We start from the raw sequence: 230,686 nt of genomic DNA, 5'->3' as shown, positions 1-230,686 counted from the left end.
GCTCACGTCGACCTTGGCGTGGGACTGGCGGCCGAAGCAGAACAGCAGCAGTTCCCCGGCCGTGCCCGTCACCTCGACCTGCGGTCCCTGCTTGGGGCCGCCGATGGCGACGCCCCCGCCGATGCGATGCAGGACCACCCGGACGGGAGAGCGGCGCAGGAACAGCCGGGCGCCGCCGTGGACCTGCTTCCAGAACCTCTGCTCCAGCTCGGCGGGCAGCTCCCGCGGCTCCCAGACCCGCTGCGCCCGCCGCACGTCCTCGTGGTGGATGAAGAACTCCGTCGTGTTGACCGCCTCGTCCAGGCCGGGCAGGCGGTAGACCCCGGAAGGCCCGGAACGCACGAGTTCGACGAGGCCCGCGTACCCCTTCCTGGTCTTCGTGGACTCCTGCACCCTGGCGGTGTACCCGGCCAGTGGTTTGAGGAGGATGCCTCCGGCGGCGTCGGGGCGGCTCTCGCGGACGACGAGGTGGGCGGCGAGGTCGAAGGTGGTCCAGCCCTCGCAGAGCGTGGGCGCATCCGGGCCGAGCCGGGCGAACAGGTCACTGAGCGCGGATCGTTCGGCGCGGGCGTAGTTCATTTCAGGTCCTAACAAGCCGTTGTGTGAGCAACCGGAGGTGTCACCGTGACACTAACCGAAGGTGGTTCGGGAATAACCGGATGATCCACAGTGATAGGGACTTAGGTAGCAACGTTCCCCGTCGAAAGGACACCCCCCGCGTGGCGAGCAAGATGACCACCGCAGTCATGCGCAGGGGACTCGGGGTCCTCGGGGTGGCCATCCGGGCGGAGAAGGCGATCTTCTCCGCCGCGGTGCTGTCCAGTGCCCTGTACGGCGTGATGACCGTCGCCGCGGCGTGGGCACTGGGCTGGGCCACCGACCACGTCGTGCTCCCGGCCTTCAGGGACGGGCGGATCACGACGGGCACCCTCACCCTCGGCGCGCTCCTCATCCTCGGGGTCTCCCTGCTCAAGGCACTGGGCGTGGCCGGGCGGCGGTATTTCGCCGGGGTCATGCAGTACCGGATGCAGGCCCGCTCCCGCCGTGACGTCACCCGCCAGTATCTGAGGCTTCCCCTGGCCTGGCACCACAGGCACCCGACCGGGCAGCTGCTGTCCAACGCCGGGTCCGACGTGGAGGCGGCCTGGGCGCCGCTCGCCCCGCTGCCGATGGCCGTCGGCGTGGTCGTGATGCTGGTGACCGCCGCCGTCGCAATGGTGATCACCGATCCGATCCTCGCTCTCGTCGGCTTCCTGGTCTTTCCCGCGATCGCCGTGCTCAACCTGGTCTACCAGCGCAGGCTCAACCCGCTGGCCACCCGCGCCCAGCAGTTGCGCGCCGAGGTCAGCGAGATCGCCCACGAGAGCTTCGACGGCGCCCTGGTCGTCAAGACCCTCGGCCGCGAGGACGAGGAGACCGCCAGGTTCCAGGCCAAGGCGAGCGAGCTGCGCGACGCCAACATCGCCGTGGGCCGGGTCCGCGGCCTGTTCGACCCGATGCTGGAGGCGCTGCCCACCCTGGGCGTGCTCGCCGTGCTGCTGATCGGCGCGATGCGGCTGGAGAGCGGCGCGATCGGTTCGGGCGTGCTCGTCCAGGTCGCCTACCTGTTCACCCTGCTGGCCTTCCCGATCCGCGCGCTCGGCTGGGTGCTCGCCGAGCTGCCCCGGGCCGTCGTCGGCTACGAGCGGGTCCAGGCCGTGCTCGAGGCCACCGGCTCCATGGAGCACGGCGCCGTCGAGCTGCCCGGCACCGAACCCGCCAGGCTGGAGGTCCGCGACCTCGGTTACGCCTACGGCGACGGTGAGTTCCCCGTCCTGCGAGAGGTGAGCCTGGAGGTCGGGCCCGGCCGTACCGTCGCCCTGGTCGGACCCACCGGCTCCGGCAAGTCGACGCTCGCCCAGGCCCTCGTCCGCCTGGTCGACCCGGCGGAGGGCGTCGTGCTGGTGGACGGCACGGACCTGCGCGACGTCGCCAGAAACGGGGTCAGCGACGCGGTGGCGCTGGTGCCCCAGCAGACGTTCCTGTTCGACGACACCGTACGCGGCAACGTCACCCTCGGCCGGCCGATCGGGGACGAGGACGTCTGGGCGGCGCTGCGCCTGGCGCAGGCCGAGGGGTTCGTCAGCGCCCTGCCCTCGGGACTGGACACCCGGGTCGGCGAGCGCGGCACCACCCTGTCGGGCGGCCAGCGCCAGCGGATCGCCCTGGCCCGCGCGCTGGTGCGCCGCCCGCGGCTGCTCGTCCTGGACGACGCCACCTCCAGCGTCGACCCGCAGGTCGAGGCGAGGATCCTGTACGGACTGCGGGACGCGGCCCAGGTCTCCACCGTGGTCGTCATCGCCTACCGGATGGCCACCATCGCCCTGGCCGACGAGGTCGTCTACCTCGACCACGGCCGGGTCGTCGACCGGGGCGGCCACGCGGAGCTGCTCGCCCGCTGCGAGGGCTACCGCAACCTGGTCACCGCCTACGAACGCCAGGGCGCCGAGCGCGAGGCGCTCGCCGCCGAGCAAGAGGAAGAGGAAGAGGTCAGCGCGTGAGGAAGCACCACCGGCCGGGGGAGCACCCCGCCGGGACGACGCGGGGCGAGCGGGGCCGAGGTCCGCTGGGGCCGGAGCTGGGAGGACGGTGCCGGTGAGCTCGTTCCAGGGAGTCGAGCGCTCGGGGCTGGCCACCGTCAGGCACGGCCTGTCGCTCACGCCGGAGTTCCGCAAGGGGCTGGCCGGTACGCTCGCGCTGGCCGTGGTGGCCACGGTCGGCAAGATCATCGTGCCGATCGCCGTCCAACAGACCATCGACACGGGGCTCGCGAAGGGGGCCCCGGACGTGGCCTACGTCCGCACCGCCGTGCTGCTGTGCGCCGCCGCCGTGGTGTTCACCGCGCTGTGCGCGTACCTGATGAACGTCCGCCTCTACCGGGCCACCGAGTCCTCGCTCGCCACGCTCAGGGTGCGCGGCTTCCGGCACGTGCACGACCTGTCGGTGCTCACCCAGAACTCCGAGCGGCGCGGCGCCCTCGTCTCCCGGGTCACCGGCGACGTCGACCAGATCAGCGTGTTCATGCAGTGGGGCGGGCTGATGATCATCATCGCCCTGGGCCAGCTCCTGGTCGCCACCGGGCTGATGTTCGTCTACTCCTGGCAGCTCGCCCTGCTGGTGTGGCTGTGCTTCCTGCCGCTCATGGTCGTCCTGCCGCGCTTCCAGCGGTGGCTGTCCGGCGCCTACACGCGGGTCCGCGAGCGCACCGGCGACATGCTCTCCGCCGTCAGCGAGTCGGTCGTGGGCGCGGCCGTGATCAGGGCCCACGGCTCCGAGGCCCGTACGGCCGAGCGGCTCGACGTCGCGATCGACGCCAACATGGCGGCGCAGGCCCGCACCCAGCGGATCGTCGCGACCGTGTTCCCGCTGACCGAGATCGTCGCCGCCGTCACCCTGGCGGCCGTGGTGCTGGTCGGAGTGCGGCTCGGGCTGGCGCAGGACATCACCGAGGGGCGCCTGGTCGCCTTCCTGTTCCTCATCACGCTGTTCGTCTCGCCGATGCAGATCGCCACCGAGGTGCTCAACGAGGCGCAGAACGCCGTCGCCGGGTGGCGGCGCATCCTCGGCGTGCTCGACACCCCCGCCGACGTCGCCGACCCGGGCCCGGAGGGCGTCGAGCTGCCGCGCGGTCCCATCTCGGTCTCCTTCGAGGACGTGGAGTTCTCCTACCCCGGCGGGGTCCCGGTGCTGCACGGGGTCTCGGCGGACATCCCGCCGCGCTCGCGGATCGCCGTGGTGGGGGAGACCGGTTCCGGCAAGACGACCTTCGCCAAGCTGCTCACCCGGCTGATGGACCCGGTCTCGGGGCGGATCACGGTCGACGGTCACGACCTGCGGACCGTCCGGTTCTCCTCGTTGCGCAGCCGCATCGTCATGGTGCCGCAGGACGGCTTCCTGTTCGACGGCACGCTGGCGGAGAACATCGCCTTCGGCCGCCCCTCGGCGACCGAGGCGGAGATCCGGCTCGCCATGACCGAGCTGGGGCTCACCGACTGGCTGGAGGGACTGCCCGCCGACCTGTCGACCAGGGTCGGCCAGCGCGGCGAGTCGCTGTCGGCGGGCGAGCGCCAGCTCGTCGCGCTCGCCCGCGCCTACCTGGCCGACCCCGACCTGCTGCTGCTGGACGAGGCCACCTCCGCGGTGGACCCGGCGACGGAGGTGCGGCTGGCCCGCGCCCTGGAGGGCGTCACGCGGGGCCGCACCGCCGTCTCCATCGCCCACCGGCTCTCCACCGCCGAGGCGGCGGACGAGGTGTTCGTCTTCGACAAGGGGCGGATCGTGCAGCGCGGCCCGCACGCCGAGCTGGTACGCCGGCCCGGCGTCTACGCGGACCTGCACGCCTCCTGGGTCTCGGCCGCCCGCTCCTAGCCTCCCGGGCGGGATGTCCACCCCGAGCCCTCGATGATCTTCTCGAAGGGGTGGGGGCCGACCGTCTCGGGGTCGGCCCCCAGGTCGTAGAGCGGGGTGTATCCGGTCGACAGGTACAGTCCCGCCGCCTCGGGCTGCCGGGGGCCGGTGGTCAGGTAGATCCTGCGGTAGCCCTGCCGCGCGGCCTCCCGCTCCAGCTCCCGTACGACGGCGACGCCCAGGCCGCGCCGGCGGTGGTCCGGGTGGGTCCAGATCCGCTTGAGCTCGGCGGTCTCCTCGTCGTGCCGGAAGAACGCGCCCCCGGCGACGGTCAGCCCGTGCTCGACGAGGACGAGGAACGCGCCCCCGCGCTCGGGGGTGAACCGCTCGCCGGGATAGCGGTTGATCTCGTCGTTGGGACCGTACCGGCTGGTGTACTCGGCGTGCAGGCCCTCCAGGAGCGGTTCGACCTCGGGGTCGGGAACGGCCACGTGCCGCACCTGGAGGGGGGCGGCCGGAGCCCGCGGGGAACACCCGCCCGGTGCCGGTGCCGGTGCCGGTGCCGGTGGCGCGTGCTTCGTGTACGGGGACGGGGGCGGCGGGGGCGGGGGACGTTCGGTGCCCGGGGCGGCGGGCCTCGCGGAGTCGATCGTCACTTGGGCTGCCTCGGCAGGCCGGGCGGGTTGATCCTCGACGTGGGCAGTGCCTCGTTGTCCAGGCCCCAGCGCTTGAGCACCTCGGCGTACTTGCCGTTCTCGATGAGCGTGTTGATCGCCTCGTTGACCGGCTGGACCAGGCCGTTGCCCTTCAGGGTCATGACCGCGATGAGGCCCTCGACCGACCCGCCGCCCGAGAGCGTCCCGACGATCCTGCTGTCACCTCCCACCGCGACCTGGTAGGCGATGGGAGGGTTCGGGCCCAGGTAGGCCTGGACGCGGCCGGACTTCAGCGCGAGCAGGACGTCGCCGTACTTCTGGTAGTACTGGATGTTCGCGGCCTTGAGCCCGGCCTTCTGGTTCTGCGCGTCCCACTCCAGCAGGATCTTCTCCTGGTTGGTGCCGGATCCGACGGAGACGTTCAGGCCGGCGATGTCGGCGGCCTTCTCGATCTTGGTGATCGGGCTCTCCCCGCTCACCTGCCAGGCGAGCTGGTCCACCCGGTAGGTGGCGAAGTCGTAGATGTCCTTGCGCTCCTCCGTCACCGTGACGTTGTTGAGCACCAGGTCGTACTTGCCGGACTTGACCGCGAGGAACAGGTTCTCCCAGGAGGTGTTCTCCTCCTTCAGGGGCAGTCCCAGCACGTCGGCGATCAGGTGGGCGAGGTCGGTCTCCACGCCGACCAGGGTGGTGTCGTCGTCGGCCAGGAACACCAGGGGCGGGGCGCCCTCGCCGTTGAAACCGGCGGTGAGCGCGCCCTTGGACCGGATCGCCTCGGGGACCTTGGCGGCGATCGCCTCCACCTTGCCGGCGCGGACGCGGTTCTGCTCGGGCGAGGTGTTGATCTTCGTCCCGCCGGTTCCCGGCGGGGCCGCGGCCGGGGCGGCCTCCGCCCTGTCCGTGGTGGCGGCCGGGGTCGCGGCGCCGCCGCAGGCGGCGGCGAGGAGGAGAGGCAGGGCGGCGATGGCGGGGGCGAGCCTCGATATGAACGACATGTCGGTCCTTGCTGGGGTCGGGTGGCGGGTGGCGCCGGGAAGTTCGTGAGGGGTCTTCGTGAGGGGTCCGCGCGGGGAGTCAGAGGACCTTGCTGAGGAAGAGGCGGGTGCGCTCGTGCCGGGGGGCGTCCAGCACCTCGGCGGGAGTGCCCCGCTCGACGATCCGGCCCTCGTCCATGAAGACCACGGTGTCGGCGACCTCGCGGGCGAAGCCGACCTCGTGGGTGACGACGATCATGGTGGTGCCGCTCCCGGCGAGGCCCTTCACCACGTCGAGCACCTCGCCGACGAGCTCCGGGTCCAGCGCGGACGTCGGCTCGTCGAAGAGGATGACCTTGGGCTCCAGGGCCAGGGCGCGGGCGATGGCCACCCGCTGCTGCTGACCGCCGGAGAGCTTGCGGGGGTAGGAGTGCGCCTTGTCGGAGAGCCCGACCCGCTCCAGCAGCCGGGTCGCCAGCGCGTCCACCTCCGCCCTCGGCCTGCGCTGGGCCGACAGGGGCGCCTCGGTGACGTTCTGGTGCACGGTCAGGTGCGGGAAGAGGTTGAAGTTCTGGAAGACGAAACCGATCTTGGTCCGTTGCCGGAGGATCTCGCGCTCGGGCAGCTCGTACAGCCTGTCGCCGGACCTGCGGTAGCCGACCAGCTCGCCGTCGACGCTGACCGACCCGCTGTCCACCTTCTCCAGGTGGTTGACGGTACGGAGGAGCGTGGACTTCCCCGATCCCGACGGGCCCAGGATCACCGTGACCTCGCCCGGGGCGACCCGCAGGTCCACCCCGCGCAGCACCTCCAGCGACCCGAAGCTCTTGCGCACGCCCCGCAGCTCGACCATCGCGGAGCTCATGCGCGGCCCTTGCCGTAGTGCCGCTCGACGTAGTGCTGCGCGACGGATATCACGGAGGTCATCACGAGATACCAGATGGTCGCCACCAGCAGCAGGGCGATGACCCTGCCGTTGCGGTTGTAGATCACCTGTACCTGGTAGAAGAGCTCGGGCAGGGCCATGATGTAGACGACCGAGGTGCCCTTGACCAGGCCGATGATCTCGTTGCCGGCGGTCGGCACGATCGACCGCATGGCCTGCGGCAGGACGATCCGGAACAGCTGCCTGGCCCTGGGGATGCCCAGCGCCGCGGCCGCCTCCCGCTGGCCGTGGTCCACCGAGAGCAGCCCGGCCCGGACGATCTCCGCGGCGTAGGCGGCCTGGTGCAGGGCCAGGCCCAGCGCGGCGGCGGTGACCGGGCCGATCAGGTCCATCGTCCCGATGTCGAAGAACGCCGGGCCGAACGGCACGCCGAAGGAGATCCTCGGATACAGCAGGGCCAGGTTGTACCAGAACAGCAGCTGCAGGATCAGCGGTACCGACCGGAACAGGGCGATGTAGCCCCAGGCGACCGAGTTGAGCAGCGGATTCCCCGACAGCCGCATGAGCGCCAGGACCGTGCCGAGCAGGAAGCCGAAGACGATTCCCAGCGCGGTCAGCTCCAGCGTGAACACGACCGCCCGCAGGACGGAGGGCGCGAACAGGTACTCCCCGACCACCTCCCACTCCCAGGCCGGGTTGGTGACCAGCGCGCTGGCCGCCATGGCCAGCAGCACCGCGACGCCCAGGGCCGCCACCCACCGCCCGGGATGGCGGGTGGTGACCACCTTCGGCGGGGGCTCACCGGCCGCCGCGTCTCCCGGGCCGCCGGGGGGCTCGCTCACCGGGGGAGTGGCGGCCAGGATCACGCGGGGCCCGGCGGATCCGCCGGGCCCGCCGGGGGCGGACGCGGAGACGAGCCGGGCCCGGCTCCACGTGTACCCGCGGTGCGCGCGCTCCCGGCCACCCGTCACCGGGGGCGGTGCCTTCGCGGGAGCCGCGAGGGCCGCGGGATCGCGTGTGTCACCGCCGTCGGCGCCTGAGAATTCGACGGGCATGGTTGAGGCCTTTCTGGCTGGTCGTACCGGACGGGGGCGGTGCGGGGCGCGCTCCGCGGGCGGAGCGCGGGAAGGTCGGCGGCGACGCGGGTCAGCGGCGACAGGGGAGGGGTCGGGCGTGGCGCGGGGCGACGTGCTCGCCCGCCACCGGCGGGAACTCTGGGCGCACGGCATCACTTCAACACACGTTCCTAATCCCGTCAAGACCTACTGGTTTAGTAGGTTTTTTGCCGGGACGGATCGCCCGGCGAAGAGGGGACGGATCACCCGCGAAGAAAGGGATGCCCGGGAAGGATTAGCCTGTTCAGAGGGTGGTAGTGGCAGGACGGAGGCGGGCCCCACGCCCGCCCGAGGGAAGGGACCGATGGCAGAGTTGGTTGGCGGGGAGCCGTCGGACGGCCAGTTCCCCGTGGTGGACGTCCACGCGGCGATAGACCGCAGCGATCTGCTCGACGAGCTGACCGACCTGCGGGTCAACGACGATGACGACGACGATCCCGTTCTGATCCGCAAGGACGGCAGCCCGGTCGACACCTGGCGGGAGAGGTACCCCTACGGCGAGCGGATGGGGCGGGCGGAGTACGACCGGATCAAGCGGCTGCTCCAGATCGAGCTGCTCAAGCTCCAGTACTGGATCAAGGACACCGGGGGACGCATGGTCGTCCTCTTCGAGGGGCGCGACGCCGCGGGCAAGGGCGGCACGATCAAGCGGTTCATGGAGCACCTCAACCCCCGGGGCGCGAACGTGGTGGCGCTGGAGAAGCCGAGCGAGCGCGAGAGCACCCAGTGGTACTTCCAGCGCTACATCTCCCACCTGCCCGCCGCCGGCGAGATGGTCTTCTTCGACCGCTCCTGGTACAACCGCGCCGGGGTCGAGCGGGTGATGCGCTTCTGCACCCCCGAGGAGTACCTGGAGTTCCTGGAGCAGGCCCCCGAGTTCGAGCGGATGCTCGTCCGCGACGGCATCCACCTGGTGAAGTTCTGGTTCTCGGTCTCGCGGTCCGAGCAGCGCACCCGGTTCGTGATCCGCCAGGTCGACCCCGTGCGGCAGTGGAAGCTGTCGCCGATGGACCTGGAGTCGCTCGACAAGTGGGAGGACTACACCGCCGCCAAGGAGGACATGTTCGTCAACACCGACACGGAGGAGGCCCCGTGGACGGTGATCAAGAGCAATGACAAGAAGCGGGCCCGGATCGAGGCCATGCGGCACGTCCTGAGCCTGTTCGAGTACGAGAACAAGGACCACGAGGTCGTCGGCGCCCCCGACCCCAAGATCGTCGTCCACGCCGCCGACGTGCTCGACGACGACCGCGGCTACTGAGCCGAAGGCCGGCCGCGAGACCGGGCCGGACGCGACCCCTCCTCCCGGTTGCGGCACAATTGCCGCATGTCCCTTGACCTCGCCATCGCGGCCCGGCTGAAGCGCACCGCCGACGGGCTGGTTCCCGCCGTCGTCCAGCAGTACGACACCGGCGAGGTGCTCATGCTCGCCTGGATGGACGACGAGGCGCTGCACCGCACGCTCACCACGGGAAGGGCCACCTACTGGTCGCGCAGCCGCGGAGCCTACTGGGTGAAGGGTGACACCTCCGGCCACGTCCAGCACGTCAAGTCCGCCGCGCTCGACTGCGACGGCGACACCATCCTGCTTAGGGTCGACCAGGTGGGCGCCGCCTGCCACACCGGCGACCGGACCTGCTTCGACGCCGGCGAGCTGACGGTGACCCGGGCGTGACGGGCAGGCGGGAGCTGTGGACCTGGCTGGCGGCGTGCGTGGCGGGCGCCGCGCTCGTGCTCCTCGCCGCCGGGCGCGACTGGTTCACCGTGACGTACGACACCCGCGAGGTGGCGGTCTCCGCCGCCGAACTGGTGCCCGCGCTCGGCCCCGCCGCCTGGGCGGGGCTCGCCGCGGTGGTCGCGGTCCTCGCCACGGGAGGCGTGTGGCGCGGGCTCGTCGGAGCGGTGATGGCGCTCGGCGGGGCCGGGATGATCGCCGGTTCCTGGTGGGGGAGCGGCGCGAGCGCCGCGCTGCGGATCTCCGCCGAGCAGGCGCCGATCTCCGCCGGCACCACCCCGCAGGTCGCGTCGGCCGTCGTCTGGCCGATCCTCGCCTCCGCCGGAGGGCTCCTGCTGCTGGCCGGAGGAGTGGCGGTGATCCTGCGCGGCGGGCGCTGGCCGGGCATGTCCGGCCGCTACGACCGGCAGGGGGCCGGTCCCGGGGGTGCCGCGAACCGTCCCGCTCCCGCCGAGAGCGCCCTCGGCGAGCGGGCGCTGTGGGACGCCCTCGACGAGGGCACCGACCCCACGGCCGACCCGGACCCCCGCGAGCGCTGACCTACGGCGAGCGCTGATCCTCGGCCTGCGCCTTCGGCCACGACTTGCTCACAACGGGCTCACGAGCGCGAACGGATCCTCTCCTTCCGGGAGCATTTTCGCTAGGATTTCGCCCGCAACTCGGATAATTGGGGGTCATTCATGAGCTATGGCAATCACTCGGATGGCTATGGCCAGACCCCAGGGGGCGGCGGTTACGGCCCCCCGGGCGGCTACGACTCGTCCGGCGGTTACGGCACCGGAGGGCACGGCGGTTACGGCCAGCCCGGTGGCGGTTACGGCCAGCCCGGCGGCTACGACCCCTACGGGGGGTACGGCAAGCCGCCCAAGGGCAACAACGGCATGGCCATCGCCGCGCTGATCATGGGCATCGTGGGGTTGTTCAGCTGCGGGCTCCCCTCGATCGTTGGTGCGGTGCTCGGCCACATCTCGCTGGGACAGATCAACCGGACGGGCGAGGAGGGCCGGGGCATGGCCGTCGCGGGCCTGGTCCTGTCCTACTTCGGCATCCTGTGCTGGCTGGGCGTGGTGTTGCTGTTCTGGCTGATCGGGGCCGGCGCCCTCATCGGCAGCGGTGTGAGCTACTGACGCGGGGCCGGGCATCCGGCGCCGATCCCGCCGGGACCCGCGACCGGTCCCGGTTCCCGCGGGGGTTCGCGCCCGGCGGCGCGGTGGCGGCGTGAGTAGGGTGACCGGTGAGGGCCGGTGGGGAACGGCCACCGGCGAAGGATGCTGACGGGCCAGGCGACGGCATGGTGACGGCGTGGTGACGGGGAAGATCGAGGGTCCGCGCGGGGCGCGTGCGGCGGCCGTGCTGGCGCCGCTCGGCGTCGCGCTGGCGGCGGGCGCGGCGGTGGCGTTCGTGGGGGCGGTGGATCCCGGCGAGCCGGGCCACTACCCGACCTGCCCCTTCCTCATGCTCACCGGCCTCTACTGCCCCGGCTGCGGCGGCCTGCGAACGGTGTACGCGCTCGTCCACGGGGATCCCGCGGCGGCTCTGGGGCTCAATCCGCTCGTCGCGCTCATGATCCCGGTGCTGGTCGTGCTCTGGGGCCGTTGGACGCTGCGTGCCTGGTCGGGCGGTGTGCCCGCCGGGAAATCCATTCACCCGGCGTACGTGTGGTCATTGCTCGCTTTGATGGTCGTGTTTTGGGTAGTGCGAAATCTTCCTTTTGGGGAATTCCTGGCCCCATAGTCACCGATAGGTCTCACCCCGTGGCGGAGCGACCCCGGCAGGGCCGATAGCATCGGCGGAACAAGGGCAGTCGATTCGGGAGGGGCCTTACTCGTGAGCGAGCGGAGCGAGCGAACCACGGATACGGCAGCGTTCGCGAACCTGGCCCCGGAGCTTCGCGAGGAGGGCAAGTGAGCGTGCTCGAGGAGATCCTCGAAGGAGTCCGCGCCGATCTGGCCGAGCGGCAGGAGAAGGTGACGCTGGCCGAGCTCAAGGAGCGGGCCGGGCGGGCACCGGCCCCCCGTGACGCGTACGCGGCGCTGGGCGGCGACCAGGTGGCGGTCATCGCCGAGGTCAAGCGCTCCAGCCCGTCCAAGGGCGCCCTGGCCGCGATCGCCGACCCCGCCGCGCTGGCGGGTGACTACGAGTCGGGCGGCGCCCACGTCATCAGCGTGCTCACCGAGCGGCGTCGCTTCGGCGGCAGCCTCGACGACCTGGCCGCCGTGCGCGCCGTCGTCGACATCCCGGTGCTGCGCAAGGACTTCATCGTCACCTCGTACCAGCTCTGGGAGGCCCGTGCCTACGGCGCCGACCTGGCGCTGCTGATCGTCGCGGCGCTCGACCAGAACGCGCTGGTCTCGCTGATCGAGCGGGCCGAGTCGATCGGGCTGGCCCCGCTGGTCGAGGTGCACACCGAGGAGGAGCTCGACCGGGCGCTCGCCGCCGGAGCGAAGATCATCGGTGTCAACGCGCGGAACCTCAAAACCCTCGAGGTCGACCGCGAGGTGTTCGCCAAGCTGGCTCCCAAGATCCCCGACGGCGTCATCAAGATCGCCGAGTCGGGCGTGCGCGGCCCCCACGACCTGCTCGCCTACGCCAGGGCGGGAGCCGACGCCGTCCTGGTCGGCGAGAGCCTGGTGACCGGCAAGGACCCGCGGGCCGCCGTGGTCGACCTGGTCACCGCCGGTGCCCATCCCGCATCCCGACCCGAGGGGCAGTAAGCAGTGACAACGCACGACGGAACCGTCATCACCACCGCCGACCTCGCGGGCAACGCCGCGCACGGCAACGACCCCGACATCAACGGCAAGTTCGGCGTCTTCGGCGGGCGCTACGTGCCCGAGGCGCTCATCCCGGCGCTGGACGAGGTCGCGGCGGAGTACGACAAGGCGAAGAACGACGAGGCGTTCCTCCGGGAGTTCGACCACCTGCTGCGCACCTACGCCGGGCGGCCGACCACGCTGACCGAGATCCCGCGCTTCGCCGAGCAGGCGGGCGGCGCCCGGATCATCCTCAAGCGCGAGGACCTGACCCACACCGGCGCCCACAAGATCAACAATGTGCTCGGCCAGGCCCTGCTGACCAAGCGCCTGGGCAAGACGCGGGTGATCGCCGAGACCGGCGCCGGCCAGCACGGCGTCGCCACCGCGACCGCCGCCGCCCTGATGGGCCTGGAGTGCGTCATCTACATGGGTGCCGTCGACTGCGAGCGCCAGGCGCTCAACGTCGCCCGGATGAAGCTGCTCGGCGCCACCGTCGTCCCGGTCACCAACGGCAGCCAGACCCTCAAGGACGCCATCAACGAGGCGTTCCGCGACTGGGTCGCCAACGTCGACCGTACCCACTACCTCTTCGGCACCATCGCGGGCCCGCACCCGTTCCCGGAGATCGTCCGCGACTTCGCCCGCATCATCGGCGTCGAGGCCCGCCGCCAGATGCTGGAGCTCACCGGCGGGCTGCCCGACGCGGTCGCCGCCGCCGTCGGCGGGGGATCGAACGCCATCGGCATCTTCCACGCCTTCCTCGACGACCGGGACGTCCAGCTGCACGGCTACGAGGCGGGCGGCCGGGGCCTGGAGAGCGGCGAGCACGCCCTCACCCTCACCGCGGGCTCCGTCGGCGTGCTGCACGGCTCGCGCACCTACGTGCTGCAGGACGACGAGGGCCAGACGATCGAGTCGCACTCGATCTCGGCCGGGCTCGACTACCCCGGCGTCGGCCCCGAGCACGCCTGGCTCAAGGACAGCGGCCGCGCCACCTACCACGGCATCACCGACGCCGAGGCGATGGACGCCTTCGCGCTGCTCGCCCGCACCGAGGGCATCATCCCCGCGATCGAGTCCTCGCACGCGCTCGCCGGAGCCCTCAAGCTCGGTCGCGAGATGGGTCCCGAGGCGACGATCCTGGTCAACCTCTCGGGCCGGGGCGACAAGGACATGAGCACCGCGATGAAGTACTTCAACCTCTGACCCTCTGACGACCGACTTGCTTCCCCTCCGGCGGCCCGGAGGGGACGAACCGCAACGGAAGTAACGATGACGACTCTCCAGACGGTGTTCGCCAAGGCGAAGGCGGACGACCGCGCCGCCCTCATCGGATACCTGCCCGCCGGGTTCCCCAGCAAGGACGGTGCGATCGCCGTCGCCACCGCCATGGTGGAGGCGGGCTGTGACGTGATCGAGATCGGCCTGCCCTACTCGGACCCCCTCATGGACGGTCCGACGATCCAGGACGCCGTCCACCGGGCGCTGACCAACGGCACCCGCATCGCCGACGTGCTGCGCACGGTCGAGGGCGTGGCCGCCACCGGCGCCGCCACCCTGGTCATGACGTACTGGAACCCGATCGACCGCTACGGCGCCGACCGCTTCGCCCGGGACCTGGCGAACGCGGGCGGGGTGGGCACCATCACGCCCGACCTGACCCCCGAGGAGGCCGGTCCCTGGCGCGAGGCCAGCGCCGCGGCCGGGATCGACACGGTCTTCCTGGTCGCGCCGAGTTCCACCGAGGCCCGCATCAAGGCCGTCGTCGACAGCTGCACCGGCTTCGTCTACGCGGCGTCGCTGATGGGCGTCACCGGTGCCCGCGAGTCGGTCGGCGAGGCCGCGCAGGGCCTGGTCGAGCGCACCCGCCCGCACACCTCCCTGCCGGTGTGCGTCGGCCTGGGCGTCGGCACCGGGCGGCAGGCCGCCGAGGTCGCCGGCTACGCCGACGGCGTCATCGTGGGGTCGGCGTTCATCCGCCGCGTCCTGGACGCTCCCGACGAGGCCTCGGGCCTGGCGGCGGTCCGCGAGCTGGGCGCCGAGCTGGCGGCGGGCGTCCGAGGCTGAGGACTCACCGGGGCGCGGTTCCCTCGCGACGGGGCCGCACTCTGGTCTTTTGCCTGTCAGGCAGGCTTATTCAACGCTTATCCAGCCCGTGATGAGGTTTCCTTCGGATACCTTGCGTTCGCCGGAGACGTCCGTGCCCGGGGCCTGGAATAGGAGAATGGTGCTCGTGACCTCTGATAACCCCGCGCCCAATAGGTCGCGTATCGTGATTTCGGCGCTACCCTGGGTAACGACCGTCTCGCGGCTGGTGCTGGCGGGCGTGCTGATCGTCGCGGGTTGGGGCAAGATCGGCACCCCGGTGCTCTCGGTTCAGGCGGTCGAGGCATATGAACTGCTCCCTGAATCGCTCGCCACGGCGGTCGGCTACGGCCTGCCGATCCTGGAGATCGTCGTGGGGGTGTTGCTGGTCGTCGGGCTGCTCACCCGGGCGGCGGGTGTCATCTCGGCACTGCTCATGCTGGCGTTCGTCATCGGGATCGCCTCGGCGTGGGCGCGCGGGCTGCGCATCGACTGCGGCTGCTTCGGCGGCGGCGGTCAGCTGGCGGCCGGGGTGGAGCCCGACTACCTCATCGACATCCTGCGTGACTTCGGTCTCTTCGGGCTCGGCGTGCTCGTCGCCTGGTTTCCTCCGGGCCGCTTCGCGCTGGACTCCGCCCTGGGACTCACCCCGGGACGGGAGCCGTACGACGACCCTGACGGCGACGACGAGGAGGAGCACCAGGAAAAGGAGACTGACTGATGGGCAAGGCCGCGCGGGAGCAGTCGGCGCGTGATCGGATCAAGGCACAGCGCGAAGAGCAGATGGTGAAGGAGAGGCGCAAGCGCATGGCGACCATCGGAACGGCCGCCGTCGTCGCGATCGCCGCCGTCGGGGCAGGCTGGTGGTTCGCCGCCCAGAGCAGCAAGTCCGAGCAGGTCGGCGCCGCGCTCGCGCCGGTCACCGTCGCCGCGGACGGCTCGGTGGTCATGGCCAAGGCGGGCGTGGAGAAGCCGGTCCTGGACGTCTTCGAGGACTTCCAGTGCCCCGCCTGCGAGGCGCTGGAGAGGACCAGCGGCGCCACGATCAAGAACCTGGCGGCCGAGGGCAGGGCCAAGGTGGTCTACCACCCGATCACGATCTTCTCGGAGCAGACCAACAAGGGCATCACCCGGGGCAACTCCGTGCGCGCCGGGGCCGCCTCCCGCTGCATCGCCGGAGGCGCGCCCTGGAGCAGGTTCCACGACAGGTTGTTCGAGGAACAGCCGTCGGAGAGCGTGGAGGGCTTCACGATCCCCGACCTGATCGCCTGGGGCAAGGACGCCGGGGTGACCGACGCCGGCTTCGAGAAGTGCGTGACCAGCCAGGAGAAGGCGTCCGCGCACCTCGCCTACAGCGCCGAGGTTCTGAAGAGCCAGAAGCTCACGGGCACCCCGACGCTGAAGCTCAACGGCACCGAGGTGGACACCGCGGTGGCTTTCAAGCCGGCCGAGCTACGCCAGGCCGTTCTTGATGCCGCCAAGTAGCGCGCGACACGGTAACGTCACCTGACATGCCCCTCGCCTCGATTCCCAGCCCCTCCCAGGGGGTCTGGCACCTTTTCGGCGTGGTCCCCATCCGGGCCTACGCACTGTGCATCGTGCTCGGCGTCGTCGTCGCGGTCGTCATCGGCGAGCGCCGCTGGCGCGCCCGCGGCGGTGTCCCCGGAACGATCGTGGATCTCGCCGTCTGGGCCGTGCCGTTCGGCCTGGTCGGTGGCCGCCTCTACCACGTCATCACCGACTGGCAGCTCTACTTCGGGCCGGACGCGCCCAACGAGCCGATCGAGGCGCTGTTCATCTGGAACGGCGGCCTGGGCATCTGGGGCGCCGTCGCGCTCGGCGGCGTGGGCGTCTGGCTGGGCTGCCGCGGCCGGGGCATCTCCCTGACCGCGGTGGCCGACACCGTGGCTCCCGGGATCGCGGTGGCCCAGGCCATCGGCCGCTGGGGCAACTACTTCAACCAGGAGCTGTTCGGCAGCCCCACCAACCTGCCGTGGGGCCTGGAGATCGACCCCGACCGGCCCGGCACGGTGCCCGGTGAGGACACCTACCACCCCGCGTTCCTGTACGAGTCGATCTGGGACCTGGGCCTGGCGCTGGTCCTCATCTGGCTCGGCCGCAAGTTCGTGCTCCGGCACGGCCGCCTGTTCGCGCTCTACGTCGCCGGTTACACCGTGGGCCGCTTCTGGATCGAGGGCCTGCGGGTCGACACCGCCCACCACATCCTCGGACTGCGGCTCAACCAGTGGACCTCGATCATCCTGTTCGTCGGGGCGATGGCCTACTTCTGGTACGCCAGGAACAAGACCGACGAGGAGCGGGTCATCCCGGCGACCGATCCCGACGGCCTCGAGGGCGGGGCCGTCGTTCCGGGCGAGGACGAGAGCGCGGATCCGGCGAAGGGCGAGGACAAGGACGGAGACGCCGCCGCACCGGCCGGCGCCCTGGCCGCGTCGGACGTGGGAGACGGCACGGGAGGTCCCGTCGACCCGGCCCACCCGTCCGACCAGGCCGACCCGGCCGAGAACGACGGCGAGAGCGGGCAGGGCGCCGGGGCGCGGCCCGCCTCGGCGACGCTCGCGACCGGAGACCCGGGCACGGCCGGAGGCGCGGTCGATCCCGCCCACCCGTCGGACCAGGCCGAGCCGGTGGAGAGCGACCGGGACGGGAGCGACCCGGTCGACGACGAGCCGGGCAGAACGGTTCGGGCCGCCGCCTCGGACAAGATCACCCCGGACAGCACCACCCCGGACAGCGCCGCCTCGGACGACACCACCCCGGACAGCACCGCCCCGGACGGGGCCGCTTCCGACACGGAGAGAGACGATCCGCGCGGGGAGGCCGCGACGAAGGGTGTTCCCGAAGGCGAGAAAGAACGACGTTGACATCCTCCCCACGGTCGAGGCCCCGGGGCCCCGGACGCGCCGCCGGATCGTCCGGCACACCGGCGTATCCCCTCTCCGGGGCCGAGACCGGCGGCCCGCCGCCTCCCCCGCGCGCCGAGTCCCCGGGGCCGTCTCTCGAAGGACCGGAGTGAGCCCGGACGCCTTCGGGGGGCGCGCCGAGATGCACCACCGGCATCGCGACGTCAACGGCGGCTGGCTGCGGCCGTCGGTGTTCGGCGCGATGGACGGCCTCGTCTCCAACTTCGCCCTGATCGCCGGTGTCGCCGGCGGCGCCGCCGGCACCAGGGTCATCCTGCTGGCCGGCATCGCCGGACTGGCCGCGGGCGCGTTCTCCATGGCCGGTGGCGAGTACGTCTCGGTGGCCAGCCAGCGGGAACTCGCCCTGGCCGAGATCGACGTCGAGCGGCGCGAGCTCGAGCGCCACCCCGAGGCCGAGCTGGAGGAGCTCGCCAAGCTCTACGAGGAGCGGGGTGTCGATCCCGAGGTGGCGGCCGAGGTGGCCAAACAGATCTCGATGGACCCGGAAAGGGCCCTGGAGGTGCACACCGAGGCCGAGCTCGGCGTCACCCTCCGTGACCTGCCCTCGCCCAGGATCGCCGCGGTCTCCTCCTTCCTGTCGTTCGGCGTGGGCGCGCTCCTGCCCCTCCTGCCGTACCTGTTCGGGGTCACCAGCCTGGTGACCTCGGCGGTGATCTCCTGCCTGGCGCTGTTCGGCGCGGGCGCGCTGGTCTCCCGGGTCACCGCGCGCAGCTGGTGGTACAGCGGGCTGCGCCAGCTCGTCGTCGGCGCGGTCGCCGCCGGCCTGACCTTCGCCCTGGGCACCTTCCTGGGAGGAACCGCACTGTGACCCCTCCACCTCCGACCCCCACCCCGACCCCCGGGCGCAAGCGTCGCCGTACCTCCGGCAAGGCGCAGACCTGGAGCGTCCCCCTGCTGGAGGAGTGGGGGCTGACCCGGACCCAGCAGCGGCTGGTGCTGGTGTTCGGATCGCTGGCGGGCGTGCTGGTCGCCGCGCTCGCCCTCACCCTGGCGATCTCCGCGATCGGCAACGACTTCGTGCCCGAGCGGGCCACCGCCTCGGTCATCGGCACCGAACCCCGGCCGGACGTCTACCGGGGATGGCCCTCCTCCAAGGTGTTCGCGCCGATCGCGGAGAGCAGGGCCGACCCCAAGCCGCTGACGGTCAAGGATCTCTTCGCCAAGACCCTCAAGGAGGGCAGGACCACACTGAGACTGGCGGGCAGCCCCAAGCTGGAGACCGACTGCGTGGCGGCGACCTGGGGCCAGGGGCTCGCCGACCTGCTCACCCAGGGAGGGTGCACCCAGGTGGCGAGGGGCCTGTACGCCAGCGCCGACGGCCGTTACGTCGCCCAGTACACCATGTTCAACCTGCGCGACACCGCCTCCGCCGACGCGCTGGCGAAGACGCTGACCACCCTGCACCGGGGCGGCTGGGTCCGGCCGCTCCAGACGCTCAAGGTCGCCTTCCCCGCCGGTGGCCACACCGAGGCCAGCGGTCACGCCATGGGGCACTACGCGGGCCTGGTCTGGATCGGCAGGACCGACGGAGCGGAGCCGGGTCCGAGGGACGACTTCGTCTCGCTGTCCCTGACGGTCCGCGCCACGGAGAAGGCGATCTTCCGTCGCATCGTCGCCGCCTCCCCGGCGCCCGCCCCGGCCGAGTAGTTCCCGTACGCCGGGTCGTTCCCCGGATTTTCCGGCCGGGCGCCGCCGAACCGGCCGAGCCGGCCGAGCCGGCGGGGTCCGGCCGCCCCGGAGGCCGCCCCGGAGGCCGGGGCGGCGGCGCGGGGAGCCCGCCGGCCGCCGGGCGGGGTCACCGACCGTGAGCCGCTGATTCCGGTCGGGAATCCCGGTTCTTCGAGGACCGGGGAGATCTCGAAGTAAGCTTTTTCCCCATGCGCAAGTGGATCATCATTGTCGTGCTGGCCGGGGTCGCCGGGGTGGGAGCCTTCCTGTGGCTGGGCAACGAGCCCGCCCCGCGCGCCGCGGTCCTGCGCGCGGAGTCCGGTACGGCCCACTACGCGCCCATAGCGACCCGTGCCCTCGACCCCAGGCCGCTCACCGTCGCCGAGATGTTCCCCGGCCCCTCGGTGTCGGCGGGCACGACCAGGCTCGCGCTCAAGAGCACCGAGGCCCTCGCCGACTGCGCAGAAGCGGTCTGGGGGAGCGCCGAGGACGCGCTCGGCGGGTGCACGCAGGTGCTGCGGGCCCGTTACGAGACCGAGGACGGGACGGTCTCCGGCCAGTTCCTGATCTTCAATCTCGCCGACTCCGCCGCCGCCGACAGGCTCGTGGCGGCGCTCAAGGCCGGGGGCTTCGTCCGGCCCGCCCCCGACACCCCCGACGGCTTCGACGGCTCGCGCAGCTGGGCCCAGGTCCGCGGCCTCGGGCACTACGTCACGGTGAGCTGGGTCGCCCCCGTCGTGCCGGGGAGCAAGGTGGATCTCACCTATCCGCAGGTCGCGATGGACGGCCTCGGCCTGGTCATCCAGCGTCGGCTGGTGCCCTGAGGGAGCCCTCCACCGCGGCGCGCAGCTCCAGCAGCCGGTGGGCGGGCAGTTCGAGGACGGTGACGTCGCCCGCCCACGGGGCCACGGCGGTGACGACCGCCCTGGCCTGCCTCTTCGTCAGGTCACCCCTGACCCTGATCAGGGCCTCGCGCCAGGTGTTGGCGAGCTTGCCGTGCGCGTTGTCCAGGACGCGGCGCAGGATCCTGGCCGCGTCGTCGCCGGTCTCGCCGGTCCCTGTGTTCCCTGCGGGTGGCGCCACCCGTACGGCGCGGACGGACGCGCCCTCGACGGTGAGCTCGTAGACGGGGGCGAGCAGGTCGGCGGGAAGGTCCTTCGGGGCCGTGGCCAGCGTGACCCGGACCTCCGCGGCGCGGGTGGCGAGCAGCAGGCGGGGCAGCGCGGCCTCCAGACCGGCGGGTACGGAGATCGCCACCCTGGCCGGGTCGCTGGCGTAGGGCTTGGACAGCCAGGTCGCCAGGCGCGCTCTGGGCGCCCTGGGCAGCACGTCACGGGGCCATTCGCCCACCAGCACCTCCGGGACGAACCCGTCGCCGGAGTCCGCGGCCGGGGCGGCGGAGGGGGGCGCCGACTCCACGGACTGCGGGCCCTGCGTGTAGATGGCGGTGCCGGAGGCCTCGGTCCTGGCGGCCGCGGCGGGCCAGGTTCTCGTCGTGGGACGCAGGACGTACAGGTCGGCGGCCGAACCGATGGCCTCGGCGCCGAGGTAGCGGTTGAAGTCGGGATAGATCGCCTCGTTGACGAGGTTGAGCTGCGACAGGGCCTGCTGCACCTTGAGGGCGAGCGCGGGGGTGCGCTCACTGGCGCCGTACGCCAGCATGATCCGGCCCTGCTCGCGGTCGCGCAGCCCCTCCGCGCAGCGGGCGACGAACAGCCCGACGCCCTCGGGGGTGTAGGGAGGGTCGGTGATCGCCAGATCGGCCCAGGACTGCGCGGAGGCGGGCAGTCCCAGGCGCAGGTCGGCCCACCGGGTTCGCACGGCCAGGCCGAGCCGGTCGGCCTGCCCGGCGATGTAGGCGAGGATGCGCTCGTCGACGTCGACGACGGTCACCTCGACGCCCGGGTGCAGCATCGCGGTGGCCAGCGAGGTCAAATCGTGGTCGCCCACGCACAGCAGCCTGGCTCCGTCCAGCCAGAACCGGGCGTCCAGCAGCAGCGCCCGCCTGACCACGGTCTCGCCGGTCGCGGCGACGTGGTCCAGCGTGTGGCGGCCCCTGGGCGCCTTGGCGATCAGCTCGTCCATGCGCGCGACCAGGTCCGCGTGGCCGGGAAGCAGGTGGGCCACGGGATCCGCCGGTCCCAGGGCGCTCCCTCCCGGTCCGGCGGGCGGGAAGGCGCTCTCCCGCCGGGCCGGGCCCGGCTGGTCCCGGCCCACCGGAACAGACCCCGGCCGGGCGGGCTCCAGCCAGGCCGGCGGGGCCGGGAGCCTGAAGCGGTCGCCGGACCGCTCCAGCTCCCCGTCCACCTCGCGCAGCAGCGCCTCGATGGTCCGTCGCGACGTCGCGGTCTCCCTGACCAGGTCGGCGAGCGTCCACCAGCGGCCGTCGCCCAGGGCGGCGAGCGCGTTCCGCAGCCGCCTTCCGTCGACGCCCGCCCGCGCGACGAGCGCCTCGGCCCCGGTCCCGGCTCCGGCCTCGCTCACGGCTCCGGTCCCCGCCCCGGCCCGGGACCCGACTCCCGCGCCGGCTCCGGCCAGGTCGCCGGTTTCGCCGGTTTCGCCGGGGGTGCCGGGGGAGTCCGGTGCGCCGGACCGCCTCGACACGCCCGGGATGTTCGGAGTGCTGGTGTCTGTCAGATCGGTGGGGCCACCCGGGCCGACGGGGTCGCTCGGTTCCATTGGGCCACCATAGAGCCCGGACCTGGAATGTTGCGCCACCGTTACGTGTTAAACGAACCGGGCGAACCGGCACTAATTCGGCGCGATCTCACCGGGTAGGTAGGTATCCGGCAGGGTACGGTAATCTCTACCCACCACGCAGCAGGGCCAACGTCGTCCCTTGCTTGTTCGAAAGAAGCAAGACGACGGGAGGGATTCAATGCCTGCTGCCCACCTCGGCTTTCCCGAGCCTCAGGGCCTGTACCACCCCTCGCACGAGCACGACGCCTGCGGTGTCGCCATGGTCGCGGACGTCGCCGGCCGCCGGAGCCACGACATCGTCGCGAAGGCATTGACCGCGCTGTGCAATCTCGACCATCGGGGAGCCCAGGGTAGCGAACCGGACACCGGCGACGGGGCCGGGATCCTGACGCAGATCCCCGACATCTTCTTCCGCGTGGTGGCGGACTTCCCCCTGCCCGCGGCCGGTTCCTACGCCGCCGGCATGGCCTTCCTGCCCGTCGAGGCCCAGGCCCGCGAGACCGCCGTGCGGCTGATCGAGGAGATCGCCGCGGAGGAGGGCCTGACGGTCCTCGGCTGGCGCGACGTTCCGACCACCCCCGACCTTCCCGGGCCGAGCGCCCGCGCGGTGATGCCGTTCTTCGGCCAGCTGTTCGTGGCGTCCCCGGACGGCGAGACCGGCCTGGAGCTGGACCGGCTGGCCTTCTGCCTGCGCAAGCGGGCCGAGCACGAGGCGAACGTCTACTTCCCCTCGCTGAGCTCCCGGACCATCGTCTACAAGGGCATGCTCACCCCGCTGCAGGTCGAGCAGTTCTTCCCCGACCTGAGCGACGAGCGCTACGAGACCGCGATCGCGCTGGTCCACTCGCGTTTCTCCACCAACACCTTCCCCTCGTGGCCGCTGGCGCACCCGTACCGCTACGTCGCCCACAACGGTGAGATCAACACGGTCAAGGGCAACCGCAACTGGATGCGCGCCCGCGAGGCCATGCTGAAGACGGCGAACCTGCCGGGCGACCTGTCGAGGCTCTTCCCGATCTGCGACCCGGCCGGTTCCGACACCGCCTCCTTCGACGAGACGCTGGAGCTCATCCACCTCGCGGGACGCAGCCTGCCGCACGCGGTGCTGATGATGATCCCCGAGGCGTGGGAGAGCCACACCGAGATGGACCCCGCGCGGCGGGCGTTCTACGAGTTCCACTCCACGATGATGGAGGCCTGGGACGGCCCGGCCTCGATCACCTTCTCCGACGGCACCCTCGTCGGCGCGGTGCTCGACCGCAACGGCCTGCGGCCTGGCCGGTTCTGGGTGACCGCGGACGGCCTGGTCGTGCTGGCCTCCGAGGCGGGCGTGCTGGACATCGCCCCCGAGGACGTGGTCCGCAAGGGCCGCCTGCAGCCCGGCAAGATGTTCCTGATCGACACCGAGCTCGGCAAGATCATCGAAGACGACGAGATCAAGGCGGAGCTGGCGGCCGAGCTGCCGTACGCGGACTGGCTGCACGCCGGGCTGGTCCGTTTCGAGGAGCTGCCCGCACGCTCGCACGAGGTCCCCTCGCACGAGGCGCTGATCAAGCGGCAGCAGACCTTCGGCTACACCGAGGAGGAGCTGCGGATCATCCTGGCGCCGATGGCCAGGGCGGGCATCGAGCCGATCGGCTCGATGGGCACCGACACCCCGGTCGCGGTGCTCAGCGAGAAGCCCCGGCTGCTGTTCGACTACTTCAGCCAGCTGTTCGCGCAGGTCACGAACCCGCCGCTGGACGCGATCCGCGAGGAGCTCGTCACCTCCCTGGCCAGCACCATCGGCCCCGAGGGCAACCTGCTCGACCCGGGACCGGCCTCCTGCCGCCAGCTCGTGCTGCCCTACCCGGTGCTCGACAACGACGAGCTCGCGAAGATCATCCACATCAACGACGAGGGCGCGCTGCCGGGCTTCCACCCGCACGTGGTCTCCGGCCTGTACGAGGTCGCGGGCGGCGGCGAGGCGCTGCTGCGCCGCATCGAGGAGATCCGCGCCGAGGTCTCCTCGGTGATCGAGGGCGGGGCGCGGATCATCGTGCTGTCCGACCGCGGCTCCTCCGCCGCCCTGGCGCCGATCCCCTCGCTGCTGCTCACCGGCGCCGTCCACCACCACCTGATCGCCGAGAAGACCCGCACCAAGATCGGTCTGGTCGTCGAGACCGGCGAGGCGCGCGAGGCGCACCACATGGCGCTCCTGGTCGGCTACGGGGCGGGCGCGGTCAACCCGTACCTCGCCATCGAGACCGTCGAGGACATGGTCGACTCCGGCGTCCTGAAGGTCGACCGGCACAAGGCCGTGCGCAACCTCATCAAGGCGTACGGCAAGGGCGTGCTGAAGGTCATGTCCAAGATGGGGGTGTCCACGGTCGCCTCCTACACCGGGGCGCAGATCTTCGAGGCGCTCGGCCTGAGCCAGGAGGTCGTGGACGCCTGCTTCACCGGGACCACGTCCCGTCTGGGCGGCGTCGGCTTCGACGTCCTGGCCGAGGAGGCGGCGCAGCGTCACCTGCGCGCCTACCCCCGGGCCGAGAACGCCCACCGCCGCCTGGAGGTCGGCGGCGAGTACCAGTGGCGCCGCGAGGGCGAGCCGCACCTGTTCAACCCCGAGACCGTCTTCAAGCTGCAGCACGCCACCCGCTCGCGCCGCTACGAGATCTTCAAGGAGTACACCGGCCTGGTGGACTCCCAGGCGGAGAAGCTGATGACGCTGCGCGGCATGTTCAAGCTGCGGGAGGGCGTCCGCGAGCCGGTGCCGATCGACGAGGTCGAGCCGGTCAGCGAGATCGTCAAGCGCTTCTCGACCGGCGCGATGTCGTACGGCTCCATCTCGATGGAGGCGCACGAGACGCTCGCCATCGCGATGAACCGGCTGGGCGGCAAGTCCAACACCGGTGAGGGCGGCGAGGACCCCGAGCGGCTGCACGACCCGGCCCGCCGCTCGGCCATCAAGCAGGTGGCCTCCGGCCGGTTCGGTGTGACCTCGGAGTATCTGGTCAACGCCGACGACGTGCAGATCAAGATGGCCCAGGGCGCCAAGCCCGGTGAGGGCGGCCAGCTGCCCGGCCACAAGGTCTACCCGTGGATCGCGAAGACCCGGCACTCCACCCCGGGCGTCGGCCTCATCTCGCCGCCGCCGCACCACGACATCTACTCGATCGAGGACCTCGCCCAGCTCATCCACGACCTGAAGAACGCGAACCCGGCCGCCCGGGTGCACGTCAAGCTCGTGGCCGAGGTCGGGGTCGGCACGGTCGCGGCGGGCGTGTCCAAGGCCCACGCGGACGTCGTGCTCATCTCCGGCCACGACGGCGGCACCGGCGCGTCCCCGCTGACCTCGCTCAAGCACGCGGGCTCCCCCTGGGAGCTCGGCCTGGCCGAGACCCAGCAGACGCTGCTGCTCAACGGCCTGCGCGACCGGATCGTCGTGCAGGTGGACGGCCAGCTCAAGACCGGCCGCGACGTGGTCATCGCCGCGCTGCTCGGTGCCGAGGAGTACGGCTTCGCCACGGCCCCGCTGGTCGTCTCCGGCTGCGTGATGATGCGCGTCTGCCACCTGGACACCTGCCCGGTCGGCGTCGCCACCCAGAACCCCGAGCTGCGCAGGCGGTTCACCGGCAAGCCCGAGTTCGTGGTCAACTTCTTCGAGTTCGTCGCCGAGGAGATCCGCGAGTACCTCGCCGCGCTGGGCTTCCGCAGCATCGAGGAGGCCGTCGGCCACGCCGAGCTGCTGGACACCACCCCGGCCGAGAACCACTGGAAGGCCTCGGGGCTGGACCTGGCGCCGATCCTGCACCAGCCCGAGCTGCCCGCGGGCGCCTCGCTGCGCCGTACCGTGGAGCAGGACCACGGGCTGGACAGGGCGCTGGACAACACGCTGATCCAGCTCGCCGAGGGCGCGCTCAAGGGCGGTTCCAGGGTCACGCTCGACCTGCCCATCCGCAACGTCAACCGCACGGTCGGCACCATGCTCGGCCACGAGGTGACCAAGCGGTACGGCGGGGCGGGCCTGCCCGACAACACCATCGACGTGCGCTTCACCGGCTCCGCGGGCAACTCCTTCGGCGCCTTCCTGCCCAGGGGGATCACCCTGCGGCTGACCGGCGACGCCAACGACTACGTGGGCAAGGGCCTGTCCGGCGGCCGGATCACGGTCCAGCCGCACGACGCGGCCCCGCTCGACGGGCACATCATCGCCGGAAACGTCGGCCTGTACGGCGCGACCTCCGGTGAGGCCTTCATCCGCGGCGTCGTGGGGGAGCGGTTCTGCGTCCGCAACTCCGGCGCCACCGCGGTGGTCGAGGGCGTCGGCGACCACGGCTGCGAGTACATGACCGGCGGCAAGGTGGTCGTGCTCGGCCCGACCGGCCGCAACTTCGCGGCGGGCATGTCGGGCGGCGTCGCCTACCTGCTCGACCTCGACGCCGAGCGGGTCAACCGGGAGATGGTCGAGATCGAGGAGCTGGACGAGGCCGAGTCCGAGGCGCTGCGCGAGATCGTCGAGGCCCACCTGACCGAGACCGGCTCCACGGTGGCCAAGGCGATCCTCGCCGACTGGGACCCGTCCCGGTTCGGCAAGATCATGCCGACGGACTACAAGCGGGTCCTGCGGGCCGCCGAGTCCGCCCGGCTGGAGGGCCGCGACATCGACGAGGCCGTCATGACCGCCGCGGTCCAGGGGTGAGGCCGATGTCCGTTCCGATGGCGAAGACCGTTCATGTCGCCCATGTTTCCCGGCTGTTCCGGGGTTCCCGGGCTCTCCAGGCTTTTCACGGATTTCACGGATAAGGGAGGTACGACCGATGGCTGACCCCAAGGGTTTCCTCGCTCACGGACGCGAGCTGCCGGCGCGCCGCCCGGTGGACGTGCGCATCCGCGACTGGCGGGAGGTCTACGAGGACTTCCCCAAGCCCGCGCTGACCAAGCAGGCCGCGCGGTGCATGGACTGCGGCATCCCGTTCTGTCACAACGGCTGCCCGCTGGGCAACCTGATCCCCGAGTGGAACGACCTGGTCTACCGGGACGACTGGCGGGAGGCCATCGAGCGCCTGCACGCCACCAACAACTTCCCGGAGTTCACCGGCCGGCTGTGCCCGGCTCCGTGTGAGGCCGCGTGCGTGCTCGGCATCAACTCCGACCCGGTCGCGATCAAGCGGGTCGAGGTCGAGATCATCGACCGCGCCTTCGACGAGGGCTGGGTCACCCCCCAGATCCCCGCCTCGAAGACCGGTAAGCGGGTCGCGGTCGTCGGCTCGGGTCCGGCGGGCCTGGCCGCCGCGCAGCAGCTCACCAGGGCCGGGCACGACGTGGTCGTGTTCGAGCGGGCCGACCGGATCGGCGGCCTGCTCCGCTACGGCATCCCCGAGTTCAAGATGGAGAAGCGGCACATCGACCGCCGGCTCGACCAGATGCGGGCCGAGGGCACCGAGTTCCGTACCGGCGTCAACGTCGGCGTGGACATCACGGCGGCGCGGCTGCGCGAGGAGTTCGACGCGATCGTCCTGGCCGGCGGCGCGACCCAGTGGCGGGACCTGCCCGTCGCCGGACGCGACCTGGCGGGCGTCCACCAGGCGATGGAGTACCTGCCGCCCTCCAACAAGGTCCAGGAGGGCGACTTCCCGGTCTCGCCGATCAGCGCCGAGGGCAAGCACGTCGTCGTGATCGGCGGTGGTGACACCGGCGCCGACTGCATCGGCACCGCGATCCGCCAGGGAGCCGCCTCGGTCACCCAGCTGGAGATCATGCCCCAGCCCCCGGCGGACCGCCCCGGCAGCCAGCCGTGGCCCACGTTCCCCATCCTGTTCAAGATGGAGAGCGCCCACGAGGAGCTGGCCGAGGGCGGCGGCGACCGGGTCTACGCGGTCTCCACCACCGAGTTCGTCGGCGACGCCGACGGCAACGTCCGGGCGCTGCGCCTGGTCGAGGTGGAGGGTCCCGCGGCCGGGTTCAAGCCGGTGCCCGGCTCCGAGCGGGAGATCCCGGCCGAGCTGGTCACACTGTCGATGGGCTTCGTGGGCCCGGAGAAGAAGGGCCTGCTGGAGGAGCTCGCCGAGGTCGCCGGAGGCGAGTTCTTCGACGCCAGGGGCAACGTCGCCAGGGACAGGGGCTACATGTCCTCGGTCGACGGCGTCTTCGTCGCCGGGGACATGGGCCGCGGCCAGTCGCTGATCGTGTGGGCGATCGCCGAGGGCCGCTCGGCCGCCTCGGCCGCCGACCGCTACCTCACGGGCCAGACGGCCCTGCCGGTGGCGATCCCGCCGACGGCGCGGCCACTGGTCTGAGCGGTCGCCGGTCCTGGACGGTCGCCGGTCTTGAACGGCGACTGGTCCAAGCGGTCGCCGGCTGACATGTCATGGCCGGTCCGGGTGTGTCATGGTTGGTCAATGCACTCCCGGACCGGTTCATGCATGTCATGGCCGGTTCGTGGATGTCATGGCCGGCCCGGTCAGACCGGGCCGGTCCGGCGGGAACACGGCGGGAACACGGCGGGTTCGGGCACGTCACGGGTCACCCGGGGGCGGCGTCGCCCGCCACGTCCGGGAACCGTCCGGCGTGGCAGATGTCTTACCGGCGGCTTCAGGTAAAAATGCGCAGAGCGGGTGTTCAGATTGCTTTGTCGTACATATGCCTGAAAGATATTTCTTCTTGATCAGGCCAGGTGCGGAGGATCGATGAATCGCGGGATCAGAAGCCTGACGGGCACGGCGGCGGTGCTCGCCCTGGCGGCGACCCTCACGGCGGGAGCCCTGGGCGGCGGGGCCACGACAGACGCGGGTCAGAACCGCGAGTACCTGGTCTTCTACGCGGACGGAGCCCGCGACCGGGCGATCGAGGCGATCGCCGCGAGCGGCGGTACCGCCCTGTCGACCGACACCAGGATCGGCTACGTCCTCGCCGACGGTCCCGGTCCCCGCTTCGTGGAGAGCCTGGCCGGCAGCGACGCCGTCGAGGGGGTCTCCTCCGACCGCAGGATCGGCTCCGCCACCGCGGTCGCCCCCGCGACCGCCGCCTCCACGGCCGGGACGCCCGCCACCGCCCCCGCGGCCGGGGTTCCCGGCGCCGGGACCGCCTCCCGGGCCGGGACCCCGCTCGCCTTCCCCTCCGCGGACGCTCTCGGGCGGGCGGGCACCCCCAGCGCCCCCACGCCCTCCACCGGCACGCCCGAGCCGCTGGCCGGACGGCAGTGGGACATGAAGATGATCGGCGCCACCGTGGACGGCTCCTACGCCACCGAGCCCGGTGACAAGCGGGTGCTGGTCGGCGTCATCGACACCGGGGTCGACGGCAAGCACCCCGACATCGCCCCCAACTTCAACCGAACCCTGAGCCGCAACTTCGTGACCGACCGGCCCAAGGACCCCAACGGCAAGACCCTCGACGGGCCCTGCGAGTTCAAGAGCTGCAAGGACCCGGTCGACTGGGACGACGACGGCCACGGCACCCACGTGGCCAGCACCATCGCCTCGCCGCTCAACGGCGTGGGCATCGCCGGGGTCGCCCCCCAGGTGTCCCTGGTGAACCTGCGCGCGGGCCAGGACTCCGGCCTGTTCTTCCTCAAGCCCAGCATCGAGGCGCTCACCTACGCCGCCGACGCCGGGATCGACGTGGTCAACATGAGCTTCTACGTCGACCCGTGGCTGTTCAACTGCAAGGCCAACCCCGCCGACTCCAAGGCCGAGCAACTGGAGCAGCGCGGCATCATCACCGGCATGCAGCGCGCCCTCGACTACGCCCGCAAGCGCGGCGTCACCCTCATCAGCGCCATCGGCAACGGCGCCACCGACCTCGGCAGGCCCAGCAAGGACGCGACCAGCCCCGACTACCCCAAGGACACCGAGCGCACCCGCAAGGTCGACAACTCCTGCCTGAACGTCCCGGCCGAGTCCAAGGGCGTCATCTCGGTCACCTCGGTGGGCCAGAGCGGGCGCAAGGCCTACTACTCCGACTACGGCGTCGAGCAGGCCGACCTGGCGGCCCCCGGCGGGGACGAGTTCGACGGCGGCGGCACGTACGACCCCACCCGGGGCATCCTGGCCGCCGCGCCGGAGAACGCGCTCAAGGCCAAGGGGCAGCTCGCCGCCGACGGCGCGCCGAAGTCCCCGTCGATCGTGCGGGAGTGCGAGGGCGGCACCTGCGCCTACTACCAGTACCTCGTCGGCACCTCCATGGCCGCCCCGCACGCCACCGGTGTCGCCGCCATCCTGATCAGCCGCTTCGGCAAGCCGGGCAAGGGCGGCCTCGCGCTGCCCGCCGCGGACGTCCAGCGCCTGATGTACTCCACCGCCACGGAGAAGGCCTGCCCCTCGCCGCGCGAGTACGCCTACAAGATCGACCTCGTGGTGGACGAGGTCCACAAGTGCGAGGGTCCCAAGGCGCACAACGGCTTCTACGGCCGCGGCGTCATCAGCGCCGCCAACGCCGCCAAGGCCACCCCCTCCACTCCCTGATCCGATCCCGCCCGTTGCGACATGTGGTCTCAAAGTCTGAGAAAAAGGGCGATTCGCAACCTGCCGTTCATCCGGGGTAGCTTTGTGTCACCGATTTTTTCATCGGCGCTCTGACCAACGTCACGACCAAGTGGTCTGTACCAATTAGGGTGGGATCCGTGACTCGTCGCGCGAAAATCGTCTGCACTCTCGGCCCTGCCACCTCTTCTCCCGAACGCCTCCGCGAACTGATCGCGGCCGGGATGGACGTGGCCCGTTTCAACCTCAGCCATGGCAGCCACGAGCTGCACAAGGAGGTTTACGACAGGGTGAGGGAGGCCGCCGCCGAGCTCGGGCGTGGCGTGGGTCTGCTGGCTGACCTCCAAGGCCCCAAGATCCGGGTCGGCAAGTTCGGTGAGGGCCCCGTCCGCCTCGGCTTCGGTGATGTCTTCACGATCACCACTGAGGAGGTTCCCGGCGACCGTGACCAGGTCTCCACGTCCTATCTGGGGCTTCCCAAGGACGTCAGTCCCGGGGACAACATCCTGGTCGACGACGGCCGCGTCCGGCTGGAGGTGACCCGGGTCGACGGCCAGCGCGTCACCACCCGGGTGATCATCGGTGGCATGATCTCCGACAACAAGGGCCTCAACCTGCCCGGCGTCAACGTCAGCGCCCCCGTCCTGACCGACAAGGACGAGACCGACCTTCGCTGGGCCCTGCGCACCGGCTTCGACCTGGTCGCCCTCTCCTTCGTCAGGCGTCCCTCCGACGCCGACGTGGTGCGCAACATCATGGAGCAGGAGGGCATCCGCCTCCCGCTGCTCGCCAAGATCGAGAAGCCGCAGGCCGTGGAGCGGCTTCCGGAGATCATCGAGGCCTTCGACGGCATCATGGTCGCCCGCGGCGACCTCGGGGTCGAGCTGCCGCTGGAGGAGGTGCCCATCGTGCAGAAGCGCGCCATCGAGCTCTGCCGCGAGAAGGCCCGCCCGGTCATCGTCGCCACCCAGATGCTGGAGTCGATGATCACCTCCCCGCGGCCCACCCGCGCCGAGGCCTCCGACGTCGCCTACGCCGTCATGGACGGCGCCGACGCGGTCATGCTCTCCGGCGAGACGTCGGTCGGCAACTACCCCGTCGAGGTCGTCGAGACGATGAGCCGCATCGCCACGACCGCGGAGAAGAGCTCCCTGCAGGCCACGCACAGCCTCGACCGGCTGCCGGAGACCACCGGCGGCGCCATCGCCCGCGCCGCGGCGGAGGTCGGCGCCATCGTCGGCGCCAAGGCGCTGGTGGCGTTCACCATGTCCGGTGAGACGGCCCGCCGCCTGGCCCGCTACCGCTCGCCGATCCCGCTGCTGGCGTTCACCTCCGCCAGCCACGTCCGCAACCAGCTCGCGCTGACCTGGGGCGTGGAGACCTTCGAGGTGCCGTTCGTCCACCACACCGACGACATGGTCCGCCAGGTGGAGGCCTCGCTGCTCGCCAACTCCCGCCTGGAGAAGGGCGACAAGGTCGTCATCGTCGCCGGTTCGCCTCCCGGCACCGCGGGTTCCACCAACGCCCTGCGCGTGCACACCATCGGCGCGGCGGTCTCCAACCCCGGCTGATCTGCGCGATCGCGTACGGCCACCGCTGCGGCGGTGGCCGTTCGCGTTTCCGGGGCTTTTTCACGCGGCTGCGGATTCAAAAATGCCGAAAAATACGCTCTTGTCGTGTCCGAATAGGTGTCAGAGGATCGGTGCATGGCGTGCCCGGACGGGGCCCGTCTGATGAACCGGACAAACTCAACGAAAGGCGCCGGATGATCCAGGGCAGTCGGCCGGTGGGAGCGGAGCGGCAACGCGAGGAGGCCGAGGGGCGGCCTCCGGGTCCACCGGGGCCGCGCGTCTCGGCCGCCGACACGGTCGCGGAGATGATCGAGGCCCGCCTGGGCCGGGCGGTCGACCCCGACGAGAACTTCTTCGAGGCCGGGCTCAACTCGATGGCACTGGTCGAGCTGCACGCGGACATCACGGGGGTGCTCGGCATCGACATCCCGGTCACCTCGATGTTCACCCGGCCGAACGTGCGGGCGCTCAGCCGCCTCGTCGAGGGCGCGCGGGAACCCGTCAGGAGCGAACCCGCGCGCCTGCGCCCCGTCGGGGGCAGCCGCAGGGACGTGCGCGCCCGTATCCGCCGGGACGGCGGGGCGCCTCGGTGACCGATACCGCGTCGATCGCCGTGATCGGCATGGGCCCGCGTGCCCCGCTCCCCCCTCCCGGTGTCGTCCTGCGGGAGACCGAGGAGGGCGCGCTGGAGAACGCCGGATACGACCCCGCGCGCTCCCCGGGAGTGTTCGCCGGCTACGAGCCGGCCGAGGAGGCCTGCCTGGCCCTCGCGGTCGGTGACTGCGACCTCGTGGTCTCGGTCTCGGGACCGAGCCTCGACGCTCTCGCGGAACCGGGCACCACGATCGTGCTCAAGCGCCTGGACGACGCTCTCCTCGACGGCGACCTCGTGAGCGCCGTGATCGAGGCGGTGATCGAATCCCCGCCCGGCCTCGCTCCCGCCCGCATCGTTTCCACCAGGACCGTTCCCGCCCGCACCGTTCCCACCCGCAGTGGGCGCGGTGGTTGGCGCGGAGGCGGCTCGGCCGCACGCCTGCGGGAACCGCTGAGGGTGAAGGAGGGCTTCCCCCCGGTCCACCTCCCGGGGGACTCCCGGCCCCGCGTCGTCGCCTGGTCGGGACGCACGCCGGCGGAGGCCGACGCCGTGAGGAAGAGCCTGGCGGGGTTCTTCGCCACCCTCGGCGCCGACCGGTTCGCCGACGCCGTGGCCGTCCTCCAGCTGGGCCGCCCCCAGCGTCCCGTCCGGGGCGCGGTCGTGGCCGCCACCCCCGCCGAGGCGTCCGCGGCCCTCGCCACGGCCGTCGCCGTGACTCCCGAGGCCTCACCAGAAGGAACGACGCTCAGGTATGTGCCGCTTTTCAAGGGTGCGGCCGGCGAGGTGAGGTTCGTCTTCCCCGCCGGGGGCGCCGGGCGGCTGGGGGCCTCGCTGTACGGGGCCGAGCGGCTGTTCAGCGAGGCGATGGACGTCTGCCTGGAAGGTTTCGAGCGGCACGGCGTCGATCTCTACGACGCCTGGCTCGCCGGGGAGCGTGACGACGACCCGGTGACGTTCGCGGTGACCTACTCCCTGGCGGCGACCCTGACCGGCTGGGGCGTCACACCCGTGGGATGCGCGGGAGAGGGTGTCGGCGAGCTCACCGCCGCCGCCTTCTCGGGAACGCTGGAACTGGACGAGGCGATCGCCCGGGTCGCCGCCTCCGTCGCGGTGCCTGAGCAGGTGCCTGAGCAGGGACCGGGACAGGCGCCGGAGCGGATGGCCGAGCGGGCGCCCGGACAGGTGCCCGAACCGGTGGCGGACGACGCGATGGCGGTGTCCGAGCCGGTTCCGGACGGCCTGACGGTGCCCGAGTCGGTACCGGCCGACATCGCGGCGCCCGAGCCGCTGCCGGGGCATGAAACGTTCCACGAACCGGAGACTCCTCACGAGGCGGTCCCTGCGCGGGAGTCCTCGCCCCGGGTGAAGGCCGGACCGGAGTCCACCGGTGCGGAAGGCACGCTGTCCCTCCTGATCGGGACGGCGGGGGCGCCCTCGGACGAGGGGACGATCGACTGCGGGGACGACCGCCGGGGCCTGCTCGCGGCGCTCGCCCGGCTGTGGACACTCGGCTGCCCGGTGGACTGGGCCGCCCTCGACCCCGACCACCCCCTGCAGCGCCTGCCCGTCCCGGGAGGGCACCGCTACGCCCCGGCGTCGGTCGTTCCCGTTCCCCCGCCGGGCGTCCCCCCGCTGGCTTCCGCGCCGCGGGAGCGCGAGGGCGCGTCGCGGGTCCCCGAGGGCCTGCCCGAGCCCGCCGAGCCGCTCCGCAAACCCGGGGCGGTCCCGTACTCGTTCTGGGTGCTGGAGCAGCTCGCCGGGTCGAGCGGGGTGTCCAATCTGGCGGTGGCGTTCAGGACCCGCGAGCCGCTGCGCAGATTCCCGCTGCAGATCGCGGTGAACCGGCTGCTCAAGCGGCATCCGGCCTTGCGCCTGCGGTTCCCCGTGGTGGACGGCGCGCCCGTGCGGCACCTCACCGCCCCGCAGGACGCGCAGATCAAGCTGGTGAACGGGGAGACCACCGAGGAGACGCTCGTCTCCGACCTCCAGGGGTTCCTCGACGAGCCCTTCGACCTGGGCCGCGACCTGCTCTTCCGGGCCGGGCACTTCGCGCTGCCCGACGGCGGGGGGAGCGTGGTCTGCCTGGTGGCCCACCACATCGTCATCGACGCCACCTCGATGCAGTTCCTCGTCGAGGAACTGGGCGGCTTCTACGACGCGCAGACGAGCCAGGAGCCGCTCCCCGCCGCGCTCTCCGGCGTCGCGCCCATGCTGGAGCCGGGGGAGGCGTCCCGGGAGTCGCTGGACTACTGGCTCGACCGGCTCAGGGACGTCGATCCGGCCGCGATGGTGCTCCCCGGCAGCAGGCCGTCGCCCGCCCGGCCCACCTTCGCCGGGCACACCTGCTCCTGGGAGGTGGACGCCGACACGCGGCGGGCGCTCGACACGCTGCGGACCGGCCTGCGCACCACCGACAACATCGTGCTGGCCGCCGCGTTCATGCTCACCCTGCGCGCCCACGGCGCGGGTCCCGAGCTGGTGGCCGCGATGCCGGTCACCACCAGGACGGCCGCGATGCGCGGCCACGTCGGCTACGGCGTCAGCACCCTGCCGATGCGGGTGCGCGCCGACCCGGACGAGGGTTTCGCCGCCCTGGTCAGGCGGGTCGAGGACGTCTTCTTCGAGGGGGTCGAGCACGCGGACGCCTCGGTGGAGGCGGTGCTGGTCGAGCGCGGGCACGGCACCGGCGACTGGAGGGTGCCGCTGTTCCGGCACATGTTCAACTACCGGCCGTGGACCGACGACCAGGTCAGCATCCTGGGCTCCGTCCCCGAGTACGTCGAGGACCTGTTCGACCGCAGCCGCCTGGACCTGCAGTGCATCGCGGTGCAGGAGCCCGGCAGGCTCACGCTCAGGGTCTGGCACAGCACGGAGGTCCACGACGAGGCCGAGATCGCCGCGTTCGTCGCGCGGATGACCGCCCTGCTGCGGCGGGCCGCCGAGGACGCGCGGCGCCCGCAGCGGGAGCTGGACTCCCTCTCCGCGGCCGACCGGCGGCTGCTCGACCGGCTCAACGACACCGCGCGGACCTGGGAAGGACCGGCCACGCTGCTGGAGCGGATCGTCGCCCGCACCGGAGGCGTCCACGAGCCCGGTGGCGGCACGGGGATCCGTGAGGGCGACCGGGAGGCGACCCGCGAGGCCCGCACCGGTACGGCGATCCGCGACGGCGACCGGGAGGTCACCTACGACGAGCTGCTCACCTGGGCGGCCGCCGTCAGGGACACCCTCGTCTCGCACGGCGCGGGCTCCGGCGACATCGTGGCGCTCGGCCTGGGCCGTTCGGCGGAGACGGTCGCCGCGGTGCTCGGCGTCTGGGCGGCCGGGGCCGCCTACCTGCCACTGGACCCGCGCCAGCCCGAGCTGCGCCTGGCCTACCAGGTGGAGGACTGCGGGGCCCGCCTGGTCATCGCCGACTCCGAGGCTTCCTGGGCGGGGGAGGTCCCCGTACTCTCCATGCCGCAGGCCCCCGGAGCCGGGGCGGCGGATCAGGCGGACCGCGACGGCGCGCCCGCGCGACGGCTGGATCCGGCAGAGATCGCCGCGGCGGTCACCGGGGAGTCGATCGCCTACGTGATCTACACCTCGGGATCCACCGGGAGGCCCAAGGGGGTGGCCGTCACCCACGGCAACCTGGCCAACCTCGTCCTCGACTTCGCGGACAGGCTCGGGGCGGGCGCGGGCGACGCGGTGCTGTGGTCCACCACGACCTCCTTCGACATCTCGGCACTGGAGCTGATGCTCCCGCTCACCGCCGGCGGCACCCTGGTCGTCGCCTCCGACGACGACCAGCTCCAGCCGCGCAGGTTCCTGGAACTCATCGCGGCACGGGACGTACGCGTCGTGCAGGCCACCCCGACGGCCTGGCGGCTCATCGCCCCCGAGGCGCGCGACGAGCTGGCCGGTCGCATCGTGCTCTGCGGCGGGGAGCCCATGCCCGCCGCGCTCGCCACGGACCTGCTGGGCCTCGGCTGCCGGTTGTTCAACGTCTACGGGCCGACCGAGACGACCATCTGGTCCACCGCCGCCGAGATCCTCGCTCCTCCGGCCGACCCGGTGCCGATCGGGGTGCCGCTCGCCAACACCCGGATCTTCGTCAGGGACGCCGACGGGCGCGAGGCCCCGCCGGGCGTACCCGGCGAGCTGTGCGTGGCGGGCGACGGGGTGAGCGCCGGGTACGTCAACCGGCCGGAGCTGACCGCCGAGCGGTTCGGCGAGCACCCCCGCCACGGGCGCTTCTACCGGACCGGGGACATGGCCAGGCTCAGGCACGACGCGACCCTGGAGCTGCTGGGCCGCGACGACCGCCAGATCAAGCTGCGCGGGCACCGCATCGAGCTGGGCGAGATCGAGGCGGTGCTGCACCACCACGACGCCGTCAAGGTCGCGGCCGTCATCGTCCACGACGACAGGCTGGTGGCGTTCGTGCAACCCACGGACCTGCCCGACGGGGAGACCGGGGCCGCGCTGCGCGAGGAGCTGTGGCGGTACGCGGGGACGCGGCTGCCGGACTACGCGGTCCCCTCGGGGATCGTCCTGGCCGACGAGTTCCCGACGACCGCCAACGGCAAGATCGACTATCGAGGGCTGACCGTCCCCGAGGACGAGCCGCCGTCCGCCTCCCGCGCCCCGGCGAGCTCGGAGCTCGCCGAGGGGGTGCTGCGGCTCTGGCGGGAGGCACTGCGCCGCCCGGGGCTCGGCGAGCACGACAACTTCTTCCTCAACGGGGGGCACTCGGTGCTCGCCGTACGGCTGATCGCCCCGCTGGAGGAACTCGCGGGCCGGGCGATCAACGTCCGCGCGGTCTTCGACCATCCCACCCCGGCCGAGCTGGCCGCGTTCATCCAGGAAGGGGCGGGCTCTTGATCGTCTTCCCGAGGCCGGGAGCCCCGGAGCCCGCACCCGACGTCCCCACGATGGAAGGACCCAGATGACCGCGCCGTGGTTCGTACCGGTGGGGGAGCGGCCGGGGGGCCGGATCCGCCTGTACACCTTCCCCAACGCGGGCAGCGGCCCCGCCTCGCTCACCGACCTGGCCGAGCGGTTCCCCGACGAGGTCGGCGTGTGGTCGGTGAACCTCCCCGGCCGCCAGGCCAGGCTGGCCGAGCCGCCGGTCGAGGACCTCGACAAGCTGGTCGACGACCTGGCCCGCGACCTGCTGGCGAACGCCCGCGAGCCGTACGCGCTGTTCGGCTACTGCAGCGGTGCGCTCCTGGCCTACCTGGTCTGCCGCCGCCTGGTCGAACTCGCCCCGGACGGGTCCGGACTTCCGGCCGGGTCAGCGGGGCGTTGGCCGGAACGGCTGCTCGTGGGGTCCTTCGCCGCGCCGGACGTCACGCTCCTGCTGCGCAGGCTGCCGTCCCTGCCGTCGTGGCTGTTCTGGGACCAGCTGATCGAGCTGGGCGGCGTACCGGCGGAGGTGGCCGAGCGCGAGGTGCTCAGGCCGATCCTCGAACCCGCCCTCCGCGCCGACTTCGGGATGCTCGCCCGGTACCGGCACCGGCAGGGGCCGCCGCTGCCCGTGCCCGTCACCGTCCTGTACGGCAGCCGCGACGGCTCCATGTCGCGCGGCGGGCTGCTCGGCTGGCGCAGGCAGAGCGTCGCGCGGCCGTCGATGCGCGAGCTCGACGCATCGCACTGGCTGGCCGAGGAGACCCCTGACCTGCTCGCCACCGTCATCGCAGAGGAGATCGGATGCGTCTCGGTTACAGCATGAGCTACTGGGGCGGGGCCGGGCTCGGTCCCGCCGACCACCTCGCCCTGGTCCGCGAGGCCGAGCGGCTGGGCTACGAGTCGGTGTGGGCCGCCGAGACGTACGGCACCGACCCGGCGAGCCTGATGGCGTGGATCGCGGGCCAGACCGAGCGGATCGCGCTGGGCACCGGCGTGCTGCAGATGTCGGGCCGCAAGCCCGTGGTGGCGGCGATGACGGCCGCCACCATCGACCAGGTCTCCGGCGGCCGGGCCCGGCTGGGCGTGGGCGTGTCGGGGCCGCAGGTCGTGGAGGGCTGGCACGGGGAGCGCTTCGACCGGCCGGTGGCCCGAGCCCGCGACTACCTGTCGGTGCTGCGGCTGGCCCTGGAAGGCCGCCCGGTGAGCTACTCGGGCGAGACTATGACGCTGCCGCTCCCCGGCGGGCAGGGCAAGGAGCTGTCCCTGGGCGTCTCCCCAGTCCAGAAGCACCTTCCCGTCTATCTCGGCGCGATGGGCCCGGAGACGACCGCGCTCGCCGGGGAGCTGGCCGACGGCTGGCTCGCGATCCACTTCCCGCCCGAGCACCTGGCCGAGCGCACGGCCCACCTGCGCGCGGGCGCGGCACGGGCCGGCCGCAGCCTGGACGGCTTCGACGTCGCGCCGATGATCCTCACCCTCGTCGACGACGACGAGGAGCTGGCCTACGACATGATGCGGCCCATGCTCGCCCTCTACCTGGGCGGCATGGGCTCGCGCCGTACCAACTTCTACAACCGCCTGGCCCGCTCCCTGGGCTTCGAGAAGGAGGCGGAGGCGATCCAGGAGGCGTTCCTGGGCGGGCGCCAGGGCGAGGCGATGTCGCTGCTCCCGGACGGCCTGGTCGACGCGATGACCATGTGCGGGCCGCCCGGCAAACTCCGCGAACGGGTCGCCGCCTACCGCGAGGCGGGTGCGACCTCCCTCGTCGTCGGCCTGGTCACCCCGACGCTCAGGCTCCGCCTGGAACAACTGGAACTGGTCGCGGACCTGGTCACCTGACGGTACCTGTGGGGATCGTGCGGGTTGTGGCCCATGCGATCCCGGCAGACCACCCCGGGGAATTACGCGTCGTTCTTCAGCTGTGTGACGAAGGTCGACCAGGTGTCGCGGGTGAAGACGAGTTTGGGGCCGCCGGGGTTCTTGGAGTCGCGGACGGCCACGACGTCGCCCAGGTCCGCGACCTCCACGCAGTCTCCGTTGGCTCCGCTGAGCGAACTTTTACGCCACGCGGCGTTGGCCAGGTCTACCGGGTCGGACATCGCGCGCCCCTTCGACTGGACACTCACGCCAGGTTGTCCGGCTCGTTCATCAGCGTAGCCGCACCGCGATGAGGCGGTTGGAACTTCGTGGTCGGCACAGGGGCGTCCCGCTGGAAGGCCGCGAGGAGAAAGTCGCCGCATGGTCGGTCCGGACCCTGCGACCTTCCGATCGAGATTTCAGCCTGGCGGGGTTATGCCCCATTTATCTTGCTCTCGCATGCGGCGATTGCTTTCGTCTATCTCGATGATGCTCGCCACCACGTACCCGCTGTAATCCCGCCCACGGACGATCAGGAGGTTATCCAGGTTCAGGCGAGGCCCAAGCTGGGCGGCCACGGAGCGAATCGACTTCGAGTCGGGTTTCCCGATCGTAAGGCCATCCATCGACACGGGCAGGCTGACTGCCAGGACACCCCCGAAAGCGATGTCGATCCGTGTTGTGCCGGATGTTTCCAGGCCACTGCGCAGCAGAAGCTTGGAATGCGAAGGAACGTAAATCCACAGACGGAATCTCCGCCCCGGGTAATCCATGTCGAGTTCCACGCCTGCCCGTACCTCCCTGTCCGCCCCCTTGCTCTTCGCGAGATGAGAGCAGGGCATCAGACCGCCGCGATTCAGCGGAACGGATTATTCGCCTTCCTTCCGTTCATGGTGCCGCCGCGGGCACACTCAGGGTAATCGTCGGTGAACAGCGCCCACGGGAAATTCCGAACCGTGGTCACGGCCCGCTCGTTGAGCTCGGGACAACGTGCCGACGTGCCCCTGCCCCGGCGTTCGGGAGTATGACGAGGTCACGCCGCGCGGTCCCGCGTGGCCGGGGGAGATCGGCGGTTAGGCGGATGTAACAGCCGAGCGCTGACATCTGTGACATCTACGTAACGCCTGTTTCTTATGTTTCCGTCGTTGGATCCGCCCGATGCGGCTTTGGCGTTCCCGCTGTCCGGCGGAGGGCGTCAGGGGCCCCTGCTCAGGGAGAAGGGACTCTATGGCGGCGTCAGAGAGAGTGAAGACGGTCTGCTCGTACTGCGGTGTCGGCTGCGGGATCGTCCTGGAGGTGGACGGGCGGCGCCGGGTCGTCAAGGCCTCCGGCGACAAGAGCCACCCGGCCAACGCCGGCCGGCTGTGCACCAAGGGAGCCACCACCGCGGACATGCTCGCCGCCCCCGGCCGCCTCGAGAGCGGGCTGGTCAGGCCGGAGCGGGGCGCCGAATTCGCCCCGACCGGCGTGGACGCGGCGATCAGCGAGACCGCCCGGCGTCTGCGGCGGATCCTGGACGAGCACGGGCCGGACGCGCTGTCGTTCTACGTGTCCGGCCAGATGACGCTGGAGGCGCAGTACCTGGCCAACAAGCTCGCCAAGGGCTTCGTCGGCACCAACCAGATCGAGTCCAACTCCCGGCTGTGCATGGCCAGCGCGGGCAGCGGCTACAAGCTGTCGCTCGGGTCGGACGGCCCGCCCGGCTCGTACCGGGACTTCGACCACGCCGACCTGTTCTTCGTGATCGGCGCGAACATGGCCGACTGCCACCCGATCCTGTTCCTGCGGATGATGGAGCGGGTCAAGGCCGGGGCCAAGCTCATCGTGGTCGATCCGCGCCGTACCGCCACCGCCGACAAGGCCGACCTGTTCCTGCAGATCAGGCCCGGCACCGACCTGGCCCTGCTCAACGGGCTGCTGCACCTGCTGGTCGAGGGCGGCCACGTCGACCACGAGTTCGTCGAGCGCCACACCGACGGCTGGGAGGCGATGCCGGACTTCCTGCGGGACTACCCGCCCGAGACGGTCGCCGCCCTCACCGGCATCCCCGAGGACGACCTGCGGCAGGCGGCCGAGTGGATCGGCGCGGCGGGGGAGTGGATGAGCTGCTGGACGATGGGGCTCAACCAGAGCACGCACGGCACCTGGAACACCAACGCGCTGTGCAACCTGCACCTGGCCACCGGCGCGATCTGCCGCCCCGGCAGCGGCCCGTTCTCCCTGACCGGCCAGCCCAACGCCATGGGCGGGCGCGAGATGGGCTACATGGGTCCCGGACTGCCCGGCCAGCGTTCGGTGCTGGTGGAGGAGGACCGCCTCTTCACCGAGGAGCTGTGGAACCTGCCGCCCGGCACCCTGCGCACCGACGTCGGCCAGGGGACCGTCGAGATGTTCTCGCGCATGGCCGAGGGCGAGATCAAGGCGTGCTGGATCATCTGCACCAACCCGGTCGCCAGCGTCGCCAACCGCAGGACCGTCATCGCCGGCCTGGAGGCCGCCGAGTTCGTCGTCACCCAGGACGTCTTCGCCGCCACCGAGACCAACGCCTACGCCGACGTGGTCCTGCCCGCGGCCATGTGGGCCGAGACCGAGGGCGTGATGGTCAACTCCGAGCGGAACCTCACCCTGCTCCGGCAGGCCGTGGAACCGCCGGGACAGGCGCTGCCCGACTGGCAGATCATCGCCCGTGTCGCCTGCGAGATGGGCTTCGAGGACGCCTTCTCGTACACCTGCGCGGAGGAGGTGTTCGAGGAGATCAAGCGGACGTGGAATCCCAAGACCGGCTACGACCTGCGGGGCGTCACCTACGAGCGGCTGCGCGAGACCCCCGTCCAGTGGCCGAGCCCGCCGGGCGGCGGTGACCGCAATCCCGTCCGTTATCTCAACGACGGCACCAGCCAGGCACCGCTCATCCGGCCCGACGGCAGCCGCCCGCGCCTCGCCTTCGCCACCCCGAACGGCCGGGCCGCCTTCTTCCCCCGCCCGCACCTGCCCGCCGCCGAGCTGCCCGACGACGCCTACCCTTTCGTCCTCAACACCGGCCGGCTGCAGCACCAGTGGCACACCCTGACCAAGACGGGAAGGGTCGCCAAGCTCAACAAGCTCAACCCCGGGCCCTTCGTCGAGATCCACCCCAGCGACGCGGCCGGGCAGGGGATCGGCGAGGGCGACCTGGTGGAGATCGCCTCCCGGCGCGGCAGGGCCGTGCTGCCCGCCCGGCTGAGCGACCGCGTCATGCCGGGCAACTGCTTCGCGCCGTTCCACTGGAACGACCTGTTCGGCGAGTACCTCAGCGTCAACGCGGTCACCAGCGACGCCGTCGATCCCATCTCCTTCCAGCCCGAGTTCAAGGCGTGCGCGGTCTCCCTCACCAGGGTCGCCTCCGAGGCGTCCCCGGCATCCCCGATGGCCTCGAACCCCGCCGGGACGGCGGGGTTCCCCGCGATCTCCGAGCAGGCCCGGACGATCGCCTTCCCCATGGGGCCGGAGTACGCGGTTCCGGAGGCCGCCGGAACGGCGCCGGAGGCCGCTCGGCCCGCCCGGATCGCCGCGCTGGCCGACCTGCTCGGGGTGACCGACCTGACACCGCCGTCGCTCGCCGACCACGAGCGCCGCTACATGGCCGGTTTCCTGTCCGCCCTCGACAGCACGGCATCCGTTCCCGACAGCACGGCATCCGTTCCCGACGGCGCGGCATCCGCCCCCGGTGGCATGGGGTCCGCCGGTACGGTCGTGCCGGTCCTGCCGGAGCACGCGCCCGTCGAGCCCGCCCACGCCCTGTGGATCAACGGGGTGCTGGCCGGCATGTTCTCCCGCACTCTCGCGCCGCCGCCCCAGCGAGTGACCGGCGACCCGGTGTTGCCGGCGCGCGACATCGTCGTCCTGTGGGCCTCCCAGACCGGGAACGCCGAGGAGTTCGCCGCCGCCAGCGCCGACCGGCTCACCGGCGCGGGGCGAGCCCCCCGGCTGATCAGCATGGCCGACTGCGCCCCGGACAGCATTCCCCATGGTGCGGACCTTCTCGTCATCTCCAGCACCTTCGGCGACGGCGAGGCACCCGACAACGGCGTCGGGTTCTGGGAGGCCCTCATCGGGTCCGGCGCCCCCCGGCTCGACGGCGTGCGCTATGCCGTCCTCGCCTTCGGCGACTCCAGCTACGACGACTTCTGCGGCCACGGGCGGCGGCTCGACCAGCGCCTCGAGGAGTTGGGCGCCCAGCGTCTGGCACCCCGCGTGGACTGCGAGCCCGACGACCACTCGCGGGCCCTGGGCTGGCTCGAGCAACTGCTCACGACCCTCGCCGAGCCTTCCCCGCCTTCCGCGCCGTCCCCGGCGAGCTCGGAGCCCGGACCGACGCGGGCGGATCCCGGATCGACGCCGGACCCCGGGCCGGTGTTCCCGGGCCGCACGGACCCTGGGGCGACACCGGGCCCCGAGCCGGCGCCTTCGGACCCCGGATCGGCGTCCCCGGGTCCCGAACGGCCCCTCCCGGGCATCGGGCCGACGTCCCCGGAGCCCGAGTCGTCGACGGGATTCGGCAGGGCCGCGCCGTTCAGCGCCCCCCTGACCGGCAACCGGCTGCTCAGCCTGCCGGGCTCGGCCAAGGAGGTACGGCAGTTCACCTTCGACACCGGCGGCGAGCTGGCCTACCAGGCCGGTGACGCGCTCGGGGTGATGCCGGTCAACAGCGCCGGCCTCGTCGCCGAGTGGCTGACCGTGACCGGTCTCGACCCCGCCGACACCGTCGAGATCCCCGGCCTCGGCCCCGTCCCGTTCGGCGAGGCCCTGCGAAACCACCTGGAGATCACCAGGATCACCTCCGGCCTGCTCAGGTTCGTCGCCGAACGTACCCGCGACCGCGATCTCACCCGGTTCCTGCGTTCGGGCAACGGGGGAGAGCTGGCCAAGTGGACCTGGGGCCGCCAGGCCGTCGACGTGGCCGGCGAACTCCGCGTCCGGGCCACGGCCCAGGAGTGGGCGGACGTCCTCAAACGCCTGAAGCCGCGCCTGTACTCCATCTCCTCCAGCCCGCTGGTCGATCCGCACCGGGTGCGTCTGACGGTCTCGGTCGTCCGCTTCGACAACCCGCGCGGTACGGCGCGCAAGGGGGTGTGCTCGTCCTTCCTCGCGGACAGCCCCGGGCACGCCTCCGTACCCGTCTTCGTCCAGCGCAACAGGCACTTCCGCCCCCCGGCCGATCCGGCCGTCCCGATGATAATGATCGGCCCGGGTACGGGCGTCGCGCCCTTCCTCGGTTTCCTGGACGAGCGCCGGGCCCTGGGCCACTCCGGCCGCAACTGGCTCTTCTTCGGTGAGCAGCGGCGCTCCAGTGACTTCTACTACCGCGACGAGCTCAACGATTTCTACCAGGACGGGCTGCTGACCCGGCTGGACCTCGCCTTCTCCCGCGACCAGCGTGCCAAGGTCTACGTCCAGGACCGGATGCGCGAGCACGGCGGCCGGCTCTGGTCCTGGCTCCAGGACGGCGCCCACCTGTACGTCTGCGGCGACGCCAGCCGGATGGCCAAGGACGTCGACCAGACCCTGCGCGAGATCGCCACCGTCCACGGCGGCCTCGGCGACGACGAGGCCGCCGTGTACGTCAAGCACCTGGCCGCCAGCAGGCGCTACGTACGCGACGTGTACTGATCCTTGTCGTTCGCGCGGCCGGGCCGCGGCTGCCCGCGGGCGGCGCGGCGGGAGGGCGCCGCCCGCGGGCACGGGCCGGGCGGTCGTCAGAAACCGGGGAACACCCGGCGGAGGTCGTCCAGGGTGACGCCGTCGCCGGTGACGGTCACCGACGGCGGGGTGTGCTCGGGTGCCAGCCTGCCGCCGAGCAGGCGCGTCCAGGCCTCGCTGGGAAGCGCCAGGGTGACGTCGGCCGGCTCCGGGGCCTCGCTGAAGCCGACGGTCTCCCCGAGGGTGAGTCCCTGGAGGTTCCCGGGGTCGGTCGTCTCGACCCGGAGGGTGGTGGCCAGGCGCGGGTCCAGGCCGTCCGGCCTGCCGATGAAGCCGATCAGGAAGTCGAGCGGCCCGGCGTACAGGTCGGTCAGCACCCCGGCGGCGTCCCGCCCGACGGTCGCCTCGGGATCGAAGGCGACCTTGACGTCCCAGGCGTGCAGGGCGGCCTCGTTCAGGCGCATCCCGGCCACCAGCGCGACGCTGCCCGGCATGGGGAGGAATCCCAGCTTGATCTGCAGCCGCTCGCGGGCGCCGGCGTCGAGGCTCTCGAACGCCGAGACGATGTCGGCGTCGGCGGCGAGGAAGTCCTCGGCCTGCTCCTTGGGCTCCTTCGCGTTCCAGCGGTCCCACACCGGGTGGTTGAAGTCCTGGCCCGGGGCCTCCTTGCCGTCCTGCGCCGCGCGCAGCGTCGCCAGAGCGATCTCGGCGCCGCTGCCGAGGTGGCTGAGCACCTGGGCGACGCTCCACTCCGAGCAGCCGGAGGGCCGGGTGAGGTCGGCGTCGTCCAGCCCCCGGACGAGGGCCGCCAGCTCGTCGTGGGTGGTACGCAGAGCCGCGATGGTCCTGTCGGCGAGTGTGGTCATGGTTCTCCTACCGGGTGGAAGCGGGATGTGAAGGACGATGGCACCGTAGGTCGCGCGATCGAGCCGGGCGGCCGCCCGGGGTCCCCTCGGCCGTGCCCGCCGCCTGGCCTACCATCATCCTCTCCCGTACCGGCGCCCGTCCCCGGTGGGGTCCGGGGACGGGCGCCGTCGCGCGGGCGGTCAGGTGCCGGGGATCTCCTTCACCTTGGGGATCGGGGAGAAGACCAGCAGCAGGATCGGCAGGATGGCTCCGGCGATCACCGCGAGCAGGATGGCCGGGCGCAGGCCGAGGGTCTCGCCGAGCAGGCCCGCGCCCAGGGCGCCGAGCGGGGCCGGGATCAGCCCGAGGGAGTAGATCGTGCCGATCACCCTGGCCTGGAGGTGCGGCGGGGTGATCGACTGCACCAGCGTCATGTTGCTGACGAAGAAGACCTGGTTGCTCGCCCAGACGACGAACTGGGAGAGTCCGAGCATCCCGGCGGCCAGCCAGACCGGCCCCGACGCGAACGGCACCAGCAGCAGCGCGCAGTTGCCGATGATCGTGCTCCACAGCAGCGTCGGGCCGATCCCCATACGGCGCATGGTCCGCACCGACAGGGTCGCGCCGAGGATGGCGCCGACGCCGCCGGTCGCCATGACGATCCCCACCCATTCCACCGGCAGGTCGGGGCCGCCCCGCAGCAGGAACAGCACGTAGATCGACTGCATGGCGCCCATGACGAAGAACGAGTACAGCCCGCTGGCGATGGCCAGCGGCCGGATCATCGGCTGGTCCATCACCCACCGGAAGCCCGCCCAGATCGCCCGGTGCACGCTCACGGCCGTCTCGTCGTCCGGGGTGGGCACCTCCTCGCGCTTGCGGATGAGGAGGATGGCGATCGCGGAGAACAGGTAGGAGAGCACATCGATCATGATCAGCAGTGGCGCGGCCACCACCTTGATCAGCGCCGCCGCCGCGCCGGGCCCGGCGGTCTGCGCCAGCGACTCGCTCAGCTGCAGCTTGCCGTTGCCGTCGCCCAGGTGCCGCAGCGGCACCAGCGACGGGAAGTAGGAGCGGTACGCGACCTGGAACAGCACCGACAGCAGGCTCAGGACGAACACGACCGCGTACAGCACCCCGAGCGTGAGGCTGTCCATCACGTACAGCAGCGGCACCAGGGCGAGCACCGCGGCCCGGCCCAGGTCCGACCAGATCAGCACGGGCCGCTTGCGCATCCGGTCGACGTAGACGCCGAACAGCAGGAATCCGAGCATCGGCAGCCGGATCAGCGCCCCGAGGACGCCCATCTCGGTCGCGCTCGCGCCCAGGGTGACGACGGCGATCAGCGGGATCGCCACGTACGAGATCTGCGAGCCGAACTGGGAGAGGGTCTGGCCGGTCCACAGCCGCAGGAAGTCCTGGTTGCGCCAGAGACCGTCGCCGCCGGTCCCCTCGGGCCGTTTCTCGCCCCCGGGGGCGCCGTGGTCCCCGGAATCCTCGGGTCCTCCGGGTCCTCCCGATCCTTCGGAGGTCGCGGGACCGGCGGCTTCGGGAGGAGCCTCAGGGGCTCCGGCGCTCTTGGGGCTCTCAGTGTCCGGTGACACCATGGTCGATCCAACTCCTCAGCTTGGCGGCCGCCTCGGCGACCAGGGGTTCGAACAGGATGACCACGCGCTCGCCGGGAATCGCCTCGATCGCGAGATTCCCCTTCACCACGCCGCTCCAGCCCAGATCGGGCCGGTCACCGGCGGGGGCGAACAGCGCCACGTCACCGTCGTACGGCTCGTGCCGGTAGCGGCCGACCGCGTGGGCGTTGGCCCGGAACACCCGCAGGAAACGCCGGGCCTGCTCGACGTCGGCGGTGTCGGGCGCCAGCCGCCGCTCCCGCCCGGCGGCGGCGATGACCGCCATCAGCATCTCCTCGGGGTCGAGGCAGGCGAACTCCGCGGTGTCCGTCTCCAGCGGTCCTCCCGCCAGCGCGTGGGTCATGAGCGAGGCGTCGTCCTCCAGCGAGCTGGTGATCACCGGCTCGTCCGCGTCGGAGTAGAACAGCACCAGCAGCGGGACCTCCTCGCCGAGGTCACGCAGCCGCCTGGCCATCTCCAGCGCGATGTTCCCGCCGATGCAGAACCCGCCCAGCACGTACGGCCCGCTGGGACGGACGGCGCGCAGCCGGTCGACGTAGTCCTCGACCATGTCGGCCATCGTGGTGTGCGGTTCCTCGCCGGGCGCCAGGCCGCTGGCCGCGATCGCGTAGACGGGCTGGTCGGGGCCGAGCCTGCGGGCCATCGGGTGGTAGCGGAAGACCTGCCCGCCCAGGGCGTGCACCAGGACGATCGGGACGCGGTCGCCGTCCGCGTTGAGCGTCACCACCCGCTGCTCGCCCAGGTCCTCCGGGCGGCGCAGCACGTCCGCCAGGCCCGCCACGGTCGGCGAGGCGAGCACGGTCGCCACGGGCAGTTCCCTGCCGAACTCCTGCCTGATCCGCACGGCCAGCCGGAGCGCCAGCAGCGAGTGCCCGCCCAGGTCGAAGAAGTCGTCGAACACCCCGACCATGGGGACGTCGAACAGCTCCTCCCAGATCGCCGCGACCCGCCCCTCGACCGGGTCCCTCGGCGGCACCCGGAATCCGTCCGCGCCCGCCGCCGGGTCCGGCGCGGGCAGGGCCTTCCTGTCCAGCTTGCCGTTGGAGGTGAGGGGGAGCTCCTCCAGCGTCACCCAGGCCGACGGGATCATGTGGTCGGGCAGCCTGGCCCGCAGCCTGGCCCGCCAGTCGACCGCCGGCCCCGCCTCGCCGGTCACCACGTAGCCGATCAGGCGGTCGCCGTCGGCGACGACGGCCGCCGCGCGGACCTCGGGCTCGGAGAGCAGCGCGGCCTCGATCTCGCCGGGTTCGACGCGCATGCCGCGGATCTTTACCTGGGTGTCGAGGCGGCCGAGGTATTCGAGCTCGCCGTCGGGCCGCCATCGGGCCCGGTCCCCGGTGGCGTACAGGCGGGAACCCGGCGGTCCGTGGGGATCGGGGACGAAGCGCTCGGCGGTGAGGCCCGGCCGGCCCAGATAGCCGCGGGCCAGCTGGACCCCGCCGATGAACAGCTGCCCCGGGGTGCCCACGGGCGCCCGTCCGAACCGCTCGTCGAGCACCTCCAGGCGGGTGTTGTCGACCGGACGGCCGATCGGCACCGCCTGCTCGGCGGGGTCGCACCGGTGCCAGGAGACGTCGACCGCGGCCTCGGTCGGGCCGTAGAGGTTGTGCAGCTCCACCCCGGGAAGCCGTTCGGCGAAGCGCCGCACCAGGTCGGCGGGGAGCGCCTCGCCCGAGCACACCACCCTGCGCAGCCCGCCCGCGCCCGGCCCGTCCACAGCCGGCCCGCTCACGTCCGGCCCGTCCACCCGGTCCATGACCGGGGTGTCCGCGTTCGGGACGCCCAGGGCCTCCAGGCCGGGAGTGTCGAGGAACGGGTCCAGCATGGACGGCACGAAGTGCGCCGTGCTGACCCCCTCGCGGGCGATCAGCTCGGTGAGGTAGCCGGGCTCGTAGTGCCCGCCGGGCCTCGCCACCACCAGCCCCGCGCCGGTGACCAGCGGCCAGAACAGCTCCCACACCGACACGTCGAACGAGACCGGCGTCTTGTGCAGGACCCGGTCGGCAGGGGTGAGCCCGTACGTCGCCTGCATCCAGCGCAGCCGGTTCACGATCGCCCGGTGCGACACCCCGACGCCCTTGGGCCTCCCGGTCGACCCCGACGTGAAGATCACGTACGCGAGCGAGTCCGGCGGATCCTCCCGCGAGGAGATCTCGGAGGGAGCCTCCGGGGAAGCCGCCGAGACGGTGGGCAGCAGGACGACCCGCGTACCCTCAGGAGCCTCGCCCGCCAGGTCGGCGGAGGTCAGCAGTATCGAGGCGCCCGCGTCGTCGAGCATGCCCCGCGTCCGACCGGCCGGGTGGCCGGGCTCCAGCGGCAGGTAGGCGCCCCCGGCGGCGAGGACGCCCAGCAGCGCGGCGGGCAGGTCCGCGCTCCGTTCGAGCAGCACCCCCACCGGCTGATCGCGTGACACCCCGGCGCGGCGCAGTTCCCCGGCGATCGCCAGGGCCCGACCGGCCAGCTCGCGGTAGGTGGTCCACGAGCCCTCGAAACCCACGGCCGGAGCATCGGGCGTCCGCCCCGCCTGGGCGAACACCAGGCCGTGCAGCGTGCCGCCCGGGTGCTCGCGCCCGGTGGCGTTCCAGCGGTCGATCGCGTCGTTCTCCGCCTCGCCCACGCCCGGCTCGCCGGTCAGGGCGTCGATCACCCGCCCGGCCAGGGACTCCATCTGCTCCGCCGGGAACTGGGAGGCGTCGTAGGAGACCGTGAGGGTGAGGCCGCCGCCGGGCACCCGGACGAAGGCCACCGTGCACGGCATGTCGGTCTGTTCGAAGAACTCCTGCCCGGTGATCGCCACGCCGTCACCGGACAGCCCTCCGTACACGTGGAAGTCCCGGAAGTCGAACAGCGTGTCCAGCAGCGGCGAGCGGCCCGCGATCCGCTGGATCTCGAACAGCGGGTAGCGCCGGTACGGCACCGCGGCCACCTCGGCCTCGAAGACCCGCCTGACCAGCCCGGCCCGGTCGGCCCGGTCGTCGGCGTCGAGGCGGACCCGCAGCGGCAGCGTGTTGAGGAACAGCCCCAGCACCTCGCCGCCCCCCTCGGTCTCCGGCCTGCCGTGGCTGAGCACGCCGGTCATGACCTCCCGCTCGCCGGTGACCAGGCCCAGCGCCGTCACGTACGCGGCCAGCAGGGTGGTGCGCAGCGGGACCCGCAGCTCGCGGCTCTGCCGCTCCAGCGCCGCCACCGTCTCGTGCGGCACCGGTACGGCGACCACCTCGGCGGCGCGCGGCCTGCCGGCCGGGAACCCGGGCAGCCTGGGCAGGCGGCTCTCCGGGGCGTCCTCGGCCCGATCCCGCCAGAACTCCCGCGCCGCCGCCGAGCCCACCGCGGCCCGCTCGGCCGCCACGAGATCCCTGAACAGGGCCCGGGGCGGGGCGGGTTCGCGCGAGCCGCGGGCGGCGTAGCGGCCCAGCAGCTCGGTGACGAGCGCCGCGACGCTCCAGCCGTCGAGGACGGCGTGGTGGAAGCTGAGGCTCAGCGCGAACTCGTCGTCGTCCAGCACGTGCGCGTACGCCCGCAGCAGAGGCGGCGACGACCAGTCGAACCCGGTGTGCTTCTCGGCCTCCCGCCACGCGGCCAGCCGCTCCCGGGGGCCGTCCCCGTCCGGACCGTCCCCGTCCGATCGCAGGTCGGCGACCTCCAGCGGGATGGTGGCGGTGTCGTGGACGAGCTGCAGCGGCTCGCTGAACCCGGTCAGGTCGAACGAGGTGCGCAGCACCGGGTGCCCGGCCGCGACCCCGGCCAGCGCCCCGGTCAGCGCCGGGACGTCCAGGGCGCCGCGCAGAGTGACGGTCATCAGGTCGTGGTAGGTGGGACTGTCCGGTTCGAGCTCGCTGTGGTAGAGCATCCCCGCCTGCAGCGCGGCCAGCGGGTACGCGTCCTCGATCATCGCTCGCCCTTCCTGAGCTTGGCCAGATCCGCGGCGCCGAGCATGCCGAACGCCTCGGTCGCCCCGGTCGCGGCCTCCGGCTCCGGGGTCGCCGTCGCGGCGGGCCCGGTGTCCGGTGTGTCCAGTACGGAGGCCAGTTCGGCCACGGTCTGGTGGGTGAACAGCTGCTGCAGGTCGAGCCCGTAGCCCAGGTCCCGCAGCCTGGCCACCACCGAGAGGCTGCGGATCGAGTCGCCACCGACGCCGAAGAACCCGTCGTGACGGCCGACCTTGTCCAGGCCGAGCACGTCCTGCCACACCTGGGCGACGGCGCGTTCCGCGTCGGTGCGCGGCGGCTCCCAGGGGAGGTCGCCCCGGCCGGGCGGTGGCGGCAGGGCGGCCCGGTCGAGCTTGCCGTTGGGGGTGAGCGGGAGGGCCTCCAGCGTCACCCACGCGGTGGGGATCATGTGCTCGGGCAGCTCGCCCCTGAGCCACTCGCGGGGATCGGCGTCCCCAGCGTCCGCTGTATCCGCTGTGTCCCGCGTCCCCTCGCGCCGCACCCCGTACCCGACCAGCCGGGCTCCGGCGCCGTCGTGCCACACGCCGACGGCCACGGCGCTCAGGTCCGGGTGCCCGCCGAGCACGGCCTCGATCTCGCCGGGCTCGACGCGCATGCCGCGGATCTTGACCTGGGCGTCGAGGCGGCCGAGGTACTCGATCTCGCCGTCACGCCGCCATCGCGCCCGGTCCCCGGTGGCGTACAGGCGGGAGCCCGGCGGGCCGTAGGGGTCGGGGACGAACCGTTCGGCGGTGAGACCCGGCCGCCCCAGGTAGCCGCGGGCCAGCTGGACCCCGCCGATGAACAGCTCGCCCGGCGTCCCGGCCGGTACCGGGCGCAACGCCCCGTCCAGCACGTACAGGCGGGTGTTGGCCACCGGGCGGCCGATCGGGACGACCTTCTCGCCCGGCGTGTAGCGGTGCCGGGAGACGTCGACCGCGGCCTCGGTCGGCCCGTAGAGGTTGTGCAGCTCCACCCCGGGCAACCGCGCGGTCAGCCGCTCCGCCGCCCCGGCCGTCAGCTCCTCGCCGCTGCAGATCACCCGGCGCAGCGAGCCGCACTCCTCGATCCGCTCCTCCGCGGTGAAGGCGGCGAGCATCGAGGGGACGAAGTGCACCGTCGTGATTCCCCGCTCGACGACGAGGTCGCGCAGGTAGGCGGTGTCCCGGTGGCCGTCGGGGCGGGCGAGCACCAGGCGGGCCCCGCTGATCAGCGGCCAGAAGAACTCCCACACCGACACGTCGAACCCGGCGGGGGTCTTCTGGAGCACGGCGTCGCCCGCGTCCAGGCCGTACGTGTCCTGCATCCAGCGCAGCCGGTTGACGATCGCCCGGTGCGGCACCCCGACGCCCTTGGGCCTCCCCGTGGACCCCGAGGTGAAGATCACGTACGCGAGCGAGCCGGGCGGATCCCCCGCCCGGCCGCCCGCGTCCGCCGGTTCCGCCGAGGCGTCGAGGGCGGCGGTGAGTTCCACGGCCCTGGCGTCGGCGAGCATGGCCTCGACACGGCGCTCGGGCAGCCCCGGATCGAGGGGAAGGTAGGCGGCCCCGGCCTTGAGCACGGCGAGCAGCCGTACGGGCAGGTCGATCGAGCGCTCCGCCCGCACGGCGAACACCCGCTCCGCCTTCTTGCCGGCACCGGCGCGCAGCCGCGCGGCGAGCAGGTCGGCGCGGTCGTTCAGCTCCGCGTAGGTCAGCGTCTCGCCCTCGAAGACCACGGCCGGGGCGCCGGGAGTCCGCGCGGCCTGCGCCTCGACGAGACCGTGCAGCGTCTCCTCGGGCGGGTACGCGGTCTCGGTGGCGTTCCAGCCCGTCAGCACCAGGTCCCGCTCCCCGGGGGAGAGCATCTCCAGGTCGCCCACGCGGGTCCCCGGAGCGGCGACGGCCGCGCGCAGGAACGTCTCGAAGGACGCGGCGAGCCGCTCGACGGTCTCCGGCAGGAACAGGTCGCGGTTGTAGACGAACCTCGCCGCGAGGCCGGCACCGGTCTCCGAGGCGTACAGCTCCAGGTCGAACCGGGTCGAGGTGGTGTCCGGCACGAACGGCTCGGCCACCGGCCCTCCCGCCCGCTCGGCCGTGGACCCGGTCGTCCGCCCGGCCGCCGCCGCCGCGGCCCCGGTCCCCTCCCCAGGGGTGGACACCACGGGCCCGGCCACCGGTACGGGCCGTCCTGCCGGGACCGTGCCGCCCAGGTAGCTCTGCAGGGCGAAGAGCACCTGCACCACGGGCGGGCGGGTGGCGTCCCTGGCCAGGTCCAGTTCGGCGACCAGCTTCTCGAACGGCAACTCCTGGTGGCCGTAGACCTCCAGGGCCGCGTCGCGGGTGCGGCCGAGCAACTCGGTGAACGTGGGATCGCCCGCCAGGCGGGCCCGGAGCGGCAGCAGGTTCACGAACAACCCGACCACGTCCTCGAACTCCGTCAGGTCGCGACCGGCGACCGGCGAGCCCACCGCGAAATCGTGCTGTCCCGACCAGCGGGACAGCACGGCCTGGAACCCGGACAGCAGCGCCATGTAGAGGGTCGCGCCGCGTTCCCGCGCCAGGTCGCCGAGCGCCCCTGTGAGCCCGGCGTCCAGCCGCAGGTCGTGCCAGGCGCCCCGGTGCCCCTGCCGGACCGGCCGGGGCCGGTCGAGCGGAAGGTCGAGCGGGGGCAGCGCGGCCAGCTCCTCCCGCCAGAACTCCAGGTGCCGTTCCAGGCGCGGTCCGGCCAGGCGCTCGCGCTGCCAGAGCGCGTAGTCGCCGTACCCGACGCGCGGCTCCGGCCGGCCGGCGCGCTCGTCGCGGCCGTCGTGCCCGGAGAGCAGCTCGTCCAGCAGGAGCTCCGCCGACCAGCCGTCGGCCACGATGTGGTGGACGGCGACCAGCAGCACGTGGTCCGCCGAGGCGAGCCTGACCAGGGTCACCCGGAGCAGCGGGCCGTCGCCGAGGTCGAAGGGGCGTGCCGCGTCGGCGCTGACGACCCGCCGTGCCTCCGCCTCCGCCTCCGCCGCCTCCGTCCCGGAGCCGGCCGTCGCGGCCGGTCCCGTCGAAGCGGTCCCCGCCTCGACGACACGGATCGCGATTCGTGCCTCCGGGTCCCCGGCCGGGACGACCCGCACCTCGGGCCTTCCGTCGGAGGAGGCGGGGAAACGCATCCGCAGGCTCTCGTGCCGCGTCACGGCGGCGTCCAGCCGCGCGTCCAGCGCCGCGAGGTCCAGCGGCCCGCGCAGCCGTGCCGCGGCGGGCAGCACGTAGGCGCCGGTCCCCGGGCTGAACTGCTCCATGAACCAGAGCCGTTCCTGCGCGAACGACAGCGGCGGCGCCGTGCCCTCGGGCCGCCGTACCGGTCCGGGCCCCGCTTCGGGACCCGCGCCGGGCCCGGCCTCCGCCAGCGCGTCCAGCGCCTGCGCCAGCCTCCGTACGGACGGGTGACTGAAGGCCAGCTTCAACGGCACGTCCAGCCCGGTCGCCGCGGAGAGCCTGGCGATCGTCCTGGTCGCCAGCAGAGAGTGGCCGCCGAGCTGGAAGAAGTCGTCGAGCGCCCCCACCCGCTCCACTCCCAGCACCTCGGCCCACACCGAGCACACCAGCTCCTGCGTGGCGGTCTCCGGGGGCAGGTACCCCTCGTCCGAGCGGTGCTCGGGGGCGGGCAGCGCGCCCTGGTCGACCTTCCCGCTCGGGGTGAGCGGGATGCGCGCGACCTCCACCACGGCACTCGGCACCAGGTGCGGCGGCAGTTCCGCCGCGAGGTACTCCCGCAGCTCCCCGCCGTCGGGCCGGTGCCCGGACCGCTCGCGGGCACCTTCCGCCCGCTCATCGGCCGCCCGCTCATCGGCCACCCGCTCATCGGCCACCCGCTCATCGGCCACCCGCTCATCGGCCGCCTGCCCGCCGGCGGTCCGGTCGTGCCGTACGACGTAGGCGACCAGGCGGCGGTCGCCGGGGGTGTCCTCCCTGACCGTCACGGTCGCCCGGCCCACCCACGGGTGGGCCAGCAGGCGGGCCTCGATCTCGCCGGGTTCCACGCGGTAGCCCCGGATCTTCACCTGGCGGTCGAGGCGGCCGAGGATCTCCAGGCGCCCGTCGGGCCGGAACCTGGCCCGGTCGCCGGTGCGGTACAGGCGCGAACCTGCCGGGCCGTAGGGGTCGGGCACGAAGCGTTCCGCCGTCAGGGCGGGCGAGCCCAGGTAGCCGCGGGAGAGCCCGTCGCCGCCGACGCACAGCTCGCCGGGCGCGCCGGCGGGCACCCGGGCGCCGTGCTCGTCCAGCACGTGGACGCGGGTGGCGGACAGCGGGTGACCCACGGTCGGCCGCCTGGACGCCTCGGCAGGGTCGAGCTCCCCGGCGGTGGCGATGATCGTCGTCTCGGTCGGCCCGTAGCTGTTGACCAGGGTGACGCGCTCGCCGTGCGCCTCGTACCAGGCGGCGAGCGCCGGTCCCGGCAGCGGGTCGGCGCCCAGGATCAGCAGGCGCAGCGCGGGCGGCCAGGAGGTACGGGCGGCGACCAGCTCCTGCCAGTAGGAGGTGGGCAGGTCCATCACCGTCAGCGACGCGCCCCGCGGGGTCCGCAGGAAGTCGGGAAGCGGCTCGTCGGGGGCGAGCACCAGCTCGGCCCCCGAGGTGAGCGCCGGGTAGATCTCCTCGGCGTGCGTGTCGAAGCCCACGGAGGCGAACTGGAGCACCCGGTCGTCCGGCCGGATGCCGTACTCGGCGCGCATCCACGCCACCCGCGCGTCCAGCGCCCGCCGCTCGACCTGCACGCCCTTGGGGGTGCCGGTCGAACCGGAGGTGTAGATCACGTACGCCAGGTTCCCCGGCCCGCCGGGCCTCGTCACCCGGCCCTCCCCGGCGGACGTCGGGGCGCCGGGCTCGCCCGGCCCGTGAAGGCGCGCGCCGGACGGTGAGCCGTCCGCGGCCTTCGGATCCTCTGCGGCCTTCCGGTCCTCCCCGGCGGCGGGGCCGTCCGCGACGCCGTCGAGCGGGATCGTCGGCAGGTCGCACTCCGGCGGGCCGCCCTGGGACAGCAGCAGCGCGGCCCCGCTGTCGCGCAGCATCCAGCGCAGCCGCTCGGCCGGGTAGGCGGGGTCGAGCGGGAGGTAGGCGCCTCCCGCCATGGCCGTCGCCAGCAGCGCCACGACCAGCTCGGGACCGCGCCGGGCGCACACCGCGACCACGGTCTCGGGGCCGGCCCCCTCAGCGGCCAGCCGCGCCGCCAGCCGCGCGGCGCGCTCGCGCAGCTCGGCGTAGCTCAGCCGCCGGTCGCCGTGGCTGACGGCGACCGCGTCCGGCGCCAGCCGCACCCGCTCCTCGAACAGCTCGACCACCCCGGCCGGACCGGCGGGATCGAGGGGTGAGGGAAGGGCGGTGGACAGGGACGCGGTGACCGCGGGCAGGCGGTCCTCGGGGAGCAGCATCGCGGCCCGCAGCCGGGACAGCGGGATGTCGGGATCGTCGGCGACGGCCTCCAGCACGCGCTCGTACCTGCGCAGCATCCTGGCCACCGTGTCCGGCTCGAACAGGTCGGCGTTGTAGGACAGCAGCGCGTACAGCGAGTCCGAGCGAGGCGTCACGTCGAGCATCAGGTCGAACTTGGCCTGCCGCGCTCCCGGATCGAACACGTCGGTCTCGATGCCGGGCATGACCAGCTCGGACGCCTCCTTGTCCTGCATCACGAACATCGCCTGGAACAGCGGCGTGGTGCTCAGGTCGCGTTCGACGCGCAGCTCGTTGAGCAGCCGCTCGAACGGGATGTCCTGGTGGGCGAAGGCGTCGAGCACCGTCGCCCGGACGCGGCCCAGCAGCTCCCTGAAGCCGGGATCGCCCGACAGGTCGCCGCGGAGCGCGAGCGTGTTGGGGAAGAACCCGACGATCTGCTCCAGCTCGGGGCGTTCCCGTCCGGCGATCACCGACCCCACGCACACGTCGTCCTGCCCGGAGTGGGCGCCGAGCAGCGTCTGGAAGGCGGCGAGCAGCACCATGAACTGGGTGCACCGCTCGTCCCTGGCCAGCCGATCCAGCCGGGCGGTCAGCTCCCGCCCGATCCGCCGCGCCGCGTAGTCGCCGTTGGACGACTTCACCGGCGGCCTGGGCCGGTCGGCGGGGACGTCCAGCGCGGGCACCCCGGCCAGCTGCCCGCTCCAGTAGTCGAGCTGGCGCCGCACCCGCTCCTCGTCCAGCAGCCCGCGCTGCCAGGCCGCGTAGTCGGCGTACTCCAGCACCGGCGCCGGCAGGTCCGCCTCGCGTCCCTCCAGGTGCGCGCCGTAGCAGGCGGCGAGCTCGCCCAGCAGGATCTTCAGCGACCAGCCGTCGGCCACGATGTGGTGCAGCACCACGCACAGCACGTGGTCGGTCCCCGACATGGTGATCAGGTGGACCCGCAGCAGCGGCCCGGCCGCCAGGTCGAACGGGCGGTTGGTGAGGTCGGCGACCAGCTCGGTCGCGCGGGCCTCCCGCTCGGCGACGGGCAGCCGGGTGAGGTCGATCAGGTCGGGCTCGACCGGCAGGGGCGGCCCGATCTCCTGCACCGGGCTGCCCTCGTGCGAGGTGAAGCGGGCGCGCAGGGTCTCGTGCCGCTCCACCAGCCGGCCGAGCGCGTACCGGAGCGCCCCGATCGAGACGTGCCCGCGCAGCCGCTGCACCATGAACATGTTGTACGAGGCGTCGGAGGGGTCCAGCTGCTGCAGGAACCACAGGCGCTCCTGGCCGAACGACAGGGGAGGCGGCCCCCCGCCGTCCGCGCGCCGGGGGATGCCCGACGGCCGCTGCCGCGGCGGCGGCTGCCGCCGCAGCCTCTCCTCCAGCGCGGCCCGCTGTTCCGGGCTGAGCCGCGCCAGTTTCGCCCTCAGGTCACTCATCGGCGAGGCCCTCCAGCGCGGTGAACAGAGCCGCCGGTTCCTCTTTCGCCCTCAGGTCACTCATCCGCAGGGCCCTCCAGCGTGGCGAGCAGAGCCGCCGGTTCCTCTTTCGCCCTCAGGTCACTCATCGGCGAGGCCCTCCAGCGTGGCGAGCAGAGCCGCCGGTTCCTCTTTCGCCCTCAGGTCACTCATCCGCGGGGTCCTCCAGCGTGGCGAGCAGCGCCGCCAGCTCCTCGTCGTCGTCCCCGAGCTGCAGCTCCAGCACGGCGAGGGCGTGCTCGGTCACCGTGGTGATCTCGAAGCACCGCCGCAGCGGCATCTCCACGCCGTACGTCTCCCGGTAGCGGGTGACCAGCAGCACCGCCAGCAGCGAGTGGCCGCCGAGCTGGAAGAAGTCGTCCTCGACGCCGATGCGCTCGCGGCCGAGCAGCTCGCTCCACAGCGCGCACAGCTCGGTCTCCAGCGGGGTGCGCGGCTCCGTGTACGGCGTTCCGAGGTCGGCCCGGCCCGAACCGGTCGGCGCGGGCAGCGCGCCCCGGTCGAGCTTGCCGCTGGGGCCGAGCGGGATGTGGTCGATCCCGACGAACGCCTGCGGGATGAGCGCGGCGGGCAGCTTCTTGGCGAGCGTCCTGCGCAGCTCCGCGGTGAGCGCCGAGGCGTCTCCCGACCAGTCGACGTATCCGACCAGCCCGCGCCCGCCGGGGGCGTCGTCGCGCAGCGCCACGACCGCCCGGCGCACCTTGGGATGCTCGGCGATCACGGCCTCGATCTCGCCGAGCTCGACTCGCCAGCCGTGCACCTTCACCTGGTCGTCCAGCCGCCCCAGGAACTCGATGTCCCCGTCGGCGCGGACCCTGGCCAGGTCGCCGGTCGCGTACAGCCGCGAGCCGGGCGGCCCGTACGGGTCGGGCACGAACCGCTCGGCCGTCAGGCCGGGGCGGCCCGCGTAGCCGCGCGCCACCTGGACCCCGCCGATGTGCAGGTGCCCGGGCACGCCGACCGGCGCCGGCCGGAGCAGGTCGTCCAGGACGTGCAGGCGGTTGCCCGGCATCGGCGGGCCGATGGGCAGCGTGTGCAGCGCGTCCACCCCCTCGGGCTCGACCCGCCAGGCGGTCACGTCGACCGCCGCCTCCGTCGGCCCGTACAGGTTGTGCAGCTCCACCCCGGGCAGCCGCTCGAAGAAGCGGGCGGCCAGGCGCGGCGGCAGCTCCTCGCCGCTGCAGATCACCCGCTTCAGCGAGTGGCACGACTCGATGCCGGTCTCCTCCAGGAACAGGGCCAGCATCGAGGGGACGAAGTGCGCGGTGCTCACCGAGTGCGCCTTGATCAGGTCGCGCTGGTGGTTGGGGTCGCGGTGCCCGCCCGGCCGGACCGGTACCAGGGACGCCCCGGTGACCAGCGGCCAGAAGAACTCCCAGACCGACACGTCGAAGCTCGTCGGCGTCTTCTGCAGGACCGCCTCGGCCGGGGTGAGGCCGAACCGGTCCTGCATCCAGGCGAGCCGGTTGACGATGCCCCGGTGGGTGTTGACGACGCCCTTGGGACGCCCGGTCGAACCCGAGGTGTAGATCACGTACGCGGCGTCGTCCGGGCCGGTCGCCGGAAGCGGCGTTCCCGGGGGCTGCGGTCCCCAGGTGTCGGGCGCGTCCAGCAGCACCGGTTTGACGGCGCCCTCGGGGAGCAGGTCGCGCAGGTGACGCTGGGTCAGCATCACCCGGGCCCCGCTGTCGGCCAGCATGAACGCCAGCCGCGACGGCGGGTACTCCGGGTCGAGGGGGACGTACGCCCCGCCCGCCTTGAGCACCGCGAGCAGGCCGACGACCAGCTCGGCCGACCGCTCTGCGCACACCGCCACCGGGCTGCCCCGCCGCACCCCGATCCCGCGCAGCCAGCGGGCCAGCTCGGTGGCGCGCCCGTCCAATTCCGCGTACGTCAGCGTGGCGTCGCCGGTGACCACGGCCGGCGCGTCCGGTGTCCTGGCCACCTGAGCCTCGATCAGAGAGGTCAGCGTCGTACCGGCCGCAGAGGTCCCGGAGGTCCCGGAGGTCCCGGAGGTCCCGGAGGTCACGGAGGTCACGGAGGTCACGGCGTCCCGCGCGCCCGCCAGGAGGTCCACGACGCGCCCGGGGTCCTCGCCGACGCCGAGCGCGACGACGTGGTCCCGCTGGGCGGGGGTCAGCAGCGGCAGCCGGGAGATCGGCGTCCCCGGGGCGGCGACCGCGGCCTCGACCAGCGTCTCCAGGCAGGCGCCGAACCGCTCGATCGTGGACCGGTCGAACAGGTCGGTGCTGTACTCCAGCCGGGTGTGCAGCCGCCCCTCGCGCATGTTGAGGTCCAGCTGCAGGTCCACCTTGGCGGTGCCGTTGGCGATCTGGCCCTCGTTGGTGTCGGCGGCCAGGTTGAACATCACCTGGTAGATCGGCGGCACGCTCAGGTCCCTGGTCGGCTGCAGCGCCTCCACCAGCCGCTCGAACGGCAGCTCCTGGTGGTCCAGGGCCTCGGCGACCGTGGTGCGCACCCGCCCGGCCGCCTCGGCGAACGTCGGGTCGCCGGTCAGGTCGGCGCGCAGCGCCACGGCGTTGACGAACATGCCGATGACGGGTTCGGTCTCCGGCAGCAGCCGCCCCGCGATGGGGGTGCCCACCACCACGTCGTACTGCCCCGACCAGCGGGCCAGCACGGTCGCGAACGCGGTGAGCATGACCGTGAACAGCGTCGAGTTCAGGTCCTTGGCCAGGCGCTCGATCCCGGCCGACACCTCAGGGGAGAACGCGCCCAGCTGCATCTCGCCCCGGTAGGAGCGGCTGCGCGGGCGCGGCCGGTCGGCGGGCAGGGCGAGGTCGGCCGGGATCCCGGCCAGCCGCTCCCGCCAGTGCGCCAGCTCCTCCTCGACGAACCGCCCGGTCAGCCGGTTCCGCTGCCAGACGGCGAAGTCGGCGAACTGGATGGGCAGCTCCGCCAGCTTGGGCTCGCGCCCCTCGCCGATGGCGTCGTAGCACTCCTCCAGCTCGTTGACGAAGACGTGGCTGGAGACGCCGTCGAACACGGTGTGGTCGAACACGCAGATCAGCCGCAGGTCGTCGTCGCCCATCCGCACCTGCCGCAGCCGCCACAGCGGCGCCTGGTCCAGCACGAACGGCGTGACCGAGTCCGATTTGGCCAGCCTGGCGAGCTCGGCCTCACGCTCGCCGGCGGGCAGGTGGGTGAGGTCGGTCTCGGTGATCCGCACCGGGGGGACGGCGCCGCTGACGATCTGCACCACCTGGCCGTCCCTGAACTCGAAGACGGTGCGCAGCACCTCGTGGCGGCGTACCACGTGGGCGACGGCGGCCTCCAGCCGGCGCGGATCGACCGGCTGGCGGGCGCTCATCGGCATGAGCATGCCGATGTTGTAGACGGCGAGCTCGGGTTCGAAGCGGGCGAGGAACCACATCCGCTCCTGCCCGGAGGAGGACGGGAAGACGTCCACCACCTGTTCTGTCATCCCGCGTCTCCCGCTTTCATCGCCTCGCGCAGGCTGCGCGGACGCATGTCGGTCCAGACCTGCTCGATGTGGGCCAGGCACTCGTCCCTGGTGCCGGTGAAGCCCGCGTCGTGCCAGCCGTCCGGGTTGTCGCGACCCGAGGGCCAGATGGAGTACTGCTCCTCGTCGTTGAGGACGACCTTGGTGTCGGGAAGGGGTTCGCTCACTGCTGCTCACTCCTGCGGGGGAGACGGGGGATCATGGTCTGGTTCGCGGCCGGGGCGGTCTCCGCCGCCGGCGCGGTGGCGCGTGCCTGCTCGATCAGCGCGGTGACGCCGGCCACCGTGGGCTCCTCGAAGAGGCTGCGCATCGGCAGCCGCACGCCCAGCTCCTTGCGGATCAGGGCGATGAGCTGTACGGCGATCAGCGAGTTGCCGCCGAGCTCGAAGAAGTCGTCGTCGACGCCGATGCGCTCGCCGCCGAGCACCTCGCTCCACAGCCGGGCGATGGCGGTCTCGACGTCGCCGCGCGGCGCCACGTAGTCGTCGGAAGCCGCGCCGCCGGGACGGGGGCGGTCCGACACGGCGGCCGGGTCCAGCTCCGTCTCGACCGTTTCCTGGGTGACCGATCCGACACCGGCCAGGTAGGCGGCCACCGGGGTCGCGGCGATCACCACCTGCGCGCCGAGAGGGGTGGCCAGCAGGCGGTGGAACGCCTCGGCGCCCTCGGCGGGGCGGATGCCGACCGCGTCGGGGCCTCCGGCGGTCGTCGCGACCTGGCCGCCCTGGTCGGGGACGGTGACCGTGCCCGCCCGCTGGGCTCCGGCGTCGGCCGTCACCCCGGCCACCACGGCGTCGGTGTTGATGCGGCGCAGCACGTAGTCGGAGATCTCGGTGACGATCCTGCCGCCTGCGTCGATGAGCGTCACGTCGACCGCCAGCACCTCGTCGGTGCCGCTGTCGCGGAAGCGCATGTGGCTCCAGAACCTGCCGGGCAGCCGGTCCCTGACGGTGATGCGGCCGTAGCCGAGCGGCAGGTAGTGGCCGACGACGTCGATCCAGGTGAAGGAGGTGGCGCTGTCCAGCAGCGCCGGGTGCAGGCCCCAGCCGTCCAGGTCCTCCGACAGCTCCGCGGGCAGCTCGAACAGGCCCAGGGCCTCGTTCTGGCCGATGTACCACTTGCTCATGTGGCCCCAGTGGGGGCCGAGCGTGAGCAGCCCGGACAGCGGCACGCCGCCCTGCTCCTCGGACGCCGGGGTGCAGCGCTCGATGATCGCCGTCACGTCGGCGTGCCCGGCCGGCCCGGCGTCGACCTTGGCCGCGGTGCCGCGCGCGTGGGTGCGCTGCTCGCCGCCGATGACGCTGCGCACCTGGAAGTCCGCGCCGTCGGCCTCGGTGCTGAACGTCACCCGTATCTCCGCGGAGGACCCGTCGGCCACCGACAGCGGCTCGACGAACACCACGTCGCGCAGCTCGACGACGCCGGGGCCGGGCAGCACCACCTCGCCGGCGCAGCGGGCCAGCTCCAGGTGGCCGGTGCCCGGCAGCACCGGCACCCCGGAGATGCGGTGCCCGTCGAGCGCCCAGTGGGTCTCGGGGGAGAGGCTGCCCCCGGCCCAGCCGAGCTCCTCACCGTCGGCCTCGTGCCAGGCGGAGATCACGGGGTGGTCGACGGCCCTGATCCGGTCGCCGCGCTGCAGCGCCACGAACCCGGCGGGCGCGGCGACCTCGGCCGCCATGCCGACCTCCAGCCACTTGCCCCAGTTGGCGGAGACGACCGTGGCCGAGCCCCAGCCGTGCTCACCCCTGGCGTGCGCGTCGAGGAAGTTGTTGGCCGCGCAGTAGTCGACCTGGCCGAAGCCGCCCGCGACCGCGGTGATCGACGAGCAGAGCACCACGGCCTCCAGGTCGAGGTCGGCGAAGGCCTCGCGCAGCGCGAGCGTGCCGACCACCTTGGGCGCCAGCACCTCCTCGGCGGCGGCCCGCTCCTTGATCTCGGCCATGCCGCCGCCGGGCAGTCCCGCGGCGTGCACGATCACGTCCACCCGGCCGAACCCGGCGATCGTCTCCTCCCGCACCCTGCGCATGTCGGCGGGAGAGGTGACGTCGGCGGCGAGCACCAGGACCTCGGCCCCGGCCTCCTCCATCCTGCGGATCGCCGCGATCGCCCGGCCCGCGCGGCCGGCCTCGTGCGCGTCCCACTCCGCCCGGTCGGGCAGCCCGGACCTGGACAGCAGGACCAGCCGTACCCGGGCCCGCGCGGCGAGGTCCTCGGCGAGCGAGATGCCGATGCCGCCCAGGCCGCCGGTGATCAGGTAGACCTGCCCGTCCCGGGGGCCCGCCTGCCCGCCGACCGCCTCGGCCGTCTCCGGCGCGGACGCCCCGGCCGCGGGCACCTCCAGCTGCTCGTAGTGCTGCAGCCAGCGGCGGCCGCCCCTGATGCTCACGGTGGGCAGCAGCCCCGCCTCGTCCGGCTCGGGCCTCCTGCCCAGCTCCGCGGCGGCGTGCCTGGCCCAGTCGCGTCCCTCGACGTCGACGTGGCGCACCCGCAGCCACGGGGTCTCCAGCGGCACCACCCGGGGGAACCCGGCGAGGGTCGCGTGCTCAGGGCGGAGCAGGTCGCCGCCGGTGACGTCCTGGGCCCCCGAGGTGAGCAGCGTCAGCTCCACCCCGTCGGCGGCGTCGGCGGGCTGCGCCGCGGTCAGCGCCTGCACCAGGGCCAGCACGCTGAAGAAGCCGCGGTCCTGAGCCTTCCAGGTCCCCTCGGTCCCGGCGGCGGGCTCACCGCCGACGGTCCACGCGTGGACCACCCGTCCCGGCACCTCGCCCACGGCCGACAGCAGCGCGTCGTAGTCGGCCCGCTCGGCGGGACGCACGGTGTGGACGCCTTCCGGGTTCTCCGAGGAGAACCCGTCGCCGGGCCGCACCTCGATCACCTCGGTCCCCGTCGCGCGCAGCGCGTCCACCAGCCCGGCCGAGCCGTCGTCGGCGAACACCAGGGCCCGGGTGACCGGCGACAGCGGCGCCGGTCCCGGCGGGACCTGCCGCCACACCGGCACGCTGAACCAGCGGTCCAGCGGCAGGTCGTCCTCGACCGGCGCGGGGTTGGCCACGCCGCCGACGAACGCGCCCTGCGGGTCGGGGTCGATCCAGGCGCGCTGGCGCTCCCACGGGTAGGTCGGCAGCGAGACCCGGTTGCCCTCCTCGCCGAACGCCTCCAGCGCGACGCCGTTCACCCACAGGGTGCCGTACGCGGCCGACAGCACGGCAGTGTCTCCGGTGTCGCCACCGGCGTCCTTGGGGCCGGGCAGGGAGGGCAGCGGCGCGACCGCGCCCGGCGGGGTCTGCGCCCTGGCCAGCCCGGACAGCTGCCTGCCGGGGCCGCACTCGATCATGATCCAGTCGCCGTCGGCGAGCAGGGCCGCCACGCAGTCGCCGAACAGCACCGGCTCGCGCATGTGCCGGGCCCAGTACGACGGGTCCGTCGCCTCGTCCGCGGTGATCCAGGTGCCGGTCACGTTCGACAGGAACGGCAGGCTCGGCGCCGACCGCTCGACCCCGGCGACCAGCGCGTGGAACTCGCCCAGGATCGGGTCCATCATCGAGGAGTGGAAGGCGTGCGAGGTGCGCAGCTCCATCCTGCCGACGCCCTCCTCCTCCAGCAGGGCCGACAGCTCGGCGATCGAGGCCGGGGGACCGGCCACCACGCACGTGCCGGGCCCGTTGACGGTCGCCACCGACACGCCGTCGGGCAGCAGCGGCCCGATCTCGTCCGGCGCGAGCTGCACGGCGAGCATCGCCCCGGCGGGCATGCCCTGCACCAGGCGGCCCCTGGCGGCCACCAGCCGCAGCGCGTCCGGCAGGCTGAAGACCCCGGCCACGGTCGCCGCGACGTACTCGCCGATGCTGTGGCCGATCATCCCGGCGGGCTCGACGCCCAGCGAGCGCCAGAGCGCGGCCAGGGCGTACTCCACGGTGAACAGGGCGGGCTGGGTCAGCGCGGTCTGCCGCAGCCGCTCGTCGGCGTCCTCGCCGGTGGCGAAGATCAGCTCGCGCAGGTCCTCGCCCAGCACGGGCCGCAGGATCTCGGCGCACTCGTCGACCGCGTCCCTGAAGACCTCCTCGGTGCGGTACAGCTCGGCGCCCATGCCCGCGTACTGCGAGCCCTGCCCGGAGAACAGGAACGCCGGGCGCGGGGTGCGCCGTGAGGCGGCACCGGAGACCGTGCGCTTGGGGTCGCGGAGCGCGGCGACCGCGTCGGCGACGTCGGAGGCCACCACCGCGCTCCTGCGCGACAGCTCCCTGCGCCCCACCCGCAGGGTGTGGGCGACGTCGGCCAGGTCGGCGTCGGGGTGGGCCTCCAGGTGCGAGGCCAGGCGCTCGGCGGCTGCGGCCAGCGCGGTGTCGGTCCTGCCCGACAGCCGCAGCAGGTGCGCCGGGCGGGGCTCGCGCCCCTCGCGCTCCTGGCGGGAGGGCGCCGGCGCCTCCTCCAGCACGATGTGCGCGTTGGTGCCGCCGATGCCGAACGAGCTGACGCCCGCCCGCCGGGGGAAGCCGTTGCGCTCCCACTTGGTCGGCGCGCCCGTCACGTAGAACGGGCTCCGCGCGAAGTCGATCTTCGGGTTGGGGCTCTCGTAGTGCAGCGTCGGCGGGATCAGCCCGTTCTCCAGGGCCAGCACCGCCTTGATGATGCTGGCGATGCCCGCCGACTGGCCCAGGTGGCCGATGTTGCTCTTGACCGAGCCGATGCCGCACCACTGGGTGTCGTCGGTGTCCTGGCCGAACACGCTGCTCAGCGCCGCGACCTCGATCGGGTCGCCCAGCGCGGTGCCCGTGCCGTGCGCCTCGACGTAGGTGACGGTGCGCGGGTCGACCCCGCCCACCCCGAGCGCCTGGGCGATCACCGCGGCCTGGCCGTCCATGCTGGGCGCGGAGAACCCGACCTTGCTCGCGCCGTCGTTGTTGATCGCGTTGCCCAGGATGACCGCCCGGACGTTGTCGCCGTCCTCGATCGCCTCCGACAGCCGCTTCAGCACGATCACGCCGCCGCCGCTGCCCCAGATCGTCCCGGCCGCCTTGGCGTCGAAGGCCCGGCAGTGGCCGTCGGGGGAGACGATCCCGTCCTCGTCGTACACGTAGCCCTGGCCCTGCGGCAGGTCGAGCATCGCGCTGCCCGCCAGGGCCATGTCGCACTCGCCGTTGCGCAGGGCCTCGGCGGCGACGTGGATCGCGACCAGCGAGGTCGAGCACGCGGTGTGCAGGGTGTAGCTCGGGCCGCGCAGGTCCAGCTTGTACGACGACAGCGTGGCGCAGTAGTCGACGTGGTTGCCGACCATGACGGCGAGCCAGCCCGCGTTCGCGTGGGCCTGCGCGTTGCTCCTGATGTTGATCCACTGGTAGAAGTCCCCGCCGGAACCGGCGTAGACGCCGATCTCGCCCGGATACCTGAACGGGTCGTAACCCGCGTCCTCCAGGGCCGTGTGCGACAGTTCGAGGAAGAGCCGGTGCTGCGGGTCCCGGATCTCCGCCTCCCTGATCGACATGCCGAAGAACGCGGCGTCGAACCCCTGGTGGTCGTCGAGCATCATCGCGGCCGGTACGAAGTCCGGGTCGTCGAGGATGTGGTCGGGCACGCCGAGCGCCCGCTGTTCCTCGCGGGTGAAGTGCGTCAGCGACTCGACTCCGTCGGCGAGGTTGCGCCAGAACTGCCTGGCGTCCCCGGCTCCCGGCACCCGGCACGAGAGGCCGATGATCGCGATCGGTTCGACGGTGGGCTCCTCGGCCATGCGGGGGTCCCTTTCTTCCATGCCTGGCGCGGTCGGCGCCGGTGCGGGGGGGTGGACGGGGATCGGTGCGGTTTCCGGTGCGCGAGGTCGTGCGGGTGGCGACGGGATCGCCGGCTCGGTCGTCGGGTGGGTCACCGGCCGGGTTCGCGCTCCGGGAGGTCGTGCGGTAGCCGGTTCGGTCTCGGATGTGAGGGGGTGGACGGGTGTAGGTCCGGCCTCGGGGGCCGAAGGGGGTGCGGATGTCGGTTCGGGTGCGGGCCCGGATTCGGCTGCGGGGCCGCGTCCGGGCTCGGATTCGGGTGCGGGTGATTGCGCGGTTGTCAGCTCGGCTTCCTTGAGCGGTCCTTGAGGCGGTCCCGCCGCACGGCGAGCCGCCGTGCGGCGCGGTCGAGGCCCGGAGTGGGGCCTCCACCGTCGAGATGCGCGGCGAGCGCGCGGATGGTCGGGTGGCGGAACAGGTCCACGATCGGGATCTCCCGGCCGAGGGCCGAGCCCAGGCGGGCCTGGACGGCGGCGATCGCCAGCGAGTGGCCGCCGATCTCGAAGAAGTTGTCGGCCGCGCCCACCCGCGGCACGCCGAGCACGGCCCGCCACACCTCGGCCACGGCCCGCTCGGTCGGGCCTGACACCTCCCCGCCCGCCTCGCCTCCCGGCCGGGACGCGGGGCGGCGCAGCGCGGCGCGGTCGACCTTGCCGTTGGGGGTGAGCGGCAGCGTGGGGACCACGATCACCTCGGCGGGCACCGCGTGCTCGGGCAGCACCGCGCGCAGGTGGTCGAGCAGCCGCGGCGCGGCCAGCCCGGGCCTGCGGGGTACCGCGTAGGCGTGCAGCACCGTCTCGCGCCGCTCGTCCCGGTCGGCCACCGCGGCGGCGGCCCGGACCTCGGGGTGCGCGGACAGCGCCGCCTCGACCTCGCCGAGTTCCACCCGGAAGCCGCGGATCTTCACCTGGTCGTCGCGCCGTCCGGCGATCGTCACCGTGCCGTCGGGGTTGAGGCGGCCGAGATCGCCGGTGACGAAGGCGTCCCCGGTGAAGCGGAGCCGGGTGAGCCCGGCGTCGAGATAGCCGGTCGCCAGGTTGGCGCTGCGCACGACCACCTCGCCCAGCTCGCCCACCCCGGCCCGGCCGCCGTGCCCGGCGACCACGACCAGCTCGCTGCCTTCGACACCGCGCCCCGCGGGGACGGGTTCCGCGCTCTCGCGCACCCCGGCGGGGATCTCGTACCAGGCGTGGGCCTGCGGGGTCTCGGTGGTGCCGTAGAAGGCCACCAGGCGGGCGGCCGGGACCAGGCGGCGCAGCCGCGCGGCGTCGGCGTGGGTGAGCCGGTCGCCGCCGGTCGCGACCAGCCGGACCTCGGGCAGCGCCGCGCCGGTCCCGCAGAGCATCCTGGCCAGCTGCGGTGTCAGGTGCAGGACGGTGACGCGGTGCTCGCGCAGCCACGCGACCAGCCGGACGGGGTCGCGGAGCAGTTCCCGCTCCGGCACGCACAGCCGGGCGCCGGTGGCGAGCGGCACGAACACGTCGCGCAGCGCGGGGTCGTGCGCCAGGCCCGACAGCAGGGCGAAGCGGTCGGCCGGGGTCACCGCGAAGGTCGCCGCGTACCAGGCGACGAAGTGCGCGAGCGGCCCCTCACCGGTCACCACCGGCTTGGGGTCGCCGGTGGTCCCCGAGGTGAGCGACAGGTAGCCCCGCTCGGGGTGCGGGTCCCGCGGCGCCTCGCCCGTCCCCGGCGTCCGCGTGCCGGACGGCCCGGTTCCGGACGGCCCGGTCTCCGGGAGCGTGATCTCCGGGAGGCCCTCCAGGGAGGGCGCGCCCGGGCAGCGCAGTGCCGCCACGGCCCCGGCGGCGGCGGCCTGGCGGGCCAGCACCGGCGCCGGGTGCGCCGGGTCGAGGATCACCCAGCGGGCCCCGCCGGCCAGCACCCCCAGCAGCAGCCCGGGAAGCTCGGGGACCCGCGCGGCGAGCACCGCGACGGCCTGGCCCGGCTCCACCCCGGCCGCACGCAGCGCCGAGGTCGTCCGATGGCGCAGCGCGGTGAGCTCGGCGTGCCCCAGGACCCGCCCCGCGCCCTCCACCACGACGTCGCCGTGCAGGGTGTCCAGCGGCCCGGGACCGTCCCAGACCGGCAGCGCGGCGGGCGGTTCCTGCGGGGCCAGCCGGGCCTCGCGCGCGGCCCCGCCCGGGTCGGCGAGCAGGTCGCCCAGCAGGTGCGCGTAACCGGCCAGCAGGGCGTCCATCCTGGCGGCGGAGAACAGGTCGGGGTTGTAGACGAGCTGCAGGGCATATCCGTCGCCGCGCTCGCTGACGTACATCGTCAGGTCGAACAGCGCGCCCGGCAGGCCGGCCGGCAGCGGCTCGGTCACGCACCCGGGCAGGTCCAGCTTGGGCTCGGCGAAGTTGTACATGTTGAACAGCACCTGCGTCACCGGGTTGCGCCCCAGGTCGCGCGGCACGCGCAGCGCCTCCACGACGCGCTCCAGCGGCACGTCGCCGTGGGAGACGACCTCGGCGAGCTCGTCGCGGCAGCGGACCACGTGCTCCTCGAACGAGGCCTCGGGGTCCTGGCGCAGCCGCAGCGGCAGCATCCGCACGCACATGCCGATCAGCGACTCGAACGCGACGTGCCCCCGGTCGGCGTACGGGGTGCCGACGAGCAGGTCCCGCTGCCCCGACAGCCTGGCGAGCAGCTGCGCGAACGCCGCCAGCAGCACCGGGTACGGGGTGACCCCCAGCCGGACCGCCAGCTTCCTGACACGGTCCCCGATCTCGGCGTCAATCTCCGCTGTTCGGAGCGCTCCAAAAAAAGTTTGCACAGGTGGGCGGGGGGTGTCCCTGGGCAGGTCGAGCACCATGGGGGCGTCCCTGAGGTGCTCGCGCCACCAGTCGACCCCGTCGCCGTCCGAGCGCTCCCTCGACCAGCGCGCGTAGTCGGCGAACGACGCGCCCGCCGGCACCCGGGGCTCGCCACGGTAGGCGGCGCTCAGGTCCCGGTAGAAGACGTCCTGGGACCAGCCGTCGAAGACGATGTGGTGCGCGGTCACCGCGAGCACGTGGTCGTCCTCGGCCAGCCGGATCAGCCTGGCCCGCACCAGCGGGTCGCGCGCCAGGTCGAACCGTGTCCGCGCCTCCTTCTCCAGCGCCGCCTCCAGCGCGGCCTCGGGGCGGGGGAGCGCGGAGAGGTCGTCGAGCGGGAGCGGCACCTCGCCGGGCGGGACGACCGTCACGTGGGGCACGCCGTCGCGGGAGGTGATCCGCCAGCGCAGCGTCTCGTGCCCGGCCACCACGGACTCCAGGGCCTCTCGCAGCGCGCGGTGGTCCAGCGGGCCGCGCACGCGCTCTGCCATCGCGATGTTGTGGGCGGGGGTGTCGGGGGCGAGCCGCTCCACGAACCACATGCGCCGTTGCGCGGGCGACAGCGACGGAGGCTCGCCCGAGAAGGAGGACCCCTCGGCGTCCCGCGAGGGGGCGTTCTCGACATCGGACGAGAGGGCGCCGTAGGTGCGGGCCGCGTAGACGTCCTCGACCGAGATGTCCCGGCCGAGCTCCGCCCTGATGGCCGACACCAGGCGCATCGCCCGCAGCGAGTGCCCGCCGCGCTCGAAGAAGTCGTCGTCGGGGCCGGGGGCGGGGGCGTCGAGCACCCGCGCCCAGATCCCCGCCAGTCCCGAGGCCCCGGCCGCGTTCCCGGCCGTGTTCCCGGTGATGTTTCCGGCCGTGTTTCCGGCGGCGTTCCCGTTCGTGCCCCCGGAAACCCCGGAGGCGTTCCCGGCGAGGCCGCGCAGGGCGGCGAGGTCGACCTTGCCGGAGGCGTTCAGCGGCAGGGAGGGAACGTGCACCACGCGGGTGGGCAGCATGTAGACCGGCAGCCGCCCGGCGCAGTGCACCCGCAGGGCGGCCAGCCCCGGCGCGTCCAGCGGCGCGACGTAGGCGACCAGCTCGCCGGGGGCGTCGACCACCGCCTGCGTCACCCCGGGGTGCGCCCGCACCACCGACTCGACCTCGCCGATCTCGACCCGCTGCCCCTGGATCTTCACCTGCCGGTCCAGCCGGCCCATGAACGCGATCCGGCCGTCCTCCTGCCAGGCGACGTGGTCGCCGGTGCGGTAGAGCCGCGCCCCGGGCACGCCGCCGAACGGGTCGGGCACGAACCTCTCGGCCGTCATGCCGGGCAGGCCCAGGTAGCCGCGGCTCACCTGGGGCCCGCCGATGTACAGCTCGCCGGGAACGCCGACGGGACACTCGCGCATGTCCTCGTCCAGGATGTGCGCCCGGCAGCCGCGCAGGGGGTACCCGATCGGCAGCGACCGCTTCCAGGTCCCCGACAGCTCTGTGCCGACCACGCAGACGGTGGTCTCCGTGGGGCCGTACCAGTTGTGGAAGCGGGTGTGCGCCGACCAGCGGGCCACCTGCTCGGGACCCGGCGGCTCGCCGGCCGTGACCAGGTCGCGCAGGTGCGGCAGCCGGGCCGGGTCGACCAGCGGCAGCAGGGCGGGCGGGACGAACCCCCAGGTGACGTCGTGCGCCTCCAGGAACCGCTGCAGGCGGGCCGGGTCGGTCCTGTCCTCGTCCGGCACCAGCTGCACGCAGCCGCCCACGGTGAGCGGCGCGAGCATGTCGAGCACCGAGACGTCGAACCCGAGCGCGGAGAACGCGATCGACCGGCAGGTGCCGTCCAGGCCGAAGTGGGCCGCCGCGGCCGAGGCGAACGCGACCACGGAGGCGTGGCTCACGACCACGCCCTTGGGCCGCCCGGTCGATCCGGACGTGTACAGAACGTAGGCGGCGTTCCCCGGCAGCGCCGGGCCGCCGCCGACGATCTCGGCGGCGCGCTCCGCCGCGATTTCGGTCAGGTTTCCGGCCGGGGTTCCGGCGGCGATTCCGGAGCTGGTTTCGGACACGGTTCCGGTCGCGGCGCGCGTTTCCGGCTCGATCAGGGGACGCCCGCATCCGTCCAGCAGCATGCGGCCGTGGCCGTCGGCCACGACGACCGCGACGCCCGCGTCGTCGAGCACCTCCTCGAGCCGCCGGCGTGGATGCGCCGGGTCGAGGGGGACGTACGCGCCGCCCGCCATCATGATGCCGAGGACGGCGACGGTCATCAGCGGTGTGCGCCTGGCACAGAGCCCGACCCGGTCCTCGGGACGGACCCCGAGGACGCGTAGCCGCAGCGCAAGCGCGGTGGCGGCGCCGATCAGCTCGCGGTAGGTGAGGCTGGTCTCCCACTGGCGGATCGCCGGCGCGGAGGGCGTCCGCGCCGCCTGGGCGGCGACGAGGTCGCACAGCAGCGCGTCCGGGGCGATGTGGGATGGTCCGGCCGTCCAGGCGGCGGGAGCGGGAGCCGTCGGCGGCACCGGTGGAGTGGACGACGGACCGTGCAACGAGGCGGACGACGAGTCCCCCCGCATCGCTTCGAGCATTCACCCCCCATAGCCCTAAACAGGGTTTTTGCCCTGTCAAGTATTCACAAGCGATAAGCCAGATCATTCCTATTATTTGCGCCATCGGCAGTCAAGGATTGAAAATTAAACGTGTGTCGGAATGCCGGTTTCGGCCGCACGGGAAGATCGTTGGCCGTTCTCACGCTCCGATATCGCCGCAGTTCACGGCGATATCGGGAACGGAAGGTGACCTGCCGCTTCCCTGCGTCGTGAGCCGTCTCACTCTGTGGACACCGAATGTGGCGGGAGGCTACCAAGAGCAAGTGTCCAAAATGCCAATTTCGGCCTTAGTTCACCGAGCTGTCATTTCGGTCGTACTCTTCGGCGATCCGCTCGGCCTCCTCGTCCGTGAGATCGTCGATCTCCGCGGCCAGGCACTCCTCCACCACCAGCGCCAGCCCGCGGACCGAACGCGTGGTGAACAGGGCGTTGAGCGGCAGGTCGATGCCGACCGCCGAGCAGATCCTGGCGACGACCTTGGTGCCGAGCAGCGAGTGCCCGCCGACGTCGAAGAAGTCGTCGTCGATCCCGATGCCGTTCCTGCCCAGCACCTCGCACCAGATCTCGTGCACCAGCTCCTCACTCGCCGTGACCGGTCCGGCGGGCGCCGCCGACGCCTCCTCCGCGACGGGGGAGGGCAGCGAGGCACGGTCGAGCTTGCCGTTGGGCAGCCGGGGGAAGTCCCGCACCGGCACGAAGAGGCTCGGCACCATCGTGGCGGGCAGCCGCGACGCCAGGAACGCCCGAAGCTCCCCGGCCGTCACCTCCGCGCCCGTTCCCGTTCCCGCGCCCGTTCCCGTTCCCGCGTCCGTGCTCGCGCCCGTTCCGGCGCCCAGGTCCGCACCGGCACCCGCGCCCGCGCCCGTGTCCACGTACGCAACCAGTGCCCGCCCGCCGGGGGCGTCCTCCCTGACCGCGGCGACCGCCCGCCGCACGCCCGGGTGCGCCGCCAGCGCCGCCTCCACCTCGCCCAGCTCGATCCGCACCCCCCGCACCTTCACCTGGTCGTCCGCGCGCCCGAGGAACTCCAGGGTCCCGTCCGGCAGCCGCCGGACCAGGTCGCCGGTCCGGTAGAGGCGCCCGCCCCGGCCGAACGGGTCGGGGAGGAACCGCTCGGCGGTCAGTCCCGGCCGTCCCCGGTAGCCGCGGGCGACCCCGTCACCGCCCAGGAACAGCTCCCCGGCCACCCCCGCGGGCACCGGCTCCATCGCCTCGTCCAGCACGTACGCGGTGGTACCCGCGACCGGCATGCCGATCGACATCGACTCCGCGCCCTCCGGCACCCGGTGCGCCAGCGACCAGATCGTCGTCTCCGTCGGCCCGTAGAGGTTCCACAGCTCACCGGCCACCCGGTGGATCCGCCCGGCCAGCGACACCGGGAGCGGCTCCCCGCCGCTGAACACGCGCGGCAGCCCGGCGGGCAGCCGCTCCAGGATCTCCTCCAGCACCGACGGCGGCGCCTGCACCGTCGTCACCCCCGCCTCCGCCACCAGCTCGCCCAGCCCGCCGTTGCCGTACGGGGGAGCCAGGACCACCGCGCCGCCCGCCGTCAGCGGGCCGAAGATCTCCAGCGCCGCGATGTCGAACGACAGCGAGGTCAGCAGCAGCATCCGCTCCCGCTCGGTGAACCCGAGCCCGGTGACCAGGTTCACCACCCCGCGATGCGGCACCACCACCCCCTTGGGCACTCCCGTCGACCCCGAGGTGTAGATCACGTAGGCGGGCGAGTCGGGAGAGACCGGGCCGGGGACGAAATCGGACGCCCCGTTCATCGGCAGCGCGTCCAGCAGGATCGCCGGGGGATGGTCGGCCGGCAGCCGTTCCACCAGCGTCGAGCGGGTCAGCAGCAGCGGGCTGCCCGAGTCGGCCAGCATGAACCCCAGCCGCTCCGCCGGGTAGTCCGGATCCAGCGGCACGTAGCAGCCGCCCGTCTTCAGCACCGCCAGCAGCGCCACGATCAGCTCGGGGCTCCTCGGCAGGCACACCGCGACCGGCGTCTCCGCCCCCACCCCCCGCTCGCGCAGCCGCCGGGCCAGCGCGCCCGCCCGCTCCTCCAGCCGCCCGTAGGTGAGGATCCCCTCGGAGGAGACGACCGCCGGGGCGTCCGGCGTCCGCTCCGCCCGCTCGGCGATCAGCTCGTGCAGGCAGCGCTCGGGGTAGGAGGCCTCCGGGCCGTGCCAGGAGGCCAGCAGCCCGGCCCGCTCCCGCCCGTCCATCAGCGGCAGCCGGGAGATCGGCAGCTCCGGGTCGTCGACGGCCGCGCCGAGCAGCGTCAGGAACGCCGACACCAGGCGGTGGATCGTGTCCTCGTCGAACAGGTCCGTGCTGTACTCGACCCAGCCCTCCATCCGCCCGTCCGGGTTGTGCAGCTCCATGGTGAGGTCGGCCTTGGAGGTGCCGTTGTTGTACCGGCCGCGCCCGTCCGCCGCGACCTGGTTGAAACCCACCTGGAACAGCGGCGTCCTGCCGGGGTCGCGGGGCGGGCTCAGCACCTCCACCAGCTTCGCGAACGGCACGTTCTGGTGGTCGAACGCCTCGAGCACGGTCGTGCGGACCCGGTCCAGCGCCTCGCCGAACGTCGGGTCGCCGCCCAGGTCGGTGCGGAGCGGCAGGGTGTTGACGAACATGCCGATCAGCCCGTCCAGCTCCGGCAGCTCCCGCCCGGCGACGGGGGAGCCCACCACGACGTCGGTCCGCCCGCTCCAGCGCGCCAGCAGCACCGAGAACGCCGTCAGCAGCACCGTGAACGGCGTGGTGCCCCGCCGCCTGGCCAGCGCGCCCACCCGCTCGGTCAGTTCCTCGGGCACGGCGAAGTCCAGCGCCGAGCCCACGTACCTCATCTCCGCAGGGCGCGGCCGGTCGGACGGCAGCTCCAGCGGGACGCTCCCGCGCAGCCGCTCCCGCCAGTAGGCCAGGTCGCCGTCCAGCTCGCCGCCGCCCAGCCGGTCGCGCTGCCAGACCGCGTAGTCGGCGTACTGGATCGCCAGCTCGGGCAGCTTGGGCTCGCGGCCCTCGCGCAGCGCCCGGTAGACCTCGGTCAGCTCCCGCCACAGGACGCCGGCCGACCAGGCGTCGAAGATCGTGTGGTGCAGGACGAGCAGCAGCCGGCACTCCCCGCCGCCCAGCGTCACCAGCCGCACCCGCCAGAGCGGGGCACTGTCCATCCGGAACGGCGCGCGCGCCTCCTCCGCGGCGACCCGCTCGAACTCCTTCGCCGCCGCCTCGGGGGGCAGCTCGGACAGGTCGGTCCTGGCCACCGAGACCGGCACCCGGTCCGCGATCGTCTGCACGACCCGCTCGTCGCGCAGCTCGAACGCCGTCCGCATCGACTCGTGCCTGCCCGCGAGCACCGCCAGCGCCCGCTCCAGGAGGTCGGGGTCCACCGGCCGCAGGTCGGCCGCCTCCGAGCGGATCGCGGTGTTGTAGACGGCCAGGTCGGGCAGGAGCTCGTGCAGGAACCAGATCCGCTCCTGGGCGAACGAGGCGGGAAAGACGTCCATTCAGACTTTCTCCTTCAGGCACTCGCGAAGCTGTTCCGCGATCACGGGCAGGGCGGCCGTCTCGCCCAGGGTGGCCAGCCAGTGCCACTGCTCCAGGGCGTGGCAGAGCCGGTAGAAGGCGAGCCGCTCCTGCCAGTCGCCCTGCAGGTCGCCGTACCCCTCCAGCAGGTACCGCCGCCGCTCCTCGTCGCCCCTGACCGCGAAGTAGTCGGTCCGCGCCAGGTCCATCAGCGGGTCGCCGCCCAGCGCGTTCTCCATGTCGATCACCCCGGTCATCCGCAGCGGGCCCCCCGGCCCGCCCTCCTCGGCGACCATGACGTTGCGCTCGTGGAAGTCGTTGTGGCACAGCACGGGGGATTCGCAGCGCGCCGCCAGGTGGCGGTGGCGCGCGACGTACGCGGAGAGCTCCGCGTGCAGCTCCGGATCCCCGCCGAACTCGGTGAACTGCGACAGCCTCAGGTCCAGCTGCCCGCCCACGTACGCCTCGTTGGAGCTCTCCTGCGGCCCGTCGATCGGCCCGAACCCCTCCACCCGCACGCCGTGCACCGCCCGCAGCGTCCGGCCCATCTCCCGGTACAGGCCCGCGACCTCCCCGGCCGCGAGCCCGCCGGAGACCTCCGACAGCGGCCGGCCCGGCACCTTCGTCATCACCGCGTACGCGTGCGGCAGGTCACGCCGCGAGACGTCCCAGTGCACCATCTCGGGGCAGGAGGCGCCGCTGCCGCGCAGCAGCTCGTAGACGCGCGCCTCCTTGTGCAGCCGCGCCGCCAGCACGTCCGGGTAGATCTTCACGATGAGCTCGCGGTCGGCGCACCTGACCTCGTACACCGCGCTGATCTCCCCGCCGGTCCGCAGCACCACCTCCCGCACCTCCGCGTCCGGGTACGGGGTGCGCAGCACCGCCTTCGCGCGCTCCAGCGGCAGCGGCATCGTGATGGCCTTGGCGAACGCCGGGGCGGTCCAGGACACGCTCACCCGGTTGCCCACCCGCTCCCGCAGGATCTGGGCCCCGACCAGGTCGTCCGCCGGGGCGTCGGGCATCTCGTCGTCGAACCGCGACAGCACCCGCGTGCGCATCGAGATCAGCACGTGCACCGCGATGCCCAGGCCCAGCACGATGTACATGAACGCCACGCCACGGCCCGGGCCGACACCGATCACCGCGCCCACCGTCGGCGCCAGCGCGCCGCCGGGCACCAGCAGCGGGTTGAGCAGCCGCTCGCCCAGCGGCGCCACCACCGCCATGCCGATCGGCAGCGTCGACCACGACACCATCTGGTTGAGCGACTGCACGCGGCCGTGGAAGCGCTGCGGCACCTTCGTGTGGATGATCGTCAGGAAGGTGCCGTTCACGATCGACAGGCAGCCCCACAGGCCGAACGCCCCGATCCCCACCACCCACGCGACGGGCTGCGACCCGGTGATCACCGCGAACACCGACAGTCCCAGCGTCGCCAGCATCACCCCGCGCATCCGCCGCCGCCTCGGCCCGCCCCACAGCGCGATCACCATGCCGCCCAGCGCCCCGCCCAGGCCGCCGACGAAGGAGATCTGCCCGGCGACGGTCAGCGTGGAGAACGACAGCACCAGCGGCGTGATCGACAGCAGCAGCGCCGAGAGCATCACGTTGAGCGTCGCGAAGTAGATCATCGCCGCCCGCAGGTGCCGGTTGCCGATCGACATCCGCAGTCCCTGCGCGATCTCCTTCGACAGGGGCTCCCTGGGGGAGTGCGCCATCGTGTCCGGGAAGCGGATCAGCAGCAGCGCGCCCAGCACCAGCGCGAAGCTCGCCACGTCGACCACGAGGATGCCGCCCAGGCCGATGGTGGACAGCAGCGCGACGGCCACCAGCGGCGCCGCGAACTGCGCGGTGCCGATCACCATCTGCACCACCCCGGCCGCGTGTCCCATGTACTCCTTGGGGACGAGCTGGGGGAGCGCGGTGGTGAAGCCCAGCCGCTGGAAGATCAGCGCGATCGACAGGCACGCGGTCAGCGGGTAGATGTGCCAGATCTGCAGGGTGTCCGTCCAGAACAGGGCACCCAGGACGAGCTGCGTGCCACCGGCCATGCAGTTGCCGAGGATCATCATCGAACGGCGGCTCGACCGGTCCACGATCGCCCCGGCCAGCGGCGCGATCACCACCCCCGGCATGATCGACAACGCCACGAACAGGGCGAAGTCCACCAGCGACCCGGTGGTCAGGTAGATCCACACCGGGATCGCGAAGTCCGTGATCGCGGTGCCCACCATCGACACCAGCTGGAACGCCGCCACCACCAGGAACCGCCGCAGGCTGGGCGGCGGCGCCTTGACCCTCGCCCTTGCCTTCGCCCTGGTCTCGTCGGTCCCGGCCGGTCTCTCCCGTACGGCGGGCCGCTCGGGAGCGGGGGCCTCCTCCGCGGGGTCCGTGGCGGGGGAGCCGGCGAGATCTGTGGCGGGGGAGTCGACGGAGACCGCCTCGACCCACCAGCCCGCCCCGGGACCCCGCGAGGACCGGTCGAGCGTGTCCGCCGCGCCGTACCCCATGGCGATGTGCGTGTTGGTGAGGATCTCCGACAGCTCGGCAGCCCGATATTTCAGGAAATAGTGACCTGCCTCGTCCAGGATCACCAGCGCCGTCGTGTCACTCAGGAAGTGCCACTCCCGGTAGCGCTCCTGGTAGTAGTCGGTCGTCGGATCCTGCTCGCCCACCACCGAGATGACCGGCGCCCGCAGCCGCTCCACGCGCTCGGCCAGCACCCGCGTGAAGATCTCCTCCGCGATCAGGGTGTCACGCCGCTGGTTGCGCACCATGAACCGGATCTGCTCGTCGTCCAGCCCCGAGATGTCGGTGCCCATCGACTTCATCCGGTTCTCGTACACCCGGTCGCCGCGCAACCGGTCGTAGCGCGTCAGCCGCGCCAGCGGCCCGGCGATCCGGCCCCGCGGCCTGGCGAACGGGAAGATCGCCCCGATGTACACCGCCTCCAGCGCGCGGCCCCGCTCCTCCAGCCGGCGCGCCACCTCCACCACCAGCGCGCCGCCGATGCCGCAGTGCCCGTACAGGGCCAGGGGACCCTCGACGTTCTCCAGGATCTCGGTCACGCACAGGTCCGCGACCTCGTCGATCGGCCTGGTCTCCTCGTCCGGCAACCCGGGGTCGTGCCCGGGGAAGGCCAGCGCGTGCAGCGAGCACCCGTCGGGCAGCGCGTCGGCCAGCGGCTGGAAGATCAGCGGGCTGCCGCCGCCGTACGGCACGCACACGTACGTCATCAGCGCGGGCCCCGGCCTGGTCAGCTCGTACAGCAGGCTCCGCGGCCCCGCGGGACCGGCGGGCCGCTCCACCAGGGCCGCCAGCTCGCGCACCGTGGGGTGCTTGAACAGGTCCATCACCCCGACCGCGCGCCCGCCGACCACCGGCAGCGCCTTGCGCATCCGCGCCACCGCCTGGATCGCGACCAGCGAGTGACCGCCCAGCTCGAAGAAGTCACCGTCGGCGCCGACCGACTCCACCTCCAGCAGTTCCCGCCAGATGTCGGCGATCGCCTGCTCCACCGGCGTCCGCGGCTCGGCCCCCGGCCCCGCCGCCTCGGCACCCCGCCGCTCCGGCGCGGGCAGCGCCCCGCGGTCCAGCTTGCCGTTCGGGCTCAGCGGCAGCGCGTCCAGCACCACGAACGCCGACGGCACCATGTGGTCGGGCAGCGTCACCTTCAACGCCCGCCGCAGCTCCGCCCCGTCGAGTCCCGCCCCGGCCGCGCTCCCGCCCGCGCCCGCGGGCACCACGTACGCGACCAGCCGCCTGTCGCCCGGCGCGCCGTCCTCCCGCACCGTCACCACCGCCTCGCGCACCCCCGCGAGCCCGCGCAGCACCGCCTCGATCTCGCCCGGTTCGATCCGCTGCCCACGGATCTTCACCTGGTGGTCGATCCGCCCCAGGAACTCGATCGCGCCGTCGCGGCGCAGCCGCACCAGGTCGCCCGTCCGGTACAGGCGCGCCCCCGCCGTCCCGAACGGGTCGGGCACGAACCGCTCCGCCGTCAGGCCCGGCCGGGCGTGGTAGCCCATCGCCACCTGCGCCCCGCCGATGTGCAGCTCGCCGGGGACCCCGAAGGGCACCGGCCGCAGGTGCCGGTCCAGCACGTACAGGGAGGTGTTCTCCACCGGGTGCCCGATCGGCACCGTCGCGTCACCCGGGCGGCACCGCCACAGGCTCACGTCGATCGCCGCCTCCGTCGGCCCGTACAGGTTGTACAGCCCCGTCCCCGGCAACCGCCCGAAGAACCGCTCGGCCACGTGCGCGGTCAGCTCCTCGCCGCTGCACACCACCCGGCGCAGCGATCCGCACGCCTCGACGCCCTCCTCCTCCAGGAACGCCGCCAGCATCGACGGGACGAAATGCGCGGTCGTCACCCCCCGGTCCACGATCAGGTCACGCAGGTACGCCGCGTCCCGGTGCCCGCCGGGACGGGCCAGCACCAGCCGCGCGCCCGTCACCAGCGGCCAGAAGAACTCCCACACCGACACGTCGAAACCCGCCGGGGTCTTCTGCACCACCACGTCGTCGCCGGTCAGCCCGTAGACGGCCTGCATCCAGCCCAGCCGGTTGCGGATGCCCCCGTGCGTGTTGGGCACCCCCTTGGGCCGTCCCGTCGACCCCGAGGTGTAGATCATGTACGCCGCGTCCGCCGACGTCGCCGACGGCTCCACGGGCGTGTCCGGCCCGTCCATCGGGTCGTCCAGCACGACCGTCACCACCCCGCCGCCCCGGGGCGCCTCCCCCGCCGAGCCCGCGCCCGCGTCCGGCACCCCGGAGGCGGCGTGCGGAGCCGCGCCCCGCAGGTCCCCGGGGAGCACGTCGAGCACCGCCCGCTGCGCCAGCAGCACCGGCACCGCCGCGTCGGCCAGCATGAACGCCAGCCGCTCCGGCGGATACTCCGGATCCAGCGGCACGTAGGCACCCCCGGCCTTCACCACCCCCAGCAGCGCCACCACCAGCTCGACCGACCGCTCCGCGCACACCGCCACCAGGGTGCCCGGACCCACCCCCAGCGCCCGCAACCGGTGCGCCAGCCGGTTGGCCCGCGCCTCCAGCTCCGCGTACGTCAGGCGCTCGTCCTCGAACTCCACCGCCACCGCGCGAGGCGTCCGGGCCACCTGGGCCTCGAACATCCCGCCCAGCGTCGCCCCGTCCGCGTACGGCTCGCCGGGGCCCGTCGCGCACGCCAGCACCCGCTCCCGCTCCTCGGCGGGAAGGACGTCCAGCTCCGAGATCCGCGCCGACGGAGCCGCCACCACCGCCCTCAGCAGCGTCTCCAGCTGCGCGGCCATCCCCTCGACCGTGGCCGTGTCGAACAGGTCGCGGTTGTAGACGAACAACCCGCCCATCCCGTCCGGCTGCTCGGTCAGGAACAGCTCCAGGTCGAAACGCGTCGCCCTGGCCTCGAACACGAACGGCTCCACCGACAGGCCGGGCCAGCGCGTCCCCTCCCTGCGCCCGTAGCTCTGCAGCGCGAAGACCGCCTGGAACACCGGCGACCTGCTCACGTCCCGCTCGATGCCCAGCTCCCCGACCAGCTGCTCGAACGGCAGCTCCTGGTGCGCGTACGCCTCCGTCGTGGTCCGCCTGACCCTCTCCAGCAGCTCCAGGAACCCCGGGTCGCCCGACAGGTCCGCGCGCATCGCCAGCACGTTCACGAACATGCCGATCGCGCCCTCCAGCTCCCGCCGGGGACGCCCGCCCACCGGGGAGCCGACCGCGAAGTCGTCCTGGCGCGCGTACCGGCCCAGCAGCACCTGGTACGCCGCCAGCAACACCATGTACAGGGTCGTGCCGGACCCGCGTGCCAGCCGCGTCAGCCCCTCCACCAGCTCCCGGTCCATGTTGAAGCCGTGCGAGGCCCCCGCGAACGTCTGCTCGCCCCGCCGCCGCCCGTCCACGGGGAGCTCCAGCGGTACCACCCCGGCCAGCTGCGACCGCCAGTACGACAGGCCGGCCTCGGAGACGGGCCGGTCCCGCTGCCACAGCGCGTAGTCGCCGTACTGCAACGGCGGCTCGGGAAGCTCCGTCCCCGAGTAACAGGCCCGCAGCTCCTCGGCGAGGATGTCGGTGGACCAGCCGTCACCGCAGATGTGGTGCAGCGCCACCAGCAGCACGTGATCCTCAGCGCCCTCGCCGCCCTCGCCGCCCTCGCCGTCCCCGGCGCCCACCCGCACCAGCAGCGTCCGCAGCAGCGGTCCCCGCGCCAGGTCGAACGGCAGCGCCGCCGCGTCGCTCACCAGCCGTATCGCCGTCCGCTCGCCGTCCGCCTCCGCCCTCTCCAGCGGAATCTCGACCCGCTCCTCCACGACCGCCGTCGGACGCCCGTCCTCGTCGGCGGGAAAACGCGTCCGCAGGCTCTCGTGCCTGGCCACCACCGTCCCGATCGCCCGCTCCAGCGCCGCGACGTCCAGCGGCCCCGTCAACCGCAACGTCATCGGAATCGTGTACGCGGCGGTGCCGGGAGCGAACTGGTCCATGAACCACAGCCGCTCCTGCCCGAACGACAGCGGCGCGTCCTGTCCCGGCGGCCGCCGGGGGATCGTGAACACCGGATCCGGCACGCGACGGCGCAGCCGTTTCTCCAGCAGTGCTCGCTTGGCGTCGGAAAGCTGTGTGCTGCTCAGGGACCGGCCAGGCGAGGACGTCACACGTGGCTCACTTTCCGCAGGGGGCTGAGACGCGCTCCGCGGACGGGAAACGCGTCAGGTCTCTCCTAAACCGCTTACCTTTCCTCAGGATTAATGACATTCATACATATCTGTCTGACCGAGTCGAGATCAACAACACAACCCGATTACCCGCGAGGATCGGCCTCCTCGTACTCCCACGTCCGCAACACCAGCGACCGGCCCTTCTCCTCGGAGGGGACGGGCGGCGCGTCCGTCAGGCGGTATCCCGCCGCGCGGGCCACCGCCACGCTCGCCGCGTTGCCGGCCTCGATCTCCAGCAGCAGCCGGGACACCCCCACCGTCTTGCGGGCGAACTCCGTCATCACCCGCACCGCCCCCGACGCCAGCCCCCGTCCCCGGTAGGCGGCCCCCAGGCCGTAACCGATCTCCGCGACGTCCAGGCCCAGCCCGCTCAGCATCAGCAGCACCTCGCCCGCCGGCTCGCCCCCGTCCACGGTGATCGCCAGCTGAACCCGCTCCCCGGCCGCCCGCCGCCGCCGGGCCCGCTCCAGGTAGGCCCGCGCCGCCTCCGGGTCGAACGGCGAGGCCAGCGGCGTCCAGTAGGCCACCTCGGGGTCGTCGAACAGCTCCACCATGGCCGCCAGGTCGCCGTCCTCCCATTCGCGCAGCACCACCCCGTGCCCGCTCAGCCTCACCCGCTCGGGAAGGCACACCCGCCCGACACCGAGATCGCCCCGCTCCGTCCGGCCGTCCCCCGCAGCTCCCACGCCGCCACCTTCCGTCACACCGCTTCACACCGCTTCACGTCGCTTCACGCCGCTCCCGAGCAACCTACTCCGCCCGCGGAGCCGTCATTCGTGTCCGATGTCGGACGTCGCCGGTGCGCCGTTCCCGGACCGCTCGCGCGGGGGCACCGCAAGGTCCGGCCACCGTCGGTCCACGAGGCCGGGCGCCGAGCAGTGATCGTCGAGCAGCGATCGTCGAGGGACGGAGAGCACGGTCGACGGTTTCGCGGGAGTGCGCGGGGCCGCGATGCCAGGCGCCGGCGACGGTTCTCCGGCCGCCACGTGCCGTGCGGGAGATGTCCGGGCCAGCCGGTTCCGGATCGGCCGAATCGGACGGTGGTGCCCCGAGTGGGATTCGAACCCACACTGAATGGATTTTGAGTCCATCGACTCTGCCGATTGGTCTATCGGGGCATTTTTCGTTATTTGTCCGGATCTTGCGCGCCAGCTAAGAGCTTACCTAGAAGTAGATCACTCTCGGGCACCGGCGTGGTCCCAATCTAGCGGACGTCGGTACTCTCTTGCTCGTGAGTACGCAGCGGCGAGTGGTGATCGCGGAAGACGAGGCACTGATCCGCCTCGACCTCAAGGAGATGCTGGAGGAGGAGGGGTATGCGGTCGTCGCGGAGGCCGGGGACGGGGAGTCCGCGGTCAAGCTGGCGATGGAGCAGCGGCCGGATCTGGTGATCCTGGACGTGAAGATGCCCATCCTGGACGGGATCTCGGCGGCCGAGCAGATCGTGTCGCAGCGGATCGCGCCGTGTCTCATCCTCACGGCCTTCTCGCAGCGCGATCTGGTCGAGCGGGCGAGGGACGCCGGCGCGATGGCGTACCTGGTGAAGCCGTTCACGAAGTCGGACCTGGTCCCGGCGATCGAGATGGCGGTCAGCAGGCACGAGGAGATCGCCGCGCTGGAGCGGGAGGTCGGGACGCTCTCGGAGCGGCTGGAGACGCGCAAGCTGGTGGAGCGGGCCAAGGGCCTGCTGATGGAGCGGCACGGGTGGAGCGAGCCGCAGGCGTTCCGGTGGATCCAGAAGGCCTCGATGGACCGCCGGCTGAGCATGCGGCAGGTGGCGCAGATCGTGGTGGCGGACGGGGCGGAGCCCGAGGTGGAGACCCCGGAGGCCTGATCGGGGCTTTCGTCCCCTTTGGGGGGTCGCGCCCGCCAGGCGCCCGCAGGGCGCGTTCCAGGGTGCGGCGCGGCCCTCCAGGCGGTCGGATCGATCCCCGTGGAGACCGTAAGGTTGCCAGTGACCACGGCTTTTGCATCTGATAGCCGAAAAGGATCGGTGTTATAACGAAGCGGCAACGGTGGGCCGTCCTGTATCGACCCGTGACATCCGCTAGTTGTACTAACCGACACAACCCCTGGCCACCCGCCAGGGAAGGGCATCTGTGAACTCGGTCTCGACGAGGGACCGGGCGAAAGGAAGGCAACCTTGCGGCCTAAGACTGCACGCCTCGGTGGAGTGCTTGCCGCCGGTGTGGCGCTCACCCTCGGTCTCGCTGCCTGCAGCAGCGGTGGCACGGAGGCCACGCCGGCTGAGGACGGCTCCAGTGCTGCCGCCCCCAGCACCGTCAAGCTTGGCTTCATGGGAGACCTGACCGGAGCCAACGCCGGTATCGTCATTCCCCCCCGGAACGGTGCGAAGCTCGTCATCGACGAGTACAACAAGACCAACCCGGCCGTGAAGATCGAGCTTGTCGAGTACGACAGCCAGGCGGACCCGTCCAAGGCGGTCGCCCTGGCCCAGCAGGCCATCAAGACCGACAAGATCGTCGGTATGATCGGCCCCGCTTTCTCCGGTGAGTCCGCCCAGGTGGCGCCGGTGCTGGAGGAGGCGAAGCTGCCGAGCATCTCGGCCTCCGCCACCAACGCCGCACTGGCGACGAACGGCTGGAAGTACTGGCACCGCGTGCTGCCCAGCGACAGCATCCAGGGCCCCGGCATCGGTGACTTCATCGCGACCGGCGTCGGCGCGAAGAAGGTCTTCGTCATCGACGACAAGTCCGAGTACGGCAAGCCGCTGTCCGACGCGGTCAAGGCCGCGCTCGAGGCCAAGGGCGTGAAGCCGGAGACCGACTCGCTCGACCCGGCCGAGAGCGACTTCTCCTCCGTGGTGAACAAGGTCGCGGCGGCCAAGCCCGAAGCGATCTTCTTCGGCGGTTACTACGCCGCGGGCGGCAACCTGCTCAAGCAGCTCCGTGACAAGGGCGTGACCGCGAAGTTCCTGTCCGGCGACGGTTCGCTGGACAAGGGCCTGATCGACGGCGCCGGTGCCGAGAACGCCGAGGGCGCCCTGGTCGGCTGCCCCTGCTACATCGCCACCCCGGACGTCACCGACGCCAAGGTGAAGGCCTTCGCCGACGCCTACAAGGCCGCCTACAGCGCCGACCCGGCCATCTACGCGGCCGAGGGCTACGACGCCGCGACGGTCTTCGTCGACGCCATCAAGGCGGGCAACACCACCCCTGACAAGATCAACGAGTTCATCGCCACGGTGGACCTCGCGGGTGTCTCGAAGCAGGTCAAGTTCGAGGCCAACGGTGAGGTCGCGGCGAAGGACATCTACATCTACCAGGTCAAGGATGGCGCGATCGGCCTCCTGGGCAAGGCCACCGAGGCCAAGCTGGGTTAGTCCGGCGCTGAAGGAGATTAGGTAGTCGACGCGCGGGGAGCGGGAACGCCGCGAATGCGTTCCCGCTCCTCGCGTACTTCCAGAGAGTCCACGAGGTTCTGCTGGAGGCGGTGTGCTACCCGGACGTGCAGGCGACCCCCGCTAGAAGTGGTAATCCCTAGTGCTCAATGACTTCATCAATCAGTTCTGGCCGGCGACGATCGACGGCCTGGCCTTCGGCTCGATCTACGCCCTGATCGCGCTCGGTTACACCATGGTGTACGGCGTGCTGCGGCTGATCAACTTTGCGCATTCCGAAGTTTTCATGATCGGCACCTTCGGTGCGATGTTCGTACCGTTCGTGTTCGGCATCAACTCGCCCCTCACGGGCATCGCGCTGGTCGGCCTCATCCTGGCGATGATCCTGGCCGGCATGCTCGCCTCGGCGGGCACCGCGGTGGCGCTGGAGCGAATCGCCTACCGGCCGCTGCGCCAGCGCGGCGCGTCCCGGCTGGCGGCGCTGATCTCGGCGATCGGCGCCTCGATCTTCCTGCAGGAGCTGTTCGCGCTCCTGGTGATCCCGAACGTCTTCAACCGTCCCGAGCAGGGCAGGATCCAGATGGGTCTGCCCCGCATCATGGAGCGGACCGAGCTTTTCTCGATCTTCGGCCATTCGGTCCGGGTCGACCAGATCTTCGTCATCGTCGCCGCGATCGGCATGATGATCGCGCTGGACGCCCTGGTGAACCGGACGAAGATCGGCCGGGGTATCCGCGCCACCGCGCAGAACCCCGAGGCGGCCGTCCTGATGGGCGTCGACATCAACAGGATCGTCCGGATGACCTTCCTCATCGGCGGCAGCATGGCCGGTGTGGCGGGAGCGCTCTACCTGATCTCGTACGAGAACACGAACTACTACATCGGATTCCTCTTCGGTATCAAGGCGTTCACCGCGGCGGTCCTGGGTGGCATCGGTAACCTGCGCGGCGCCCTGGTCGGCGGAATCACGCTCGGGCTGGTGGAGAACTACGGAGCCATCTTCTTCGGCTCCGACTGGAAGCACGTGATCTCCTTCACCATCCTCGTCTTGGTCCTGATGTTCCGCCCCACCGGCATCCTCGGTGAATCACTCCAGCAGGCGCGCGCATGAACCAGAAGAATCCCCTGGCAGGCTTCCGCAACGGCCTCGGCCGCTTCGGTGACGTCATGCACGATCGCTGGCAGACCACTCCGGGCTGGCAGCGCTGGATCCTCTATGTGGTCCTGATCGTCGCGGCGCTGCTGTTGCCGTCGGAGAGCCTCGCCCCCTTCATGTCGCCCTACACCGACTGGGCGAGCATCCTGTTCTTCCCGATCGGGACGTACGTCGTCCTGGCGATCGGCCTGAACGTGGTGGTCGGCCAGGCCGGCCTGCTCGACCTGGGCTTCGTCGCGTTCTACGCGGTCGGCGGCTACGCGATGGCGCTGATCGGCACCCGGCTGGGCTGGAACTTCTGGCTCATCCTGCTGGTCGGCATCGGGATCTGCGCCCTGTCGGGCATCACGCTGGGCGCTCCGACGCTGCGGTTGCGCGGTGACTATCTGGCCATCGTCACGCTGGGCTTCGGTGAGATCATCCGCATCACCGCCCGCAACACCGACGAGATCGGCGGCCCGAACGGCATCCGCGGCATCCCGCACCCGCCGAGCTACGAGGACCTGCACCTGTTCGGGATCAGCATCCCCAACGTGTTCGGGGTCGATCCGTTCAAGTACGGCGTGCTGGATCCGCGACCCTACTACTACCTGCTGGTCGCGCTGGCCGTCATCGTGATCATCCTGGTGAAGCGCTGGGAGAAGAGCCGGGTCGGGCGCGCCTGGGCGGCGATCCGCGAGGACGAGGACGCGGCCGAGGTCATGGGCGTGCCGACGTTCCGCTTCAAGATGCTCGCCTTCGCCATCGGCGCCTCCATCGGTGGCGCGATGGGCGTGCTGTGGGCGGCGAAGGCCATCTCGATCAACCCGAACGACTTCCAGTTCCTGCTGTCGGCGACGATCCTGGCCGCGGTGGTCATGGGCGGCGCGGGCAACCTGCCGGGTGTCATGCTCGGCGCCTTCGTGGTGGCGTGGCTGCCCGAGCGGTTCCGCGGCCTGCAGGAGTACCGCATGCTGATCTTCGGCGCGGTGCTCGTGGCGCTGATGATCTTCCGTCCGGAGGGTCTGCTGCCATCGCGTCAACGCAAGGCGGAGCTGAAAGAGGGGTCAGGCGGGATGGGTACGCTCGGAGCCGAGGTTCCCGGGCCCGAGTCGCACGGTGAGGAGGTGGCTTCCAAGTGAGCGCCGAAGTGAACCCGGCCGAGGTGACCCCGGCCGGTACGAACCCCAAGGCGGTCCAGGCGGAGCGCGGCGGCCGCGTCATGCTGGAGCTGAAGAACCTCGTCATGCGGTTCGGCGGTGTCACGGCACTGCGCGAGGTCAACCTGACCATCAACGAGGGAGAGATCTTCGCTCTCATCGGCCCGAACGGCGCCGGAAAGACCACGGTCTTCAACGTGGTGACCGGCGTCTACCAGCCGACCGAGGGCGAGGTCCGCTTTCTGGACGAGAAGATCAGCGGCGTCAAACGCTTCAAGATCACCAAGCGGGGCATCGCCCGCACGTTCCAGAACATCCGGCTGTTCCACAACATGACGGCCATCGAGAACGTCATGGTGGGCGCGGACGCGCACCACAAATCGGGCATGGTCAGCGTGGCGCTGGGGCTTCCCTGGCACCGCCGGGCCGAGAAGGACGGGCGCAGGCTCGCGATGGAGCTGCTCGACTTCGTCGGCATCGCGCACCGCGCCAACGAGCACGCCAAGAACCTGCCCTACGGTGACCAGCGCCGTCTGGAGATCGCCCGCGCGCTGGCGACCAACCCGAAGTTGCTGCTGCTGGACGAGCCCGCCGCCGGTATGAACCCGGCGGAGAAGGTGGCGCTGCAGCAGCTGATCCGGGACATCCGCGACGCGGGCCGGACGATTCTGATCATCGAGCACGACATGAGCCTCATCATGGGCATCAGTGACCGCATCGCGGTGCTGGACTTCGGCCAGAAGATCGCCGATGGCCTGCCGGACGAGGTGCGGACCGACCCCCGGGTCATCGAGGCGTATTTGGGAGCTCCCGCCGATGCTTCTTGAGGTCAAGGACATCCGTGTCCACTACGGCAAGATCGAGGCGCTCAAGGGCATCTCGGTCGAGGTGAACGAGGGCGAGATCGTCACGCTCATCGGGGCGAACGGGGCGGGCAAGACCACGACCCTGAAGACGATCTCGGGCCTGCGCGGCCTGTCGTCGGGGAGCATCACCTTCGACGGCAAGGACATCAGCAAGATGCCCGGCCACAAGCGGGTCCTCGCGGGCCTGGGGCAGGCGCCCGAGGGCCGGGGCGTGTTCCCCGGCATGACGGTGCACGACAACCTGCTCATGGGGGCGTACACCCGCTCGGGTGACTTCAGCGCCGACCTGGCCGAGGTCTACGAGCTGTTCCCCCGCCTGGCGGAGCGCAGGACCCAGATGGGCGGCACGATGTCCGGCGGCGAGCAGCAGATGCTCGCCATCGGCCGCGCGCTGATGGCCAAGCCCAAGGTGCTGCTGCTGGACGAGCCGTCGATGGGCCTGGCGCCGCTGCTGGTGCAGCAGATCTTCGAGATCATCGAGGAGATCAACCGCCGCGGCACCACGGTGCTGCTGGTGGAGCAGAACGCCCAGCAGGCGCTCAAGCTGGCCCACCGCGCCTACGTCCTGGAGACCGGGAAGGTGGTCAAGAGCGCGCCCGCGGACGAGCTGCTCAACGACCCCGCCGTGCAGGCCGCCTACCTGGGCGGCGGCGCGGAGCTCGACCTGGAGGCGGAGGCGGCGCAGGCCGCGCCCGCTCCGGCGGCCCCGCCTCCCGCCGCCACTCCGCCGGAGAAGCAGGGCTCCACGAAACCGGAAGAGCTGCCCTGACCCGGTGATTCCCCGCCTCCGCGGGGATCCCATGGGGTCTCTACGGGGTCTCCGCAGGGCCTTCGCCGGCCCGACGGCAGGTGACGGGCCCGTCGCGCGCTCGTGCGGCGGGCCCGTCCACGCCGATGCGGGATCTCCCGCCGGCGTCACAGGTCTCAGTGTCGTCCCGGGCCGCCCCGAGCGGCACCCGGGGCGAAAGCGGCTCAGGGCAGAGGCACCTGCACGCCTTCGGTGCCGCCGGTCACGCCGAGGGGCGGATCGCCGAACAGCCGGATCGCGGAGACCTCCGCCTCCTTGGGGATGTCGTACCAGAGGTCCAGCTCGACCCTGACCTGGGCGCCGAGCGGGAGCTCGTCGGGCTGCCGCTTGATGGCCTGCGCGAACTTGTCGATCGCGTACGTGCTGCCGTCGGAGGCGATGAGTTTCTGGCGTTTGGCGTCGAAACGGGCGTTGGTGCGGCCGGGGTTCTCCACCAGGATCCGCACGACCACGTACTGCCCCTTGGCCTGCCACTCGGCGTGGCTGCCGAAGAAGCCGCTCAGGCCCTTCTGCAGGCCGATCACCTGGAACCGGGTGTCGCCGTCGGCGACCGGCGCGGACCTGACGGGGCTCTCGCCCGGCCGTACCGGGCGCGGCGGGAGCTCGTAGGTCGGGGTGGGCGTGACCGGGGGAGAGGCGGGAGCGTCCGGCTCCGCTCCGGCGCAGCCGGACAGGAGGGTGGCGGCGAGGGCGGCACCGGTGAGCAGGATCAGGGGGTCACGCACATCCGGCAACGTAACCGAGGTAGATCCTGAAGTTCAACGGCTCCTCCCGACGGGGGTCGTCGATCCGGCAAGTGCCGGCGCCCGGATCCGCGTGGCGGCAGGGTATTGAACAGAAAACTCCGGACGCGGTTGTTGTCCGAATTGTGTCGTACTGGTGATCTGCATGATTATGCAGGTGATGAAGCATGACCTGCACTGAGGTATCCATACAAGAAGCGACATTGACCGTAAGGAGGCCTTCGTGGGCCTGAGTTTTGTTTCCCGTCGTGCGATGGCGGTGGGCGCCATGGTCGTCGCCGGTGCGCTCGGCCTTTCGGCCTGCGGCGGTGGCGAGTCCACCTCCGCCAGCCCGAGCGATGGTGCCTCGGCAAGCGCCCCCGCGGCCGCGGGCGGCCCCAAGCTCGTCACCCCCGGCAAGCTGACCACCTGCACCAACCTCCCGTACGAGCCCTTCCAGTTCAAGGAGGGCGACAAGGTCGTCGGTTTCGACGTCGACATCGTCGACTTGGCCGCCAAGAAGCTCGGCCTGACGCAGGAGATCGTCGACATCGACTTCGCCGTCATCAAGAGCGGCGCGGCGATGGCCACCAACAAGTGTGACGTCGCCGCCGCCGGCATGACGATCACCGAGGAGCGCAAGGCCAACATCGACTTCTCCGAGCCCTACTTCGACGCCACGCAGGCTCTGCTGGCCAAGAAGGGCACCGGCGTCAAGACCCTCGACGACGTGAAGGCGAAGGGCCTCAAGCTCGGCGCCCAGGCCTCCACCACGGGCCTCGACTACGTCAAGGAGAAGGGCCTCGACCCGAAGGAGTTCGCCGACTCCTCCAAGGAGCTGCTGGGCCTGCAGTCCGGCCAGGCCGACGTGATCGTCCAGGACCTCCCGGTCGTCCTGACCTGGCTGAAGAAGCCCGAGATCGCCGACAAGTTCGAGCTGGTCGCCAGCCTCGACACCGGCGAGCAGTACGGCATCGGCCTGAAGAAGGGCTCCGACCCGGTCCTGCTCAAGGCGATCAACGACTCGATCGCCGAGGCCAAGTCCGACGGCACCTACGAGCAGATCTTCGTCAAGTGGTTCGGCAAGAAGCCCGGGGAGCTCGGTTAATCGATGACCGACCAGCCAACGACGACCGAGCCCACTCCCGCCGGGGGCGCCCCCGGCGGGAGCGGGCTCAGTCCCCGCAAGAGGCAGCAGATCAGCAGGGGCGTCCAGTACGCCGTTCTGGTGGCCGTGGTCGTCTTCCTCGTCCTGCGCATCGAGTGGGGCAAGCTCGGGGAGAACTTCACCAAGCTCGACGTCGCGGAACAGACGCTTCCCGACCTGTTCACGATCGCGCTGAAGAACACGATCATCTACTCGGTCGGCGGTTTCGTCTTCGCCTTCCTGCTCGGCCTGCTGTTCGCGCTGATGCGGCTGTCGTCGGTGCGGCCCTACCGGTGGATCGCGGTCGCCTACATCGAGATCTTCCGTGGCCTGCCCGCCCTGCTGATCTTCCTGCTCATCCTGTTCCTGCCGCTGGCCATCACCGGCTTCGAGGTGCCCGGCGGCACGTACGGCCAGGGCATCCTGGGCCTGACGATCGTCGGCTCGGCCTACATGGCCGAGACGCTCCGCGCCGGGCTCCAGGCGGTGCCCAAGGGGCAGATGGAGGCGGCGCGCTCGCTGGGCATGTCGTACTCGCGGGCCATGGTCACCATCGTCATCCCGCAGGCCGTGCGCATCGTCATCCCGCCGACGACCAACCAGTTCGTGTCCCTTCTCAAGGACTCCTCGCTGGTGCTGTTCCTCGGCGTCTCCGGTGACTACGTCGAGCTCACCAAGTTCGGCAACGACATGGCCTCGACCTATGCCAACGCCACGCCCATCCTGGTCGTAGGCGTGACGTATCTACTGGTCACCATCCCGCTGGGTTACCTCGCGTCCCGGCTGGAGAAGCGCCAGGCGAGGGGACGGTGACAGTGAATCCAGCGAATCCAGCGAATCCGGCGTCCCCGGACGCCCAGGCGACCCACGCGGTCGAGATCCGTGACCTGCACAAGTACTTCGGGAAGAACGAGGTCCTGCGGGGCATCGACTTCGCCGTCGACCCCGGCCAGGTGGTCTGCGTCATCGGCCCCTCGGGGTCGGGCAAGTCCACGCTGCTGCGCTGCGTGAACCTGCTGGAGCAGCCCACGTCGGGCAAGGTCGTCGTCAACGGCGTGGAGCTGACCCACCGCGACGTCGACATCGACGCCGCCCGCCGCGGTGTCGGCATGGTCTTCCAGCAGTTCAACCTGTTCCCGCACATGACCGTCCTGCAGAACGTGATGATCTCGCAGCGCCGGGTGCTGAAGCGGGGCAAGGCGGAGGCCGAGCGGATCGCCAGGGAGAACCTGGACAAGGTCGGCATCGGGGAGAAGTGCGACGCCTTCCCCGCCCAGCTCTCCGGCGGGCAGCAGCAGCGCGTGGCCATCGCCAGGGCACTGGCCATGAGCCCGGGGCTGATGCTCTTCGACGAGCCCACCTCGGCGCTCGACCCCGAGCTCGTCGGAGACGTGCTCACGGTCATGCGCAAGCTCGCCGAGGAGGGGATGACCATGCTCGTGGTCACCCACGAGATGGCGTTCGCCCGCGACGTGGCCGACCGGGTCGTGTTCATGGACGGCGGTGTGATCGTGGAGGACGGCACCCCGGATCAGGTGATCAGCGCTCCGCAGCACGAGCGCACCAAGACCTTCCTGCGCCGCGTGCTCGACCCGACGCACACCGACATCTGAGTCTCGCCGCGTACGGCCCGCGCCCGCCCGGCGCGGGCCGTACGCGTGCCGGGGTGCGCGTGCCGGGGTACGTGTGCCGCGAGGATCCGCGTGGGGGGCGGCAGGGGAAAGGCCGGTGGAACGGCGAGGGGCGGGAACGGATCCCGGCCGGCCCGCGGGTTCGCGGGCCCGGCGAAGCGTGGCGAGCCCGGGGGAGACCTTTGGCGCCATACGGAGCTTCCCCGACCCCGTACGTTTTCTACTCGGCCTCCCCGCGGGCATCGCCGTCACCCACCGTAGCGGACTCGTTGCTTCAGGTGGGCAAAAAGGCGGTCCGAATATGATCGAGGACGAGATGTGATCAGACGATCGGCGGACGTGATCAGGGGTGCTCAGGCGTCGCGCAGCATGCACGTCAGGCGCGAGGTGCACACCCGGCGGCCCTGCTCGTCGACGATCTCGATGTCGTAGGTGGCGAGCGTACGGCCGCCGTGGATCCGGGTGGCCACCCCGGTGACCAGCCCGGACGTGGCCGAGCGGTGGTGGGTGGCGTTGATCTCGACGCCCATGGCGATCCGCCCGGGGCCCGCGTGGATCGCCGCGCCCGTCGAGCCCAGGGTCTCCGCCAGCACGCACGAGGCGCCGCCGTGCAGCAGGCCGTACGGCTGGATGTTGCCCTCGACCGGCATCGTGCCGACCACCCGTTCGGCGGTGGCCTCGGTGATCTCGATGCCCATCCGGTCCGCCAGCGTGTTCCTGTGCGATGTGCCGAGCGCCTCTTCGATGCGCCGGGCGGCTTCTTCGCGGTCTGTCACGGTCAAGGGGGCGTCTCCTGTCGTACGGGGCCAGGTTTTCTGTCGCACCAGGAGACTAGGCTTTCGGTGTGCCGAAGAGCGAAGCGACCCCCACTCGTCCGTGTCTCCTGCTGCTGGATGGGCATTCATTGGCCTATCGGGCGTTCTATGCCCTGCCGGAGGAGAATTTCTCCACCACCACGGGGCAGACGACCAACGCGGTCTACGGGTTCACCTCGATGCTGGTCAACGTGCTCCGCGACGAGCGGCCGACCCACGTGGCGGTCTGCTTCGACCGCTCCGAGCCGACGTTCCGCCACGAGGAGTACGCCGACTACAAGGCGAACCGGAGCGCGAGCCCCGACAGTTTCCGCAGCCAGATGAGCCTGATCCACGAGGTGCTCGACGCGTTGCGCGTGCCGCACCTGTCGCTGGCCGGATACGAGGCCGACGACCTGATAGCCACCCTCGCCACCCGCGCCGCCGAGCAGGACATGAACGTGCTGGTCGTCACCGGCGACCGCGACGCGCTGCAGCTCGTCGACGAGCGGGTCACCGTGCTGATGACCCGGGTCGGCATCAGCAACATGACCCGGTTCACCCCCGAGGCCGTGCTGGAGAAGTACGAGCTCACCCCGGCCCAGTATCCCGACTTCGCGGCCATCCGCGGCGACTCCAGCGACAACCTGAAGAACATCCCCGGCGTGGGCGAGAAGACCGCCGCCAAGTGGATCCGCGAGTTCGGCTCGCTGGAGGAGCTGGTCAACCGGGTCGACGAGGTCAAGGGCAAGGTCGGCGACAAGCTCCGCGACCACCTCGACCAGGTGCTGATGAACCGGCGGCTGACCCAGCTGATCCGCGACGTGCCGCTGGAGCGCGAGGTCGCCGCCCTGCAGATCGGCGCCGCCGACCGCGAGGAGATCAACAAGATCCTCGACACGCTGGAGTTCCGCGGCGAGATCCGCGACCGGCTGTTCAAGACGATCGGCTCGGCCGAGGCGGAGGCGGAGGAGGGCTTCGAGGTCGAGGTCGTCACCCTGGGCCCCGACGAGGTGGGCCCCTGGCTGCGCGCGCTGCCCGAGGGCCGCGCGGGCCTCGCCTTCAAGGGCGCGTACGGCAGCGGCACCGGCCGCGTCGACAGCATCGCCATCGCGGCGGCCGGGGCGGGAGCCGGCGCGGAGGCGGGGCGGGCGGCGAAGGGCGGGCCCGGCGCCGCGTTCGTCGACCCGACCACGCTCACCGAGGCCGACGAGGCGGCCCTGCGCGAGTGGCTGGCCGACGCCTCGAAGCCCAAGGCCGTGCACGACGCCAAGGGCCCGATGCTCGCGCTGTGGGCGCAGGGCATGGAGCTGCGCGGCCTCACCTGCGACACCGCGCTCGCCGCCTACCTGGCGATGCCGGGGCAGCGCTCGTTCCCGCTGGAGGACCTCGTGCGGGTCTACCTGCGGCGCGAGCTGCGCAGCGAGGCCGACAACGGCGGCCAGGCCAGCCTCTTCGACGACCAGGACGACGACGGCGCCCGCGACCTCGCCCTGCGGGCGCTGGCGGTCGGCGAGCTCGCCGACGCGCTGGAGGCGTTCCTGGAGCCGCTGGGCGGCATCCACCTCATGCGCGACGTGGAGCTGCCGCTCGTCACCGTGCTGGCCGAGCTGGAGCGGGCCGGCATCGCCGCCGACCGGGAGCATCTCGGCGCCCTGGAGGCCGAGTTCGGCGCCGCGGTGAAGCAGGCCGTCGAGGCGGCGCACGCCTCCGTGGGCGGCGAGCAGTTCAACCTGGGCTCGCCCAAGCAGCTCCAGGAGATCCTGTTCGTCAAGCTCAACCTGCCCAAGACGAAGAAGACCAAGACGGGCTACACCACCGACGCCTCCGCGCTGGCCTGGCTCGCCGCCCAGACCGAGCACGAGCTGCCGACGATCATGTTGCGCCACCGCGACCAGGCCAAGCTGAAGGTCACGGTCGAAGGCCTGATCAAGGAGATCGCCGACGACGGCCGCATCCACACCACGTTCAACCAGATCGTGGCGGTCACCGGGCGGCTCAGCTCGGAGAAGCCCAACCTGCAGAACATCCCGATCCGCACCGCCGAGGGCCGCCGCATCCGGCAGGGCTTCGTGGTCGGCAAGGGCTTCGAGACCCTGCTGACCGCCGACTACAGCCAGATCGAGCTGCGCGTCATGGCCCACCTGTCCGGGGACGAGGCGCTCATCGCCTCCTTCGAGTCCGGGCACGACTTCCACATGGCCACCGCGGCCCGGGTCTTCGACGTCGAGCCGGAGAAGGTCACCGGGGAGATGCGGGCCAAGATCAAGGCGATGAACTACGGCCTCGCCTACGGGCTGTCCGACTTCGGGCTGTCGGAGCAGCTCAACATCGCGGTCTCCGAGGCGCGGGCGCTCAAGGAGGAGTACTTCGAGGAGTTCGGCGGCGTCCGCGACTTCCTCAACGCGATCGTCGCGCAGGCCAGGAACGACGGCTACACCGAGACCATCCTCGGCCGCCGCCGCTACCTGCCCGACCTCAACAGCGACAACCGCCAGCGCCGCGAGATCGCCGAGCGGATGGCGCTCAACGCGCCCATCCAGGGGTCCGCGGCCGACATCATCAAGGTCGCCATGCTCAACGTGCAGAGCGCGCTGAAGGAGGCGTCGCTCGGCTCCCGGATGCTGCTGCAGGTCCACGACGAGCTCGTGTTCGAGGTGGCGCCCGGCGAGCTGGAGACCCTGCGGGAGCTGGTCACCGACCGGATGAACGCCGCGTACTCCCTGCGCGTCCCGCTGGCCGTCTCGGTGGGCGTCGGCCGCACCTGGGAGGACGCCGGGCACTGACGATCCCCTCCAGGAGGGGTTCCCGGGAGGGCTGCGACCGGTTCCGGGATGCCGGACTTCGCTGATTGGCCGGGCCTGTCCGAGTCTGTTCTAGGCTGGTGATCCAAGCCGAGAAGCTCGACGGGCACGGGAGTTCTGTGCGGAGTCCAATCCCCCTGACGAAGATTATTTTACTGGCCAACGTGCTGGTCGTCGTGGTGGCGGTGGTGGTGCTCCTGGTGCTCCCGCCGTCCTCCCCGCCACCCGGCGCCGCCCGGCCGGGCACGGCGGCGAGCAGCCCGGCGTCGTCACAACCGCCCTCGCCGGCACCCGACCTGCCCTCGGCCGAGCTGCCGCCGCCGATCACGGCGTCGGAGGAGTTCGCCCGGCAGGTGAAGGCCAACGAGGCCGGAGCGGTCCCGATCCTGATGTACCACCGGATCACCCGCAAGAGGCTGGCCTCCATCGACCGCACCCCCGCCCAGCTGCGCAAGGAGCTGGAGCGGCTCGCCAAGGGCGGTTACGTGCCGGTCACCGCGCGGGAGTTCGCCACCGGGAGGATGGACATCCCGGCGGGCAGGCACCCGGTCGTGCTGACCTTCGACGACGGCCACCCCAGCCACTTCGCCCTCGACGCGAACGGGGCCCCGGCCAAGGACACCGCGGTCGGCATCATCTACCAGGTGGCGGTGAAGCATCCCGGATTCCGGCCCGTCGCCACCTTCTGGGTCAACCGGGACCCGTTCGGCCTGCGCGAGCGGAAGGACCAGGAGCGGGCCGTGCGGTGGCTGGCCTCGCGGGGCTTCGAGGTGGCCAACCACACCTGGGGCCACCCCCACCTGCCGCGCCTGTCCAAGAAGAAGGTCGTCGAGCAGGTGGCCAGGGTCGAACGGCTGCTGAAAGGACTCGGCGTTCCTCCCTCCGAGACGATGGCGCTGCCGTTCGGCGCGATGCCCCGCAAAAGATCTACCGTGCAGACGGGAAAATGGCACGGAGTGTCCTACCGGTTCAAGGGCGTCTTCCTGGCCGGCGCCGAGCCGTCGGTCTCGCCGTTCGTCGAGGACTACGACTGGCGCGCGATCCAGCGGATCCAGAGCAACGGCAGGAAGGGGGAGTGCCGCAAGTGGTGCTCCGAGTACTGGCTCGGATGGCTGGACAAGCATCCCCGTGAGCGCTATACGGCTGACGGCGATCCCGATCGGATCTCCATCCCTCGCGGGCTTCGAGGTAACATCAGGGCGGACCGGAGGCAGAAGATCAACGCCTATTGAGCGAGATCGTTATCCTTTCGGCACGCGGGCGCGTAGAGTCGTTGGATTGACCATACCCGTCTGGTCTCATATGCTGATCGCTGCGTTGTGGGCTCGCGCGCGTCTCGGACGGAGTGGGCTCGCGCTCGATCACGCCGATGAATTCTTCGGCTGACGGTAAGAGGCCTGCCGCGCGTTCGCCACATCGACATCTGTCCGCGTTCGGAGCAACTCCACACATGACGAGCAGCACTGAGGCCACCTCGAGCACCCCGCAGGTAGCGGTCAACGACATCGGCTCTGAGGAAGAGTTCCTCGCAGCGATCGACCTGACCATCAAGTACTTCAACGACGGCGACATCGTCGAGGGCACCGTCGTCAAGGTCGATCGAGACGAAGTTTTGCTCGACATCGGCTACAAGACCGAGGGTGTCATCCCCTCGCGCGAGCTCTCGATCAAGCACGATGTCGACCCGGCGGATGTCGTCGAGGTTGGCGAGCACGTCGAGGCCCTCGTCCTCCAGAAGGAGGACAAGGAAGGCCGCCTGATCCTGTCCAAGAAGCGCGCTCAGTACGAGCGGGCCTGGGGCACGATCGAGAAGATCAAGGACGAGGACGGCATCGTCACCGGCACGGTCATCGAGGTCGTCAAGGGTGGACTCATCCTCGACATCGGCCTGCGCGGCTTCCTGCCGGCGTCCCTGGTCGAGATGCGGCGCGTCCGCGACCTCCAGCCGTACGTGGGCCGCGAGCTCGAAGCGAAGATCATCGAGCTCGACAAGAACCGCAACAACGTGGTTCTGTCCCGCCGCGCCTGGCTCGAGCAGACCCAGTCCGAGGTTCGCCAGACGTTCCTCAACACCCTGCAGAAGGGTCAGGTCCGCAAGGGCGTCGTCTCCTCGATCGTCAACTTCGGTGCGTTCGTCGACCTCGGCGGCGTCGACGGTCTGGTCCACGTCTCCGAGCTCTCCTGGAAGCACATCGACCACCCCTCCGAGGTCGTCGAGGTCGGCCAGGAGGTCACCGTCGAGGTGCTCGACGTCGACATGGAGCGCGAGCGCGTCTCCCTGTCGCTCAAGGCGACGCAGGAAGACCCCTGGCAGCAGTTCGCCCGCACCCACCAGATCGGTCAGGTCGTCCCGGGCCGCGTCACCAAGCTGGTGCCGTTCGGTGCGTTCGTCCGCGTCGAGGAGGGCATCGAGGGCCTGGTCCACATCTCCGAGCTGGCCGAGCGCCACGTCGAGATCCCCGAGCAGGTCGTTCAGGTCGGCGACGAGATCTTCGTGAAGATCATCGACATCGACCTCGAGCGCCGCCGGATCTCGCTGTCGCTCAAGCAGGCGAACGAGGGTGCGATCGGCGCCGACGTCGAGTTCGACCCCACGCTGTACGGCATGGCGGCGACCTACGACGACTCGGGCAACTACATCTACCCCGAGGGTTTCGACTCCGAGACCGGCGAGTGGCTCGAAGGCTTCGACAAGCAGCGCGAGGAGTGGGAGCGGCAGTACGCCGAGGCTCAGACCCGCTTCGAGGCTCACAAGAAGCAGGTCGAGGAGGCCCGCAAGGCCGAGGCCGAGGCGGGCGAGGCTGCCCCCACGTCCTACTCCGGCGAGACCCCGTCCTCGGGTTCCACCGGCGCCTCCAGCAGCAGCGGCTCCTCCGCTCCGGCGGCGGGCGCGCTGGCCTCCGACGAGGCTCTCGCGGCTCTGCGCGAGAAGCTCGCGGGCGGCCAGAACTGACGGTGCCGACGGCGCCGAGCTGACAACGCGGTAGAAGATTGACGGAAGGGCCCCGCTCCGGCGGGGCCCTTTCCGCGTTCCCGGGGCACTCCTCCATGGACTCCGGGCCCGGAATCCGCGGAGTTCCCGGGACCTCTGAGACGGTTTCCGGGATGGAATCCGCGGGACCTCCAAGACGGCTCCCGGTGGGACCACCCGCCCCGGCCACCCGCCCGGCCGCTAGGGTGACGCAGTGATCGTGATCGAGGTGGCGGAGCCCGAGGACGCGGGCGAGATCCTGACCGTGCAGCGCGCCGCCTACGTGGGCGAGGCCCAGCTCTACGGTGACCCGTTCATCCCGCCGCTCGTGGAGTCGGCCGCCCAGGTCAGAAAGGCCGTCGAGACGGCCACCGTGCTCGTCGCCCGCGACGGGGCGAGGATCGTGGGGTCGGTCCGCGGCCGGATGTCCGGCACGACCTGCCTGGTCGGCCGCCTGGTGGTCGCCCCCGACCGGCAGGGCGAGGGCATCGGCGGATCCCTGCTGGCGGCCCTGCACGACGAGGCCGCCACGGCACTCGCCTTCGACCTGTTCACCGGCCACCTGTCGGAGGGCAACCTGCGCCTCTACCGCCGTCACGGTTATCGCGAGACCCGCAGGGAGCCGATGAGCGACCATCTCACCCTGGTGCACCTGCGCAGGGAGCTGTAGGAGCCTCAGGCGCGTTCCCGCACGTCGTCCGGTGCCGAGTGAAGGCCGCGGCCCGAGGGGCGGCAGCGTGGCCTCCGGCGCCGCGGGGGCGGCTTCTACCGGCCTGCCGGAATGCGCCGCCTGGCGAGCCCGGCGCCGACCGCCCCGGAGCACGGCCCGTACGGCGTATGCTGCGGATCATGTTGAAGGTGGGGCTTACCGGCGGCATCGGGTCGGGCAAGAGCGAGGTCTCCCGTCGGCTGGGCGCCCGTGGCGCCGTGGTCATCGACGCCGACAAGATCGCCAGAGAGGTGGTCGAGCCGGGAACCCCCGGGCTGGCGCGCGTGACCGGCGTCTTCGGCACGGGTGTCCTGCACGAGGACGGTTCGCTCGACCGGGAGAAACTCGGCTCGATCGTCTTCGCCGACTCCGAGAAACTCGCCTCCCTCAACGCCATCGTCCACCCCCTCGTCGGCGCGAGGGTCGGCGAGCTGCAGGAGCAGGCGCCTCCCGGCAGCATTGTGATCTACGACGTGCCGCTGCTGGCGGAGAACAAGCTCGCCCCCATGTACGAGGTGGTGATCGTCGTCGACGCCTCCGACGAGGTGCGTCTCGCCCGGCTGATCGAACTGCGCGGCATGAGCGAGCAGGATGCCAGGGCCAGGCTCGCCGCCCAGGCGACCCGCGAGGAGCGGCTGGAGATCGCCGACATCGTCGTCCCGAACGAGGGGACCCTGGAGGAGCTGGAGGCCCGGATGGACGACATCTGGGCCGACCTGACGGCCCGCGCCGGCGTCTGAGCGGGACGGCGGATCACGCCGTGGCGATCACGTCGCGCGGGCCGCCGTTTCGCGCATCCGTCCGGCGATCTCCCCCGCCTCGGGAACTCCCATGGGGGAAAGGATCTCGAAGGCGGTTTTCCAATGGGACATGGCCTCATCGGTCCTGCCGAGCGCTTGCAGCGCATGGGCGAGGTTGCTGTGGGCCAGACCGAGTAAATACGGGTTCTTGACGGTGAGGGCTATGTCCAGGGCGGCCTGCTGGTTCTCGGCCGCGGCCCGCCCATCTCCGGTTGCCAGCAGGGTCGTCCCCAGGTCCATCAGGATCTCGCATTCGGCGTACTGGTCTTTCATCTCCCTTATGCGGGTGAGGGCGTCCCGGTGGTGTTCGAGAGCCTCGGCATGGCGTTTCTGCCACCGGCGTATTCTTCCGATGCCGTTGACGGAGTTCACCTCGAGTCGATGGTTGCCCACGCTCCTGTTCAGCTGGATTGACTGTTGATACAGGTCGAGGGCGGTTGTCAGATCTCCCAGACTCTCGTGGACGTCACCCAGGACATTGAGTGTGTAGGCCTCGTCGTTGCGGTTGCCCGCCTTGCGCTCGAAAGCCAGACAGCGGTCGACGCAACGGAGAGCGTCCAGCGAACGACCCATTCTGAGATAGGCGATCCCCAGGGCGAAGATCACCGTCGCCTCGCCGTGCTCGTCATCGAACCGGTTGAACAGTTCGATCGCCTTCACGCAGTTCCGTATCGCCTGACGGAAGTCCCCCGCCCAGAGCAGGCTGTATCCGAGTCGGCCCAGGGCGTAGGCCTCCTCCTTCCGGTCCCCGACCGCCCGGCTGAGGTCCAGGGCCTGCCGCTGGTACTCAAGACACCTGTCGATTTTCCCGGAGAACATGTTCGCCGCGCCCAGCGCGTTCAGGACCCGCCCTTCCCCATGCCGGTCACCGGTCTGGCGCACGGCCGAGAGGGCGGTCTGGTGGACCGTCACCCAGTCGTCGACGCGGTCCCTGAGGTAGAAGAAGTAATCCAAGGTGTAGGCGATCTGCCACGCGTAGCCGAACCACTCGTGTTCGGCGGCGTGGTTGACGGCCGACATGAGTGCCGGATACTCCGCGTCGAGCCATTCCGTGGCGGAATCATGATCGTCGAAGACCGGAATCCCGTGCGAGGGGGGCTCGGAGACGAGCGTGATCCCGCTGTAGTCGGTGTTCACGTGCTCCATGGCCGCCCTGGCCGCGTGCAGATACCAGTCGAACAGCTGGACCAGCGCGCCACGGCGAGCCGGTTCGCTGTCGTCGGACTCGGCGCGCTCGCGGGCGAACAGGCTCACCAGGTCGTGCATGACGAAACGCCCACCGGTGCCGTGCTGGACGAGATGGGCGCCGATGAGCGTGTCGAGGGCCGCGCGGACGTCGTCGACGGACGAGCGAGCCAGGGCGACGACCTCGTCGACGCCGATGTCCGGGCCGGGATGAAGGCCCAGCAGCCTGAAGGTCCGCCGGGCGGGCTCGGGAAGGCTCCCGTAGGACGTCTCGAAGGCGGCCCGTACGCCTATGTGCGGGTCCTCCTCGATGTCCAGCGCCGTCAGCCGGTTCTCCCGGAGAAGCCTGGTCACGAAGCCGGCGACGGACAGCGTGGGCCGGCTGCTCAGGTGCGCGGCCGCCAGTCGCAGCGCGAGCGGGAGGTGACCGCAGAGGCGAACGAGTTCGAGCACGGCCTCGTCCTCGTCGCGGATCCGATCCTCGCCCAGGACGGCGCCGAGCAGCGTCCTCGCCTCGCCGGGCGAGAGCAGGTCGAGAGTGAGGGTGTGGACGTCGTGTGTCACCGAGAGTCCCCTGAGGGAGTCCCGGCTGGTGATGACCACCTTGCACAGCGACGAGCCGGGCAGCAGGGGACGCACTTGCTCCGCTTTCGCCGCGTTGTCGAGCACCACGAGCATTCGCCTGCCGGCCAGGATCGACCGGTACATCGACGCCCGCTCGTCGGCCTCGTGGGGAATCTCGTCCGTGGCGACCCCGAGCCCTCTGAGGAACTGGTAGAGCGCCTGCGCGCCTGTGACCGGTTGCCCCTGTGAGTAACCGTGGAGGTTCACGTACAGCTGCCCGTCGGGAAACCGGTCCGCCACGCGGTGTCCCCACCGGGTGGCGAGCGCGGTCTTGCCGATCCCGGGAGTACCGGTGATGGCGGTGATCACCACGGCCGACGCGCCGCCCGGATCCGCGGACAGCAGGAGATCGAGGCGGCGCAGGCTCTCCTCGCGGCCGGTGAAGCGAGCGATGTCGGCCGGTAACTGCCTGGGCACGGTCGCGGGCGGTGAGGTGAGAGCGCGTTCTGCCGGAATGTCTCCGGCAGCGGGCTCTCCCGCGAGAATCGACTGGTGCAGCCGGACGAGTTCCTCTCCCGGGTCCAGCCCGAGTTCCTCTCGGAAGTGCCGCCGGGCGGCCCTGAATACCTCCAGCGCCTCCGCCGTACGGCCGATTCGGTGAAACGCGCGCATCAACTGGCCGTGAAAACCCTCGTTCAGGGGGTGTTCCGCCACCAGCAGGCGCAATTCCCCGAGCAACTCCGCGTGGCGGCCCAGAACGAGGTCCGCTTCAATGCGATCGAGAAGCGCGGCGACGCGTAATTCTTCGAGTGCCGCCCCTTCGACGGCCTGGAAATCGGGTTGTGTGCCGTCCAGCGCGGGACCGCGCCACAGTGCCAGCGCCGCGCCGAGTCGCTCGGAGGCTTTCGCGGCATCTCCCGCGGCCATGGCGGAGCGGCCCGTCGCCGTCTCGGAAAGGAAGACGTCAAGGTCGGAGTCACCGGGACGCAACCGCAGGGAGTAGCCGGTAGGCGTGCCCACCAGCGTGTTCGCGTCGTCGAGCAGGCGCCGTACGGACCACAGGTAGTTGTGGAGCAGTCGCCTGCTGGTCGCCGGAGGCTTCCCCGCCCACAGGGCCGTCAGCAGCCGGTCGTGGGGGACCACCCGATTCGCCCGCACGACGAGAAGGGCGAGAAGTGTCCGCTGCTTGGGGCCCAGGACGCTGATCGAGCGCTCGTCACGCCATATGTCGACCGGGCCGAGGACGCGAAGCCGTGTTCCGGATTTCTTCTCGTTCATCGCCAGGCGAGGCGGTGCGCGTTCGGCCGGCGCGCTTTTCCTGTCCCGAACTGCCTCATACGCCACTCGTTCCCGTGAATACGCGAAGTGCGGACAGAAGACAAGGTTAGGACACTCCATACGACAAGATCAACAGCACTGTCCGGGATGCTTGGCGCGATCATCTTTGGCCGGGCTCTCCCATTCCGATGCCCGGCCGTCAGTCTCCCTTTCGCAATGGAGGAACCGGTGGGGATTCCCTTACCGAACCGTCCCCTCGCGCCGCCTTCACGGCGCGGACCGAACAGGCGAACGGCGACCACGGTCGTGGCCGTCCTGACCCTGGCCGCGTCGCTCCTGGTGTCGGGCGGCGCCGAAGCGCAGGTGGCCCCCACGCCCACGGCCGCCCCCACGGCGCCCGTCCAGACGCCGTTCCCCCGCCCTGAGGACCCCGACGCCCCGCTGCGCGCGGCGGTCGCGGAGGCCAGGAAGCAGAACAAGGCGGTCGAGGTCACCGGTACGTTCACCGAGACCTCGCGCACCTGGGCCTTTCCGGACGGCAGCCTGAAGACGGAGTCGTACTCGGGTCCCGCCCAGGTCAAGCGGCAGGACGGTTCGTGGGCCTGGATCGACACCACGCTGGTGGAGAAGGACGGCGTCCTCAAGCCCAAGGTGGCCAAGGCGGACCTCGCCTTCTCCCTCGGCGGGAACGACGTCCCGTTCGCCGTGATGAAGCGTGACGCGAAGCAGAGCCTCAGCCTCTCCTGGGACGGGAAGCTGCCCCGTCCTGTGGTGAAGGGCAACGTCGCCACCTACCCGGACGCCGCCGGACCCGCGGCCGACCTGGTCGTCACCGCCCTGCCCACCGGTTTCCGGCACGACGTGGTGCTGCGGGAGCGCCCCACGGGGCCGCTGGAGATCCGGATCCCGGTGGAGTCGGCCGGGCTGACCCTTGAGAAGTCCGCACAGGGCGGGCTGCAGCTCACCGATCGCAGGAACAAGGTCGTCGCCCAGGCGCCGAAGCCGGTGATGTGGGACAGCACCGGCGCCGGCGCGCGGGACCCCAAGACCACCACCGCGCCGCGCACCGCGCCGATCGCCACCTCCGTCGTCGAGGACGGCGGCGAACGGACACTGGTTCTCAAACCCGACGCCCGGTGGCTGGCCGATCCCGCCACCACCTTCCCCGTCGTCGTCGACCCCACCTCCACCCTCACCGTCAAGACCGACACGCTGCTCTCCAGCGGCGCCGACTGCAACACCTACGACCAGCCGGGGGCCACGCTGCTGAAGATCGGCGCGGCCTACTACAGCTGCAGGGGGGTGGACGCCATGAACTACTGGCGCTCATACCTGAAGTTCGACGTCACCGGTCTGGCCGGCAAGCCCATCGTCTCGTCCACCATGCAGCTGTGGCGTACCGAGTCGCCCGGCTGCCACCTGCGCGGCAACGGCAAGATCTATGCCACCCGGGTCGGCGCCGACTGGACTCCGGGCCGGATGACCTGGGCCGACAAACCCGCCACCGCCGAGTTCGTGTCCACCCCCTGTCCCACCACGGGCGTTTTCACTCCCGGCGTGATGACCTGGCCCATCACCAACTGGGTCAAGGCCTGGACCGGAGGTCAGTCCAACCACGGCGTCGAGCTCAGCGGGCCCACCGAGAGCGTCGACCGCTACAACGCCTACTCCGCGGTCTTCCACTCGGCGGAGACGACCGGCACCGGAGCCACCCCGCCCAAGCTGATCACCCAGTACATCCTGCCGCCCGAGATCCCCACGGTCACCGCGGAGTCGGTCGACTCGATGGACGGCGAGCACGCCATCGTGCGCGAGAGCTCGGCCAGGGTCGGCTACAAGAGCACCTCGGTCGACGGCAGGAACATCGACTACTACGTCTCCGTCGTCGACTCCACCGCTCCTCTTCCGGCCTGGACCACGGGTGGTGGCGAGGTCGGCAAGTGGAGCTTCACCGAGGGCACGGAGGGCACCGACTCCAGCGGCAAGGGCAACCCGCTGAGCTTCGTCAGCGGCCGCTACTCGATGGTCGACGGCAAGGACGGCAAGGCCCTCTTCCTCAACGGAGCCACCGGCATCCCCTCCTTCGCCGCCACCCAGAGGCCGGTGCTGCGCACCGACAGGAGCTTCTCCGTGGCCGGTTGGGTCCGCCTGGACTCCGGGACCGAATCCGCCGCGCTGATCAGCCAGGGCGGCCCCGGCACCAGCGCCTTCGTCGTGGGGTACGACTCCGTCAGCCGCAAATGGAACATGCTGATGTACCACACCGACACCACCACCAGCGCGGTGACGGAGATCGAGTCCTCCGCCGTGGCGCAGATCGGCACCTGGACCCACCTGACCGGTGTCTACGACGCCGTCGCCAAGAAGATCCGCCTGTACGTCAACGGCGTCCAGGCCGCCGAGGCCGACTACACCGTCACCCCCTGGCAGGCCGAGCAGCCTTTCTGGCTCGGCGCCGCCAGCCACGGCGGTTACAGCTTCCCCTGGGTCAAGGCCGGCTACGACGAGATCCGCGCCTACGACCGAGCCCTGAGCTCCGGTGAGGTCCAGTGGATGCTCAACCTCACCCCGCCCACCAACGCGAACCTGCCCTCGGGCCAGAGCGCGTCCGTCACTTACAACGTCGGCAACGTCGACAGCTTCAAGATCTCCGTCAGAGCCTGCATCAACGGGGCCACTCCCATCACCTGCAGCGAGAGCCCGTACTACCGCATCACCACCGACGCCCCCTACCTGCCTACCGACACCGAGACCGGCCTGGCCGACCCGGCCAGGCCGATCCTGTCCGGCATGGTCAACCGACCGTCGGGCGGACCGATCACCGCCAAGTACTTCCTCTACGACGGCACGGGCGCGCCGGTCGGCTCCAGCCCGCTCGGCGAGCGTACGGTCAACGGCGGGGAGCGCGCGTCCTTCCAGGTGCCGGAAAACACCGTTCAACTCGGCGGGACCTACACCTGGCAGATGCAGGCGTGCGCCCTGGAGATTTGCACGGCCAAGACCGCCCCGGTCAGTATCACCATCCCCGGCACCCCACCGGAGCCGCCAACTGAAACCGTCAACCACCTGACCCTGCTCAAGGACAACTTCGTCATCAAGACCGCGAAGGTCGACCCGACGGCCTGTGACGGTTCGCCCTGCACGGTGACCGACTCGACCGTCATGCGGATCGGCGGCAGCGGTGTCGACAAGATCGCAGCGGTGATCGGGTTCAGGCTCGACGAGCTTCCCGAGGGCGCGGGTATGTCGGAGAGCATCCTCAAACTCGGTACTCCGACCTGTCCGGCCGGGACCTGCCCGGCGGACACGGTCATCACCGCCACCCCGTTGAAGAGCCAGGTCACCGGCGAGACCAGGGGCTCGGACCTGGCAGGCGATGCCAACACGGACACCACGCCCTACTCCTTGCCGCTGAGCGGTCCGCAGGCGGACATCGCCGGGAGTGAGTATCAGTGGCTGATGCTCACCTCTAACAAAAACGAGGTCATGACCTTTGGAGATGTGGAAGCAACCGAGCAGCCGTCGTTGGCGCTCACCTATCTTCCTGCCGGACCGCCCAGCAAGGTGCTCAATCTGACCGCTAAAGGCGGCGACGCGAGCGCGACCGCCAGCTGGGGCGTGCCGGAGAACAACGGCAGCATCGCGATGCTCGACGGCTACGACGTCCAGATCATCGATGACAGCGGCGCAGTCGTTAAAACAATCGAGGTGGAAGACTCTTATGCCCTCATCAGTGGCCTAAGTAATGGCGTCACCTACACCGTGAAGGTGCGTGCCAAGACCGCTTTCGGCATCGGTGAATGGGAATCCACCACCACGACGACGGCAGCCATCCCACCACCCAGCTCTGACACCGGCGGAGGTGCGACCTGCAGGCTTGAATACCCCTCCGCGCTCGCCACGGCCACAGCTGTGACCAGGTCTGGTGCCTCAGCCTATCTCGACCGTGTCGAGCACTACTACCGGACGCAGGACGCGGTGCTCGAAGGCCGGGCCCACACCATCTGGGACGCTCCTGGCGTATCCGCGAATGCGTCGAATACAGCTAAGCTGTCGCTTCTCAATACGCTCCTGCTTCAGCAGCGAGATTCTTTACGGTTGATGGAGGTGACGCGGAGCCAATCAGCTGTGCAGCTATTGGAGCCTGTAACTCAGTTGATGCCGGACGGCACCGTTCACATTACCGTCTATGTTAAACGCACATGGAAGGAGGAGCTCGCGGCAGGCGCGGCCAAGTCTGTTGTTACTTCCAGTGCGCCGGGCAACGTTGAACCAAGTGAATTCACCATATCGGTGTTCGTCTTCGACCGCTGCGGGGACATGAGCATCATCGAAGTCCCGATCCAAGTTCATGAGGATTCAACCGATCACTCCGATCCCTGCTCCGGTTTCGTTAACCCTGACGGAACGGTTGAAGAGGTGTGCGGTGTCTCGACTAGTGATGGTGGCACAGGACCTTCGTACGATGTGTGTACAAAAGTTATCGAGGCTAAGAATTCGTGCTCGTGGTATCGGGCTCAGCCGCAGGTCCCTCAAAACCCGGTGACCAAGATCCCTTATAAGGGCATGACGATTCAAGCTTCAGGAATGCATGGCTGGAAACCCAGTCCTGCCTGGAGGCTGAAGGAACTAAAAGTCGCTAAGCATCGCGTCTGGGCACAGGCTTATTTCACTAAGGGCTTTCTTAAGAAGTACGAAAGCTATCAATTTGTGAAAAATATGACCATCACGGTCACTGACAAGGTGTGTGCACGGACGCTTTCGGGGACTCTGAACATCACCATCCCGCCCGGATATGAGCCGATGACCAGCGAGGAGTGCGAGAAAAAAACTGTACGAGGAGTCAAGGGGGACCGGGTCCTTCATTACCCGACTCAGGGTGACGACAACCTAGAGATCACATGCACAGGATCCTTGCCGGGCCTCTGTGATGTCCAAGAGTTCCAGACCGGATTCATTGTTGACGTCCATCTGCCCTTCAAGAATCCGGACTATCCGGATGGCCGGATCAAGATGACGGCTTCTTCGTGTTGGGATCTACCGAACCGATACGATCCGCCGATAGCGCTCGGCCATTCATGTCCAAAGTATGTGTATACCCTTCCCCCTGAACTGTAATTTCAAGCCGATTTAACCGCGCGGGGATCCTGCAGCTGTGCGGATCCCCGCCTTTTAAATCAGGCGATCGAATGGACGTCGGGTGGCCGATAAACTTACTGGTTGCGCAAACTTGATGCTCTCGTGAACGAGGAGACCGTCAAGATGATCCAGGCCTACCTGATCGATACGGTCGATCCTGTCGGATGTCGTCGAGCAGCAGTCGGAAGCATCCGTGGTCGGTGGGCAAACGGATCGCACGGAAGTATTTACGATTCAGTTCGAAGGCGGCGTTGGTCCGGAACTCGGCCGCCAAAGCCGCGTTCATCGTGTCGGTCAGGCCGATATTCGGCGTCTGGCCTGTGTTTCGCAGATGTGTACCCAGGGCCCCGGCAAGTTGATGTTTTGAACGGGTTCGTTCCGTAGCGGTCCATCGGCATCAGCAGGGCAGGTAAGGAAACACCAAGCCCACAACGACCAAAAGGCGCGGTTCCCGAAGATCAGAGGTGTCTAAAGCCGCCTGATCGAACGAGGAAACCGTGCCTATCGCGCCATCATCGCTGATCAACGCTGTCGGCCGCGAGCAGATCGGGCAAACGAACACCGATTCTTCCGCCCGGTTGGACCTCATCAACCGGTTCGCCCTGATTTCCGACCCGCGCTCAACGCGAGGACAGCGCCACTCACCGGCCTCGATCCTGGCGATCGTGGCATGCGCCACCGTAGCGGTAGGCGGCGACTGCCTGACCGCGATCGAACAGTGGGCCGACAACGCCCCCCAGCAGATCCTGGCCGACCTGCACATCTGGCGCGACCCGTTCACCGGCCTGCACCGGCCGCCCAGCGAACGCACCATCCGCCGCGTCCTGGCCGCCTTGGACGGCGACGAACTCGACGCCTGCCTGACAACCTTCCTCAACCGGCCACCCGTGTTGCCCACCGCCGAAACACACGACCGCCTCCCGGCACCGGCGAGCCGGCGAACCGAGCGCGAAGCCCGCCGCGCCGCCCACCGATCTCCCACCCCGACACCGGGCCTGCTGCGGGCCTACGCCGTCGACGGCAAACGCCTCAAAGGCGCCCGCCACCCCGACGGCGGCCGCGTTCACCTGATCAGCCTGGCCGCCCACCTCGACGCCACCGTCCACGCCCAACGCCAGATCCCGGCCAAAAGCAGCGAGATCGGCGCCCTGGACGCACTGCTGCGCCAAGCCGGCGGCACCGACCTGGCCGGCGGTCATCACCGCCGACGCCCTGCACACCCAGCGCGCCTCGGCACGACTGCTGATCGAGGAGCATCACGCGCACTACGTCATGATCCTCAAAGCCAACCAGCCCACCCTGCACGCCGCCGCCATCACCGCGCTGACCGGCACCGACACCAACTTCGCCGCCGCCACCCACCGTGAGACCGACCGCGGGCACGGCCGCACCGAGCACCGCATCCTTCGCACAGCCTCGGCCAACGACATCGACTTCCCCCATGCCGCTCAGGTCTTCCGTGTCCTGCGCCACCGCGGCGGCCTGGACGGCATACGCCACAGCAAGGAGGTCTGCTACGGCATCACCGACCTGACCGCGCGACAAGCTGGACCGGCCCACCTCGCCGCCTACGTTCGCGGCCACTGGAAAGCCACCGAAAACGGCGTTCATCACGTCCGCGACGTCACCTTCGCCGAGGACGCCTGCCAAGCACGGACCGCCACCTTGCCCCGCGCCCTGGCCGCTTTCCGCAACCTCACCACCGGCGCCCTACGCCGAGCGGGCCATGTCAACATCGCCTACGCCCGCCGCGAGCACGGCTACGACCACCAGCGCGTCCTCGACCTGTTCAACCTCGGACCGAAGTGATCACACCGACCAAATCACAAACTTGCCGGGGCCCTGGACCGCTGGACAGTGAGGTCTACGATTTCCAGCCACGAACGAGGCTCAGTCCGAGTATTCCGAACCGAGGTTCCAAGAGTGATCTTTCTGGTCAGTAGAAATGACCCGATTTCACGGCGATGAGGAAAGCACCCCATTCATCTGGGGTGAAGACAAGGGCCGGGCCGGTGGGGTTTTTGCTGTCGCGGACGGCGACGGCTCCGGGGAGGTTTCCGGCGACCTCGACGCAGTTTCCGCCGCTGTCGCCGCTGAGGGAGCTCTTCTTCCAGGCGGCTCCGGAGAGGTCAAGGCCGGTGGTCACATCTGCTGCTTCCATTGGTCCCTCGCTTCTTTGATCATTTCTAGCGACTGCCCGGGACGGTGCGCCTCTGCGCGGATCCTGTCATATCTATCCCAGATGAACGCCGCCAAATCGTGTTCCGCTGACACTTCGCCTGCTCCGGATGACTCTATGGAGACGGTGGTGGGGGCGTCCGATAGCTCGGCAAGCACGAACCCGGACATCAGGCCCGACGTGCAGGGGGTGTCATAGGGAACGAGTTGCACCTTCACGTTCTGCCGACTGGCAACCGCCGCGAGGTGGTCGAGTTGTTCGTACATGACCTCCGGGCCCCCGATGGGGCGGCGAAGCACCCATTCGTCTATGAGGGCCCACAGTACGAGCGGGCTGTCCTTCGTAAGGATCAGTTGGCGCCGCATGCGAGCGCTTACCTGCTCCTCGATCTCTTGCTCCGAAGTGGCCAGACCGCCACGGAAGACGGCTCGCGCGTAGTTCTCCGTCTGGAGCAGGCCGGAGACCAAGAGCGGGTCCCAGCTTCTCAGCACGCGGGCCCGGGGCTCGATCTCGTCGGACCATCTGAGGAACCAGGCCGGCCCGGTGGGGGCGGTGATGTTCCGGCAGAGGTGGGTGAAGAGGTCGTCCGTCTTGAAGAACCTGTCGCAGTCGGCCGCCAGCTTGGTGCCGGGCCTCCGGTTGCCGGTCTCGATGTGCCCGATGAACGACGACGAGACGCCCAGGTGATCACCCAGCCGTGCCTGCGACAGACCCGCCTCCCTGCGGACCCGCCCCAGCTCGCGGCCGAAGCGCTGAGCCGGTGTCAGGCGTGGGTCGAGATCGTTTCCCATGTTCGCCTCTCAATCGTCGCGATGACGTCGGCCGTCGAATGAACGACAAACGCCTACAGCCTGTGTGGCTTTTTGTCGTCAATTCGTCGGCCGATCTGTTCTGCAACGGCAGCATAACTGTGTGCACTCTATAGGCCAAGACTTTATCCGGGCGATGCAAGGGCACTAAATGGACAATTCGCCTGGTTAATGGAGCCATTGGGGCAGGCGAATTGTCGACGTCTGCGACCTCACAGGAATGGCGGTGATCCGATGGGTGCCGAAACGGTTCCCGTGCTCGGTCTGCTGGGCCGGGTGGATCTGTGCGGGGTGGCCGAGTCGGTTTCCACGGCCCGGCGATACGTGCGAAGCGCGTTGGAAGACTCGGGTCAGCCGGATACGTACGACGCCGAGCTTCTGGTCAGCGAGCTGGTCTCGAACGCGGTCAGGTACTCGGAGTCGGGACGCGCCGGAGGCCGGGTGACGGTCGTGGTGGCGAACCTCGGCGACGTCATCCGGGTAGCGGTGATCGACGAGGGGTCCTCCACCTGCGTGCCCAGACTCCCGGCCGAGCCGGACGAGCCCGACGAGGAGGCCGAGGGCGGTCGTGGGCTCCGGCTGGTCAGTGAGATGGCTCTGTCTTGGGGCTGGTACGAGGGTGCGGCAGGGCGCAGGCGCGCCGTCTGGTTCCAGTTGGCCCGGCGATGACCGGCGTACCGGGCGACGCGAAACCCGGGACGATAGCCATCCTCATCGCCCGGTACGGCAGGCACTGGCTCATCTCCGAGGCGGCCGGGGGCGGCTATTACGCCGTACGCCGCCAAAGCCTCTCCGAGGAGGTTCTCGACGGGAGGAACCTGTCCAACGTGATGTGTGCCGTCACCCTCGGGGAGATGGCGCGCCGCCTGGCGGCCGAGAATGAGCGTGAGGGACAATGATCCGGGAAGCGGAGAGGAAAGGCTATTTTTTGAATTCGGTCGCGGTTCTTCGTGACGGATGGCGCGGCAGGCGAGCCGAATTGTGATCCTCGGCCGTTCGAATGCCCGCTGAATCTTCTGAATGCGCCGATGTTCGCCTGACGGATCCAAGCCGTTTCCCGGAAAGTCCAAACCCTGAAATTTCAGGTTTTGACCGGCTTGGGCCCCAGTAAGCGGGAACCAGGCCGGTGGACGGGGCGGCGGGGCGGGGGAGTCCGGGAGCGGGTTACGAGACCTTGGAGGAGGGAGCCACCCAGGTCTTGCAGGAGCGAGGGTCTGAGGTGGAGTAGCCCCGCTTGGTCCAGTAGACGAGGTTGGCGCTCTTGCCGAAGTAACGGAACTCGCCCTTGGCGTCGGCCTCGGCCTTGGCCAGGTCCAGCAGGCGCCCGGCGTTCTTGGCGGGGTAGCCGAGGGCGGACCACAGGCTCTTCGCGGTCATCCCGCCCAGGCACTTCGCCTGCAGGTTGAAACGGCGCAGCTGCTCCAGGATCTCGTCGCTGTCGTCGGCGTGCAGGGCGTTGTAGCCCTCGGTGACGTCGACCAGGCTCAGCACGTGCTCGGCGTAGGCGGAGCTCAGCTCCGCGAGGATCGGGACGTCGTCGGATGCTTTGATCCAGTCGGGACGGACGCGTACGGAGAGGTTGGTCCCGAAGCAGTGGACGGCCTCCGACTTGGCGGGGTTCATCTTGGCCCCGAAGCAGTAGCGCTCGTACCCTTTCTCCAGGGGGGTCCCGTGCACCTCCACCCTGGGCGGCACGAACTGGAGGTTGGCCTTCTTCATGTAAGGGCCCCAGGTGTCGTTCATGCAGGTGATGAGCGCGTTGACGTGTTTCTTGACCGAGCTCAGACTTTTGCCCTTGGCGGGTTTCCTCGCGCACCCCGCGGCGGGGAGTTTGCCGGCGGAGTAGAGGGGGTTGCCGGTCAGGAGCGGGGCGTCCTCGACCGGATATGCGAAGGCGGTGGCCGTACCGGGGAAGAGCAGGACGGAGGCGGCGGCCGTCGCCATGATCACGCGGATTTTCATGGTCATGGACATTAGGGCATATGTCTGCTGTTCGTCCGGTCGTCTAATTCGTTTGCCCGTGGACCGGGGGTGAAGACAGGATCGAGCATGGCGATGACACCGGAACTGCTCGCCTACTACGAGCAGGACAAGGAAGACGGCAGGCTCCGCGCGGGACGCGGGCGGCTGGAGTTCTGGCGGACGCAGGACGTGCTGCGCAGGGCGCTGCCTCCGGCTCCGGCCAGGGTGCTGGACGTGGGCGGCGGCACCGGGGTGCACGCGGAGTGGCTGGCCGCCGACGGATACCGGGTCGAGCTCATCGACCTCATGCCGTCGCACGTGGAGCGGGCGGCGCGGCTGCCCGGGGTCACCGCGCGGCAGGGCGACGCCAGGCGACTGCCGCTGCCCGACGAGAGCGTGGACGCGGTGCTGCTCCTCGGCCCGCTCTACCACCTCGCCGACCGCGCCGACCGGGTCCGCGCGCTGGCCGAGGCGGTACGGGTGGTGCGGCCCGGCGGCCTGGTGGCCGCCGCGACCATCAACCGCTACGCGGCCGTGCACGACATGGTCTACCAGGGGCTGTACCTGCGGGAAGAACCGAGGGAGACGGTGAACGCGGCCCTGGTGGACGGGGTCCTGTCCGGCCCGGGTATCGGCTTCAACGCCTACATGCACGACCCCGGCGCCGTCCCGGCCGAGTTCGCCGACGCGGGACTTCCCGACGTCGCCCGCTACGGCCTGGAGGGAGCCTTCTGGCTGTACGGCGACGTCGACGACTGGCTCGACGACCCCGAGCGCCGCGCTCTCATGCTCGACGCCCAGCGTCGCCTGGAATTGGTTCCCTCCCTGCTGGGCGTCAGCGGCCACATGCTCACCCTCGCCCGCAAGGCATCCTGATCCCGACCGGTGAGGGCCGTGCCGCTGAAGACCTGGAGTCACGACGGCAGGGAGGGAAGCGAGGGGACGGGGTCGAGGCCGAGATGGCGGCCCGCGGCGGCCAGAGCCTTGTGGACATCGTCGAAGATCTGCTGGGTGACGGATTCTCCGAGGCCCTCGTAGGAATGGCCGAAGTCGATCCACACCTCGGCCGTGGTGCGGCCACGAGAGATCCGCTCCGTGTACGCGCCTGGCGTGAGCTGCCCGAAAACAGTGAGTTCCTGCAGTTCGGCGGGACGCCACCACGCGAGCCAGGCCGGTGCCTCGTTGACGGCCAGGACGAGGTGTTCCGCCACTTCCGCGTAGGCGGTGTCGTCCGGCAGGCCCCGGTCGTCGGTACTCCAGTACGCCCACAGCCACTGCTTCTTCTGGTGGGAGAAGTCCGGGACGAACGGGACGGGCGGGTCCTGCGGCTCACCGTGGAGAGCCTTACGGTAGGGCTCCAGGTGCTCCAGGAACACCTGCCGATCTCCGGCCCGTACCTCGCCGAGCCAGTTGTCCCGCGAACGCGTGGCCAGGGCGAACGCGGCGACGGCCAGCCGGCGCAGGTCGTCGGAGACGGTGAAGGGAGTGCGGTCCAGCCAGTGATGCGCGGCCTCGTCGGGGGCGATGCCGGAGATCCGGGCGGCGATCAGGCACGCGAACGCCAACGCCTCATCCACGGCTCCCTCTTCGGCGTACTCCTCGTTCTCGCGTACGAACGTGTCAAGCGACTCGGCCATCGTCACGGCGACGTCGTCTTTCCCCTCCAGTTCCGCGATGGCGTCAGAGGCCTCATCACTGTCGAAGGGGCCTTCGAAGAAGGAGGAGTCGTCCACGCCGTAGGTCCTTTCCGGAAGCTTCAATCAGGATGGCGTTGTATGTGTCACCACGTGGAGCGTGTGAATTCTTTTGGAGGAAACCTGGGAAATCGTCGGTAAGGTGAGGAGTCGGTGCTCGTCTGGGTGCTCGTCGGCATGTTCCTGGGCTGATCGCCGGGCGACGCGGTGTCGTTGGCAGCCAGGTGAGAAGTCGTCGCGATGGCGGAGGCGCGGTGCTTGCCGGTTGGAAGCGGCGGGATGGCTTTGGCGTCCTCGGCGGCGAGCCGGGCCCTGAGCATACCCACATCTTGCGAGGTGAAGAGGGTGTCATCGGGGTCAAAGGCATAGGCGCGCCAGTAGAAGCTCTCGATTTGCTGGACCTGAACGGGGTCGAAGGGAGCGTGACGGTCGGAAGTACGGACGTGGCGTGCCTGATGGGCGATCCTCATCGCGACGGGGGCGGCACCGGTGAAGAGCCCGGCGCGGAAAGCCCATTCGGCTGCCTTGATGGGGTAGCCGGCGTTCTCGTAAGCAGTGCTGACGCGGACGAAGATATCTTTGACAATCTTTCCGTACAGTCGATCTCCTGCCCGGAAGGGCTCGAAATCCAAGGTGAGTTTGCTGTCCAGGCGCGCTGCCATGCGCAGGAACTCGCCGCCCTCGTGGACGGACCCGCTGTTGATCAACAGAATCGCCAGTTCGAAGGCGTGCAGAGCGTTGCCGGCTTCGGCTCCCTCGAGCAGTTCGACCCCACGGTATCCAAAGCTTTTCGCCATCCGAGTGGCCGACTCCTGGCCGTTGGGGGTGCGGCTGAGTATGGCGAAAGTGGCCTCCTTCTCCACCGGTTGCGCGGGATCCTCGCCAAAAACGGCCTGCCACAGGCTGAGCTGCCTGGCCTCAACCGACTGCCGGGTAGGAGTGGCGCTCCACGACTCGGAGTAATCGGGCCAGGTGTCGATGTCCTGCCCGGTGTAGGAGGACAGCAGGAGTTCCGCGTAGGGATCCTCAATCGGATAGTCGCAGAGATCAGGAGGGGGCGGATATGTGGGCTCGGTGTAGGACCACGCCAAGAAATCGCTGGGGCTTCCGCCGACGGGTGACTGGGGCGGTGTGGAGTATGCCGATGCGGAGTACTGGGGGTAGCGGGGCTGGATGAGGTCGGCGTAGCTGCTGGCGACAGGTGCGGGGCGAGCCTCGCGGTGGACGGGTGGCGATGAGGGCCGCTGCGGTGCGGGGGGTGACAGTAGCGGGTGTGTCAGAAGCGGGTGCGCTGGGCGCGCCTGACCGGCTGGTGCTGTGCCTGACCACTGAGCCGCGTCGTCAGACGCTGGCGATGGCGAGACCGACGTCTGTCCCGAGTCGGTAGGAGCATTCTCCTGGACGGTGACGGGCATGGCCGCAGCGTTGACGGCCAAGCATGCCAGGTAGCGTTCGCGCCAACTGTCCATGCTGCCCAGCACCGCATCGGGATCCATGCCGTCGTTTTTGAGGGACTCCTTCAGAGCCAGCAGGAAGCTGACGACCTTGTCCCAGCGTGGCGGTCCGACACGACCTTTGCCGGTCAACAGCGCTGACAGCGTGGCCTTGCTCAGCGGCACCTTGTAGTTCTTCGAGATGATCCGCAACTTGTCGTATGACGGATTGACGGCTTTTCTCCGCGCGTCTTGTAGCTCGGCGCGGAACTCCGCCCAGGGAGCTCCGGGGAGAGGACCAGTCATGGAACCGGGCCACCGCCAATCAGAAAGTCATTGCTTATGGAGGCTCAAGATTCTTCCGTACCCGACCGACATGTGAGACGCCCACGCGATCGGTTGAGACAACGGAAGGGAAACGGAACAGCCTGGAACGCTTGCGATCGGAACCTCTCCGGAGTCGGGCGTGGCTGCGGGGACGTTCCGTCTCTGTTCCGCCTCCGTTCCGGACCTGTTCAGCGAAGGTGTTGAGCTGGCGTAGCGCATGTGAAACGAAAACGGGAGCGTGCGGAACGCCACCGTCTGAAGCATCGTCGAGCGCCTCGTTGGTTCCGGTACCGTTCCGGGCTGTCCCGAGATCGGTCCACCACGATCTTTACGGAGCGGGTCATCTTTGGCGTTGGTAGGCATAAGGCAGCAAATTCCACGGCCCCGGCGAATCGTCGTCCGGGGCTCTTTGCGATACGGAGGTTTGATGTCTGTGTCCGAATCGGTGATCCGAGGGATCATCGTCACTACGATCTCTCTGATTCTGGGAGGAGTCGCGGTGGTGCTTGCGCTGCGTTCTGGCAAATCGACGCCCGCCGCACTGCTGATGGGGATGACCATCGCCATTGGCGCGCTGGGCGGGCTGGCCGCGCTGCTGTAGTTGAGCTTCCCCCGACGCAGGTGGAGGGGAGGCCATCGTCCCTTTCGGGAACATGGCCTTCTGCCTGTGGGAGGCGCCGGCCGTTGTCGGCTACGACCGGCGCCTTGAGGTTTTGAACGGTTGACCATCTCAACGCTCTGGGCCAGGACGCGCGGCAGGCGTGACGCCGGTTGGCGCAGGACCCCTGTCAGCCCGGGTTTCGGACACTGACGGGCGGGTGGCCGTCGCCCGTGAGTTCGAGCATGCGAGCCGGAGACGGCTCAGCCGGCGACGCGGAACCGGATGCTCGTCGCGTGCGGCACGTGGTTCAGGGCGATGCGTTCCAGCCTGACGTTGGTCCCGCCCGGGTGGTCGAACAGCCGGACGCCGTCGCCCAGCATGACGGGCGCGACGAACACGAGGATCTCGTCGAGCACACCCGCCTCGAGGCACTGCCGGGCGACGTCGGCGCCGAGGATGTTGACGTACCTGTCACCCGCGGCGGCCTTGGCCGCGGCGACGCCGCTGCCGAGGTCGTCGACGAAGGTGATGCCCGGCATCGGCGTGTCCGGGATCTGGTGGATGAGCACGAACTGCGGCCCGGTCCACGCTCCGCCGAACGGCTTCTCCTCCTTGTCGGTGCCTCGGTGGGGGTCGTCGCCACGGAAGGTGCGATTGCCGATGAGAAGCGCGCCGATCTCGCCGATGAGCTCGTCCACCGCCGGGTCGGGGCCGAGGTGCTCGGTCAGCCAGGACATGTCACCACCCGGACCGGCGATGAAACCGTCCAGTGACATGGTGACCGAATACAGCATCTTGCCCATGGGGTGCCTCCGTCAGGATCAATTGTGGTTGACCCGTTCTGAGACGGCGGATCGCGCGAAAACTCATCGGCCTCCGGGAGACAACGTCGTGGGCAGGGCGAACGCCGCGAACAGGCCGAGATCGTGGAAGGCCGTCATCTCCGCGATCCGGTCGTCCTCGATCCGTAGCACGCCGATCCCGAAGGCGCTGTAGACGGGCTCGCCGAGGCGCCGTACGTAAACTGCCGCGCCCGGCTGCCGGTTGGCCCGGACGGGCAGCATGCGGAACCGGCCCACGTAGTCGGGCGAGGCGGTGTCCCAGCTCGCCGCCAGCGTCGCCACGACCGCGTCGCGGCCCCGGAACCACATGGGCCACGGCGGCATCTCCGCCCGTACGTCCTCGGCCAGCAGGTCGGCGACCGCGGCGAGGTCGGCGCGTTCCATCGCGTCCATGTAGCGCCGCAGCACCGCCCGCTCCCGCTCGGTCGGCTCCGCCGGCGGCGCCCAGTCCAGGCGGCGCTGCGGCAGGTGCTCTTTCATCGTCGCCCTGGCCCGCTGCAACGCGCTGTTCACCGACGCCACGCTGCCCTCCAGCAGCGCCGCGGTCTGCTTGGCGGGCCAGCCGAGCACGTCGCGCAGGATCAGCGCCGCCCGCTGCCGGGCCGGCAGGTGCTGGAGCGCGGCCAGGAACGCCAGCTCGATCGTCTCCCTGGTGACGGCCACGGAATCCGGCTCGGTCTCGCTCGGCGCGACCGGCTCCCACAGCCGGTCGGGGAACGGCTGCAGCCACGCGATGTCCGCAGGGGGCGACAGCGAGGCACTCGGATCCGACGGCCCTGACAGGTGGCGGGGGAGCACCCGGTGCGCCCGCCCGTCGAGGGCGTCGAGGCACGCGTTCGTCGCGATCCGGTACAGCCAGGCCCGGAACGACGAGCGCCCCTCGAAACCGCCGAGGTGCTTCCACGCGCGCAGGAACGTCTCCTGCGTCAGGTCCTCCGCCTCGTCGAACGAGCCCAGCATCCGGTAGCAGTGCACCCGCAGCTCGCCCCGATGACGCTCGACGAGCGCCGCGAACGCGGGCTCGTCGCCCGCCCGCGCGGCGGCCACCACCGCGTCGCCGTCACCCGCGCCCACTCGACCGCCCTTCGCCCGTACTCCGGCCACCGGCCGGTCTTTGTCGGGAACCCTACGACAGACATGACGGAGGCGCGGCCCGGCGCTCCTCACGCGCCGGTGAACAGCGAAACGGGTGTGCCCCGGCGACCAGGGCACACCCGTCACTCACGAGAGGAAGGCTAGAACCAGCCGCGCTTCTGGGCCATGGACTGCAGGCCGCCGCGCAGCGACTGCTCCACCTGGCCCGGGTGGTCGTCGTAGCGGACGGTGAAGCGGCTGTAGGTGTCGTTGCTGGAGCCGAAGCTGCCGCGCTTGTCGGCCTCCAGGATGATGTCCATGGCCTGGGGGCCGGCGATGAAGGTGAGCTCCAGCTCGTTGAAGTGGCGGCGGTACTCGTGGCCCGCGTAGTACTCGATCTCCTGGAAGAACGGCATCCGCGAGCCGTGCAGGGTGCCCCGCTCCAGGTCGGCCTTCTTGAAGCGGAAACCGAGGTTGTCCAGCGCGCCGAGGACGTGGTCCTGGGCGGGCAGCGGGTTGACGAACAGCGGGTCGAGGTCGCCCTTGTCGAGCGCGCCCGCGAGGGCGAGCTCGGTGGAGACGCCGAGCTGCATGCCGCGCAGCGGGTGTCCGCCGATGGCGCTGATCGGGGTCTCCCAGGGGACCTGGATCTCGAAGGGGGCCGACTGCGGGGCGCCCGCGGCGAGGTGGAAGGGGCCGGTGATCTGCTGGCGCAGGAAGCTGTACGTCGACTTGTACTCGTTGTCGCCGCTCTCGACCTCGACGACGGCGGTGAAGTCGATGAAGATGCCCTCCACCTTGTAGTCGGAGCCGCCGCCGCGGAAGTTGACCTGTCCGCGCAGGACCTCGCCGGGCCGCACCTGCGAGTTCTGCAGCACGGTGTCGACCTCGACACCGGCGCCGAACGCGGCCATCAACTTACGGAACACCATCTAGGACTCCCAGGGGTTGGAGATTGTTCTCATCAAGGGCTTGTCAGGGGGCTTGGTGCTGCGGCCTGGCCTGGCCGTTGCCGCCGTTGCCGCCGCCGTTCAGCTGGGGCAGGATCTGGGCCATCAGCAGGGTGGACAGGGCGGAGGTGTCGCCGGAGGCGCCGGAGGTGCGGACGACGACGGGGCGCGGGGCGCTCTCGGCGAGCCTGGCGCCCACGTCGAGCCTGCGGCGGGCCAGCTCGTACTGGAGCACCGCGCGGTTGTCGCGGTAGGAGTCGGCCAGCCTGCGCAGCCCCTTCGCCTCGTTCTCGGCGGAGGTGAGCTCGGCCCGGCCCTTCGCCTCGATCTCCCAGCGCACCCGCTGCGCCTCGGTCTCGTGCTCCTCCAGCATGCGGGCGACGTCCTTACGGGCGGTGTTGGCGGCGGCTCTCACCTCGACGATACGCGCGTCGCGCGTCTTTTTGGAACGTTCGATCTCCATCAGCAGGGTGTCGATCCTGCGCTTGCGGGTGAGCTCCCACTCGCGCTCGAAGGCCGACAGCTCCTTGGCGACCTTCTCGCGGGTGGCCAGATGCTGCTGGTACTGGTCGGGCAGCTGCACGTCGGGGATATTGGCGCCGGTGATGCGCACGCCGTACCGGCCGAGCTGGCGGGTGAGGAGCTCCTGCATGTCGCCGACGTCGGACCCGCGCAGGTCGTAGGCGCGCTCGGTGTTCACCAGGCGGCTGCGCTGGCGGATGGCGTCCTGTACGGCACTGCTGAGCACCAGGTCGAAGTTACCGGCGCCGATCGTACGGACGAAGGCCACCGGGTCGACGATGCGGAACTTCAGGAAGAACTCGATCGACTTGAGCGGGACGTTCTCCGCCGTCGGGCAGGCCACGATCGGCGCGGAGTAGGGGATCTCGGTGGAGGTGTCGACCACCGCGTCCACCCGGTCCCACGGCAGCCACAGGTAGTGGCGCCCCGGGGGCAGCGTGCCGACGATGGCGCCCCACCGGCTGCGCACGCCCGTGGTGCCCTCCTCGATCTCGATGATCGCCCGGCGCCACAGCCACACCAGCGCCGCGACCAGGGAGAACAACGCTCCGACCGCGGACAGGAAGGACAGCGCCCCACCGGCGAACACCGCCGTGCCGGCCAGGTAGAGGGCGAGGAAGAGCAGTGCCACCCAGGCGAAGCCGCGACGGTCCTTGGGGATCACCACCGGGACCAGCTGGCCCGACTCGCCGCCGCGCAGCAGCTGGCGGATCTCCGACCAGGAGGCCAGGGATTCCTTGATCTTGGAGAACTCTCTGCCGCTCATCGGACCTCTTCCTGGACTTCCTGGGCGACCTGGCCCGCGACGGGGGAGGGGACGGGGACGACGGTGTCGGCGGGGGTGTTGAGCAGAGCGCTGATCTCCGCCCCGCGCTCCTCGACGCGGCCGCCGATCTCGCTCATCCGCGCCCTGATCGCGGCCATGTCCGCCTGGGAGAACAGCTGGGCCTCGGGGTTGCCGACCAGCTGCCTGGCCAGGGCGAGCAGGTCGATGTCGACGGCGTCGCCGACCTGCACCAGGCGCGGCAGGTGAGAGGCGACGGACTCCAGCTTGTCGAGCAGGTCCTGCTGGAAGCGGTAGTCGAGGATCTCCGGCGCCTCGGCGGCGCTCAGCGAGCGGATGTCCAGCGCCTGCGCCTCCAGCAACGCCGCGTTGGCCTTGGCGGTGGACTCCGCCTCCACCAGCCGCTGACCGCCCTGGGCCTTGGCCTGGTGGGAGGCGCGCTCCAGCGCGGTGTCGATCCTGGCCTGGTGCCCGGCGATCTCGGCGTGGATGGCCGACAGCTGCTCCTGCAGCCCGGCCAGCTCCTTGATCAGGTCGCCCTCGTTCTGCTCCTTGCGCAGCTGGAGCTCGTACTCGTAGGTGTACGCCTCCTTGGCGACCCTGATCATCTCGGGGGGCGGCCAGGTCCATCCGGTACTCCTGGCTGGACGGCTCGGCGTGCGTGATGTTGACGTCGGTGAGCCGTACGGCGGGCAGGAACTGCTGGTTGAGGTTGTCCAGCATGCCCATGGTGCTCTCGCCGACCAGGTCGTAGATCTCCTCGGCGCGCTGGGCGTAGATGAGGGAGCGGGTGACCTCGCTGATGGCGTTCTGCAGCTTGGCCTGGAAGCCGCTCACCGAGCCGAGCACGAAGATGAACTCGGCCGGGTCCTCGATCCGGAACTGCAGGAACAGGTCGACGCTGGCCTTGACGCCCTGCTGGGTGGGGGCCTCGCGGATGGGCGCGTTGAAGGGGTACTCGCGGGTGGTGTTGACGATGTAGCTGACCCGCTTCCACGGGTTGAACAGCGTCACCCGGCCGGGCTCGGCGATCTGCACGAGCTTGCCGAACTTCGTGATCAGGGCCTTGCAGCCCTCGGGCACCATGACCACGCTCCTGCGCCACCACAGGAACGCCGCGGCCAGCACGAGCACGGCCCAGTAGTGCGGGCCGAACAGCACCCGGGCCCCCTCGGGCAGGCCGGTGGCGACGAGCCCGACCAGGCCGAGCCCGGCCAGCACGACCAGCGGGACGACCACCCTGGCGGTGGTGCCCTTGGGGATCACCACGGGGGAGATGACGTGGACCGGCTCGCCGTTCGGGCCGTTGCCGCTGAAACTCCGGTTGACGATCTCCCCGGCCTCGTTGAGCGGGGCGCTGCGGGCCTCGATCACCGTGCCCAGGGACGAGCCCTGGTCGCGGGCGGCCATGAAGTCGGAGGGGTTGAGCGCGAAGCCTTTCTCGCCGGCGGAACCGCCTGAGCCGCCGGAGCCGGTGTTCCCGGCCACCTGGCCCATGAACTGCTCGGCCACCTGCCCGGCGTACTGTCCCGCCGACTGGCCGGCGTACTGCCCCACGGCCTGCCCGACGACCTGGCGCACGTCGCCGCCCTGTCCTATGGCCTGGGCTGCGGCCCTCGCGTACTGCGCGGCTTCTCTTGGCCGGGACATCACACCTCCGGGATGGTGATAGATCGATAGCCCGATATATCACGCTTTGTGATCATTGGCACGCAAGACAGTCAAGGGGATCCCGCTTGCGGATCGCTTGCCACGCGGTTGACGCCGGTCCACCCGTGCGCGGACCTATGAAGAAGGATTGTCGGTCACGCCGCCTACAGTGGGACAGGTGAGGCCGGTAACAGATTTGCAGCGCAGGGTGGCGCCCTTCGAAGTCGTCACCGACATGACCCCATCGGGCGACCAGCCCGCCGCGATCGCCGAGCTCGAACGGCGCGTCAAGGCCGGCGACAGGGACAACGTCCTGCTGGGCGCCACGGGCACGGGCAAGACCGCCACGGTCGCCTGGCTGATCGAGCGCCTCCAGCGGCCGACCCTGGTCATCCAGCCCAACAAGACGCTCGCCGCCCAGTTCGCCAACGAGCTGCGCGAGATGATGCCCAACAACGCGGTCGAATACTTCGTCTCCTACTACGACTACTACCAGCCCGAGGCGTACGTCCCGCAGAGCGACACCTACATCGAGAAGGACTCCTCGATCAACGAGGAGGTCGAGCGGCTGCGCCACTCGGCGACCAACTCGCTGCTGACCCGCCGCGACACGATCGTGGTGGCCTCCGTGTCGTGCATCTACGGCCTGGGCACCCCGCAGGAGTACGTCGACCGCATGGTCAGGCTCAAGGTCGGCCAGGAGATCGACCGCGACACCCTGCTGCGCCGCCTGGTCGACATGCAGTACACCCGCAACGACATGGCCTTCACCCGGGGCACCTTCCGGGTGCGCGGCGACACCGTCGAGATCATCCCCAAGTACGAAGAGCTCGCCGTGCGGATCGAGATGTTCGGCGACGAGATCGAGAAGCTCGCGACGATGCACCCGCTCACCGGCGAGGTGATCACCGAGGACGAGGAGCTCTACATCTTCCCCGCCTCCCACTACGTCGCGGGCGCCGAGCGGATGGAGAGCGCCGTCCGGGGCATCGAGGCCGAGCTGGCCGAGACCCTGGAGACCATGGAGCGCCAGGGCAAGCTCCTGGAGGCCCAGCGGCTGCGCATGCGCACCACCTACGACCTGGAGATGATGCGCCAGATCGGCACCTGCTCCGGCATCGAGAACTACTCGCGCCACATGGACGGCCGCACCCCGGGCAGCGCGCCCAACACCCTGCTCGACTACTTCCCCGAGGACTTCCTGCTGGTCCTGGACGAGTCCCACCAGACCGTCCCGCAGATCGGCGCGATGTACGAGGGGGACGCCTCCCGTAAGCGCACCCTCGTCGACCACGGCTTCCGCCTGCCCTCCGCGATGGACAACCGCCCGCTGAAGTGGGAGGAGTTCCTGGAGCGGATCGGTCAGACGATCTACCTGTCGGCCACCCCCGGCTCCTACGAGCTGGGCCGCTCCAAGGGCGACGTGGTCGAGCAGGTCATCCGGCCGACCGGCCTGATCGACCCCGAGGTGATCGTCAAGCCGACCAAGTCGCAGATCGACGACCTGGTCCACGAGATCCGCACCCGCACGGAGAAGGACGAGCGGGTCCTGGTCACCACGCTGACCAAGAAGATGTCCGAGGACCTCACCGACTACCTGCTGGAGCTCGGCATCCGGGTCCGCTACCTGCACAGCGAGGTCGACACCCTGCGCCGCATCGAGCTGCTGCGCGAGCTGCGGATGGGCGAGTTCGACGTGCTGGTCGGCATCAACCTGCTCCGCGAGGGTCTCGACCTGCCCGAGGTGTCGCTGGTGGCCATCCTCGACGCCGACAAGGAGGGCTTCCTGCGCTCGGAGACCTCCCTGATCCAGACCATCGGCCGCGCGGCCAGGAACGTCTCCGGCCAGGTGCACATGTACGCCGACCGGGTCACCCCCTCCATGGAGCGGGCGATCGACGAGACCAACCGCCGCCGGGCCAAGCAGATCGCCTACAACGAGGCCAACGGCATCGACCCGCAGCCGCTCCGCAAGAAGATCGCCGACATCCTCGACTCGCTCAACCGCGAGGACGCCGACACCGCCCAGCTCCTCGGCGGCAGCGGCCGCCAGCAGTCGCGCGGCAAGGCCCCCGTCCCCGGCTTCGCGATCAAGCAGGCGGGCCAGCACGCCAGGACGATCGCCGGAGAGATGCCCAGGGCACAGCTGGAGGCGCTGATGGAGTCGCTCACCGAGCAGATGCACCAGGCCGCCACCGATCTCCAGTTCGAGGTCGCCGCCCGGCTCCGCGACGAGATCAAGGAGCTCAAGCGGGAGGTACGCGACATGCGCGAGGCCGGGGTCTCCTGACCCGGCCGCCTTCCGGATGGTCCGATACGCCGCGGGCGCGACCGGTCGCCGAAGACGACGGGAGGACCGGGGGCCGCGCGGGGGAGCGAAGCGTCCGGGAGGCGCAGCCGGGCCGGGGGGAAACGGCTCGTCCGTCGCGGGCGCGGCCGGATACGGTCGTCGTATGCGACGGTGTGACGGCTGCGGCTGCTGGGAGTACGGCGGAGCGCCCGGCTGTGCCCGGTGCGCGGCGCTGGTCGACCGGATCGTCGAGGACGGCTGGCGGGGGTTCCTGCGAGAGCGGTTCGGCGCGGCCGGGCCGTCCGCCGGACATGGCGGGGCAGGGCCGTCCGCCGGGTCCGGTGCGGCAGGACCGTCCGCCGGGTCCGGCGGGGTGGGACTCTCCGCCGAGGAGGAGTCGGCGATCGCCGAGATGGTCGCCGACGAGCCCGACCGGCACGACTGGCGGGTCGTCGACGGCGCCCTCGACCGGCTGGTCTGCCCCGGCTGCGGGATCCGGCTGGGCAGGGGTCCTCTGGGCTGCCCGCCCTGCGACCTCGCCGACGGCTTCCGCTACTCGGCCGTCGAGACCGACCGCCCGGGCGTCCCGCCCGGCAACGAGCACGCGATCAGGGTCGGCGTCTCGGTGATCCGCGCCGGGCACCGGCAGTCGCCGAGCGCCCTGCTCGGCTGGCGCCTCGGCCTGCCCGCCCTGCTCGACGGTTTCCTGCCCACCACCGCCCAAGCCCAGGCCATGCGCGCCCGCATCAACGCCGGAGCCGGCTACGACGATCTCGCCGGGATGTGGGACTCGTCGAACGCCTCCGGCGCGGAGGCCCCCGGCCCCGGCCGCCGGGAGGATGTCAGGAACCGATGAATTCACCGAGATCGAGATCGATGTCGACCTCGAAGCCCACATCCGCCTCACCGTGTGCGGCTCGCGGGTCGTTCGGGACGCGACGACCACGAGAGGTCGCCGGCGGGTTTCGCCGGTGAGCCGGCCCGGCGGCCGTCCCCCCGCGGCGGGAGCCGCCGTGAGGGGACGGTCAGCGGGAGTCGTCGGGGTGGGTGCGGTTGATCATCGTGCGGTTGTACAGCTCGTCGATCTGGTCCAGCGGGTCGGGGGCGCGGCGGCGTGCCTCGATCTCCAGGTCGGTGCGCCCCTGGATCTCCTCGATGCTCCCGGCCGAGTGCGCCATCTGGTCGTTGCGCAGGTCGGCCCTGATCCTGGCGCAGGACGTGGTCAGCTTGGCGTGGTGTTCGCGCAGGCGGCCCAGCGCCGTGTGGTCGATGTAGGGCGAGACCCGGCGCTCCTGGGCGTAGTGGGCGAGCTGGGCGTCGAGCTGGTCGGCGTGCACCGAGATCTCCGCCACGAGGTGGGGCAGGTCGCCCAGACCCCAGCCGTCGCGCAGCGCGTGGTCCACGGCCTGGCGGGTCAGGGAGACCTCGCGCCGCAGGTCGATGCGCATCCGCTCGGTCTCCGCGGCGTCGCCGGTGCCCATCGCCGCCACGTGGGTCGCGACCCTGGTGGAGACGGCTCTGGCCTTCTTCGTGGCCTTCCTGCCGACCTTGACCAGAAGGTAGATCCCGACTCCTCCCAGGAGGAGGAAGAAGAACATGATCACCAGCAGGACGATGAGGAAATCGCCGATCGGAGCCACCTCCCGACAGGGGCTGGACAGGGTGTTTCGAGCATAGCCCGCGCCGCGGTCCCCGCGCGGGCGTCAGGCCTCGCGGGGTCGGCCGGTGCGGAGAGGGATGCCGCGCCCCCGGCGGGGTGCGCGGCACCGGTCATGACGGGCACCGCGGTGTGGTTCGCGACAGGGACCACACCGGGGCCTGTGACGGTGTCGCGCGGGTGCGGTCTCATCGCAGGCTCGGGGCGGCCTCTCGCCGCCGTCGCCGTATCCTGCGGGTCGCCCACCAGGCGAACAGCGCCAGCCCCGCCACCACCACGACGACCAGGACCGGCAGGAAGATCGCCACCAGGCTGATGCCCAGTGCCCCGGCGTCCTCGACCGTGCTGACCACGGGCGCTCCCACCCCGGCCGTGGTGGCGTTGACCACGGGCCTGGTGGTCGCCTTCATGGTGTGCACGGCGAGGGCGATCGCGATGCCCAGCACCCAGCTGAGCCAGGGGTTGTGGGCCATCCAGGTCGAGCCGTCCAGCCGGGCGGCGGCCTCGGTGGCGCTGAAGACCACGCCTCCGGAGGCGGGGCGGACGACGGTCTGGATCATGTCGTTGACGCTGTCGACCACCGGGACCTTGTCGAGCACGAACTCCGCCAGGAGCAGCACGCCGATGATCCCGAGCACCCAGCCGTTGGACAGCCAGGCGAACTCCTGCGGCAGCCGTACGTGGTCGGTGAAGTTGGCGAGCAGGCCGACCACCAGCAGCGGGATGTAGGCGTTGAGCCCGGCCGCGGTGGAGAGTCCAAGGCCTGTCAGTGCCGCGAGCATCGCACCTCCGTAGTGTCTCTCTCCTCCTTCAACGGTTCCCGGCCGTCGATCGATCCCGATCCGTCCCCTATCGCGATATCACTCCGGTCTCGGTGTCCACAGTGTCCCTGGCGTCCCTGGCGTCCCTGGCGTCCCTGGCGTCCCTGGCGTCCCTGGCGTCCCTGGCGTTCCCGGCCTCCGCGACCTCCAGGTGGGGTGGCAGCCACCCCTGGCCCGGTACGTAGTGGCGCACCACCTTGGCGGGGATGCCCGCGATCACGCTGTGGTCGGGGAACTCCCCGCGCACCACCGCCCCGCCCGCCACCACGCACTGCCTGCCGATCCGGGTGCCCGGCAGGATGATCGCGCCGGTGCCCAGCCACGAGCCCGACCCGATCGACACCGGGTTGTTGCGCGGCCACTGGCGGCCGATCGGCGCCTCGGGGTCGTCGTAGACGTGGTTCTGGTCGGTGATGTAGACGTACGGGCCGGTGAAGACGTCGTCGCCGATGTCGATCGACTGGTGGCCCACGATGTGACTGCCCCTGCCGATGGAGCAGCCCCCGCCGATCCGCACGATCGAGTCCGGGCCCAGGTCCACCCCGGGGCCCATGCCCGTGGAGATGGAGACCCGCTCGCCGATCAGGGTGTGGTCGCCGATCTCGATCCAGGCCTCGCCGAAGACGGCTCCGAGCGGGAACGACAGGCAGGTGCCCTCGCCGAGGCGCCGGAAGCGGTATCCGGCGGGGCTGGCGGGGGTGACGGCGCCGGCCGTGCGGACCGCCTCCCAGATCCGGTGGACGAGGCTGCCCAGGGCACGCCGTACCGCACCATGAAGTGACATAACGGATCAAATTACCGCTTGGTTGTGTTTGAGGAGAATGTGGGTGGGGGGTTGTCCGGGCACTTCGCCTGCACCGTTTGATATTCTGAGAGCCCGTGGACCTGTAGGCCATTCATCAGGGTGCGCCGACGATCTGTAACGACCACGGGAGCCTTCTTGCGCAGCGCCGCACACACCAAGCATCTGTTCGTCACCGGCGGCGTCGCCTCCAGTCTTGGGAAGGGACTGACGGCCTCCAGCCTCGGGCGCCTCCTCAAGCTGCGCGGCCTGCGGGTCACCATGCAGAAACTCGACCCCTATCTCAACGTCGACCCCGGCACGATGAACCCGTTCCAGCACGGTGAGGTGTTCGTCACCGACGACGGCGCCGAGACCGACCTCGACGTCGGCCACTACGAGCGGTTCCTCGACACCGAGCTGCACGGCTCGGCCAACGTGACCACCGGCCAGGTCTACTCCAACGTCATCGCCAAGGAGCGCCGCGGCGAGTATCTCGGTGACACCGTGCAGGTCATCCCGCACATCACCAACGAGATCAAGGACCGCATCCGGTCGATGGCCGGACCCGACGTGGACGTGGTCATCACCGAGGTCGGCGGCACCGTGGGCGACATCGAGTCGCTGCCCTTCCTGGAGGCCGTCCGCCAGGTCCGCCACGAGGTCGGGCGCGACAACGTGTTCTTCCTGCACGTCTCGCTGCTGCCGTACATCGGGCCGAGCGGTGAGCTGAAGACCAAGCCGACCCAGCACTCGGTCGCCGCGCTGCGCAGCATCGGCATCCAGCCCGACGCGATCGTCCTGCGCTCCGACCGCCCGGTCACGAACGCGCTCAAGCGCAAGATCAGCCTGATGTGCGACGTGGACGAGGACGCGGTCGTCTCCGCCATCGACGCCGCCAGCATCTACGACATCCCCAAGGTCCTGCACTCCGAGGGCCTGGACGCCTACGTGGTGCGCCGCCTGGGCCTGCCCTTCAGGGACGTCGACTGGAAGGAGTGGGAGCAGCTCCTGCGCCGGGTGCACCGCCCGGCCAACGAGGTCACGATCGCGCTCGTCGGCAAGTACATCGACCTGCCCGACGCCTACCTGTCGGTGACCGAGGCGCTGCGCGCGGGCGGCTTCGCCAACGACGCCCGCGTCAACATCCGCTGGGTCAAGAGCGACGACTGCGAGACTCCCGAGGGCGCGGCCCGCGAGCTCGACGGCGTCGACGGGGTCCTGGTCCCCGGCGGCTTCGGCGTGCGCGGCATCGAGGGCAAGGTCGGCGCGATCCGTCACGTCAGGGAGAACAAGATCCCGCTGCTCGGCATCTGCCTGGGCATGCAGTGCATGGTCATCGACGCCGCCCGCAACCTCGCGGGCATCGAGGACGCCGGCAGCACCGAGTTCGACGCCGAGACCACCCACCCGGTCATCTCCACCATGGCCGACCAGGAGGACGTCGTCTCCGGCGAGCGCGACATGGGCGGCACCATGAGGCTGGGCCTCTACCCGGCCAGGCTCGGCGAGGGCACGCTCGCCCGCCAGCTGTACGGCATGGCGAAGGTGGACGAGCGCCACCGCCACCGCTACGAGGTCAACAACTCCTACCGCGAGCAGCTGGAGAAGGTCGGCATGGTCTTCTCCGGCCTCTCGCCCGACGGCCGCCTGGTGGAGTACGCCGAGCTGCCCGCCGACGTCCACCCCTTCTTCATCGGCACCCAGGCGCACCCCGAGTTCCGCTCCCGGCCGACCCGGGCGCATCCGCTGTTCAAGGGCCTGATCGGCGCCTCCCTGACGTACGCCGACATCCGCGGCACCGCCGCCAAGGCGGGGCGGGGAAAGTGAGCGGCTCGCGAGCGGAGGCGGGCACGGGGGAAACCCAGGAGGGCCAGGACGGCCGGGACGGCCAGGACGTCGTGGACGTTCCCGAGGAGTGGAAGGTCGCCTCCTCCACCGAGCACTTCCGCGCCCGCGTCATCGCCGGGGTCACCGACGCGGTCGTGATGCCGGACGGCGAGGTCGTCGACCGCGACTACGTGACCCACCCGGGCTCCGTGGCCGTCGTCGCCCTCGACGAGCGGGGGCGGATCCTGCTGATCCGCCAGTACCGTCACCCGGCACGGCGGCTGCTGTGGGAGCTGCCCGCGGGGCTGCGCGACGTCGAGGGCGAGGCCCTGCAGGCCGGGGCGGCCCGCGAGCTCGCCGAGGAGGCGGGCTACCGGGCGGGCACCTGGCACACCCTGATCGACGCCTTCACCTCGCCCGGGATGAGCGACGAGCGCACCCGCATCTTCCTCGCCAGGGACGTCAGTCCCATCCCGGAGGGGGAGCTGGACTTCGTCCACCGGCACGAGGAGGCCGACATGCCGGCGGTCTGGATTCCCCTGTCCGACGCGGTTCGGCGTGCCATGGCGGGAATGATCCACAATTCCCAAGCCGTGGCCGGTATTCTCGCCGCATACGCCGCTTCGGCGGACGGATTCGCCTCACTGCGGCCCGCCGACGCACCGGAGGCATGACAGGAGGACACCCTGAGCGAGACGGAGGCCGTCCTGTCCAGTTACCTCGCCCACCTGGCCGTGGAGCGGGGCCTGGCCGCCAACACCCTGGCCTCCTACCGCCGTGACCTCCTGCGGTACGTGGAGCATCTCAAGCAGCGCGGCCGCGTCACCTTCGGCGAGGTCGCCGAGGGTGACGTCACCGCCTTCGTGGCGGCGCTCAGGGAGGGCGACGGGGGACACCAGGCCCTCGTCGCCGCCTCGGCGGCGCGGGCCGTCTCCGCGGTGCGCGGCCTGCACCGCTTCGCGCTGAGCCAGGGCGTCTGCCGCCACGACCCGGCCCACGAGGTGCGCTCGCCGCGCCAGCTCAGGCGGCTTCCCAAGGCGATCAGCGTCCGCGACGTGGAGCGGCTGATCGCCGCCTCGGGGCCCGACGGAGCCCCGCTCACGCTGCGTAACCGGGCGCTGCTCGAGCTGCTGTACGGCACCGGGGCGCGCATCTCCGAGGCCGTGGGGCTCACCGTCGACGACGTCGACCTGGGGGCCGAGGCCCAGCGGGTGCGCCTGCGCGGCAAGGGCGGACGGACCCGACTGGTGCCCCTGGGGGGTTTCGCGGGGGAGGCGCTGCGCGCCTACCTCACCCGCGCGCGCCCGCGCATCGCCTCACACGGCCGGGGCACCTCGGGACTCTTCCTCAACGCCAGGGGCGGGCGGCTCACCCGCCAGGGCGCCTGGGAGGTCCTCCAGGCCGCCGCCGAGCGTGGCGGGCTCGAAGGAGTGTCGCCACATATGTTGCGACATTCGTTCGCAACCCACCTCCTTGACGGGGGTGTGGACGTTAGGGTGGTTCAGGAACTACTCGGCCACGCCTCGGTGACCACCACCCAGGTGTACACACAGGTCACGGTCGACAAACTCCGCGAGGTCTATGCCGTCGCGCATCCGCGCACGCGGGATTGACCTTGCTTATGTCCGGGCGTGCCGCCTTGCCGCATACGTGTTGACGCCATAGTGTCCGTCCGGACGGTCCGGTTAGAGGCCGTCAGGGAGGTTCGACTGGTGACTGTGACCACCGACGGTTCTATCCGGGGAACGACCCCGGCAAACCCCGAGAATCCCTGGGGCGACACCAAGACCGCCGGGACCCCTCGCAGCGGGGGAGTCCTCGGCCCGACCGGGCGTCCCCGGCCGGTCTTTCCCGACCCGCCCCCCCGTACGGTGCACGGGCCGGCGAGGGTCGTCGCCATGGTCAACCAGAAGGGTGGCGTCGGCAAGACGACGACCACCATCAACCTGGGCGCCGCGCTGGCGGAGGCCGGGCTCAAGGTCCTGCTGGTCGACTTCGACCCGCAGGGCGCCCTCTCGGTCGGCCTCGGGATCAATCCCCTCCAGCTCGACCTGACGGTCTACAACCTCCTCATGGAGCGGCAGATCACCGCCAGGGACGTGCTGCTGGAGACCGGTGTCGAGGGCATGGACCTGCTGCCCAGCAACATCGACCTTTCGGCCGCGGAGGTCCAGCTCGTCACGGAGGTCGCCCGCGAGCAGGTGCTCGGCCGGGTCATCAAGCCCCTCCTGCCCGAGTACGACGTGTGCCTGATCGACTGCCAGCCCTCCCTGGGACTGCTCACGATCAACGCGCTGGCCTGCGCGCACGGAGTCATGGTGCCGCTGGAGTGCGAGTTCTTCGCGCTGCGCGGTGTCGCGCTGCTCATGGACACCATCATCAAGGTCCAGGAGCGCATCAACGACGAGCTGGTCATCGAGGGCCTGCTCGCCACCATGTACGACGCGCGCACCCTGCACGGCCGCGAGGTGCTGGCCCGGGTGGTCGAGGCCTTCGACGAGAAGGTCTACCACACGGTGATCAACCGGACGGTTCGCTTCCCCGACGCCACTGTGGCCGGTGAGCCCATCACCAGCTTCGACTCGTCGTCGCTCGGCGCCAGCGCGTACCGCGAGCTCGCCAGGGAAGTCCTGGCCAGGTGGGCCGCGCTGGAGCGGTGATCCCGCCCCCGGGTGCGGGACAATGGCGGGATGACCGAGCAGCCGAAGACCGACGATGACACCTTCAAGGTGCATCTGGAGGTCTTCGAGGGTCCCTTCGACCTCCTGCTCGGTCTGATCTCCAAGCACAAGCTGGACATCACCGAGGTCTCGCTCAGCCAGGTGACCGACGAGTTCATCTCCTACATCCGGGCCAGGGGCCCGGAGTGGGACCTGGACCAGACGAGCCACTTCCTGCTCGTCGCGGCGACCCTGCTCGATCTCAAGGCCGCCAGGCTGCTGCCCTCGGGCGAGGTCGACGACGAGGAGGATCTGGCCCTCCTGGAGGCCCGTGACCTGCTGTTCGCCCGCCTCCTGCAGTACCGGGCCTACAAGGAGGTCGTCAAGGTCTTCTCCAGCCGGATGGCCGAGGAGGCGCTGCGCTTCCCCCGTACCGTGCCGATGGAGGCCGAGTTCGCGAGCCTGCTGCCCGAGCTGATCCTCGGCATCGGCCCCGACCGCCTCGCGGAGATCGCTCAGCGGGCCTTCGCCCCCAAGGTGCCCCCGTCGGTCTCGACGGCCCACATCTACCAACCGCTCGCCAATGTCCGCGAGCAGGCGGTTATCCTTGTCGAGCGGCTGCGGCGGATGCGCCGGGCGACTTTCCGGGCCCTCACCTCCGACTGCGCCGGAACCTTCGAGGTCGTGGCGCGTTTCCTGGCCGTCCTGGAGCTCTACCGGGAGGCGGCCGTGTCCTTCGAGCAGGTGGAGCCTCTCGGAGAACTGCACGTGACCTGGACCGGCAGCGACGACGGCGACGTCGCCGTGGCCGACGACTACGACGAGACCCCGAACAGCCCGAAGAGAGAGCCCGCCGATGACTGACCTGGCACCCGAGCCCGGTTCGCGTACCGAGGTCGGCCCGTCCGCCGAGCCGGGCCCGCGCGCCGAGCCGGACCTGCGCGCCGGGCTGGAGGCCATCCTGCTGGTGGTCGACGAGCCCGTCGCCGAGGTGACGCTCGCCCAGGTTCTGGAACGGCCCGTCCACGAGATCGGGCGGGCGATCCGCGAGCTCTCGGCGGAATACACCGCCTCCGGACGGGGTTTCGACCTGAGAGAGGTAGCGGGCGGCTGGCGGTTCTACACGCGGGCCGAGTGCGCGCCACTCGTGGAGCGGTTCGTCCGCGACGGCCAGCAGACGCGCCTGACCCAGGCCGCTCTAGAGACCCTGGCCGTGGTCGCCTACCGGCAGCCGGTGAGCCGGGCCCGGGTGGCGGCCATCCGCGGTGTCAACAGTGACGGCGTCATGCGCACACTGATGACGAGGGGGCTGGTCGAAGAGGCCGGCACCGAACCGGAGAGCCAAGCCGTGCTCTACCGGACGAGTTCGTATTTTCTCGAGCGGATGGGCCTGCGGGAGCTCGACGAGCTTCCCGAACTGGCACCCTTCCTGCCCGACGACATGGAATCCCTAGAGGAGCAGAAGTAGTGAACAACAGGCGCAGTACCCCGTCCGGTGATGGACGCGGTCAAGGCCGTGGCGGAGCCCCGCGCGGTGGCAATCCCCGTGGGGGCTCGCAGTCCGGCGGATTCCGCGGCGGCTCCTCCCGGGGCGGGTCCTCCTCCGGGGGGTCCCGCGGTGGCTCCCAGGGCGGTTTCCGCTCCGACGGCCCGCGTCGCGACGATCGCGGGGGTTCGTCGTCCGGTGGTTTCCGTTCCGACGGTCCGCGTCGTGATGATCGCGGTGGGTTCCGGGCGGAGCGGGACGGTTCGCGCGGCCAGTACGGCGGTGGCAGGCCCTCGGGCGGTTCCCAGGGGGGTTCGCAGGGCGGTTACCGTTCCGACGGCCCGCGCCGTGACGATCGCGGTGGTTTCCGCTCCGACGGCCCGCGTCGCGATGACCGCGGGGGTTCGTCGTCCGGTGGTTTCCGTTCCGACGGCCCGCGTCGCGACGATCGCGGGGGTTCGTCGTCCGGTGGTTTCCGTTCCGACGGTCCGCGTCGTGATGATCGCGGTGGGTTCCGGGCGGAGCGGGACGGTTCGCGCGGCCAGTACGGCGGTGGCAGGCCCTCGGGCGGTTCCCAGGGGGGTTCACAGGGCGGTTTCCGTTCCGACGGCCCGCGCCGTGACGACCGCGGGGGTTCGTCGTTCGGTGGTTCGCGGGGTGGTTTCCGTTCTGACGGTCCGCGTCGCGACGACCGCGATGGTTTCCGTTCGGACGGCCCGCGTCGCGACGATCGCGATGGCTTCCGTGCCGATGGTCCGCGTCGTGATGATCGCGGTGGGTTCCGGGCGGAGCGGGACGGTTCGCGCGGCCAGTACGGCGGTGGCAGGCCCTCGGGCGGTTCCCAGGGGGGTTCACAGGGCGGTTTCCGCTCCGACGGCCCGCGCCGTGACGACCGCGGCGGCTTCCGCGCCGACCGTGACGGCTCGCGCGGCAGGCCCGGCTCCGACCGCGGCCGCGGCGACGCGCCCGCCGGTGGCTCCCGTGGCCGCTTCGGCAGGACCGGGCGCCGGGACGACGTCCAGACCATCGGTGGCGGCAGCGCCGGGGCGTACGGCGAGCGCCGGCCCCCCGCGGACCGCTCCGGCGACCGATCTGCCGGCCGGGCTCCCGCGGCGAAGGCGCCGCTCAGGCCGGGCACGATCGCGAACGACCGGTTCAAGACCGCTCGCCAGCCCAAGCGCGACTCCGACTTCTACGACCGCGACTACGTCGACGAGCGCGACACCACCGAGGTTCCCGACGGCATCCGGCTGCAGAAGGTCCTCGCCCAGGCGGGCGTCGCCAGCCGCCGGGCCTGCGAGGACATGATCGGTGAGGGCCGGGTGACGGTCGACGGCCAGGTGGTCCGCCGCTTCGGCGCCCGGGTCGACCCCGCCAAGCAGGTCATCCACGTCGACGGCAAGCGCCTGCCGACCATGCCCGACCTGGTCTACCTCGCGATCAACAAGCCGATCGGCGTCGTCAGCACCATGTCCGACCCGGACGGCCGCCCCTCGCTGGCCGACTTCGTGGCCGACCGCACCGAGCGGCTGTTCCACGTGGGACGCCTCGACACCGAGACCGAGGGCCTGATCCTGCTCACCAACGACGGCGAGCTGGCCAACAGGCTCACCCATCCGAGCTACGGCGTCCAGAAGAAGTACTGGGCGAAGGTTCCGGGCCGGATCGAGCGCGACCTCGGCCGCCGCCTGAAGAAGGGCGTCGAGCTGGAGGACGGCCTCGCCAAGGCCGACTCCTTCGCCCTGGTCCAGGAGCACGGCCAGCAGGCGCTGATCGAGATCGTGCTGCACGAGGGCCGCAAGCACATCGTCCGCCGCATGCTGGAGGAGGTCGGGCACCCGGTCATCGACCTGGCCCGCATCGAGTTCGGCCCGGTCAAGCTCGGCCGCCTCAAGCCGGGCACCGTGCGTGCGCTGACCCTCACGGAAGTCGGGGAACTCTACGCCGCAGTCGGGTTGTAGCCTTCCCTGAACGCGTGTTAGGACGCGCCGGATCATCCTCGGGGGTGGTCCGGCGCGGAGGGACTGGAGGAACGACGATGGTGCGGGCGATCCGCGGTGCGATCCAGGTCGAGTCCAACGACCGGGACGACATCCTGTCCGGGGTCACCGAACTGGTCGCGGAGGTGATGGGGCGCAACAGGCTCACCACCGACGACGTGATCAGCGTGATCTTCACGGCCACGCCCGATCTCACCGCCGAGTTTCCCGCCCTGGCCGCCCGCAAGCTCGGCTTCCACGACGTTCCGCTGATCTGCGCCTCCGAGATCGACGTTCCCGGCGCGCTGCCCCGCGTGGTGCGGCTGATGGCCCACGTCGAGGTCGACCGGCCCCGCCAGGACATCCAGCACGTCTACCTGCGTGGCGCGGTCGCCCTTCGCGTGGACATCGCCCAGTGAGCCCCTTATGCGGCACCACCTCCAGGGAGCGCGCGTGAGCGGCCTCGGAAGCGTCCTGGTCGTCGGCACGGGACTGATCGGCACCTCGATCGCGCTGGCCCTGCGCGAGCAGGGCGTGGCCGTCCACCTGGCCGACCGCGACGCGGGATCCCTGCGGCTGGCGCGGGAGCTGGGCGCCGGCGTCGAGTGGGCCGAGGGCGTGACGGTGGACGTCGCGATCATCGCGGTCCCGCCGCAGGCGGTCGCGGAGCGGCTCGCCGCCCTCCAGAAGGCCGGTGCGGCCCGTTTCTACACCGACGTGGCCAGTGTCAAGGCGCTCCCGCTCAGGGAGGCCGCGAGCCTCGGCTGCGACCTGACGACCTACGTCGCCGGGCACCCGCTCGCCGGACGCGAGCGCTCCGGGCCCGCCGCGGCGCGGGCCGACCTGTTCCTCGGGCGCCCGTGGGCGCTGTGCCCGACCGAGGACACCTCGCCCGACGCCGTGGAGGCCCTGTACGGGCTCGTCAAGCTCTGCGGCGGCGAGGCGGTCAGGATCGGCGCCGAGGAGCACGACAGGGCCGTGGCGGTCGTCTCACACGCCCCCCACGTGACCGCCTCCGCGGTGGCCGCCCGTCTCGCGGAGGCGCCGGCCGCCGCGCTCGGCCTGGCCGGGCCGGGGGTACGCGACGTCACCCGCATCGCGGCGAGCGACCCGAGGCTCTGGACCGGGATCCTGTCGGGCAACGCGCTGCCGGTGGCCGAGGTGCTGGAGGCGGTGGCGGCCGACCTGGCCGCCGCGGCGGCCTCGCTCCGTACCTCGGCCGGCTCCGGCGATCCCGACGCCATGGCCCGCGTCACCGAACTGCTGCACCGGGGCGTCGCGGGTACGGGCCGGATCCCCGGCAAGCACGGCGGTCCCGCGCGTACCTACGCGGCCGTCCAGGTCATCGTCGGCGACCGGCCCGGCGAGCTGGCCCGGCTGTTCCAGGCGGCCGAGGAGGCGGGCGTCAACATCGAGGACGTCCGGCTCGAGCACGCCCCCGGCCTGCCGCTGGGCGCCGCCGAGCTCTGGGTGCAGCCGGAGGCGGTGACGGCGCTGGCCGAGGCCCTGCGGGAGAACGGCTGGCACCTGCCGTGACCCCGTCCGCCTTCTCGCTCGATGCGCGGTTCCTTCCCGGCTCCCGGTAGCCTCGTACGGACAACTGAAGCGGGCTGCAAGGGAGAGGCGTCGTGACCGGACTGGTCGTCGCCATGGACGGTCCTTCGGGATCGGGTAAGTCGAGCGCGTCACGAGGGGTGGCGCGAGCCTTGGGGCTGCGTTACCTCGATACCGGCGCGATGTACCGGGCGATCACCTGGTGGATGCTCCAGCGGGGCGTCGACCTCGCCGATCCCGAGGCGATCGCCGCCAGGGCGCTCGACCCGGTCCTCACACTGGGCACCGACCCGGACCTCGCGGTGGTGGCGGTCGACGGCGTCGACGCCGTCGCGCCGATCCGCACCGCCGAGGTCACCGCGGCCGTCTCGGCGGTCAGCGCGGTGCCCGAGGTACGCCACCGCCTGGTGGCCGAGCAGCGTGAGATCATCGGTTCGGGCGGCATCGTCGTCGAGGGCCGGGACATCGGCACGGTGGTGGCGCCCGGCGCCGCGGTCAAGATCTACCTGACCGCGAGCGCGGACGCCAGGGCACTGCGCCGCACGGCGGAGCTCACCGGCACCACGGTGGCGGCGCAGCGGGCCGCGATGGCCCGCCGCGACACCCTCGACTCGACCAGGAAGGCAGACCCGCTGGCGAAGGCGGCCGACGCCGTCGAGCTCGACACCACGGCGCTGAACCTCGAAGAGGTCATCGCCGAAATACTGCGTGTGATTAAGGAAAAGGCGTGACCGGGGTATACGACGACGAAAACGGCTGGATCGACGCGGAGCTCGCCGATTCAGGGACCGACGACAGCTCGCAGCGGGATGTGGGGCCCGACACGGCCCCGCAGCCGGTAGTGGCCGTGGTGGGCCGCCCCAACGTGGGCAAGTCCACCCTGGTCAACCGGATCATCGGCCGCCGGGAGGCGGTCGTGGAGGACGTGCCGGGGGTGACCCGCGACCGGGTCACGTACGACGCCACCTGGCGGGGACGCCGGTTCACGGTGGTCGACACCGGAGGCTGGGACCCCGACGCGACCGGCATGGCGCTGAAGATCGCCGAGCAGGCCCAGGTCGCGGCCGAGCTGGCCGACGTGATCCTGTTCGTGGTCGACGCCGTCGTGGGCGTGACCGACGCGGACGAGATCGTCGGCCACGTGCTGCGCGGGTCCGGCAAGCCGGTCATCCTCGCCGCCAACAAGGTCGACAACCAGCAGATGGAGCTGGAGGCCGCCGGGCTATGGGCCCTCGGCCTGGGCGAGCCGCAGCCGGTCTCGGCCCTGCACGGACGCTCCAGCGGCGACCTGCTGGACGTGATCCTCGACAAGCTGCCGGAGACGCCCGAGCAGCGTTTCGGCCCCGAGCGCGGCCCGCGCAGGGTCGCCCTGGTCGGCAAGCCCAACGTGGGCAAGTCCTCGCTGCTGAACAAGCTGGCGGGCTCCGAGCGCGTGCTCGTCGACCCGATGGCGGGCACCACCCGCGACCCGGTGGACGAGCTGGTCGAGCTCGGTGGCAAGACCTGGCGCTTCGTCGACACCGCCGGGATCAGGCGGCGTGACCGCGAGCTCAAGGGCGCCGACTTCTACGCGAGCATGCGCACCCGGGGAGCCCTGGAGCGCTCGGAGATCGCGGTGGTGCTCATCGACGCCAGCGACGTGCTGACCGAGCAGGACCTGCGGATCATCTCCCTGGTGATCGAGTCCGGCCGGTGCATGGTCGTGGCGTTCAACAAGTGGGACCTGCTCGACGAGGACCGCCGTTACTACCTGGAGAAGGAGATCGACCGTCAGCTCGTCCGCGTGCCGTGGGCGTTGCGGGTCAACATCTCCGCGAAGAACGGCTGGCACGTCGACCGGCTCGTCCCCGCGATCGAGAAGGCGCTCGACTCCTGGTCCACCCGGGTGCCCACCGCCCGGCTCAACGCCTTCCTGACCGACCTGGTCGCGGCCACCCCGCCGCCGGTCCGCAGCGGCAAGCAGCCCAAGATCCTCTTCGCCACGCAGGCGTCGACGGAGCCGCCGAAGTTCGTGCTGTTCACCTCGGGCTTCCTGGAGGAGACCTACCGCCGCTTCATCGAGCGCCGGATCCGCGAGGAGTTCGGCTTCGCCGGGTCGCCCATCGAGGTCACCATGAAGATCCGCGAGAAGCGCCAGGGGCAGAAGAAGAAGTAGAGGCGGGGGTCCCGCCCCGGACAGGGCTCCGGTCCGGGGCGGGACCGTCCCGGGTTCCGGCCCACGCCGGGTCAGGCCCCGTCCACCCGCCCGGACCCGCGTGGCAGCAGCAGCGCGACCAGCACGCCCACCCCGCACAGGGCGGAGGTGATCAGGAAGATCTCGCTGTACTCGGTGTGCAGCGCCTCCTTCACCCTGCTCTGGTACTCGGCGAGCCGCCCGGCGTACACGACGGGGTCCACGCCGAAGGGCAGCGGCGTGTCCAGGTCGGCGGTGAGCGACTGGAAGCGGTGGAAGCCCCACGCCGACAGCCCGGCGACGCCGAGCAGCATGCCCATCATCCGGGCCACGACCACCGCCGCCGAGGCCACCCCGTGCTGGGCGGCGGGTACGGCCCGCAGCACCGCCGAGGAGACCGGGGCGATCACCAGGCCGAGCCCCAGGCCGGCGACGATCAGGTCGGCGTCCATGCGGTATCCGGCTGAGGCCAGGTCCAGGGGCCACTGGCCGATGCGGACGTATCCGGCGGCGGCCACCGCGAGCCCGATCACCGTCACCGCGCGCTCGCCGTAGCGGCGGGCCATGAGGCCGCCTGCCAGCGCGGCCACGGAGAGCGCGACGAGGAAGCGCGACAGCACCAGGGCGCCGTCCAGGCTGTCCAGGCCCAGCAGCGTCTGCGCCGACAGCTGCACGTCGACCAGGGTCACCAGCAGCGCGGCGCCGGTCAGGAAGCTCACCCCGAGCGTGGCGAGGAACGGGCCGCGCGACACCCCCGTCATGTCGATCAGCCTGGTCCTGGAGCGCCACTCCCACGCGACGAACGCGGCGCTGGACACGACCCCGGCGACGATCACGGGCATGCCCCACGGGGGAAGGACCGACCCGCTGGGATCGGGGTTGTAGAGACCGGCCACGAGCAGGCCGAGCGCGAGCGCGAGCAGCAGCCCGCCGACCACGTCGACGCGCTTGGCCGCCCCGCGGGCCCGGTCGCGGGCGGGCGGCGGCACCGACCGCTGCACGGCGACCGCCGCCAGGGCCACCAGCGGGACGTTCAGCCAGAAGATCGACCGCCAGCCGCCGAGCTGCACGCCGCCGATCTGGAGGGTGGACGGGACCAGGGTGGCGAGGGCCGCGCCGTACAGGGGGCCCAGCACGCTGCCGAGCTCCTGGGCCGACCCCACCGCGCCGAGCGCCACCGGGCGCTCGTCCTCGTCCCACAGGTCCCCGATCAGGGCCATGGTGATGGGCAGCAGCGCGCCGCCCGCGACGCCCTGCACGGCCCGTCCCGCGACCAGCCAGGGCACCGTGTCGCCCAGCGCGGTGACGACCGAGCCCACGGCGAAGCCCGCCAGGCACAGGTGGATGAGCGGGCGCCTGCCGTAGCGGTCGGAGAGCTGGCCGAGCAGCGGCATGGCCGCGATGTAGCCGAGCAGGAAACCGGTGACGATCGGGGTGGCCCGCTCCAGGTGGTTCAGGGGGACGTCGACGTCCCTGGCGATGTCGACGAGGACGGTGACCACGACGTACGCGTCCAGGGCCGCCAGCAGCACCGCCGTGCCGCCGACGCCGAGGGCGGTCCGCCGCCGGGCCGTGAGGGCGCCCTCCGGGGCGGCGCGGGTCACCGTCACTCCGCCGGAGCGGTGACCTGGACCGGCACGTCGTAGTCACTGAAGGCCACGATCACCTTGCCGCCGGTCAGTGGCAGCTCCGCCTTCAGCAGCCGGCTGGTGGCCTTGTCGATCCAGAGCACGGCGTCGACGCTCTGCGTGAGACCGGGCACCATCGTGGCGAGCACCTGCTGGGAGAGCGTCGCCGAGACCCGGTAGGCGTCGACGCCGTCCAGCTTCTCCGCCGCCTGGGTCTTCGCGTCCAGCGCGTTGGCCAGCAGCTGTACGACGCCCTTGTCCGGGTTGAGGATGGCGGAGGGGTCGTAGATCGCCGCCAGCTGGCTCCGCGACATCCGCTGGAAGCCGCCGGTCACGCCCTTGAAGTGGACGGTCTCTCCGATCAGTACGAAATTGATCTCCTGGAGACTGCCCATCACGTCGATCTGGAGGGTGCCGTCCGCGTCGCCGGTCCCGCTGAGACGGCCGGAGGCCTTCTTGACCGGTACGGGGGGCGTGCCCTCCGTCTCCATCGAGAAGGCGGCTGACTTCACGGCGCGCGTCACGTCCGCGGACTTCCTGAGCAGGTCGGCCCCGTCGGGAAGGGCCGTTGTGCCGTCGGAGGCACCACCGCCGCTGCACGCGGTGACCAGGAAGGACGCGGCGATCACCGCGGTGATGAGGATCCGGCGAGCAGACATGGGCGGATCGTAACGACACTCCGGTCTACTAAGGAGTAACGACCGGTATCGGTTTCGCGTCAGCGGACGCCTTCGCGGGTTTCACCGCCCGGTTTCGCGCCGGCGGACGCCTTCGCCGGTTTCGCCGCCCGGTCTCGGGTCAGCGGATGCCTTTGAGGTGGTCCACCACCGGTGCGTACGCCGCTTCCAGCTCGATCAGCTGGTCGTCGGTGAGCAGGTCGATGAAATGCCGTCGCACGCCGGCCACGTGGTGCGGCGCGACCTTCTGGATGGTGGCCCAGCCGTGTTCGGTGAGGACGGCGAAGGTGCCGCGCCGGTCGTCGGCGCAGGTCTCCCTGGCGACCAGGCCGGCGGCCTCCATCCGGGAGATCTGGTGGGACAGGCGGCTGCGGGACTGGATCGTGGCGTCCGCCAGGTCGCTCATCCGCATGCGGTGACCGGGGGTCTCCGACAGGTTCACCAGGATCTCGTAGTCGTTGACCGAGAGCCCGAAGGGCTGGAGCTCACGGTCGAGGCGGTGGTCGAGGAGCTTGTGCACGGCGAGGTGGGCGCGCCATGCCCGTTGCTCGATCGAGGACAGCCAGCGGGGCTCCTGCTCGCTCACCGGTCGCTCACCACTCTCGTTCGCCGCGTGTGTGGTCGCGACTCCGGCGGATCCGTCCCCCGGCCGACCACCCCGCCCGCCGGGCGGGGCTTGCTTCAGGGTCATAGATCAGAACTTACCTCAGAAGGTGCCGATAGCTCGTGGTAGGCGATGTGGCAACGTGACGGAACCCGCGTGTCTCCCCACCCCCGGACGCTCATCCCGCGAGGCCTGAGCTCTCCATCCACCTCTCCACCTCGTCGGGGTGGCGGGGCAGCCCGGCCGACATGAGACGGGCGCCGTCGGCGGTGACGACGAGGTCGTCCTCGATGCGCACCCCGATGCCGCGCAGTTCCGGCGGCAGCGTCAGGTCGTCCGGCTGCAGGTAGAGGCCGGGCTCGACGGTCAGCACCTGCCCCTCCTCCAGCACGCCGTCCAGGTAGACCTCCGAGCGGGCCCTGGCGCAGTCGTGCACGTCCATGCCGAGCATGTGGCCGCTGCTGCACAGCGTGTAGCGGCGGTACAGGCCGCTCTCGGGCTCCATCGCCTCGTCCGCGCCGATCTTCAGCACGCCCCAGTCGTGCAGTCCCTCCGCGATGACGCGCATCGCCGCGCGGTGGAAGTCGCGGAAGCGCGCACCGGGGCGCAGGGTGGCGATCGCCGCCTCCTGGGCCTCGTACACCAGCTCGTAGACCTGGCGCTGGACCGGGCTGAAGCGCCCGGACACCGGCAGGGTTCTGGTGATGTCGGCGGTGTAGAGGTGGTCGGTCTCCACACCAGCGTCGAGGAGCAACAGCTCGTTCCCGTCCAGCCGCCCGTCGTTGCGGATCCAGTGCAGCACGCACGCGTTGGCGCCGGAGGCCACGATGCTGTCGTAGCCGACCGCGTTGCCCTCCAGGCGGGCACGGAGGCCGAAGACCCCCTCCAGGTAACGCTCGCCGCGCCGGTGCCCCAGGGCGGCGGGCAGGGCCCGCGCCACGTCCTCGAACCCGCGCGTGGTCGCGGCGACCGAGAACTGCAGCTCGGCGATCTCCCACTCGTCCTTGATCAGCCGCATCTCGGAGAGGAACGTCTCCAGTTCCTCGTCGCCGCCGCCGGGCGAGACCCGCCCGTCCACGGACGCGTCCACCCCGCGCAGCACCCGCGCGGGCCCGGCGAGCGCGTCGTCCAGCCTGTCGATCGGCGCGCAGGCGATCTGGTGGATGGCCTCCGCCTCGGCCAGGTCGGGGCGGCGGCCCACCCAGAACTCGCCGTAGCGGCGGTCGCGGTAGAACTCCTGCCCGGCCTGGCCCGGCGCCGATCTCGGCGAGCGGGGGCGCAGGAACAGCGTGGCCTCCCCGGAGGGCTCGACGACGAGCACGTCATCGGGCTCCTGGTCACCGGTGAGGTAGGCGAACGCGCTGTGCGCCCGGAACCGGTAGTCGCTGTCGTTGCTGCGGGCCTTGAGCGTGCCGGACGGGATCACCAGCCGCTCGCCGGGAAAGCGGGCGGCGAGCGCGGCGCGCCGCTTGGCGGTGTAGGCGGCCTGCGGAAGCGGCGCGAGGTCGTCGCGGTGCGTGTCGGCCCAGCCGGTGTTCATGAACGCGGCGAGGGCGTCGGAGACCGGCAGGTCGTGGCTGCCGGTGTTGAGCTTCTGGGTCATCGTGTCCCCGGGCGCGGATGTCTTCTGGATGCCCCCACGTTAGTCCCGGAGCGGTGCGGCCCGCACCCCCGGCAGGTACGGAGCCGCACCGCGGATCACGGGTCAGCCCACCGGGACCTGGTACTCCTTGGCCAGGTCGGAGGTCGCGGCCTCCTTGAAGACGACCGCGCCGCCGAGGGCGGCCTTGTCCGGCTTGGCCACGTACGACAGCAGCGAGGCGGGCTTGTCGAACGTGGTGAAGTCCATGACCGTGCCGAACTCCGCACCCCAGGACGACTGGCCGCGGTGCGCGGTGACCACCGCGGCCCGGGTCAGGTCCTTGCCCTCGCAGGCCTTCTTGAGCGCGTCGACGACGATCGCCGCCGCCGAGTAGCCCGAGGGGACGCCGCTGTCGATGGCCGTGTCCGGGTACTTCGCCGCGTAGTCGGCGGCCAGCTTCTTCATGGCGGGCATGTCGGAGCTGATCGGCGTGCCCGCGGTCATGTAGTAGAAGTCCTTCAGCAGCGCGGGCCCGGCCGGGGTGGGCAGCAGCTGCGGGGAGTAGGCCGAGTTGCTGCCGACGAACGGCACGTCCATGCCCTTGGCGAGCGAGACGCCGACGAGCGAGGCGGTCTGCTTGGGGCCGACGGAGACCAGGACGGCCTTGACGCCCTCCGCCTTGAACGCGGCCACCTGGGCGCTCATGTCCTGGTCGGTGGCCTTGATCTTCTGCTCCACGAGCGTGAGGCCGAGCTTCTCCGACGCGTACTTGGAGCCGTTCAGCGCGCTCTCGCCGTAGTCGCCCTCGAAGTACAGGTGACCGATCTTGTCCCCGGACTTGATGCCCTTCTCCTTCGTCAGGAAGTCCACCCCGTTGATCATGTCGATGTCGTAGGTCGTCCCGGTGACCTGGATGGACTTGCTGCCGAGCAGCCCGGTCGCCCAGGCCTGCGGGATGGTGAGCACCTGGTCGGTCTCGATGCGCTGCTTGAGCGCGTTGACCATGGGCGAGCCGACGAAGTGGGCGATCGCCACCACCTTCGGGGCGATCTCGGTGTAGGCCGCGACCGCCTTCTGCGCGTCGTAGCCGTGGTCGCGCACCAGCGCCTCCAGCTGCCGCCCGCACACGCCCCCGGCCGCGTTCGTCTGCTCGAAGTACAGCTGCTGCGCCTGGGTCAGGCTCTTGCCGAACGACGCGTAGGGGCCGGTGAGGTCGGTCATCAGGCCGATCGTGATCTTGTCGGCGGTGACGCCGGGGCCCGTCTTCACGCCGTCCCCCCCGACGGCGGAGGGGGCGGCGCCTCCGCTGCCCCCGGTGGCCTTCTCGCTGGCGCACGCGGTGACGGCCAGGGCCAGGGCGGCGAGTGCCGCGATGCGTCGGACCGGGGTTCTTGGGATTCCCATGTCATCAGTTCCTTGGGTCGGGGGAGGGAGAGGGAGAGGGGGACAGCGGGGTCTTCGTCGTCGCGGGAGTCGCGGGAGTGGTGGCGGCCGGGGGATCGGAGGCGGGGATGAGCCGCCGGTCGACGGCCAGGCGCAGGCGCCCGGCGAGGCCGAGCAGCCCGCCGGGCAGGAAGAGGACGATGACGACGACGGCGGCGCCGTACAGGATGCGGGCCGCCTCGGCGGGCGACACCCCGCCCGAGCCCGGCTCGGCCACCAGCGGCAGGGCGTCGCTGTAGCGGCTGAGCAACTGGGGGAGCATCGAGATGAAGATCGCGCCGATCACCGCGCCGGCGACGGAGCCGAGCCCGCCGATGATGATCATCGCGAGGTAGTCGAGGGAGAGCAGCAGGCCGAAGTAGTCGGGCACGGTGCGCTGGAAGACCAGCGCGATCAGGACCCCGGCCAGGCCGCCGTACATCGACGACAGCACGAACACCCCGGCGCGGTAGCGGGCCACCGGCACGCCCATCACCCCGGCCGCGATCTCGTGGTCGCGGATGGTGTTCATGGCCCGCCCGGGACGGCCGCGCAGCACCCCGCGGGCGAACAGCGCCGCGCCGGTCAGCAGGACCAGCCCCAGGAACCAGAGCCGCTCCAGCGACCCGAACGGCACCTGCGCCACCACCAGCTCGGGGGTGTCGGCGAACGCGAACCCGAACAGCTCCATCGGCGGCACCGTCCGCCCGTTGTACCCGCCCGTCACGGGTTCGGCGTTGAACAGCACGTGCTGGCCGACGAAGATCAGCGCGAGGGTGGCGATACCGAGGTAGGCGCCTTTCAGGCGACCCGCGATGGGGCTGAACACCCCGCCCGCGACACCCGCCGTGAGCACCGCGAGCAGCGCCGCGACGGGCGTGGGCAGGCCCAGGCCGCCGAGGGCGTGCGCGCCGCCCTCCGGTTCGGAGCCGAAGTAGACGTAGGCGTACGCGCCGACCGCGAGGAAGAACGCGTGGCCCATGGACAGCTGGCCGGTGGCGCCGGTCAGCAGGTTGATGCCGATCGCCCCGATCGCCGCCGACATCGCGAAGAGCCCGGCCTGCAGCCAGAAGCCCTCCAGGTAGAACGGTACGGCGACCGCCACCGCGACCAGCGCGACGCAGGAGAGGATGACCTTCTTAGACACGTGCCAGCTCCCTCGTCCCGAACAGCCCCGCGGGGCGGATGAGCAGGACAACGATCATCACGAGGAACGGGGCGACGTCGCCGATGCCCCGGCCGAGGAAGGCCAGGTCGTTCTGGTAGCCGCTCATCATGGCCTCGGTGATGCCGATGATCAGCCCTCCGGCCAGCGCCCCCGTGGTGGAGTCGAGGCCGCCGAGGATCGCCGCCGGGAACGCCTTCATCGCCGCGAACGTGGTGCTGCGGTCCAGCCCCGGGGTGGGGAAGACGCACAGGAAGAGCGCGGCCACGGCGGCGAGCGCCCCGGCGACCGCCCAGGCCCCCATCGAGACCCGCCCGCGCCGCACGCCCATCAGCGCGGCGGTCTCCGCGTCCTCCGCGGTGGCGCGCATGGCGATGCCCCAGTTCGTGTACTTGAACGCCAGCAGGAACGCGGCGATCAGGGCCGCCGCGACGGCGAACGCGACCACCCGGGTCTGGGCGACGCTGACGGCTCCCAGATGCAGCACCCGGTCGTGCCACGGATCGCCCAGGGCGAGCACGTCGGTGCCGATCTGCCTGGTCAGCTCGGTCGTCAGCACGATGTCGACGCCGATCGTCACGATCGCCAGCACGCTGTGCGAGGTGACGTTCGCCCTGCGGATGATCAGGAACTCGATCAGGGCGCCCACGACGGCCGCCCCGGCGACGCCCAGCAGCAGGGCGGTCCAGAAGCCGACCGACGGGTGCGTCTTGGCCACGATGAAGCCGCCGACCAGCAGCAGCGAGGCGTGCGCGAAGTTCACCACCTCGGTCGCCTTGAAGATGATGACGAAGCCCAGGGCGATCAGCGCGTACACGGCCCCGACGGAGATCCCGTTCACCAGGAGCTCGAGAAAAGTGATCACGAAGCGACCTCCTCGTCCTTGGCCGGTGTGCTCTCCGCCGCCGCGCCCAGGTAGGCGCGGACCACCTCGGGGTCGTTCTGCACCTCGCGGGGGGACCCGTCCGCGATGCGCCTGCCGAAGTCCAGGACCGTCACCGCGTCGGCGAGCCGCATGACGATCCCCATGTCGTGCTCGACCAGCAGGATGGAGATGCCGAGGCTCTCCCGCACCGCGACGATCAGCTCGGCCATGTCGCGGCGCTCACCGCCGTTCATGCCGGCGACCGGCTCGTCCAGCAGCAGCAGCCGGGGCTCCATGCACAGGGCCCGCGCCAGCTCCACGCGCTTCTGCACGCCGTACGGCAGCAGCCCGACAGGCGTGGCCAGCCGTTCGGAGAGCCCGACGAACGCGGCGATCTCGGTCACCCGCTCGCCGTGCGCGGCCGCCTCGCGCCGGGCCGACGGCAGCCGCAGCCCGGCCGAGACGAACCCGGCGCGGGTCAGCCGGTGGCGGCCGAGCATCAGGTTGTCCCGCACCGACAGGCGCGGCGACAGGGCGATGTTCTGGAAGGTGCGCGCCACCCCCAGGGCGGCGATGCGGTGCGGGGCCAGGGAGGTCAGTTCCGCGTCGCCGAACCGCACGCTGCCCGAGGTGGCCCGGTAGACGCCCGACAGGACGTTGAAGCAGGTCGACTTGCCCGCTCCGTTGGGCCCGATCACCGCGTGGACGCTGCCGGGCTCGACGCTGAAGCCGACGGCGTCCAGCGCGGTGAGCCCGGCGAAGCGCACGGTCACGTCACGCACGTCGAGCCGGGGAATGGAAGTATCCGTACCGTCCGGTTGGTATGTGTCACTCACGCGGACCACCTCGTCAGTGCCGGGCGGGCGGCCGCCGCCTTCCCCGCGGATCCCGGGACGGCCGGAACCGGGTCCTCGATGCCCAGGTAGCGGCGGCGCACCTCGTCGCTCGCGGCGAGCTCGGCGGCCGGTCCCGACAGCACCACCTCGCCGACCTCCAGCACGTAGGCGTGCGAGGCCAGGGACAGGGCCATCGCGGCGTTCTGCTCCACCAGGAGCACCGTGGTGCCCCCGGTGTTGATCTCGCGGATGGTGTCGGCGATCCTGGCGGCCATCATCGGAGCGAGACCGAGGGTGGGCTCGTCCAGCAGCAGCATCCTCGGCCTGGCCATCAGCGCGCGGCCGATGGCGAGCATCTGCTGCTCGCCGCCGGACAGCAGGCCCGCGCGCTGCCCGGCGCGCTCGGCGAGCACGGGGAAGAGCGCGAGCACACTCTCCCTCGCCTCGGCCGCCGACCGCCGGTCGGGCGAGCCGAGGGCGCCGGCCCGCAGGTTCTCCTCCACCGTCATCCGCGCGAAGACCCTGCGCCCCTCGGGCACCTGGACGACGCCTCTCGCCACCACGGCCGAGGTGGCGGCACCGGACAGCCGCGTACCGCCGAACCCGACCTCGCCCGCGGTGATCCCGCCCCGGTGGAACCTGAGAGTGCCCGACACGGCGCGCAGCAGGGTCGACTTCCCCGCGCCGTTACCGCCGAGCACCGCGACGACCGAACCGCGCGGGACGTCCAGCGAGACACCCCGCAGGGCCAGGACCGGGCCGTAACTCACCGCCAGATCCCTGACGACCAGCCCGGAATCTCCGGGCGGGCGAGGGTCGTGCACGTCCATGTGTGCCTCCTGACAGCCGATGAACGCACCCAACCGAGGCGCTTCACCGGCGTCCAGAGGGCAGGGTGAAGTCGGGGCGGGCGCCCATGCGGGACGGGTGCCGGTTGTGCGCGCGCACAACCCCGCATCACGAAACAGAACAGAACCTTGTTCGGCTAGGTGCCTTGCTGTCACGATCCCCAGATGGGGACCCGCCCGGTTACGGACGAAGAAGTACGCAGGATCATGCGCCTGGCCGCCCGCAGGCTGCTGCTGAGGCTTCCCGAGCTCACCGACGAACTCGTCGCGAAGATCCGCGACACCGACGAGGCGTACCGGCGGATGGTCCCCACCGACGACCACTGGCAGAGCGTCTACGCGGCGATGCGGGACGGCATCGGCGCCATCCTGCTGCCCCGCTCCGAACGGTGCGACCTGCCTCAGGCGGAGAAGACCGCCCGGCGCAGGGCCGAGCAGGGACTGCCCATGGACTCCCTGCTGCGCAGCTACCGGCTCTCCGCGCAGGTGATGTGGGACGGCCTCATCGACGTGGTCGCCGAAGAGGAATCAGACAGCCTGCCGGTCCTGCTCCGCAGTGCCACGAAGGTGTGGCACGCCATCGACAGGCAGGCGATCGCCGCCGCCGAGGCCTACCGAAGACGGGAGGCCGAGATGTTCGGCCGCACAGCCGAGAGGGTCCAGGCCCTGCTCGACGCGCTCCTGGAGGACCGGGTCGACGCCGCCCTCGTCCGCAGTGCCGCCGCCGGGCTCGACCTGCCCGAACTGGGCCGGTACGCCGTCGTCATCACCCGGCTGCCCGGCCGCCACGACCACGGGGACGACGCCCCCAGGCCGACCGCCCTGGGCGTGATGCGCCTGCTGTGGCGGATGCGCCCCGACTACGAGGTGTCGGTCGTGCTGCTGCACGACGCGAACATGGACGACCTGGCCGAGGAGCTCCGCCCGCACGTCACCGGATGCGCGGGGATCAGCCCGGTCGTCGAGGGGCTGGCGGAACTGGGCCGCGCCAGGCGGCTCGCCGAGCTGGCCCTGCGGACCTGCGTGGGCGAGGGCCCGGAGATCGCCAGGCTGGAGGACAGGCTGCCCGCCGCGCTGGTGGTCAGCCAGCCCGAGCTCGCCGGTCACCTCAGCGGCGCTGTGCTGCGGCCCATCCTCGCCCTCGACCAGGCCGACCGGGAGGTGCTCCTCGGCACCCTGGAGGCGTGGCTGCGGTGCGAGGGCTCGGCCATGCGCGCCGCGGGGCAGCTGTACTGCCACCGCAACACGGTCTTCAACCGCATCCGCCGCATCGAGCAGCTCACCGGCCGGTCGCTCGCGCGCCCGCTCGACATCGTGGAGCTCACCCTGGCCCTCGACGCGGTACGGCTGCTGCCCGTCACCTGATAATCACACGCTTTGCCCATTTCAGCGCTTAGCGTGTGGCACAAAGGGGCAAAGGAAAGGGATACCCGCGCCAGGCTGAACCGAGGTGGTGTCAATGCTGATCGGTACGATTCTGCAAGGCAAGGGAGCGGAGGTGGCGACCGTCCGCCCGGACGCGACGGTCGCCGCGCTGCTGGCCGTGCTGGCCGAGAAGAACATCGGTGCCGTGGTGGTGTCCGAGGACGGCTCGTCCATCGCGGGCATCGTCTCCGAGCGCGACGTCGTGCGGCGGCTGCACGACCGCGGCGCCGGCGTGCTGGACGAGCCGGTGTCGTCGATCATGACGACCGAGGTCCGCACCTGCCCGCCGGACGCCGATGTCGACGACCTCCGCCAGACCATGACCACGCACCGCATCCGGCACGTGCCGGTCGTGAGCGCCGGTCGGCTGGCCGGGATCGTGAGCATCGGCGACGTGGTCAAGAGTTCCATCGAGGCGCTGGAGACCGAGAAGGCCTACCTGGTCGACTATCTCCACCGCTGAGCCCTGAGCTCGTGAGCCCGGACGGGTCCGGGCTCACGAGCCAGGACGGGCCCGGCGCGTCGCGCCGGGCCCGTCACGTTTCCCCTTACTGCACGGTTATCCTGTCCACCTCTATCGTCAGGCCCTTGACCTGCGGTGTCGACGTGCCCGTGGTCACCGTCCCGACGCCGGGGCTGACGCCCTTGATCTTCATCGTGTAGCTCAGGCTGCCTCCCGGGGCGCCGGGCGTGCTGGACACCCGGAGGTCCTCGGCCGGCGGGCCGCTGATCTGGCCGCCCGCGGTGCCGTCGGCGTTCTCGGCGCCCACGGTGAGGCCGTAGCCCGCCGGGGGATCGCCGGGCAGGTTGGCCGGGTCATAGGTGTAGGTGATGTCCTCGGTCCCGTTCAGGCCGATCCACTGCTGGAAGACCTTGAGGTCGCTCGTTCCGTAGAGGTTGACCCGCCACTCGATGACGAGCCAGTCGCTCACGCCGTCGGTCAGCGTGCCGGCGTAGACGCCCGGCGCGCCGGTGCCGTCCAGGTCCGTCCAGTAGGGGGCGAGCACGTTGTTCGGGCGCGTGGGGTCGGGCAGGGTCTGTGGCTGGAACGAGACGTCGGCCGAGCCCGAGCTTCCCCCGGCGATCGTGTAGCCGTTGGAGACGATGCCGAGCCTGGTGTAGGTGTTGCCCGCGTACTGGAACGGGGGCACGGTGAAGTTGATCGCCTGCTCGTCGCCGATCGGCGTCGGCGCGATGCCGAAGGCGTCGAGCGGCAGGTACGGGGCCGGACCTGTGCCAGGGGCGATGCCCGGCCTGTCCGGCTGCCTGGCCGCGAGGGTGGCCTTCGTCGTCGCGATCTGCGAACCGACCTTGGTGGCGCCGGTCACCGAGTTCAGGCGCAGCCTGCCGTCGAGCGTGCTGACCGCCGTGACCTCGGCGTTCTCCAGGGTGTCGTTCTGCACGGTGACCGTGCAGGTGGACTCGCCGGTGTCGCGCGGGATGGTGGCCGGTGCGCAGGTCTGGTCCACCGGGATGGCGCCCTCCTTGCGGACGAACGCGACCGGCAGGTGCAGGTTGCGCGAGCCGCCGACCTGCTTGAGGTTCACCTGGCCGAAGTACTGGCCCTCCGGCAGGTCCGGCGCGGTGATGACCACGCTGAGCTTGACGCTCTTGCCCGCCTTCACGCTGAACAGCGGCGGCAGCACCGTGATGTTCGCGCCGCTCACGGTCGTGCCCGTGGCGGTGAAGGTGAGCGTCTTGTTCGTGACGTTGGTGAACGTCCGCTTGGCGGTGATGAGGCCCGGCATGATCGGGGCGTTCACCGACGGCAGGTTCAGGTCGATGCGGTTCAGCGGGTCGTCGGCCGAGGCGGTGAAGTTCTCGCCCGTCTCGTTCAGGGTCAGGCCGGGGTCACCGGCCTTGGTCAGGTCGATGCGCCCGCCGCCGGTGTCGAACGGGTCGGCCGGGGTGACGCGGTCCTGCTTGGTGACCGAGGTCTTGGCCGTCGTCTCCAGCGCGGACTTCACCTGGCCCGGCGTCCAGTCCGGGTGCAGCGCGAACAGCAGGGCCGCGGAGCCCGCGACGTGCGGCGACGACATCGAGGTGCCCGAGATGGCCTGGTAGAGGTTGCCCTGCGGGCCGCCGGCCGGACCCTCGAGCAGCGGGGTTTGACCGGCCAGGATGTGCAGGCCGGGGGCGGTGACGTCCGGCTTGAGGAAGTCGCCGCCGGGGCCGCGCGAGGAGAACGTGGTGATCGCGTCGCCCTGCCAGGTGGCCTTGGTGCCCTGGGTGAACGAGGCCGTCGCGCCGGGGTTGGCCGACAGGAACGCCAGCAGGGCGTCCCCCTCGGGCTTGTCGATGTGGACGGAGGGGATCCAGTGGTTGTCCGTCATCACGTCGAGCGGGGTGGCGTTGTACAGGATCATCCCGGCCGCGCCGCCCTGCCGGACGTTGAAGCCCTTCAGGACCCGGTCGGGACCGCGCTCACAGACGACGATCTTCCCGGTGAACAGGCCCGGGGGTGCGGGCGCGGTGCAGAGCGGGTTGGAGTACGGCGGGGCCGAGGCCCGCACCACCGGCAGCGGGGAGGCGATGCCCGGGGTGATGGAGGCGCCCTTCACCGTGGCCGTCGCGCCGCCGGAACCGGACAGCGTGACCGTCGACTGGAAGGTCCTGGTCTGCGTGGAGGCCGCCACCGTGGTCACCCACGGGCTGACGTGGTTGACGGTCGCCGCGCCGGGACCGGCGTTGCCCGCCGAGGCCGAGACGAGCACGCCCGCCGAGTACGCGTCGAGGAAGGCGAGTTCCACCGGGTCGCTGTAGGGGGAGGTGCCGCCGGAGATCGAGAAGTTGATCACGCGGACGCCGTCGAGGATGGCCCGGCCGACCGCCTGGGCGGAGTCGGAGGGATAGCAGCCCGTGACGCCGCAGACCTTGTAGACCGACACGTGCGCCGCCGGGGCGATGCCGTGGATCGGTCCCCGGTTGATGCCGAGCGGGTTCGCGTCGGCCACCGGGCCGCCCGCCGAGGTCGTCGCGGTGTGGGTGCCGTGGCCGTTGGAGTCGCGGGCGCTGTCCGGGAAGGTCTCGCCGGGGACGTTCGCGTTGTAGGTCTCCAGGAACGGGGCGCCGCCGATGACCTTCCGGTTGCAGACGAACGGGTCGGCCGCCGGGGTCAGCGGGTTGTCGCCGAAGTCGCAGACGCGCGGCGTGCCGTCCTTGGTCGCCGGTACGGCGGGCAGCGTGCCGGGGTCGGCGAACTGGGGGTGCTCGGGCCAGGCGCCGGAGTCCAGGATGCCGACGATGACGCCCTTGCCCGACGAGGAACTGCCGCCCAGCTTGCTGTAGATCGCGGGCGCTCCGATGAACGCGGGGCTGGAGTCGGTCAGCAGCTGCTCGGGCTTGTCCTCCTGGACGGCGGCGACACCGGGCAGCTTCAGCAGCGCGGCCGCCTTGTTCGCGGGGACGCGCAGCGCGATGCCGCCGTAGACGGTCCGCAGCTTCTGGCCCGCCTTGGCGCCTGGCACGTTCCTGGCCAGCTCGGCGAGGAAGGTGTTCTCGACGTCCTCGATGTGCCGCTGGTATTTCTGCGCGTCGCCGCTCTTGATGTCAAGAGCCTTTCCGGTCTTCGCCGGGCTCGTCGCGGGAAGTCCTTCGAGACCGCCCTGATAGGCGGCGAAAGAGTCGTAGTCGAGTTTGACCATCACGTTGACCGTGGCGCCCGAGGTCGACTTCAGCAGCCCCTCGTCACTCCGGGCGAGTTTGCCGGTGGGGGACTTCGCGCCCTGGACCGGCTCACCCCCGGTCAGGGGAGTCGCCGTCCATTTGGCGGACGGCGTGGGGGTGGGGGTGGGATCCGCGCTCGCCGGCGGCGCCATCGCCGCGACGAGCCCGACGCCGGCGGCGAGTACCGCCACGCGTCTGATCCTCGGTGAGTAGGGCTTCCTGGCCAACGAGACCTCCCTGTAGGCACGCGTGAACCGCCACGCCACAGGGAGGGAGGCCACCCGCGGGCCCGGGGCAGGGCATGCCGGAGAGGCCGTGACCCTCCCCGGTGGGTGACGCGCGATCGGCCACCCGGTAAAGGCGGCCGATCATGACAGGGAGCCTAACTAGACAGCATTTGTCTGCCTAGATCATTGAATTGACACAATAATCCTGGGAATTGGTCAAATTTGATTGCAGACTAGGCCGATGTTTCGGTGTCCCCGAGGTCCGCGACTCCTGACGTCTCGCGCCCGCGCGATTCGCGATCGCGGGCGGACATGATGGCGGGGCGTGATCACGGGGAGGCGTGCCCGCCGCGAAGGCGTGGCGTGCCGCCCCGCGTAAACTGGCCCCACCTGACACGCGGGAGGCTCGGTTGAAGCTCAAGCTTGATCTACACCCCCTCTACAACAAGGGCGGGGAGATCGACAAGGCGCTGCGGGGCATCATCGACGAGGCCATCAGGAAGAAGGCCACCGAGGTCGAGATCATCCCCGGCAAGGGCTCGGGCCAGCTGAAGAAGAAGGTCCTGCGCTTCCTGGAGCAGAAGGAGATCAAGGCCCTCTACCACCGCATCGACAAGGACGCCAAGAACCACGGCCGCCTCTTCGTCTACTTCCGCTACAAGTAGAGAAGGGGGGTCTCCGACCTGCGGAGGCCTGCCTCAAACCGCCTCTGACCTGGGCTTTCTTGTCTCGTCAGGTCTCATTAAATCGCGGGCAATCTCAAGGTGATGTGCCCTCCGTGTGCCCTGTCTCCGGCCGCGATTCCCGCGAGGGGAGTTCCGCCCCTTCCTCGTCGATATACCAGCGCCAGAAGGTGACCGTCAGCTTCGACAGGTCGCCGTCTGGCGCTTTTTCGCGTACTCGCCTGACGAGCTCCTCAGGCGCTCCGCGTACGCCGACGAGCTTGTGTCTGTGCTGGCTTGGCACGGATCCTCCCGGGTGGTTGACCACCTGAGGGTAACACCCTATGGTGGTGGTTAACCACCTCTGGTGGTGCAAGTCGATCCAATGAAAGCGGCCCCCGACCAGCGATTCCAGCGCTGGACGAGGGCCTTGATCACCACCTGCGTGAACAGGAAGAGATCCAATGAGCAAGCTTATGAGCCTCACCGCCGCCGCTGCCACCCGTACCGCCCTGACCGTCCCCCAGCTCGAAGGGTGGGCGTGCGTCATCTGCGCCGTGCTCGGCATCCCCGCCGTCTTCGTCGGGATCATCGGTGGCTGCGAGGTCTACGCCTGCAACGCCTGCGCCTCCCAGCCCACCCCGCCGGCCGCCCCGCTCGCCTCCGCCGCCTGCCCGTCCTGGTGCGACACCGACCACCGCAACGGCGTCGACGTCGAGCACGACTCCGGGCTCGACGTCGTCCACCCCAGCCACGAGTTCATGACCGGCCTGCGCCAGCAGCCCGGCGACGAGGTGCTCATCGTGCTGTCCGACGACGAGCGCAGCGAAGGCACCCTCACCGTCGAGCAGGCCGAGCACCTCGTCGCGCACCTGCAGACCCTCATCACGGCCGCCCGCCAGGGTGCCCGTTCCTCATAGCAAGACGGCCCCCGGTCGGTGTTGGAGCACCGGCCGGGGGCCTCGACCCCATCCCCTGCGTACACAGGAGAGAGATCGTGGAAAAGACCGTACCTAACCCCGCCCCCGGCCCGCAGCGCTGCCCGCTCGGCTGGTGCGACGCCACCCACCCCCGCACCGACCCCGACGTCGTACAGCACACCCGGCTCGTCGCCGACCTCGACACCGACCGCAACACTGTCCAGATCACCTACCTCGTCGTCGAGGCGGCCGGCCAGCTGCAGCCGCCCGTCCTGGAGCTGCTGTACGGCCCGGACTGGGCGGTCCCGGCGAAGCTCTTCATCCCGTTGGCGGCGGCCGGGGCGCTCGGCGACGTCATCGCCCTGCTCGACATCCGCACCTTCCCCGACTTCGGTGCGGCCCTGTCGCGCGGTTCGAAGGGCCCGGAGCAGGGCGGGGCGGTGGCCTGGTGATCCGCTTCTTCACGACTCTGGTCGTCCTGCTCCTGGCCGCGGTCGCCGCAATCGTGTCCTACCGGCACGCCTACGAGGTGGTGATCGCCAACGGCGAGTCCGGGTTCACCGCCTACCTGGTGCCGACCACGATCGACGGCGCGATCTTCGCCTCTTCCATGGTGCTGCTCGACGCGGCCCGCCGGGGGCTGTCCGTGCCGAAGCTCGCCCGGTGGACCCTCGGCCTCGGCATCCTGGCCACCCTCGCGGCGAACGTCGCGCACGGCTGGGCTCACGGCCCGGTCGGGGCGATCGTCGCCGCGTGGCCGGCCGTCGCGCTCGTTCTGTCGTACGAGCTGCTGATGGGGATGATCCGGCGAGGTACAGCCGCCCCGGCGCCGCTCGAGGTCGTCGCCTCCGACGGGAAGGCGGTGGATGAGGTCGAGCGGGCGTGGCGTGATGTTGAGGAACTCCTGAGGCTCACCGAGCAGGCCGAGGTACACCGGCCCGCTGTACCTGCGCAGGTCGCAGCCCCGGTGCTGATCGACCTCGGCGACCCCCGCGACGAGCAGCTCGTCGACGACGTCCAGATCGAGGTACAGCCGGAAGGCGTACCTGACCCCGACGCGGAGCTGTACCCGCTGGCCCTGTCTCACTTCCTGGCCGACGTCACCCAGGGCGAGCCGCCGTCCGTCCGCACCATCAAGGCGCGGATGAACGTCGGTACCGACCGGGCGCGGAAGCTGCGGGCGTACCTCGGCGGCCTGGTCGAGGTCGCGTCGTGAGCGGCAAGAGGTACCGTCCCCGGCACACCCGGGGGGTGTACGGCCAGTGGCTCAGGGAGCGCCTGGCGGTCCGGGACGGGGCGCGCTGCTTCTACTGCTGGAAGCCGTACGAGGACCCGACGCTGCTCACGTTCGATCACTACGTGCCGTCGGCGGTGTGGCGCTGCTCGGAGCCGTGGAACCTCGTGCTGGCGTGCCCGCCCTGCAACGAGGCGAAGGCCGACAAGCTGCCGTGGCCGCTGGTGTGGCTGCTGCTCGCCAGGGCCCGGGGGGTGGAGGTCGGCGAGCGGTCTGACCGGCCGAAGATGGGGGGCCTACTCGTGCCCCTACCGAGGGCCTACCTGTCCGGCAGGCACTACCCGGCCACTACCGCGTGTGACCTGCGCGGTAGTGGCGGTAGGGGCATTTCACGCACCCTCGGAAACGGGCCCTGGAGGCCCACTTCCGGGGTCCAGAGCGGGGTCATGGTCTTGAGGGGCAGGGTCAATAACTTGAGGCGGTGTCCAGGATCCTTGACCCTCCTCTGGACCCTGCCACCTGCGCTCTTGAAGCGTCGCGGGGGTCTTGAGGGTCTCCCCGGGAACGGTTCCTCGACGGCCCTGTACGGCTGTGCGTGGGGGAGAGCACCGAGGAGCGTGTTGATCTTCGTAGGGGTGTCGGCGCGCTGTCGCCGGCCTGTCGGCCACGGTGTCGCGACACCTGTCGGAACGCGCTGACCTGTAACCCCCGCCCGCGACACCCCGGCCCCTTCACGGGGGTGCCACGGTGTCGCGGGCGGGGGTGCCACCCCCCTGCCACGCCAGGTGCCACCCCGGGTGCCACGAAGGGGTGCCACACCCCGTGGCACCCCTTCTGACCTGTAACCCCCTTGCACGTGGCACCCCCACCCCTCCGCGAGGGTGCCACAGCCCCGGCCGCCGGCTACTTCTCGGCCGGGGCCGCGACGAACGTCCCGACACCCCGCACGGAGTAGGCGACGCCTTCCTGCCGCATCCGGGTGAGGACCTTCTGCGCGGTGTTCGCCGCGACGCCGAACTCTGCGACCAGGTCGTGCTGGGACGGGAGCTGGCTGTCGGGCGGGTAGGTGCCGTCGGCGATCCGCTGCTTGAGGACCTCGGCTATCTGCGTCCACTTCGGCGCGTTCGGCCGCCACTCGATCATCACAGCTACACCGTAGGCACGCATGCTGACCTGCGGATACGCACGCTCAACCAAGGGAGTGTACGGTAGAGCATGGTTAACCATGGGCAGGTGGATTAATGTGGTGCATGACGGTCGCTCAACGTGACGAGCCCGCCACGACGCCGTGAACGTCGGACGGGCTCTTGATCGGACTCGGAGGTCCGACCCATGGATCAGCGTACGACCAACGGCATCACCTGGAACGCCCCTTCCCAGCCCCGGGACTGGCGCGCAGGGAAGCCCGACGACCCCGACATCAAGGCCGCCCTCGTCGCCTCGGTCCTCGCCACCTGGCGGGAAGCCTGGACGTCATGACCGACGGACCCCGGCCCGGCCTCTGCGGAGCCTGCCGCTGGCCGATCAGCCGCCTGTGGTCCCTGTACCTCGGCTACTACTGGGGGGCCGACGTGCGCGAGGACTACCTGTTCCTGCCCGCGGCGGCCTGCATCGCCAACCGGGGGCCGCTCGGCTACGGCCCTCACACCCCGCCTGCCCAATAGCTTCCGTCCCGGCGCAGACTCCCGGCGAAGCCTCGGCTCGGGGGTCGGGACGGAACGCGGCGCCCCCAGATCTGGAGGGACCTGGGGGCGCCGCTTCATGCCCGGGGGTCAGGCGCGGGCGGTGTACTCGAAGCCGAACTGGGCGCCCAGACGCGGGATATCGGCCGATTCGCGGATGACCGCGTTCGGCATGTTGATCGTGACACCGCCCGGGGCTGAGCCGCCGCCGAAGCCGCCGCCGCCGTCCATCGCCACGCCCGGACTGTCCGTGATGCTGGTCCCGCCGATCAGGTTGACCTTCTGCTGCGCGGCTTTCTGCTTCTTCATGGCGGCGGTGATCGCGGCGTCGATGGCCGCCCGGGAGTCTCCGAACCCTTCCTCGGCCGCCGCCTTGGCGTTCTTCATGACCGTCTTCACCGCGGTCACCGCCAGAGCGCCCTTGGCGAGAACGCCATTGATCCAGCCCTGGATGGTGTTCTCGCCGATGCCCTCGTACAGCTTCGACGGCGAATGCGAGTCCAGGAATCCGGTGACAGCGTCGGTAGCGTTCTTGACCACGGATTTCGCCGCGTCAATCGCCGCTCCCGCCATGTTTTTGATGCCGTTCACCAAGCCAGCGATCAGATCCCGCCCGGCCTGCACGAGCAGCTCGCCGAGGTTCCCAAGGCCCGCCTTGATCTTCCCGGGCAGCTCCTTCATGAAGGTGACGGCCTTCGTGACCCCCTCAGAGATGATCGTCGTCAGCTTGTTCCACGCGTTCGTCGCAAGGGTTTTCAGCCCTTCCCAGGCTGCGGTCATCGCGCTCTTGAAGAGCTCCCCGGCCTTGTTCAGAATCCCCTGGATAGCCCTCCCGGCGCCCTCGACGATCGCGTACAGGGCGTTCCACACCCCGACCACGATGTTCTTCAGCCCGTCCCAGACCCGCGACCAGTCGCCGGTGAAGATCCCGGCGAAGACGTCCCACACGCCCTTGATGGCCTGCCACAGCCCGTTCCAGGCGCCGAGCAGGCCGGAGACGAGGGATCCGAGCGCGGCCAGGATTGTGGACCCCCACGTGTCCCACAGCGCCTTGATCGCATCCAGGGCCGAGGAGACTGCGGCCAGCATGGAGTCGAATCCGCTCTTGATGGCGTCGCCCCACGCGGTGATCGTCCCCTGATTCTCAGCCACCCAGGCCGAGACGGACGTGAAGACGTCGTTGAAGATCGCCTTGGCCTTGCCGACAATCTCGGAGATCTTCGCGCCCCACTCCGACAAGGGGCCGGAGCTGCCGGAGAACGCGGCCTTGAAGTCGTCAATCTTCTGCGTGGCCCAGGTGACGAAGTTCAGGAAGCCGGAGATGGCGCCACCGAGGGTGGTCACCAGGAACGTCGCTACCGGCATTCCGGCGTCGATGATCGCGGGCAGGTTCGCGATGAAGGAGTCGATGACCGTGATGGCGGTGTTGAACACGGTGTCGATCAGCGGCGCGACCTTCTCGAACGCCTTGCCCAGGGCTTCGCCGAGCGGCTCCAGCTTCGTGGCGAGCTTTTCCAGCCCGGCCAGCATCGGCCCCTGCAGGGGTTCGGCGGCCTTCTGGAACGCGGTCAACGCCTGCTTGCCGAAGTCGGCGAACTCGGCCTTGACCTCCTTCGACATCGCCAGGTACGCGCCGAGCCCGGCGACGCCGAGGGTGAGACCGCCCGCGATACCGAGCACACCGGCCGAGGCCACCGCGGTGGCGATGCCGATCAGCGCGACCGCTTTCGCGGTGCCGGCCGCGGCGTTCCCTGCCTGTTCGAAGGAGTCGCGGGCGACGTCCATGGCCGCGCTGATCCGCGACGACTCGTCCTCGGCGCCGTCGCCCGCCAGGCCGAACCCGGCGACGATGGCGTTGAACTCGGCGTCGAAGTCGAGGTTCTCGGCGAGGCTGTCGAGGTGCTTGTTCGCGTTGGCCTGGAGGGACTGCAGGGCCCGCTCGGCGCCGTCGACGGCCGAGTCGAAACCCTTGTCGTCGGCGTCGATGATGGCGTGGAGTTCGCCGAGAGACAGAGTCGACATGGGTTCAGCCCTCCCTGTTGCGTGCCGCGTGGGCGCCCACCGTGGTCAGCCACTCGGCCGCCGGGGTTCCGCCGGCCGCCTTGTCCCACTCGTCGCAGGCGTGTCCGGCCTGCGCGGCGAGCTGCCCGATGAACCACGCGAGCGCCTGCGCGGTGTGCCCGGGGTGGCGGTTCTGCAGGTCGCGCATCGCGGCGAGGACCTGGCGGCCGAGCTCGCCGGAAGGCAGGCCTGAGCGGGCGGTGGTGATGAGGCCGACGGCGGCGGCGAGGGCGTCGGCGCGGCCGGACGGGGGGAGCGACACGATCAGGCGCCTTCCTCGGGCACGGCGAGCAGGCCGGGAAGCCGCTCGGCGGCGCGGCCGGTGCGCTCCTCGATCGTGCTCGGCCAGGAATCCGAGGTGACTCGCTCGCCGCGCTCGGCCGCGGCCTGCTCGATGCTGCGTCGCAGGGCGAGCGCGGCCACCTCCCCGGGCCGCAGAACCGGCCACGACTCCCGGCCCCCGCCCGGCGGGCGGTACAGCAGCGACCGGGTGCCGAGAGCGGTGTCGGCGCCGAGCACACCGCCAGCCCTCATCAGGTCGAGCTCGTCGTGCTCCTCGGCCACCATGCGCGCCCGCATGATTCGGGCGTGAGCGGCGCGCACCCGACCCGACAGGGCATGCTCGGCGTCGACCAGGCGGCCAAGCGCGGCCAGCGCGTCAGCGAACGCGGCGCGCACCGGGGCGGCCACCTCGCCGAGGCCGGCCACATCGTCGGCCAGCGCTTCGTACTCGGCGCGGCGGGCCGCGGCCTGCTCCTTGTCCGCGCGGCGGCGGGCCGCCTCGGCGCGCATCGTCGCGAACGTCACCAGGTCCCGATGCTCGGCAAGCTGCGCCGGGGTCACCGAGTCGTCCCCGTCGAGGAGACGTTCCTCCAGGGCGGCCAGGAGTGCAGCGGCCTCGGCGGCTTCCGCTTCGGCGGCTTGCAGGTCGGTGGGGACGGTACTCACGCCTCGCCGCCGTCCTGCTCACTCGCACCCTGGCCGAGCTGGGAAGCCGCGAAGATGGCGGTGGCCCGGCGTTCGTCCTCGGGCAGCTCGGCGAACAGGGTGGGGTTGTCCTTCGCGAGCTGCACGTAGCTGGTCAGCTGCGTGCGCCGCTCGGCTGTCGGAACGTCCTGCGCGGCCATCTTCTTGGTGAGCGCCTCGGCCAGGGTCATGGGGTCCGCCTCTCGTCTGGGGTGATCAGCCATTGGCGTCCGACTCGGCGGGCCCGCAGTACGCCCGACGCGCACAGGCGGCGAACGTACTGCGGACTGCAACCCATCTCCGAAGCCATGCCCATGACCGTGATCTCCACGATGGCGGGCCGCGGCTCTGGGGTTTCGCTACGGAAACCCGGCTCGTCACAGCGCTGAGAAGCCGCGTGCAAGGCGTGAAGAACCTGCCGTGCCACCGGGCCGATCTCGCCACCATCGGCCCGCACGCGCGCGGTAAGGCCGATGGTGAGGAGGCGCAAGACGGGGGCGGCCACCTCGGGCGGGATGACGACGGATCCGTCTTCCCGCAGCAGCGTGCGGAAGTCGCCGGCCGCCGCCGCGGGAAACTTCACCGGGCGCCGGGCCCGGTCAGGCCGGCTCGTCGTCGAGCGGCGCCGGAACGATCGGCGGCCACCCCGGGCGAATCGCGACGACGTGCGGGCTGTGCGGGTCGGCCAGGCCGGCGTTCGTGGGCACGTTGACGTCGCCGGGCCGGGGGTCGACGGCGGCGTCTCGCAGCGGGGTGCCGAGCTGGACGACGTCGACGTCGCGCGAGTCGGTCGCGGGGGTGGTGTTCTTCTCCATGGGGTTGTCCTTCCGAGGTGAAGCGGGATGAGGGTCGAGGGGTCCGGGTCACGCGGGAGGGTCACGCAACGTCGTCCTCGCCGCGGCCGGCCGGGCGCGCACGCTCCCGAACCGTCTGCCGGATCAGGTCGCGCAGCTTCCGGCGGCGCCGGGCCACGGTCCCGCCGCGGATCGTCGTCAGCAGCAGGTTGACCACCGGCCCCGGGACGGTGAGCAGGAGCCGTTCCAGCTGCTCCCGGTCGAGCGGGGCGGTCATCTCCCGCATCTTGGCGTCATCGCCGTCCAGGGCCGCGACGAACAGGTCGAACATGAAAACGACTGGGTCATGCTTCATCGAGGTGTCCTTCCAAGATCGTGAGTTTCTGCTGTGCGCGGGCGGCCTGGGCTGCCTGGGCGAACTGCACGGCGCCCGCGGCGAACATCGAGTCATCCGAGGCGGCCACCGCGCGGCTGAGCAGCTCCAGGTAGCGGCTGGGAGGATCCGCTGGCGGCGGGTCTCCGGACTCGACGCGCAACCAGTCCGCGCTTTCACCGAACACGTCCAGCACGGCGAGGACCGACACGCGGATGGTGCTGCCGTCGTCGAGCGTGAACGTCATGGTGCCCGGCCGGGCGGCCTCCAGGGCGGTCAGCCGGTTCGCGAGGGCTCGGCGGCTCACCGGTAGGGCCCTTCCTTCTCGGCGGTCTCCAGGGCGGCGAGGCGCTCTTCCAGGTCGACGCTCTCGCGGATCGTGATGACGGCGCTCAGGATCGCGGTGGCGGCGCGGACGCGGACGGCTTCGCTGTCGGCGTGCAGGCTGCAGCGCAGGGTCGCGACCGCTTCGACGGACGCTTCGATGAGGGCGCCGACCGTGCGGCCGAGGAGCTGCGCGCGGAGTTCGGCGACCTGCGTGGTGAACGCGTGGTTGTCGAGCCACCGGTTGACGGTGCGGGGAGAGACGCCGCCGGCGCGGGCGGCGTCGGCGATGCTGACGCCGCTGGCGAGGGCGAGCAGGACGGCGTTCTCTCCTCTGCGCGGGACTTTCTCGGCCAACTTCGGTCATCTCCTTCGTGCCTGGGTGGTGCGGCGGTGGCTCGCGCGCGGCATTTCCGCGGATCGGTGAGGCGCCGCGGACGGGGGGTCGCGCGCATCGTTTCCACCGATCGACGAGGCGGCGCGGACGGGCACGCGGCGGGGGTTCACGCGGCGGCCTGGTCGGCTCGTCGGCATCCGCTGCACAGGCCGTAGGAGGCTTGGACGGGCGGGATGACAAACGCGGGGAGCGGGGCGACGTTGACGAGGATCGCGGGGAGTTGCACGACGAGGCTGGTGATCTTCACGCAGGCGCGTCGGCAGTGATCACAGCGCTTGTCCTCCCGGGTGCCCTTGATACGTCGGTAGGCGCGCTCGGCGCATGGAGGGCACCGGATCTTCCCGGGCGCCCAGGGGGCCCAGAACGCGGGCTGAGGGGCGCTGGTGGACAGGTGCGAGCACAGGGTGAGAGCGCCTTGCCGGGCGAGCGTGTTGAGGCGGTCGAGGATCGTCGTGCTGACGGGGCCGGGCAGGTTGTAGGTGACCGCGGAGCCGATCTGGTGGGCGGTGCGGTGCAGCGAGTTGAGGGCGTGGCCGGCGGCTGCGTCGGCCTGGTCGAGTAGGGCGGTGGTCGCGGCGTTCATGAGGGCTGCACCACCGTGATGCCGATGGTGGTCTGGATGGGCGCGCTGAGATCGGAGTAGGTCCGGCGGTACTCACTGGAGTGGGTGGGGCCGAGCTCGGTGACGAAGACGGGCTCGGTGTCGTTGGTGGGGCTGTCGTCGGACCACCGGGTCTTGACGACGGCCCAGGCGATGATCGGGTACGTCATTTCGCGGCTGGTGGTGTGCTTGCGGGTGGTCGAGTCGTATTCCACTTCGCGGATGTGGACGTTCCATCCGGGGTTGGCGGTGGTGAGGCTGAGCAGCTCGTTGCGGAACTTCTCGGGCGTGGTCATAGGGAGTCCTTCGGTGGCGTGGCGATGAGCGGGGAGAGAGGTCTGCGGGGTTTGTTGCGGGGTTTGTGCGGAGTTTGAGAAGAGATCATTTAGGCGAAATCCCGCGCGGTTTTCGCAGGCGGGAGAGCTGCGCCTGGATGCTGCGGGCTTTGCGGGGTTTCGCTGTTCGGTCCGGCCCTCATTCGTGTTCACGTGTGCGCGCAGGCGCATGTGTGTAGGACTGAGATTCAAACCCCGCAAACCCCGCAAACGACCTTCACATGCACTCTGACGTGCTGTTTCGGTTGCGGGGTTTGGCCCAAATGACCTATCGTCAAACCCCGCACAAACCCCGCAGCAAACCCCGCAGGCGATCATGTCGAGTCGCCTGCATGACCGTCTGCGACGTTCTCGACGTGGTAGAGCCACACCTTGCTGTGCGGGTCGATGGCGCCCTGGAGCCGGATCCCGGCGAAGATGCGGCCCCTGCGGGAGCTGAGGTACTTTCCCAGCCCCTTGGCGGACACGACCGTGCCGTCCGCCTTCGTGGGGAAGGTGCCGTCCCACGTGTCGATCCACTGGCCGTTGAGCATCTGCCCGCGGCTGCTCTCGACGAGTTCGGCGCCCTTCTTCCTGGCCGTCCCGAACTTCGCGTGCCAGCGGGCGAGGAATGCCGCGGTGGACGTCTCTTCCTCGTCTCCCTCGTTGGACAGCTCTTCGGCGTTGGCGAGGAAGTCGGGCAGGCCGTAGAAGTTGACGAAGCCGCCGACCATCTGGGCCCACTTTGAGAAGTTCCGCATCTGCAGGTCGGTCCGCTGCGGGGCGCCGGCCGCGACCCAAGCGCGCACCAGGACGAGCAGGGCCCGGAACAGGGTGGCGCGGTTGGCGGGGTGGTCGAGCCAGCTCCACAGGTCGCCGATGGCGAAGCCGGTGCGCAGTTCGGGGCGCTCCATCTGCGGGTCGAGGCGGATGAGCACCGACCGTGAGGCGTTGTCGCCGCCCACGTTGACGTTGTTGCCGGTGACGAACCACACCCGGTCGTTGACGCTGCTGATCATGTTGTTGACGCCGAGGATGCGGGAGCTCCACTCGCGGGCGGTGAGCAGCATCGACAGGGAGGGGTGGCTGACCGTGTCGAAGGTGCCGACGTTGTCGAAGCAGATGACGGGGTCGGTGGTGTCCCTCAGGAGGGAGGTGATGGTCTTGGCCATCTCCTCGTCGCGGGAGATCCAGGGGTTCATGCGCATGCCGTACAGCGCCTTGAGGATCTCGGTGAGGAGGCTTTTGCCTGCGCCGCGGGTGGTGGCGCTCACGACGCCGAGGGGGCGGGAGCCGTTCACGTAGAGCCGCAGGAGCGGTGTCACGAGCATGGCGAAGTAGTTCGACCTGGAGGCTTCGGAGTCGAAGCAGAAGTCGGCGAGCACGTACTCCAGGACGAACTTCAGGGCCTGGGCGACCTCCTCGGGGGCGGGGTGTTCGGGGACTGCGGAGACGTCGATGGTGGGGCGGTGGTAGAGGCGGGTGGCCGGGTCGTATCCGGCGGTGGTGAGGACGCTCCCGTCTGGCCGGATGATCGGCGTGGTGATGACCCCGGCGAGGATGGGCAGGCCGGGCCATTCCGATTGGCTGAGGACGGCTTTGGCCGCGGCCACGTTCGGCAGGGCCGAGATCACCTTCAGGTCGTCCTTGACGAGCTTGAGCTTGTAGCACGCGGTGTGCCGGGCCAGGAGCATCCGCAGGGCGTCGGGGGTGAGGGCGGGGATCAGCAGACGCGTCTCTGAACCGTCGTTGATCTCGTGCACCTGCGACGGTTCGCCATTGTGGATGTAGAGGCCGGGGATCTTGCGGGCGTTGAGGGCGTCGCTGATGGCGAGCAGCGCGGCATCTTCATGCGTGATGTCGATCCGCGGCCGGGCGTCGTCGACCACGGGAGCGGAGTGCAGCTGGCGGATGGTGGCGAGGTTGCCGTCGGTCCCGATGCTCGGCGCGATGAGGTCCCCGGGGTTGTACCGCTCGGGCTCGCTGCCGTACCCCTGAGTGCGCAGGGCCTTCCCGGCGGCGCTGAGAGCGGCCGGGCCGGTCGATCCCTGGGTGAGCAGGGTGTAGGCGCCGAACTTGTCGTACGGCCTCTCAGCTTCGAATTCCGTCGACGTGGTCCACGCGTAGAAGTTGTCGGCCCCGTTCCTGCCCGTGGAGGCGCTGATGCCGATGTTCTTGCCGGGGCGCCGCCAGTAGGTGACGCCGCGGGAGTTGGTGTAGAGGCGGGTCCAGCCGTGGACGCCGATGATGTCGTCCCACACGGCGCGCGCGTTGAAGTCGTCGCCGGGCCGGAGCTGGCCGTCGTCGGCCCGGCCCGGCTGGCGGAACCCAGGGGCGGCCGGAGGCGTCACGGGGGGCGTGGCCTGCTCGGTGGCGGGCATCTGGTCGAGGGCGCCCGCGAGGTGGTGGAGGGCGTCGCGCTCTTCCGGGGTGACGGTGGCGATGGTGGAGAAGCCGCCCGTCACCATGGTCCAGGAGCCGCCGGTGGGGTGGGTGCGCCCGCTGGAGGGGGCGGTCACCACGAATCCGCCTTCGCCGCGGGTCTCGATGAGCACCTGGGGGAGCTGCTCGCCGCGGGTCACTCGGTCGAGGGCTTCTTGCCGCTTGACCCGGCGGTCGGAGTCCTGCTCGGTGTTGATGCTGGCCTGCTGCTCGGCCTTCCAGGCGGCGAGCTCGTCGGGCGTGCTGGGACGCTGGGCGAGCTTCGTGTTCCCGGCCACGTCGCCGTCGACGTGGTACAGGATGTGGATGCCACCGGTCGGGGTCCGCTCGGAGTAGCCGAGGATGACCCGCCGCCAGAGGTCGCCGAGGCCGGACGCGTCGGCGATCTCGGCGAGCTCGCGGGCGACGCCCTCGGCGATAGCGCGGCCCTCGAACTCGAAGAGCTCCAGGTTGCCGGACACGGCCCCGGTGACGATGCCGAGGCCGTGGGCGTTCTCGGCGAACCACCTGTCGAGCTGGGCGAGGGTGGGGCGCTCGCTCTGGTACCGCTTCCATGAGGGGCCGTCGGGCCACGGCTGCTTGGTGCCGTTCGTGGCCGCAGGGATAACGCACAGGCCGTTGGCGTGCGCGTCGTGTGCGGCTTCGTGCAGGTTAGTCACGCGGACCGCCGGGCCGCCTGCTGGTCGAGCCACTTCTCGATGTCACTCCACCGGTACCTGATGTGTCGCCCGACCTTGGACCAGCGGGGGCCGGTCCCGAGGTAACGCCACTGGGTCAGCGTCTTCTCGGGCACCTGAAGGTAGGCGGCGACCTCAGGAGGCTTACCGAGCTGTCGTGATTCCATCCCTGCTCCGTCCACGTAATCTCGACAATCAACGAGATGTTCACGACCATAATGGGAACTGCTGGGCGTCCGCAAGGTGTGGTGGTAGCGTCAGGATTATGTCGACAGGACGCATAGAAATTGGGGCCAGTGGCCGCATGGTCGCAGCGAATCTCAAGCGGCTCCGCGAAGCGCGAGGGCTCAGCCTGCGGGCACTATCTCGCCTGGTGGGTGAGCAGACCAAGAGGTCATTGAGCGTTGACGCACTCAACAAGATCGAGAACATTGCCACCGGGGCGGGGACCGGAACCCGGCGCGTCGACGTCGACGACCTGGTCGCCCTGGCGCTCGTGCTCAAGGTGAACGTGTCGGCCCTCCTGCTCCCGCCGACCGCGCGCGGCACGGGCGAGCTCACAGGGATCGATCACCCCGTCAGTGCCTTCCGTCTCTGGTCGTGGGCGGCCGGTGAACTCCCGCTCACGCCGCAGGATGACCCGGCTTGCGACGAGGAGGAAGTTGCCCGCTCTCGGCCTGACGACGACTACAAGTACTTCGACTACTGGAACAAGCGGTCGCAGCAGTGGGATGAGGACTGTCGGCCTCACCACCGGATCGACAGGGCGAGGGACTGGGCGCGGCATCACGAGGCGCTCAGCAAGGCGACCAACGCCGCCCAGGTCGCGGTCAACGCCGGGATGTCCATTCCCGCCGTGATCGATTGGCTCATGGAATCCCTCCAGCAGCACGCGCTCTTTGAGCGGCTGGACAAGAAAGAGCGCGTGCTGACGACCGTGGGGAGCTCGGACTACAACCGCATGAGCTTCTCCGACAACTGGAAGCAGCTTCCGGACGAGGAAGCCAGGGCTTCCGTTGCTCGCATCATGGATCGAGCGAAGGAGGATTGATGGCCGTCACCGATCGGTGGCACAAGTCCCGGCCCCGGCCGGGCGAGCCGAAGTGCAGGTGCCGCCCGGCGAAGGTGCCGACCGCCGAGCACGGCCAAGGCAAGCGGTGGCAAGTCCGCTGGCGTGACGACGCGGGCGAGCCGCAGAAGCTCAACTTCGAGAAGCTGCCCGACGCGCAGAGCAAGGACGCGCAGATCAAGGCCAGCCTCGACCGGGGCGACTACCTCGACCCGAAGGCTGGCCAAGTCACCCTTGGCTCGTACGCGAAGCAGTGGCGGGAGGGCCTGACGTCCGACCCGGGCACGCTGGAGCAGATCGATAGCCGCCTGTCCAAGTGGGTGTTCGGTAAGAGCATCAGCGCGCACACCATGGGCATGCTCGCCAAGCGGCCCTCCCTCGTGCAGGCGTGGGTCAAGGAGATGGAGAAGGCCGGGCTTCAGCCGTCCACGATCAAGCTCATCGTCGGCACGGTGTCGGCCATCTTCAACGCCGCGATCGACGACCAGATCATCGGCCGGAACCCGTGCGCCACGAAGTCGGTACGGCCGCCAGCGCGCGCACCGAAGAAGGTCGTCCCCTGGACGCTCGGTCAGGTCGAGGCCATGGGGGAGGCGCTCCCGTCTCCGTACCGGGCCATGGCCTACCTGGGGGCCGGGTGCGCGCACCGCCAGGGGGAGCTGTTCGGCATCGCCGTGGACGACGTCGACTTCCTCGGCCGGGCGGTCCAGGTGCTCCGGCAGGTGCGGATCATCGACAACCAGCTCGTGTTCGCCCCGCCGAAGCGTGGCAAGACCCGCACGGTTCCGTTGCCCGAGTCGGTCGCGCTCCGGCTCAGCGCGCACATCGCCGCGTATCCGCCGGCCGAGGTGACCTTGCCCTGGCGGACGCCGGACGGCGAGCCGACGACGGTGACCCTGCTCTTCACCGGCCCGCGCGGGGGAGCGCTGCACCGCAACACCTTCAACCACACGTGGCGCCTGGGCCTGGAGGTCGCGGGCATCGTCCCGCCGCCCGCCGCGGGGGAGAGGCGCAAGACGTACCGGGAGCACGGGTGCCATGCACTTCGGCACACCGCGGCCTCGGCCTGGCTCCGCGCCGGGGTCGACATCCGGACGGTGGCCGAGTACCTCGGGCACAGCGATCCGGGCTTCACGCTCCGTACGTACACGCACCTCATGCCGGATGCCGCGGACCGTGCTCGGAAGGCGATGGATGCCTTCTTCGCCGAGGGCGCTGCGGATGTGTCGAGTGCCCTGGTTGTGCCCTCGTGAAGATCGTTATGGGCGTTGACGCTGGTAGACGCGATGGTCGCATACTTCCGCTACAAGTAGGCCGGAGAGCGCGGCGGCGACCACCGCGGGATCGTCGAGTCCGAGACAAACCGCTGCTGTAAGCCCAGGTCAACGCCGATCTCTTCAACGCGGAAGACGTAAGGGCCAGCGGTGATGAACTGTCGGCCCGAGAGGCCCTCACCGGTCCTGGGCCGTCTGCGGGCCGTCAGACCAAGACCCAGTGACCTCATAAACCCTGTCGACGGCTCTTCGGGTCCGTCCCTGACTGCTCGGCATCAGGTGTGTATAGACCCGCAGGGTGAACCCTGGATCGCTGTGGCCGAGGTACTGACTGAGGGCCTTGTGAGCTTGCTCCGCTTTGACGAACCCCTGATCTCGGATGTCCGTCAAACCGGATCAAGCCCAAATCGCGCCCACGCCCGTATCCGGGCCATCGGTGAGCGTGCCGTCGCGACCTTGAAGGGCTGGAAGGTGCTGACCAGGCTGCGCTGTTGCCCGCATCGAGCGACCGCGTTCGTGCAGGCGATCCTTGTGCTGCAGCTCGTGGAAGAAGGCCGCTACCCAGGATGAAATGGCTCTTATTGTGTCGGTGGGCGCTGCGAGCATGACGGGATGATCGCGACTCCTGACGACTACTCCTGGTTCTCCCCCGAGCGCTTCCCCGGCCTGGCGGACGCCTACTGCTTCACCTACGTCCGCGGCCTGACGCTTGAGGAAGTGGTGACCCGGCTCGGCGTCCGGGTCGAAGACTGCTCTCGCGTGACGCTCGATGGGCTGATCCGGTGGCAAACCTTCGGTGCCGTCGCCGTTGGAGACTGGGTGCTCTTCGTCGAGGCCTGCAGCGGGCTCGGCGTCACCGAAGAGATCATCATGCCGCTGTCGGCGGGCACCCGTCTCGTCTCCCACTTCTACCTCGACGTCGATGACATGGACCACTTCTACTGGATCGACGACGGGAAGATCCGGTTCGAGTTCGCGCACGACGAAGGCTATTCCCACCGGATCGAAGACGGGAGGATCCAGTTCATGGCCAGGCCCCACGAAAGCTACTCGGAGGAGACGCCGGACGAACTCGCGGAGATCCTGGAGCGGATCGACTCCCCCGTCTACTCGATCGCCGCCCCCCACAAAGGGCCGGCGTTCCTCCTGGCCGAGCGCCTCACCGGGATCACGATGACGCCGCAACTGCTGGAGGAGTCCACCTATCTGTGCGGAGTCGTTCCCGGATCGAGGTGAGCAGGATCCATCGTCTGCAGACCCCGCGGGTCGGCAGGCGGACGGTGGATCACTTCGCCGCACGCTCCTGCAGGTTTCACGGGGGCACTGTTCTCCGCGGGCCTGCCGCACCAGGCCGTCAGGATGAAAAGCCTCACAAGATCGCATCGGCCGGCGGCGCATCATCCCGGCCACGGCGGCTGCCGTTGTAGCCCTGCGGCGAAGGAGCGAAGTACGCAAGTGATCAGGTGGTGTGTTTCGTCAGCAGTACACCCGCCATTCCTCATCAGGGACGGAGCCCTCTGACGCGTCACAGACACGATCAGACCACTCGTGGGCAACAAAGACCGGACGGGTCAAGACGACATCTCCGGCGCGTTGCGCACGCATCACGAGCCCAAGCTCGTCAGCTCCGAGATTTCCGTACTGAGAGGAGCGGACCGCCTCCGGCAGTCCCCGCGACAGCATGTGATCAACGAATAGATCCTCCAACTCGGACGGCACACGTCCAACTAGCCGAAGGCCATCCATCGTCACCTGAGGACCGTGAAGCGCGTCAACCGCGATGCAGGACAGGCGTCCAGACTCCGCATAGTACGTCGTCAGGGCACTCCCGTGAGAGGTAGGCAGACGGAACCACGCATGGCGCACTCCGCATCCGTCAGACTGGCTGGAAGGGACATCCGTATCCAGCGCAGCCATCACCTCGTCATGACTCATTCCAAACCGTAGTGGTCCAACGCTCATGAGCGGTGTGAAATCCCACTGCAGTCGTTCCGTGTCGTCTAAAATGACGCCCGCACGTTTCATGGAGCGCGCCTTTCCGATGCCCCTGACAGTTCAGCGCACCGCACCCTACCGCGTGAGCGTTCAACACTTGCCCGGGCGTAACCCGGCCGTCACGACCTTGAACATCTACACCCACCGGGGCCGGACGCGGGCGACCGCGGCCTCGCTGCGGCGGCGATCTGCGCCGACATCAAGCCCAGCCCGCCGATTCCACCAGCGAACCCGCCTGGCCACCGCATATTCCCAGCTCAACTAACGAATGGCGGCTGCCGTACCAAGACTGTGACTCGTTTGGTGGTCGCTCGTCGGACATGGCGCGGATGCATTCCTTCGGCGACCGGCCCGAACGGGATGACACAAAGATACGTAGCGGCCATCGTGATCTGCGGGAACAGGCCCCCGGTCTTTACCGTGGCGTGATATGCCGGACCAGCCCCGTGACGTTCAACTCCGAGACTCCCTCCTGTGATGACCGGGAGAGTGTGGCCTGCCGTTTCAGAAGGCCATGGCGCAGATCACCGCCTGACGCGCTCTTCACGCTGCGGGCGGCGCGGCGGTGACCGAAACATTTCGGTATTTCACCGGCTAAGCTGCAGCTTAATTAAATTGACATATTTCGGAAATGCTCCCAGAATGGCGCGCAGGCCGGCTGCCGCCACACATCACCTTGACGATCAGCCGTCCAGCAGGCGGTGCTGGGGGATGCCGTCGTCGAAACCGCATCACCACCGGTGTGCGGATTTTTGCACCTGCTCCTCCCCGGCCCCGGCTCCCGTGGGCGATCGGGGGCGTCTCCGGACGGCCCCCGTACGACACGCCCGACTGTCCAGTGGAAGGAGAAGCCGCGGTGACGATGGTTGAGGTGGTGGCGAGACGATGGCCCCTGGTGGGCCGCGACGCGGAGCTGAAGGCGTTCAAGGCGGTCCTCAATGAAACCGGTTACAAGGCTTTTCTCATCTTCGGTGAGCCCGGCGTCGGCATGACCCGGCTGGCGGAGGAATGCCTCACCGTCGCGGAGCTGCAGGGGCACGCCGTGGGCCGCGCCGCCGCGACCGGCGCGGCGGCGGAGATCCCCCTCGGGGCGATAGCACATCTCCTGCCGGACGGCGTGGATCTGTCGGATCCCGTCGCGGGCTTCGCGACGGCCGTCCGGCTCATGTCGCGGGCCTACGGCGCACCGGCCCGTCTCGTTCTGCTCATCGATGACCTGCACCTGCTCGACTCCGCCTCGGCCCTGCTGTTGCGCCAGCTCATGGAGACCGGTGCCGTCTTCCTGGTGGGCACGGTGCGCTCGGATGCCTCGTCCCTGGAGAGCGTCGTGACGCTCGGGCGGGGCGATGCCGTCCATCACGCCGACCTCGCGCCGTTGACGTGGCGGGAGGTGAACGAGCTCCTCCAGCACGCCCTGGCCGGGCACGTCCACCGGGAGAGCATCGACCGATTACACGCCGCGAGCGGAGGCAATCCGCTCTATCTGGGCGAACTGGTGCGCGGTGCGCTGGCCGAAGGCCGGCTGACGAACGACGGGGAGATCTGGCAGCTGGCCGCCACCGAGCCCCTTCCGGTCACCCGCCGCCTCACTGATCTGATCCGCCACCGGCTCGCGACGGTGGCGCCGTGCGGCCGTCGCCTTCTCGACGTCCTCGCGCTGTGCGGCCCGGTGTCCGTAGCCGACCTCGAACGCGAGCCCGGCGCCGAGGTCCTGGACGAGCTGGAGCGAGCCGGACTCGTCACCGTCGTACGGGAGGGACGGCGCACGTACGCCCGCCTGGCGCACCCTCTCTACACGGAGGTGCTGCCCCCGGGCATCACCGAGAGGCGGCGCAGGGAGATCCTGCGCGAGCAGGCGGACGGGCTGGAACGGACCGGCTCGCGCCGCCGGGAGGACGCCATGCGCCTGGCCTCCTACCGGCTCGCCGGCACCGGCACCGCCGATCCGGCCCTCCTCCTCCAGGCCGCCCGGCTCGCCGCGTACGGTGACGACCACGCCCGCGCGCTCGGTTTCCTCCGGGCGATCCCCGAGGACGACCTCACCTTCCCGGCCCTGCTTCTGCTCGGCCGCACGCTTTCGGAGGCGGGCCGGCCGCAGGAGGCCGAGGACGTGCTGTGCCGGGCCGACGGGTGGGCCACCACGGAGAGCCGCGCGCTCGCGGTGGCGCTGGCGCGCACCCACAACCTCATGTGGTGCCGCGGCGCGGCCCGCGAAGAGGCCGTCGCCGCGAACGGCGCGGCGCGCGACCGCGTCACGAGCGCCGCGGGCCGGTGGGCGCTGCAGGTGAACGAAGCCAACATACTCTCCAGCCTGGGCCACCACGCCGAGAGCCTCGGCCTGCTCGACGGCATGCCGGACGAGGAACCGGCGGTGGGTGACATCGCGGGCGTGGCAGCGTGGACGGCCGCCGCCGCGACGAGGGCCAGTGCGCTGTCCTTTCTCGGCCGGAGCGAGGAGGCGGTGCCGTGGGCCGAGCGGGCCGTGGTCCTGTGCGCGAAGGCGAGGACGGAAGGCAGGGGCCACGCCCCGCAGGAGGCGGCCGCGTGGTCCGCCCTCGTCCTGGCCCTGACCGAGATCGGACGTCTGCGGGAGGCCCGCGTCACCGCCGAGCGCGCCTACACCGACTCGGGCTGGGTGCCGACCGGGTGGCAGCGTACGCTCCTGGTCTTCCCGCTCGCCCGCAACGCCTGGACGGCCGGCCGCCCGGCCTCGGCGCGCCGCTGGTACGCGGAGATCGCGCACGACACCCGCCCCCAGGCAGTGATCATCCGTCCACTCGCCCTCGCCGGGCTCGCGGCGGCCGCGGCGCTGCAGGGTGACGTGCGCGCGGCGGAGGCCGCCCTCGCCGAGTACGCCGGCCTCGCGGCGCCGGTGTACGTGCCCGAGGAACGGCTCGGCGAGGCGTGGACGCACGTGGCGCGGGGAGAGCAGGGGGCGGCCAGGAGAGTGCTGCGGGAGGCGGCGGCCGAGGCCCGCGAGCGGGGGCAGTTCTCCTCCGAGGCCATGTTGCTGACGGACCTCGCGCGGCTCGGCGGCGCCGCGGAGGCGGCGAACGGTCTCGCGGAGCTCGCGAAGGCCGGGGGGCCCTTCACCGCCGCCCGGGCACGGCTGGCGGCCGCGCTGGCCGCCGGAGACCAGGACGGCCTGATGGCGGTGGCCGGCGACTTCGACCGGATGGGGGCGAGCCTGCTCGCGGCGGAGGCGGCGGGCGCGGCGGCGGAACTGTGGCGCCGTTCCGGCAGCCCCAGGCAGGCCTCCGCCGCCGCCGCGCGGGCGGCCGCGAACGCCGCCCTGTGCGAGGGCGCGCGCACGCCCCTGCTCCAGGCGGCCGACGCGGCCGTGCCGCTCACGACCAGGGAAAGCGAAGTGGCGATCCTGGCCTCCGGAGGGATGTCCAGCAAGGACATCGCGGCCAATCTGACCATCTCCGTCAGGACCGTGGACAACCACCTGCAGCGCGTCTACGCGAAGCTCGGCGTCTCGAACCGCCAGGAGCTGACCGGCCGGCTCGGCCGCACGAACAGGTGAACCACTCGGCCGCGCCGCCCGCGCACAGGGGCGCGGGCGGCGCGGCCGCGGAGTCGCCGGGTCCCGCCCGCCTTCGCCGGCGGGGCGGGACCCGGGTGGCGCAGGCGGCGCGTCAGACCGCTTCGAGCCAGTAATCGGAGACCCCGAACAGGCAGCCGGACTCGGTCCGCGCGGGGGTCGTGAAGCTCGTCCAGCGGCCCTCGACGACCGCCGCCGGCTCGCTGCGGTAGGTCAAGCCCCATGAGCAACTGGTGACGAGCCGGACCCGCGCGCTCGAGGCGTGGGGCTTGGTGTGGCACTCGTTCGCGAAGGCGCGATAGCCGGTCGGGCGGTAGGCGTCGTAGTAGGTTCCGGTCGCCCACGCCGGGCAGGCCACCTTGTCCGTCTCCAGATATTTGTATGTGCCCGCGGCGGCCGCCGGAGAGGCCGGGCCCAGTACGGTGAGCGCGGTGAGCGCGGCGAGTGTGACGGCGCCCGCTTTCCTGACGATATTGTTCATGGCGTTTCCATATCCTCTCGAATTCACGGCGGGCGTTTTCACAGGGCGGAGGCGAGCGCCACCGCGACGCCTTCCGAACCGAGGGTGAGCTTGCTCTGCGGCAGGTTGCTGGCGTAGCAGTTGAACTGGGCGAAGCAGAGGTTGACCCCGCGCGCCATGTGGGAGTAGTGGGGCGACCCGACGCCGGTGGTGTTGGTTCCGACCGGCGCGCCCACGAAGGCGCGGACCACGTCGGTGACCAGGCCCTGCGGGTAGGCGACGGAGGACTTGTCGGTGAAGTAGTCACGTCGGTTGTACAGGGGCTCGGAGATGACACGGGTGCTCTCCCAGCCCGAAACCTGGTTCGCCGTGCAGTAGGAGAACGCGTGATGCCAGGTGTAGATGGTGAGGCCCGCCCAGGAAGTGAGCGTCAGCGGGTGGTCGACGGCCCAGCATTTCTGCTGGTAGGACGCTAGCGCGGCGCGCGACGCGGAGGAGTCCCGGCCGCCGGGCCTCTGGGGCGGGTCGACCTTGGTGACGACCGGATCGCCCGCCTTCACCGACACCGGCACCGTACGGGCCAGCTGGGGGTCGTTCTTGATGATCTCGAGGTCGGCGGTGGTGGCCTTGCCCGACACGGCGTGCTGGATGGCGGTCCTGACGTCGGCCTCGGAAGGGCCGTCCGCGGCGGTCGCGGGACCCCCGGCGACCATCACCGCCGCGGCCGCGACAGCGAGTCCCGCGGACAGGGTGCGGAGCTTCATTCTCATTTCCCCTTCGAAATCGGAATACTGTTTTCGATAAGAGAAACTTTTTCAGCCGTGGAATTCGAGAGGTAGAGTAATGACTACTCATTCCTCCGTGCGCGACTGCTCATGCTCACCATGAACGCCGGGGCCGCGCGATGCGATCTCTCGATCGTCATCGTCCCCGCCCCGCTTCTCCGGGGCCCGCGCGCTCGCCGCTGCCGTCCGCGCCACCCGTGTCGGCCACCCGGCCCCGTACGCCGGAGCCGCCGGGCCGTCGCGTGCTTCCGTCCCTCCGGCCCGCGTCCGGGTGGCGGGCGGTGGCGACGCCGGCCGGCGCCGACCGGCGCCGACCGGCTCAGCCGGAGGCGACGGGACGGTAGCCCCTGACGTAGTCGACCGTGAACCGCTTGGGATAGGCGTGTCCGGGCCTCGGCGACCCGTCCGGCTCGGGGAACTCGTAGATGTTCAGCATCAGCTGCATCGGATAGCCCGGCGACTGGTGAACCGTCCGGACACGGCGCCCGTCGACGAAGAAGGCGACGTGCTCGGAGGTCCACTCGGCGGCGTAGACGTGAAACTCCCGCGCGTCGACGGGCAGGGTCTCCACCGTGAAGTCGTCGGTGATCTCCGGGTCCCCGAACGGGTGAAGCCCCATCCCCACCTTCACGCTGTCCGGTCCGACGTCCCGGCCGAAGATCTCGCATACGCATATCTCGGCGGAGCGCTCCGGCTCGTCCTCGTAGCCGATCATCCACAGCGCGACCATGCATCCCGGGTCGTCGATCGCCTTGGCCCGCATCTCGATCAGCCCGTACCTCGGGGTGTAGAGCCGGACGTTGCGTTGGGCCTCACGCACGACGGCCCTGGAACCGCGCCCGTGCTGCCCGATCGTGCTTCCCACCGGACCGGCGAAGACGCCGGTCTGCAGCGACGACACGCGGAGCGGCCCCTCGAGCTCGGGCGACCAGGGCGGCTGGTCCTCCTCGATCAGCAGGTGCAGACGCCCGCCGTCCAGCTCGTAGCGGGCGGCGGAGGCCGCGCGGTCGCTCCACTGGGGCAGGTATCGGGGAACCCAGCGATCCTCGTCGAGGCGGTCGGCCTCGAAGGTGTCCTCGAACTCCAGCTCGTAGCCGGCCCACGCCACGGGTCCCCACCTTCCTGCCGCCGTCTTTCCGGAAAGGACCATACGCCGGGTCGGCCGCCGCGGTCACGGGCGGCGCGGGTGTGGGCGGGCGGGGGCGGCGCGGACCGCTCACGGATCAGCGGCCAGGTTCTGCCAGCAGCAACGAATTGAGGGTGCCGTACTCAAGACCGCCCTCAAGGGCTCCGCAGGTGCCGTCGGTGAGCAGTTCCCGGGCGGCACGTGCGACCAGCCCGTAGGCCGCCTCGGCGATCGAGGATCCAGCACTCACCCGAGCCACGCCCAACGCCGCGAGCGCGGGCACGGTGAGAGTCCCGGGACCCGCCAGGACGTTCACCGGCACGGACACCGCACGCACGAGCGCCGTGATGGTCTCCGCATCCAGAGCCCCGAGAACGAACACCCCGTCAGCGCCGGCCGCCACGTAGGCCTCGGCCCGGGCCAGGGTTTCCTTCAGCCGTACCGCGGGATCCCCGGCCGGCAGACGGTGCGTGTCGATTCGGGTGTTGATGAACAGCGGCACACCAGCGGTGTCCGCGGCACCACGGGCAGCCGCGATGCGCTCGGACTGCTCCGGGACGGGACGCAGCAGGGCCGGGCCCGCGCGAAGTGAGTCCTCCAGATTGATGCCGACGGCTCCGGCCGCGAGCACGCCCCGCACGGTCTCGGCCACCCCCGCGGGGTCGGGCGCGTATCCGCCTTCGACATCGGCTGTCACCGGAACGTCGACCGCTGCGGCGACCCGAGCGATCAGGTCGAGGCCGCGGTCCCGGTCCAGGTGGTCGCCGTCTCCATAGCCCAGGGCCCACGAGACGCCGGCGCTGGTGGTGGCGACCGCGGCGGCGCCGGCATCCGTCACGATACGCGCGGAGGCGACGTCCCAGGCATTGGGCAGTACCAGCGGCCGGCCGGGGACGTGCATCGAGCGGAACAACAGGGCCTTGCCGCGAAGTGTCGTCATGCCGGTTATTTCACCAGACGGTACTGAAGCCCGATCAAACCTATTTCGCGAAGCCACCGCGGAGTATCGAACGGGAAGTACCGCTCCTTCGCGCCGGACCGCATGGCCACTGGTCGCCTCTCCCTCCGGGCACGCGAGCACACCTGTCCGCCGGACGAGGGCAGACGAGCGTGCCCGATGTGATCAGTGATCGAACGCGGTCGGCGAACGGGTGATCGGCGCGCCGGTCTCGTCGTCGTGCCCGGACGAGTTCGAAGCCGCTGAGCCGGGAAGGGCGCCCCATGTCCTGCGCGGTGGTGGCCAGGCCACCGGAGCCCAGGAAGGTCGGGGCGGGGGCCGTTCCGTCACCGTCGGCCGGCGTGTTCCTGCTCGGCGGCCGCGGCGTGGGCGGCGTCGAGACGCTCGAACGGGCCTGGACCGTCGTGCGGTTTCGGCGGGGCGCCGAAGATGACGTCGCGCAGCACGAGCAACGATCAGCGATCTCCGAGCACCTCGACGGCGGCGTTGATCGGACACCCGGACCGTGGTTCCACGATTCCTCCTTGACAGGTATTTCGTCCTCACTACAGTAGTTGCAAAACGCAATCACTATGGTGGAAGAGGAGATGATGGGCCACTTCGTGTATTGGATGAACGTGTCCCTCGACCTGCGGATCGAGCAGGTTCCGGGGGACAACGGCGCGGGCGAGTGGCTGCGTATCGGCGAGGAACTGCACCGCGAGTTCAACGCCCGGGCACAGACGCTCGCCCTGATGGTCCAGGGCCGGGTCATGTACGAGACCATGGAGGAGTTCTGGCCACGGGCGCGCGAGGACACGTCGCTGCCGGACGTCTTGCGTGAGTACGGCGAGATCTGGACCGCCAAGCCCAAGGTGCTCGTCTCCCGCACCCGCCACAGCGCCGATCACGACACCCGGATCGTCGGCGGAGACGACGCGATCGAGCGGCTCGCCGCCCTGCGGGCCGAGACCGACGGCCCCATCGGGGTGGGCGGCGCGGCAATCGCGACGCAGCTGCTCCGGGCCGGGCTGCTTGACGAGCTGCTGCTCTTCACCCACCCGGAAATCCTCGGCTTCGGCAGGCCGCTGTTCGACGACTACGACCTGCCGATCGAGCTCGACCTACTCGAGCAGCGATCGTTCGAGCAGGGCGTCACGATGCATCGCTACGCCATCCGGGACGCGAGGCGGGCGAGCTCGTGCTGAGGCAGGTCGCGGAGGGCTCGCGCTCCGGGCGAGCGGCGGACGGCGGCGAGAGCCCACCGGCGGCGGGCCCGCTCATCCCTTCAGGCCCGAACGGGAGATGCCCTCGATGACCCAGCGCTGGGCGACGAGGTAGAGCACGATCACCGGCAGGCTGGCGATCACCGCCCCGGCCATCAACAGGTCGTAGCGGATGCTGTTGGCGCTCTGGAAGTTGCCCAGGCCCGCAGGGAGGGTGAGGGACTCGGGGCTGAGCAGCACGAAGATCGGCCACAGGAAGTCGTTCCAGTTGGTCAGGAACGACAGCAGGAACAGCGTGACCAGCGCCGGGCGGGCCAGCGGGAGCGCGATGGTGGTGAAGATCTGCCACCGGTTGCAGCCGTCCAGCTCGGCGGCCTCCTCCAGCTCCCCGGGCAGGGTGACGAAGAACTGCCGCAGGAAGAACACGCCGAACGCCCCCGCCGCCGCCGGGACGATCACCGCCGGCAGGCTGTCCACCCAGGCGAGCTCGTTGACGATCAGGAAGTTGGGGATCAGCAGCACCACCGGCGGCACGAACAGCGTCGCCACCACCGTCGCGAAGATCGTGCTCCGGCCGCGGAAGCGGAGCCGGGCCAGCGCGTACGCGGCCGGCGCGGCGGTCACCAGGACCAGGGCCGCGTGGCCGGTGGCGGCGGCGAGGCTGTTGAGGAACCACGTCATGATCGGGCTGTCGGCGCTGCCGAGCAGCTGCCGGTAGGCGTCCAGCGAGATCGGGTCGGGGATCCACTGCGGCTCGGTGGAGCCGGCCGCCTCGCGGGTCTTGAACGAGGTGACGAACATGTAGACCAGCGGGCTCAGGTACAGCGCCGCGATCACCGCCAGGACGAGGTGCAGCAGGGCGCGCCGCAGCCGCCGGGTGTCGAGGGTCATCGCGTGCTCCTGTCTCTGAAGGCGCCGAAGACCAGGGCGCTGGCCACCATCAGGAACGCGGCGAGGATGAAGCTCATCGCGGACGCGGTGCCCATGTCGAACTGGCGCAGGCCGGTCTCGGCGATGAGGTAGATCGCGGTCTTCGTCTGGTCGGCGGGCGCCCCGCGGGTGATGATGTAGGACTGGCCGAACATGTTGGCCGAGGCCAGGATCGTGGCGTTGACCACGAACACCGTGACCGGCCGCAGCCCCGGCAGGGTCACCGAGCGGAACCGGTGCCAGGCGGAGGCGCCGTCGACCATCGCGGCCTCGTGCAGCTCGCGCGGGATGTCCTGAAGCCCGGCGAGGAAGATGACCGAGTTCAGGCCGAGCGTCCACCAGACCGTCACGCCCACGAGGGCGACCCAGGCGGGCGGCACGTCGGTGGTCCACTGCACGTCCAGGCCGAGGTAGTGGTTGACCAGGCCGATGTTGCCGTCCAGCAGGAACTGCCAGACGAACCCGACGACCGCCACGCCCAGCACGTACGGCGCGAAGTAGACGGCGCGGTAGACGTTGCGTCCCGCGAAGCGGCCGTTCATCAGCAGCGCGGTGAGCAGGGGCAGCACGATGAGCAGCGGCACCGACGCGAGGGTGAAGATGCCGGTGGCCCGCATGGCCGTCCAGAACCGCGAGCCGTCCACGCTGGCCGGGTCGAACAGCTCGGCGTAGTTCTCCAGCCCGACGAACGGCTTGTCCGGGAGGTTGATGTCCCACTCGTGCAGGCTGGTCCAGAACCCGAAGCCGATCGGCAGCAGCATGAAGACGGCGAACAGCGCGAGGTAGGGGGCCAGGAAGGCGTACGGCGTCCAGGGCCGCATCCTGGGCGTGGTCCCGGCGGCGGGGGGCCGGTCCCCGGGGGCGGGGGACCGGCCCTTCCGCTCGGCGAGCAGGCTCACTTCCCGTACTTCCGCTTGTTGGCGGCGAGCAGCTTGTCGGCGGACGCCACGCCCTCCTTCAGCGCGTCGGCCGGGGACGCCTGCTTCAGCACGGCCTTGGCCACCGCGAGCTCCAGCGCCTTGGACTGCACGTCGCCGACGCCGGGCAGCGGCGGCAGGAAGCGGAAGATGTTCACATCGGAGGCCATCCTGATCTGCGGCAGGTCGGCGATCGCGGGGTCCTGGCGGGCGGAGTTGCGCGCCGGGATCATCCCGGCCTTGGCCCACTCGGTGGACTGGCGGCTGATGTGGTCGATGAAGAACTTGGCCGCCTGGACCTTGTTCGGGTCCTTGCCCGCCTGGGAGGTCATCACGAAGTTGTGCGAGGAGGCCCAGGCCGCGGCCGTGCCGCCGATGTTCGGGATCGGGGACATGCCCCACTTCAGCGACCTGGCGTTGGTCTTCAGGTCGTTGATCTGCCAGATGCCGTCCCAGGTGAAGCTGACCTTGTCGTTCTTGAAGGCGGCGTACTGGCTGTCCTGGGCGACCTTGGCCGGGCTGAAGCCCTTGTCGATCTGCTCGACCATCCAGCCCAGGGCCTTGGCGCCAGCCTCGGAGCCCCAGAGCGCGTTCGCGCCGTCCTCGCTGTAGAGCTCGCCGCCGAACTGCCAGAGCAGGCTCATGAACATCAGGTGGGCCGGCCACTTGCTGGGCATCCAGAACGGGTTCTCGATCCCGGCCTCCTTCAGCCTGCCCAGGGCGTCCTCGTACCCGGCCCTGTCGGCGGGGGCGTCGTCGAGGTCGATCTTCTCCAGGTGGGAGGTGTTCCAGTAGTCGGCCAGGCTGTGCACGTCCAGCGGGACGCTGTAGCGCTTGCCCTCGTAGATCCCGGCGTTCCACACCGCGGGGATGAAGTCGGACTCGCTGAGCTTCAGCGCGCCGACCACGTCGTCCAGCGGGATCAGCGTCTTGCGGGTGGCGAAGGTGCCGATCCAGTCGTTGTGGATGACCGCCACGTCCGGGCCCTTGCCCGCGGTGATGGCCGTCGGCATGGCCGGGTAGAGGTCCTCCCAGCGCCGGGTGACGTTGCGGACCTCGATACGGCCGGCGTACTCCTTGTTGAACGCCTCCAGCATGGTCCGCATGTGCGGGCCGTCGCCGCCGGTGAAACCGTTCCAGTAGTCCAGGGTCACCTTGGGGCCGGAGTACTCCCCGCCGGAGAAGGTCGGCGCGGCCGGGGCCGGGGAGGAGGCACCGGATCCGAGCTTGGTGCCGCCGCCGCAGGCGGCCAGCGCGGCGGTCAGACCGGCGGCGCCGGTCAGGCCCATGAACGAGCGGCGGGACAGAGGACTGGTCATGTTCCTACTCCTGGGGGGAAGGGGCGGCGAAGCGGACGATGTTCCACGAGACGGGTGAGAGGTTCAGGAAGGCGCGGCGGCCCTCCAGGCGCGGGCCGTCGCCCGGCCGGGGGACGACACGGTCGGGCGCGTCGGCGGAGTTGACCGCCGACAGGTCGTCGTCGGTGAGCTCCAGGTGCTCCACGGGCCGCAGCCCCTCGGGCAGCGTGAGCTCCAGCGCGCACGGGGCGTTCCGGTCGCGGTTGACCACGAACAGCACCAGCTCGCCGGTCGCCTCGTCGTGCGTGGCGGTCGCCCAGATCGCGGGTGCCTCCCCGTATTTGGCGGTGGGGATCACCTCGCACTCCGGCTCCACCCGCAGCACCTGGCCGCGGGCGTGCCGCGCGGTCAGCGCGAACGGGTGGAAGATGCTCTGCCGCCACGCCGGGCCGCCCGGCTCGGTCCTGATCGGGGCGATCACGTTGGCCAGCTGTGCCTGGCAGGCGACGCCGACCCGGTCGGTGTTGCGCAGCAGCGTGATGAGCAGGCTGCCGACCACCACCGCGTCGGTCACGTCGTAGGTGTCCTCGATCAGCCGCGGGCGCTCCTCCCAGTCCAGCGACGACTCGCCGGAGAAACGGCTCTGGTACCAGACGTTCCACTCGTCGAAGGAGAGCCTGATCCGCTTCTTGCTGCGCAGCTTCGCGCCCACGTGGTCGGCGGTGGCCGTGATCGAGCGGATCATGTGCTCCATGTCGGCGCCGCTGGCGAGGAAGGAGTCGGCGTCGCCGTCGGAGGGGTCGTAGTAGGCGTGCAGCGAGATGTAGTCGACCATCTCGTACGTCGCCTCCAGCACCTCGGCCTCCCAGGCGCCGAACGTCGGCATGCCGCTGTTGGAGCTGCCGCAGGCCACCAGCGACAGGCCGTCGTCGAAGCGCTTGAGGGCCCGCGCGGTCTCGGCGGCGAGCCGGCCGTACTCGGCGGCGGTCTTGTGACCCATCTGCCACGGGCCGTCCAGCTCGTTGCCCAGGCACCACAGCCGCACGTCGTGCGGCTTGTCGACGCCGTGCGAGCGGCGCAGGTCCGACAGGCGCGTGCCGCCGGGGTAGTTGGTGTACTCGACCAGCTCCAGCGCCTCGGCCACCCCTCTGGTGCCGAGGTTGAGCGCCATCATCGGCTCGACCCCGGCCTTGGCGGCCCAGGCCATGAACTCGTTGAGCCCGAAGCGGTTGCCCTCCAGGCTCCGCCAGGCGAGGTCCAGCCGTGCCGGCCGCTCCTCGGCCGGGCCGACGCCGTCCTCCCAGCGGTAGTTGGAGACGAAGTTGCCCCCGGGGTAGCGGACCAGCGTCACCCCGAGCTCGCGGGTCAGCTCCAGCACGTCGGTGCGCAGGCCGTCGGCGTCGGCCAGCGGGTGGCCGGGCTCGAAGACGCCGGTGTAGACGCAGCGGCCCATGTGCTCGACGAAGGAACCGAAGAGCCGGGGCTCCACCGGGCCGATCCGGAAGGCGGGGTCCAGGGTGAGACGGGCGGTGGTCGCCAAGACACGACCTCTCTGTTAACGCGACATTTCGTGGTAGGGGGTTTCTACAACGTTGTTTCAACGTTGTAAACAGGTGCTCCGGAAGTCGATACCGGGGCGTTACGATCGTCGCAATCGGATCTCGTACGGTCCGTGGAGCGTCGGCCGGGCCGGGCGGCGGAGACCGCGGCGGGAATGGGGGAGCGGGTGGGTGCGAGCCTGCGCGACATCGCGCGCCTGGCGGGGGTGTCGGTGAAGACCGTCTCCAACGTTGTCAACGGGTACGCCCACGTGTCGCCCGTGACGCGGGCCAAGGTCGAGGAGGCGCTCTCCCAGCTGGAGTACCGGCCCAACCTGTCGGCCAGAAGCCTGCGTCAGGGACGCACCGGCGTGATCGCCCTGGCGCTGCCCGAGCTCGACGCCCCCTACTTCGCCGAACTGTCCAGGTTCGTCATCGACGCCGCGGCCAAGCTGAGGTGGCTGGTGGTCATCGAGCAGACCGACGGCCGCCTGGAGCGGGAGCGGCGCATCCTGGACGGGGTCCGCGACCACCGGGTGGACGGGGTGATCCTCAGTCCCATCGCCATCGGCGCCGACGAGCTCGCGGCGCGCACCGACGCCACCGCGCTCGTGCTGCTGGGCGAGCGGATCCACGACGGTCCCGCCGACCACGTGGCCATCGACAACGTACGGGCGGCGCGAGACGTCACCGAGCACCTGATCGGGCTCGGCCGCACCCGCGTCGCCGCGCTGGGGGCCGAGGACAACGCCGCCAGCGGCACCGCCCCGCTCCGCCTCGCCGGGTACCGCGAGGCCATGGCCGCCCACGGGCTGCCCGAGACGGTCGCCACGGTCGAGCGCTACCGCAGGGACCAGGGGGCGGCGGCGATGGCCGCGCTGCTGAAGCGCGCCGAACCGCCCGACGCGGTCTTCTGCTTCAACGACCTGCTGGCACTGGGCGCCATGCGGACCGTCCTCTCCGCCGGCCTGCGAGTGCCCGAGGACGTCGCGCTGGCCGGCCTCGACGACATCGAGGACGGCCGTTTCAGCACCCCGACGCTGACCACGGTCGCCCCCGACAAGGCCCAGCTGGCCCGGACCGCGGTCGACCTGCTCAAGCAGCGGATCGACGGCCCCGCCGACCGCCCCCCGAAGGAGGTGGGCGCGGGCTACCGGCTCATGGTCAGGGAGAGCACCCTCGGGCGGTGACCGGCGTGCCCCTTCCGGGGCCCGGCCGTCCTCGTGACCGCGATCCGGTAATAAATCTACATCGTAAAGGCCCCGGCTCGATTTGCAAGATCATTTCTGACCGTCCCTCCGCGAGAGAATCGGCGGGCAAAAGGCCCGGACACGTCAACCGGGAAGATTTAACGGCGCGGAACACCGGGGACGACAACGGCTGGTTCCCGTCGCGGTACACCGAGAGCCCATATGCGGCCATAATGACGCATCCACCCGCGCCCACCTGCGCTTTCGTCGACCGGCGACATCGCGGCTTTACGGGGTGCCGAAGATGATTCACAATTCCTGCGGGGGGTCACACGCCGACGCGGTTCGATAGGGGCATCATGCAACTCGGCAGGCGATCCTTTGTGGCGGTCCTTCTCACCCTCGGATTCCTCTCCCTGGCGTTACTCGCCGCCGCACTGGTGATCGGCCCGGCCGGAGAGACGGCGCTGGCCGCCGCCCCGGCGAGGGGCGCCCCGTACGTGGCCGCTCCGGCGGGGGCGGCCGACGACACCACCCCGCCGACGCGTCCCGCCGGCACGCGGCCCTGCCCGGTGCCGCAGGCCTCCACCCCGACCGGCTACGCCTCCATCTGCTGGGACCCCTCGACGGACGACACGGGGGTCGTCGGCTACGACCTGTACCGCCTGGACGCCGGCGGTTTCGTCCTCGCCGCCACCACGACCGGCACGATCGGCGGCTTCTCGGGCGAGCTGAACCGCTCGTACACGATGTACGTCGTGGCCAGGGACGCGGCGGGCAACGTCAGCCCGCCCTCCACCCTGATCACGGTGTCCGCGACGGTCGGCATGACCCCGACCGCCTCGCCGACCCCGCTGCCGGGCGACCGCGTGCCCCCGTCCAGGCCGACCGGCCTGAGCGAGCCCTGCCTGTGGGACTACCGGGGCGTCGCGTTCTGCTGGCAGCCGTCGAGCGACAACGTGGCGGTGACGGGATACGACGTCTACCGCGAGACCGCGACGGGTTACGCCAAGGTCGGCACCACCACCTATCCCTCGTACCAGGGCTCCGGAGGGCCCGGGGTGGTCATCGGGCAGCGCTACACCTACGTCGTGGTCGCCAGGGACGCGGCCGGCAACCTCAGCGCGCCGTCCGACCCGCTGTCCGTCCTGGCCAGGGAAGGTCTCCCCTCCCCGAGCCCGCTGCCGCCGTCGTGCACGGTGTCGTACCGGGCGACGACGTGGGGTTCGGGGCTGACCGCGAACATCACCGTGCGCAACAACGGCACGATCGCGTTCGAGGACTGGACGCTGACGGTCGACTACCCGGCGCCGGGCGTGCGCCTCGTCTCGGGCTGGTCGGCGGACTGGAGCCAGACCGGTTCGCGGATCGTCGGCACGAGCAAGCACTGGAACAGGGTCATCGCCCCCGGCTCGACGGTGCAGGTCGGGTTCGTCGCCTCGTCCAGCGGTCCCCCGCCCACCCCCGCGAGCTTCACCCTCAACGGAAGGGACTGCGCCGTCGGCGGCTGAGGGCGCCCTGGCGGTGCGGCCCGGACCACGGTCCCGGCTTGAGCGGCACCGGGATCGGCCGTCAGCGGATCCCGGTGCCGGTTGTGCCGCTCGGTAAGATCGGGGACACCGTCGACGTCCCCCTCGCCGCGTCCGCGCGCCGCCGGCGCCGAGGAGGCCCGAGCAGGGGAGAACGCCATGCTGGAGGCTTTCGCCGACCTGTCCACGCCGCTGGTGGCCGATGCCTGCGTCCGCGGCGGCCTGCCCCTGCGCGCCGCGCCGCCCGGCATCGGCCCGGTCGTCCCCGGACACCGGATCGCGGGACGCGCGCTGCCGGCGCGGCACTACGGCAGCGTGGACGTGTTCCTGGAGGCGTTCGGCCGGGCCGGGCGCGGTGACGTGCTGGTCGTCGACAACGGGGGGCGCCAGGACGAGGCGTGTGTCGGCGACCTGGCGGTGCTGGAGGCCGAGGCGGCGGGGATGGCGGGCCTGGTGGTGTGGGGGCTGCACCGCGACACGCCGGAGCTGGCGGAGATCGGACTTCCGGTGTTCAGCTACGGCCGCTACCCGCCCGGTCCGGTGCGGCTGGACGAACGGGAACCCGAGGCGCTGGCCACCGCGCGATTCGGGCCGCACCTGGTGAGCGCCGCCGACGTCGTCTTCGGCGACGACGACGGCGTGTTGTTCGTCGCCGCCGAGCACGTCGAGGGGGTGCTGGCGACGGCGCGCCGGATCGGGCGGACCGAGCGCGAGCAGGCCCGCAGGATCCGGGAGGGCGAGACGCTGCGCCGGCAGACGGCCTTCGACGACTACCTGGCGCGGCGCGACGCCGATCCTTCGTACACCTTCCGGCGGCATCTCCGGCGCGTCGGCGGAGCCATCGAGGAGTAGGCCGTGTCCCGACCGCCGCGGACGTGACGGCCGGTCACGTCCGGGGGAGTGTCCCGCTCCCGCGGCGGCCCAGGACAGGATCTTCGAGCACGCCGGGAGGATGACCGGCCCCGTACCTCCCCGTCGCCCGCACCCCGGGGTCCTATCGGGCCCCGGCCCCGATCGCGTCGTGGACCGCCTCCAGGAGGTCGGCGGCTCTGCGGTCGGGCACGCCTTCCTGGATGTGGTTCATGACGTAGCCGAAGGCGAGGCCGGTCGCCGGGTCGGCGAAGCCGAGCGATCCGCCGTAGCCGGGAAACCCGAAGGCGGTCGGGCTGTACCAGAAGGCGTCGGGGGTCGGCAGGCCGAAACCGGTGCCGATCCGGACCGGCACCCGCAGGACGCGGTCGACACCGCCGGTCTGTTCCGCGGTCGCCGCGGCCAGGGTGGCGGGTGTGAGGATGCGGTGTCCGTCGACCTCGCCGATGAGCGCGGCGTAGAAACGGGCCAGCGCGCGGGCCGTGCAGATGCCGTTGGTCGAGGGCATCTCGGCGACCTGCTCGGCGGGGTCGTCGTGGTTCGGCATCGGCGTGATGACGCTCGTCGCCCGCCTGGTCAGCGAGGTGGGGTCGGCGTAGGCCCGCATCACCTCGCGCGCGGGCTCGGGCAAAGCGTCCAGGTCGATCCGGGCGAACGCGTCCAGGTCGACGGGGGCGGCGACGATCCGGCTGACCCGGTGCAGCTCGGTTTCCGGCAGTCCGATCCACAGGTCCAGGCCGAGCGGCGCGGCGATCTCCTCGGCGAGGAAGGTGCCGAGGCTGCGGCCGGTCACCCGGCGGACGACCTCTCCGACCAGCCAGCCGTAGGTGTGCGCGTGGTAGCCGTGCTCGGTGCCCGGCTCCCAGGCGGGACGCTGGGCGGCCAGGGCGTTCACCATCGGGTCCCAGGCGATCGCCTCCGCCGGGGTGATCGGGTGGTCGATCACGGGAAGCCCGGCCTGGTGGGTGAGCAGCCAGCGGACCGGGATGTGATCCTTCCCGTTCGCCGCGAACTCCGGCCAGTACTCGGCGACGGGCGCGTCGAGGTCCAGCTCGCCCCGCTGGGCCAGCAGGTGCGCGCAGGCGGCGGTGACGCCCTTGGTGGTGGAGAAGACGACCTGCAGCGTGTCGCGCTCCCAGGGGCGGCCGGTCGCGGGGTCGGCGATCCCGCCCCACAGGTCGACGACCTTCCGGCCGTGCAGGTAGACGCCGACCGCGGCGCCCACCTCCTGCCCGCCGGCCAGGTTGGCCGCGAACGCCTCGCGCACCCCTTCGAACCCCGGTGCGGTGGTTCCTCCGATTTCGGGCATGCGTCATCGCCTTCCGTCTGGTGTGTGTCGCCGGAGGTGCTAGCCGCGCCATTTCTCGATGAGCCAGGCGCAGATCTCCGGCTCGGTCATCTCGGGAAACTCTTCGGTGAACGTGACGAGTGCGCGCACCGCCTCGTCCCGGTCCAGGCCACGTGCCGCCGCCGCTCTCAGGTACTCCTGACGTGCGGCGGAAGGACGGCCTCCGCCCGTGCCGCGGCCCGGCAGGCCGTCGCGCCACCGCGCGATCTCCTCCAGCCGATCGGCTCGCCAGCCGGGGGCTCCGTCGACCTCGACGTCGGGTTCGGGAAAGGGGTGACGCGAATCGCGCGGATGGCGTGAGCGCCACTTGTGCACCGCGTGCCGGCTCACCCCCAGCGCCTCGCCGACGCCGAGAACGCCGAGGAAGTGCTCGGTCATGGCGTACCAACTTGTCTGTCCGGCCTCTCCGTGGGTCCCATTACTACCACGCCCGAAGCGGAGTCCCGCGTCCACGGACACATCGAACATCGTCTCTACCAGAGACGATATTAGGGTGGGCGTTGGAACATCGTCAATATCAGAGACGACGTTATCTCCGGCGTTGGAACTTTGTGGACGCTTCATGCGTCGTTCCAGGAAAGCGGGAGGCATCGCCGGGGGAAAGGCAGGGGTGGCGATAGGGGTGACACGATCGCTCGCCGGGGGCGGGTGTGAGATGCGTGTGGACGAAAACTGTCTCGTCGTCGACGTGCCGGGGCGCCATCCGATCCGGTTGCCGCTCACCGGTGAGGAACGTGCGGCCCGCCTGGTCATGTACCGCCTTCCCCGGGAGAACGGGGTCGTCTATGGGGTCGCGGTCCTGAACGCCGCGGGAAGGGGCATGCTCGACTCCCCGGGGGCCAGGCCCCGCCATCTGGTGGAGGCGTTCGCCGTGCACGCCGGGCTGCTCTTCGAGTATCGGCCCCATGCCGCGGAGCGGGAGGGCTACGCCGACATCGAGACCCGGGCGCGTGGGTGGCGCAACACGGCGGACGTGGGGCTGCCGGTGCGTGGCACCCACTCTCCCTACGAGGTGGCGCTCCGGCTCCGGCCGTACGACGAGGTGTCCGGCGAGCTCCGGCCGTGCGAGGGTGCGCTGGAGGGCGCGCCCTGCCCGGCGACCACGCTCAGCTGGGACGGCCGGACGCTGGTCGCGGCGGATCCGGTGGCGGGGCGTTCGCTGCGGCTCATGCCCGCCTCCCTGTACCACTACCGGTACGAGCGCCGGGTGCTCGTCTCCGGCAAGGAGGAGACGCGCTCCCTCACCGGGCTCGCCGTGCTCGACGCCGACGGGCTGGTGCTCGCCGACCTTCCCGGCGAGTGGCCGGCCCACGAGGTGGCCGCCTTCGCGGCCGGCCGGAGACTTCCCGTGCACGATGCCCTGGTGGCGCCGCCGAGGGCGGTCCGCACCGCGCTGAGCAGGCGGGCCCCCGGCTGGACGCGCCTCACCGGGCTGGAGATCCCCCGGATGTCCAGGGCCAAGAAGACCGTCGCGGTCTGCGCCGGGGCGGCGGGGTTGTTCGCGATGGCCTATGTCGTCACGACGGGCGGCTGGTTCGCGTGGCGGGGGCTGTCCGCGCTGGGCGGGATGCTGCTGGACCTGCTGGACGCCAAGTGGCTGGCGGTCTTCTTCGCCCCCCTGCTCGTCGTCCTGAAGCCCGTGCGCGAGGCGTGGCACGCCTCGCGCATCCGGCGCGGTGCCGCGCTCGGGCCACCCGGGGGGCCGTACCTCTCCGTCCCGCGCGGGAGGACGGCACGCGTCCCGCACGGGAGGACGCTGCGCGTCGGGCTCGGCGCGCGGATGGTCCCCGACGACCTGGAGATCGGGCCTGACCTGGGCTGCGCGGCCGGCCTGATGGCCTACCGCCACGAGAGGCTGTCCGGGCTCTTCGTGGTGGACGGCGAGGGCAGGCCCGTCCGCCACCTGCCCGGCCCGTGGCCGCCGGAGGACGCGCACCGCTTCGCCGCGCGACGCGGGCTCGGCTTCGAGGTCCGGACGCTGGGCCGTGCGGAGTATCTCGACCTCACCGCCCGGGCTCGCGACGCCGTACCCTGACCCACCGCTCCCGGGGCGACCGCCGGGTGGCGGGGGAGACGACGACACGAGCGGCCGTCTCGATGCCAGATGCCTCTGAGCGGTGATGATTCCCCGAGACGGATCGACGCCGGGTGGGCTCGTACGGCACCATTATGTGACGCATGACGGCAATGTCCTCTCCGGCGATCGGCGAAGCCTCCGGCAGCTCGCGGATCGCGGCGGGGTTCTGCCCGGGTGGAGGCCCGATCCTCTCGTGAACAACCTTCAGTAGAACGCGCCGCTTCCACCCGCATACCTCTCACCTCCCCTGAAAGGCCCCCCTATGAGCGACCTCAACGCACTCCTCGCCCAGCGCGCCGAGCTGGACCGCCAGATCGAGGAACTCCAGTCCGGAGACCTGAAGGAGCGCGAGAACACGCTCAGCGACATCCTCGCGGCCGTCGCCGAGTGGGCCACCGTGCGCGGCCACGAGGCGCTCAGGAGGGAACTCAAGAACTGGGAGTACGTCACCTTCGCCGGTATCGAGGTCGGCGTGGGTCACGACGGCGGTGAGCGCTGGGGGCTGCCGCAGAGCTCGGTCAGCGTGATGGACTCCGTCAGCGGGACCGACGTGGAGTTCGGCACCACGCCCCCTCCGGTCCAGGCCGTCCTCGGCCTGCTGGAGGGCCTGCTGGCCACGCGCTAGCCCCGTCCCGCGCGTCCGCCGGAACCGGGACGGTCTCCGCGTGGCCACGCGCCGGCCCGTCCCGCGCGTCCGCCGAACCAGGACGATCCCCACACCACCGCCCCGGCCTCGCGTGCACGCCGGACCCCGCCCTCCCCGGAGGGCGGGGGTCGCGCGTCAGAGCTTGCGGAAGGTCCTCGCCTCCTCGGCCGCCGCGAGCACGGCCCGCAGCGCACAGCCGGTGCCCGCCGACACGACGGCCGAGATCGCCCCCTCCACGAACGGCACGTCGGCGATGACCACGCGCTCGTCCGCGAAGAGCCGGGCGGTGAGCACCGAGCTTCCCAGGTCGGGGATGAGGATCACCCCGTCTCCCCGGTCCACCTCCTCGATCGCCGCCGCCACCAGGTCGGGACTGGTCCCGAGGCCGCCGTCCTCGGTGCCGCCCGCGGCGGCCAGCGGGACGTTCGTGCCGCCGATCTGCGAGGCCAGCAGCGCCACCTCGGCCGCCAGCGGGCCGCTGTGCGAGATGAGGACGATGCCTACCACGGGCTCACCACGGGTCCGCCGGCCGGTTCGCGACCGGGTGCGAGCCGGCGGCCGCCCGCCTCCGGCCGGAGCGGGGAGCGGGTCATCGTGCCACCACCGCGTGCAGGGCGGAGAGGATGAGCGCGGTGGAGGCGGCGCCGGGGTCCTCGTGGCCCACGCTGCGCGGCCCGAGATAGCTGGCCCGGCCCTTGCGGGCCTGCATCGGGATCGTCGCCTCGGCTCCGGTACGGGCCGCCGCCGCCGCGGCCCCGACCGCCTCCGCCGGGTCCTTCCCGTCCTGTACGGCTTGTTCCAGTGCCCGCACGGCCGGGGCGAGGGCGTCCACCATGGTCTTGTCGCCCTCGGCCGCGGATCCCAGCTTGCGCACCCCGGCGAGCCCGGCCTCCAGGGCGGCGTGGAGCTGCGCGACGGACACCTCGGGGGTGTCGCCCAGCGTCTTGCCCGCCTCGCGGAACGCCGTGCCGTACAGGGGGCCGGACGCCCCGCCGACCTTGCGGATCAAGGTGTTGCCCACCAGCACCAGCAGCGATCCCGGGGTGCCGGGTTCCTTGCCGGCCAGGGCCGTGGTGACCGCGGTGAGGCCCCGGTCGAGGTTGACGCCGTGGTCGGCGTCGCCGATCGCGGCGTCCAGGCCGGTCAGCCGCTCCTTTTCGGCGGCGACGGTCCTGGCGGTCTCCTCGATCCAGGCGGCGAAAAGGGCGGTGTCCATCGCGGTGTTCATCTCGGTGTCGTCCGTGTCGGTGTGTGTCTCGGTATCGGTGCCGGTGTTCGTGCCGGTGTTCGGGGCGGCGTCCGTGCCGGAGGCCATCAGCGGCCCCAGCGCAGCGCGGGGGTTTCGACGGGGGCGTCCCACAACCGGGTGAGCTCCTCGTCCAACCGGCACACCGTGATCGAGAATCCCTGCATGTCGAGGCTCGTCACGTAGTTGCCGACAAGGTTACGCGCCGCCCGCGCCTGCTTCTCCGCCAGGTGCTCCACGACGGCCGCGTAGGCGATGTACAGCTCGATCAGCGGGGTGCCGCCCATGCCGTTCACCATCACGAGGGTGTCGCCGGAGATCGGCAGGTCCTCGTGGACGGCGTCCATCGCCAGGTGGACCAGCTCGCGGGCCGGGCGCATGGCCGAGCGCGTCCGGCCGGGCTCGCCGTGGATGCCGATGCCCAGCTCGATCTCGGTGTCGGCGAGATCGAAGGTGGGCATGCCCGCCGCGGGTGTGGTGCAGGGGCTCAGCGCGACCCCGAAGGAGCGGCTGCGGGCGTTGACCTCCCTGGCCACCCGCGCGACCTCGGCCAGCGGCGCGCCGGTCTCGGCCATCGCCCCGGCGATCTTCTCGACGAACAGCGTGGCGCCGGTGCCCCTGCGTCCCGCCGTGTAGAGGGAGTCGCGCACGGCCACGTCGTCGTCGACCAGCACGCTCTCCACCCGCACCCCCTCCTCGCCGCTCAGCTCGGCGGCCATCTGGAAGTTCAGCACGTCGCCCGTGTAGTTCTTCACGATGTGCAGGACGCCCGCCCCGCCGTCCACCGCCGCGGTGGCCTCGATCATCTGGTCGGGTACCGGGGAGGTGAAGATCTCACCGGCGCAGGCCGCGTCGAGCATGCCGTACCCCACGAATCCGGCGTGCAGCGGCTCGTGCCCCGACCCGCCGCCGGACACCAGGCCCACCTTGCCGGGGCGCGGTCCCGAGGCCCGGAACACGATCTGGTTGTCCACGTCCACCCGCAGCCCGGGATGGGCCGCCGCGACGCCGCGCAGCGCATCGGGAACGACGGACTCGACATCGTTGATGAGCTTTTTCACAGTTCCCAAACTCGCCCTGTTCGCGGGCGATGGCAAGCATCGGCCGCGGAAGCTCTTCCCGGCTTCCTTCCCGGCTTCGATGTCTCGGCCGGACCGGGGCGGGCGGGACCGGCGCGCGGCCGTCGCCGGGCAGGGAGGACCGGTGGGCACGCGAAGGTGGCGGGCGAAGGCGGCGCTGTAGGAGGATCTGCCGAGGTCCTGTCCCGTTGGAGTCCCGTTGGAGGCGTCATGTCGGTGTTGCGGAACCTGGTGGAGAGCATCCGGAACGGCGGGATCGAGGTGATCGACCTGACGGCGCCGCTGTCGTCGGAGACGCCGATCCTGCGGCTGCCGGAGCCGTTCGGCAACACCGTCCCGTTCGCGCTCAAGGAGATCAGCCGCTACGACGACCGCGGCCCCGCCTGGTACTGGAACGACATCGTGACGGGCGAGCACACCGGCACCCATTTCGACGCTCCCGTCCACTGGGTCACCGGCAAGGACGGCGAGGACGTCTCGCAGGTGCCGGTCGAGCGGCTGATCGCCCCGGCCGTGGTCCTCGACTTCGCCGCCGAGGCGGCCGAGAACGCCGACTTCCTGCTGGAGATCGCGCACGTCAAGGCATGGGAGGAGGCCAACGGGCCGCTGCCGGAGGGCGGATGGCTGCTCTACCGCACCGGCTGGGACGCCCGCTCCCACGACCAGGAGCGCTTCCTGAACGCGAACGAGACGGGCCCGCACACGCCCGGCGTCTCGGTCGAGTGCGCCCGGTGGCTGGCCGAGGAGACCCCGATCGCCGGGCTGGGCGTGGAGACCGTCGGTACCGACGCGGGCGCCGCGCACGGCTTCGACCCCGCCTTCCCGTGCCACTCGTTCCTGCTGGGCGCGGGGAAGTACGGCCTGACCCAGCTGCGCAACCTCGACCGGCTCCCGGTGACCGGCGCCGTGGTCGTCGCCCCGCCGCTGCCCATCGCCGGAGGCTCGGGCAGCCCGCTGCGGGTGCTGGCCCTGGTCGAGAGGTGAACGTCGCCGAGGTCGTGGGGCGGACCCTCGCCTCGCTCGGCGTGGGCACCGCCTTCGGGGTGGTGGGCAGCGGCAACTTCCACGTGACCAACGCCCTGGTCGCGTACGGCGCGCGCTACGTCGCCGCGCGCCACGAGGGCGGCGCGGCGACCATGGCAGACGCCTACGCCCGCCTCAGCGGCGAGGTCGCCGTGCTCAGCGTCCACCAGGGGCCGGGGCTCACCAACGCGATGACCGGCATCGCCGAGGCCGCCAAGAGCCGCACCCCGCTCGTCGTGCTGGCCGGAGAGGTGACCGAGCCCCGCTCGAACTTCTTCGTCGACCAGGTCACGCTGGCGGAGGCGGTGGGTGCCGTCGCGATGCGGATCGGGTCGGCGGAGACCGCCGCCGCCGACACGGCCGAGGCGTTCCGCGCCGCCCGCGACGGACGCCGTACGGTCCTGCTCAACCTTCCGCTGGAGGTTCAGGGCCTGGCCGTCCCGGACGCGGGCCGGGAGGCTCCGGCGGCCGTCGCGGAGGGGGAGGGGCCGGGGGCGGCCGTACCGGAATCCGGGCAGGCCGTCCGGTGGCCGGGATCCGGTGAGGTCGTCCCGCCGCGGGAACCCGGGGTCGAGCGGGTCGCCCGGCTGGCGGAGATCCTCGCGGCGGCCCGCCGTCCCGTCTTCGTGGCCGGGCGGGGCGCACGCGGGGCCCGGCGCGAGATCGAGGAACTCGCCGAGCGGGCCGGGGCGCTGCTGGCCACCTCCGCCGTGGCGAAAGGGCTCTTCCGGGGCAGTCCGTGGGATCTGGACGTGAGCGGCGGGTTCGCCTCGCCGCTCACGGTCGAGCTCATCCGCGACGCCGACGTGCTCGTGGGCTGGGGCTGCGCCCTCAACATGTGGACCATGCGCCACGGCACGCTGATCGGCCGCGACACCACCGTCGTCCAGGTCGACCTGGACGAGGCCGCGCTCGGTGCTCACCGGCCCGTCCACCTCGGCGTGGCCGGTGACGCCGCCCTCACCGCGCGGGCCACCGCTCGCCTGCTCGGCGACGGCGACGGCGACGGCGACGGCGAGGGTGACGGCGAGGGCGAGGGTGACGGCGAGGGCGAGGGCGAGGGCGACGGCGACGGCGAGGGTGACGGCGATCGTGACGGTGACAGCGACGGTGACGGTGTATCGCGTGACGAGGTGAAAGTCCCGGGCGGTGCGAGCGCCGGCGTCCCGGGCGCCGGCGGAGCCGGGTACCGCTCGGCGGGGCTGGCCGCGCGGATCGCCGGGGAGAACCGCTGGCGGGACGTTCCCTACACCGACGAGAGCGGCGACGGCAGGATCGACCCCCGGACGCTGACGATCGCGCTGGACGACCTGCTCCCCGCGGAACGCGTGGTCTCCATCGACTCCGGAAATTTCATGGGATATCCGTCGATGTTTCTCGATGTCCCTGATGAGCGGGGTTTCTGCTTCACACAGGCGTTCCAGTCGATCGGCCTCGGCCTCGCCACCGCGATCGGCGCGGCCCTGGCCCAGCCGGACCGGCTCCCGGTGGCCGCGCTGGGCGACGGCGGCGCGCTGATGGGCGTCGCCGAGCTGGAGACGGTCGTACGACTCGGCCTGCCGATGGTGATCGTCGTGTACGACGACGACGGCTACGGTGCCGAGGTGCACCACTTCGGCCCGGACGGGCACCCCCTGGAGACCGTGACCTTCCCGCCCGCCGACATCGCCGCCGTCGCCCGCGGCTTCGGCTGCGAGGCGGTCACCGTACGGACCCGGGAGGATCTCGTCGCGGTGGCCCGGTGGCTGGAGGGGGACCGTGACCGGCCCCTGCTGGTCCACGCCAGGGTCAGCCGCGCGCGCGGATCGTGGTGGCTGGAGGAGGCGTTCAGGGGGCACTGAGGCCCGGCCCCGCGAGGGCGTCCGCAAGAGGATCGGGGGAGGTCGGGCCGGGGGGAGAGCTGAGGTACGGTTCAGCCATGGCTGAGATCGTGTACCCCCCGGTCATCGGGGCGGCGTTGACCTTGTTCCGTGCGCTGGACCTCAAAATCCGCATCGAGGGCGCGGAGCGCATCCCGCGGACCGGCGGGGCCGTGCTGGTCAGCAATCACATCAGCTATCTCGACTTCATCTTCGCCGGTCTGGCCGCGCGTCCCTCCGGGCGCCTGGTGCGTTTCATGGCGAAGAAGGAGGTGTTCGACCACCGGATCTCCGGACCGCTGATGCGCGGCATGCACCACATCCCGGTCGACCGCGCGGCCGGGGCCGCCGCGTTCGGCGCGGCGCTGAAGTCGCTCAAGGGCGGTGAGGTCGTCGGCGTGTTCGCCGAGGCCACGATCAGCCGGTCCTTCACGATCAAGGAGATCAAGAACGGCGCGGTCCGGATGGCCGTCAGCGCCAAGGTGCCGATGATCCCGGTCTCCCTGTGGGGCACCCAGCGGCTGTGGACCAAGGGTCACCCCAAGAAGCTGCTGCAGCGGCACGTGCCGATCACGATCCAGGTCGGCGAGCCGATGTACCCCCAGCGCGGCGACGACTACGACGCCGTCACCGCGGACCTGCGCGAGCGCATGGCCGAGATGCTCGACAAGGCGCAGCGGAGCTACCCGGAGATCCCGCCGGGCGTCTGGTGGCAGCCCCGCCACCTCGGCGGCACCGCGCCCACCCCCGAGGAGGCCGCCAAGCTGGACGCCGCCGAGGCGGAGGCCAGGGCGGTCCGCGACAAGCCATGAACAGGTAGTTCACAAGTGGCGTGCCCCATCCTCTCCCCATGAGCAGCGCATTCGACGACATCGCGAACGCCTTCCAGCCGGTGCCGGCCCCCGGACCGGGACGCACGCCGGGGAAGGTCGGCATGGCCGTTCTGCTGGTCCTCTGGACGGGGCTGGGAGTGCTGCCCTTCGTGGTCGCGGTGCCCGGCCTCAAGCTCGCGACGGGCTCCATCGGCGTCCCCGGAACGCTCACGGTCGTCTCGTGCGAGGACCTGGGCCGGGGCCGCTACGACTGCAAGGGCGCTTTCGCGCCCGACGGCGGCGGCGACGCGATCCCGGTCGACGCCTCACCCGACTCCACCGCCGGTGACGTCAGGCGGGCCCGGCTCACCCCCGAGGGCGACCGCGCCGTACCGACCGGCACCTCCGGTGTGCTGGCCGCGCTGACCATGCCCTTCCTCGGCGTCGGCGTGCTGGGCTTCCTGCCGTACGTCCTCCTCCACGTCTCCGGGGCGCGGCGGGGCCGCCGGGCCGCCGTGGTCCTCGGATGCCTCCTCACGCTCGTCTCGCTCGCCGGTGTGGTCGTCGGGATGGTCGCCGCCTACTCCTGAGCACGCCGAGGCGCGCACGCGCCCGGCGGCGTGTCCCGGCGCTCGTTCGGGAGACGGGCTGACGACAATCGTCGGATGGAGAAGATGACGGACGCCGAATGGCGTGAGTTCGTGATGACGGGGACGCGTACCGGCAAGCTCGGGGTGGTCAGGGCCGACGGCAGGCCGCACGTGACGCCGATCTGGTTCGTGCTCGACGGGGACGACGTGGTGTTCACCACCCACGAGAGCAGCGTCAAGGGCAGGAGCCTGCGGCGCGACCCCAGGGGGGTCCTGTGCGTGGACGACGAGACCCCGCCGTTCTCCTACGTCATGATCGAAGGCCTTGTCACCCTCTCCGCGGACGCGGACGAGCTGCTGAGGTGGGCCACCGAGATCGGCGGCCGGTACATGGGCCGCGAGCGCGCCCACGAGTTCGGCCGGCGCAACGGCGTACCGGGGGAGTGGCTGGTCAGGCTCCGCGTCGGCAGGGTCGTCGCCGGCCGCGACGTGGCGGACTGAGGATCCCACCGGACATCCCGTACGGCATTCGGGTGACCCCCGGCCGTGAGACCTCCGACGGCATGCGGGACGTCGTAGGGGCGAATCTGGTCGAAATTGGAATTTTTAAACACGGTGGTGAGCTGCTGAAAAGCCCGATTTAGGGTGTCATGCACTTATTTTGCTTGCATGGGTTCGCGTGAAGCGGGCACTGTTCCCCGCGCCCTGGACGGAGGACCACGACCGGGCGGTGGTCCTCGGTCTCGGCGGCGGGCGTAGGCACCCCTTCGACGCCCCCGCTGGTTCCGGATCAAACCAGATGGAGGACAAGGTGACGCGAACAAACCCCGGCAGTTCCAACGAGGTGTCGTCGAGCGGATCGGGCAGAGCACCCTGGCGCATTCCACGCCCGATGGTCCTCGCCACCGCCGTCGTGCTGGCGGCCTCGGGCGGCGTCGGGGTGTCCTCGGCGTCAGCGGCATCGCCGCCGCCCGTTCCCACGCCGCCGGAGACGCCGACTCCCAGCGTGACGGTGACGGTGAGCGAGACACCCACCCCGGATCCCACGCTGACCCCGACCCTGACGCCGACCCCGGGGCCCACCGCCACGACGCCGCCCAAGATACCGCCGGTGGCGTTCCCCGGCGCGCTGCACGGCGAGTTCGTGCTGCCGGCGAAGGACGGCTGCGGCTTCACGGTGTTCGCCCAGACGGGTGAGGCGATCGCTGTGGCGGAGGACTCGATCACGGTGCGAAGCCAGGACGGCTTCGAGAAGGTGTACGCGATCACCGATTCCACCAAGTCCCTCTCGGGACGGCGGGGCAACGTGGTCAGGCAGGGAGACTGGGTCTCGGTGACCGCCACGACGACGGGCGCCACGACCCCGGGTGAGACGATCCCGGGCGAGACGCCGCCGCCTGCCCCGACGCCGGGCGAGACGACGCCTGCCACGACGCCGACCGTCACAGCCCCGGGTGAGACGCCGCCGCCTGCCCCGACGCCGACCGCTACGACGCCGCCCGCCCCGGCGCCCGGTGAGACGATCCCGACCGCCCCGGCGCCCGGTGAGACGACGCCGGGCGAGACGACCACGGGCGAGACGGCGACGGCCGCCTACGTCTTCGACCTGACGCGGCCCAGCAGGAAGTTCTGGCGCGGCGGCGACTGGTGGTCCCTCAGCAAGTGGCGGATCGGCAAGTGGCGCGAGCCCAGCATCTGCCCCACGCCGCCCGCCGTGACCCCCACGGTGCCGCCTCCCGCGGAGACCCCGGCGCCCCCCACGGAGACCCCTCTCCCGCCCACGGAGACCCCGCTGCCTCCCACGGAGACGCCGATCGTCCCCACTCCCGAGCCGACCCCCACCGTGACGGAAACCCCGACCCCCACCCCGACTCCCTGAGCGTCCAGGGACCGGACGCGGCCGTCGCGCGCCCCTGACCCGTGGGGCCGCGCCGAGGATCCCGAAGCCGTCCAGCGCGAGGTGAGGGGCCCGGGGGGCCGATGACGCGCGGCTCGCGAGGGCGTCGCCCGGGTCTCCGATCGGAGACCCGGGCGACGCCGTTCCACGTCGCGACCGCCTCGGTGCCCCGAGCCGGGGCGCGGTCGCGGCACCCCCGGCGGTCACGAATCCGGTCTCCGCGGACTCCTCGAAGTCGTCATGCCCCGGTGCGTACGGGGAAGGTCACCACGGAGAGACCGTCCACGATCCCTGGAGGCGAATTGACCGCGAAATCCGGAACAGAGTCCGAATCCGTGATGTCTCCCAGCCGCTTCGACGCCCGGATCACCGCGGATCCGGACTCGGCCTGGCCGGCGGAACCGCGTCGTTACCGGCTGGTCGCGAGCCGCGCGTGCCCGTTCGCGAGCAGGGCCGTGGTGAGCCGCAGGCTGCTCGGCCTGGAGGACGCGATCTCGCTGGCCGTCGTCGACCCCATCCAGGACGACCGCGGCTGGAGCTTCGCCCTCGGCCCGGACGGCAGGGATCCCGTCCTCGGCTACCGCCACCTCAGCGAGGCGTACCTGGCCGCCGACCCGGAATACGACGGCGGGTTCAGCGTTCCCGCGATGGTCGACACGGCCACCGGGCGCCTGGTCACCAACGACTTCGACGCGATGACCCTGGACCTGGCGACCCAGTGGACGGCCCTCGCCCGCCCCGGCGCCCCGGATCTGTACCCCGAGCCGCTGCGCGCGGAGATCGACGAGCTGAACGAGCGGATCTTCCAGGACGTCAACATCGGGGTGTACGAGGCGGGCATGGCCACCACCCAGGAGGCGTACTCGCGGGCCTACGACGCGCTGTTCGCCCGCCTCGACGCGCTGGAGGAGCGGCTGCGGACCCGCCGCTACCTGGTCGGCGACACGATCACCGAGGCCGACATCCGGCTGTTCACCTCGCTGGTGCGCTTCGACGTGGTCTACCACGGGCACTTCCGGTGCAACCGCTCCAAGCTGACGGAGATGCCGGCGCTGTGGGCGTACGCGCGTGACCTGTTCCAGACCCCCGGCTTCGGCGACACGGTCGACTTCGACCACATCAAGCGTCACTACCACCTCGTTCTGGACGAGAGCAATCCCCATCACATCGTGCCCGGCGGCCCGGACCTGTCCGGATGGCTCGTCCCGCACGGCCGCGACGGTCTCGGCGGCAGGCCGTTCGGGGACGGCACCCCGCCGGGCCCGCCGCCCGCCGCGGAGGTCGTCCCGCCACGGGGACGGGCGGCCTGACGCCACCCCCCGCCGCGCCCCGGGGATCCTGAGGTCCCGGCCGTGTGCGGGGGTGGCGACCGGCCGGCACGGCGCCGCCGGACGGGTGGCGCCCGGCGCCGTTCAGCCCCGTTCAGCCCCGGTGCGGCCAGGCGCGGGCTCTGCCGGTGCTCCAGGCCCACGAGGCGATACCGACGCGGTTCCGCACCCCCAGCTTGCGCTGGATGCCGGCGATGTGGTTCTTGACCGTGCCGGGCGACAGGAACAGCTCCGCGGCGATCTCGGCGTTGGTCTTGCCCTGGGCGACGAGCAGGGCGACGTCGTCCTCGCGTTCGGTCAGCGCCGTGCCCCGGGGGACGTCCTCGGGCGACGGGCCGATCCGGCTGAGGAGCCGTACGGTGAGTTGCGGGCTGATGAGCACATCGCCGTTCACGGCCGCGCGTACGGCCTCGACCAGAAGGGCCGGGCCCGAGCGCTTGAGGACGAACCCGGCCGCGCCGTGGCTCAGCGCGGCGTACAGGTACTCGTCCAGTCCGAACGTGGTGACGACGACGACGCGGACGCCGGTGCCGGCCAGCGCGCGGGTCACCTCGATGCCGTCGGCGTGCGGCATCCGGATGTCGGCGAGCACCACGTCGGGGCGCAGGTGCCGGGCCGACTCGATGGCGGTGACGCCGTCGGCGGCCTCCGCGATGACGGTCATGTCCGGCTGGGCGTCGAGGATGAGACGGAAGGCGGTGCGGATGCCCTCCTGGTCGTCGGCGACGAGGATGCGGATCGACATGTCGCTCATCGTGCCAAGGGGATGCGGGCCGTGAGCGACCACCCTCCGCGTACGGGGGCCGCGTGCAGGAGGCCGCCCAGCGATCGGAGGTGCCGCGCCAGGACCGGCAGGCCGAAGCCGCCGCGTCCGCCCTCGCCCGGTCCGGTCACCCCGTCGTTCGTCACCGTGACCACGAGCGTGGCGGACTCCACCGTGACGGTGACGTCCACCACGGTGGCCTCGGGGGCGTGACGGCGCACGTTGGTCAGTGATTCGGCCACGACCCGGAACGCGGTGGCGGCCGTCTCCCGCGGCACCGTCTCGCCCACACCCGGGTCCATGTCCACGCGGACGCGTGCCCGCCCGGCCGCGGTGAACCGGGCGGCGAGTTCGGGCAGCTCGGCCAGGCCCGGGAGCGGTGACGTGGTCGCGAGCTCGTCCTCCCGCAGGATGAGGACGGTCCTGTCCAGCGCCGACATGGCCCGCTGACCGGCCTTCTCGACACGTTCGAGGGCGAGGAGCGCCTGTCCGGGATCGCCGGGACCGACCACCTGGCCGGCCTGCGCGTGCGCCACCATCTCGCTGATGTCATGGGCGACGAAGTCGTGCAGGTCTCCGGCCACCTGCAGCCGCAGGGCGGTGCGGACGTCGGTCACCGCGCGGACCCGCCGGGTGTCCAGGGAGCGCAGGTACGTCCCCGAACCGGCCGCGACCAGCGCGCCGACCGACCAGAACGCGCAGGCTCCCACCCCCTCCAGCAGGGACGAGGGCGTGATGAACCGCAGCAGGCAGACAGACGAGGCGAGGCCCGCGAGCGCACCGGCGGCCGCCGCCCGCCGTACCGGCGACCACCGGGCGTTCAGCGCGACCAGCAGCATGAGTGCCGCGCTCTCCGCCATTCCCGATATGCCGGCCTGCCAGGCGAGGGGAAGCCCCATCAGGCACGCCAGGGTGACGGCGAGGGACACGGCCGCGGCCACGCAGGTCACCGTGGCCAGGTGTGCCGGTGTCCGCGACCGGCCGCCGGCCGCCCAGACCAGGGCGGCCGTCACCGTCGTCGCCGCCGCCATGGCCGCCGCCCCGAAGACGGGCGAGGCACCGATCCCGGCCAGGACCACGGCGGCGACGGCGATCGCACGGGTACGCCCACGAAGACTCACCGGACCGACGATACGCAGGCGCCTGCGCCCGCCGCACCTGCCGTACGGCACGGTCACCGGGCGCGGAGACCGTCATCACCTGCCGAACGGCACATGGCCTGTCGCCCGCCGGGAGCACGATGCTGACCTCATGGCAACGACCACCGCTCCACCTTCGCCCATCCACCGGTCCGCCTGGCCGGGCTACGCGGCGGCCCTGTGGTCGCTCGGTTACGGCGCGCTCGGCCTGTCGTGGGCGCTCGGCGCGCCCGGCTTCCCCTGGGGGAGGTCCGATCCCGATCCCGACGGGGCACTGTCCATCCTCGCTCACGCCACCCCGGATCCCGGCGGTTGGTGGATCGTCGCCTTCTGCGTGCCGGCACTGTTCACCTCGCTGGCCCTGGCACGGACGGACGGACGTGAGCCCGCCGGCCGGGTGCCCCCGCTCCTCGCCTGGCCGATGGCCGTGCTGCTGATCCTGGTGATCCCCGACTCCAGGCCGATGATGGGGGTGGCCTACACCCCGCTGCTGCTGGTGGCGCCCCTTTTCGACCTGGAGCTGGGCGGCAGCACCTTGGCCGACCTCTGGCCGTGGCCGGTGGTCAACCAGGTGCTGTGCGTCGCCGGAGGGCTGCTGCTGGCCGCGGCGGCGCTGAACTACCGACGCCGCCGCCGGGAGGCCTGCGCCGCCTGCGGGCGTACCGGCCACGACGGGTGGACCGCCCCCGCCGCGGCGGCCCGCTGGGGCCGTGTCGCCGTCCACATCGCCGTCGCCGTACCCCTGGTGTACTGCGTGACCCGGTGGAGCTGGGCTCTCGGCATTCCGCTGGGGGTGCGCGGGGAGTTCCTGGAGGAGGGGACGAGGGACACCCCGGGCATCTGGCTGGCCGGCGCCTACCTGGCGACGTTCGGCGCCTGCGGAGGCCTGCTCACGCTGGGGCTGGTCCAGCGCTGGGGGGAGATCTTCCCCCGCTGGATCCCCGGCCTGCGCGGCAGGCGTGTCCCTCCGCTCCTCGCCGTCATCCCGGCCGGCCTCGTCGCGATCATCGTCACGGTCGCGGGACTGACCTACATCCGCTGGACCGTGGCCGGCCGTTTCGCCCTGGACGAATGGGGGGCCTGGCTCCCGGAGACCTTCTGGCCGATCTGGGGAGGGGCACTGGCCGCCGCCGCTCTCGCCTACCACCTGCGCAGGCGCGGCGGATGCCACCACTGCGGGCGGGGTCCGGTCCGGGCCGATGCCGTTCCCGCCTGAACGCGACGCCAGGGTCCCGAACCCGGGACCCTGGCGTCCGAGGTGGGCGGTACGGCCGGGCGAGCGGGCTGGTCTCGCCCACGCTCCTCAGCGTGTCGTCGAGATGTCTCTCGTGCTCCACCGTGTCGTGTCCCGTCAGGTGGCGGAAACACGCCACCCCGCAGAGGGCTCCCCGCCTCCGGGCCCCGCTCCCGGGCAGGACGGTTGAAGCCCCAGGTCATCCTCGTTTCGCCGAGCCGGGACCACGCGGATTCCCTCGCCTCACGCGGGTGCGAATGAAACTCTTGTAAATTTTTCTGTCCCTTATTACGAGCAAATGCAACATTTATTCATTACCCTCCCCGGAGGTTAGGGAGATCCCTTATCGCCCATTTTGCTTCCCCCCGCGGGCACCCCCTGCCCGTGAAGGAGATCGTGTGTTCACAGCCCGCCCCTGGCGAGTGGTCCTGATCGGGACCATCACCCTCGCCTCACTGATCCAGCAGAGTGTGGCGTACGGCGCCACACAGGCCTCGCCCGAGTTCGACAAGATCGACCGGGTGGTCCAGGCCGACCTGTCCACGGACGACAAGGCCACCTTCTGGGTGCGCCTGAAGGACGACGCCGACCTGCGGGCGGCGCGTACGGCGAAGACCAAGGCCGAGAAAGGCAAGGAGGTCTACCGGGCGAAGACGAAGACCGCCGCCGCCTCGCAGACGAACCTGCGCAAGCTCCTCAAGGCCGCACGCGCCGACTTCACCCCGTTCTGGATCGTCAACACCGTCAAGGTGACCGGCGACGCGAAACTGGCGGCCGAGATCGCCAAGCTCCCCGAGGTGACGGCGATCGAGCCGTCCCGGGTCGTCCGGCTGCCCGATCCGGAGCCGGCCAAGGAGGTCAAGGCCACCGCGGCCTCCGTCGAGTGGAACATCGACCGTATCAACGCCACCAAGGTGTGGGACGAACTCGGCGACCACGGCGAGGGCATCGTCATCGGGAGCATCGACAGTGGCGCGCAGTGGGACCACCCGGCGCTGGTCTCCGCCTATCGCGGCACGAAGCCCGGCGGCGGTGTCGACCACAACTACAACTGGGTCGACACGATAGGCGTATGCTCGGCCGGCGTGCCCTGTGACGACCTCGGCCACGGCACCCACACGATGGGCACCATGGTCGGTGGCGACGGCGGCGCCAACAACATCGGTGTCGCCCCCGGCGCCAAGTGGATCACCGCGAAGGCCTGCACGGTGAAGCCGAGGAGCTGCCCGAACGACGCGCTGCTCGCCGCCGGCCAGTGGATGCTCGCGCCCACCGATCTGAACCACCGGAACCCGCGTCCCGACCTCGCGCCTGACGTCATCAACAACTCCTGGGGCGGCGCCGGCCTCGACCTCTGGTACGACGAGATGGTCCGCGCCTGGGTCGCCGCCGGCATCTTCCCCACCTTCTCCAACGGGAACGAGGCCCTGAGGGCGCCCGTCACCTGTGAGAGCACCGGCAACCCCGGTGGGAACATCGCCGCCTACAGCGCCGGAGCGTTCGACTCCGAGGGGCGCATCGGGGAGTTCTCCTCGCGCGGTCCCGGCGAGAACGGCGAGATCAAGCCGAACATCACCGCGCCGGGCGTGAACGTCCGCTCGTCCTGGAACGACGGCGGCTACCGCCCCAACTCCGGCACGTCGATGGCCGGCCCGCACGTCGCCGCCACGGTGGCGCTGATGTGGTCGATGTCGCCCAGCCTGAAGAACGACGTCGAGAACACCCGCGCCCTGCTCGACGGGACCGCGGCCGACGTCGACGACACGAGCTGCGGCGGCACCGCCGCCGACAACCATGTCTGGGGCGAGGGCATGCTCGACGCCTACGCCGCGGTCAAGGCGACCCCGGCCGGGGAACTGGGCACGCTGGCCGGCACGGTCACCTCGGGCGGGTCCCCCCTGGCCGGCGCGACCATCGGCGTCTCCGGACCGGTGAGCCGTACGGTCACCACCGCGCAGGACGGGTCCTACACGCTGCCCCGCCTCCTGAGCGGCGACTACGAGATCACCTTCGGGAAGTTCGCCTACGACGAGGTCACCGCGACCGTCACCGTCACGACCGACCAGACGGTCACCCGGGACGCGTCGCTGGTGGCGCAGGCCCTGAGCACGGTGTCCGGGACGGTCACCAGCGTCGGCCTGCCTCAGGCCGGCGCCACGGTCGCCGCGGCGGGCACGCCGGCCGGCACGGTCACCGACGCCCAGGGCCACTACGAGCTCACGCTGCCCCGCCGGGGCTTCGACCTGAAGGTCACCGCGGGCTCGCGGTGCACGCAGGACGCCACCGTGCCCGTCACGGTGACCGGCGACCTGGTCAAGGACATCGAGCTGGCGAGCCACACCGACTCCTTCGGCCACACCTGCGGGAGCGGCACCGAGCCGTACGTCGAGGGCACCACCAAGGAGCGGCTCGGCGGCGACGACGAGAGCCAGATGATCACGCTGCCGTTCGCCTTCCCGTTCTACGGCAAGACCTACACCCGCGGCGCGGTCGCCACCAACGGGTTCCTGACCTTCGGTGCCAACACCTACGCCTTCCCGAGCAACGTCTCCCTGCCCGCCACCGGCGATTCCAACGCCTCCATCTACCCGTACTGGGAAGACCTGGCGATGTGGGACGACAGCGGGCTCTACACCGCCACCGTCGGCACCGCACCGCACCGCACCTTCGTCGTGGAGTGGCGCAACGTGCAGTTCTACGACAGCGACGACCACTTCTCGTTCGAGGCGTTGCTCGGTGAGGACGGTTCGATCGGGTTCCGCTACCGCGGAATCGACGCCCCCATCGAGGCGGGCACGACCGCGACGATCGGCATCGAGAACGCGGAGGGCACCGACGCCCTGCAGTACTCCTTCAAGACCGATCCTCTCCCCGCCATCGCCGACGGCCAGAGCCTGTCCTTCGCCGCCCGGGGGCACGGGCTGGTGACCGGCACCGTCACCGACGCCAACGACGGCGAGCCGCTGGCGGACGCGACGGTGAAGGTGGGCGACGTGGCCACCTTCACCACCGGAACCGACGGCACCTTCTTCGGGCAGGCCCCCGCCGGTGACCACCAGGTCGAGGTCTCCGGGGAGAACTACGGCACTGTCACCAAGCAGGTCACCGTCAAGGCCGGTGAGCGCAACCCGCTCGACACGGCCCTGGTCACCGGCCGGGTGACGGCGTCGACCGACGAGGTCACCCTCGTGATGCCGGCCTCCTCCACCAGGAAGGGCACGGTCGAGCTGTCCAACCTGGGGGCCGACGCGGCGTACACCGTCGAGATCGCCTCCGGCCAGACATGGCTGGGCGTGACCCCGGCCGGCGGGCAGATCGCGGCCCGCGGGTCCGTGACGCTGCAGGTCACCGCGTCCAGCGCGGGGGTCCAGCCCGGCAGCGTCCGCACCGGCGTGCTGGTCGTGCGCTCGGCGAGCGGCCGCAACCCGGCGTTCCCGATCAGCGTGTCCGTCGTGGTGCCGAAGTTCCAGGCCGCCATCGAGGCCGGCGGCTCCAAGGACGTCGTCGACGCCGTCGGCGACGTCTGGGCGGCCGACCGGAAGTACACGCCGGGCGGCTACGGCTACGTGGGCAACGGCGACAGGACGAGCACCTCCAGCGGGACCGTCGAGGGCACCACCGAGCAGGCGCTCTACGGGAGCGCCCGCGAGGACATGCGGGAGTACCGGTTCGACAAGGTGCCCACGGGGGTCTACACCGTCGAACTGGGCTTCGCCGAGACCCGGAACAAGCGTCCGGGCAAGCGGGTCTTCGACGTCGGCATCGAGGGCGAGCCCGCGATCTCGGCACTCGACCTCGCCCGGGAGGCCGGGGAGAACACCGCGGTCAGCCGCCAGTACACGGTGAAGGTCACCGACGGCCAGATCAACGTGGGCTTCACCGCGCGGACCGGCGATCCCATCGTCAACTCCATCCGTGTCAGCGAGCGTCCCGACAGGGCCGCCCGGTAGGCGCGATCCACACCCTCGACCGGCCCGTACCGCTCAGCGGGACGGGCCGGTTCCACGGTCGCCGGCTCGATCGCGGCAGCGCTGGTCTCCGCCTGCCGGGTGTGCCGCCGCTCACCGACGATGCCAAGTTCGCCGGCGCGACCGGGCACCGGGCGGAGACCCACCGCTACCCGCCACCGCTGGTGTAGATCCTCCTGCGATGCGTTGGCCCCCGGACGGCCCCCGGACGGCCCCCGGACGGCCCCCGGACGGCCCCCGGACGGCCCCCGGACGGCCCCCGGACGGCCCCCGGACGGCCCCCGGACGGCCCCCGGACGGCCCCCGGACGGCCCGCGGTGGGTTCCACCGGGTTCTCCATGATCTCGATCAGCACGGTCTGGCCGGGCCTGACGCGTCGAGGATGGATCGTGGATGAGCGGCGCCTTGGCCGACAGGACCGATGCCCGAGCCTCTGGATTCGAGACCCGGGCATCGCTTCGCCGTGAGGCGGTCACTCGGAAAAGCCCGGCGACGTGAGGCCGGGCCGCCGCCTTCCCGTCCGCGGAACGTCAGCCCATGTGCGGGTGGCGGTGGTCGACCGGCGGGACGGCGGTCACCGCATGGCGCATGCGGTCTCACCGCTCGCTGCGGGCGTGAGGTCCTTCATGGGGGCGCACGCCGTCGACGGCGAGTGCGAGCAGTCGGTCGGCCTCGGCTGCTCCCCCGGGTTCCTGTTCGGTGGCCAGCGAGATGGCGCTGACGAGTTTGAGCAGGTCGACGATGGCGACGTCGGGGCGGACGGCGTGCGCCTGGCGAGCACGCTCCAGCAGTTCGCCGCCGGCGTTCACGATCATCGTGTGGCAGGTGGTGCCCAGCGTCGGATCGCCGTCGTGGGCGCCGCGCATCAGCGACGCGGCCAGGCCGCGGTTGTGTTCAGCAGCAGATCATGGTTGTCGACGACGTCGGCGTGTTCGCCGCCCTGGCCTTCGCCCGCCCGGACGAGTGGATCGGCAGGGCGATCGACCTGGCCGGTGACGAGGTGACCCCACGGCGGATCGCCGAGGCCATCGGGGCGGCGATCGGGCGGCCCGTGCCGTACGTTCACCTTCCGATCGAGACGATCCGGCGGGCCGGCGAGGAGTTCGCCTTCGCCTGCGAGTGGCTCAACACGCTCGGCCGGCGGGCCGACATCTCTGCGGCGCGGCGAATCCACCCCGGCCTGATGGATCTGCACACCTGGCTGGAGCGGACCGGCGCCGCTCAGATCGAGGCCTTCTTCGAGGCCCGGCAGGAAGTATGAACGACCATGGACTCGATCTCGGGCGTATCGGGATCTGGGCGGGAGACCTCGGCGGCTACCTGGACGCGATGGACGCCGCCTCGTTCGGGCCGCCCGAGTCGCCGGTCACCCCACGCCGAGTGCTCGCCGCGCTGGGGCCGGAGCTGCTCGCCCTCGCCCGCGAGCGGGCCTGGGGGGCACACCCGCTCGGCATGCCGGTCGAGCACACCAGGACCGCCAGGACCCTGCTCGGTCCGGACGCGCTGCTGGCCGTCACCCAGCTCGTCGTTCTGGACCCGGACCGCTCCGCCACCGCAGGCCTGGCCCGCTCCCACGCCGCCGCGCTCCTTCCCAACCGCCGCGCACTGTTGCGGAACCTGGGGTTCGAGGACGTCGACTCCCTCGACGACCGGCTGGTCGACGCGCTGGTGAGTCGCGGGCCCGCCGATTCCATCGCGCACCGCGTAGAGGAGCATCTGGATGCCGGGGCCGACCACGTGAGTCTTTTCGTCGTCACCGCCACGCCGTCTGCCCCGCCCCTGCGCCAGTGGCGTGAACTCGCCGAACGACTTCTGATCTGACGTCAGTGATGAGCGACGCCCGGGTCTCGAATGCGAGAGCCGGGCATCGCCTTGCCGTGAGGGATCACTCGGGAAAGCCCGGCGACTTGAGGCCGGGCCGCTGTCACCCGCTCTGAGGAACGTCACCCCCGTACGCTCCCCGAACAATCGGCGGGACGGCCGCCTTCTCTGCGGCGTCCGAGGCCGGAGGGTCAGCCTGGGGTGAGGAAGTGGCCGTCGGTCCTGATGGCCTCGCCGGTGGTGTTGGTGTTGGCGGCCGAGCACAGGTAGACGATCATGCGTGCGGCGTCGTCGGGGTGGCTGACGCGCTTGGTCGCGGCGGCCTCGCCCGCCTTGTCGAGCAGGTGCTGCGGCATGGGTTTGTCCGCTGGGGTGAAGCCCGGCATGACGACGTTGGTGAGGATGCCGGCGGAGGCGAGTTCCCTGGACATCACCCGGGTGAGGCCGTGCAGGCCCGCCTTGGCGGCCACGTAGGAGACGTTGCCGGGAAAGCCGTCCTCGACCAGTCCTGTGGAGACGTTGACGATGCGGCCCCATCCGTTCGCCCGCATGTCGGCCAGCACGGCGCGGGCGAGCAGGTAGGGGCCGACCAGGTTCGCGGTCACCGACGTGGTGAAGCGCTCGGGCGGCGCGGTCTCGAACAGCTCGCCCGGCTCGGGCCAGTCCGGCCAGCGGACGGCGTTGTTGACCAGGACGTCGACCGGCCCGAGCCGGTCGCGGGCGTGCGTGACCGCGGCCTGTAGCGAGTCGGGGCGGCCGAGGTCGAGTCGCCAGGCGATCGCCTGGGCTCCGCGCTGTTCGGCCATGGCGACGGTCTCCTCCGCGGCCTGGAGGTTGGTGTGGTAGCCGACGGCGATGTGTGCCTTCTCCTCGGCGAAGGCCAGCGCGGTGGCCCTGCCGATGGCCGTGCTCGCGCCGGTCACCAGGACGACTTTTCCTGCGAGTCCGAGTTCCATGCGTTCTCCCGCGGGTGGTGGTCAGGTGAGGTTGTCGCGGACGGTGTGCAGCAGCCGGATGAGTCGCGCGGCGTCGGCCTCGCCGAGCCCGGCGCTCGCCCGGCTTTCCACCTGCGCCCACGCGGCCACGACGGCGTCGACCACGGCCTCGCCGCGTTCGGTCAGCCGCAACCGGGTCACCCGGCGATCGCCGGGGTCCGGGGCGCGCTCGACGAACCCGGCCCGTTCCATGCGGGTGATCGCTTTGGCGATGGTGGGCTGCTCGATGCCGATGCGCTGGACGAGGTCCGCCTGGGTGGTCTCGGGATTGTGGTGGAGGTCGACGATGAGAAGCTCCTGGCCCAGGTGCAGGCCGAGCTCGGCCATCCGGCGCTGCATCTCGGCGCGGTGCGCCCTGGTGACCTCGGCGAGGGCGTAGCCGATCGGCCCCTGTTCGGCCGCGACCTGCCGCCCGGCGGTCACGCCGGCACCGCCTGCCGGTCATCCGCGACGCGGGCGAGGACGCGCCGCCACAGCCGGGTGATGTCGTGTCGCGCCTCCTCCTCCGTCAGAACCCCGTCGGCGTCGATGTGGCGGTGGGCGAAGCCGACCGCCACATCGAAGTCGGAGAGCACCTCGGCGCCGACCCGCCGCAGCATGTCGCCGAGCTGCAACTGGGCGAAGACTCCGCCGAACCGGTTGGGGGACGCGCTCATCAGCACCACCGGCTTGCCCGCCAGCGGGCGCGGGGGCGCGAGGATCGACAGCCAGTCGACGAGGTCCTTCAGCTGCCCCGGGATGCCGCGGCTCAGCTCCGGCGTCACCAGCAGCAGCACGTCGGCCGTCGCCACGCGCTCGCGCAGGGCGCCGACGGCCTGGGGGAAGGGGCGGTCGCGGGTGGCGTCCAGGCGGGGAACCCGGGCGTGGTCGTCCCACACCTCCACCCGCAACGGGGCGTCCGCCAGCTGCTGCGCGGTTCGAAGGAGGGACCGGTTGTGCGACCCCTCCCGGGTGCTCCCGCAGATCGCCAACACGTCAACTATTTCCATAGTCGGCTATCTTATAGTCGGCTATGTAAATGCCGCAAACCCGCGGTTCCCGGAGCCCGGAGACGGCATTCCCGATCGGCCGGTCGCCATGAGCGGATGGTGGCAGCCTCGACGCGGCCGCGGCCCTGCTGGACGAGGGCGGCGTTCGCCGGAGGAGGTGCCGCACGCGACATCGTCTTCCTCCATCGCTTCCCCACCGGCTGGCCGGTGCGCGGCGCCGACTGCCGGCCCCCGGCTCATCGCCCGCAACAACCCCGCACTGGCCGTCTACCACATGCGTGATCCCGCCCAGGATCGCCCCATGTTGGAAGCGACGGCGTACATGCGGCTCAAGCGGCTACGGCTGGGGCGAATCCACGAGAGGTTCCTGGAAGAACGGCTCGCGCCCGGCGATTCCGGCTGTCGGCGGGACGGCCCGTCGCCTGACCCGATCCATCGCGACCGGATCAGGCGACGGGCCGTCCCCGGTCACGCCGGGGTGGGAGTCAGCCCTTGCCGCGCCCGCTGAGCGCGTCGCGGACGCGGTCGATCAGTCCCGCGCCGGGCGCCAGCAGCTTGTTGGCCGGCGGGGTGTCGGGCGCGGCGGGATGCGGCCGGGTGGGAGCCACTTTCTTGACCGCCGTGACCTTGCCGCCGAGCTCGCGCAGCTCCTCAGGGCCGGCGTGCTGAGCCAGCTTGGGGAACAGCTCACTCTCCTCCTCCTGGATGTGTGCGCGGATGTCGCTCATCAACCGGGTGAGGAGCTCGTCGAAGCGGGCGTCGGCGGTGTCGGTCTGTTCCAGTTCCTTCATCACCTCCTCGGCTTCGGCGTGCTCGGCGATCTCCCGGTCGGCCAGCGCGTCGCCGCCGGGGACGAACCGGCGGGTCGCCGGGTAAACATAGGCCTCCTCGGCGACGGAGTGGCGGACCAGCTCAATGATCACCTTCTCCGTCACGTCCCGGGTGCGTTCGTGGTCGCCGGTGCCGCGCAGCTTCTCCAATTCGGCGAACATCTGCTCCACCTCCCGATGGTCGGTGGTGAGAATGCTGATGACGTCATCACCGTGGTCTGGCATGGATCCTCCCCTTCGCAAGATGCGTGTCCTTCGCCTTACCCACCACCCCGAGGATGAACCGGTGGTCCGTTCCGGCGCGGCCGACGCCGTTCTTCCTGGTGAGCGAGCTGATCACGCCGAGGCGAGACCAGGTCCTCCCTGCCGGAGAAGGCGGTGACGCGGTCCGCGACACGGACTTCGAACGGCGGCGCGTACGGGTGCGGCCGGAGACTTATCGCCCGGAATGAGGTTGCGCACCCGCGGTCCCGTCTCCTCCACCACACCGACCGCATCATGGCGGAATGGGGATTCGACATGCCGGTCCGTGAAATGATCGACACTTATCCAGCCGACGTCGATCTGGACCGCGGCGGGCCGCCGACGCGGTGCGGGTGCCGGCCGGTTGCGCCCAGACGCGCACCGCCTGCGCCGACGAGCGCGCCCAGCACGCGGACATGCACGAGCACCGCCGCGTCCGCGCCGAGTCCCGCCGCCACGCCGGCCGTCAGGCGGAGATCCGGCGTCTGGCGGTGAACCGTGACGAAGTCACCGGTCAGTGGCCGACCGACCTTTATGTCCGCGAGGCGGGTTCTTGCCGGAAAATTGTTTTTTCGAGTCTGGGTAGTTCTGCGGCGAGACAGGAGATGGTGCGGAGCAGCCCGCCGACGGCCTCGGCCTTCGCCTTCCACCCGAGGCGGGGGCGGCCAGCGAGGTGTCGGGGCACCGGACGGCCGGATCGTCCCTAAGTGGCTGTTTATTGGAATACCTAAGAACTAACCCGCACCGTTCGGGGGCAACCCGTCTTCCTGGAGGTGCTCATTGTCGACCCGTCGTCCCGCCGCCGTGTTGTTCGACTGTGACGGAACCCTCGTCGAAGACATTCCCTGCAATTCCGATCTCGCCGAGCGCTGGCTGCGCCGCCCCGGGACGGGACGGACGTGCCCGCCGTCCACGTCGAGCACAACGCCCCGCCGGGAGACGTCCCGCGCACCCGGCACCCGCTGGCCGGCCGCGACGACAGATCGAAGCCATGCTGCTGGGCATGCCCGTGGTGGCGCTGGCCACCACGGAGGCCGTCGAGGCGGTTCCCGCGGAGCGGGAGTGATCTCGACCCGCGTCGACACGCTGGCCGCCGCCTTGGAGGACTTCGCCGCGGACCCGGCCTTGGCGGAACACGTGGGCAAGGCGGCCCGCGCCGCACTCGCCCACTACGGCCTCAGCCGCTTTCTGGCCGACTGGGACGACGTGCTCCGGAAGATCATCCGGGCTGTGAGCTGACCGCGATCGGCTGATCGCATTTCGGTGTTCATCGACGTTCGTCGGCGCCCGCCGTCCGCGGTACGGCGCTCACCGCCGTCATGTGGCGGCCTCGGTGGATCAGCGCGCCGCGCCACCGTCGCGTACGGCGGTTCTGCGGCGCCAATGGGGCCGTGGAGGACGGTTCTGGGCGTGGGCAAGATCGTCCGGGGAGAGAACGGCGACGCCCGGGACTCGGATTCACGAGTCCCGGGCGTCGCCGTCTTCCAGTCGTCCGGGTAGCCGGACTTCCTCAGGCCGGGCTCCTGCCGGCCGGACCGCGGAACGTCAGCCCATGTGCGGGTAGCGGTGGTCGACCGGAGGCACGAAGGTCTCCTTGACGGTCCGGGCGCTGACCCAGCGGGTCAGGTTGAGGATCGACCCGGCCTTGTCGTTGGTCCCCGACGCGCGGCCCCCGCCGAAGGGCTGCTGACCGACGACCGCGCCGGTCGGCTTGTCGTTGATGTAGAAGTTGCCCGCCGCGAAGCGCAGCCGCTCCGACGCCGAGGTGATCGCGTAGCGGTCCCTGGCGATGATCGAGCCGGTCAGCGCGTACGGCGAGACGCTCTCCATCTGGTCCAGGACCGTGTCGAAGTCCGCGTCGTCGTAGACGTGCACGCCGAGGATCGGGCCGAAGTACTCCTTGACGAAGATCTCGTCGGTGGGGTCGGCGGACTCCAGGATGGTCGGCCGCACGAAGTAGCCGGTCGAGTCGTCGTACGAGCCGGTCAGCACGTTGATCGAGTCGAGCGAGCGGGCCCGGTCGATCGCGGCCCTGTTCTTGGCGAACGCCCGCTCGTCGATGACCGCGCCCATGAAGGTCGACAGGTCCGCGGCCACGTCCCCGACGGTGAGCGACTCGGCGGTGCCCACGAGCTCGTCGCGGATCACCGACCAGACCGAGCGCGGCACGTACGCGCGGGAGGCGGCCGAGCACTTCTGCCCCTGGTACTCGAACGCGCCGCGGACCAGCGCGGTGGTGAGCGCCGCGGGGTCGGCCGAGGGGTGGGCGAGCACGAAGTCCTTGCCGCCGGTCTCACCGACCAGGCGCGGGTAGGACCGGTACGAGGCGATGTTGGCGCCGACCGTGGACCACAGGTGCTGGAAGGTCGGCGTGGAGCCGGTGAAGTGGATGGCCGCCAGCTCCGGGTGGGTCGTCGCGACCTCGGAGACGGCCGCGCCGTTGCCGGTCACCATGTTGATGACGCCCGGCGGGAGCCCCGCCTCCTCCAGCAGGCGCATGGTGAAGTGCGCGGAGAACTGCTGGGTGGGGGAGGGCTTCCAGACGACGACGTTGCCCATCAGGGCCGGCGCCGACGGCAGGTTCGCGGCGATGGCGGTGAAGTTGAACGGCGTGATCGCCAGGACGAAGCCCTCCAGCGGCCGGTACTCCATCCGGTTCCACACACCGGGCGAGGAGACCGGCTGGTCGCTGAGCAGCCGGCGCGCGAAGTCCACGTTGAAGCGCAGGAAGTCGATCAGCTCGCAGGCGGCGTCGATCTCCGCCTGCTGCGCGGACTTGGACTGGCCCAGGATCGTCGCGCCGTTCAGCGTCTGCCGGTACGGGCCGGCCAGCAGGTCCGCGGCCCGCAGGAAGATCGCGGCCCGCTCGTCGAACGGCATGGCGCGCCATGCGGGCGCCGCCCCCAGCGCCGCGTCGATCGCCGAGCGCACGTCGTCGGCGTTCGCGTCCGCCGTGCGGCCCAGCACCGAGGCGTGGTTGTGCGGCTGGACCACCTCGATCGAGGCGCCGCCGCCCATCCGCTGCTCGCCGCCGATCGTCATCGTCAGGTCGAGCTGGGCCCCGGCCAGCTCCTTGACGCGGTTCTCCAGCGCCGCGCGCTCGGCGCTGCCGGGCGCGTATCCGAGCACCGGCTCGTTGGACGGGGCGGGAACGGTGGAGATGGCATCCATTACTTGCCTCCAAGGGCACGAAGAAAGAAGGCGACGTTCGCCGGGCGCTCGGCCAGCCGGCGCATGAAGTAGCCGTACCAGTCGTCCCCGTACGGGATGTAGACGCGCACGGTGTGACCCGCTCCCGCCAGGGCCTGCTGCTTGTCGGCCCTGATCCCGTAGAGCATCTGGTACTCGTACTCGCCCTGGGACCTGGCGAACCGGTCGGCGAGCGTCTCGGTGATCGCGATCAACCGGTCGTCGTGCGTCGCCACCATCGGGTAGCCCGCGCCCGACATGAGGATGCGCAGGCAGCGCACGTAGGCCTTGTCGACCTCGTTCTTGCTCTGGTGCGCCACCGAGGCGGGCTCGGCGTAGGCGCCCTTGACCAGGCGCACCCGCGACCCCTCGTACGCCAGGTCACGGCAGTCGGCCTCGCTGCGGAAGAGGTAGGACTGCACGGCGACACCGGTGGAGGGGAAGTCCTCGCGCAACGCCCGCAGGGTCGCGAGCGTCGAGTCGACCGTGGTGTGGTCCTCCATGTCGAGGGTCACGCTCGCCCCGGAGGCGGCGGCCGCCTCGCAGATCTGCAGCGCGTTCTCCAAAGCGATCTTGTCGCCGTCGGCGCCGAGCGCCTGGCCGACCGCGGAGAGTTTCACCGACACCTCGGCCCGGTCCCCGAGCCCGAGCCCGTCCAGCGCGCCGAGCAGCGTGACGTAGGCCCCGGCCGTCTGGGTGGCGGCGGCGGAGTCCCGCGTCTCCTCACCCAGGTGGTCGACGGTGACGGCCAGGCCGGCGGCGGCGAGCCCGCGGATCGCCTCGACCGCCTCCCGGGGCGTCTCGCCCGCGACGAAGCGATCGACGACCTTGCGCGTCAGCGGCACGCCGGAGACCGTGCGCCGCACCAGCGGCAACCGGGATGCGCCGAGAAGGAGAGAACCGAGCATGTTCTCAGCCTAAAACCCCGGCTCGCGCGGCCGTCATGTGCATCTGCCACGATCAATGGGTGGGGCGTTCATACATATGTACGACAATGGTGGGGTGTTGCAGGAGACGGTAGACGAGATCGCCGCCAGGCTGGGCGCCTCGGCCACCCTGGAGGACCGGGCCTTCCAGCTCCTGGCCTACGCCGCGCAGAGCGGCGACATCGACGTGGTGCGCCAGGAGTCCATCCTGCGGCGCCGCGCGACGGACCAGGTGCGCGCCTACTTCGAGGGGTACGGCATCGCCGGGGCCCGCGGGCCGGTCCGCATCCCCGCCGACGCCGACCTGGGCGTGCTCGCGCGGGTGTGCGTGCCGCTGCGGCACCACGAGGTGACCTACGGCTACCTGTGGCTCCTCGACGACGGCACGCTCGGCGACGACGCCCTCGCCTCGGTCGGCGACCTGGTCTCCCGGGCCGCCACCGCCCTGGCGCAGGAGGCCCGCAGCCGCCAGGACCTGGGCGCGAACCTGCGGGAGCTGTTCTCCTCCGACGCCGAGGAACGCTCCCGGGCGCTGTCGCGGCTGGAGGACGTGCGCGGCCCGGTGGCGGCGATCGCCGCCCGCACCTCCCCGGACCGGGTCGCCGCCCTGTGGACGCTCCCGCGCGCCGTGCTCGCCGACCCCGCGTTCCCGGTACGGGGCGAGCCGCTGGTCGCCCTCCTGGTCCCGGCGGGCCAGGCGGAGGAACTGGCCGACCGGATCCAGGGCATGTACGCGACGGTGGTGGGCGTCGGCGCCCCCAGGGAAGAACCCGCGCAGGCCTGGCGAAGCTGGCGGGAGGCCGTGCACGCGCTCGGCGTCGCCGGCCGGGTGCCCGCGCTGGCCCCCGTCGCCACCTGGCCGGGGCTGGGCGTCTACCGGCTGCTCGCCCGGATGTCCCCGGCGGGGCTGCGAGAGCTGGCGGAGGAGATCGCCGGGCTGGGCGAGGACCCGGAGCTGGCCAGGACCGTGGAGGGCTACCTCGACCGCGCCGGCCACGTCCAGGAGACCGCCGGTGCGCTCGGCGTGCACCGCCAGACGCTCTACTACCGGCTGGCCAAGGCGGAACGGCTCACCGGCAGGGATCTGGCCGACGGCGAGGACCGCCTGCTCATCCACCTCGCCCTCAAGGCGGCCCACCTGCTCTGACCCACCGGCCTCACCGGGCTCCCGCCAGACGGCGGCTCAGGCTGTGGCTCAGGCTGTGGCTCAGGCTGTGGCTCAGACAGGGGCCCGGTAGACCTTCACCCAGTCCACGTACATGCTGACCGTCGGGGGAGTGGAGCGGTTGCGGCACGGCGACCACTCGTTGCACGTCACGTCGTTCTGGAGCGTCAGGTGCATGGAGCGGCTCCTCGGCACGTTCGGCCCCCGGTAGTCCCACACCTTCCTGCCGTCCAGCCAGAACGTCAGCCGTCCGGGCAGCCAGTCGACCGCGACCGTGTGCCACCGGGTGAAGTCGGCCCGCATCTGCCGCTGGGCCTGGGGCCGGTCGCCGCGGTGCACGAAGATCCCGCCCGACCTGCGGCTCGGGTCGATGATCTCGGCGAAGTCGACCTCCGCGTACTCCCCGCCGCCCTGGTCGGACGGCCAGAGCAGCGCCACCGGGGTGTAGCCCGCGCCGCGCTCGGCCCGCAGCCGCACCTCCCAGCGCCCGTACCGCTGCGCGCTGCGGGTCGCGATGCCCCCCGACAGGTCCCTGCCGCCGTAGAACCCGCCCTTGAGCCGCAGGACGCCGCCGCCCACGCTCGTGGCCCGCCCGGTGCGCGGGTTGGTCTCGGCGCCGGGGGAGTGGTAGACGACCCACCTGCGGCCGTCGACGCGGGTGCCGTCGAAGTTCTCCACCAGGACCGGGGCGCCCCATCCGGGAGCGGCGGACGGGCTCGCCTGCGCGGACGCGCCCGGCGCGGTCAGCGAGGAGAACGCGAGGGAGGCGGCCAGAACGCCCAGGAACGTGCCACGAATCGACATGGGAACATCAAAGCAACGATCGCACTCCAGTAACAGAGGTATCCCGTTTTCGCATACGCCCCACGGGTTCGGGGGGTGCCGTCCCGGCCCGGCTGTGCCACGATTCCGCACATGGACGACGTTGACGCCGTACGACGGGCGCTGGCCCGGCTGGTGGAGTCCGGTGAGCTCCGCGCCGAGCAGGTGGAGCCGGTCGCCCTCGCCGTCGGCGAGGCGCTGCGCGAGCCGGGAGCGGGAGACCGGGTCAGGTGGAGCGAGATCCTCGCGTACGTCGGCGGGGGGCTCGTCCTGGCCGGCGCCGCGGCCTTCGTCGCCCTGGGCTGGGACCGGATGACCCAGCCGGCGAGGATCACGGTCCTCGCCGTGGTCACGCTCCTGCTGCTCGCGGTGGCCGCGGGACTCGGTGCGGCGGCGCGGTCGGCGACCGGCAGGACGGCCGCCGTGCAGGGCAGGGTCGCCGCCACGCTCGCCGCGCTGGGCTCGGGCACGGCGGCCCTGTGCGCCGGGGTGGCGGTCGACCGCCACGAGGTGCTCGTCGCCGGCGTGGCCGGGCTGGTGGTCGCGGCGGCGGCCTACGCGCTGCTGCCCACCGCGATCGGCCTGCTGGCCTGCGGGGGTTTCGCCCTGCTCACGGTGACCGGCCTGATGGACGCCTCCGCCGGGGAGGGCCCCGGCTGGGGTCTGGCCTACGTCGCGCTGGGCGCGCTCATCCTGGTGGCCGCCCTCGCCGGGCTGCTCGTCCCGCGCGACCTGGGGCTGGGCATGGGCGCCGCCATCGCGATCTTCGGCGGCCAGTGGCCCGTCCTGTGGGACGGAGGCGCCTGGGGATACTGGCTGACCGCGGTGATCGCGCTGGCCTGCCTGGCGCTGTACGGGCGCCGGCGCACCTGGGTGCTGATCGTCAGTGGCGTGGCAGGGCTGACGCTCGCCGTCCCCGAGGCCGTCTGGGACTGGACGGACGGGGCCGTGGGCGGTGCGGTGATCCTGGTCGTGGCCGGGGTCGTCCTGCTGGCCGCCAGCGGTCTCGGCGTCGTCCTGCACCGCCGCGCGACCCGGTCGTAGACGTCGCGGGAGCCGGTCGCGGGACCGTGCGACCCGGTCCCCGGCGTCGAGGGAGCCGGTCGCAGGTGTCACGCGATTCGGTCGTGGGGCCCCGCGCGACCCGGTCACCACGTGTTCCGTACGCGAAAGACCGGAGGCCCTTTTCAGGACCCCCGGTCTCGGAGCGCGGCCCGCGGTGCCGGCCGGCGCGGTCAGCGGGCGGAGCCGGACAGCGCGTTCTCGTAGACGTGGACGAGCTCCTGGCTGATCCGCTCCCACGAGTAGCGGGACCGGGCGCGGTCGGCACCGGCGAAGCCGAGCGCGGTGCGACGGGTCGGGTCGGCGAGCAGCTCGCGGGTCAGGCGGGAGGTCTGCGCCGGGCGGTCGGCGGGCACCAGCAGGCCGGTCACCCCGTCCACCACGGAGTCGAGGTGGGCTCCCACCGCGGAGGCGATGACGGGAACGCCGCAGGCCATGGCCTCCAGCGCCACGACGCCTGCCGGCGCCTCCCTGGGCAGCGAGACGACCACGTCGGCGCTGCGCATCAGCTTGGCGACCGAGGAGTGCGGGATGTGACCGAGAACGGTGATCCGGTCGTCGACGCCGATCTCCTTGGCCAGCAGCATCATGCGGTGCGCGTCGGCGTCGTGCTCCAGGTCGACGGACGCGGGACCACCGGCGATGATCAGCTCGGCCTCGGGGATGCCCTCCAGCGCGCGGATCGCGGTGTGCACGCCCTTGTCGGCCGTGAGCGGGCCGACGTGCAGCAGGCGGGGCCGGGTGCCGCGGGCGGCGGCAGGACCCTGGCGGCGGAACCGCTCGACGTCGACGCCGCACGGGACGACCGAGATGTTGCGGCGCGGCACGCCCAGCCGGATCAGCGAGCTCTCCTCGTCGCCGCACCCGGCGATCACCGCGCTGGCCCGGCGCCCGATGGCCCGCTGCAGCCGGACCTTCTTGGCGTCGCGGGTGTTCTCGCTGCTGAAGGTCTGGGTGAACGGCACGTTGAGACCGTTCGCTCCGGCGATCGCGGCCAGCCCGCCGGTCCAGGAGTGCGCGTGGATGACGTCCGGGCGTTCCTGCCCCCAGCGGTGCATCAGCTGGTCGCCGAGGTCGGACAGGTAGGGCAGGACGCTGTCCTCGGGAAGGTTCTGCGCGGGCCCGGCGGTCAGGTTCTCCAGGGTGACGCCCTGCGACACGCGGACCTTGGACTTCTCCGAGTCGGAGTTCCTCCGGCTGTAGATCGTGACCTTGTGCTCGCGGCCGAGCTCACGGGCGACTGCCATCAGGTGAGCGCGCTGGGCGGCGAGGTCGGACTCGTCCTGGGTGGAGGAGAGAGCCTCGGAGGAGACGAATGCAATGTTCACGGCACACCTCTGGGAGGAGATTAGGCATGGAAAGCCTGTGATTCCTTCAGGGGTGCCTGCGTCTTAGGCACACGTCTGTATGAGGTCAACCATACCCCGATCTCCGCCAAAGCCAAACCCTTGTCAAGGAACCGGGCTCGCTAATAGGACCTGCTCTGCCGCGACTCCTCGGCCCTGGCACTCGGGACGTGCAGCTGGATCACGCATCCGTGCCGGTCATTGTGGATGTCGAGGCGGTCGCACAGCTGCCTGGCGATCCACAGGCCGTCGCCGGGGCCGGCCGCCGAACCCGGCGGGAGAAAGCCCGCGACCGGATCGGCGACACGCCCGCCCCGGCGGTCGACGTGACAGGTGATCGCGCCCAGCCGCTCCCACATCCGCACCGTCACGGGCGGCCCCAGCAGGGCGGCCACCTCGCAGGCGGCGACCGAGAGCAGCTTCGCGCGGTCGTGGCTCAGCCCCATGAAGGACGCGTGGCCGGTGACGAACACCCGCAGGGCGTGGAGCGTCTCCACGTGCGCGGCGGCCGAGTCACCCGGTGGTTCGAGGGGCGGGAAGGAGTCGCACTCGCCGATGAAGTCCGCGGGATCGGCGTACTCGGGGCAGGGCGTCATCGAGACGCCGTCCTCGGAGAGCGTGGGGTGGGTGCGCCGCGCGGTCGCCACCACCCCCGGATCCGCCGTCCTCTCGTCGTACGGGCAGATCATCCACACGTTGGTGGCGCGCAGCAGCAGGTTCAGGCCCGCCTCCATGCGCTGCCAGGCCCGCACGTCGGCGGGCGCGCGTCCGGCCCACACCGGTTCGGCGAGGATCCGCACGTGCCCGCCGCGCGGGGCCTCGGCGCCGCGCCGCTGCCAGTAGCGGTGGAAGGCGGTGGCACGTTCCACCGTCCGGCGGCCCAGGAACGCCGTCTCCGCGTAGTCGACCAGCCGGCCGTCCCTGCCCAGGGCGCCCCCGAGAAGCTCCAGGTTGGCCGAGGTGGTCGCGACCATCACCGGGTCGCCCTTGGCCAGCCCGTCCCGGACGAAGGGCAGCGCCATCGCCAGGAAGCCCCCGTCGGAGCCGTACACCGCGGCCTGGTGGATGGAGGTCATCCGAGCGTCCCGGACCCGGCCAGGCCGGGGAAGGAGGGGCGGGGACGCTCGCCCGGTTCGGTCCGACCCGAAGAGGGCCGATCCTGAAGCGATCCCATACCCCGCCCCACTTCGTCGGACACGGGCGCCGCCGGGCGCGGCCCCTCATCGCTCGGCAGGACCGACGGGTCACACCGAGTTAGTCAAGCTATACGACACGGAGGGCGAGTATCACGATCTCATCCCAAACTCTCCCGCCGGAGAAAGCGTGCCGGTCCTCCTCCACGGTTTTGACGATCTCGGCGGGAGACTGTGCCACGCAGCGCGCCAGCACGTCCGCCAGCCTGGTCTCGCCGTAGGACTCGCCCAGCTCGTTCTGCGAGGCCACCAGGCCGTCGGAGTAGAAGACCAGGGTCTGGCCGGAGGTCAGCGTGACCTCCTCGGTGAACATCTCCGCCTCGGGGGCGATGCCCAGCGGAACACCACCCCCGGCGGTGAACCGCACCCCGCCGTCGGGCAGCAGCAGCGCGGCGGGGTGGTGCCCCGCGCTGGCCAGCCTGATCTTGCGCGCCTTGATGAACCCGGTCACCGCCATCACGAACATGCCGTTGTGCTGGGCGGTCAGGGCCTGGTTCAGCTTGCGCATCACCTCGCCGGGGTCGGTCTCCCAGACGCTGAGCACGCGCAGGCCGTTGCGCACCATGGCGCTGACCGAAGCGGCCTCCTCACCCTTGCCCGCGGCGCCCCCGAGGGCAAACCCCCACCCCTCGCCGGCGCGGAAGACGTCGTAGAACTCGGCGCCGACCGGGCTAGAGCCCGCGTTGTAGATGGCCGCCGCCTCGAATCCCGGGATGTCCGGCAGGCTCCGGGGCACCACGCTGGTACGCAGCGCGTCGGCCGCCCGCGAGCGGGTCTGGAAGCTGCGCCGCGCGCGCAGCGCGAGCCCCAGATGGACGCCGATCTCCTCCATCAGCCCGAGATCGGCCAGCGAGAACGGTTCGCGGTCGCGCAGCCGCACCAGGGTCAGCGAGCCCAGCACGCCCTCCTCGCCGCCGATCGGCACGATCAGCACCGAGGCGGCCCCCATCACCCGCAGCAGCGGCGGGCCGCCGGGGACGTCGCCGAGCAGCCCGTCGTCCTCCAGCATCTCGTGCACCACGCCAGAACCGCCGGTCAGCACGTGCGCGACGGCCGGCGCGGTCAGCGGGTTCATCCCCTCGGCGAGGCGGACCAGCTGGGTCACCGGCTTGTCGCTCGGGCCGAGCACACAGGCCCGCCTGGGCATGCCGTCGCGGACCACGTCGGCGATCACCCAGTCGGCCCACTCGGCGGCCAGCAGCCGGGAGGCCCTGGTGACGGTCACCGGCTGGCGCAGGCTCTCCTCGTCGAGCAGCAGGCGGGTCATCCTGGCCAGCAGCTCCTGCCGGCGCGCCGCGGCCATGACCAGGGTGGCGTCCGAGCGGTCGGCCGGGCCGTGGGGCGGCCCCGCCACCTGCGCCTCCAGCGGCAGGATCATGACCGCGACCATCTCCTGCGGCTCGCCCGGCATCGTGAGCCGGGTGACGGCCAGCTGCACCGTGTGCGCGCGGCCCTGGTGGGCCAGCCGCGTCTGGAGGGTCGCGGTCTGGCCGCCCTGCTGGACCGCCGTCAGGTGCGAGCGGAACGCCGCCCGCCGGGAGACGTCGACGAACAGCGGGAACGAGCGGCCGATCAGGTATCCCGCGGGACTGCCCAGCATCCGGGAGGTCTCGGCGCTGATCCGCCGCACCACCCCCGAGGCGTCCAGCACCACCACCGGGATGGGGAAGGTGCGGAACACCTGCCGCAGCAGCTTGAGCTCCCGCTGCGACCCGCTCTCCCGCTCGCCCGAGCGTTTGGGCGCCTTGCGCAGCTCGCGCACCGAGGCGTCCAGCAGCTCGCGGGCGGTGTCGAGCTCCGCGAGCGCCGCGTCGAGTGTGGACCGGGGGTCGGCGGGGTAGGCGGACTTCGCCTCACGCAGGGAGGAGACCCTGGTGGTCAGCGCGTTCAGCGCCTGCTCCAGGGTCTGAAGGCCAATGGCGTCGGTCAATGCTCGTCCTCGTCAGGGGCCGGAGTGGGCTGGTCCCGTCGTAGACGGTACGCCACCCGGTAGGTCGAATCGATGCGTGGTCGGATAGTGGTTAAGTTAGCGACACAGACAAGGGGAGTCGCGAGATGGACATGGTCACCCCTGTTCTCGCCCGGGACCTCGCGGTCCTTGGCAGGGTCAGCGAGGAAACGTCGACCGAGAGCGTGCTGCGCGGGCTCACGGCCACCCTCGCGGGCGGTGTGCCCGGTTGCGCGGGCGGCTCCGCCGAGCTCTGGCGCCGGGAGCGTATGGTCGTCTCAGCCTCCCACAGCGAGCTCATCGTGCTCCTCGACAGCGAGGAGGAACTCGGCGAGGGCCCCTCGTCCGAGGCCCGCGCCACCGGGCGCCACGTGATCGTCCAGGACGTCCTGCGCGAGCCCCGCTGGCCGGCGTACACCGGTATGGCCGTCCGCTGCGGCGTCCGCTCGGTCCTGGCGATGCCCATCGTCATCGAGCACGCCGTCCTGGTCCTCGGCATGTACGGGGTGCGCCCCGGCGTCTTCGCGGCCAGGAACGTCCCGCCGCTGGCCGAGATGCTCGCCGAGCAGGTGGGGGTGGCCCTCGCCAACATGTGGGACTACGACGAGGTCCGCACCGACGCGGCCCAGATGCAGGAGGCCCTCGCCGGCCGGGCGATCATCGACCAGGCCAAGGGCATCATCATGAAGTCCAGCGGCTGCTCGGCCGAGGCGGCCTTCGACGAGCTGCGCCGCATCTCGCAGCACCACCAGGTGAAGGTCGCCGACCTGGCCAAGCTGCTGGTCGAGGAGCACCAGCGCAACCGCGAGGCGAAGAAAGAGGACAAAGAGGACTGAGGCCCCTGCCGGCGGCCCCCGCCCTCGGTGATCGGTACTTGATCGTCTCGGCCGGCCGGGGCGGTCCCCGGCCGGCCGAGACGATCGGCCGCTAGCCGAAGGCGGCGATCGCGTCGTCGATCGTGTCGTACAGGGGCAGACGCTGGGCCAGGCCGGTGATCCACATCACCTTGGTCTTGGCGTACTCCACTCCGATGAGGGCGAACTTGGCGCCCGCGGTGGTGCTGACCTGCCAGTGGTGGACGATGAGTCCCAGCGCGCGTGAGTCCATGAAGGTCACCCCGCTCAGATCCAGCGCCATGTCGAGACCGTGCTCGCCGGTCTCCGCCGCCAGGTAGTCGGCGAACTGATCCCTCGTCGTCGCGTCCAGCAGACCCGTCACCCGGATCACGTTGATCCCACTGACGAGCGCCGACGTGAGAGTCAGGGCTGCCGATCTCTCGCCGTTCTCCGACACCGTCACTCAGGGCCTCCTCGTGCCATTCGATTAGCAACCTTACTGTTACCTGGGGGCGAGTAATACTCCAGGATTCCGGGCAATAATGGAACCAGAGGTCCAGCAGAGGGCCTCGCCTCGAAAAACAGGTCGAGGCGATGCCGTCTGCCCGGATGTTGCTTCCGCGGTCGGCTCGCCCGACAGTAATACCAGGGAGCAGCAATGTCTGTTCAGGCACTCGCACTCACCGACATGACCGCTGAGGAACTCCTCGCCGAGATGTCCCTGCCTGAGATCTCCGAGTACCGCGCCGAGCGTCTGCGTGAGCGCATCGTCGAGATGCACCGCCACCTCGCCATGGAGATCGCCCGCCGCTACCGCTACCGCGGCGAGCCGCTGGAGGATCTCCTGCAGGCCGCGTACGTGGGGCTGATGAAGGCCATCAACGGCTTCGACCCGACCCTCGGGCACCCCTTCCGCGGCTACGCCGTGGTCACCATGACCGGTGAGGTCAAGCGCCACTT

General features: G+C 71.1%; 179 protein-coding genes, 1 tRNA gene and 6 pseudogenes (2 of these 186 cut by a window edge). 96 read left to right on the top strand and 90 right to left on the bottom strand.

Annotated elements, in window-relative coordinates; all coding sequences use genetic code 11:
* A protein-coding gene (locus ACVCAG_RS01905; protein WP_440082027.1) for a TIGR03085 family metal-binding protein crosses the window boundary here: on the bottom strand, positions 1–579 show its 5' portion. 51 nt of this gene lie to the left of the window's left edge; only the first 579 of its 630 coding nucleotides appear in the window; its start codon is at positions 577–579; its stop codon lies beyond the left edge, outside the window.
* A gap of 152 nt (positions 580–731) precedes the next feature.
* On the opposite strand from ACVCAG_RS01905, the gene ACVCAG_RS01900 reads away from it, so the two are divergent.
* Positions 732–2,540, top strand: a complete 1,809-nt coding sequence (locus tag ACVCAG_RS01900; protein WP_440082178.1) for an ABC transporter transmembrane domain-containing protein — start codon at positions 732–734, stop codon at positions 2,538–2,540.
* Positions 2,541–2,634: 94 nt separating this feature from the next.
* Entirely contained in the window at positions 2,635–4,407 is a 1,773-nt protein-coding gene (locus tag ACVCAG_RS01895; protein ID WP_362676254.1) for an ABC transporter ATP-binding protein, read from the top strand.
* Here ACVCAG_RS01895 and ACVCAG_RS01890 read toward each other — a convergent pair.
* The 4 genes from ACVCAG_RS01890 to ACVCAG_RS01875 all read right to left on the bottom strand — a co-directional run bounded on the left by ACVCAG_RS01890 (position 4,404) and on the right by ACVCAG_RS01875 (position 7,957).
* Complete coding sequence (locus ACVCAG_RS01890) at positions 4,404–4,877, bottom strand: GNAT family N-acetyltransferase (protein WP_440082028.1); 474 nt, start codon at positions 4,875–4,877, stop codon at positions 4,404–4,406. The two genes, ACVCAG_RS01895 and ACVCAG_RS01890, sit on opposite strands and share 4 nt — an antisense overlap.
* Positions 4,878–5,038: 161 nt before the next feature.
* Positions 5,039–6,037 (bottom strand): ABC transporter substrate-binding protein, encoded by a 999-nt coding sequence (locus ACVCAG_RS01885; protein WP_440082029.1) that lies wholly within the window; start codon positions 6,035–6,037, stop codon positions 5,039–5,041.
* Positions 6,038–6,116: 79 nt separating this feature from the next.
* Positions 6,117–6,881 carry an ATP-binding cassette domain-containing protein gene (locus tag ACVCAG_RS01880; RefSeq protein WP_440082030.1) on the bottom strand — a complete coding sequence of 255 codons (765 nt, stop codon included), beginning with the start codon at positions 6,879–6,881 and terminating at the stop codon, positions 6,117–6,119.
* Positions 6,878–7,957 carry an amino acid ABC transporter permease gene (locus ACVCAG_RS01875; RefSeq protein WP_447189374.1) on the bottom strand — a complete coding sequence of 360 codons (1,080 nt, stop codon included), beginning with the start codon at positions 7,955–7,957 and terminating at the stop codon, positions 6,878–6,880. The genes ACVCAG_RS01880 and ACVCAG_RS01875 overlap by 4 nt, the downstream gene beginning before the upstream one ends.
* Positions 7,958–8,321: 364 nt before the next feature.
* On the opposite strand from ACVCAG_RS01875, the gene ppk2 reads away from it, so the two are divergent.
* From ppk2 to ACVCAG_RS01805, 14 genes are all read left to right on the top strand, one after another.
* Positions 8,322–9,278, top strand: coding sequence for a polyphosphate kinase 2 (gene ppk2, locus ACVCAG_RS01870; protein WP_440082032.1), 957 nt, complete (start codon positions 8,322–8,324; stop codon positions 9,276–9,278).
* A gap of 66 nt (positions 9,279–9,344) precedes the next feature.
* Complete coding sequence (gene hisI / locus ACVCAG_RS01865) at positions 9,345–9,692, top strand: phosphoribosyl-AMP cyclohydrolase (protein ID WP_440065001.1); 348 nt, start codon at positions 9,345–9,347, stop codon at positions 9,690–9,692.
* Positions 9,689–10,291 (top strand): TIGR02234 family membrane protein, encoded by a 603-nt coding sequence (locus tag ACVCAG_RS01860; RefSeq protein ID WP_440082033.1) that lies wholly within the window; start codon positions 9,689–9,691, stop codon positions 10,289–10,291. The genes hisI and ACVCAG_RS01860 overlap by 4 nt, the downstream gene beginning before the upstream one ends.
* A 141-nt stretch (positions 10,292–10,432) precedes the next feature.
* Positions 10,433–10,879 (top strand): DUF4190 domain-containing protein, encoded by a 447-nt coding sequence (locus ACVCAG_RS01855; protein WP_440082034.1) that lies wholly within the window; start codon positions 10,433–10,435, stop codon positions 10,877–10,879.
* 175 nt (positions 10,880–11,054) lie between these two features.
* Entirely contained in the window at positions 11,055–11,486 is a 432-nt protein-coding gene (locus ACVCAG_RS01850) for a DUF2752 domain-containing protein (RefSeq protein WP_440082035.1), read from the top strand.
* Positions 11,487–11,656: 170 nt separating this feature from the next.
* Positions 11,657–12,466, top strand: a complete 810-nt coding sequence (gene trpC, locus ACVCAG_RS01845; protein ID WP_362676234.1) for an indole-3-glycerol phosphate synthase TrpC — start codon at positions 11,657–11,659, stop codon at positions 12,464–12,466.
* Positions 12,467–12,493: 27 nt separating this feature from the next.
* Positions 12,494–13,714 (top strand): tryptophan synthase subunit beta, encoded by a 1,221-nt coding sequence (gene trpB, locus ACVCAG_RS01840; protein WP_440082179.1) that lies wholly within the window; start codon positions 12,494–12,496, stop codon positions 13,712–13,714.
* Between the two features lie 66 nt (positions 13,715–13,780).
* The gene (gene trpA / locus ACVCAG_RS01835) at positions 13,781–14,575 is read left to right on the top strand and encodes a tryptophan synthase subunit alpha (RefSeq protein WP_440082036.1); all 795 of its coding nucleotides are present in this window, start codon (positions 13,781–13,783) and stop codon (positions 14,573–14,575) included.
* A 205-nt stretch (positions 14,576–14,780) separates the two neighbouring features.
* A complete protein-coding gene (locus ACVCAG_RS01830; RefSeq protein ID WP_362676230.1) occupies positions 14,781–15,314 on the top strand; it encodes a MauE/DoxX family redox-associated membrane protein in 534 nt (177 codons plus the stop codon).
* Positions 15,314–16,078: a thioredoxin domain-containing protein gene (locus tag ACVCAG_RS01825; RefSeq protein WP_440082037.1), complete on the top strand. Its 765-nt coding sequence runs from the start codon at positions 15,314–15,316 to the stop codon at positions 16,076–16,078. The genes ACVCAG_RS01830 and ACVCAG_RS01825 overlap by 1 nt, the downstream gene beginning before the upstream one ends.
* 26 nt (positions 16,079–16,104) lie before the next feature.
* Complete coding sequence (gene lgt, locus ACVCAG_RS01820; protein WP_447189373.1) at positions 16,105–17,478, top strand: prolipoprotein diacylglyceryl transferase; 1,374 nt, start codon at positions 16,105–16,107, stop codon at positions 17,476–17,478.
* A gap of 148 nt (positions 17,479–17,626) precedes the next feature.
* Positions 17,627–18,346, top strand: a complete 720-nt coding sequence (locus tag ACVCAG_RS01815; protein ID WP_440082039.1) for a VIT1/CCC1 transporter family protein — start codon at positions 17,627–17,629, stop codon at positions 18,344–18,346.
* Entirely contained in the window at positions 18,343–19,185 is an 843-nt protein-coding gene (locus ACVCAG_RS01810) for a hypothetical protein (protein WP_440082040.1), read from the top strand. The genes ACVCAG_RS01815 and ACVCAG_RS01810 overlap by 4 nt, the downstream gene beginning before the upstream one ends.
* 230 nt (positions 19,186–19,415) lie before the next feature.
* The gene (locus ACVCAG_RS01805; protein WP_447189372.1) at positions 19,416–20,030 is read left to right on the top strand and encodes a hypothetical protein; all 615 of its coding nucleotides are present in this window, start codon (positions 19,416–19,418) and stop codon (positions 20,028–20,030) included.
* On the opposite strand, the gene ACVCAG_RS01800 is transcribed toward ACVCAG_RS01805, so the two are convergent.
* Positions 20,005–21,810 carry a bis-aminopropyl spermidine synthase family protein gene (locus ACVCAG_RS01800; protein ID WP_447189371.1) on the bottom strand — a complete coding sequence of 602 codons (1,806 nt, stop codon included), beginning with the start codon at positions 21,808–21,810 and terminating at the stop codon, positions 20,005–20,007. The two genes, ACVCAG_RS01805 and ACVCAG_RS01800, sit on opposite strands and share 26 nt — an antisense overlap.
* 274 nt (positions 21,811–22,084) lie before the next feature.
* On the opposite strand from ACVCAG_RS01800, the gene gltB reads away from it, so the two are divergent.
* From gltB to ACVCAG_RS01760, 8 genes are all read left to right on the top strand, one after another.
* Positions 22,085–26,590 (top strand): glutamate synthase large subunit, encoded by a 4,506-nt coding sequence (gene gltB, locus ACVCAG_RS01795; RefSeq protein WP_440082043.1) that lies wholly within the window; start codon positions 22,085–22,087, stop codon positions 26,588–26,590.
* Positions 26,591–26,708: 118 nt separating this feature from the next.
* The gene (locus tag ACVCAG_RS01790) at positions 26,709–28,187 is read left to right on the top strand and encodes a glutamate synthase subunit beta (RefSeq protein ID WP_440082044.1); all 1,479 of its coding nucleotides are present in this window, start codon (positions 26,709–26,711) and stop codon (positions 28,185–28,187) included.
* 390 nt (positions 28,188–28,577) lie between these two features.
* Entirely contained in the window at positions 28,578–30,353 is a 1,776-nt protein-coding gene (locus tag ACVCAG_RS01785; protein ID WP_440082045.1) for a S8 family serine peptidase, read from the top strand.
* A 158-nt stretch (positions 30,354–30,511) separates the two neighbouring features.
* Positions 30,512–31,942 (top strand): pyruvate kinase, encoded by a 1,431-nt coding sequence (gene pyk / locus ACVCAG_RS01780; protein WP_362842710.1) that lies wholly within the window; start codon positions 30,512–30,514, stop codon positions 31,940–31,942.
* Positions 31,943–32,136: 194 nt separating this feature from the next.
* Entirely contained in the window at positions 32,137–32,535 is a 399-nt protein-coding gene (locus ACVCAG_RS01775) for a phosphopantetheine-binding protein (protein WP_440082046.1), read from the top strand.
* On the top strand, positions 32,532–37,403 hold the full coding sequence (locus ACVCAG_RS01770; RefSeq protein ID WP_447189370.1) for an amino acid adenylation domain-containing protein: 4,872 nt from the start codon (positions 32,532–32,534) through the stop codon (positions 37,401–37,403). The genes ACVCAG_RS01775 and ACVCAG_RS01770 overlap by 4 nt, the downstream gene beginning before the upstream one ends.
* Before the next feature lie 64 nt (positions 37,404–37,467).
* The gene (locus ACVCAG_RS01765; RefSeq protein WP_447189369.1) at positions 37,468–38,253 is read left to right on the top strand and encodes a thioesterase II family protein; all 786 of its coding nucleotides are present in this window, start codon (positions 37,468–37,470) and stop codon (positions 38,251–38,253) included.
* A complete protein-coding gene (locus tag ACVCAG_RS01760) occupies positions 38,232–39,269 on the top strand; it encodes an LLM class F420-dependent oxidoreductase (RefSeq protein WP_447189368.1) in 1,038 nt (345 codons plus the stop codon). Before ACVCAG_RS01765 ends, ACVCAG_RS01760 begins: the two co-directional genes overlap by 22 nt.
* Before the next feature lie 62 nt (positions 39,270–39,331).
* Here the strand turns inward: ACVCAG_RS01760 and ACVCAG_RS01755 are convergent, their stop codons facing one another.
* Both ACVCAG_RS01755 and ACVCAG_RS01750 read right to left on the bottom strand, forming a co-directional pair.
* Positions 39,332–39,529 (bottom strand): DUF397 domain-containing protein, encoded by a 198-nt coding sequence (locus tag ACVCAG_RS01755; protein WP_447189367.1) that lies wholly within the window; start codon positions 39,527–39,529, stop codon positions 39,332–39,334.
* Between the two features lie 177 nt (positions 39,530–39,706).
* A complete protein-coding gene (locus ACVCAG_RS01750; RefSeq protein WP_447189366.1) occupies positions 39,707–40,072 on the bottom strand; it encodes a hypothetical protein in 366 nt (121 codons plus the stop codon).
* A 442-nt stretch (positions 40,073–40,514) separates the two neighbouring features.
* Here ACVCAG_RS01750 and ACVCAG_RS01745 point away from each other — a divergent pair, with 442 nt between their 5' ends.
* Positions 40,515–44,936: a molybdopterin-dependent oxidoreductase gene (locus ACVCAG_RS01745; protein WP_447189365.1), complete on the top strand. Its 4,422-nt coding sequence runs from the start codon at positions 40,515–40,517 to the stop codon at positions 44,934–44,936.
* Between the two features lie 86 nt (positions 44,937–45,022).
* Here the strand turns inward: ACVCAG_RS01745 and ACVCAG_RS01740 are convergent, their stop codons facing one another.
* The 14 genes and pseudogenes from ACVCAG_RS01740 to ACVCAG_RS01675 form a co-directional block, all read right to left on the bottom strand.
* Positions 45,023–45,832: a maleylpyruvate isomerase family mycothiol-dependent enzyme gene (locus ACVCAG_RS01740; protein ID WP_440082061.1), complete on the bottom strand. Its 810-nt coding sequence runs from the start codon at positions 45,830–45,832 to the stop codon at positions 45,023–45,025.
* 180 nt (positions 45,833–46,012) lie between these two features.
* Positions 46,013–47,419, bottom strand: coding sequence for an MFS transporter (locus ACVCAG_RS01735; RefSeq protein ID WP_440082062.1), 1,407 nt, complete (start codon positions 47,417–47,419; stop codon positions 46,013–46,015).
* Positions 47,400–48,716: a thioesterase domain-containing protein gene (locus ACVCAG_RS01730; RefSeq protein ID WP_447189431.1), complete on the bottom strand. Its 1,317-nt coding sequence runs from the start codon at positions 48,714–48,716 to the stop codon at positions 47,400–47,402. Before ACVCAG_RS01730 ends, ACVCAG_RS01735 begins: the two co-directional genes overlap by 20 nt.
* A 165-nt stretch (positions 48,717–48,881) precedes the next feature.
* A pseudogene (locus tag ACVCAG_RS01725) lies at positions 48,882–50,126 on the bottom strand (AMP-binding protein); the annotation flags it as partial.
* Positions 50,103–51,350: pseudogene (locus tag ACVCAG_RS01720) on the bottom strand (condensation domain-containing protein); the annotation flags it as partial. The pseudogenes ACVCAG_RS01725 and ACVCAG_RS01720, both read right to left, overlap by 24 nt.
* A complete protein-coding gene (locus ACVCAG_RS01715; protein ID WP_447189364.1) occupies positions 51,347–58,219 on the bottom strand; it encodes an amino acid adenylation domain-containing protein in 6,873 nt (2,290 codons plus the stop codon). The pseudogene ACVCAG_RS01720 and the gene ACVCAG_RS01715, both read right to left, overlap by 4 nt.
* A gap of 184 nt (positions 58,220–58,403) precedes the next feature.
* Complete coding sequence (locus ACVCAG_RS01710; protein ID WP_447189363.1) at positions 58,404–61,703, bottom strand: non-ribosomal peptide synthetase; 3,300 nt, start codon at positions 61,701–61,703, stop codon at positions 58,404–58,406.
* Positions 61,700–61,909 carry an MbtH family protein gene (locus tag ACVCAG_RS01705; protein WP_440082065.1) on the bottom strand — a complete coding sequence of 70 codons (210 nt, stop codon included), beginning with the start codon at positions 61,907–61,909 and terminating at the stop codon, positions 61,700–61,702. The genes ACVCAG_RS01710 and ACVCAG_RS01705 overlap by 4 nt, the downstream gene beginning before the upstream one ends.
* Entirely contained in the window at positions 61,906–67,467 is a 5,562-nt protein-coding gene (locus tag ACVCAG_RS01700; RefSeq protein ID WP_440082066.1) for an SDR family NAD(P)-dependent oxidoreductase, read from the bottom strand. Before ACVCAG_RS01700 ends, ACVCAG_RS01705 begins: the two co-directional genes overlap by 4 nt.
* A 320-nt stretch (positions 67,468–67,787) precedes the next feature.
* Positions 67,788–72,818, bottom strand: a complete 5,031-nt coding sequence (locus ACVCAG_RS01695) for an amino acid adenylation domain-containing protein (RefSeq protein WP_447189362.1) — start codon at positions 72,816–72,818, stop codon at positions 67,788–67,790.
* Between the two features lie 374 nt (positions 72,819–73,192).
* Positions 73,193–76,405, bottom strand: coding sequence for a non-ribosomal peptide synthetase (locus ACVCAG_RS01690; RefSeq protein WP_447189361.1), 3,213 nt, complete (start codon positions 76,403–76,405; stop codon positions 73,193–73,195).
* The gene (locus ACVCAG_RS01685; protein ID WP_447189360.1) at positions 76,406–83,074 is read right to left on the bottom strand and encodes an amino acid adenylation domain-containing protein; all 6,669 of its coding nucleotides are present in this window, start codon (positions 83,072–83,074) and stop codon (positions 76,406–76,408) included.
* 146 nt (positions 83,075–83,220) lie between these two features.
* A complete protein-coding gene (locus tag ACVCAG_RS01680) occupies positions 83,221–83,823 on the bottom strand; it encodes a GNAT family N-acetyltransferase (RefSeq protein WP_440082070.1) in 603 nt (200 codons plus the stop codon).
* Between the two features lie 355 nt (positions 83,824–84,178).
* Positions 84,179–84,255 (bottom strand) — tRNA-Leu (locus tag ACVCAG_RS01675).
* 113 nt (positions 84,256–84,368) lie between these two features.
* On the opposite strand from ACVCAG_RS01675, the gene ACVCAG_RS01670 reads away from it, so the two are divergent.
* From ACVCAG_RS01670 to ACVCAG_RS01645, 6 genes are all read left to right on the top strand, one after another.
* Complete coding sequence (locus ACVCAG_RS01670) at positions 84,369–84,971, top strand: response regulator (RefSeq protein ID WP_440064950.1); 603 nt, start codon at positions 84,369–84,371, stop codon at positions 84,969–84,971.
* Between the two features lie 339 nt (positions 84,972–85,310).
* On the top strand, positions 85,311–86,480 hold the full coding sequence (locus ACVCAG_RS01665) for a branched-chain amino acid ABC transporter substrate-binding protein (protein WP_447189430.1): 1,170 nt from the start codon (positions 85,311–85,313) through the stop codon (positions 86,478–86,480).
* Positions 86,481–86,640: 160 nt separating this feature from the next.
* On the top strand, positions 86,641–87,609 hold the full coding sequence (locus ACVCAG_RS01660) for an ABC transporter permease subunit (RefSeq protein ID WP_440082071.1): 969 nt from the start codon (positions 86,641–86,643) through the stop codon (positions 87,607–87,609).
* Positions 87,606–88,775: an ABC transporter permease subunit gene (locus ACVCAG_RS01655; RefSeq protein ID WP_440082072.1), complete on the top strand. Its 1,170-nt coding sequence runs from the start codon at positions 87,606–87,608 to the stop codon at positions 88,773–88,775. The genes ACVCAG_RS01660 and ACVCAG_RS01655 overlap by 4 nt, the downstream gene beginning before the upstream one ends.
* A complete protein-coding gene (locus ACVCAG_RS01650) occupies positions 88,772–89,620 on the top strand; it encodes an ATP-binding cassette domain-containing protein (protein ID WP_440082073.1) in 849 nt (282 codons plus the stop codon). Before ACVCAG_RS01655 ends, ACVCAG_RS01650 begins: the two co-directional genes overlap by 4 nt.
* A complete protein-coding gene (locus tag ACVCAG_RS01645) occupies positions 89,610–90,428 on the top strand; it encodes an ATP-binding cassette domain-containing protein (protein WP_440082074.1) in 819 nt (272 codons plus the stop codon). The genes ACVCAG_RS01650 and ACVCAG_RS01645 overlap by 11 nt, the downstream gene beginning before the upstream one ends.
* A gap of 203 nt (positions 90,429–90,631) precedes the next feature.
* Here ACVCAG_RS01645 and ACVCAG_RS01640 read toward each other — a convergent pair whose 3' ends face one another.
* Positions 90,632–91,192, bottom strand: coding sequence for a DUF4352 domain-containing protein (locus tag ACVCAG_RS01640; protein WP_447189359.1), 561 nt, complete (start codon positions 91,190–91,192; stop codon positions 90,632–90,634).
* Positions 91,193–91,433: 241 nt separating this feature from the next.
* Between ACVCAG_RS01640 and ACVCAG_RS01635 the strand changes: the two genes are divergently transcribed.
* From ACVCAG_RS01635 to ACVCAG_RS01625, 3 genes are read left to right on the top strand one after another with little or no spacing between them, the layout of a single operon-like run.
* Entirely contained in the window at positions 91,434–92,297 is an 864-nt protein-coding gene (locus tag ACVCAG_RS01635) for a transporter substrate-binding domain-containing protein (protein WP_440082076.1), read from the top strand.
* Between the two features lie 3 nt (positions 92,298–92,300).
* On the top strand, positions 92,301–93,149 hold the full coding sequence (locus ACVCAG_RS01630) for an ABC transporter permease subunit (protein ID WP_440082077.1): 849 nt from the start codon (positions 92,301–92,303) through the stop codon (positions 93,147–93,149).
* A gap of 2 nt (positions 93,150–93,151) precedes the next feature.
* The gene (locus tag ACVCAG_RS01625) at positions 93,152–93,949 is read left to right on the top strand and encodes an amino acid ABC transporter ATP-binding protein (protein WP_447189429.1); all 798 of its coding nucleotides are present in this window, start codon (positions 93,152–93,154) and stop codon (positions 93,947–93,949) included.
* Between the two features lie 371 nt (positions 93,950–94,320).
* Here ACVCAG_RS01625 and ACVCAG_RS01620 read toward each other — a convergent pair whose 3' ends face one another.
* Positions 94,321–94,665 (bottom strand): PaaI family thioesterase, encoded by a 345-nt coding sequence (locus tag ACVCAG_RS01620; protein ID WP_362677893.1) that lies wholly within the window; start codon positions 94,663–94,665, stop codon positions 94,321–94,323.
* A 146-nt stretch (positions 94,666–94,811) separates the two neighbouring features.
* Here ACVCAG_RS01620 and polA point away from each other — a divergent pair, with 146 nt between their 5' ends.
* The 5 genes from polA (at position 94,812) to coaE (ending at position 101,985) form a co-directional block, all read left to right on the top strand.
* Positions 94,812–97,547 (top strand): DNA polymerase I, encoded by a 2,736-nt coding sequence (gene polA, locus ACVCAG_RS01615; RefSeq protein ID WP_440082078.1) that lies wholly within the window; start codon positions 94,812–94,814, stop codon positions 97,545–97,547.
* A gap of 137 nt (positions 97,548–97,684) precedes the next feature.
* Positions 97,685–98,797: a polysaccharide deacetylase family protein gene (locus tag ACVCAG_RS01610; protein WP_447189358.1), complete on the top strand. Its 1,113-nt coding sequence runs from the start codon at positions 97,685–97,687 to the stop codon at positions 98,795–98,797.
* 218 nt (positions 98,798–99,015) lie between these two features.
* On the top strand, positions 99,016–100,518 hold the full coding sequence (gene rpsA / locus ACVCAG_RS01605; RefSeq protein ID WP_344750198.1) for a 30S ribosomal protein S1: 1,503 nt from the start codon (positions 99,016–99,018) through the stop codon (positions 100,516–100,518).
* A gap of 232 nt (positions 100,519–100,750) precedes the next feature.
* Positions 100,751–101,206, top strand: coding sequence for a GNAT family N-acetyltransferase (locus ACVCAG_RS01600; protein ID WP_362676138.1), 456 nt, complete (start codon positions 100,751–100,753; stop codon positions 101,204–101,206).
* Between the two features lie 179 nt (positions 101,207–101,385).
* The gene (gene coaE, locus ACVCAG_RS01595; protein WP_440082080.1) at positions 101,386–101,985 is read left to right on the top strand and encodes a dephospho-CoA kinase; all 600 of its coding nucleotides are present in this window, start codon (positions 101,386–101,388) and stop codon (positions 101,983–101,985) included.
* Between the two features lie 27 nt (positions 101,986–102,012).
* Here coaE and ACVCAG_RS01590 read toward each other — a convergent pair whose 3' ends face one another.
* Positions 102,013–105,072 carry a BTAD domain-containing putative transcriptional regulator gene (locus tag ACVCAG_RS01590; RefSeq protein WP_440082081.1) on the bottom strand — a complete coding sequence of 1,020 codons (3,060 nt, stop codon included), beginning with the start codon at positions 105,070–105,072 and terminating at the stop codon, positions 102,013–102,015.
* A 306-nt stretch (positions 105,073–105,378) separates the two neighbouring features.
* Here ACVCAG_RS01590 and ACVCAG_RS01585 point away from each other — a divergent pair, with 306 nt between their 5' ends.
* The 3 genes and pseudogenes from ACVCAG_RS01585 (at position 105,379) to ACVCAG_RS01575 (ending at position 112,020) form a co-directional block, all read left to right on the top strand.
* Positions 105,379–110,190: a LamG-like jellyroll fold domain-containing protein gene (locus ACVCAG_RS01585; protein WP_440082082.1), complete on the top strand. Its 4,812-nt coding sequence runs from the start codon at positions 105,379–105,381 to the stop codon at positions 110,188–110,190.
* 518 nt (positions 110,191–110,708) lie between these two features.
* Positions 110,709–111,023: pseudogene (locus tag ACVCAG_RS01580) on the top strand (transposase family protein); the annotation flags it as partial.
* Between the two features lie 385 nt (positions 111,024–111,408).
* Entirely contained in the window at positions 111,409–112,020 is a 612-nt protein-coding gene (locus tag ACVCAG_RS01575) for an ISAs1 family transposase (protein ID WP_447189428.1), read from the top strand.
* A 127-nt stretch (positions 112,021–112,147) separates the two neighbouring features.
* Here the strand turns inward: ACVCAG_RS01575 and ACVCAG_RS01570 are convergent, their stop codons facing one another.
* Together ACVCAG_RS01570 and ACVCAG_RS01565 are read right to left on the bottom strand one after the other, a co-directional pair.
* Entirely contained in the window at positions 112,148–112,372 is a 225-nt protein-coding gene (locus ACVCAG_RS01570) for a DUF397 domain-containing protein (protein ID WP_440082083.1), read from the bottom strand.
* Positions 112,354–113,181, bottom strand: coding sequence for a helix-turn-helix domain-containing protein (locus tag ACVCAG_RS01565; protein WP_447189357.1), 828 nt, complete (start codon positions 113,179–113,181; stop codon positions 112,354–112,356). Before ACVCAG_RS01565 ends, ACVCAG_RS01570 begins: the two co-directional genes overlap by 19 nt.
* A gap of 252 nt (positions 113,182–113,433) precedes the next feature.
* On the opposite strand from ACVCAG_RS01565, the gene ACVCAG_RS01560 reads away from it, so the two are divergent.
* Positions 113,434–113,868, top strand: a complete 435-nt coding sequence (locus tag ACVCAG_RS01560) for an ATP-binding protein (RefSeq protein WP_440082085.1) — start codon at positions 113,434–113,436, stop codon at positions 113,866–113,868.
* Complete coding sequence (locus ACVCAG_RS01555) at positions 113,865–114,098, top strand: hypothetical protein (protein ID WP_440082086.1); 234 nt, start codon at positions 113,865–113,867, stop codon at positions 114,096–114,098. Before ACVCAG_RS01560 ends, ACVCAG_RS01555 begins: the two co-directional genes overlap by 4 nt.
* Positions 114,099–114,363: 265 nt before the next feature.
* Here the strand turns inward: ACVCAG_RS01555 and ACVCAG_RS01550 are convergent, their stop codons facing one another.
* Positions 114,364–115,167, bottom strand: coding sequence for a hypothetical protein (locus ACVCAG_RS01550; RefSeq protein ID WP_447189356.1), 804 nt, complete (start codon positions 115,165–115,167; stop codon positions 114,364–114,366).
* An 81-nt stretch (positions 115,168–115,248) separates the two neighbouring features.
* Here ACVCAG_RS01550 and ACVCAG_RS01545 point away from each other — a divergent pair, with 81 nt between their 5' ends.
* Entirely contained in the window at positions 115,249–116,037 is a 789-nt protein-coding gene (locus ACVCAG_RS01545) for a class I SAM-dependent methyltransferase (RefSeq protein ID WP_447189355.1), read from the top strand.
* A 38-nt stretch (positions 116,038–116,075) separates the two neighbouring features.
* On the opposite strand, the gene ACVCAG_RS01540 is transcribed toward ACVCAG_RS01545, so the two are convergent.
* The gene (locus ACVCAG_RS01540) at positions 116,076–116,894 is read right to left on the bottom strand and encodes a DUF4259 domain-containing protein (protein WP_447189354.1); all 819 of its coding nucleotides are present in this window, start codon (positions 116,892–116,894) and stop codon (positions 116,076–116,078) included.
* Positions 116,895–116,941: 47 nt separating this feature from the next.
* On the bottom strand, positions 116,942–118,594 hold the full coding sequence (locus ACVCAG_RS01535) for a hypothetical protein (protein ID WP_447189353.1): 1,653 nt from the start codon (positions 118,592–118,594) through the stop codon (positions 116,942–116,944).
* A gap of 448 nt (positions 118,595–119,042) precedes the next feature.
* Here ACVCAG_RS01535 and ACVCAG_RS01530 point away from each other — a divergent pair, with 448 nt between their 5' ends.
* Positions 119,043–119,216, top strand: coding sequence for a hypothetical protein (locus ACVCAG_RS01530; RefSeq protein ID WP_440082091.1), 174 nt, complete (start codon positions 119,043–119,045; stop codon positions 119,214–119,216).
* A 260-nt stretch (positions 119,217–119,476) separates the two neighbouring features.
* On the opposite strand, the gene ACVCAG_RS01525 is transcribed toward ACVCAG_RS01530, so the two are convergent.
* The 6 genes and pseudogenes from ACVCAG_RS01525 to ACVCAG_RS01500 form a co-directional block, all read right to left on the bottom strand.
* A complete protein-coding gene (locus ACVCAG_RS01525) occupies positions 119,477–120,019 on the bottom strand; it encodes a dihydrofolate reductase family protein (protein WP_447189352.1) in 543 nt (180 codons plus the stop codon).
* 63 nt (positions 120,020–120,082) lie between these two features.
* On the bottom strand, positions 120,083–121,162 hold the full coding sequence (locus ACVCAG_RS01520; RefSeq protein ID WP_447189351.1) for a sigma-70 family RNA polymerase sigma factor: 1,080 nt from the start codon (positions 121,160–121,162) through the stop codon (positions 120,083–120,085).
* Between the two features lie 131 nt (positions 121,163–121,293).
* Positions 121,294–122,064, bottom strand: coding sequence for a sporulation protein (locus ACVCAG_RS01515; RefSeq protein WP_440082094.1), 771 nt, complete (start codon positions 122,062–122,064; stop codon positions 121,294–121,296).
* Positions 122,065–122,107: 43 nt separating this feature from the next.
* Positions 122,108–123,370, bottom strand: coding sequence for an SPFH domain-containing protein (locus tag ACVCAG_RS01510; protein ID WP_440082095.1), 1,263 nt, complete (start codon positions 123,368–123,370; stop codon positions 122,108–122,110).
* A complete protein-coding gene (locus tag ACVCAG_RS01505; RefSeq protein ID WP_447189435.1) occupies positions 123,367–123,996 on the bottom strand; it encodes a hypothetical protein in 630 nt (209 codons plus the stop codon). Before ACVCAG_RS01505 ends, ACVCAG_RS01510 begins: the two co-directional genes overlap by 4 nt.
* A 73-nt stretch (positions 123,997–124,069) precedes the next feature.
* A pseudogene (locus tag ACVCAG_RS01500) lies at positions 124,070–124,474 on the bottom strand (SPFH domain-containing protein); the annotation flags it as partial.
* Positions 124,475–125,216: 742 nt separating this feature from the next.
* Here ACVCAG_RS01500 and uvrB point away from each other — a divergent pair.
* A complete protein-coding gene (gene uvrB / locus ACVCAG_RS01495) occupies positions 125,217–127,328 on the top strand; it encodes an excinuclease ABC subunit UvrB (protein WP_447189350.1) in 2,112 nt (703 codons plus the stop codon).
* A 163-nt stretch (positions 127,329–127,491) separates the two neighbouring features.
* Complete coding sequence (locus ACVCAG_RS01490) at positions 127,492–128,184, top strand: hypothetical protein (RefSeq protein WP_447189349.1); 693 nt, start codon at positions 127,492–127,494, stop codon at positions 128,182–128,184.
* Between the two features lie 169 nt (positions 128,185–128,353).
* Here the strand turns inward: ACVCAG_RS01490 and ACVCAG_RS01485 are convergent, their stop codons facing one another.
* The 3 genes from ACVCAG_RS01485 to ACVCAG_RS01475 form a co-directional block, all read right to left on the bottom strand.
* The gene (locus ACVCAG_RS01485) at positions 128,354–128,968 is read right to left on the bottom strand and encodes a hypothetical protein (protein WP_440082099.1); all 615 of its coding nucleotides are present in this window, start codon (positions 128,966–128,968) and stop codon (positions 128,354–128,356) included.
* 205 nt (positions 128,969–129,173) lie between these two features.
* Entirely contained in the window at positions 129,174–129,767 is a 594-nt protein-coding gene (locus ACVCAG_RS01480; protein ID WP_440064903.1) for a DUF4126 domain-containing protein, read from the bottom strand.
* 67 nt (positions 129,768–129,834) lie between these two features.
* The gene (locus ACVCAG_RS01475; RefSeq protein ID WP_447189348.1) at positions 129,835–130,590 is read right to left on the bottom strand and encodes an acyltransferase; all 756 of its coding nucleotides are present in this window, start codon (positions 130,588–130,590) and stop codon (positions 129,835–129,837) included.
* Positions 130,591–130,746: 156 nt separating this feature from the next.
* On the opposite strand from ACVCAG_RS01475, the gene ACVCAG_RS01470 reads away from it, so the two are divergent.
* From ACVCAG_RS01470 to der, 11 genes are all read left to right on the top strand, one after another.
* Positions 130,747–132,417: a CTP synthase gene (locus tag ACVCAG_RS01470; RefSeq protein ID WP_440082101.1), complete on the top strand. Its 1,671-nt coding sequence runs from the start codon at positions 130,747–130,749 to the stop codon at positions 132,415–132,417.
* 71 nt (positions 132,418–132,488) lie between these two features.
* The gene (locus ACVCAG_RS01465) at positions 132,489–133,091 is read left to right on the top strand and encodes an NUDIX domain-containing protein (RefSeq protein ID WP_440082185.1); all 603 of its coding nucleotides are present in this window, start codon (positions 132,489–132,491) and stop codon (positions 133,089–133,091) included.
* A 12-nt stretch (positions 133,092–133,103) separates the two neighbouring features.
* On the top strand, positions 133,104–134,030 hold the full coding sequence (locus tag ACVCAG_RS01460) for a tyrosine recombinase (protein ID WP_440082186.1): 927 nt from the start codon (positions 133,104–133,106) through the stop codon (positions 134,028–134,030).
* 99 nt (positions 134,031–134,129) lie between these two features.
* Positions 134,130–135,077, top strand: coding sequence for a ParA family protein (locus ACVCAG_RS01455; protein ID WP_329093373.1), 948 nt, complete (start codon positions 134,130–134,132; stop codon positions 135,075–135,077).
* Between the two features lie 30 nt (positions 135,078–135,107).
* On the top strand, positions 135,108–135,941 hold the full coding sequence (locus tag ACVCAG_RS01450) for a segregation/condensation protein A (RefSeq protein WP_440064898.1): 834 nt from the start codon (positions 135,108–135,110) through the stop codon (positions 135,939–135,941).
* Positions 135,934–136,545, top strand: coding sequence for an SMC-Scp complex subunit ScpB (gene scpB / locus ACVCAG_RS01445; RefSeq protein ID WP_440082102.1), 612 nt, complete (start codon positions 135,934–135,936; stop codon positions 136,543–136,545). The genes ACVCAG_RS01450 and scpB overlap by 8 nt, the downstream gene beginning before the upstream one ends.
* On the top strand, positions 136,545–138,524 hold the full coding sequence (locus tag ACVCAG_RS01440; RefSeq protein ID WP_447189347.1) for a pseudouridine synthase: 1,980 nt from the start codon (positions 136,545–136,547) through the stop codon (positions 138,522–138,524). The genes scpB and ACVCAG_RS01440 overlap by 1 nt, the downstream gene beginning before the upstream one ends.
* 77 nt (positions 138,525–138,601) lie before the next feature.
* The gene (aroH, locus tag ACVCAG_RS01435; RefSeq protein WP_362676088.1) at positions 138,602–138,961 is read left to right on the top strand and encodes a chorismate mutase; all 360 of its coding nucleotides are present in this window, start codon (positions 138,602–138,604) and stop codon (positions 138,959–138,961) included.
* Positions 138,962–138,968: 7 nt separating this feature from the next.
* Entirely contained in the window at positions 138,969–140,078 is a 1,110-nt protein-coding gene (locus ACVCAG_RS01430; RefSeq protein ID WP_440082104.1) for a prephenate dehydrogenase, read from the top strand.
* Between the two features lie 92 nt (positions 140,079–140,170).
* A complete protein-coding gene (cmk, locus tag ACVCAG_RS01425) occupies positions 140,171–140,827 on the top strand; it encodes a (d)CMP kinase (protein WP_440082105.1) in 657 nt (218 codons plus the stop codon).
* A complete protein-coding gene (der, locus tag ACVCAG_RS01420) occupies positions 140,824–142,251 on the top strand; it encodes a ribosome biogenesis GTPase Der (RefSeq protein ID WP_440082106.1) in 1,428 nt (475 codons plus the stop codon). Before cmk ends, der begins: the two co-directional genes overlap by 4 nt.
* Before the next feature lie 71 nt (positions 142,252–142,322).
* On the opposite strand, the gene ACVCAG_RS01415 is transcribed toward der, so the two are convergent.
* The 9 genes from ACVCAG_RS01415 to ACVCAG_RS01375 all read right to left on the bottom strand — a co-directional run bounded on the left by ACVCAG_RS01415 (position 142,323) and on the right by ACVCAG_RS01375 (position 151,878).
* Entirely contained in the window at positions 142,323–143,873 is a 1,551-nt protein-coding gene (locus ACVCAG_RS01415) for an MFS transporter (RefSeq protein WP_447189346.1), read from the bottom strand.
* A 2-nt stretch (positions 143,874–143,875) separates the two neighbouring features.
* Positions 143,876–144,556, bottom strand: a complete 681-nt coding sequence (locus tag ACVCAG_RS01410) for an LppX_LprAFG lipoprotein (RefSeq protein WP_440082108.1) — start codon at positions 144,554–144,556, stop codon at positions 143,876–143,878.
* A 139-nt stretch (positions 144,557–144,695) separates the two neighbouring features.
* Entirely contained in the window at positions 144,696–145,160 is a 465-nt protein-coding gene (locus ACVCAG_RS01405; RefSeq protein WP_362676068.1) for a MarR family winged helix-turn-helix transcriptional regulator, read from the bottom strand.
* A gap of 196 nt (positions 145,161–145,356) precedes the next feature.
* Positions 145,357–146,781 carry an aminopeptidase P family protein gene (locus ACVCAG_RS01400; RefSeq protein ID WP_447189345.1) on the bottom strand — a complete coding sequence of 475 codons (1,425 nt, stop codon included), beginning with the start codon at positions 146,779–146,781 and terminating at the stop codon, positions 145,357–145,359.
* Between the two features lie 102 nt (positions 146,782–146,883).
* Positions 146,884–148,164, bottom strand: a complete 1,281-nt coding sequence (locus tag ACVCAG_RS01395; protein ID WP_440082110.1) for an ABC transporter substrate-binding protein — start codon at positions 148,162–148,164, stop codon at positions 146,884–146,886.
* A 4-nt stretch (positions 148,165–148,168) separates the two neighbouring features.
* Positions 148,169–149,329 (bottom strand): branched-chain amino acid ABC transporter permease, encoded by a 1,161-nt coding sequence (locus ACVCAG_RS01390; RefSeq protein WP_447189344.1) that lies wholly within the window; start codon positions 149,327–149,329, stop codon positions 148,169–148,171.
* A complete protein-coding gene (locus tag ACVCAG_RS01385) occupies positions 149,322–150,212 on the bottom strand; it encodes an ABC transporter permease subunit (protein ID WP_440082112.1) in 891 nt (296 codons plus the stop codon). Before ACVCAG_RS01385 ends, ACVCAG_RS01390 begins: the two co-directional genes overlap by 8 nt.
* Positions 150,209–151,048 carry an ATP-binding cassette domain-containing protein gene (locus tag ACVCAG_RS01380; protein ID WP_440082113.1) on the bottom strand — a complete coding sequence of 280 codons (840 nt, stop codon included), beginning with the start codon at positions 151,046–151,048 and terminating at the stop codon, positions 150,209–150,211. Before ACVCAG_RS01380 ends, ACVCAG_RS01385 begins: the two co-directional genes overlap by 4 nt.
* Positions 151,045–151,878: an ABC transporter ATP-binding protein gene (locus ACVCAG_RS01375; protein ID WP_447189343.1), complete on the bottom strand. Its 834-nt coding sequence runs from the start codon at positions 151,876–151,878 to the stop codon at positions 151,045–151,047. The genes ACVCAG_RS01380 and ACVCAG_RS01375 overlap by 4 nt, the downstream gene beginning before the upstream one ends.
* A 225-nt stretch (positions 151,879–152,103) precedes the next feature.
* Here ACVCAG_RS01375 and ACVCAG_RS01370 point away from each other — a divergent pair, with 225 nt between their 5' ends.
* Both ACVCAG_RS01370 and ACVCAG_RS01365 read left to right on the top strand, forming a co-directional pair.
* Complete coding sequence (locus ACVCAG_RS01370) at positions 152,104–153,261, top strand: helix-turn-helix domain-containing protein (protein ID WP_440082115.1); 1,158 nt, start codon at positions 152,104–152,106, stop codon at positions 153,259–153,261.
* A 94-nt stretch (positions 153,262–153,355) separates the two neighbouring features.
* Positions 153,356–153,784 carry a CBS domain-containing protein gene (locus ACVCAG_RS01365; protein WP_440082116.1) on the top strand — a complete coding sequence of 143 codons (429 nt, stop codon included), beginning with the start codon at positions 153,356–153,358 and terminating at the stop codon, positions 153,782–153,784.
* A gap of 85 nt (positions 153,785–153,869) precedes the next feature.
* Here the strand turns inward: ACVCAG_RS01365 and ACVCAG_RS01360 are convergent, their stop codons facing one another.
* Positions 153,870–157,178: a S8 family serine peptidase gene (locus ACVCAG_RS01360; protein ID WP_440082117.1), complete on the bottom strand. Its 3,309-nt coding sequence runs from the start codon at positions 157,176–157,178 to the stop codon at positions 153,870–153,872.
* 446 nt (positions 157,179–157,624) lie between these two features.
* Here ACVCAG_RS01360 and ACVCAG_RS01355 point away from each other — a divergent pair, with 446 nt between their 5' ends.
* The 5 genes from ACVCAG_RS01355 to ACVCAG_RS01335 all read left to right on the top strand — a co-directional run bounded on the left by ACVCAG_RS01355 (position 157,625) and on the right by ACVCAG_RS01335 (position 160,728).
* Positions 157,625–157,879, top strand: a complete 255-nt coding sequence (locus ACVCAG_RS01355; protein WP_329093428.1) for a Smr/MutS family protein — start codon at positions 157,625–157,627, stop codon at positions 157,877–157,879.
* 461 nt (positions 157,880–158,340) lie between these two features.
* The gene (locus ACVCAG_RS01350) at positions 158,341–158,796 is read left to right on the top strand and encodes a hypothetical protein (protein ID WP_447189342.1); all 456 of its coding nucleotides are present in this window, start codon (positions 158,341–158,343) and stop codon (positions 158,794–158,796) included.
* A gap of 77 nt (positions 158,797–158,873) precedes the next feature.
* Positions 158,874–159,248, top strand: coding sequence for a hypothetical protein (locus ACVCAG_RS01345; RefSeq protein WP_447189341.1), 375 nt, complete (start codon positions 158,874–158,876; stop codon positions 159,246–159,248).
* Positions 159,245–160,012 (top strand): DUF2637 domain-containing protein, encoded by a 768-nt coding sequence (locus ACVCAG_RS01340; protein WP_447189340.1) that lies wholly within the window; start codon positions 159,245–159,247, stop codon positions 160,010–160,012. Before ACVCAG_RS01345 ends, ACVCAG_RS01340 begins: the two co-directional genes overlap by 4 nt.
* A complete protein-coding gene (locus ACVCAG_RS01335) occupies positions 160,009–160,728 on the top strand; it encodes an HNH endonuclease (RefSeq protein ID WP_447189339.1) in 720 nt (239 codons plus the stop codon). Before ACVCAG_RS01340 ends, ACVCAG_RS01335 begins: the two co-directional genes overlap by 4 nt.
* A gap of 205 nt (positions 160,729–160,933) precedes the next feature.
* Here the strand turns inward: ACVCAG_RS01335 and ACVCAG_RS01330 are convergent, their stop codons facing one another.
* On the bottom strand, positions 160,934–161,173 hold the full coding sequence (locus ACVCAG_RS01330) for a GntR family transcriptional regulator (RefSeq protein WP_447189427.1): 240 nt from the start codon (positions 161,171–161,173) through the stop codon (positions 160,934–160,936).
* Positions 161,174–161,362: 189 nt separating this feature from the next.
* Between ACVCAG_RS01330 and ACVCAG_RS01325 the strand changes: the two genes are divergently transcribed.
* The gene (locus ACVCAG_RS01325) at positions 161,363–161,509 is read left to right on the top strand and encodes a hypothetical protein (RefSeq protein WP_447189338.1); all 147 of its coding nucleotides are present in this window, start codon (positions 161,363–161,365) and stop codon (positions 161,507–161,509) included.
* On the top strand, positions 161,506–161,694 hold the full coding sequence (locus ACVCAG_RS01320; protein WP_447189337.1) for a hypothetical protein: 189 nt from the start codon (positions 161,506–161,508) through the stop codon (positions 161,692–161,694). The genes ACVCAG_RS01325 and ACVCAG_RS01320 overlap by 4 nt, the downstream gene beginning before the upstream one ends.
* 108 nt (positions 161,695–161,802) lie before the next feature.
* On the opposite strand, the gene ACVCAG_RS01315 is transcribed toward ACVCAG_RS01320, so the two are convergent.
* The 13 genes from ACVCAG_RS01315 to ACVCAG_RS01255 form a co-directional block, all read right to left on the bottom strand.
* Positions 161,803–163,734, bottom strand: a complete 1,932-nt coding sequence (locus ACVCAG_RS01315) for a phage tail protein (protein WP_447189336.1) — start codon at positions 163,732–163,734, stop codon at positions 161,803–161,805.
* Positions 163,735–163,738: 4 nt separating this feature from the next.
* Complete coding sequence (locus ACVCAG_RS01310) at positions 163,739–164,035, bottom strand: hypothetical protein (RefSeq protein WP_447189335.1); 297 nt, start codon at positions 164,033–164,035, stop codon at positions 163,739–163,741.
* A gap of 2 nt (positions 164,036–164,037) precedes the next feature.
* A complete protein-coding gene (locus ACVCAG_RS01305; protein ID WP_447189334.1) occupies positions 164,038–164,721 on the bottom strand; it encodes a hypothetical protein in 684 nt (227 codons plus the stop codon).
* The gene (locus tag ACVCAG_RS01300; protein ID WP_447189333.1) at positions 164,718–164,930 is read right to left on the bottom strand and encodes a hypothetical protein; all 213 of its coding nucleotides are present in this window, start codon (positions 164,928–164,930) and stop codon (positions 164,718–164,720) included. Before ACVCAG_RS01300 ends, ACVCAG_RS01305 begins: the two co-directional genes overlap by 4 nt.
* Positions 164,927–165,322 carry a helix-turn-helix domain-containing protein gene (locus ACVCAG_RS01295; protein ID WP_447189332.1) on the bottom strand — a complete coding sequence of 132 codons (396 nt, stop codon included), beginning with the start codon at positions 165,320–165,322 and terminating at the stop codon, positions 164,927–164,929. The genes ACVCAG_RS01300 and ACVCAG_RS01295 overlap by 4 nt, the downstream gene beginning before the upstream one ends.
* 16 nt (positions 165,323–165,338) lie before the next feature.
* Entirely contained in the window at positions 165,339–165,554 is a 216-nt protein-coding gene (locus ACVCAG_RS01290; RefSeq protein WP_447189331.1) for a hypothetical protein, read from the bottom strand.
* A 61-nt stretch (positions 165,555–165,615) separates the two neighbouring features.
* Entirely contained in the window at positions 165,616–165,888 is a 273-nt protein-coding gene (locus ACVCAG_RS01285) for a hypothetical protein (RefSeq protein WP_447189330.1), read from the bottom strand.
* Positions 165,878–166,213, bottom strand: coding sequence for a hypothetical protein (locus tag ACVCAG_RS01280; protein ID WP_447189329.1), 336 nt, complete (start codon positions 166,211–166,213; stop codon positions 165,878–165,880). Before ACVCAG_RS01280 ends, ACVCAG_RS01285 begins: the two co-directional genes overlap by 11 nt.
* Entirely contained in the window at positions 166,210–166,587 is a 378-nt protein-coding gene (locus tag ACVCAG_RS01275; protein WP_447189328.1) for a helix-turn-helix domain-containing protein, read from the bottom strand. Before ACVCAG_RS01275 ends, ACVCAG_RS01280 begins: the two co-directional genes overlap by 4 nt.
* 146 nt (positions 166,588–166,733) lie before the next feature.
* Positions 166,734–167,210: a hypothetical protein gene (locus tag ACVCAG_RS01270; RefSeq protein WP_447189327.1), complete on the bottom strand. Its 477-nt coding sequence runs from the start codon at positions 167,208–167,210 to the stop codon at positions 166,734–166,736.
* Entirely contained in the window at positions 167,207–167,524 is a 318-nt protein-coding gene (locus ACVCAG_RS01265; protein ID WP_447189326.1) for a hypothetical protein, read from the bottom strand. The genes ACVCAG_RS01270 and ACVCAG_RS01265 overlap by 4 nt, the downstream gene beginning before the upstream one ends.
* 353 nt (positions 167,525–167,877) lie before the next feature.
* Positions 167,878–170,643 (bottom strand): bifunctional DNA primase/polymerase, encoded by a 2,766-nt coding sequence (locus tag ACVCAG_RS01260; RefSeq protein WP_447189325.1) that lies wholly within the window; start codon positions 170,641–170,643, stop codon positions 167,878–167,880.
* Complete coding sequence (locus tag ACVCAG_RS01255; protein ID WP_447189324.1) at positions 170,640–170,828, bottom strand: helix-turn-helix transcriptional regulator; 189 nt, start codon at positions 170,826–170,828, stop codon at positions 170,640–170,642. Before ACVCAG_RS01255 ends, ACVCAG_RS01260 begins: the two co-directional genes overlap by 4 nt.
* Before the next feature lie 206 nt (positions 170,829–171,034).
* Between ACVCAG_RS01255 and ACVCAG_RS01250 the strand changes: the two genes are divergently transcribed.
* From ACVCAG_RS01250 to ACVCAG_RS01230, 5 genes and pseudogenes are all read left to right on the top strand, one after another.
* Positions 171,035–171,712: a hypothetical protein gene (locus ACVCAG_RS01250; protein WP_447189323.1), complete on the top strand. Its 678-nt coding sequence runs from the start codon at positions 171,035–171,037 to the stop codon at positions 171,710–171,712.
* Positions 171,712–172,983: a tyrosine-type recombinase/integrase gene (locus tag ACVCAG_RS01245; protein ID WP_447189322.1), complete on the top strand. Its 1,272-nt coding sequence runs from the start codon at positions 171,712–171,714 to the stop codon at positions 172,981–172,983. The genes ACVCAG_RS01250 and ACVCAG_RS01245 overlap by 1 nt, the downstream gene beginning before the upstream one ends.
* A gap of 426 nt (positions 172,984–173,409) precedes the next feature.
* Positions 173,410–173,574 (top strand): annotated as a pseudogene (locus tag ACVCAG_RS01240) (IS5/IS1182 family transposase); the annotation flags it as partial.
* A gap of 42 nt (positions 173,575–173,616) precedes the next feature.
* Positions 173,617–174,240, top strand: a complete 624-nt coding sequence (locus ACVCAG_RS01235; protein ID WP_440082118.1) for a DUF6461 domain-containing protein — start codon at positions 173,617–173,619, stop codon at positions 174,238–174,240.
* A 1,621-nt stretch (positions 174,241–175,861) separates the two neighbouring features.
* Positions 175,862–178,528, top strand: a complete 2,667-nt coding sequence (locus ACVCAG_RS01230) for a LuxR C-terminal-related transcriptional regulator (protein ID WP_447189426.1) — start codon at positions 175,862–175,864, stop codon at positions 178,526–178,528.
* A gap of 112 nt (positions 178,529–178,640) precedes the next feature.
* Here the strand turns inward: ACVCAG_RS01230 and ACVCAG_RS01225 are convergent, their stop codons facing one another.
* From ACVCAG_RS01225 to ACVCAG_RS01210, 4 genes are all read right to left on the bottom strand, one after another.
* A complete protein-coding gene (locus ACVCAG_RS01225) occupies positions 178,641–179,027 on the bottom strand; it encodes a hypothetical protein (RefSeq protein WP_447189321.1) in 387 nt (128 codons plus the stop codon).
* 38 nt (positions 179,028–179,065) lie between these two features.
* Entirely contained in the window at positions 179,066–179,770 is a 705-nt protein-coding gene (locus ACVCAG_RS01220; protein WP_447189320.1) for a hypothetical protein, read from the bottom strand.
* A 340-nt stretch (positions 179,771–180,110) separates the two neighbouring features.
* Positions 180,111–180,899: a glycoside hydrolase family 16 protein gene (locus ACVCAG_RS01215; RefSeq protein WP_447189319.1), complete on the bottom strand. Its 789-nt coding sequence runs from the start codon at positions 180,897–180,899 to the stop codon at positions 180,111–180,113.
* A gap of 115 nt (positions 180,900–181,014) precedes the next feature.
* Complete coding sequence (locus tag ACVCAG_RS01210) at positions 181,015–181,857, bottom strand: isocitrate lyase/phosphoenolpyruvate mutase family protein (protein ID WP_440082122.1); 843 nt, start codon at positions 181,855–181,857, stop codon at positions 181,015–181,017.
* 359 nt (positions 181,858–182,216) lie between these two features.
* Between ACVCAG_RS01210 and ACVCAG_RS01205 the strand changes: the two genes are divergently transcribed.
* The gene (locus ACVCAG_RS01205; protein WP_447189318.1) at positions 182,217–182,429 is read left to right on the top strand and encodes a hypothetical protein; all 213 of its coding nucleotides are present in this window, start codon (positions 182,217–182,219) and stop codon (positions 182,427–182,429) included.
* A gap of 18 nt (positions 182,430–182,447) precedes the next feature.
* On the top strand, positions 182,448–183,062 hold the full coding sequence (locus tag ACVCAG_RS01200) for a dihydrofolate reductase family protein (RefSeq protein ID WP_447189317.1): 615 nt from the start codon (positions 182,448–182,450) through the stop codon (positions 183,060–183,062).
* A gap of 72 nt (positions 183,063–183,134) precedes the next feature.
* On the opposite strand, the gene ACVCAG_RS01195 is transcribed toward ACVCAG_RS01200, so the two are convergent.
* From ACVCAG_RS01195 to arfA, 4 genes are read right to left on the bottom strand one after another with little or no spacing between them, the layout of a single operon-like run.
* Positions 183,135–183,971, bottom strand: coding sequence for an ABC transporter permease subunit (locus tag ACVCAG_RS01195; protein WP_440082124.1), 837 nt, complete (start codon positions 183,969–183,971; stop codon positions 183,135–183,137).
* Positions 183,968–184,909, bottom strand: a complete 942-nt coding sequence (locus ACVCAG_RS01190) for an ABC transporter permease subunit (protein ID WP_440082125.1) — start codon at positions 184,907–184,909, stop codon at positions 183,968–183,970. Before ACVCAG_RS01190 ends, ACVCAG_RS01195 begins: the two co-directional genes overlap by 4 nt.
* On the bottom strand, positions 184,906–186,246 hold the full coding sequence (locus ACVCAG_RS01185) for an extracellular solute-binding protein (RefSeq protein ID WP_440082126.1): 1,341 nt from the start codon (positions 186,244–186,246) through the stop codon (positions 184,906–184,908). Before ACVCAG_RS01185 ends, ACVCAG_RS01190 begins: the two co-directional genes overlap by 4 nt.
* Before the next feature lie 4 nt (positions 186,247–186,250).
* On the bottom strand, positions 186,251–187,765 hold the full coding sequence (gene arfA / locus ACVCAG_RS01180; protein WP_440082128.1) for an arabinosylfuranosidase ArfA: 1,515 nt from the start codon (positions 187,763–187,765) through the stop codon (positions 186,251–186,253).
* A 132-nt stretch (positions 187,766–187,897) separates the two neighbouring features.
* Between arfA and ACVCAG_RS01175 the strand changes: the two genes are divergently transcribed.
* The 3 genes from ACVCAG_RS01175 to ACVCAG_RS01165 all read left to right on the top strand — a co-directional run bounded on the left by ACVCAG_RS01175 (position 187,898) and on the right by ACVCAG_RS01165 (position 191,334).
* Complete coding sequence (locus tag ACVCAG_RS01175) at positions 187,898–188,953, top strand: substrate-binding domain-containing protein (protein WP_440082129.1); 1,056 nt, start codon at positions 187,898–187,900, stop codon at positions 188,951–188,953.
* A 383-nt stretch (positions 188,954–189,336) separates the two neighbouring features.
* Positions 189,337–190,464 carry a cellulose binding domain-containing protein gene (locus tag ACVCAG_RS01170; protein ID WP_440082130.1) on the top strand — a complete coding sequence of 376 codons (1,128 nt, stop codon included), beginning with the start codon at positions 189,337–189,339 and terminating at the stop codon, positions 190,462–190,464.
* 177 nt (positions 190,465–190,641) lie between these two features.
* Positions 190,642–191,334: an RraA family protein gene (locus ACVCAG_RS01165; protein ID WP_440082131.1), complete on the top strand. Its 693-nt coding sequence runs from the start codon at positions 190,642–190,644 to the stop codon at positions 191,332–191,334.
* A gap of 142 nt (positions 191,335–191,476) precedes the next feature.
* On the opposite strand, the gene ACVCAG_RS01160 is transcribed toward ACVCAG_RS01165, so the two are convergent.
* Together ACVCAG_RS01160 and ACVCAG_RS01155 are read right to left on the bottom strand one after the other, a co-directional pair.
* On the bottom strand, positions 191,477–192,661 hold the full coding sequence (locus ACVCAG_RS01160; RefSeq protein ID WP_440082132.1) for a serine hydrolase: 1,185 nt from the start codon (positions 192,659–192,661) through the stop codon (positions 191,477–191,479).
* 39 nt (positions 192,662–192,700) lie between these two features.
* Positions 192,701–193,078, bottom strand: a complete 378-nt coding sequence (locus ACVCAG_RS01155) for a hypothetical protein (RefSeq protein ID WP_440082133.1) — start codon at positions 193,076–193,078, stop codon at positions 192,701–192,703.
* 277 nt (positions 193,079–193,355) lie between these two features.
* Between ACVCAG_RS01155 and ACVCAG_RS01150 the strand changes: the two genes are divergently transcribed.
* Positions 193,356–194,735, top strand: coding sequence for a hypothetical protein (locus ACVCAG_RS01150; RefSeq protein WP_440082134.1), 1,380 nt, complete (start codon positions 193,356–193,358; stop codon positions 194,733–194,735).
* A 304-nt stretch (positions 194,736–195,039) separates the two neighbouring features.
* Complete coding sequence (locus ACVCAG_RS01145; RefSeq protein WP_440064848.1) at positions 195,040–195,402, top strand: hypothetical protein; 363 nt, start codon at positions 195,040–195,042, stop codon at positions 195,400–195,402.
* Between the two features lie 156 nt (positions 195,403–195,558).
* On the opposite strand, the gene ACVCAG_RS01140 is transcribed toward ACVCAG_RS01145, so the two are convergent.
* The 3 genes from ACVCAG_RS01140 to dhaK all read right to left on the bottom strand — a co-directional run bounded on the left by ACVCAG_RS01140 (position 195,559) and on the right by dhaK (position 197,730).
* A complete protein-coding gene (locus ACVCAG_RS01140) occupies positions 195,559–195,930 on the bottom strand; it encodes a PTS-dependent dihydroxyacetone kinase phosphotransferase subunit DhaM (RefSeq protein WP_440082135.1) in 372 nt (123 codons plus the stop codon).
* An 82-nt stretch (positions 195,931–196,012) separates the two neighbouring features.
* Positions 196,013–196,738 (bottom strand): dihydroxyacetone kinase subunit DhaL, encoded by a 726-nt coding sequence (gene dhaL / locus ACVCAG_RS01135; protein ID WP_440082136.1) that lies wholly within the window; start codon positions 196,736–196,738, stop codon positions 196,013–196,015.
* Entirely contained in the window at positions 196,738–197,730 is a 993-nt protein-coding gene (gene dhaK / locus ACVCAG_RS01130) for a dihydroxyacetone kinase subunit DhaK (protein WP_440082137.1), read from the bottom strand. The genes dhaL and dhaK overlap by 1 nt, the downstream gene beginning before the upstream one ends.
* Positions 197,731–197,958: 228 nt before the next feature.
* On the opposite strand from dhaK, the gene ACVCAG_RS01125 reads away from it, so the two are divergent.
* From ACVCAG_RS01125 to ACVCAG_RS01095, 7 genes are all read left to right on the top strand, one after another.
* Positions 197,959–198,732, top strand: a complete 774-nt coding sequence (locus ACVCAG_RS01125) for a cyclase family protein (protein WP_440064840.1) — start codon at positions 197,959–197,961, stop codon at positions 198,730–198,732.
* Complete coding sequence (locus ACVCAG_RS01120; protein WP_440082138.1) at positions 198,729–200,612, top strand: thiamine pyrophosphate-binding protein; 1,884 nt, start codon at positions 198,729–198,731, stop codon at positions 200,610–200,612. Before ACVCAG_RS01125 ends, ACVCAG_RS01120 begins: the two co-directional genes overlap by 4 nt.
* A gap of 77 nt (positions 200,613–200,689) precedes the next feature.
* Positions 200,690–201,442: a 1-acyl-sn-glycerol-3-phosphate acyltransferase gene (locus ACVCAG_RS01115; RefSeq protein WP_440082139.1), complete on the top strand. Its 753-nt coding sequence runs from the start codon at positions 200,690–200,692 to the stop codon at positions 201,440–201,442.
* A gap of 38 nt (positions 201,443–201,480) precedes the next feature.
* Positions 201,481–202,032, top strand: a complete 552-nt coding sequence (locus ACVCAG_RS01110; RefSeq protein ID WP_440082140.1) for a hypothetical protein — start codon at positions 201,481–201,483, stop codon at positions 202,030–202,032.
* A gap of 75 nt (positions 202,033–202,107) precedes the next feature.
* A complete protein-coding gene (locus ACVCAG_RS01105; RefSeq protein WP_440082141.1) occupies positions 202,108–202,533 on the top strand; it encodes a TIGR03618 family F420-dependent PPOX class oxidoreductase in 426 nt (141 codons plus the stop codon).
* Positions 202,534–202,843: 310 nt separating this feature from the next.
* On the top strand, positions 202,844–203,911 hold the full coding sequence (locus ACVCAG_RS01100; RefSeq protein WP_447189316.1) for a hypothetical protein: 1,068 nt from the start codon (positions 202,844–202,846) through the stop codon (positions 203,909–203,911).
* Between the two features lie 356 nt (positions 203,912–204,267).
* Positions 204,268–205,239: a glutathione S-transferase C-terminal domain-containing protein gene (locus ACVCAG_RS01095; RefSeq protein ID WP_440082189.1), complete on the top strand. Its 972-nt coding sequence runs from the start codon at positions 204,268–204,270 to the stop codon at positions 205,237–205,239.
* Between the two features lie 112 nt (positions 205,240–205,351).
* Here ACVCAG_RS01095 and ACVCAG_RS01090 read toward each other — a convergent pair whose 3' ends face one another.
* Positions 205,352–206,002 (bottom strand): response regulator, encoded by a 651-nt coding sequence (locus tag ACVCAG_RS01090; RefSeq protein WP_440082143.1) that lies wholly within the window; start codon positions 206,000–206,002, stop codon positions 205,352–205,354.
* A gap of 5 nt (positions 206,003–206,007) precedes the next feature.
* The gene (locus ACVCAG_RS01085) at positions 206,008–207,141 is read right to left on the bottom strand and encodes a histidine kinase (RefSeq protein WP_440082144.1); all 1,134 of its coding nucleotides are present in this window, start codon (positions 207,139–207,141) and stop codon (positions 206,008–206,010) included.
* Between the two features lie 130 nt (positions 207,142–207,271).
* Here ACVCAG_RS01085 and ACVCAG_RS01080 point away from each other — a divergent pair, with 130 nt between their 5' ends.
* Complete coding sequence (locus ACVCAG_RS01080; protein ID WP_440082145.1) at positions 207,272–208,375, top strand: hypothetical protein; 1,104 nt, start codon at positions 207,272–207,274, stop codon at positions 208,373–208,375.
* A 416-nt stretch (positions 208,376–208,791) separates the two neighbouring features.
* Positions 208,792–212,343 carry a S8 family serine peptidase gene (locus tag ACVCAG_RS01075; RefSeq protein ID WP_440082146.1) on the top strand — a complete coding sequence of 1,184 codons (3,552 nt, stop codon included), beginning with the start codon at positions 208,792–208,794 and terminating at the stop codon, positions 212,341–212,343.
* A 614-nt stretch (positions 212,344–212,957) separates the two neighbouring features.
* On the opposite strand, the pseudogene ACVCAG_RS01070 reads toward ACVCAG_RS01075, so the two are convergent.
* Positions 212,958–213,248, bottom strand: a pseudogene (locus tag ACVCAG_RS01070) (SbtR family transcriptional regulator); the annotation flags it as partial.
* Positions 213,249–213,268: 20 nt separating this feature from the next.
* Here ACVCAG_RS01070 and ACVCAG_RS01065 point away from each other — a divergent pair.
* Both ACVCAG_RS01065 and ACVCAG_RS01060 read left to right on the top strand, forming a co-directional pair.
* Entirely contained in the window at positions 213,269–213,622 is a 354-nt protein-coding gene (locus ACVCAG_RS01065; protein ID WP_440082147.1) for an NmrA family NAD(P)-binding protein, read from the top strand.
* Positions 213,619–214,182, top strand: coding sequence for a hypothetical protein (locus ACVCAG_RS01060; RefSeq protein ID WP_440082148.1), 564 nt, complete (start codon positions 213,619–213,621; stop codon positions 214,180–214,182). The genes ACVCAG_RS01065 and ACVCAG_RS01060 overlap by 4 nt, the downstream gene beginning before the upstream one ends.
* A gap of 191 nt (positions 214,183–214,373) precedes the next feature.
* On the opposite strand, the gene ACVCAG_RS01055 is transcribed toward ACVCAG_RS01060, so the two are convergent.
* The 4 genes from ACVCAG_RS01055 to ACVCAG_RS01040 all read right to left on the bottom strand — a co-directional run bounded on the left by ACVCAG_RS01055 (position 214,374) and on the right by ACVCAG_RS01040 (position 217,221).
* Positions 214,374–215,138: an SDR family NAD(P)-dependent oxidoreductase gene (locus ACVCAG_RS01055; protein WP_440082149.1), complete on the bottom strand. Its 765-nt coding sequence runs from the start codon at positions 215,136–215,138 to the stop codon at positions 214,374–214,376.
* Positions 215,139–215,159: 21 nt separating this feature from the next.
* Entirely contained in the window at positions 215,160–215,600 is a 441-nt protein-coding gene (locus tag ACVCAG_RS01050) for a MarR family winged helix-turn-helix transcriptional regulator (protein WP_362675992.1), read from the bottom strand.
* Complete coding sequence (locus ACVCAG_RS01045; RefSeq protein ID WP_440082150.1) at positions 215,597–216,166, bottom strand: NAD(P)H-dependent oxidoreductase; 570 nt, start codon at positions 216,164–216,166, stop codon at positions 215,597–215,599. Before ACVCAG_RS01045 ends, ACVCAG_RS01050 begins: the two co-directional genes overlap by 4 nt.
* A gap of 485 nt (positions 216,167–216,651) precedes the next feature.
* A complete protein-coding gene (locus ACVCAG_RS01040; RefSeq protein ID WP_440082151.1) occupies positions 216,652–217,221 on the bottom strand; it encodes a hemerythrin domain-containing protein in 570 nt (189 codons plus the stop codon).
* Between the two features lie 1,080 nt (positions 217,222–218,301).
* On the opposite strand from ACVCAG_RS01040, the gene ACVCAG_RS01035 reads away from it, so the two are divergent.
* Complete coding sequence (locus tag ACVCAG_RS01035) at positions 218,302–218,478, top strand: hypothetical protein (RefSeq protein ID WP_440082152.1); 177 nt, start codon at positions 218,302–218,304, stop codon at positions 218,476–218,478.
* A gap of 306 nt (positions 218,479–218,784) precedes the next feature.
* On the opposite strand, the gene pruA is transcribed toward ACVCAG_RS01035, so the two are convergent.
* Positions 218,785–220,410, bottom strand: a complete 1,626-nt coding sequence (gene pruA / locus ACVCAG_RS01030) for an L-glutamate gamma-semialdehyde dehydrogenase (protein WP_440082153.1) — start codon at positions 220,408–220,410, stop codon at positions 218,785–218,787.
* Positions 220,410–221,336: a proline dehydrogenase family protein gene (locus ACVCAG_RS01025; RefSeq protein WP_440082154.1), complete on the bottom strand. Its 927-nt coding sequence runs from the start codon at positions 221,334–221,336 to the stop codon at positions 220,410–220,412. The genes pruA and ACVCAG_RS01025 overlap by 1 nt, the downstream gene beginning before the upstream one ends.
* 94 nt (positions 221,337–221,430) lie before the next feature.
* Here ACVCAG_RS01025 and ACVCAG_RS01020 point away from each other — a divergent pair, with 94 nt between their 5' ends.
* A complete protein-coding gene (locus ACVCAG_RS01020; protein WP_440082155.1) occupies positions 221,431–222,501 on the top strand; it encodes a helix-turn-helix domain-containing protein in 1,071 nt (356 codons plus the stop codon).
* 72 nt (positions 222,502–222,573) lie between these two features.
* Here ACVCAG_RS01020 and ACVCAG_RS01015 read toward each other — a convergent pair whose 3' ends face one another.
* Positions 222,574–223,323, bottom strand: coding sequence for a family 16 glycosylhydrolase (locus ACVCAG_RS01015; protein ID WP_440082156.1), 750 nt, complete (start codon positions 223,321–223,323; stop codon positions 222,574–222,576).
* 111 nt (positions 223,324–223,434) lie between these two features.
* Here ACVCAG_RS01015 and ACVCAG_RS01010 point away from each other — a divergent pair, with 111 nt between their 5' ends.
* The gene (locus ACVCAG_RS01010) at positions 223,435–224,385 is read left to right on the top strand and encodes a hypothetical protein (protein WP_440082157.1); all 951 of its coding nucleotides are present in this window, start codon (positions 223,435–223,437) and stop codon (positions 224,383–224,385) included.
* A gap of 191 nt (positions 224,386–224,576) precedes the next feature.
* On the opposite strand, the gene ACVCAG_RS01005 is transcribed toward ACVCAG_RS01010, so the two are convergent.
* The 3 genes from ACVCAG_RS01005 to ACVCAG_RS00995 form a co-directional block, all read right to left on the bottom strand.
* On the bottom strand, positions 224,577–225,731 hold the full coding sequence (locus ACVCAG_RS01005; RefSeq protein ID WP_440082158.1) for a glycosyltransferase: 1,155 nt from the start codon (positions 225,729–225,731) through the stop codon (positions 224,577–224,579).
* A 140-nt stretch (positions 225,732–225,871) separates the two neighbouring features.
* Positions 225,872–226,825: an anti-sigma factor RsbA family regulatory protein gene (locus ACVCAG_RS01000; protein WP_440082159.1), complete on the bottom strand. Its 954-nt coding sequence runs from the start codon at positions 226,823–226,825 to the stop codon at positions 225,872–225,874.
* Positions 226,826–227,012: 187 nt separating this feature from the next.
* Complete coding sequence (locus ACVCAG_RS00995; RefSeq protein WP_440082160.1) at positions 227,013–228,872, bottom strand: SpoIIE family protein phosphatase; 1,860 nt, start codon at positions 228,870–228,872, stop codon at positions 227,013–227,015.
* 125 nt (positions 228,873–228,997) lie between these two features.
* Between ACVCAG_RS00995 and ACVCAG_RS00990 the strand changes: the two genes are divergently transcribed.
* Positions 228,998–229,726 carry an ANTAR domain-containing protein gene (locus tag ACVCAG_RS00990; RefSeq protein ID WP_440082161.1) on the top strand — a complete coding sequence of 243 codons (729 nt, stop codon included), beginning with the start codon at positions 228,998–229,000 and terminating at the stop codon, positions 229,724–229,726.
* 91 nt (positions 229,727–229,817) lie between these two features.
* On the opposite strand, the gene ACVCAG_RS00985 is transcribed toward ACVCAG_RS00990, so the two are convergent.
* Positions 229,818–230,189 (bottom strand): STAS domain-containing protein, encoded by a 372-nt coding sequence (locus ACVCAG_RS00985; protein ID WP_329093567.1) that lies wholly within the window; start codon positions 230,187–230,189, stop codon positions 229,818–229,820.
* Positions 230,190–230,384: 195 nt separating this feature from the next.
* Here ACVCAG_RS00985 and ACVCAG_RS00980 point away from each other — a divergent pair, with 195 nt between their 5' ends.
* On the top strand, positions 230,385–230,686 hold the 5' end (the start) of the coding sequence (locus tag ACVCAG_RS00980) for a SigB/SigF/SigG family RNA polymerase sigma factor (RefSeq protein WP_362675953.1). 475 nt of this gene lie beyond the right edge of the window; 302 of the gene's 777 nt are visible here — the first part of the coding sequence; the start codon lies at positions 230,385–230,387; the stop codon falls past the right edge of the window.

The sequence above is a fragment of the Streptosporangium sp. G12 genome, assembly GCF_052983175.1.
This window is presented reverse-complemented; position numbering and strand designations above follow the sequence as displayed.

Coding starts and splice junctions, on each gene's coding strand:
- ACVCAG_RS01805 (WP_447189372.1), top strand. CDS start 19,416: ATGCGCAAGTGGATCATCATTGTCGTGCTGGCCGGGGTCGCCGGGGTG.
- ACVCAG_RS01235 (WP_440082118.1), top strand. CDS start 173,617: ATGATCGCGACTCCTGACGACTACTCCTGGTTCTCCCCCGAGCGCTTC.
- ACVCAG_RS01015 (WP_440082156.1), bottom strand. CDS start 223,323: ATGTCGATTCGTGGCACGTTCCTGGGCGTTCTGGCCGCCTCCCTCGCG.
- ACVCAG_RS01290 (WP_447189331.1), bottom strand. CDS start 165,554: ATGGAGAAGAACACCACCCCCGCGACCGACTCGCGCGACGTCGACGTC.
- ACVCAG_RS01065 (WP_440082147.1), top strand. CDS start 213,269: ATGGTTGTCGACGACGTCGGCGTGTTCGCCGCCCTGGCCTTCGCCCGC.
- ACVCAG_RS01060 (WP_440082148.1), top strand. CDS start 213,619: ATGAACGACCATGGACTCGATCTCGGGCGTATCGGGATCTGGGCGGGA.
- ACVCAG_RS01590 (WP_440082081.1), bottom strand. CDS start 105,072: ATGAACGAGAAGAAATCCGGAACACGGCTTCGCGTCCTCGGCCCGGTC.
- ACVCAG_RS01535 (WP_447189353.1), bottom strand. CDS start 118,594: ATGACTGGTCCTCTCCCCGGAGCTCCCTGGGCGGAGTTCCGCGCCGAG.
- ACVCAG_RS01025 (WP_440082154.1), bottom strand. CDS start 221,336: ATGCTCGGTTCTCTCCTTCTCGGCGCATCCCGGTTGCCGCTGGTGCGG.
- ACVCAG_RS01225 (WP_447189321.1), bottom strand. CDS start 179,027: ATGAACAATATCGTCAGGAAAGCGGGCGCCGTCACACTCGCCGCGCTC.
- ACVCAG_RS01525 (WP_447189352.1), bottom strand. CDS start 120,019: ATGGGCAAGATGCTGTATTCGGTCACCATGTCACTGGACGGTTTCATC.
- ACVCAG_RS01265 (WP_447189326.1), bottom strand. CDS start 167,524: ATGACCACGCCCGAGAAGTTCCGCAACGAGCTGCTCAGCCTCACCACC.
- ACVCAG_RS01730 (WP_447189431.1), bottom strand. CDS start 48,716: ATGCGCGTCGAACCCGGCGAGATCGAGGCCGCGCTGCTCTCCGAGCCC.
- ACVCAG_RS01510 (WP_440082095.1), bottom strand. CDS start 123,370: ATGAGCGGCAGAGAGTTCTCCAAGATCAAGGAATCCCTGGCCTCCTGG.
- ACVCAG_RS01320 (WP_447189337.1), top strand. CDS start 161,506: ATGACCGACGGACCCCGGCCCGGCCTCTGCGGAGCCTGCCGCTGGCCG.
- ACVCAG_RS01145 (WP_440064848.1), top strand. CDS start 195,040: ATGAGCGACCTCAACGCACTCCTCGCCCAGCGCGCCGAGCTGGACCGC.
- ACVCAG_RS01515 (WP_440082094.1), bottom strand. CDS start 122,064: ATGGTGTTCCGTAAGTTGATGGCCGCGTTCGGCGCCGGTGTCGAGGTC.
- ACVCAG_RS01885 (WP_440082029.1), bottom strand. CDS start 6,037: ATGTCGTTCATATCGAGGCTCGCCCCCGCCATCGCCGCCCTGCCTCTC.
- ACVCAG_RS01755 (WP_447189367.1), bottom strand. CDS start 39,529: ATGTCCGACCCGGTAGACCTGGCCAACGCCGCGTGGCGTAAAAGTTCG.
- ACVCAG_RS01160 (WP_440082132.1), bottom strand. CDS start 192,661: ATGCCCGAAATCGGAGGAACCACCGCACCGGGGTTCGAAGGGGTGCGC.
- ACVCAG_RS01330 (WP_447189427.1), bottom strand. CDS start 161,173: ATGATCGAGTGGCGGCCGAACGCGCCGAAGTGGACGCAGATAGCCGAG.
- ACVCAG_RS01400 (WP_447189345.1), bottom strand. CDS start 146,781: ATGACCCAGAAGCTCAACACCGGCAGCCACGACCTGCCGGTCTCCGAC.
- ACVCAG_RS01690 (WP_447189361.1), bottom strand. CDS start 76,405: ATGGACGTCTTTCCCGCCTCGTTCGCCCAGGAGCGGATCTGGTTCCTG.
- ACVCAG_RS01365 (WP_440082116.1), top strand. CDS start 153,356: ATGCTGATCGGTACGATTCTGCAAGGCAAGGGAGCGGAGGTGGCGACC.
- ACVCAG_RS01855 (WP_440082034.1), top strand. CDS start 10,433: ATGAGCTATGGCAATCACTCGGATGGCTATGGCCAGACCCCAGGGGGC.
- ACVCAG_RS01255 (WP_447189324.1), bottom strand. CDS start 170,828: ATGGAATCACGACAGCTCGGTAAGCCTCCTGAGGTCGCCGCCTACCTT.
- ACVCAG_RS01080 (WP_440082145.1), top strand. CDS start 207,272: ATGGCAACGACCACCGCTCCACCTTCGCCCATCCACCGGTCCGCCTGG.
- ACVCAG_RS01395 (WP_440082110.1), bottom strand. CDS start 148,164: ATGGGAATCCCAAGAACCCCGGTCCGACGCATCGCGGCACTCGCCGCC.
- ACVCAG_RS01790 (WP_440082044.1), top strand. CDS start 26,709: ATGGCTGACCCCAAGGGTTTCCTCGCTCACGGACGCGAGCTGCCGGCG.
- ACVCAG_RS01350 (WP_447189342.1), top strand. CDS start 158,341: ATGAGCAAGCTTATGAGCCTCACCGCCGCCGCTGCCACCCGTACCGCC.
- ACVCAG_RS01505 (WP_447189435.1), bottom strand. CDS start 123,996: ATGATCAGGGTCGCCAAGGAGGCGTACACCTACGAGTACGAGCTCCAG.
- gltB (WP_440082043.1), top strand. CDS start 22,085: ATGCCTGCTGCCCACCTCGGCTTTCCCGAGCCTCAGGGCCTGTACCAC.
- ACVCAG_RS01700 (WP_440082066.1), bottom strand. CDS start 67,467: ATGGCCGAGGAGCCCACCGTCGAACCGATCGCGATCATCGGCCTCTCG.
- trpA (WP_440082036.1), top strand. CDS start 13,781: ATGACGACTCTCCAGACGGTGTTCGCCAAGGCGAAGGCGGACGACCGC.
- ACVCAG_RS01565 (WP_447189357.1), bottom strand. CDS start 113,181: ATGGGAAACGATCTCGACCCACGCCTGACACCGGCTCAGCGCTTCGGC.
- ACVCAG_RS01285 (WP_447189330.1), bottom strand. CDS start 165,888: ATGAAGCATGACCCAGTCGTTTTCATGTTCGACCTGTTCGTCGCGGCC.
- ACVCAG_RS01875 (WP_447189374.1), bottom strand. CDS start 7,957: ATGCCCGTCGAATTCTCAGGCGCCGACGGCGGTGACACACGCGATCCC.
- ACVCAG_RS01630 (WP_440082077.1), top strand. CDS start 92,301: ATGACCGACCAGCCAACGACGACCGAGCCCACTCCCGCCGGGGGCGCC.
- ACVCAG_RS01010 (WP_440082157.1), top strand. CDS start 223,435: ATGGACGACGTTGACGCCGTACGACGGGCGCTGGCCCGGCTGGTGGAG.
- ACVCAG_RS01245 (WP_447189322.1), top strand. CDS start 171,712: ATGGCCGTCACCGATCGGTGGCACAAGTCCCGGCCCCGGCCGGGCGAG.
- ACVCAG_RS01735 (WP_440082062.1), bottom strand. CDS start 47,419: ATGGTGTCACCGGACACTGAGAGCCCCAAGAGCGCCGGAGCCCCTGAG.
- ACVCAG_RS01765 (WP_447189369.1), top strand. CDS start 37,468: ATGACCGCGCCGTGGTTCGTACCGGTGGGGGAGCGGCCGGGGGGCCGG.
- ACVCAG_RS01570 (WP_440082083.1), bottom strand. CDS start 112,372: ATGGAAGCAGCAGATGTGACCACCGGCCTTGACCTCTCCGGAGCCGCC.
- ACVCAG_RS01095 (WP_440082189.1), top strand. CDS start 204,268: ATGTCTCCCAGCCGCTTCGACGCCCGGATCACCGCGGATCCGGACTCG.
- ACVCAG_RS01655 (WP_440082072.1), top strand. CDS start 87,606: ATGAACCAGAAGAATCCCCTGGCAGGCTTCCGCAACGGCCTCGGCCGC.
- ACVCAG_RS01450 (WP_440064898.1), top strand. CDS start 135,108: ATGACCGAGCAGCCGAAGACCGACGATGACACCTTCAAGGTGCATCTG.
- ACVCAG_RS01115 (WP_440082139.1), top strand. CDS start 200,690: ATGGCTGAGATCGTGTACCCCCCGGTCATCGGGGCGGCGTTGACCTTG.
- ACVCAG_RS01560 (WP_440082085.1), top strand. CDS start 113,434: ATGGGTGCCGAAACGGTTCCCGTGCTCGGTCTGCTGGGCCGGGTGGAT.
- ACVCAG_RS01220 (WP_447189320.1), bottom strand. CDS start 179,770: ATGAAGCTCCGCACCCTGTCCGCGGGACTCGCTGTCGCGGCCGCGGCG.
- ACVCAG_RS01230 (WP_447189426.1), top strand. CDS start 175,862: ATGGTTGAGGTGGTGGCGAGACGATGGCCCCTGGTGGGCCGCGACGCG.
- aroH (WP_362676088.1), top strand. CDS start 138,602: ATGGTGCGGGCGATCCGCGGTGCGATCCAGGTCGAGTCCAACGACCGG.
- ACVCAG_RS01040 (WP_440082151.1), bottom strand. CDS start 217,221: ATGCCAGACCACGGTGATGACGTCATCAGCATTCTCACCACCGACCAT.
- ACVCAG_RS01110 (WP_440082140.1), top strand. CDS start 201,481: ATGAGCAGCGCATTCGACGACATCGCGAACGCCTTCCAGCCGGTGCCG.
- ACVCAG_RS01530 (WP_440082091.1), top strand. CDS start 119,043: ATGTCTGTGTCCGAATCGGTGATCCGAGGGATCATCGTCACTACGATC.
- rpsA (WP_344750198.1), top strand. CDS start 99,016: ATGACGAGCAGCACTGAGGCCACCTCGAGCACCCCGCAGGTAGCGGTC.
- ACVCAG_RS01710 (WP_447189363.1), bottom strand. CDS start 61,703: ATGACAGAACAGGTGGTGGACGTCTTCCCGTCCTCCTCCGGGCAGGAG.
- scpB (WP_440082102.1), top strand. CDS start 135,934: ATGACTGACCTGGCACCCGAGCCCGGTTCGCGTACCGAGGTCGGCCCG.
- ACVCAG_RS01740 (WP_440082061.1), bottom strand. CDS start 45,832: ATGACCACACTCGCCGACAGGACCATCGCGGCTCTGCGTACCACCCAC.
- ACVCAG_RS01620 (WP_362677893.1), bottom strand. CDS start 94,665: ATGGGCATCGAGATCACCGAGGCCACCGCCGAACGGGTGGTCGGCACG.
- ACVCAG_RS01055 (WP_440082149.1), bottom strand. CDS start 215,138: ATGGAACTCGGACTCGCAGGAAAAGTCGTCCTGGTGACCGGCGCGAGC.
- ACVCAG_RS01480 (WP_440064903.1), bottom strand. CDS start 129,767: ATGCTCGCGGCACTGACAGGCCTTGGACTCTCCACCGCGGCCGGGCTC.
- ACVCAG_RS01825 (WP_440082037.1), top strand. CDS start 15,314: ATGGGCAAGGCCGCGCGGGAGCAGTCGGCGCGTGATCGGATCAAGGCA.
- ACVCAG_RS01375 (WP_447189343.1), bottom strand. CDS start 151,878: ATGGACGTGCACGACCCTCGCCCGCCCGGAGATTCCGGGCTGGTCGTC.
- ACVCAG_RS00990 (WP_440082161.1), top strand. CDS start 228,998: ATGGACATGGTCACCCCTGTTCTCGCCCGGGACCTCGCGGTCCTTGGC.
- ACVCAG_RS01105 (WP_440082141.1), top strand. CDS start 202,108: ATGGAGAAGATGACGGACGCCGAATGGCGTGAGTTCGTGATGACGGGG.
- ACVCAG_RS01370 (WP_440082115.1), top strand. CDS start 152,104: ATGCGCCTGGCCGCCCGCAGGCTGCTGCTGAGGCTTCCCGAGCTCACC.
- pruA (WP_440082153.1), bottom strand. CDS start 220,410: ATGGATGCCATCTCCACCGTTCCCGCCCCGTCCAACGAGCCGGTGCTC.
- ACVCAG_RS01325 (WP_447189338.1), top strand. CDS start 161,363: ATGGATCAGCGTACGACCAACGGCATCACCTGGAACGCCCCTTCCCAG.
- ACVCAG_RS01210 (WP_440082122.1), bottom strand. CDS start 181,857: ATGACGACACTTCGCGGCAAGGCCCTGTTGTTCCGCTCGATGCACGTC.
- ACVCAG_RS01775 (WP_440082046.1), top strand. CDS start 32,137: ATGATCCAGGGCAGTCGGCCGGTGGGAGCGGAGCGGCAACGCGAGGAG.
- coaE (WP_440082080.1), top strand. CDS start 101,386: ATGTTGAAGGTGGGGCTTACCGGCGGCATCGGGTCGGGCAAGAGCGAG.
- ACVCAG_RS01300 (WP_447189333.1), bottom strand. CDS start 164,930: ATGACCCTGGCCGAGGCGCTCACCAAGAAGATGGCCGCGCAGGACGTT.
- ppk2 (WP_440082032.1), top strand. CDS start 8,322: ATGGCAGAGTTGGTTGGCGGGGAGCCGTCGGACGGCCAGTTCCCCGTG.
- ACVCAG_RS01430 (WP_440082104.1), top strand. CDS start 138,969: ATGCGGCACCACCTCCAGGGAGCGCGCGTGAGCGGCCTCGGAAGCGTC.
- ACVCAG_RS01125 (WP_440064840.1), top strand. CDS start 197,959: ATGTCGGTGTTGCGGAACCTGGTGGAGAGCATCCGGAACGGCGGGATC.
- ACVCAG_RS01150 (WP_440082134.1), top strand. CDS start 193,356: ATGCGTGTGGACGAAAACTGTCTCGTCGTCGACGTGCCGGGGCGCCAT.
- ACVCAG_RS01200 (WP_447189317.1), top strand. CDS start 182,448: ATGGTGGAAGAGGAGATGATGGGCCACTTCGTGTATTGGATGAACGTG.
- ACVCAG_RS01270 (WP_447189327.1), bottom strand. CDS start 167,210: ATGAACGCCGCGACCACCGCCCTACTCGACCAGGCCGACGCAGCCGCC.
- lgt (WP_447189373.1), top strand. CDS start 16,105: ATGCCCCTCGCCTCGATTCCCAGCCCCTCCCAGGGGGTCTGGCACCTT.
- ACVCAG_RS01315 (WP_447189336.1), bottom strand. CDS start 163,734: ATGTCGACTCTGTCTCTCGGCGAACTCCACGCCATCATCGACGCCGAC.
- ACVCAG_RS01410 (WP_440082108.1), bottom strand. CDS start 144,556: ATGTCTGCTCGCCGGATCCTCATCACCGCGGTGATCGCCGCGTCCTTC.
- ACVCAG_RS01155 (WP_440082133.1), bottom strand. CDS start 193,078: ATGACCGAGCACTTCCTCGGCGTTCTCGGCGTCGGCGAGGCGCTGGGG.
- ACVCAG_RS01550 (WP_447189356.1), bottom strand. CDS start 115,167: ATGACCATGAAAATCCGCGTGATCATGGCGACGGCCGCCGCCTCCGTC.
- ACVCAG_RS01745 (WP_447189365.1), top strand. CDS start 40,515: ATGGCGGCGTCAGAGAGAGTGAAGACGGTCTGCTCGTACTGCGGTGTC.
- ACVCAG_RS01645 (WP_440082074.1), top strand. CDS start 89,610: ATGCTTCTTGAGGTCAAGGACATCCGTGTCCACTACGGCAAGATCGAG.
- ACVCAG_RS01555 (WP_440082086.1), top strand. CDS start 113,865: ATGACCGGCGTACCGGGCGACGCGAAACCCGGGACGATAGCCATCCTC.
- ACVCAG_RS01045 (WP_440082150.1), bottom strand. CDS start 216,166: ATGGAAATAGTTGACGTGTTGGCGATCTGCGGGAGCACCCGGGAGGGG.
- ACVCAG_RS01760 (WP_447189368.1), top strand. CDS start 38,232: ATGCGTCTCGGTTACAGCATGAGCTACTGGGGCGGGGCCGGGCTCGGT.
- ACVCAG_RS01000 (WP_440082159.1), bottom strand. CDS start 226,825: ATGACCTCCATCCACCAGGCCGCGGTGTACGGCTCCGACGGGGGCTTC.
- ACVCAG_RS01490 (WP_447189349.1), top strand. CDS start 127,492: ATGCGACGGTGTGACGGCTGCGGCTGCTGGGAGTACGGCGGAGCGCCC.
- ACVCAG_RS01185 (WP_440082126.1), bottom strand. CDS start 186,246: ATGACCAGTCCTCTGTCCCGCCGCTCGTTCATGGGCCTGACCGGCGCC.
- ACVCAG_RS01715 (WP_447189364.1), bottom strand. CDS start 58,219: ATGAGTGACCTGAGGGCGAAACTGGCGCGGCTCAGCCCGGAACAGCGG.
- ACVCAG_RS01165 (WP_440082131.1), top strand. CDS start 190,642: ATGCTGGAGGCTTTCGCCGACCTGTCCACGCCGCTGGTGGCCGATGCC.
- hisI (WP_440065001.1), top strand. CDS start 9,345: ATGTCCCTTGACCTCGCCATCGCGGCCCGGCTGAAGCGCACCGCCGAC.
- ACVCAG_RS01880 (WP_440082030.1), bottom strand. CDS start 6,881: ATGAGCTCCGCGATGGTCGAGCTGCGGGGCGTGCGCAAGAGCTTCGGG.
- ACVCAG_RS01900 (WP_440082178.1), top strand. CDS start 732: ATGACCACCGCAGTCATGCGCAGGGGACTCGGGGTCCTCGGGGTGGCC.
- dhaL (WP_440082136.1), bottom strand. CDS start 196,738: ATGGCCTCCGGCACGGACGCCGCCCCGAACACCGGCACGAACACCGGC.
- ACVCAG_RS01475 (WP_447189348.1), bottom strand. CDS start 130,590: ATGTCACTTCATGGTGCGGTACGGCGTGCCCTGGGCAGCCTCGTCCAC.
- ACVCAG_RS01785 (WP_440082045.1), top strand. CDS start 28,578: ATGAATCGCGGGATCAGAAGCCTGACGGGCACGGCGGCGGTGCTCGCC.
- ACVCAG_RS01195 (WP_440082124.1), bottom strand. CDS start 183,971: ATGACCCTCGACACCCGGCGGCTGCGGCGCGCCCTGCTGCACCTCGTC.
- ACVCAG_RS01545 (WP_447189355.1), top strand. CDS start 115,249: ATGGCGATGACACCGGAACTGCTCGCCTACTACGAGCAGGACAAGGAA.
- ACVCAG_RS01090 (WP_440082143.1), bottom strand. CDS start 206,002: ATGTCGATCCGCATCCTCGTCGCCGACGACCAGGAGGGCATCCGCACC.